Source organism: Coprococcus sp. TF11-13, from assembly GCF_003481085.1.
Classification (GTDB): Bacteria; Bacillota; Clostridia; order Lachnospirales; family Lachnospiraceae; genus Coprococcus; species Coprococcus aceti.
On sequence record NZ_QUKK01000003.1, the window covers coordinates 1 to 230686 of the forward strand.

Here is a 230686-nt window from a genome sequence, read left to right on the forward strand (position 1 = left end):
GCATCCATGTGTTCAGCCTAGTTCATAAATATGTGTCCAGGATTCTGGGTACATATCAGTTTAATATGGAAGTGGGATGACGCTCTGGCTTAGGCTGGGGCGTTTTTTCTATGGAAAAGAAGTGAAAATGACGATATAATATTTGAGATATTGTGATGGAGGCAGATGGATAATGAATATAAAGGATGTTAATGACAAGATTAAAAATATAGAGAATGAAATAGGAGCAATGGTTGAACAAAAGTTAAAGTTTTCAGATGCATCAATGGAACAGGTTGTGATTGTAGCAATTGTAAATGATAGCATAGATTTAATAGAAGATATACAACGAAATATATATGCATTTAATCTTTCGTATGAAAATTATAACAATGCCGTGTCGTTTAATCCTAATTATTATTTTGAAAATATTATTTTACAAGATGACATGATATGGGAACGAATAATCTTTCTTGTTGGTGTGCTTGATCAACTAAATGTGAATATTATTTTTGAACAGAAATCAGTAGAACCGTTGTATGATATGATAAAAAAGAAACATTCAACAGATGATGATATAATTGTGGATTTACGATGCATAAGAGGCGATTATAATAGCAAAAGAATTAAATGGAAACGAAACAACAACGAACATTTTGTTTCTACGCATTTAGATACAAAAGAAACTGAGAATGATATTGGAGAATTAATCTTTATAAATAATGATCAAATAAAAATGAATATGGAAAAATGTTTTCAGTTAACGGATAGAATTAATGAAATTGCTATGAAAGAATTGAAGGAGTGGATTCAACCGATTGAAAAGAAGCAAGGTATATATATAAGATTAATGAAGAAAATTATAAATGAGTTTTCCATTAAAAATAGGAGATGTTCTTTTAACTGCACAGAAAGATTGTCTTGCGAGACAGAGGTGCTTAATAAGAATATTGTTAATGATGTTGCAAAGTTAGAAAAAAGGTATGAAACATTACGAGAAGAATACAGAAACGTAATAAATCAAATAAATGAGTGGTGCATTGATATGGGTGATGAGGCTAGTAATATTCGAAATACTCTTTTAATAGATGCAATTTTTCGTGCAAAAGAAATTGTAAGATCATTAAATTTATATTTTTGTTGTTTAAATTATGATATGGATAAAAAAATACTGTTTGCGTTTTCGGAAGAGGATTTTATTAAGTTTCTTTATAATGAAGTGATAACACCAAATATATATTGTTTTCATGCTATTATGAAAACTTATTCAGTATGTGAAAAAATAGCAAAATTTATATTGTGCAAATATGATTTTGAACATGAATATATTACATCAGAAAAATTTAAAAATATGTACATTGAAGATATAATTGCAAAGATAAATGAAAAACAGATAACTTCAGATATCATAGAGAAATTTATGGAAATAATGGAGGGGAAAGTATATTCACATTATGAAAAAATTCGTAATTTAGAGTATCATTGTCTTAGACAGGAATATTTGAATTGTCAGAGCGCACTAGAGATAAATCTAGGAAAAGTTTATGAAGTGTTTGTGCTATTAAATCAACTATTTGAATTGTTAGAATTATTAGTTGGAGAGGAAAAAGTAATATTATCTAAACGGATTAAAAAGAGGGAGATCGATCTTTAGTAGTAAAGTGATAAAAAACTTAGTAGTAAGCCTACCTCGTTTTACTACCAATTTTACTACTAACAGCCTGCAATAACTTGCTCCATCTTGCCCAATTTTGCCAAGATGTCAGCCAATACACACATTCACAAATCCCAGAAATCCCTCGCAAAACAGGACATTTCCGGGCAAATCAAGGAGAAACAAAACAATGATAAAAATACTTTTCATCTGCCACGGCAACATCTGCCGTTCCCCCATCTCTGAGTTCGTCCTCAAGGACATGGTAGAAAAACTCAGCATAGCAGATAAATTTGATATAGCTTCTGCGGCCACCAGCACTGAGGAGATCTGGGGCGGAAAAGGCAATCCGATATATCCACCGGCGCAGGAAGTGCTGAGGGCGCATGGCATAGGTAAGACGGCTTATACAGACTTTAGTGGCAAGCGGGCAAGACAGGTTACAAGGCGGGATTATGAATATTATGATTACCTGCTCTGCGCAGATACAGCAAATGTGAGGAACACAATGCGCATAACCGGTCCGGACTACCAGGACAAGATACATTTGCTGCTCGATTACGCGGGAAGACATGGACAGTCTATAGCTGATCCATGGTATACGGGACGATTTGATGAGACATACAGGGATGTGTGTCAGGGATGTGAGGGCTTTCTTGATCATCTCAGGCAAGGCAATAGGTTGTAGATATGTGTTTACACTCTCGAAGGCATGGTTTTATATTGGTTTTATATTGCTTGTTTTATATGGCAACACCACAAGAAACGTGATATGATTTACGCGTAAATGCATGAGAGAAAATATATAAACCACCAACGGAGGGCACACAAATGGAATTATATAAAGGCAGACCGGATACAAATGAAGGACGACTTGAGAGGGAGATCAGAGTTTATGATTTCCTTGATGATCACGGCATAGAGTATTGGCGCACAGATCATGCTCCAGCAGACACAATGGAAGTTTGCAGCGAGATAGATGCGGTGCTTGGGGCAACCATTTGTAAGAATCTGTTTTTGTGCAACAGGCAGAAGACGCAGTTCTATCTGCTCATGATGCCGGGCGACAAGCCGTTCAAGACAAAGGAGATCACATCGCAGATAGGCAGCGCGAGACTTTCATTTGCATCGCCTGAGGATATGGAGAAGTATCTGGATATCAGACCGGGGGCGGTCAGCGTCATGGGTCTCATGAATGACCATGAGAATCATGTGCAGCTGCTTGTTGACGAGGATGTTATGAAGGGTGAGTATCTTGGATGCCATCCGTGTGTGAACACATCAAGTATGAAGGTCAGGACGGAGGATATATTTGGAAAGTTTCTTGAGGCGGTTCACCACGATATGATCAAGGTGACGCTCACCGGAGAATAGGAGTGGTAAAAATGATGGCAGAGCGAAGAAACGGGGGCAAGCCTCGCAGAGAAGAAAAAAATAAAACGAGTGGCAGCGTAAACGAAAGAAAAAGACAGACACATAGCAGAAAGTACGATGTAACAGGTGGAGAGAAACAAATAAAAACAGGAAGCAAAGGTAAAGCTGTACAGGGAAAACCGCGACAGGCACACTCATCACAGTATAAGCCCCACCCGAACAGCAAATGCCCTATATCCCACCTGTGCGGTGGCTGTCAGTATGTGGATATGCCATATGAGCAGCAGCTTGCCGAGAAACAGAAGTATATAGATGACCTGCTCAGCGTATTTGGTCCTGTGGACAAGATAATAGGCATGGAGAATCCGTATCACTACAGGAATAAGGTCACTGCGGCATTCAGGAGAATGAAGAGCGGAGAAATAATTTCCGGGGTGTACGAGGAGGGAACACACAATATACTTCCAGTCGAGAACTGTTATGTGGAGGATGAGAAGGCTGCGGCTATCATCAGAACATTTGCCGGACTGATAAAGTCGTTCAAGCTGCAGATATACAACGAGGATACAGGAACCGGACTTATCAGGCATTTGCAGATAAGAGTTGGAAGAAAGACCGGGCAGATCATGGTGATCATAGTCACAGCGTCGCCGGTATTTCCGTCCAAGAAGAATCTCGCAAAGGCACTTGTGACGGCTCATCCGGAGATTACAACGGTTGTTCAGAATATCAACATGAAGGACACCAGCATGGTCATCGGCGACAGGAACCAGGTCATTTACGGCAAGGGGCATATAGAGGATATTATGTGCGGAAAGCGTTTCCGTATATCACCGGGCAGTTTCTATCAGGTGAATCCGGAGCAGACGGAGGTCCTCTATGGCAAAGCCATCAAGTACGCGGATCTCAAGAATAAGGAGACCGTGATCGATGCCTACTGCGGTATAGGAACCATAGGCATAGCTGCAAGCGACCGTGCAAAGAAGGTCATAGGCGTGGAGTTGAATGAAGCCGCTGTGCACGATGCCCGGGTGAATGTGAAGATGAACAAGATACAGAATGTTGATATTTACAGCAACGACGCCGGCAGATTTATGGTCGATGTCGCTGAGGAGGGTGACAGCATAGATGTGGTATTCATGGATCCTCCGAGATCTGGAAGTACAGAGGAGTTCATGTCATCGGTCATCACACTTGGACCCAAAAGGGTTGTGTATATATCCTGCGGACCGGAGAGTCTTGCCCGGGATCTGAAATATATGACAAAGCACGGCTATCAGGTAATCAAGATGACCCCTGTGGACATGTTCCCACTCACCCGCGGGGTAGAGACCGTGGTGCTCCTCACAAGGGCGGGTGCGGTACATCGTGGATAAAATTAACAAAAAGCCGGTTCTCTATGAGTGAGAACCGGCTCCGTTTATAAAAATGGAAGGTTTTATCGTAAATTAAATCACGTTACATATATTTGACAAGCTCATCGATGATAGGAGCGTAGTGTTCGCCTTCAAGACCATAGTCTTTTTCTTTGTAGTTCCATGCGGCGCGGCCTATTCCGTACTTTTCAAATACAGAATGGATATCTTTGTACCAGTTCAGAGTTCCGTCAAGTGGTGCCTGATCTATAACACCATATTCGCCGCAGTACATAAATCCGTCTCTTTCTTCAACAGCCTTGATGCCGTCGAGAAACATTTTTTCGAACAAATCAGGTCCGATGGAATTAAGTCCAAGGCTACTCTCGGTGATGGCCCCATGCATACACCCTTCGATCTGGCGGGATTTCTCCATGTAGTCATTGAAATCCCCCGGATATTCGATATGGAAATCTGAAGGCATACCTGTTACCCAGTAAGCAGACTGGTGGGTAAATACCATTGGCTCGTAACAGTGGAAATTGTAAACTATGTTCTCATCGTTGTGATGAGGGAGAAGTTTTATAGATGTAACAGCATTGTAGCCAACCCCACCGAGCAGGATCTTGGCAGTAGGTGCTTTCGCACGGATGATCTCGATGCATTTGCTTGAGATTTCGTTCCACTCGTTTACAACGGTCGGACTTACGACCTCGTTCAGCGGCTCGAACATCATTATGTCTGCATCCTTTGCATATCTGTCTATGAGCTTTCTCCACATTCCGTAGAATCTCTCCTGAAGAGGCTTCTCATGGAAGAATTCAAGAAGATGAGCCTCATCGTCAAATATATATCCATATGTCTTGTGCAGGTCAAGGACCATGTTGAGTTTGTACTTCCGGCACCACTCAATGCATGAATCGATGTAAGCGTAGCCGTATTCCTTATCACTTCCGTCCTCGTTTTCAAAATTATCGTAATCGATAGGAAGACGAACATGGTCAAGTCCCCATGATGCTATTCTTGCAATATCTTTTTCTGTGATAAATGTGTCAAGATGCTCCTTGTCAAGTGGTCCCTGTGAAAGCCATCCACCTAAATTTACGCCTTTTTTGAATCCGTCTAAAGTTCTCATAATCTTTAACCTCCTGTGAAATAATAAAATATATATTGCACTCATTTGCCGTTCGGGAGTGCTTATCAGTTTCGTTTTCTGTGACTTTATAGTAGCATTTGCAGCTTTATGCAAATACAACAAATGTGTCATTAATATAATAATTATGCTATAGTAATATAATAGAAAGGAGGATGGACCATGAATATATCGAACGAGATCGTAAAACAGCAGTTTGTACAGAGAGAATACGGACTGGCGCACCCGACATACGACAGTGAACTTGACTTCTATCAGCTTGTCAGCAGTGGCAATGTGAAGGCACTGTCGGGTATGCTCCTCGCAGGAGAGGAGGATGCCGAGGTTCTGGCAGCCAGGGGAATATTGTCGGAGGATAAAGTCCGAAACAGAAGATATCACGAGATCGTGCTTGTGGCGATGATATCCAGATTTTGCATAGAAGAGGGCATGGAGGAGATGGAAAGCTACAATCTCAGTGACTTCTATATTAATAAGCTGGACAAAGCACAGACCACGCAGCAGGTCATAGAGATACATAATCAGATAATCATGGATTATGCCAAAAGGATGCGCCGGGTGAAGAAGAAAACAGTCATATCGCCACACTGTGTCAAGGCTATGGATTACGTATATGACCATTTGCATGAGCGGATAGATGTGCGGGAAGTGGCAGAATTTGTGGGAGTGGAACGCTCTTATCTGAGCAAACTATTTCATAAGGAGGTCGGTCAGACAATCTCAGATTACATCATGGAGAAGAAGCTTCAGACTGCCAGAAATATGCTTCTGTATTCAGATTTTTCCTGTACGGAGATATCGCAGTATCTGGCATTTGCCAGCGGAAGCTATTTTGCAAAATGCTTCAAGACAAAATATGGAGCGACTCCGAATTCATATCGCAGGATAAATTACAGGAAACACTGGAAAGAGGCGAAATCATAGTCTTGTTATGTGCTGGTATAATTGACAACATCTGTCAAAGGTTGTAGAATTACATGAGTTTTATTTGTATATATAAGGAGAATGAATAGCTATGTCATCTTTTAGATTTCATGTGGCTCTCGCAGCCGCCAAACTGAGCAAGGGACTCATCCAGCTCCTGGGTAGGAACGGTACGCATACACCTGGAGTTATCGCCCTGAAGATATGTCCGGATTTCCTGGCACAGGCGCCCAAGGCACCGCTTACGATATGTGTCACAGGAACAAATGGTAAGACCACCTGTAGTAACCTGATAACTGATGTTCTGGAGAAGGATGGAAGAAGAGTTGTCAGCAACAGAACAGGTTCCAATATCGTCCCTGGCTGTACGACAAATGTCATCAACAGCCTTACATTTACGGGAAGGGTCAGAGTGGATGCCACTGTATTTGAGGTGGACGAGCGTGCTTCAAGGCTGATACTTCCATATGTGAAGCCGGATTATCTTGTTGTAACAGGACTTTTCAGAGATTCACTCAAGAGAAATGCTCACCCTGACTATATTTTCAGTGTCATAGATACCTACTGCCCTGATTCTGCAAAGGTTATCCTGAATGCGGACGAGCTTTGCTCAAGCATGTTGAAGAAAGACAGCTACAGAGTGTTCTATGGAATCGGCAAGCAGCCTGATGACAAGACCGAGCCATACAACCTTATCGCGGATTACCAGATCTGCCCTAACTGCGGCGAGAAGCTGAAGTACAATTACCTCAGATATCATCACATCGGCGATGTGGTATGCCCGAAGTGTGGACTTCACTCACCAGACAAGAAGTATCTGGCAACCGACATAGACAGAGAGAAGATGACAATTACTATACAGGAGGGAGACAAGAAGACAGTTTATCCGCTGATCCATACAGCTCTCTTCAATATATATAATGAAGTTACAGTTATCTCGGCACTGCGCGAGATCGGTCTCTCGGCTGAGAGAATCAAGGAACTCATGGGTCAGATCCGTATACCGGATTCCCGCCACAACGAGACTACAGTGAATGGTGTTACAGTAATCCAGGCGCTCTCAAAGGGACAGAGTGCGGTTTCCTCATCCAGAACATTTGAGTATGTGGCAAATGAGGAGGGCAAGAAGGCTATCCTCCTTGCGATGGACGATCTTGAGGACAGACAGAAGAGTATAGAGTTCTCAGGCTGGATATACGATCTGGAGTATGAGCAGTTCAACAGGGATGATGTTGTACAGGTCATCTGCACAGGACCTAGATGCTACGACCACAAGGTGAGATGCTTACTGGCTGGTATCCCTGAGGAGAAGATACTCACAAATCTCAGCGAGGTCGCTGCGGCAGATGATGTGACTATAGATGGTGTTGACAGAATATATATCCTGTACGACTGTGAGAATTACGGAATGTCATGTGAGATGAAGAAGAAGATAATCAAGAGACTGGAGGGTGACAAATAATGAAGATTGAGATTTTATATCCGGAAATATGTACACTCTACGGTGACAAAGGAAATACAATGTACCTGCAGAAATGTCTGCCGGATGCGGAATTTGTGACAACAGGACTTAATGAGAAGCCACTCTTCCTCAAAGAGAATATAGACATGGTGTATATGTGTTCCATGAGCGAGAAGAGCCAGGAGCTCGTGCTTGACAGACTGATGCAGTACAAGGACGAGATCGCAGCATGCATGAAGGATGGAAAGGCGCTTTTCCTTCTGGTTGGCAATTCCATGGAACTCCTTGGTGATTATATCAAGAGAGAGGATGGAACCAGAGTTACAGGACTTGGCGTTGTTCCGGGCATGTACTCAGTCCGCCAGACTCCGAATCGTTTCAACACGCTCATCAAGGCGAAGTTCAACGATATGACACTCATCGGATACACAAGCCGATTTGCCCACACTTACGGAATACCTGATGATATGACATTCTGCAAGGTGGAGATCGGACAGGGCAGCAATCCTGATACCATGAATGAGGGAATCTGCAAGAACAGAGTAATTGCGACATACATTCATGGACCACTGCTCATTCAGAATCCTGATTTTGTACATTATCTGTTGGAAAAACTGGATGCTCCTATGAAAGAGATACCATTTGAGGCAGCTATGCGCAAGGCATATGATGTGAAGCTTGCTGAGTATGGCAAGCCTGATCTGGAGCTGTCATAATATAGAGAATTATAGTGATAATTAAGCCCCGGTGGCCTTTGATATGTACCTGAAATCCAGGACACATGTCAGTATGCTGCCGGGGATTTTATATGTAGTAATGTATAAAACTTATACATTTTGTATAGTTATGTAAACATATTGAAAAGAAAAAGATAATATGTCACAATACAGATGTTGCCACCCCTAGACAGGCTAGGAAAGGGGGCGTATGTCTTGTTGAGTTTATTAGTATCTTTTGGAATTTCTGTTGTGGCTAGTATAGTAGCATACTATATCTGCAAGTGGTTGGACAGAGACAGGTAGCTGGCAATCAGCCCAAGGAGTACGTCGCCTTTGAAAGACGGAGAAAACCCCAGTAGTAGGCGCTACTGGGGTTTTTGTTGTACTATGGGTTAGTACATCTTGAAAATATTAGTATCTTTGTCTGCCGACATTATAGCATATGAGTTCTAACTCTGCAATATGCTTTCCCTTACACATCTTAATGTTTTTTCAGATGTATCAACTCAAAAGAAAGTAGTATAATGATATCGCAAGAAGAAAAATGCGCGACGCGAAGCGGCATTTGTATTAGTAAATGCGAAGCGGCATTAGTTTCTGTAAATCGGGGTATATTATTCATAAAAACAAATGAAGAGACAATGTGAAAGGAGCAGTGGGTTACATGTTAAAGGACTGGAACAAGCCGGAGCGTCCATCGGATGAGGAGATAGACACTCGGTTAAAGATTGCCAGAGAGAATCTGACACGCAATCAGATCAAGGTAAAGGAAGGTAAGATACCTGTATTTGTCATATTTGAGGGCTGGGGAGCCGCAGGTAAGGGAAGTCTTGTGGGAAGGATCATAAAGAATATGGATCCGAGATTTTTCAACGTTGAGTCAGTGAAGTATTCCACAGATGAGGAAAAACGCAGACCATTCCTGTACAAGTATTTTACGAGAATACCGGAACAGGGGGAGTTTGTATTTCTGGATGGTGGATGGATGAGGGACATAGTAGGTGGCAAGATGTCTGGAGAATTGTCAGACAAGGAATACCGGAAGAGAGTTGACAGCACCAAGAGATTTGAGAGGACTCTGGCGGACAACGGATATCTGGTCATGAAATTTTTCTTCCAGATAGACAAGCATGAGCAGAAGAAGAGGCTTGAAACACTTCTTGAAGATGATACTACAAGCTGGAGAGTGTCTAAGCATGATCTGAAGCAGAACAAAAAGTATGACGAGTATCTTGAGGCATTTGACAGCTTTATGTATGACACCAATCTGTCAAATGCACCGTGGTACATGATAGATGCAAAGGAGAGAAAATGGGCAGAACTTCAGATACTCGATATCATCAATCAGGGAATAGATACTGCGCTGCTCAATCAGGGGCATGCTGTACCTATACTGCAGAATACATTTGCGCTCAAGAAGATCCCGAAACTTTCCGAGGTGTCTCTCGACAAGAAACTGACGGATGAGGAGTACAAGGAGGAACTTGACAAGCTGCAGAAGAAACTCGGCAGACTGCACAATGAGCTTTACCAGAAGAGGATACCTGTTATCATAGGCTACGAAGGTTGGGATGCGGCAGGCAAAGGTGGAAATATCAAGAGGATAGCGGAGGCACTTGATGCGAGAGGTTATGTGGTAAATCCTATAGCAAGTCCTGAGCCGCATGAGAAAGCAAGGCATTTTCTGTGGCGATTCTGGACAAGACTTCCTAAGTCAGGACATGTGGCGATATTTGACAGAACATGGTATGGCAGAGTCATGGTTGAGAGACTTGAGGGCTTCTGTTCGGAAAATGACTGGCAGAGAGCGTACAACGAGATAAATGAATTCGAGAAGGAACTCCACGACTGGGGTGCGATCGTCATCAAATTCTGGGTTCAGATCGACAAGGATACACAGCTTGAGAGATTCACACTCAGACAGAACACACCTGAGAAACGCTGGAAGATCACAGATGAGGACTGGCGCAACCGTGACAAATGGGATGACTATGAGACTGCGGTGGATGAGATGCTGGAAAAGACCAACACCAGCTTTGCGCCATGGCACATATTGGAGTCAAATGACAAGAAGTATGCCAGAATAAAAGCCCTCAAGATCGTTATCAAGGCGATAGAGGATAAGCTGGAGCATCTCGACAACTAATGATGGGCGCCGGATGCGATCACTCGATACTCAGAATGATATAACGCATTTGTGACAGATATAAGTAAAGGTACAAAAAACACGAGGCGGTGATACACCATACTAAGGTATCACCGCCTTTTAAAAAGGTTTTAAGGTATATGTTCCGCCTGGCGTGTATGACCGCAAAGGATAAATTTCAGATATTATCCAGGAGGGAGGTACGGCTTTAGCAACAGGCAGACTGCAAAATATAAAAACTATATTTTCCTGTAGGGTAAGACAGGAAGATAAGTCATTACCATAATTATATTAATTGTTTTTCTTTGATGATGGCGACTCCGAGCGGGGTTAACTCAAGCTCTCCATCAACTACATTCTGAGTCTGAATATTGGTTCCATGAACATCGGATATGGACTGAGGTTCATCGGTATTATTCAGGTAGAAACCATATGAGGTTTCGTCATCTGCGTATCTGCGGTGATATTGAACTCCGTCAGGCAGACATTTGGTTGCTATTCCGGCATCTGCCAGCATCTGCTCCATGATCTCACCGAGTTTACTGTAATCTATTCTTGCAGCCACGTAGTAGGCCTTGCCCTCGCCGTAGCTGTTCACTGTCACTGCTGCATTTCCGGCGTAGAAATCAGAATCGTAGGTTCCAAGTACATCCGCCGTTCCGACTCTCAGGATCTCAGCATAGTCACGGAGTTCGCATGAACTGCCATCTGTGAAGCTCACGCTGTTTCTGTCAGATGGATACAGGGTGTCTATCTCTTCACTGATGATTCCAAATACATCTGCAAGTCCATTTCCCGGGAATCCACCGAGTATACAGAGCTGCTCCTTGTCTACATAGCCCGTAAAGTAAGTGGATAGAAGCTGTCCGCCCCTCTTTACAAATGCGGCAAGAGACTCGGCTGCGCCATCTCTCAGCATGTAGAGCATAGGTGCAACAACCACATCGTAATCGTCGAGTGGTTCATCGGATGCAATGACGTCCACGTCAACGCCGCGCTTTGTCAGCTCTTTGTATACAGACATACAGGTCTCAGGATATTTTTTTGATTCCTGCCCCAGAGCCTTGACATCATCTATGGCCCACATATTGTCCCAGTCGAACAGCAGTGCAACCTTTGATCTGATGAGTGTGCCGGTTATCTCGGAGAGCCCATCAAGCTCTGCGCCGAGGGCGGCAACCTCCTTGAATATTCTGGTGTCATTTGTTCCGAGATGGTCAACAACGGCACCGTGATACTGTTCAAATGAGCCTCTGCCCTTTCTCCACTGGAAATACTGGACTGTATCAGAACCGCAGGCGATTGCGTTGTATGAGAACAGTCTGTGTATGCCAGGTCTCTTCAGCTTGTTGTATGGATGCCAGTTTACAAGCCCCGGAGCACTCTCCATAAGCATGAAAGGTTTGTCCTTCTTCATGGATCTCATAACCGCGTGGTCAAATGTATTCTGGCCCATGACATCCGCAAGACTCTCGTAGTCATTGTGGAATCTAGGGTATGAATCCCATGAGATCACATCCAGCTCCTTTGCCATCGGTCTGTAGTCGAGACCGTCATAGAGCTGCATAAAGTTGGTAGTTATCGGTATTTCAGGGGTGAGTTCACGGAGGAGCGTTATCTCTGATTTCATGTAATCGTTCATGTTCCATGTGGTAAATCTCTTCCATTCGAGGTTCAGCCCCATGATACTGAAATCACCATTTTTGTATGGCGGCTCAATCTGTGAGAAGCTGTTGTATGAGTGACTCCAGAAGGTGGTCCACCATGCTTTGTTCAGCTTGTTTATGTCGTGGTCGAACTTCTCTGCGAGGTAATTCTGAAATCTTTTCACACAGAGACGGCAGTAGCACTCGCCACCAAGCTCATTTGACACATGCCACATGATGAGTCCCGGATGGTTTCCCACATGGGCGTGGAGCTGACGGATGATATTGTCAACTTTTTCTCTGTATACAGGTGAGCTCATGCAGTGGTTCTCACGTACACCCTGGTGTTCCCGGACATCATAGGAATCCACACGCCTGATCTCAGGATACTTCTGTGCCATCCATGCCGGTTTGCCGCCCGATGGCGTGGCAAGAACGGTGTAAATGCCTGCATTATACAGGTTGTCCATAACATCCTTCAGCCAGTCAAAATGGTATTCGCCCTCAACAGGCTCATATGCTGACCATGAAAATACACCAAGAGTAGCGGAAGTCATTCCTGCCTCCTTCATCAGCTCGATATCCTTAGCCAGGATATCAGGGCGGTCCAGCCATTGTTCAGCATTGTAATCACCGCCGTGTAGTATTCCATTTATCTGTGGGAAAAGCTTGTTTTTGTTCATCTATCTGTCATCCTCCTGTAAATAAAAGGTAATGTACTCTATATTAACTGTTCTAAGTTAAAATATATGCGCAAGCGGTTGCACAACTTACTATTTAAAGGTAGCACAAATAGACAAATAATTCAATTGTAATTTGATAATACATTTTAATTTGTGCAAAACACACAAAATATATACACTGCCATTCATAAGAACAATATTGTATATAATTAAGAAAAACGGCTTGAAATAAGAGATATAATTGCTTGTGATTAAGATATCATGAATTGCTCAAAGTTGCGCAATTTGTCAATTTCTACAAGATGTACAAAAGTGAGGTAAAAAGCTATCGAACAGTGTCAAAAAACTATATAATAAAAGTATTGAGGGATGAACGGAAATATAAGGTTGGAACGTATCGTTTAAGGAGGAGTTTTATGATAAAAAAGAGGGAATCATATAGAGCGGTGGCAGGCAGTATAAGGTCTGAGTGGTTAAGGGGGCTGAGCAGAAAAATCTGTATCGGTGCCCTGGCATTTTCGGCGGCTGTTGTGCTATTGACAGGCGGCAAAGTGGAAGCATATGCATCTGATCAGACTCGGGTAAGTTCAGATGAGAGTCAGGTTACGATAGGATATGATGATCTGGACGACACTTTGCAGAAAGGCGGACTTGGCGTTGTCGTCGAGCAGCAGCATGGTGTGGCTGCACTGGCATCTACGTATGATGTAACAGCACTTGAGAAACTTATTGTTGAAGGAATCAAGGCGTGGCAGACGAATATAGATGTATCGGGACTTGGTCTTACGAGCGATGATATTGATAACGGGGCAGTAAGATCTATTATTAATTCTCATCCTGAGTTTATCAGTCTGTCGGGAGGCTATAGATATTGGACTTCTGGCTCCACGATCACCCAAATAGAATTTGCGTATTTGACAAATGCAAAGGAGGAGCAGCAGGAGCTTGATGCTGCACTTCAGGAAGTCAAGAGCAAGATAGATATCAGTGGAATGACCGATGAAGAGATAGTACTTGCATATCATGAGTACCTTACATCCACAGTTGCATATGCATATGAGGATTATTTCAATGGAACAATCGCTGCAAATCACGGGTATGATATGTATGGAGCTTTGGTTAAACATAGTTGTGTGTGTCAGGGATATGCTGAGACTATGTTTTATCTGCTAAGAGAGGCTGGCCTTTCATGTGCAGTCGCATCAAGTGAAAATATCAATCACGCGTGGAACATAGTTAAGATACATGGAAAATGGTATCACATAGATGCAACCTGGGACGATCCGGTGTGGGATATGCCTGGAAGATCATATCATGATTATTTCCTTGTCAGCTTTGATACAATGAATAAGAATACGCTAACCAACCACACTAAGGACAGAACGGATATGGTTGTCAGCGCACAGTGGGGAGATACATATACGACAGCGGTGGACACTACTTATGAGAGTGGTAAGTTCTGGAATGGTATTGCGAAAGTTATTTTTTATAAAGACGGTTATTGGTACAGCATAAGTGAGGGCAGTTCGAAAACATCATTTAACATAAATAAGTACCAGTATTCGACTAACATAAACAAGGTTTTGTATTCGGGCACTGCAAAATGGACAACTCCGAGTGGTGGGTATTATCCTGGTGTTTATAGTTCAATATATCTCCGAGGTGATAATTTATATTTTACTACTCCGGATAGCTTGAACAAGATAGATGTTACATCGACAAATGTAACTCCTACAGAGCTTATAAATATACGAACACAGTATAATAGTTCAACAGGAAATAATTTATATGCGTTTGGAGAACAGTATGGTAAGCTGGTGTATTTTATTACAGATTCTCCTAATATAAAGAAAACTAAGGATTCAAGCAATTCAAGCAAGTATAACAAGGAGTATGCCGAGTATACATTCGAGATGTGCATAAGCCACAAGTGGGATGCTGGAGTGGTGACAAAGGAGCCGACCTACACAAGTACAGGAACCAAGAAGTATACCTGTACAAACTGCGGTGAGACCAAGATAGAAACGATAGCCAAACTTGTATGTACGAGCCACGTGTGGGATAGCGGCAAGGTTGTGACAGCGCCGACATACAAGACAGAGGGAACCAAGAAGTATACGTGTAAGAATTGCGGAACAACCAAGACCGAAACGATAGCCAAGCTGGTATGTACAAAGCATGCATGGGATGCCGGAGTAGTGACAAAACAGCCAACATACAAGACGGAGGGAACCAAGAAGTACACGTGTAAGAATTGCGGAACAACCAAGACCGAAACGATAGCCAAGCTGGTATGTACAAAGCATGCATGGGATGCCGGAGTAGTGACAAAACAGCCAACATACAAGACAGAGGGAACCAAGAAGTATACCTGTACAAACTGCGGCGAGACAAAGACCGAGACTATAGCCAAGCTTGTATGCACCGAGCATGTATGGGATGCCGGAGTAGTAGTAACAGCACCTACGTATACAAGCACAGGTACAAAGAAATATACATGTGAGAACTGTGGCGAGACAAAGACAGAGCTTGTGGACAAACTGGTGTGCACCGAGCATGCATGGGATGCCGGAGTAGTGACAATACAGCCAACATACAAGACAGAGGGAACCAGGAAGTACACCTGTACAAACTGTGGCGAGACAAAGACCGAGACTATAGCCAAGCTTGTATGTACGACCCATGCATGGGATAATGGAACGGTTACTAAGAAAGCTACATATACAGCTACAGGAGTCAGGAAATATACGTGCAAGACATGTGGCGCAGCAAAGCAGGTCACAATTGCAAGGCTGAAGCTTGCGAAGGTAACCGTAAAGTCTGCACAGCAGGCCGGCGCGATAAAGCTTACCTGGAATAAAGCGTCAGGGGCGTCAGGCTACAAGATATACAGGAGAACCGCCAAGGGAAGATATGTATGTATCAAGACAGTCAAGTCGGGAACGACAAGCTATGTAGACAAGACAGTCAAGTCAGGAAACAGGTATTACTACTGTGTAAAGGCATATAATGGAAATGTACTCAGTGGATATACAGAGGCAAGTATTCTCTACATCAAGGCTCCGGTTGTCACGGTCAGGAAGTCAGCACAGGGAGTGAAACTTTCCTGGAAAAAGTCTGCCGGTGCAAAAAAATACATTGTGTATAGAAAGACACCAACAGGCAAATACAGGGCAGTCAAGACTGTAACAGCGAAAACTCTCAGTTGGACAGACAAAACGGCAAAGAAAGGTCAGACTTATTATTACATTGTGAAGGCAGTGAATAATAAGACATACAGTGCAGCGTCACCGCAGAAGAGAATAAAAAGGTAGATGCTTACTGCGTAATTATAAGGGAGAAAAAGAATGAAATATGAAAATGTAAGACTCACAGAAGCTGTGCGGCGTATCAGGATGATATTTGTGGTGGGCGTCATCGCTGCGTGTGTGCTGTACGGCGGAAAAATACCAGCATTTGCGGAAGATACTCAGGAACAGTATGACTCATCACAGAGCAGCTATGGTCAGTTGCTTGAGCAGGAGGGCGATACTTCAGGTATCCTGCAATTTGGCGGACAGATAATAGAAGATGAAGCATCGGATTCATCGGAAGCGTCACTGGCAGCGGCAAATTCAAAGAAATATGAGAGTGCCATTGTCGGCGCTGTGGAGAAATTTTCACCGAGACTCAATGTAAAGAGCTGGGGATTGACCACACGAAATGTTGCAAATGTAGTCACAACCGCAATGAATGCGCATCCCGAGGTCGTGTATGTGGCAAGATACAGTTATCTGTATGACCAGACCACAGGAAAGGTCGTGTATCTGAAGTTCTCATACAAGCCAAATGCCCGAACCGAAAAGAAGCAGTTGGATGCAGCCATAGCGGAAGTGAACAAGCAGATAAATACAAAGAACATGAAGCCGGCAGAGATCGTGCTTGCATATCATGAGTTCCTGACATCCACAGTTGCATATGACACCAGCGGGGCTAAGGAATTTGATCCAACAACCGGAAGAGACCACATGTATGATATGTATGGTGTATTGGTTAAGAGGAGCAGCGTGTGTCAGGGATATGCGGAGACCATGTGGTATTTTCTCAGGAAAGCCGGGGTTCCGAGTGGAGTTGCCACAAGCCAGTATGTAAACCATGCGTGGAATGTTGTAAATATAGGTGGAAAGTGGTATCACGTTGACGCAACCTGGGATGATCCCGCAAGTGATATACCGGGAAGGTCGATGCATGATTATTTCCTTGTAAGCTTTGACACCTTGAACAGTAAGACTAAGGCCGCTAGCAGCGATTATTATCTTGGCAGATATGACACAAAGGTGGGAAATGTATGGAAGGGAACATACAGCAATGCCACGGATAAGCGATATGAAAAAGGTCAGTTCTGGAATGGCGTTGAGAAGGTCATCTTTTATAGAAAGGGCTACTGGTACAGCATAAAGCAGGGCAGCCAGTCATCATACTATCAGATAAACAAGTACAGCTTCAGCAACGGTGTAAATACAACGATATTTACCGGGCAGGATGAATGGCTGGATACAGATGGTACGACACTTAACAAACAGTATGGAACACTGTTCCTTGCACAGGAAAAGCTCTATTTCTGCACATCGAGATATGTTGCATGGATAGATCTTGAGGTAAATGAGCGCAAGGCGTGGGCTATATATGACATAAGACAGAAGTATGTATCAGGTGTAAACATATATGGAATGGGATATTACGGAAATGATGTTGTGATCTGGGTTTCCGACACTCCATCCTGTACAAGAAAGGACGCTTACTATCTCGGAGCATGTATGAGCCACAAATGGCAGGCGGGAGAGGTTACAAAACAGCCGACATTCACATCCCAGGGATCGCAGAAGTACAAATGCAGCAACTGCGGATATACCAAGAATGTCACACTCGACAAATTGAAGCTTGCGACGGTGACGGTCAAAACGAAGAATACAGGTAAGGGAATAAGCCTCACCTGGAATACCGATTCAAGAGCCACCGGTTATAAGGTATACAGACGCACAGGCAAGGGTGCATACAGACTTATAAAGACAGTGAAGGGAAGCTCTGTGAGATCAATGGTAGACAGATCTGTTGTAGGAGGGAAGACCTACACATACAGAGTATCGGCATACAACAGCTATACAAAGGGCGGCTCCAAGGCAAAGAGCCAGTATTATATAGGCTGCACGACCGCAAGAGCAAAGAATACCTCACAGGGAGTAAGAGTCTCCTGGAAGAAGACAAAGGGAGCCGCCGGCTATAAGATATACAAAAAGACAGGCAGCGGCAGATTCAAATGTGTGAAGGTTGTGAAAGCAAAGACCACAACATATCTTGACCGCCGTGTGAAGTCAGGAACAAAGTACACATACTTTGTAAAACCATACAAAGGAAAGACGGCAGGAACCTACAAGAAGGCTAGTGTCAAGTACAGATAAAAAGTAAATAGAGCACGTAAAAAAATACCATGTACAGCATTTCGCCTGTACATGGTATTTTTGCTTTTGTTATATGCTTAGAATGATATTATTTTTCATTCTTGTGTTCTGTTATGTCCCTGTGGGAATTGTCGAACAGATCTGTGTCGGCCACATCTGATGAATCATTTCGATTCAGGGTCTCGCCTATGCGGGCCTTTGCCTCAGTTCCGGCAGCCTTGATACCCTCGGTGATCACCTCGCTCTTTTCCTTGAGATTTTCACTTATCACAGCGCTTTTTTCCTTTACGTTCTCTGTAAGCTCCTCAGCCTTCAGTTTGATCTTCTTTGTTATGGAGAAGCTTTCAGGGTTATTCTCAAATGCTCGTTTGATCGATGCTGTATCGTGAAGAGAGAGAAGGAAGCTTGGCTTCTCCTTGAACTTCTCACGATCCAGAGCCAGTCGGGACTTGAGTTCCTCAACACGGACAATAAGATCATTCTCTTTCGCAAATTTCTTCACCTTGTTCATCAGGTTGAATGATACAACGCAGTCGATCACGAATACCCCGTAGAAGAAACCGATGAAGAAGGAGAATGTCAGGTGATCCGCCAGCCAGTACACAGCGTTCAGTATGTGTGGATGGAGGAAGAAATAGTACAGTGCCGCGATCACACCCCAGAAGAATGAGAACAGCGGACATATGATGCCCTGTATATTGCCCCACTCATCTGAGTAGTCCCACAGCTTGATGTTCATTCCTATTATAAATATACGTCCGGCAATGTATTCCACAACGGTCATGGCGATGGCCATGATCAGTACCACCAGAACCTTTTGCAAAACAGGATGGGCGTCAACAGCATCTATATGGATCAGGGACAGGAGATACAGCACCACCAGGCCTGAACCGTAGAGAGGCAGGTAAGGTCCGATGAGGAATCCCGGGTTGATCCATTTGTGGCTTGGGTTGCTCTTGGAGAAGAACTTTCTGAATATGACTTCAATGCACCAGCCCATGATGCATCCTATGAAAAATAAAAATAATATTACCAGAATACTTTTGATATTGAAATTATCCATACATGGAATCTCCTTTGTATATATGACTTTGCCAATAGTAATAAGATAGTATATAGAAGGAAAAAAAGCAACCTTACAAAATGTCACAAGTGTAAGATAGCTTGTTGATACTTATTGAGAAAAAAAGTCATTTAAATTGCGAATGTTATATTGGACTAACGCCGGGGACAGTGCTATACTTACAGCAAATAAAAAGCCACGAAACAGATGCAGACTCTTTCTACAGTACGAAGATCGAGAATGCATTTTTTACGTTAAGGAGAGTTTGATTGAACAAACCGTGATTAGAAAAATCGAATCACGGCGAAGCCTGTCATATAATCTATCATGCGTATAAGTGGTCATATCATTAATCAGAATAAATATATAATCAAGGAGGACAAAATCATGATGAAGGCATTAAAGAAGGTAAACTGGAAGAAGCTTGGAATATTTGCAGGTGGAGTATTATTTGGAACAGCTGGTATCAAGGTTCTCTCAAGCAAGGATGCAAAGAACGTATATACACATTGTACAGCTGGTGTTCTTAGAGCAAAGGATTGTGTCATGAAGACAGCAAATACTATCCAGGAGAACTGTGGTGATATCTACGCAGGAGCAAAGGATATCAACGAGGCAAGAGCACAGAAGGCAGCAGAGGCTGACTTTGAGGATACTGAGTGCACAGAGGCTGAGAGCGCTGATGCAGCAGAGACTGTAGAAGAGTAATCAGTATAAGACAAAACATAAGAAAGAGGCGAAGATCTTGAAGTTTTCTATTTTAAATGAAACAAAGAATCGTCTGCGTATACACATGGCACAGAGCCGCATGACCATGGCACAGGCCGACATACTTCAGTATTATCTGGAGAACTGTGAGGCAGTGGAAGAGGTCAAGGTGCACGACAGAACCTGTGACGCGATCATCATATATGATGGTGACCGTGCAGCGGTGATAGATGCGCTGAGACAGTTTGGATATGACAGGGTGGAGGTTCCGGCGGATCTCACAGAGACATCAGGCAGAGTCATGAACAGACAGTATGAGGACAAGCTGTTTTGGAAGACCGCCTGGTACATGACCAAGAAATGGATCATGCCAATGCCGCTTCGGTATTGTCTGACATCCGTCAAAGCGCTCAAGTATATAGGCAAGGGGCTCAAGTGTCTTGCGAACAGGAAGCTTGAGGTGCCGGTTCTCGATGCAACAGCCATAACAGCATCCATTCTGACAAATGATTTCGCGACAGCGGGATCAGTCATGTTCCTTCTGGAGATCGGTGAGATCCTTGAGGAGTGGACACATAAGAAGTCGGTGGATGGACTGGCAAGAAGCATGTCACTCAATATCAATAAGGTATGGGTGCGTGTGGATGATTGTGATGTACTTATGGACAGTGCGAAGATCGCAAAGGATGATCTGGTAGTGGTTCATATGGGCAATGTCATTCCATTTGATGGTGTTGTGGATCAGGGCGAGGGCATGGTCAATCAGGCATCCCTCACCGGAGAGTCAGTACCGGTCCACAAGGGACACGGAGACAGTGTATATGCAGGTACAGTTGTTGAGGAAGGTGAGCTGGTAGTCAGAGTTGTAAAGACTGGTAAGACCAGCAGATATGATAAAGTTGTTGCGATGATAGAGGAGTCTGAGAAGCTTAAGTCAGGACTTGAGAGCAAGGCAGAGCATCTTGCAGATGGTCTTGTGCCATGGACTCTCGGTGGAACTATCCTCACATACCTTTTAACAAGGAATATCACCAAGACACTTGCGGTACTCATGGTCGACTATTCATGTGCATTGAAGATGTCCATGCCTATAGCGGTATTGTCTGCTATACAGGAGGCAAATAAGCATCACCTCACAGTCAAGGGCGGCAAATTCCTGGAGGCTGTAGCTGATGCAGACACGATAGTATTTGACAAGACAGGAACACTTACAAAGGCATCACCTACGCTTGTACGCGTCGTATCATTTGACGGAAGAGATCCTGATGAACTGCTCAGGATAGCTGCGTGTCTGGAGGAGCATTTCCCTCATTCCATGGCAAGAGCGGTTGTGGCAGGAGCTGCAGCCAAGGGGCTGGAGCATGAGGAGATGCACTCCAAGGTTGAGTATGTTGTGGCTCACGGTATCTCATCAAGCATAGACGGCAAGAAGGTTGTCATAGGAAGCTATCATTTCGTATTTGAGGATGAGGGCTGTGTGATACCTGAGGATAAGATAGAGCTGTACGAGTCGTTGTCCAAGACTCATTCACATCTGTTCATGGGAATCGATGGCAGGCTGGCAGCAGTCATATCCATCAAGGATCCGGTGAGACAGGAATCGGCCGAGGTTGTTTCAAGGCTCAAGAAGCTGGGAATCAAGAAGGTTGTCATGATGACAGGAGACAGTGACAGAACGGCCAAGGCTATTGCAGAGCAGGTAGGAGTGGATGAGTATTACTCAGAGGTCCTTCCTGAGGACAAGGCAAAGTTTGTCGAGGCCGAGAAGGCTGCGGGCCGCAAGGTCATCATGGTGGGAGATGGAATCAATGACTCACCTGCACTGTCGGCATCCGATGCTGGAATTGCCGTAAGTGATGGCGCGGAGATTGCCAGAGAGATCGCAGATATAACTGTCAGTGCAGACAATCTGTACGAGCTCGTAACACTTAAGGAGCTCAGCAATAAGCTGATGAGCAGGATCAACAGGAACTATCGCAAGATAGTGACCATCAACACAGGACTTATCATCCTGGGCGTGATGGGAGTTATCCAGCCAACCACATCAGCACTGCTTCACAATTCATCGACGCTTCTCATAAGTCTTGACAGTATGAAGAAGCTGCTGGATTGATGATTGGAGCATAGAATTATATTGATGATCGAAGCGTAGAATCATATAGAATATAAAATAAAGCTGCCCTCTTCACTGGGATGAGTACCCGGGATTCCGGAACATTAGTGAGGAGGGCAGTTTTGTAGTTAAAAAATGATTTTAAATTTAAATAATAAAAATAATCTGTAAGAATTGTTGACCGGGCCGACAGGATATGACAAAATGTACGTATAAAACATGAGTAGATAGCTGAACATAAGGGCAGAATATTAGCAGATATTATCTGGAATGTTTATGAAATGAAAATATACAGATGTGTGTGGAGCACAGCATGATGCGTGTGTTCATCACAATAGAATGGAGGATGATCAGTATGGTAAAAACGGTAAAAGGCGATAATTTTGAAGATATAAAGGCATGCGGTGTGGCGGTTGCGGATTTCTCAGCAACATGGTGCGGACCGTGCAAAATGATGGCACCGGTATTTCACACGGTTGCAGATGAACTGAATGGTGAAGTGGACTTCTTCAGTGTGGACGTGGATGAGAATCCCGGACTTGCGGCTGCCAATAAGGTGTTCAGTGTTCCGACATTGATACTGTACAAGAATGGTGTTGAGGCATCGAGGAGTGTCGGAGCTATATCCAAGTATGATCTTCTCGATTTCATTGAGAAGATCAAATAATTGTCTGTGATATGTATCCCGGATATTTTCATTGGGATCTGAATTGAAGTGGGGATACAAACTAGAAACAGGAAAAACATAAAGCCCTGTCAGACTTAACATTCATATGGGTCTCATATTATGGATACATATGAATGTTAAGTCTGACAGGGCTTTAAGGTTATTGAAAACACATTGACTATCTGGCGTCTCTGTCTACATATTCTCTATACTTAACCAGACTCTTATATGCCGGTCTGATGATCTTGTCTGTAGTGACAAGCTCCTCGATTCTGTGAGCGCTCCATCCAACTATACGTGCCACCGCAAAGAGCGGTGTGTAGAGCTCCCTAGGAATTCCGAGCATCTCATACACGAATCCGCTGTAGAAGTCTACGTTAGGGCTGACACCCTTGTATATCTTGCGTTCCTTGGCGATGAGCTTTGGCGCGATCTTCTCAATGTTGTTGTACAGAGTCATATCCTCGTCCCTGCCCTTGGCAGCGGCAAGCTGTTCGACAAATGACTTGAAGACTTTTTCTCTTGGGTCTGACAGTGAGTAAACGGCATGGCCCATACCATAGATGAGTCCCTTGTGGTCGTAGGCTTGCCTGTTCAGCAGCTTATCCAGATATGCCTCTATGGCCTCTTCGTCATGGTAATCCTTTATGTGCTCCTTTATATCATCCATCATGTTCATAACCTGCAGATTGGCTCCGCCATGCTTCCTTCCCTTGAGGGATGAAAGGGCGGCGGCAATGGCAGAGTATGTGTCAGAGCCGGATGACGTTACAACTCTTGTGGTGAATGTGGAATTGTTACCACCGCCGTGCTCCATGTGAAGCAGAAGTGCTATGTCAAGAACTCTTGCCTCAAGCTCGGTATACTTCATGTCAGGCCTGAGCATCCTGAGGATGTTTTCAGCCACGGAAGCATCCTTGTCAGGTCTGTGAATGTACATACTTCCGTCGTTCTCATAATGGTTGTATGCGTGATAACCATACACAGCCATCATAGGAAATGTTCCGATGAGACCGATACACTGTCTGAGAACATTGTCTATATCCAGGTTGGTAGCCTGATTATCGTATGAAGCCAGAGTCAGCACACTTCTTGTCATGGAGTTCATTATATCCACACTAGGTGCTTTCATGATGACATCACGGGTAAAGTTGGTCGGCAGGTTCATGGACTCGGCGATGACACTGCTGAATTCTGAGAGCTGAGCCTCGGTAGGCAGTTCTCCGAAGAGAAGAAGATAAGCAGCTTCCTCAAATATATGGCGTTTTCCTTTGCCGCCTTTTACGAGATCCTGTACATCATAGCCTCTGTACAATAACTGTCCGTCACACGGAACCTTCTGGCCATCCACATCCTTAAATGCTATGATCTGTGATATATTGGTAAGACCGGTCAGAACTCCCTGTCCATTCTCATCACGCAGTCCTCTTTTTACTCCGTATCTGGCATAGAGCTCTTTGTCTATCACATCATGCTGCTGACAGAGAGAAGCCTGCTTCTCCACGTATTCTGTCAGATTCTCCATATACTCCATATAAGTAACTCCTTTCCGTTTGTATGATAAATCAGATGATCTTTTTGCATATGTCGCTTAGACAACATGCGTCGCAATGTGGCTTCGTTCTGGCTGTGCACACGGATCTGCCGTGATCCACCAGCCTGTGACAGAAGTCATTGCTCTCATCTGGAGGTACAAGCTTCCACAGTTCCATCTCAACCTTCTTCGGATCTTTTATCCCGTCAACCAGTCCCATTCGGTTGACAAGGCGTATACAGTGGGTATCTGTTACAATGGCAGGTTTGCCGTAGATATCACCCATGATGAGGTTTGCGCTCTTGCGGCCTACGCCGGGGAGCTTAAGCAGCTCATCTAGACTGTCAGGAACCTGGCAATCATAGGAATCAACAAGCATATTCATACATGCACTAATATCTCTGGCCTTGCTCTTCCCCAGTCCGCAAGGTCTCACAATGGCCTCGATGTCACTGACATCGGCAGCAGCCAGTTCTTTTACTCCCGGATATTTGGCAAATAAATCCTGGACTACCACATTCACCCTTGCATCAGTGCACTGCGCCGCCAGGCGGACACTGACAAGAAGCTGCCATGCGTGTGAAGTATCGAGGGTGCATACTGTGTCAGGATATTCCTTCTTCAGCCTCTCGATAATGTCCAGTGTTCTCTGTTTTTTCGTATATCTCTTCTGTGATTCCATAAAAAAGACCTCCAGTCTCTATATGATAACATGAAAGGCCTGCAAATGGATATCGAAAAAGAATTCTTAATAAAAATGTTAGAAGTGTGAAAATGTTGGGAAGAGAAGACATGCCGCAGCCCAGTATATGTGCTGGGCTGCGGCATGTCTTTGCTGGTATAAATATCATGTCTGAAAGATCTTACTTTGTTCCGAAAATTCTGTCGCCGGCATCGCCAAGTCCTGGGCAGATGTAAGCATTCTCGTTCAGCTCGCGGTCAACATGTCCAACATAGAGCTGGATGTCAGGATGAGCCTTGAGAAGTCTCTCAATTCCCTGCGGTGCAGCGATGATCGACATGAACTTGATATGCTTACCGCCGTGCTGCTTGATGAAATCAACGGCAGCAACAGCTGATCCTCCGGTTGCAAGCATAGGATCCGTGACAACTATAAGTCTCTCATCGATAGGATCAGGGAGCTTGCAGTAGTACTCGTGAGGTTCATGAGTCTCCTCGTCTCTGTACAGACCGATGTGTCCAATCTTGGCTGTAGGAACCAGAGCCTGAAGTCCACTGACCATTCCAAGTCCTGCACGGAGAATAGGTACGATCGCAAGATTTCTTCCTGCGATGACCGGAGTCATGCATTCCTCGATAGGAGTCTCTATACATACATCCTCGGTAGGAAGATCTTTCAGAGCCTCATATCCCATGAGCATGGCGATCTCTTCAACAAGTGCACGGAATTCGGCAGTTCCGGTGTTCTTATCTCTGAGCTTTGAAATCTTATGCTGAATAAGTGGATGTGTCATAACTGTGTAATCTGTCATATTGTGTAACCTCCTAATAAATAATATACAGATAATTATTATGCCTCAATGTCAGAGTTCTGTGGATTCATTCCAAGTCCGCGGCTTACATCACCCTTGGTGTTCTCACCAAATGTATAGTCGTTACCAGGCAGTATAGCGTTCAGCAGGATGCCGGATATAGCTGCGAGGGCAAGTCCTGTAAGAGTGATAGTTGTGCCTCCGATCGTGAATGTAAGGCCATTTTTGAAACCAAGTCCACATACCATGATAACGGCTGCGATGATCAGGTTTCTTGACTTCGTGAAGTCTACGTGGTTCTCAACCACATTTCTTACACCTATGGCTGAGATCATTCCGTAGAGGATGAAACTTATGCCGCCAATGATGGCGAAAGGCATTGAGCGGATGACTTCTGCAACCTTAGGTATGAAACCGAGAATAACTGCAAAAATGGCAGCCAGTCGTATAACTCTTGGATCGTGAACGCGGCTGAGCTCGAGAACTCCTGTGTTCTCTCCGTAGGTTGTGTTGGCAGGACCGCCAAAGAGTGCGGAGAGAGATGTTGCCAGACCATCACCGATAAGTGTTCTGTGGAGACCTGGATCCTCAAGGAAATTCTGATCTACAGTTGCTGATATGGCACATATATCACCTATATGCTCCATCATGGAAGCGATGGCGATAGGAGCCATGACAAGTATGGCAGTTAAGTTAAATTTACAGATCTGGAAAGGTGGCAGACCGAGAAAATGTGCGTCTGAAACTCCAGAAAAACTGAGTATTGCTGAACCATCAGGGTTGGTCATACCACAGAAGTGAAGTATGAGTGCAACGCCATATGAGATAAGTACACCCATGAGGATAGGTATGATCTTGAACATGCCCTTGCCCCAGATGTTGAACACAATGACAACAGCCAGTGCGATAAATGCAAGCAGCCAGTTAGTGGATGCGTTTGATATAGCTGATGGTGCGAGGCTCAGACCGATACATATGATGATAGGTCCGGTAACCACTGGTGGAAGGAATCTCATGACACGCTTCACGCCGACAAGCTTGACGATCAGTGCAAGTACAAGATACAGAAGTCCTGCAACCACAATACCGCCACATGCATATGGAAGCTTTTCGCCCATTGGCATGTCCTTGAATATGCCTGTTTTAAGGTCTGCAACTGTGGAGAAACCTCCAAGAAATGCAAATGAAGAACCGAGGAAAGCAGGTACCTTAAGCTTTGTGCATAAGTGGAAGAACAGTGTTCCAAGACCGGCACATACAAGAGTTACCTGAATTGAGAGTCCCTGACCCTCGAAGTATCCGTTTACGAGAAGCGGAACAAGAATTGTTGCACCAAACATGGCAAACATATGCTGGAATCCAAGTAAAAGCATCTTTGGAATTCCAAGCTTACGTGCATCACGAATGGCTTCTTTTTGATTATCCATAAGTAATAATCCTCCCATATTTTTTCTTAGTTAAATATTATAAAGTTTATTTACACTAAGGTCAATTTGAATAGTGTAATTTCCGTAAATTTCATGTCACAATTTTGTGAAAACAGCGAAAAAATGGAGACGATGTAATGCCGCGAAAGGTCGAAAAAGAATTAAGAAATGTAATATATGGTAACGCTTGACAAAATGTTACAGAATTGTTACAATTCTGCTTGGATTGAGTAAAGGGGAGAAAAATAAAGATACAGGTCGAAGGAGACTACAGATATTATGATTGAATTAGAGAACGTGAGTATGACATATCCTGGGGGCAATCAGGCACTCAAGAATGTCAATATTAATATAGAGAAAGGCGAGTTCGTATTTATCGTTGGAAGCAGTGGTTCGGGCAAGACCACTCTGTTCAGGCTTCTGCTCAAGGAGCTCGATCCTACGGAGGGCAATATCACTGTTGCCGGATACGACTACGGCAAGATCAAGAGGAAGGATATACCGAAGGTCAGAAGAAGGATTGGAGTCGTATTCCAGAACTTCAGGCTTCTGAAGGACAGAACTATATACGAGAATGTTGCATTTGCACAGAGAGTCATCCAGACCCCGGCGAGATATATAAGAAGACGAGTTCCGGCCATGCTGACGCTGGTTGGACTTGCAGACAAATACAAATCATACCCGAAGGAGCTCTCAGGTGGTGAGCAGCAGAGAGTTGCCATGGCGAGAGCACTGGTCAACAATCCGGACATCATACTGGCGGACGAGCCTACAGGAAACCTTGATCCTAAGAACTCACTGGATATCATGAACCTCCTTGAGGATATTAACAAGAGAGGAACCACAGTTGTTGTGGTAACCCACAACAAGGATATCGTCAATGAGATGAAGAAGAGAGTTATCACCTTGAAGAAGGGCGTTATAATCAGTGATGAGAAGGAAGGAGGCTACATAGATGAAGATTAGTACATTTTTCTATGTCCTCAGACAGGGCTTTGCGAATATAAGAAGAAACATACTGTTCTCACTTGCATCACTGGGAACCATCATATCATGTCTGTTCCTTTTCGGAATCATATATGCGGTGGTTGTAAACTTCCAGTCAGGTATGCAGGAGCTTGAGAAGACAGTCACCATATCTGTATTCTTCGACGAGGATGCGTCCGATGAGACCATACAGCTCATAGGTGAACAGATAAGAACGGTCGATTATGTTGAGACGATGGATTTCATCTCAGCCGATGAGGCATGGGACAAGTTTGCAGATCAGAACTACGATGATCCACAGGTTGCAAAGAATGCATTTGGCGGAGATAACCCGTTAAAGAATGCTGCGTCATATGAGATCACGCTCAAGGATGTATCAAGACAGCCGGAGTTCGTGGCATTTGCCCAGGGCCTTTCAGGAGTCAGAAAGGTAAAGAGTTCTGACGTGACTGCGGACAGCATCACGACACTGTCATCCCTTGTGGGATATGCATCCATAGGAATAGTTGTGATACTGATGCTGGTATCTATATTCCTTATAAGTAACACGATCACCATAGGTATCACAGTGCGAAAGGAAGAGATAGGGATCATGAAGCTGATCGGTGCGACAAATGTATTTGTAAGAGCACCGTTCATCATAGAGGGTGTGATCATAGGCGCGGTCGGTTCGGCTATACCCCTGGTCCTTCTGTACTACATGTACGATAAGATACTGACATACGTTGCCGGAAGGTTCAAGGTTGTCACAACGCTGTTCGCATTTGTGAGCCAGCAGGATCTGTTCAGGACTATGGTACCGGTCGGACTTGTGCTCGGTATCGGTGTTGGTCTGGTAGGAAGTATTCTTACCACAAGAAAGCACTTGAGAGTGTAGTGTTAAATGCGGTCAGAGCAATGCACAAAAAATTCACAAATTGTTATTACTTTTTTAGGGACAATATGTGTTATAATGCTGATAAGTAGGGCAAAAAGATAATAACATTATGAAATGCGTTTAGGAGGCATGAATGATGAGAATAGATTTATACAAGATAAAGAAGAAAGGTATGCAGGTGGCAGTGGTTACTACCGGAGCACTGCTCATGTCGTTTACATCCATATTTGCGGCTCCTGTGTTCAGCGTGCATGCTGAGGAGACCAAGGAGGAGGTTGAGCAGCAGAAGGAAGAGGCTCAGCAGGCTCAGGAAGAGGCGAATGCAAACGCAGAGAAGTATCAGAAGAAGGTAGACAAGCTTACAGCGGCTGTAAATGAGCTCGATAAGCAGGCCACAGATATAAGCACACAGATCGTGGAGAAGAAGCAGGAGGCTGAGGATCTTCAGAATGAGATAGATGAGACTCAGACAAAGCTTGCAGAGGCTCAGGTCAGTGAGGATAATCAGTATGAGGCGATGAAGAAGAGGATACAGTACCTCTACGAGGAGGGCGATGTTGCTTACATAGATGCACTTATGTCATCGGCTTCATTTGAGGATAGTCTTAACAAGTCTGAGTATGTTGATCAGCTCAGCACATATGACCAGAAGCAGCTCAACAAGCTGGTAAAGACTAAGAATGACATAGCAGAGTATCAGCAGACACTCAAGGATGATCTGGCGGATGTAGAGAAGGTAAAGGCAGACCTGGAGACCAAGCAGGCAGACCTCGACGATGTTATAAGCCAGAAGAATGCGGAGATCAACAAGTACAGTGATGATGTTGAGATGCAGAAAGCTCTTGCGGCTGAATACGCAAAGCAGGAGTCAGAGCTGGATGACAAGTTGGCAGAGCTTGCGCGTCAGGAACAGCAGAGACTTGAGGAGGAGCGTAAGCAGAGAGAAGCTGAACAACAGCAGCAGGATAACAACGGTGGAAGCGACAACTCAGGCAGTGACAGCGACAACAGTGGAAGTAACAATGGCGGTTCAACAACCGGTTCAGGTCGGTTCATATGGCCTGTATCAGGACCTATCACAGACTACTTCGGACCTAGAGAGTCACCGACAGCAGGAGCAAGCTCCAATCATATGGGTATAGATATAGGATGTTCATACGGAGTGCCTATCGCAGCGGCTGATTCAGGTGTTGTAACGGTAGCCGAGTGGGGCGAGAGTGGTGGTAACTACGTTATGATAGATCACGGTAATGGATTTGTGACGATGTACCTTCACAACTCATCACTTGCAGTAAGCGTTGGCGATGTGGTTTCACAGGGACAGACCATTGCGTACGCAGGTTCAACAGGATATTCAACAGGAACACATTGCCATTTCTCAGTATTCCTGAATGGCTCATATGTCAACCCACTTGATTATCTGTAAGATGAGGCTGAGACATGCCACAGGGATATGTGTCATATCATAAGATCTTAATATGATCATATATAGAATAGAGAAAAAATGCGTGATTCATGAAATATGGATCACGCATTTTTTATGTTAATAGGGGCGTGGATATGGGCGAAGTACCATATGTTGTGGTGGTGAGAAAATATGTCGAAAACAATAGTTTTTTTAAGAAAAAATAGGATTAGTGTCGGTTGACATAAGTGGTAAAAGTATTTATACTCACACTGGACTGAGTATTTATTTAAGGAGTATATTATGGTTTTTTCGAGCATGGAGTTCTTATTTAGATTCCTGCCTTTATTTTTGCTTATCTATTTTGTGACAAAGCCGAAGTACAGGAATGTTGTACTGCTTTTAGGCAGCCTTGTGTTCTACGCGTATGGCGAACCCATATACGTGTTCTTGATGATGTTTTCTATTATATTTAACTATTCGGTGGCAAGACGAATCAAGCGTTTTTATGATATAGAAGTATATTCGGAGATCGACTGTTCATTTGAGAGAAACTGCTGGCTGGCGGTGGCTATGGTGTTTGATTTTGGAATGTTGTTCATATTCAAATATATCAACTTTTTTATAGAGATAATAAACACTGCAGCGGGAACAAAGATATTTGATAGCGTGGCGATCACACTGCCGCTTGGAATAAGCTTCTATACGTTCCAGATAACATCGTATATATTTGACGTGTACAGGCTCAAGTATCAGGCGGACAAGAGTATAATCAAGTTCGGAACATATGTGAGCATGTTCCCTCAGCTCATAGCCGGCCCTATAGTCAACTACGATGAGGTGAAGCCTGAGCTGGATCACAGAGAGGTCAAGGCGGACGATATAGAGCGCGGTGCGACACTGTTCGTATTGGGACTTGCGTACAAGGTGCTTCTGGCAAATAAGATAGCCAGTCTGTGGAACGATGTGCAGACGGTTGGCCCTTATGGAATAAACACTGTGACCGCATGGCTTGGTTCATGGGGATATTCATTCCAGCTCCTGTTTGATTTCATGGGTTATTCCGTGATGGCAATAGGAATTGGCCTTATACTTGGCTTCAGGATACCGGAGAACTTTGTCGATCCTTATATGGCACATTCCCTCACAGATTTCTGGAGACGCTGGCATGTTACACTCGGACGCTGGTTCAGGGAGTATGTGTACATACCGATGGGCGGCAACCGAAAGGGAAAGCTCAGAATGATACTTGCCATGTTCACTGTGTGGATGTTTACCGGATTGTGGCATGGTGCGGACTGGAATTTCCTGATATGGGGCTTGTTCCTGTTCGTGTTCCTTCTCATGGAGAAGCTGTTCCTTGGCAAGGTATTTGACAAGGTGAAGGTTCTTGGCCATGTGTACATGTTCTTCCTGATACCGATATCATGGACAATATTTAACATATCTGATCTGAAGCTTCTGGGACTGTACCTGAAGAGAATGTTTGGAATGAACATAGAGGGATCAGTCACCACACATGCCATGGACAAGCTGATCATGCTGGGACACACATACTGGTGGCTGCTGCTGATCTGCGTGATCTTCTGTACACCGTGGCCTAGAAAGCTCATAGAGAAATTCTACAAGAACTGGGTATGCAAGCTTATAATGCTCGCACTGTTCTGGTTCTGTGTATATCAGATAGCAAAGGGTGGCTCCAATCCATTCCTTTATTTTAGATTTTAGGAGGTGGGCAGATGAAGAAATTATGGCAAATGATAAAAGGCTGTCCACTGTTCTCGATACTCATAATATCCGGCGTGATAGTTACCGCAGGCGGTTATGTGGGAGCTGCGCTTGGCGTGTACAAATGGGATGTCAGCTTTCATCATCCTATGGCTCAGACTGTGCTGCTTGATGAGAGGGTGGCAACCGGAACTGACGCAACAAGCACGGATGCTCCGGGAAAGAGCGAGCTGACGTCGGAGTCCACGGGCAGTGAGGCTGCAGAGGAGCAGACAACGGAGGTGAAATCCACGGAGAAGCAGACTTCTGAGAATGCATCCACGGAGAAGACAACAGAGAAATCTACAGAGAAAGCGACCACCGAAAAGGCAACTACGGAAAAAGCAACCATAGATACAGGCGGTTCGGCTGCTCCGGTGACAAGACAGACTCAATACAAGAAGGTTAAGAAGAGAAAGGCAAGAAATAGCTGCTACAGAGATCTCACACAGATCGCTCTTGAGACCCAGTACCCATATATAAAGGTTGACAAGTCTTATTTTGACGATGCTCTGTTCATAGGTGATTCCAGAGTGGAAGGACTGGCGTTGTATTCCGGACTGGACAATGCAGAATTTGCATATATGGAGGGCCTTACTTCATTTGGACTGATGGGGGAGAAGATAGCCGCAAATGGAACCAAGACACTCACGGAATTGCTGCAAAGCAAACAATTCAGGAAGATCTACATCATGCTTGGTATAAATGAGGCTGGATATGATACGGAGACATACGCATCCACATATATCGATGCGGTGGCCCAGATACAGGCGCTTCAGCCGGACGCAGTGATCTTTATGATGGGCTGCATGCATGTATCCAGCGACTATTCGGCAAGCCACGATATTGTGAACAATGACAATATCGATGACAAGAATGGTGCCATAGCTGCATATGCTGATGGAATAAAGCTTTTCTATCTGGATATGAATACGGTTGTGGACGATGGCAAGGGTGGTCTTGTAAAGGACTATACCTGGGATGACATACATTTGCAGGCGCAGTATTACAGTCTGTGGGAGCAGTATCTGTATGAGCATGGGCTCAAGGATGATGCTTTCAAATAGATAAAGTGCTGCGGGATCTGGTGGCATTTTATCATTATCGGGAGTTGATCAAATGGCAAAAAGACTGGTAATAAAAGATAAATACAAGGGAATCCTGTTCATAATCATGGCAGGGTTCTTTTTCTCACTGATGACCTTCTTCGTGAGACTGTCTGGAGATCTGCCAACTATGCAGAAGGCATTTTTCAGAAATGCAGTGGCCGCTGTTGTGGCCATTGCCATGCTCATGAGGACTGAGGAGAAGTTCAAGATAAAGAAGAGCAGTTGGCCGGGGCTGGCGGCGAGAAGTATTTGTGGAACGACAGGGCTTATCTGCAATTTTTATGCAATCGACAAGCTCAACATAGCGGATGCAAATATCCTCAACAAGCTGTCTCCGTTTTTTGCGATCATAGCATCGTACTTTGTGCTCAAGGAGAAGGCAAATAAGATAGAGTGGGCATCCGTGGCATTGGCATTTACAGGTGCTTTGTTCGTTGTGAAGCCTTCGTTTCATATGGATTTTCTGTATGCCATGGTTGGTGTGGCAGGCGGCCTTGGGGCAGGGATAGCCTACACCTATGTGAGAAAGCTTGGAAAACAGGGGGAGCGCGGACCGGTCATAGTCATGTGTTTCTCTGTATTCTCATGTCTGGTGACGCTTCCATTTATCATATTGGACCACGCACCTATGACATGGCAGCAGATTGTGTGCCTGCTCTGTGCCGGACTTGCGGCGGCTGGTGGACAGTTCAGTATAACCGCAGCATACCAGAAGGCTCCAGCCAGGGAGATATCGGTATTTGACTACAGTCAGGTCATATTTGCGGCTATACTGGGATTTGTATTCCTGGATCAGATCCCTGACATGCTGAGCATTATAGGATATGTGATCATCATTGGAAGTGCAGTTTTCAAATGGTGGTACACCATGAGACAGGACCGCACTTAGCATGATCGGCAGGGCTGAGAGTGGCAGTGCCTTGTACAAATACTTGTAGAATAATTGATATATACAAAAAGACGGATGTCAGAAATGGAAAATGGGTAAAAGTTTCATTGTCTGATATCCGTCTTTTTTATAAAAGTTATAAAGGAAGGTTTTAGGTGTTGTGACCGGACTTGTGAGGTATCCGGCCTCCCATCTATATAAATTGGATTGTTGATAGTTTGAGTGACGGCAGATACGCTGGTGCTGCCTGGGCATGTCGCACATCTGCTGTCCTCATCAATCTGTATATATAATAAGATGGTACTGTGTACATTCTGTGTATCGGATGTTAAAGAAATATGTTCATAAAAGAAATAATATATAAAGCGTAAATAAATGTTCTATAAATGGTAAAGCTTCTGAATATAGTGAGTATAAGGTTGTGGGTATAGTTGCTGACATGTTAAAATGAAACACACATATGATCATAATTGGTGGATATATCAGATGACAATATTGGATAGAGCAGCTTTATTATGGAATAGTAAGGGGGATTAATATATGGATAAAGAAAAGGTTATACAGGAGCTTCAGGAGAGAACAGAGGAGATAAAGGAAAAGGCCGGGGAGCTTCATAAGGCGATAGAGGAGACTATATCGCAGAAGAAGCAGATACATTACACGGAACTGGGCGGTCAGGACGGGCAGCCGGATGTGCCGGTTAAGGAAGGATACGGTCTGGTGCTCGGTGGCGGTGGTGGCCGTGGCTCCTATGAGATCGGAGTGTGGAAGGCTCTTGAGGAGTACAGAGATGTGATCGATATAAAGGCGGTATCAGGAAGCTCGGTAGGCGCACTGAATGCGGCATTGTACGCTTGCGGCGATCTGGATAAGGCTACACAGATGTGGTACGACATAACTAACGACAGGATACTGTCTAACAAGGATATAGACGAGGACAACAGGAACAAATGGTTTGAGTCCATCAAGGAGAAGCTCACGACCATAGACAATCCAGTCATACAGAGTGCAATAGAGTGCATAGGACTGGATGCTGTGGCAAAAGGCATGAGGATAAAGGATGGCTTCTTCTCCAGAGAAGGACTTATGGACATACTGGAGAATTCACCAGTACTTGATGGTGTGTCGAACAGTGACATGAGCTGTTATGCTACATGTCTCAATGTGGAGGGCAAGCCTACTCCTGAGAGATTCCAGCTGTCAGGCATGGAACCAGAGGAGATAGAACGGATACTTCTTGCTTCTTCAGCCATACCGGTCATATTCCCTATGGAGACGATAGACAAGACAAAGTATTATGATGGAGGCTTCTTCCTTGGGGGAGATAATGTGCCAATACAGCCTCTCTATGATGAGGGCTACAGAAAATTTGTCGTGGTGCATCTCGATGAGAGGAAGACCGACAGATACGATGATGCAGAGATGATACATATATATCCGTCCATTCCTCTTGGTGGTGCCATAGATGGCATGCTTGACTTTTCGCCTGAAGGTGTTGAGAAGAGGATAACACAGGGATATGACGATGCAAAGGCAGTGCTTGTTGAGAAGTTTGGCCCAAGACTGTTCTTCACCCGCCATGGGCAGACCGTGTGGAATGTGGAAAACAAGATATGTGGAGCCACGGATATTGAACTCACAGAGCTTGGACATCAGCAGGCGGAGCAGCTTGGTGAGATGATAAAGAATGGAGATTATCACATAGATGAGATCCTGTATTCGCCTCTGGTCAGGGCTTCGGAGACGGCAAGACATATATCCGAGATAACAGGAATTCCTATGAGAGCCGAGGAGAGACTCCGTGAGCAGTGCTTTGGCAAATACGAGGGAACAGCCAGAAACGGCGCTATATTCGCCAAGGCGAAGACGCATTTTTTGGATCACTATGAGGGCGGAGAGACCATGGTTCATCTGTGTCAGAGGGTGTACAATCTGTTAGATGAGCTTAAGGCTGAGTCGGAAGATTCCGGGAAGACATATCTTCTGGTTGCCCACAATGGAATATCAAGAATAGTACAGTCGTATTTCAATGATATGACAAATGAGGAATTCGCAGCATTTGGCATAAAGAACTGTGAGATAAGAGAATATAGATTCTGATCGCCACATGTGTGGAATCAGATGTAAAAAAGAGAAAACAGCAGGCAGATCAATATGATGTGAATGTGGTTTTCTCTTTTTTTCTGGGATATCCCCAAATGCTCCTGTAAATGTGTATAAAAGAATAATTGATATTATTTATCACTAATATAGTTGACACAGAGCCTACATATGTGCTAATAAATATATGAACATATAATCATGTGTTTAAATATTGGCGTACGGCATGAGAGCTATGCGATGTGTTTATGGAGAATATAAAATGTGGAAAAGGAGAGAATCATGGGAGACAACAGTTTTTTAAAGATCAGTGGGATAAAGAAAAGCTTCGGTTCAGGGGAGAACCGAACTGAGGTACTTAGAGGAATTGATTTTGAGGTCGCAAAGGGCGAGTTCTGTGTGCTGCTTGGCCCATCGGGGTCTGGCAAGTCAACTCTGCTCAATATCATAGGTGGGATCGACAGCCCGGATTCCGGTTATATCTCCATAGATGGAGAGAAGACAGGGGATATGGATGAGAAGACACTGACCAGATACAGAAGAAAGCATCTCGGTTATGTATTCCAGATGTATAATCTCATACCTAATCTCAATGTAAAGGAGAATGTGGAGGTTGGAGCATACCTTAGCGATAACCCTCTTGATGTGGATGATCTGTTAAAGACTCTGGGGCTTTATGAGCACAGACATAAGCTCCCAAATCAGCTGTCGGGTGGACAGCAGCAGAGGACCTCAATTGGAAGGGCAATCGTGAAGAATCCTGATATACTTCTCTGTGATGAGCCGACAGGTGCCCTTGACTACAACACTTCCAAGGAGATACTTAAGCTCATAGAGGATGTGAACCAGAAGTATGGCAACACAATAATCATGGTCACACACAATGATGCCATCAAGAATATGGCGGACCGGACTGTGAAGCTCAGGGACGGCATGATAAGACGCAACATTGTAAATGAGAACAAGATATCCGCTGTAGAGCTTGACTGGTAATTGGGCAGACAGGGTAGACGTTCAATAGGAAAGGGGATCTGTTATGAGAAATCCATTGTGGAGAAGAATTCCAAAGGAACTGAAGGGAGAGCTTGGAAAATATATGGTCATATTCCTGTTCATGGTCATAACGACGGGAATGGTGTCGGGCTTCATGGTTGCAGGTGAGAGCATGAAGAAAACCTACGACAATACATTTGACAAATACAACGTGGAGGATGGACATTTTGATCTGTCGGATGAGGCGTCAGACGATATGAAGAGTAATATAGAGGATGAGGGCGTGAAGCTCTATGACATTTCGTATTATGAACTGCCTATGAGTAAGATCGGATCAGACTCTGATGGCAATAGTGGTAATGTGGAAAGCGATGCAGAGACAACAGATGATATGGTGGACTCTGTAAATGACGCTGCAGATGGTGGGGTAAGAACACTGAGGATATTTGCACCAAGACACGATGTAAATAAAATGTGTCTGATGGATGGTGAATTTCCTGCAGAAACTGATGAGATCGCCATTGACAGAATGTATGCGGTGAACAACGATATAGAGATCGGTGATGATATAAAAGTGGGTGACAAGGTATACAGCGTGTGCGGATTTGTGGCATTCTCCGACTACAGCACCATGTTCCAGAACAACAACGACACCATGTTTGACGCCACGATATTCGGAATTGCCATTGTGACAAATGAGGAATTTGATGATCTTCCGGCACAGAGTAAGACATGGTCATACTCATGGATGTACGATGAAGGAATGCCGGAGGATGATAGTGATGAGAAGAAGCTTGCGGATGATCTCCTTGAGACAGTGTATACACAGGCGGCCATGAATGGTATTACGATGGAGAACTATATTCCACGATATCAGAACCAGGCGATCAACTTTGCAGGGGATGATATTGGCAGTGATACAAATATGATGAAATGGTTTGAATATATTGTCATAGTGATACTTGCATTTATATTTGCGGTGACCATCAGCAACACGCTGACAAAGGAGGCGTCGGTCATCGGAACCCTGAGAGCCTCGGGATACACAAAGGGAGAGCTTCTTATTCATTACATATCACTTCCTGTCATAGTTACTTTTGTGGCATCGGTGGTGGGAAACGTGCTTGGCTATTCGGTGTTCAAGGATATGGGGGCACAGCTTTACTATGCAAGCTATTCCCTCACTAAGTATGTGACGTATTGGAATGCCGATGCATTTGTGCTCACCACAGTCATACCTCTTATAATCATGATCGCTGTGAATCTGTTAGTGGTAAACAGCAAACTGAAGCTCTCACCACTGAGGTTCCTGAGGCATGACCTCAGCAGGTCAAAGAGAAAGAAGGCGGTGAAGCTGCCTCACTGGAAGTTCATGACAAGGTTCAAGACCCGTGTCATACTTCAGAACATTCCAGGATATGTGGTCATGCTTCTTGGAATTTACTTCGCACAGGTTCTTCTGATGTTCGGACTTATGTTGAATCCTATGCTGAAGCACTATCAGAATGACATATTGGATAATATGGTAGCTGACCACCAGTATGTTCTGGATTCACAGGTGGAGACGGCAAATAATAATGCGGAAACCTACTGTATGAAGACGCTAAGGACGACCGGAGATATAGATGATGAGATCATGGTGTATGGAATACACTCGGACAGTAAATATTTCCCGGTTAAGCTGGACGACGGAGATGTGCTGGTATCTGACAGCTACGCAGACAAATATGAGATAGTTGATGGCGACAAACTTGAGCTCAAGGAGAGCTATACTGATGACACATATGATCTCAAGGTGACGGGGTCTGTGGTGTATCCGGCAGCCCTTGCGGTGTTCGTGACAGAGGGTGATTTCAGAGAAATATTTGACAAGGACGAGGATTACTTCACCGGCTATTTCTCGAATGACAAGCTGACCGATATAGAGGATCATGTAGTGTCAGAGATCACAAAGGATGACATGATAAAGGTGTCCAGACAGCTCACCAAGTCCATGGGAGGTATGTTCTACATAGTGGTTGTATTTTCACTTGTTATGTTCATGCTTCTCGTATATCTGCTCACAAAACTAATAGTAGAGAAGAACACGGTGTCCATATCCATGGTTAAAATACTGGGATATGACACTAAGGAGATCAGTAAGCTGTACCTGTCATCCACGACTGTCATGGTTGCAGTGGTGACGCTGCTTGATATACTGCTCAGTTACCTGTCAATCAAGGTTATATACAGGGCAATGCTGATAGATATGCTAAGCGGCTGGATGCCGATATACATGGCACCATGGATATTCCCACTCATGTTCGTGCTCAGCTTTACATGCTATCTGGTGATCTCACTGTTGCAGATGAAGAGGATAAAGAAGATTCCGATGGACGAGGCGCTCAAGAATGTGGAGTGATGCGTCAAGCTGCGTTCAGGTATTATATTGAAAAAAGGGAAAATTTTGTGCTATAAAATCCCCAAATTCCTGAAAAGGATACATAGATTAGAAGTCGTGTATCTTTTCAGGGGAAATCCGGGAGCTTGAGCACAAAATTTTCTCTTTTTTGCTATTTTCTGGGAAATGTTCCCAAGGCTGTCAGGCTGTCGACCCGGATAGGCTCATGCCAGCTATATGGTTCCAGTGACAGTCACGGTTGCCGTTCCCGGTGTTGTGGTGATAACTCCCGTGGCTGCATCCTGTGTGAATGTTGCCGCTGGAACAGTGATCTGTCCGGCAACTGTTGCGAACTCGCCTGTTGCTTCATTGTAGGTGTAGCTGTCCGGCGCTGTCCATGCCTTTCCATTGTAGGTCACAGTGATTCCGGTAAGGATCGGATTGAAGGTATCTGTGATGATGACGTTGTCACTTGCGGATGCCTCGGTGTTGCCGTAATTCTCTATAAGGAAGGTGTAAGTGATCTGACCATTCTCTGCAACTACGCTAGGACTCACAGACTTTGTGATGGCGAGATCGGGAGCCGCAACAGGGGAAACCGACTCAGTTGCAGTGACTGCGTTGGCAAGTCCTGCGCCGGTTACTGTAACAGTGTTGGTCACGGAATCCTCATTGCCTCTAGGTGTAAATTCATTTGTTGCTGTCTCATATATAATAGTAGCATTTCCGCCCGCTGGAACGGAGATTCCAGTGATCGTCAGCGGTGCTGCAGCACCGACAGCCGGGGCAGCTACCAGAGTTCCGTTGGTGTAGTATCTGATGGAATCCGGAATATATGTGAGAGGATATACTGTTGTATTTCCCACTGCATATGCTCCCAGATTATCCGTGAGAGACAGACCTGTGAGTGTGGTAGTTCCGGAGTTGATGAGACTTATCACATAAGTGATCTTATCCGGTGTTCTGTAGGTGTCCACCACAGCCGTCTTGGAGACTGTGAGGACTTCAATGATTTCTCCAGTTATGATATTGGAATTGGTGGATCCTCCGTTGTAGGACAGAGTTGCCTGATTAGTGAATGTTGCCATTACTTTACCTCCGTATTGTGTTGTCAGAGGTTTATATACCTCTGATATAAAATATGTGCTGTGGAGGCTTTGGGTTACAGATATTACTCACCATCTGCGGCACATTTATGTTATACTAAAAGATAACTATGTGGTTTAAAGAGCTGTTTTTATATACAGGAGGAATATAGGTGAGAAGGAAAAGGTGGTCGTACCTGATTGCCTGTGTGGTGCTGGCAGGTGGGCTGGCAGCGCCTGGCACATATACCAAGGTGTACGCGCAGGATTATGAAAATGTAGAATACGTAACCAGTGTGTCAGAGCTTAGAGATTCCATGGACGAAGCTGATGTGGTAAACTCTGCCGATGTGATGGATAGAGGAGCGGATGTCGACGCAGCGGCAATGTACAGCTGTGAGTCAGCCGACATATACAGTCTTCGCAGGATCATATTGTATACAGATGAAGTGCCGGAGACCTATGGCTCGACAACAGTCATCTGTTATGACAAATACGATTACTATGTGCTTGGCTACGATACCGAGGAAGCGACGAAACAGGCATACGAAAAGCTTCAGGAAGAGTACGAGCCTGACAAATGTATGCTTGATCAGGTCATATATTCAGAAGATGTGCTGGCGGATTCAGATTTGGATTCAAATTCGTATGCTGCACAGCGGAACGTTGATGCCATGCTTGCCGCATCGGAGACATATAAGGCTGTAAGCTGGGGCACAAGGTACATGGGAATGGACAGGCTGAAGGCAGAGGTGTCGGAGTACAAGCTGGATGCTAAGGTAAATGTGGCGGTCATAGATACCGGAGTTAATTCCTCGGATACTCTGTTTGAAGGCAGGATAAATGAGGAAGGAAGTATGAACTGCTGTGAGGGCGAAGACCGGAGCGACTACGGAGACAACATGGGACATGGAAGTCATGTGGCGGGTATAATAGCGGATGCGACACCGGACAATGTCCAGCTCACGATCATCAAATGTTTCACAAGCCGGGGAGCAACCACAGTGTCAACGGTACAGCAGGGAATCATGGCTGCGCTTGACAGCGGTGCGGACGTGATCAATATGAGCTTCTGCTTCTATGGTAAAAATGCAAGTGACAACACCAGGTCGATGCTTGACGAATTGTTAAAAAGTGCAAAAGAAGATGGCGTCATCATGTGTGTGGCAGCAGGCAATACGAACAGCACTGTGAACAACTGGGAGATCAGCGACGTGGAAGGTGTGTCATATCCTGCGGACAGCAGTGATGTGATAACAGTGTCGGGGCTTATGCAGAAGGCTGGAACGGAGGAGACAGCAGACAGGATTGCTGCAGATACGGTAGAGTTTGACGATGCATATTCCTACTATGGTGATGCGGTGGATTTTTCTGCTCCGGGAACTTATATAACATCGGCGTGGCAGACCGGAACGGATCACGGACATGTCAGTACAGGAACATCCATGGCGGCACCTCACATATCGGCTGCAGCAGCCTATGTGAAGATTGCAGAGCCGGAGCTTGACAGTGACCAGTTGAAGAATAGACTTATCTCATATTCCGTGGATCTGGGGACAGCGGGAAAGGATAAATACTACGGTTACGGTTGTCCATACATGGCGGATTATTTTGTTAATACATTTGGCGGAAAACATCCGGAGACAAAGGTCGGAACCTGTGCGGTGGAAAGTCTTGGAAATGCGAAGGATGGACTGAGACTGTTGTGGACTTCGGCAGATAATGCAAGTGGGTATAAGATATACAGGAAAACTGCGACAAGCGCATACAAATGTATAGCTGAGATAAAAGGTTCAGGAGTCAGAACATACACTGACAAGACTGCGGCGGCTGGAATCAGATACAGATATGCGGTGAGGGGCGTGAACGGCACGGCCGAGGGACAGCCGGCGGCTACAAAGGCACTGGTCAGACTTATCCAGCCGAAGTACAACGTGAAGAATGCATATTCCGGCGTGAAGGTATCCTGGAACAAAGTAAAGGGCGCGAGTGGATACAAAATATACCGCAAGGCACCGGGGCAGAACGGATGGAAGCAGTACAAGGTGCTGTCAGCGGGAACGCTCACATTTGTCGATAAGAATGTGACTAATTACAGAAACTATACATACACGGTCAAGGCGTTCAAGGGTACTTCTGCAAGCTCGTATGATACTGCGGGGGTCAGGTTGTACAGGATGCCGGGATGCAAGGCGAAAACGGTCAGATCAAATTCCAGAAAGACGATGGATGTAACATGGAACAAGGTCAGGTATGTCAGCGGGTATCAGATCCAGTACAGTACATCGTCGAAATTTGACAGATATAAGGTGGCAACGATAAATAAGTCCACAAAACTCAGACGCAGGATAAGCTCCCTGTTCTCAGGAAAATATTATTATGTGAGGATGAGAACCTACAGAAGAGTTGGCGGCAAGACCATTTATGGCGGCTGGAGCAGTGTACAGCGCGTAAAGGTAAAATAGTGAAAGGCAGATAAGATGGCAGAAAATAAGGATTTGGAAGAATATAAAGTCTCCACGATGGAGGATGAAGAGGATTATTTTGACAATGTGGAGATGGAGCTCGACTACAGCATCAGTATAACTGAGGGCTCCATGGAGCTTGGAAAGGACAATATAAAGGAACAGAAGAAGTACATGCGTGACAGCCATGGAGACATGGACGACGAGGAGTTCCTGCAGAACATGCAGTCGGTGAACAATGATGAGGCGTTCCTCAGAAGAGCTGCGAAGCGCCTGGAGGTGTATGAGCACCAGAAGAAGGTGCCGTACTTTGGCAAATTTGTATTTAAATATAAAGATGACGAAGAGTATCTCCCGGTATATGTGGGTATGAGCGGTTATCAGTCAGATATGAATGGACAGCAGCTTGTGTACGACTGGAGAGCACCTGTATCCTCTATGTATTATGCTTATGAAAAGGGCCCAGCATCCTACAATGTCCATGTGGATGACATGGAAGATGACGAGTTTTCTGGAGACATAGTGGAGAAGAAACAGTTTCTGGTGTCAAATGGCAGACTTAAAGACGCGGTGGATACTGACTCCAACATCAACGACGCCATATTGCTGGAGGCCCTTGGCGGCAACAGTGGTGTGAAGATGAAAAATGTGGTGGCTACCATACAGAAGGAGCAGGATGCGATCATAAGAAACCGCACGGCGTATAACCTTATTGTGGACGGCCGCGCCGGAAGCGGTAAGACGGTCATAGCCATGCACAGACTGGCGTGGCTGTTGTACAACTACAAGACACTTGAGAGTGACAATGTCATGATACTGTCTCCAAACAGTATATTTGGCGATTATATATCAGAGGTTCTCCCGGAGCTCGAGGAGAACAGTGTGCCTGAGAAGGAATTTGACAGTCTGCTTGAGGAGCTTCTTTTCATAGAGGAGGAATATGAGAGCAAGCTGGATCAGTCGGAGTTCATTATAGACAGCGGCGATCAGGACAACCAGAGGATGAGAAATATCAAGGTCAAGTCGTCCATCTCTTTCTACGACAGTTTCAATGAGTATCTGGACAGGTATGTGTCAGGTATAAAGTTCAGAAATTTCCACTATCAGAAGGTGGAGTATACAGGCGAGGATATAGCTGCCATGTTCAATGGAAGATTTGCAAGAAAACCTGTGTATGAGAGATTCGAGAACATAGCATACTTCATAGTGGACAGGGTGGAGGATAATTCACCAAAGGAGTTCCCGGACGAGAAGAAGCGTAATCTGGCAAGGCAGATACAGAAGCAGATGGTAAATTTATTTGCAGAGAGGAATCTGGTTGAGTTGTATGTTGGATTCCTGGCGGAGATGGAGAAGAAATATCCGGGTATATCGGAGTACAGAAATGAATATGGAAAGATATGCTATGAGGATATCCTTCCTATACTTTACTTGCAGGTGTATTTCTACGGATGTCATTCCTACAACAATATCAAGCACCTCGTCATAGATGAGATGCAGGATTACAATATATTCCAGTATGCGGTGATAGACAGGGTGTTTGGCTGCAAGAAGACTATCCTCGGCGACAGGTATCAGGTGCTCTTCTATGATCCTGAGGAGACTGTTGTGGATGTTCTGACGAAGATATTTGCAAAGAGGAACGGACAGGGCGGCTATGAGCTCAAGGAGCTGTTCGCGTCGTACAGATCCACGGCGGAGATCACCGAGTTCTGCAACGGTATACTTGGCGGAGAGGGCGTAGGCGGCAACACTGTGGAGAGACACGGCAGGGTGCCTGAGGAGATACAGTGTGAGTCACTGGATGAAGCTGTGGAGTTCATAAATGACAAGCTGAGCTACGGAGACATGGACGCCTACGACAACATAGCTATCCTGACAAATGACGAGGCAGACGCCTACGAAGTGTACAAACAGCTTTCCGAGTACACCGAGGTGACGCTCATCACCAATCAGTCGGTTGTCTATGCGGGCGGTGTGGTCGTACTTCCAAAGTTCCTTGCAAAGGGAATGGAGTTCGATGCAGTGTACGTCATGACGGACGGAACCTACGACGGAAGCATGGTCACAAGACATGCGCACTATATAGCCTGTACGAGAGCACTCCATGAGCTGTATGTGCTTGATGTGGAGCAGCCATAGGAGTGATACAAAGACAGAAATATTATATCTAGAAATATTTTTGGGAAAATCGCGATTCCAACTGAACATATATGATGTACTATACGGCATTTCCGCTTTGGGAGATGCCGTATTTTTTATTGTTGCTATATGGCAGATGGTACGCCTGAGCAGAAATGTAATTGTGAGTGTCAGAACTCTGTAAATTATTCACCAGCTAATAATTGAGATTTGTGTTGATTGTGCAAAAATTATACATAAATAGAGATAACGCATTTTTATTGTTGCAATATCTACAAAGAAATGTTATTATTAAGGAAACGGGGAAACTAAAAATAGTTTCTGAGTTTCCCAGGCGGGAAGTATGTACAGGAAGCTGACAGACACGGATGGACAGGAGGGAGTTATGGACGGAGAAGCACAGCAGCAGCTTAAATTGAGGATATATGAGGCGACCATAGAGGAGTTCCGGGAGAAAGGGTTCAAATTCACCATGGACGATATGGCAAGACGACTTGGAGTGAGCAAGAAAACCATATATCAGGTCGTCAGGGACAAGGAATCATTGTTCTTTGACACGGCGACATATATATACGAGCAGATCAAGAGAAGTGAACAGGCGGTCATGGATGACGACCGCCTGACCACGGTGGAGAAGATAAAGGCGATTCTCATAGCCATGCCGGACAGCTACAGCGAGCTGGATTGGCGGCAGATATACCAGTTGGAGAATTCATATCCACGGATATTTGCCCGGGTGAGAGTAATGATGGAGCAGCAGTGGGATAATACCATAGAGCTTCTGAAGCGCGGAATTGCCGAGGGTGTTATAAGGAATATTCCGATTCCGGTCATCAAGACGATGTTCGAGGCCACGCTTGAGAAATACATGGAGACTACAGTCCTGATAGACGCGGGACTTACATTTGACGAGGCGGTGCAGTATACACTTGATGTACTTATGGATGGCATATCCTGTAAGGAGTAGGAACCGCTTTGAATGAAGTGATTATATGGAATTGATGCCCGCGGCCGGTTTCATTCACCGGGGCGAGATGGGCGGTATATATAAAAGACAGGAGGTTGTGTTATGGGTAAGAGATCTGAGGTTGTATTTGGCAACAGGATGAGCAGTCAGGTCGTCAAAAAGGCGGAGAACTCCAAAGAGAGATTTGTAAAAAGATTCGGTGATGACAGTGACGTGGATTATCCTCTTGCAGTTGTGAAGAATCCGTATATTGGAGATACTCTCGGTGTCTCCAATATTGTGATCGACGGCGGAGTCAGTGATGATATACCGGATGGCGGCCGGGAGGAATTTGACAGGGACAAAGGAATCATAGTTGGCAATATCAGGATGGGGTTCGGACATTACAGAATATCCATGGCGATAGCATCAGCGGCCAATCATCTGGGATACAAGCCGTACTGGATGGATCTCAATTCCTACAGTGAGACCACGGGAGGAAAGGTTATTGAGGCACAGAATAAGCTCTATTCCATGGGATCCAGGATATCGGGAAAGAGCAAGGTTTTCAACAAAGCGGTGTGGGAGCCGATGAACTATGAGGGTTTCAGGAAGCTGTCATACAATGCCTCGGATCAGATGAATGCGGAGCTTATGACACCGGTGTTTAGGAATGTTCCAAAGGATATCCCACTTGTGGCTACACATGTGTGGCCGGCTCAGGCGGCGGTTCATGCAGGAATGAAACATGTGGTGAATGCAATCCCTGACAACTGGCCTATGGCGCTCCACCTTGCGGAGGGAAGCCTTCACACGGTTCAGACCAGATCGGCATACCTCGGATACAGGACCCTGAACGGCATGCAGGGCGACGAGGTGCTTAAGCCTATGCCCGGTGATTCAATCAGATACGTTGGACACTATATAGACCATGAGCTGGTGGCAGCTATAGAGGAGGACTGCGACAGGAGAATAGAGAGAAGAAAGAAAAAGGCACCGATGCGTTTCCTTCTCACCATAGGAGGTGCCGGAGCACAGAAGGATATATTTGCAGCTATCATCAGGACGGCGCTTGCCAGTGTGAAGAAGGGCAACATGGTCCTGTATGTAAATGTGGGCGACTACATGAACGTGTGGGAAGAGCTGGTGAGAGAGATACCCGCCATGGAGAGCCTTGTCACTACACATTTCGATGACTGGAGCGACACCACAGCATTTGCGGATAAGGCTCTTAAGGAAGAGGTGTACGGAATACACGCATTTTGCCATGAGAATATATATGAGGCTGTGTACTGCACCAACCTTCTCATGAGAAGCTGTGATGTACTCATAACGAAGCCGTCTGAGCTGGCCTTTTATCCAGTTCCAAAGCTGTTCATCAAGAGAGTTGGCGGGCATGAGCAGTGGGGGGCGATACACTCGGCGGAGATCGGAGATGGAACACTGGAGTGCCGTGATATACCGCACACTCTACAGATGATGAAGCTGTTCATGCAGGATGACAGCATACTCACAGATATGTGTGAGAACATAAAGCGGAACAAACTGGATGGAATATACGACGGAGCGTATGAGGTCGTAAAACTGGCGATGGATATGAAGAACTGAGAATGGAGGGTTACATTATGTATAAGGTAAAGAAGAAAGAGACATTTATACCATCATCAAATGGCAAGGACAGGCTGCATGTCATCGTGTGGGAGCCACAGGGCGAGGTGCGGGCGATACTTCAGATATCACATGGAATGATAGAGCTGATAGACAGGTACGACGAATTTGCGAGATATCTTGCTGCGAAAGGCTTCGTAGTTGCAGGAAATGATCATCTGGGACACGGACTCACGGCGGCAAATATGGATGAGCTTGGATATATGAATGCCTATGATGCGAGCAAGGCAATAGTCGCGGATCTTCATAGAGTCACTAGAAGTCTGAAGAAGGCATACAAAGGAGTACCGTTCTTCCTGATGGGACATTCCATGGGTTCGTTCATGGCGAGAAGATACATGAGTGACTACGGCTGGGATCCCAAATATCCATCACCTTACACGGATGGCTCAAGTGTGGACGGCTTTATCTGCATGGGAACAGGAAGCATGCCTGAATATATGCTGCAGATAGGCAGACTTGTCCTGGAGCTTGAGAAGAGTCAGCACGGTGAGAGGTACAGGAGCACCCTCATGGAGCTCCTTGCATTTGGAACTTATAACAGGGGTATTCCGAAGACAACTATAGTGGATGGTGAAGTGAGAAAGAGGACAAATAAGGACTGGGTGAGCCGTGATCCGAAGCGCGTGGACGCATACGTGGATGATCCTCTGTGCCAGTTCTCATTTACACTGAAGGGCTACGAGACGCTCTTCAACACCCTTCACTATATACAGGAAGACAGAAATATCGCCAGGATACCGAAGAATGTGCCGGTTCTGTTCGTGTCCGGTGACAGTGATCCAGTGGGACACTACGGCAGGGATGTACTGAAGCTCTACGAGTTATACCACAGAAGGGTGTCACACAATGTTGCATGCTATCTGTATGAGGACTGCAGGCACGAGATACTGAACGAGCTGTGCAGGGATAAGGTATTTGACGATATTGACAAGTGGCTTGAGACAAGGCTTGCTGATATAAAAGGTTAGGCCTTTAAGGAGGTTATATATGGGAGATAATACACAGCAGGGCGTGCCTGAGGGCGGCCTTCAGAAAAAGACAAAGATAGCCTACGGAGTAGGGGCCGTGGGAAAAGACATGGTGTATATGCTGGTAGCCAGCTATATACTGTACTACTACAATTCTGTGCTTGGCGTCAGCTCAGTGTTCATAGGAACAGTGCTGATGGCGGCGAGAGTGTTTGATGCATTTAACGATCCTATCATGGGTATCGTGGTGGCAAAGACCAGAAGCAGATGGGGAAGGTTCAGACCGTGGATATTTTCGGGAACCGTGCTGAACGCGGTTGTCCTCTATGCGATGTTCGCCGCGCCGGAAAGCATGGGAGCTGGTGGGATGAAGGTGTTTCTGACAGTGACATATTTCCTGTGGGGAATCACATACACGTTGATGGATATTCCATACTGGTCCATGATCCCGGCCATCACTGAGCCGGGCAAGGAGAGGGAGAATCTGTCTGCACTTGCAAGATCCTGCGCGGGCGTGGGTTCTGCCATCCCTACTGTACTTACTATGATAGTAGTTCCAGCCATCAGCGGCGCAGTCCTGGCGGCGGACAAGCTGAAGATCACGGATTACCGCATCGGCTTCAAGTGGTGGGCTCTTCTGGTTGCGGTGGTGTTCGTCATCTCGGAGGCCATTTGCGTGGCAAATGTAAAGGAGAAGGGTGACACAGTAGTGGAGTCCCATGGCATAGGTGAGATGTTCCATTCGCTGGTGACAAATGACCAGGCTCTGGCGGTGGTCATCACCATCGTGCTCGTAAACTCTGCACTCTATATAACAAGCAACCTGCTCATATATTTTTTCACATATGACATAGGAAGTGAGAGCGGATATGCGCTGTTCTCCGCATTTGGCGGCGGTGCGCAGATACTTGCTATGATGCTGTTCCCGCTCTTTAGAAAGAAGATGTCCAAGAGAAAGCTGTTTGTACATTCGGTAGTATATGAGATCGTCGGATATGTGATGCTGCTTGCCTGCAGCCTTGCCGGTGTTACCCGTATGACGGTGGGCGGAGTGCCTTGTTGGTACGTTCTGTTCATCCCGGGACTTCTGGTATTTGCGGGAAGCGGACTTCTAAATGTGCTGATAACTGTGTGTCTTGCCGACAGCATAGACTACGGAGAGTACAAGAATGGGCAGAGAGATGAGAGCGTCATATGCTCCATGCAGACATTTGTAGTAAAGCTTGCATCGGGAGTTGCAGTGTTCTTTGCCGGACTTGCAATCAAATGGGTCGGACTTATCCAGCCGGCAGATGGAACATCGGAAGTCATAGAGCAGAGCACAGGAACTCTCATGGGACTTTCCATGATGATGACAGTCGTTCCGATAGTCCTTCTCATCATAGGACTTGTATTCTTCATCAGGAAATACAAGCTGACCGAGGAGAGGATGCAGGAGATCATGACGAAACTTAGATAGGAGGAACCGCTATGAACGAAGTTCATACTTGGAATCGGTTCCGACGACCTGCCCCGCTCGCTTATGCGAGAGGGGCGATACATATTAGATAGGAGGAACCGCTATGAACGAAGTTCATACTTGGAATCGGTTCCGACGACCTGCCCCGCTCGCATATGCGAGAGGGGCGATACATATTAGATAGGAGGAACCGCTGCCAATTAGGGGCGATACATATTAGATAGGAGGAACCGCTATGATCAGATATATAGAAGAACATCAGGTATTCATACTGGAGACAAAGTCGACGCAGTATGCCATGTGCGTGCGCCCGGATGGACACCTTGAGCACCTGTACTACGGTGGCAGGAGTCTGGACTGCGGAGATCAGAATATTGTGGGACTTTGGGATGTGGCACACGACCGCAGCCTGTTCGAGACCGGCAATGCCATAGCGCTGGATGGTGGACTTACCTTAGAAAGTCTGCTGCAGGAACTGTCGTCAACCGGCAAGGGGGATGTCAGCGAACCATTTGTCTGTATGACCCATGCAAATGGCAGTACGACCTGCGACTTTGTGTACGAATCATACGAGATAAAAAACGGCAGGGATGAGCTTGAAGGACTTCCGTGTGCGGTGGAATATCATAGGGGGACAGATGGCAGATTCAACACAGTAAATGAGCAGCAAGGCACAGAAGTGGGAAGCGGTGTGGCTGGTGGATTGCAGAGCATACAAGCATATGAGCGACAGAATACAGCGGGCGAGGTAACACAGCTCACAATAACCCTCCGGGACAAATTCTACAGACAGAAGCTTGAGCTAATATATGTCACATGGGATGACTGCGACGTGATAACCAGAAGTGCCCGCCTGACAAATGAAAGTGATGACGTGGAGCGGGTGGACAGACTTATGTCCATGCAGTTTGATATGAGAATGTATCAGGAATATGACATGATACATTTCGGAGGAGCCTGGGCGAGGGAAATGCACAGATCGGTGCACCCTGTAAGGCAGGGAAGAGTGTCTGTCTCATCGTCGACCGGAACCTCGGGCAGCAGGGCCAATCCGTTCTTCATGGTGGTTGAGCACGGCAGTTCAGAGGAACACGGTGAGTGTTACGGCTTCAATCTCATATATTCAGGAGACCATATGGAGAGCTGTGAACAGAATTCATATGGACGTATGCGTATACTCAGCGGCATCAATCCGGAAGGATTTTCATTTGCGCTTGAGCCGGGACAGTCATTCCAGTCGCCGGAGGCGGTCATGACATATTCAGATTCAGGATTTGGCGGTGTCAGCAGTCATATGCATGCATTTGTCAGAAGACATATAGTCAGAGGCCACTGGGCGGATCGGGAGAGGCCTGTTCTGCTGAATAGCTGGGAGGCCGCATACTTTGATATAAATGAGAAAAAGCTGCTGAAGCTTGCAAAAGAAGCAAAGAAGTGCGGCATAGAGCTGTTCGTCATGGATGACGGCTGGTTCGGACACAGGGACAATGACACATCCTCACTTGGAGACTGGCAGGAGAACCGGAGCAAGCTTCCGGGTGGAGTAAAGCAGCTTGCTGACAAGATAAATGCACTTGGACTTGACTTTGGTATATGGGTCGAGCCGGAGATGGTGAACGAGGACAGTGATCTCTACAGGACTCATCCGGAGTGGGCAGTCAGAGTGCCGGGACAGAGTCATGCCGAGGGGCGTCATCAGATGCTGCTGGATCTCACCAACAAGGACGTGAGAGATCATATAGTGGAAGCCATGGCAAATGTGTTCTCATCTGCCAATATATCGTATGTTAAGTGGGATATGAACAGGATTATGTCTGACCGCTACAGTCAGACGCTGCCGTCTGACAGGCAGGGCGAATTTGGACACAGGTATGTGCTGGGACTCTACGATATCATGGGAAGGATTACTAAGCGTTTCCCTGAGATTCTGTTTGAGGGATGTGCTGCCGGTGGCAACAGATTTGATCTCGGCATACTGTGCTATATGCCGCAGATATGGGCAAGTGATGACACGGATGCCAGGGAGAGGCTTGAGATACAGACGGGATACAGCTATGGCTACCCTATGTCGGTTGTCAGCAGTCACGTGTCGGGCTGTCCGAATCACCAGACACTCAGAGTTACTCCTCTTGAGACGAGATTCGGAGTGGCGGCATTTGGCGTGCTGGGCTATGAGTGCAATCTGTGCGATATGAAGAAGAAAGATCTGGAGGCAATAGAAGAGCAGGTGGAGTTCTACAAGAGACACAGGCGCACATTTCAGTTCGGCGAATATCACAGGATCGAGAATGGCACAGTGTCAGATCTCCGGAGGAATGTGTACCAGTTCATGACGGTTTCCCAGGATGGCTCCGAGGCGGTGTCCTGCTATTATGAGGGACAGGTGATACCGAATTACACTTACAAGCATATGCGGACTAAGGGACTTGACGAGAATGCAGTTTATGTCATGGAGGGCAGAAGCCTGCAGTACAGCGTAAAGCTCATGGGAGATCTCATCAACGCTGTTACGCCGGTGCATGTGAAACCTGATTCACTGACCCAGAGTGCGATAGACAAGGTGGTAAAGCTTCAGGGCGAGAAGGAATATGTAAAGGCGTCCGGTGCAGTGTTTAACCGCGTTGGAGTGAACCTTGCTCCGAACTTTGCGGGAACTGGCTACAACGACCAGACCGCTCTCTGGACAGAGCATGGACTGAGGTTATACACCTTCACCAGACAGTGATATATATGATCACATGCAAATGCTCATATATGGAATCGAATCACAGGAAAAACTTACATTATAAAAATAGTGGAAATAATATATGGAATGTGTTATCTTACTCTTATAGAGAACTGTTCCTAATAGAAAATTATAAATACCAGAAGGAGGACTATACAATGAGTGAGAAGCGTAACACATGGCAGAAACAGGTCATATACTCTGTTATAAAGGAGCTCAAGACTCATCCTACAGTCCAGAGTCTGATAGATGAACTGGAAAAGAGAGGATATAAGATAGGCAAATCAACTGTGTACAGGGTGCTCTCTGATGCGGTTGATGAGGGAATTGTCATGAATGTGTATTCAGGGGACAAAATGGAGCATTTTGATGGCAATACCGAGAATCACTATCACATACGCTGCAAGGTATGTGACAGGATATTTGACAGTGAGCTTCCATATCAGGATTCCATCACACAGATGGGCGTGGAGGTGGACAGCGATTTCGTCATACTGTCACACAACCTGGAATTCATCGGGATATGTCCATCCTGTAAGGACAGCCTGAAAAGTCTGTGATGGGGAATGCAAAAGACCGGTACACATAAACGCATATTGTATGCGGTGTATGTGTACCGGCCTTTTTGTATGTGCAGGCAATGCCAAGAGCCTGTATCTTATCTGCTCTGTCAGTCTCTCTTTTTCTGTGAAATGATATTTGCAGATTTTATTTCCTTCTTTATAAATTCAGGAATCGCGGAATTGTCTTTCTGGTCAGATTCAGGTGTGTCCGGCTGCGCCTCAACTGTATGTGAGTTTACACTTATAGGATCCACGCGTGGATTGCTGATAAATGTCTTGTTGGCCGAAGGCTTTACAACTGTCATTCCGAGGATGGACTTCTTGTTGCGAAACTCTCTTTCCTCCTCTGGTGTGCGCTCAGGGGCGGCATCCACCAGATTGCCGTCTCCGAAAAGGTCTATCTCAAAGCTGCTGTCATTTTCCTCCTGCTCATCATCCGTATCGTCATCCAGCGCATCTGTAATTATCGGTTCTGCGTGGATGGAAGTATCCGTATCGTCGTCTGCAAATGCACTGTCGAGATCAGGATTGTATTCATCAGCAAATGCGCTGTCAAGATCAGGGTCATATTTTTCATCTGATTCAGTGTCGTCAAATTCAGGATCGGAGTCGACATACTCCTCAGGCTTCTCAAAAAATGTAGGATCTATATCGAGCTTGAAGTCGACCTCTGAGTGACCCACTTCAATGCCGCAGTCGTTGAACAGCTTGGTCGTGTAGCAGTTTTTCAGCTTCTCGATGAGTTCAGTGTTTTCGTACTTGAGCTGTTCGAGTATGTTTGCGATTATCATTCCCTGATATTCATCCGTCCATCCGTCCTCAAGCTTTACTGCGATACCGAGCTTCATGCTCTTTATCGCCATACAGATAACACCCCTGGAGCCGTCCTTCATTATGAGGTCAGGATTCTGGTTGATATAATATGAAGGTGTTCCGTAATCGTTGATCTTCTCAGGATATTTGTGGATGCATGAGAAGTTGTAGTCTATAGTCTCCCGGAGTTCGTTTGACAGGCTGAATGGATCCATGAGCTTTGCGTAGGACATGGCGATGCTTCTAAGTGGCAGTGCAAATACCGGAACTCCACAGCCGTCTATGCCGAGCCCGATCTTGAATGTAGGGGTCTGGCTGAGCATGGATATGAAATTGATTATCTGCTGCTGTACAGGGGAATCCTTGAGCTGATAGCCGTCCGGCTTACCGGTGAGCTCTCTCTGGAGCAACATAAGGCTGAAATGTTTTCCCGAGCAGCAGTGCTGAAGTTTGCTCTGTCCCTGCCTTGGGTGGAGCTTTGACCTGTCGGTGAGTTTTGCCGCCAGCGCTGAAGCTGATGTGGAAGCGCATGGCTTCATGATCATGTCATCGGGATTCAATCCTGTCTTGCGCGAGATCTCCTCCAGCACAAATATATGATGGTTGCTTCCCCAGTGGGAAGAGTTGAACATGGCAACATCCTCGTCGGTGAGGTTGAACCTTCTGTGAAGTCCTGCCAGCAGTGTAGGCAGCACCTGTATAGGCTTGCTTGCGGAACGCATGAAAGTCTGTTTCTCTATGTCGCCAAGGTAGGCGATTGTATCTCCTGTGGATGACACAACTGCGATGGAGCCGCGGTGTGCATTCTCAACAATATTTCCACGGTATTCTTTTACTAATATCTCTGACATATATTCAACACCTCATTTGTATTTTGTATGATTTTCTTCCGATATAGTCATTATATGAAAAAGATATCCGTTTGCAAAATGAAAATTACATAATATATAAGAAAAATATGAGAATGTAATTGAGTGTAAGTAAGTAATAACTAAAAAATACCGCCTGATACTGACAAAATACATCATTTGTCATATATACCCTGAGTAAAAAATGTTTAAAAAAATCGAAAAATGCGCATTTTTTTTGTGAAAATGCATAAAAAACTTTGATTATTATAAAAAGGATGGTATAATGTCTTTATAATTTTGCATGGAGAGGTGACTTACATGATTAAAAAAGAAATGATCGCCATGCTCCTTGCTGGTGGACAGGGCAGCCGTCTTGGGGTTCTTACATCCAAGCTTGCCAAGCCAGCGGTAGCATTTGGCGGCAAATACAAGATAATCGATTTCCCACTGAGCAACTGTATCAACTCGGGGATTGACACAGTAGGTGTACTTACACAGTACAGACCACTCAGACTTAACCAGCATATCGGAATCGGCATTCCTTGGGATCTCGATAGAAACATTGGTGGTGTCACAGTGCTTCCACCATACGAGAAGAGCAACAACAGCGAGTGGTACACAGGTACTGCCAACGCTATCTACCAGAACATAGAGTTCATAGATTATTACAATCCAGACTATGTTCTCATACTTTCCGGTGATCATATCTACAAGATGGATTATGAACACATGCTTGACTATCACAAGTCCATGAATGCGGATGTGACACTTGCCACATACCAGGTTCCATGGGAGGAGGCAAGCAGATTCGGAGTAGTTATAACGAATGATGACGGCATCATCTCAGAGTTTGAGGAGAAGCCGGAGAACCCAAGAAGCAACAAGGCTTCCATGGGTATATACATATTCAACTGGAAGATCCTCCGCGAGGCACTTGTTACCATGAAGGATCAGCCGGGATGCGATTTCGGTAAGCATATTATTCCATACTGCCATGAGAACGGCAACAAGATATGTGCATACGATTTCAAGGGATACTGGAAGGATGTAGGAACTCTCGGTTCATACTGGGAGGCCAACATGGAGCTTGTCGACATAGTTCCTGAGTTCAATCTGTATGAGGAATTCTGGAAGATATATACGAAGACAGACGCCATACCACCTCAGTACATAGATGAAGCGGCAAAGGTATCCAAGTGTATCATCGGAGAGGGGACCGAGATATACGGAACCGTTGAGAATTCAGTTATAGGCTCTTGTGTAACCATAGGAGAGGGTGCGGTCGTTAAGGATTCGATTATAATGAATGGGGTTACGATCGAAGCTGGTGCCTATGTTGAAAAGGGAATCATTGCCGAGAATGTCAAGGTTGGTGCAAATGCCAAGCTTGGAGTTGGTGAGGAAGCTGTCAATGAGATGAAGCCTAATATCTACGCATTTGGCCTTGTTACTATAGGTGAGAACTCAGTTATACCTGAGGGCGTAACAATAGGTAAGAACACTGCAATATTCGGTGACACAGATCCTTCGGATTATCCGGACGGAACACTTCCGAGTGGCGGTAGTATTATAAAGGCAGGTGAGTAGACATGAGAGCATTAGGAATTATTCTGGCAGGTGGTAACAGCAATAAGCTGGGAGATCTTTCAGCAAAGAGAGCCGTTGCAGCCATGCCTATCACAGGAAGCTACAGAGCAATTGATTTCGCACTTTCCAATATGACTAATTCTCATATTCAGAAGGTAGCGGTATTCACACAGTACAACACAAGATCACTGAATGAGCATCTGAACTCAAGCAAGTGGTGGGATTTCGGAAGAAAGCAGGGAGGTCTGTTCATCTTCACACCTACCATCACAGCAGCTAACAGCTACTGGTACAAGGGAACAGCAGATGCACTTTATCAGAATATCAAGTTCCTCAAGGAGAGCCATGAGCCATATGTAGTTATCGCTTCAGGAGACGGTATCTACAAGCTTGACTACAACAAGGTTCTTGAGGAGCATATAAGCAATGGTGCAGATATCACGGTTGTATGCAAGGATATGGCACCGGGCGAGGATGACATCAACAGATTTGGTGTTATCAAGATGAACGAGGATGGCAGGATCATAGACTTCGAGGAGAAGCCTCTTGTGGCAGGAACCAACACGGTTTCCATAGGTGTATATGTCATAAGAAGAAGACAGCTCATCGAACTTCTTGAGACATGTGCCAACGAGGGAAGAAATGATTTCGTAAGAGATATTCTCGTGAGATATAAGGGTGTCAAGAGAATTTACGGATACAAGATGGACAGCTACTGGAGAAACATAGGAACAAAGGAGTCATATTACAGAGCTAATATGGATTTCCTCAAGAAGGACGTAAGAGACTTCTTCTTCAAACAGCATCCGGATATCTACTCAAGAGTGGATGATCTCCCACCAGCAAAGTACAATGCAGATGCGGTGGTAAATAACAGCTTGATAGCAAGCGGTTGTATCATCAACGGAACCGTTGAGAACTCAGTTATATTCAAGAAGGTATACATTGGAAATAACTGTGTGATCAGGAACTCGATCATACTTAACGATGTCAACATCGGTGATAATTCCATCATCGAGAATTGTATCGTGGAGAGCAGGGATACACTCCGCGCGAACACAGTACATCAGGGAACACCTGAGGACATCAAGGTAATAGTGGAGAAGGATTTCAGATATGCGTTGTAGGATGCATACGGTATAAGTAGTACAAATGACAATTGCGTGTGGGATCGCAATGTGTGTCAGGGTTAAGGGGGTAATTCAGATGCAGATAACTGATATCAGGATCAGAAGTGTTGAGAAGGAAGGCAAGATGAAGGCGGTTGTTTCTATTACGATCGATGACGAGTTTGTTGTGCATGACATCAAGATCATCGAGGGTGAGAAGGGCATGTTCATCGCGATGCCGAGTAGAAAGGCAGCGGATGGAGAATATAGAGATATCGCTCATCCGATCAATACAGCTACAAGAGAGCGTCTGCAGAGTATGATTCTTTCAAAGTATCAGGAATCTTTGGAAGAGTAATACCAGTCTCAAATAGACATTCAGAGCCAGTGCTAGAGGCGTAAGTCACCAAGCTGATAGCATTGGCTCTTTTTATATGGTCTTGTAAAAAAATATAGTATAAAGTAGAATGTATCTGTTTAGATCCAGATAGAATATGGAGGATATAATAATGGTAAAATCAGTTATACTTGCGGCAGGCAAGGGAACAAGAATGAAGTCAGATAAGCCAAAGGTAGTTCATCAGGTGATGGGAAAACCGATGGTATATTATTCTATAGAAGCGGCGCGCCAGGCGGGTGCAGACGAGGTGTGTGTGATCGTTGGATACAAGGCAGACGAGGTGAAGTCAGCCATAGCTGCCAGTGTCAACGATGTGAAGGTTGACTATGCGCTTCAGGAGGAGCAGCTCGGAACAGGCCATGCGGTAAAGTGTGCTGCAGATTTTATTGGACGTGATGGGGATGTGATCATACTCTGTGGAGATACACCGCTTGTGACAGGGGATACACTCAGAAAAGCACTTGATTTCCACAAGGATAGCGGGAATGGTGTAACCGTAATATCGGCGATGCTTGATGATCCATTTGGATATGGAAGGATCATAAGGGACGGTGACAGCCTGGCAAAGATCGTGGAGCAGAAGGATGCTGACGAAGCGGAGCAGGCTGTGAAGGAAGTTAACTCGGGCATGTATATATTTGACTGCGCAGCACTTCAGGACGCACTGTCACAGATATCAAATGACAACGCCCAGGGAGAGTATTATCTTCCAGATGCGATAGAGATAATAAAGAAAATGGGGCTTCCGGCTTCCGCTGTTCCGATGGACGATGCTGACCAGATAAGAGGAGTCAACACCCTGGAGCAGCTTGCAGATGCTGAGAAGATCATGGAGAACAGATAACAATAGAACGATCCACCTGGGTGGAGGAAAATGGAGAGACCAAATGAAGATCATAGTTGGACTTGGCAATCCCGGTGCGAAATATGCCGGAACAAGACACAATGTAGGATTTGCGGTTCTGGATGAGCTGGCAGAGAGACATAATATAAGGATAGACACTGCAAAGCATAAGGCACTTATAGGAAAGGGTATAATAGACGGAGAGAAGGTCATACTCGCCATGCCTCAGACATTTATGAATCTCAGCGGAGAGAGCGTAAGGGCGATAATGGACTTCTACAAATGCACGGTTGAAGATCTGATAGTCGTGTACGATGACATAGATCTTGACGTCGGCAAGCTCAGGATTAGACAGAAGGGAAGCGCCGGCGGTCATAACGGTATGAAGAATATCATACAGCACGTTGGCAGCCAGGAATTTGTCAGGATCAGAGTGGGTGTTGGCAAAAAGCCGGATCACATGGATCTGGCTGATTATGTGTTGTCGAGATTTGGAAAGGAAGATCTGGCGAATATAAGAGAGAGCTGCGGTAATGCCTGCGATGCGGTGGAGACCATACTGGCGGATGGCACAGTTGCAGCTATGAATAAGTTTAATTGAGAGTGATGGAGAATGATACGTGTACTTGGTGAGCCATTTGAAAAACTGAATATATATACAGAGTTGAAGGAGTGGCTTGCATCCGGAGATGGATTTGTCAATGTGACAGGTACGACGGGCGAGGGCACGGACAGAGTATTCATGATGCAGGGCTTTGGTGATGACGCATCGGTGCGCCTGATACTGACATATAACGACAGGCGTGCGGAGGAGCTGTACAGCGATATGAAGTTCTACGGAAGGGATGTATATATGTATCCTGCAAAGGATATTCTGTTCTTCAGTGCAGATGTCCACGGCAATGCCATAACCAGACGGCGCATGGAGGTCCTTCGGCGTCTGGCAACGGGAGAACCATGTACGATCATAGCCACGGTAGATGCAATGTATGACAAGATACCTGCACTGTCCTATATGAAAAAATACGTGATAAATATCCATGCGGCACAGTCCCTTGATCTGGATGAGCTCAAGGGCAAGCTGGTGGACCTTGGTTATGAAAAAACTGACAGTGTGGAGGAGCCGGGACAATTTGCCATACGAGGCGGTATCGTGGACATATTTCCGCTGACTGAGGAATGTCCATACAGAATAGACATGTGGGACGATGAAGTCGATACCATCAAGACATTTGATGCGGAGAGCCAGAGATCCATAGAGGATGTGGATGAACTTGTAATTTATCCCGCGGGAGAGATGGTGCTTTCAAAGGAGAGAATCGACAGAGGTATACACAGGCTGGAGGCAGAGCTGAAGCCGTATGCGAAGAAGCTTAAGGATTCATTTCAGACGGAGGCGTATGCCAGGATAAAGGGCGAAATAGCCACGCTGAAGGAACAGCTCACGGAGTTCAGTGCGATATACGGAGTGGACAGCTATGTTGATTATTTCTACAGTGACACGGTGTCTCTGGTGGACTGCCTGCCGGAGGATGCGTACATTTTCATAGATGAGACGAAGAAGGTCACGGAGAAGGCGGATGGCAGTGAGAAGAGTTTTCTTAGCAGCCTGACGCACAGGCTGGAGGGGGGATATATCCTCCCGGGGCAGATGAAGGTTCTGTTCACTTATGATGATGTTCTGGAAAAATGCAGACGCTACAAGGTTGTGGGCTTTGACTCATTTGTGGGTGAGGATGACCGTGTAAAGTATGCTCACCGCGTGGAGATCGAGAGCAGGGAGGTTCACAGCTACAGGAACAATTTTGATGCGCTGGTTACTGATATCAAGAAATGGAAGAAGGACAAATACAGCGTCCTGTTCGTATCGCCATCATCGGTCGGTGCGAAGAGAATGGTCGATAACCTCATGGACAATGACGTCATATGTCATTACCTGAACGACCCGGACAAAGCTCTGGCTGCCAGAGAGATGGCGGTCATGCCGGGAAGGCTCAGAGCCGGTTTTATGATACCGGAGATGAAGCTCATCGTGGTCAGTGAGGGAGATGTGTTCTCCAGCAAGACATCACATTCGCAGGCTTCGAGGAAGAAGCTGCCGCGTGCCGGGGAGATAGTAAAGTCATTCTCGGATGTGAGCGTGGGCGATTATGTGGTCCATGAGAAGTACGGAATAGGTATCTATCGTGGGCTTGAGAAGATAGAGGTCGACGGCGCCTTGAAGGACTATCTGGTCATCGAGTATGCTGAGGGCGGCAAATTATATGTCCTGGCTTCCGAGACGGACAGGATACAGAAGTACAGGAGCAAGGAGAGCCGAGCCCCGAAGATCAACAGACTCGGTGGCAGTGAGTGGCAGAAGGTAAGAAACAAGGTTAAGGGCCATGTCAGCGAGGTGGCTCAGCATCTTGTAAAGCTGTACTCAGAGAGACAGGCGAGGGAAGGCTTTGCCTATTCTCCTGATTCCGAGTGGCAGAAGGAGTTCGAGGAGACATTTCCTTATACTGAGACTGACGATCAGTTAAAGGCCATAGAGGATGTCAAGGCGGACATGGAGAGCCATAAGATCATGGACAGACTGGTGTGCGGAGACGTTGGATTTGGCAAGACTGAGGTGGCGATCCGTGCTGCGTTCAAGGCTGTCGGTGACAGCAAACAGGTTGCGTATCTTGTGCCGACCACGATCCTTGCCGAGCAGCATTATGAGACGTTCACAGAGCGAATGAAGGATTATCCGGTGACGGTGAGACTGTTGTGCAGATTCTGTACCCAGAAGGAGATAAAATCTACACTCAGAGAGCTGAAAGAGGGCAAGGTGGACATAGTCATAGGAACCCACAGGCTGCTCTCAAAGGATGTGGAGTTCAAGAATCTGGGACTTCTCATAATAGATGAGGAACAGAGATTCGGTGTAAATCACAAAGAGAAGATAAAAGAGATGAAGACCAATGTGGATGTTCTGACACTGACGGCGACGCCTATCCCGAGAACACTCCATATGAGTCTTGTCGGAATCAGAGACATGAGCCTGCTTGAGGAGCCTCCGGTGGACAGGAGACCGATACAGACCTATGTCATGGAGTATGACAGGGAGCTTGCCAGGGAGGCGATTGCCAGAGAGCTTGCAAGGCATGGTCAGGTATACTATGTGTACAACAGGGTCGAAGGCATAGAGAGATTTGCGGATGATGTGAGAAGCCTCGTGCCATATGCAAATGTAGAGTTTGCCCATGGACAGATGGATGGCCGCACGCTGGAGGACATCATGTACCGGTTCAACAAAAAGGAGATAGACGTGCTTGTGTGCACGACCATCATAGAGACCGGACTTGATATACCGAATGCAAATACCATAATCATACACGACGCTAACCTGTTTGGTCTGGCACAGCTCTACCAGTTACGCGGAAGAGTTGGTCGCTCGGACAGAAGTGCATTTGCATTTATGTTCTACAGGCGCAACAAGATGATATCCGAGGTCGCTGAGAAGAGACTTAGAGCGATAAAAGAATATACGGATCTCGGCTCGGGAGTCAAGGTGTCCAAGGCGGATCTCAACATCAGAGGTGCGGGAAGCGTCCTGGGCGAGAGTCAGTCGGGCAACTATGAGGTCGTGGGCTATGACCTTTACTGCAAGATGCTTAATGATGCGGTCAGGGAGCTCCGCGGCGAGAAGGTTTTCCATGAATACGAGACGGAGATAGACCTTCCAGTGGATTCGTTCATCCCTGAGACGTACGTCAAAAACGACTTTGTCAAGCTGGAGCTTTGTAAGAGAATATCCCTCATCAAGAATGAGGATGAGTACAATGACATAGTGGATGAGCTCATTGACAGATTTGGCGACATCCCTGACGAGACAATGAATCTTCTTGATGTGGCACTGTTAAGGGCAAATGCAAATATCTGCTTCATAACCCGTATATGGTACAAGGACGGAGACCTGAGATTTGTCATGTACAACAGGGCTGACATAAATGTAGATGGGATAGATGAGCTCGTTAAGAGTTATTCAGGCAGGATGAAATTTGTCATGGGGGCAAAGCCTGAGTTTATATTGAAGCTTGGACGGGAGGAGAAAAATGATCTTCTCAGAAAGGCGGAATTTGTCGTGGCGGATATGTCACAGATGTTGATAATGACCCACAGTGAAGAAGACAGTGTGGATAACAAAGCATAGATAATGAGTTAGAAATATACAGACAGGAGAATACAAAGATAAGGAGGTGCGGTTCAGTTGAAGAGATGGTTGTGTGTGCTGCTGGCGCTCATATGTGCATTTGCCGTGACTGGATGTGGTAGTGATGCCACTGAGGAGACTGGCAAGGAGGTAGTTCTCAGATACAATGGGCAGAACATAGAGATAGACGAGGTGTATATTTATGCCAAGACTGTGAAGGAGGAGTACGAATCAAAGTATGGCAGTGACGTGTGGAAACAGAGCATAGTGACTGATGATGGTCTGGAGATGGATGCCGTGGATGCAGCAAGGCGTCAGGCGATATCAAAGCTCATAAAGACCAAGACTCTTATAACCAAATCCGGGGAGTACGGCATAAGCCTGACTGCAAGCGAGCAGAAGGATCAGGATACGGCGGCGCAAGAGTTCTATGACAAATTGACTGATGCCCAGATCGCAGAGGTTGGACTTGAACTCGATACGGTGAAGAGAGTTTTGCGTGAGAGCGCACTGGCAGACAAGATATATGATTATGTGATGAAGCAGAGCTCCACGGAGATATCCGATGAGCAGGCCAGGATGAGTACATTTTATGACATGTTCTTTGAGTGCTACTCGGAGGATGATTATGGAAATATCACCCTGTACTCACAGGACAAGATAGATGAGCAGAAGAAAAAGGCGGATGAGGCATATGAATCCATAGAGGAAGCCTCGGATGGCACAGATATGGATATATCATTCCTTGGAAGCGCAAAGGAGCTTAAGTATGCGGGAACACATACGATGAGCAGGGATGATATATTGAGCACCTATGGCCAGGATACGCTGGACATACTGTACAGCATGTCGGATGGCGAGATATCCACGGTGGTGGAGACTGAGTATGGTTACCATATATTCCAGATGATAAGCATTACGGATGAGAAGGCCACGGCCGAGAACAAGAAGAAGCTCACGGATGCCGCTGATGCGGAATACTATGACAACCTTATGAAGGACTGGATAGATGAGCTGGACAGCGGATATTCATACAGTAAGAGTGTGGATATGGATGTGTACAACAAGATAAAATTTGACGAATAAGAGGAGAAGAAAGATGGCAACAGTATACGATATCAATATTAAGAAGCTGGATGAAAAGGCAGTCATACCGACATACGGTTCAGAGTACGCAGCGGGGGCGGATTTGTATGCGTGTCTTGATGAGGCGATTACTATAGAGCCGGGACAGACGGTGATGGTTCACACGGGTATAGCCATGGAGATACCTGAGGGATTTGCAGGACTTGTGTATGCGAGAAGCGGTCTGGCATCCAAGAAGGGGCTTGCACCGGCCAATAAGGTTGGAGTTGTGGATGCGGATTACAGAGGGGAAATCATGGTTGCACTCCACAATCACGGAACCCAGGCACAGACGGTTGAGCCTGAGGAGAGAATAGCACAGCTTGTGATCGCTCCTTATATCGTTGGAGCATTCCATCAGGTGGACGAGCTCAGCGATACAGTCAGAGGAGCCGGCGGATTCGGTTCAACAGGAAAGTAACAAAAAAGCGGCCGTGCATCATCATTTTAATGGTGTGCCAGACCGCTTTTCTTTTATTTAAAATACTTTCCGCTTTCATCCCACAGGACTGTGGTGCCTGTCTTCAAGGACTTTGGTACATCTATGATACGCTGGTTCCTTGAGCCCTTGAATCTCAGTGACAGATCCTTCTGTTCGTCTATGAATTCTCCGTCCACAAGGACGTCAATGTAGGAGAGAAGTTCTTTTGTATACTCCCATTCATTACACATGCGGTCTAAGAGATCGGTTTCAAATGTATAACCGGTGTAGCACCAGATGGTCTTGTCAGGGTAGGTCTCCTTGAACTTTCTTGCCAGAGGAAGAAGCCCCTGCTGGTTCACATATTCCATAGGTTCTCCGCCGAGCAGGGAGAGACCTGCTATATAGTCCTCCTTGCAACTATCTATTATGTGGTTGATCTCCACATCCGTGAACGGCTTGCCGTAGCCGAAATCCCATGTGTCAGGGTTGAAACAGTTCTTGCAGTGGTGTGTGCAGCCGGATACAAATACAGACACTCTGACGCCGGTTCCGTTTGCCACATCAAATAGTTTGATATCTGCGTAATTCATAATGTGATCCCTTCTAAATTTATCTTAAAACAAAAGTATGGCCTGCGTTGCCCTCTACGACATGCAGACCATACAATTGAAATTATTAATGCATATTGTTATTTTATATCAGTTGCCTGAATATATCAAGTGTTTTTCTATAAAAGACTATAGATGAAGCACTCTTGCCTTTATCTCTTTGGTCTTGCCCACGTTCCAGAAGTTCTCGCCAAGATAACCGCAGGTTCTTCTGGTAACATTCATCTTGTTGTGATCCTTGTTGCCACACTGCGGACATTCCCATTCGCCGTCATCGTTGATGAGGATCTCACCATCGTATCCACATACATGACAGTAGTCAGACTTGGTGTTGAACTCAGCATATTGTATGTTGTCGTATATATATCTTACGACCTCTGCCAGAGCATCCAGGTTGTTGCGCATGTTTGGTATCTCAACATATGAGATGGCACCACCTGATGATATGGTCTGGAACTGGCTCTCAAATCTGAACTTGCTGAATGCATCGATCTTCTCACGGACATCAACGTGGTAAGAGTTGGTGTAGTAGCCCTTGTCTGTGACATCCTTTATGGTTCCGAAACGCTCTTTGTCGATACGTGCAAATCTGTAGCAAAGGCTCTCGGCCGGAGTTCCGTAGAGTCCGAAGCCAAGTCCCGTATCTGCCTTCCATTTGTCGCAGGCTGCGCGGAGCTTGTGCATAAGCTTCAGTGCAAATTCCTCGCCCACAGGATCTGTGTGGCTCACACCACGCATGAGCTTGGTGGTCTCATATACACCGATGTATCCCAGTGATATGGTTGAGTAACCGTTGTGGAGCAGTGGATCGATGACCTCGCCCTTCTTAAGTCTGGCGATGGCACCGTACTGCCAGTGGACTGGGCTGACGTCAGAGGTTACACCCTCGAGGGCTCTGTGGCGGCACATGAGTGCGTCGTAGCAGAGCTGCAGTCTTTCATCCAGAAGACTCCAGAACTTGTCATCGTCTCCCTTTGCAAGTATAGCTATCTGTGGAAGATTAAGACTGACAACTCCCTGGTTGAAACGGCCTTCCCATTTATATTCTCCGTTCTCATCCTTCCATGGGGAGAGGAATGAACGGCATCCCATGCATGAGAATACATTTCCCTCGTAGTTCTCACGCATCTTCTTGGCTGATATGTAATCAGGGTACATTCTCTTGGCAGAACACTTGATGGCGAGCTCTGTGATATAGTCGTACTCACCGCCCTTGAGGCAGTTGTGCTCGTCAAGGACATATATGAGCTTAGGGAATGCAGGTGTAACATACACGCCTGCCTCGTTCTTGATTCCCTCAAGTCTCTGTCTGAGGATCTCCTCGATGATCATGGCGTTCTCCTTGATGTACTCGTCGTCCTCTCTGAGGTTGAGGAAGAGAGTGACAAATGGAGACTGGCCGTTGGTGGTCATCAGAGTATTTATCTGATACTGGATAGTCTGGACTCCTGACTTCAGCTCGTCCTTGAGTCTCTCTGTGATGAGCTTCTCAAGTGTGTCAGGGTCTATCTTGTCGCCGAACTCTTCGGTGTATCTCTTTTTATATTTGTTGTAGCTCTTTCTGAGGTACTTTCCAAGGTGACGGACATCGACTGACTGACCGCCGTACTGGCTGGATGCGACAGATGCGATGATCTGAGTCACGATGGTACATGCCACCTGGAAGCTCTTCGGGCTCTCTATGAGCTTGCCGTTCATGACTGTGCCGTTGTCAAGCATATCCCCAATGTTGATAAGGCAGCAGTTGAATATAGGCTGGAGGAAATAATCTGCGTCGTGGAAGTGGATAGCGCCCTCCTCATGAGCCTTGGAGATCTTCTCAGGGAGGAGCATTCTCTTGGTAAGATCCTTTGATACCTCTCCTGCGATAAGATCACGCTGTGTGGATGCGACGGTGGCATTCTTGTTGGAATTCTCCTCCATGACATCCTTATTCCTGTTCTGGATAAGACTGAGGATAGAATCATCAGTCGTATTTGCCTTTCTGATGAGCTCACGGCTGTATCTGTATATAATGTAGGTCTTGGCAAGGACAAACTTGCCGTCGGCCATCAGCCCCTGCTCGATGATATCCTGGATATCTTCAACGAGCATTCTCTTTCGGTTCTTGGCTTCGATGCTTCCGACGATCTCCTCGATCTTCTCGTCAGAGATCTTCTCACAAGGCTCCACCTCCGAGTTAGCCTTCTGGATAGCCAATATGATCTTGCTTCGGTCGTAAGTAACAGCACGACCGTCTCTCTTGATAACTTGCATTTCCCATTCTCCCTGTGTGTGATGTGAATGGGCGTTAAAAAAGTACGCCCCCTAAATATTGTATACTACCATACAGGAGACATCAATATATGGTATGCCGGCTGAAAAAGCCGCAAAAAAATTAGCGACAAATAAGGTGCCTCGTCGCAAATCTCACACTGATGTCTCAACATGGTCGATTATATCATTCCCAATTTTGTTTGTCTACAGGTTATTTGCAAAAAGTACAAAATATAGAAAAATAAAAAATATGTAGACACAACATATTGTGGATTTGCCTTTGATTAATGTGGGACAGATAAAATACATCACAAAAACAGATGTAAAACTGCCTGTTATAGGAATGTGAAATCATTTGTGAGAATTCTATGAATTATTTCAAATTGCTTTATTTTTACAGGAAAATATGGTATAAGTTTACTCGTTGAAGTTTATCATGAAGATGGTTACACTTCTAATAAAAAGTAAAAGAGGTATGATTATGCGAAAATTTAATAAGGGATGTGCAGTTGTTCTTGCACTCGCTCTGTCCATGTCATTTATGACAGGCTGTGGCGACAGTAATGGTACGAGTGGAAAGCTGGATAATACAGCGAGTAAGGCAACATCTTCTGATGCTACAGAGAGTGCTGACAATTCATCAGAAGAATTTGCTTCTATAGAGGATATGGTGGATCAGTATGCGGCAGATGTCACACTCGGTGAATACAAGGGCATGGAGTATGAGGAGAAGGGCACTGATGTCACGGATGATGAGGTTCAGGCCAAGGTTGATTCATTTGTGAACGGACTTGCTACATTTGATAAGGACACAACCAGCGAGGCGAAGAACGGAGATACAGTAAATATTGACTTTGTCGGAACTGTAGATGGTGAGGAGTTCGAAGGTGGTAACACCAACGGAAGCGGATATGATCTCGTCCTTGGTTCTGGTTCATTCATAGATAACTTTGAGGATCAGATAGTTGGACATAAGCCGGGAGAGACATTTACCGTGAATGTAACCTTTCCTGAGAATTATGGCAAGGATGAGTTAAATGGCAAGGCGGCCAAGTTCGAGACGACACTTAACTATATAAAGATAGATAAACCGGCTACATACAATGATGAGCTGGTTGCAAACAATACTTCATATAAGACAACTGCTGAGTATGAGGCATCTGTACGTGAGCAGCTTAAGCAGAGCAAGGAGGATTCAGCTCTTGCAAGTGCTCAGAATGAGGTCATGGTTGCCGTTATAAACAACAGTACAATAGAGAACATATCAGCAGATGATGTTCAGGCGAATGCTGACAAGATCATAACATCCATAAAGACTCAGGCAGAGACAAACGGAATAGAGTATGACACATATATCTACTACTACTATGGATATGATGACAGCGCTGCATTTGAACAGTATGTACAGCAGGTTTGTGAGGAATCACAGAAGGAGAGAATGGTAGTATGTGCCATTGCCAAGAAGGAGAATATCAGTGTCACAGATGACGAGGCTGATAAGTATATAGCTGATTATGCAACGAAGAACAGTGTTGATGAGTCTACACTCAGACAGAATCTTACAGACGTTGAGATAAAGTACAACGCTCTGGCAGAGAAGGTCATGAATTTCCTTATGGACAATGCAAAGGCAACAGCGGCTTCGACAACTGAAACGACAGAGACCTCAGAGTCAACAGACAGCACAGAGGCCGCTGACGCAGAGCAGGCTGAAGAGTAAATAAAGGGGTACGGAGAAAAGATATGAGAGCAAGGAAGATAATTGCAGCAGGAATGGTGGCAGTCATGTGCGCAGGTCTGATGACAGGCTGTGGCAGCAATGACACAAAGAGCCAGTTTAAGAAGTTTTCAAAGTGTGCGACCATAGACAAGGCGGCATACACTGATATCGAATATGTTCCAGCATCGAGAGAGGTGACCGAGGACGATGTAAACAGTGCGATAAGCAGTTTTTGCAGTGACAATTCTGAGACTACACAGGACAAGACCAGCACAGTGGCAGATGGCGACAAGATCAATGTGGACTATGTTGAGACTGTCTCAGGAACAGAGAAGGACAGCAAGACAGATTACACACTGACCATGGGAAATAACACTCTTGGTGATGGCAGTGACGATCAGCTCATAGGAAGCAAGCCGGGGGATGTCAAGACGATCACAGTGACATATCCTGATGATTACAGCGACACAACAGTTGCCGGACTTACAGCAGAGTACAAGGTTACGATCAATTATATATCAGTTACCACGGTGCCTGAGTACACAGACGCACTGGTCAAGAAGGCTACTAATGGTGAGTACACAACAACCGATGACTACACAGCACATCTGAAGGAAGATGTTCAGAAGGACAAGGACGATTCCGCGGACGAGACAGACAGAGCTTCTGTTCTCAAGGCTGTTGAGGAGAAGGTTACATTTGACAAGTATCCTGAGGATGAGGTAGCTTCATACGTTCAGTCCATGGTGTCAAATGTGAGAAGTGCCGCAGACAACTACGGAATCGACTTCGAGGCATATATGAAGTATTTCTATGGATATGAGGACGAGGCATCATTCCTTGAGTACCTTCACACCACAGTTGAGAACGTCATGAAGGAGAAGATCGTTGTGTCATGCATAGCAATGGACAATGACCTCATCGCCGATAACGCAGACATAAAGGCGTACAGACAGAAGGTTATGGACAAGAACAATCTGGAGAATGACTCAGACGTGGACAAGTATTACTCAGAGTCAGACCTGATGTTCTATGCCACAGAGGAGAACGTGCTTGACTATCTCATGAACAGATCAGTTCAGGTGGAGGCAACTGCAACAGATGCATCTGAGGCAGCCACAGAGGAGTAAGCTGCACTCGATATATTTGAATATGGATAAGCTGATAGAGACCGAGGTTTTATGCCCGGTCTCTATTGTCGTCTATAGACAAATGAATCTGTGGTTTATCCACATTGACTAAGGGGCTCCGGGAATTTAAAATAAAAGAGAACATGTCTTTATTTTAAAGATAGAAAAGGAAAGGGGATATTATGAGAAAGAACATTGCGAGAAAATGTCTGTGCATTGCTCTGGCTTCAGCCATGATGCTCGGTGAGGCGGGCACGGCTATGGCAGCCAGTGTGGAAAATGCGGCAGACGGAAGAATTGCTGCCACAGTGGCGGCGGAGGAACAGGCTGATGTGGCGGCAGCCAATGTCAGCATATGGTATGCGGGAGCTTATAAGAACTCAAGGACCATAACGATCAATGCAAGCGGCCGGGCTTACAGAGTTGAGGTCTGGGTCAATGGAGTAAAGTGCGGGGAACAGTACAACGGAGAGGACCAGCAGTCCTTTAGTATTAACTGTGAGATCCCGGCGCTGCTTGATTCCACCTACAACGCAGAGGTCAGAGCCTACGATTCAAATGGAGAGGTGACTGTACAGAAGGTTTCACCGGTCAAAACTGACAAGGTGAGCTTTGATGGTGATCCTAGTGTTAGTGCAGGATATACAGTCGGAAGCACTGGCTATGCAAAACCAGGCTATGTGTCTGTCAGCGTATATCTTGATAGCAGGCATTCAGATGAGGTCAAGTATGAGGTTCAGAGAGCGACCAAGTCAGGTGGGCCATTTACCACGATCGCAACGGGAAGTGAATCTTACACGTCAAGACTTGCATATCTTGACAGCACTGCGAAGACCGGAACTACATATTATTACAGATTCAGGATCGTGAGCGGTTCAGATCAGTATGTGAAGACGAGCAAGGTCATAGCTACAAGTAAGACAGCTTCAGTAAAGGTGGGCATTCCAGAGGTGGATCAGCTCTATGCTTCAAGCATGAATGTATCAGAAAAGATAAGTAAGCCGGGAGTATTCCTGTGGATGACCAGCAATTTTGCAAATCAGTACGATGTGTACCGCTCAACAAACAAGAGCAAGGGCTACAGAAAGATAAAGACTATATATTCTGCTGATTTCACGGACACAGCGGTCAAGAGTGGAACGGTATACTACTACAAGGTAGTGCCAAAGTATTACGACTCACAGACACGAAAGATAACAACAGGAAAGACATCTGGTGTTGTCGGCGTAAAGTTTATCATGAATGCAGCAGGTGCACCTAGCCTTATACAGACAGGCAACAGATCACTGAAGTGTACATGGGCTGCGGACAATACCGCAGACGTATCATACGAGGTATGGGCAAAGAGAACCGATATAACCGGTGATGCATACAAGCGTATGGTGGTCACCAAGAAAAACTCATGCACCCTTACAAAGCTTGATCCGAACGGAACATACAAGGTGATGATAAGGACAGTCAAGAAATCAGGAGCTGCCGTGAGATATGAGACGACAGATACATCTGAGAGGACCATGGGTTACACCAAGAGAGTCCAGGATCTGACTGCGGGAGCTGTATCTTCATCACTGAACGGCAAGAAGGATGTCCTGTCTGTAAGATATTCTCTCACATGGTACAGAGACTGGGGCGCATCAGGATATGTTATATCAGGCCTCAACAGCAGTACAGGCAAGATAGAGACCATCAAGAAGATAACATCGGGAAGAAAGACATCATATACATTTACAAACACAAGTGCCAAGGGCAAGGAGCGCAAATACTCCCAGATATATGTGAGACCATATAAGGGAAAGGCAAGCGGCGAGGATAACACTCTGTGGAATTCAGAGATGCCAAGTGCAAAGCGTGTTAAGGCTGTAAAGAAGAGCGCGACATCGACCAAGATAACATGGTCTGCTGTAAGCGGTGCAAGGGAATACTATGTATACAGAACTACAGAGCTCGGTGTACGTCAGTACATAGGAGCCACAAAGGCGACCAACTTCACGGATGTGAACGTGACAGACGGAATGAAGTATACATACTCTGTTGTTGTAGGCACAGACTTTGGATTCAGCAGCGGATATGATATGTATGTCAGTGACTATACACACAAGCTTGCATCACCGGCCATAACAAAGGTTGTAAATGGTTCCAAGGGTACAGCGACTGTAACATGGAAGAAGGTTACAAATGCAACCAGATACTATGTATATCGCTCAACCAGCAAGAATGGAACATACAAGCTGGTCGGCAAGACTGGAGCTACAAAACTTTCATACATGAACAAGAAGCTCAAGAAGAGAACGACCTATTACTACAAGGTTGTGGCTTCAACAGTTAATGATGGAGGAAAGACAGTCAAGTCAGTTGCATCACATGCAAAGGGAATAAAGATCCGCAAATAGATGAAAAGGGGTAAACTATGAAGAATAGATTGATAAAGAAAGCTTTATGCGTGGCGCTTGCTTCAACCATGGTGTTTGGTGATGCATTGCCAGCAATGGCAGCAGACGGCAGTGCAGATGTACAGTCCGCTCAGGCTGAGGTGGCGTTTGCTGAAGAAGCATCCATAACATATTTTAGTGTAGGAGGTCAGGATACCGTAAGCAGCGGTTCTGTACATATAAGCGCTCTGGGATATGGAACAGAGGCTGTTCTCTATGTAAATGGAGCATGGTATGACTCGTGGACAGACAGTGACTATGACGGAAGCTGGCATGTGGATACGGAATTCAGAGGAGTTGCCGGTGCGACATATCAGTTTAAGCTGGTAGTCAGTGATGACAATGGACAGACGGTGTCGCAGGAGTCGGGAAAGATATATTTTGAAGCACCTAAGTTCAGCCGCAGCAGGAAGCCTTCAGAATACGTATCATATTCTACGGGAGATACCGGATATAGAGAATTAGGTGGAGTATCTGTGTCGTTCCCATTTGACAGCTACGTACAGAATGATATCTGGTATGAGGTGTACAGATCCACAAAGCCATCAGGAGGCTTTACGAAGATTTTGTCGGGCGTCGGTTACATGTATGGAGCTTCTGAAGTGAGGTATTATGATAATAATGTAAAAGTAGGAAATACCTATTACTATATGGCGAAGATAGTAACCGGAACTGACTCATACAATAAGACATCCAGGGTTGTAGAGACATCAGCCGTTGCAAAGGTGGACTGCAGGCTTGGAACAGCGGAGCTTTCAGTCGATAGAGGCGCAAAGGGTGCTGATATAACGGTAAGCGATTACGGCGCTGCCAACCAGTTCGATCTGTACCGTTCAACTTCAAAGACAAAGGGCTTTAAGAAGATAAAGACGATATACACACCGGAGTATACAGATACAACAGTTAAGGCTGGAAAGACATACTACTACAAGGTAGTTCCAAAGTATTATGATGCCTCTACCAGAGCGGTTTCAAAGGGAACTGCAAGTGAGGTCCGCGGCGTAAAGATACTCATGGGTACCACAGAGCTCACAGCGGTTCAGAACACAAAGAGCTCAGTAAAGCTCACATGGGATAAGGCAGCCGGAGCAAATATGTATGAAGTCTGGTATATGAGATCCGATATATCGGGAGACAGATATAAGAGAGCTGTTGCGACAAAGGGAACATCATGCACCATCAAGGGACTTGCATCTGGCGCTGAGTATTCATTCAAGCTTAAGAGCCAGAGCGTTTCAGGTGGAAAGGTCATTTGTGAGAACGTGACATACAAATGGCTCCAGACCGGATACACAGAGAGCGTGAGAGAGCTCGAGGCTGTCTCATCCACGGTATCTGCAAGCAAAGACAAGAAAAACCTGACGATATACACCAATCTCAAGTGGAACAGAGTCTGGGGAGCTTCAGGCTACAAGATATTTGCGAGAAATAACTACACAAATAAGCTTGAGCAGGTTGCAGTGATCAAATCTGCAGCCAGAAATACATACAAGTTCAAGAATACAGGAAGCAGCAGTAAGGGTATTAAGTATTACTCTGCATACGTAGTGCCATACAAGGGTAAGAAGCAGGGCGAGATGACATCCGTCAGCGTCAACTATATCCCTCTTGCTAAGAATGTAAAGGCTGTGAGAAAGTCCACATCCGAGGTCAGAGTTACATGGTCAGCGGTGCCTGGTGCAGATTCTTACACAGTATACAGAATGAACCCTGTTCTCGGCACAACCCAGTGGCTGGGACAGACAACGTCAACAAACTTCAGTGACCGCAAGCTCACGACCAAGCTTGAGTATACATATTTTATACAGCCATCGACAATTGTCAGCGGGGTTAACTGCAGCATTGACTATGAAGTTGCAAGGCAGTATAAGGCAGTGTATACACATGCTGTAGGTACACCAAAGATGTCAGGTGCATCTAACACCGGAGCCAAGAAGATCACAGTAAAGTGGAGTAGCGTTACAGGAGCGAAGAACTACGTAGTATATCGCGCAACAAAGAAGAATGGTAAGTACTCTAAGATCGGTACAACATCATCATGCAGCTTTACAGACAAGAAGGCTGCAAAGGGCAAGACATACTATTACAAGGTCGCTGCAGTGGCAGTTAACGACGGTGGATGTGCTGCTCAGTCAGCATACTCCAAGACCGCCAGTGCCAAGAGTAAAAAGTAATGGCATATGTTAGGTAATAACAAGCAGTAGATATATTTGCGGGAAAACATATATACATGCATGGAAATGTGGTAGATATGTTTTCCCTTTTTTATGGGAAAATGCTTGCGGAAATGCAAAAAAAGTGGTTGACATACCAAGGCAAACAGTATATTATATTAACGTTCGTTGTGAACATGCGGAAGTGGCGGAATTGGCAGACGCGCAGGCTTCAGGTGCCTGTGGTAGCAATACCGTGTGGGTTCAAGTCCCATCTTCCGCATTTTTTTATACCATAGTATGCGGAAATGCTGAGCTGTGGAGTCAATAATTTATGATATTTAGGAGGTATGTGCGGCAATGGCAGAGAAGAAGAATGTGGTTACTTATTCAGGTCTCAAGAAGATAGAGGAAGAGCTTCAGGATCTGAAGGTTAATAAACGTAGAGAGATCGCAGCTAAGATCAAAGAGGCCAGAGAACAGGGAGATCTGTCAGAGAATGCAGAGTACGATGCAGCCAAGGACGAGCAGAGAGACATCGAGGCAAGAATCGAGCAGCTTGAGGCAATGCTTAAGAATATAGAAGTAGTTGATGAGGATGAGGTCGATACAGGAGTTGTGGGTATCGGATGCAAGGTAATTGTATATGACTACGAGTTTGCCGAGGAGATCGAGTATGATATCGTGGGATCATCACAGGCTGATATCATGAACAACAAGATCTCTGATGAGTCACCAGTTGGAATGGCACTCAAGGGTGCAAAGGTTGGTGAGGAAGTTCTGGTGGAGGCACCGGACGGAGAATTTAAGTACAGAGTACTTGATATTAAGAGACAGGAGCTGTAAGAGAAGATGGCAGAGCAGAATAACAAGGGAAAAGATCAGGATCTTAATAAGCTGCAGATGGTGCGCCGCGAGAAGCTGGCAGACCTTCAGGCGGCAGGCAAGGATCCATTTGTCATAACAAAGTATGATGTGCAGCAGCACAGCGCAGATGTGAAGGAGATGTACACAGCACATGAGGCAGAGCTTCTGTCTGGTAGACAGACACCTTCAGTTGAGGACCTTGAAGAGGCAGAGAAGAGAGAAGTTTTAAACAACGATTACAATGAGAGAAGAGCCATCATGGATGCTTCACCTATCAATGTGAGCATCGCAGGACGTATGATGTTCAAGCGTGTCATGGGTAAGGCTTCTTTCTGTAACATTCAGGATCTTAAGGGCAACATTCAGGTGTATGTTGCAAGAGATCAGATCGGTGAGGAGTCATACGCTGACTTCAAGAAGTCAGATATCGGTGATATATATGGAGTTAAGGGATATGCATTCAGAACAAAGACTGGTGAGATATCCATACATGCAGAGGAGATCACACTTCTCTCTAAGTCACTCCAGATCCTTCCTGAGAAGTTCCACGGACTGACAGATACAGATATGAGATATCGTCAGAGATATGTGGATCTCATCATGAACCAGGACAGCAAGGAAGTATTTATCAAGAGATCACAGATATTAAAGGAGATCCGTAACTTCCTGGCAGGACGTGACTTCATGGAGGTTGAGACACCTATGCTGGTCAGCAATGCCGGTGGTGCCGCAGCCAGACCATTTGAGACACATTACAATGCACTCAATGAGGATGTAAAGCTCCGTATATCACTTGAGCTCTACCTGAAGAGACTTATCGTCGGCGGTCTTGAGAGAGTATACGAGATCGGACGAGTATTCCGTAACGAGGGTGTTGACACACGTCACAACCCTGAGTTCACTCTGATGGAGCTGTACCAGGCATACACAGATTACTATGGTATGATGGAGCTCACAGAGTCCATGTTCCGTTACCTCGCAGAGAAGGTATGTGGAAGCACCAAGATCTCATACAACGGAATCGAGATCGACTTTGGCAAGCCATTTGAGCGTCTGACTATGGTTGACGCTATCAAGAAATATACAGGTGTTGATTTTGACCAGGTTGCTGATGACGCTGAGGCGAAGAAGATCGCTGACGAGCATCACGTAGAGTACGAAGAGCGCCACAAGAAGGGCGACATCGTGAACCTGTTCTTCGAGGAGTTCTGTGAGGAGAAGCTGATCCAGCCTACATTCATCATGGATCATCCGATCGAGATCTCACCACTTACGAAGAAGAAGCCTTCAGACCCTACAAAGGTTGAGCGTTTCGAGCTCTTCATCAACACATGGGAGATGTGTAACGCATACTCAGAGCTGAACGATCCTATCGATCAGCGTGAGAGATTTGCCGCTCAGGATGCGAATGCCGCAGCCGGAGATGACGAGGCTGAGCACACAGATGAGGATTTCCTCAATGCGCTTGAGATCGGTATGCCTCCAACAGGCGGTATCGGTTATGGTATAGACAGACTGGTTATGCTCCTTACAGATTCACAGGCGATCAGAGATGTTCTTCTGTTCCCGACTATGAAGAGTGAGGGTGGTTCAGATTCTGATTCAGTATCTGAGACAGCCGGTGACAACAACGGATTCTTCACACCAAACGAGAAGATCGATTTCTCCAAGGTAGATATAGAGCCACTTTTTACTGATGAGGTTGATTTCGAGACATTTTCAAGATCAGACTTCAGAGCGGTAAAGGTTAAGGAATGTTCAGCAGTGCCAAAGAGCAAGAAGCTCCTTCAGTTCACACTGGATGACGGCACAGGCACAGACAGAACCATCCTCTCAGGAATCCATGCATTCTATGAGCCAGAGGAGTTAGTCGGCAAGACACTTATTGCAATAACAAACCTTCCACCTAGAAAGATGATGGGAATCGATTCATGCGGTATGCTTCTTTCAGCTATCCATGAGGAAGAGGGCGAGGAGAAGCTTCACCTTCTGATGGTTGATAACCATATTCCTGCAGGTGCGAAGCTGTACTAAAATAGGATATATCTAGTATATATGAAAAGGGACCCCAGATTAGAAGTACACACTTCAGATTTGGGGTTCTCTTTTTGTGTGAGAGACGGATCAAAATCCATGATCGCAGGCATGAACAAGTCCGGTAAGTATGGCGCTGAGCTCAAGTTTTCTGTTAAGTCCATGGACGTAATGAAGGTCATGGTGAAGAGTGATTCCAAGAGCTCCAACGATGCACTCAAGGGCACAATGGCGCAGATAAAAGGTGAGGACTACACCGATCTGCAGGCGGATGCCTCGGATGTCAAAGAGACAAATACGATCATGCTGGACGAGTATATGAAGAGTGAGAACCAGAGCGTGTCCTTCAAGCGATTAGTGGAGGCGAACACTATACCGTTCCTTGTGGCATTGAAAATACTTTTTGCGCTAATAATTGCAGTGATCGTCATATTTGCAAGGCAGCGCGCGAAGATCGCCAAGGTCGATGCACTCACAGGACTTTATAACAGATATGGCATAAGAGACTATATGAAACGGCTGTATGAGAAGAGTAATCAAATATCAAATGTAATTGATATTCTGCGAACTGGAGGGTATAATATGCGGTATCTTTGGGTTAGATGCTTGCGGTATGTTGATGCAAGCATGTGTGTATTAAAAGCAAAATGACAGGGGTGAAGGGTAGATGAGAAGATTAAAGTATGTTTTACAGAGTGCGATCGCCTGCTTTGTCGTGGCCGGGGCCTTGCTGGTGCTGTTCTGGGGAGCAGGAATATACAATATATATCATGAGTCACATGGAAATATATCGGATCTGTCAGAGCTGTGGTCGTATATTTCGGAACAGGGATTGATGTTTCTGATCGGATTGCTGGCTTTTGTGTCGTTCCTGGTATCCGGATTTCAGGCGAAGAAGGCCAGCGAGGCGGATAGAGCAGCTAACGGTGGGAACGAGTATGATGGTGTAGGACATGGTGATGCTGATTATTCTGGCACGATAAATGCTGGTGGCGGATATACATATGATTCAACGGACACATCTATAAAGTTAGATGAAGGTTCAGGTATGGAAAATGATAGGAATGTATATGGAAAAAAAGGTATGCCATATGCGGACATCTATGGGATGACTGGAGATGCACAATTAACCAATACATATTCATTGCAGTCAGGTGCCAGAAAGATAAGCTTTGACCTGCCTCAGAGGTATAGACTGATAGATGGCGATGACAGTGATCCGGCATTTGCGGGGTTTAATGAGGAGCTTAAGCCGGAACTTGTCTATTGTTCACTTCAGGAGGCTATCGATGATGAGACGGCTGAGGATTACGTGCTGGATGAGCTGGTGGAGGATGAAGCCTGCCCGGAGGAACTGCGGACAAGGGCATATCTGAAACATGAAGTGATAGAGGGAAGACTTTATTACTATTATATATTCAAGTATAAGAAGTCCAGAAAGCAGAGACAGAAGTTTGCGGCGGCATGTGACATAGGCGGCGGGCTGTTCTATACGATAGAGACAGAGTGGATATGGCGCAAGGAGGAATTGACGCTGGAAGCACTCATAGACTTTTTGAAGATACGGGTAGAGTGATTTATGACATCTACAGAACATGAGGTGATAATATGTGGACAATAAAGAGAATAGATGAGGCCGACTTCGGCTGTGAGGAGAGGCTTCCGGGGGAGCCGCTTATGGTGCTGGTAAGTCTGGAGTGTGACGATGGAAGGATGCTTCAGCTTGAGGTGGCTGACAACTGGCTGACCATGCAGGAGCTTGACGAGGGCGATGAGTGGCCGGATGATCCGGACGAACCGGATGAAGAAGATGCGAAAAGCGCAAAGCAGGTGCAGTGGATGGAGAGTTATCTGGATGCTCTGGAGGAGCTGGAATAAGAGTGAAAATAATAAGAATATCGACAAAACCGCCATATCATAAGCGATATTGGCGGTTTTTGTGCGTCTGGAATTACTTTTTGCCATATACTTTAGGATAATATGTTGTTATAACGAAAAGAATGGTTGTGTAAATTTTGTCGATGTTTGGTTTGCAGGCAACTGCGTGTGGGAGAGAATTAATGTTTGGATTGTTTGAAATGAAATATATGAATATATGCCTTGTGGCAGGAGTTATACTGGAACTTATAGCTCTTGTCGCAATACTTAATCTTTATATTAATATAAGGAGAAGGGAAAGAAGGTAGAAGAATAGAGAAGATGGAGCAGGACTTTATGATCGTGCGGTATGTGCCGGAACGGATGAGGCGCATATGCTGGTGCGGCGGGAGGACATAAGTGCGGTAAGCCGTGCCGGGAAAACAAATATTTATACATTTGTCAGCGACAGATATGTCCGTGGATGGACATGTCTGCCGCTGTTTTTTGTTTTACTTAAAGATATCTTAAAGATTCGCCTCATTGAAACTTAAAGGGATGGCGGCTATAATCAGCAGGTGTAGTGAGAAGCTGCAGTGCGGATTACGCTGATGGATTGAGGAAGTGTAACCATATTGTAATAACTCTTACATATAATTAAGTCTGTTGAATGTATATTAAGTTGAACTGGCAGAAAGGCTTGGCATATAATCTATTCGATTTTGGAAGAAAGAAAAAGGTGGTTAAACGAGGTGGTAAATATTGAAAAATATATTGGAATTTATAGAGAATTCGGCTTTAAAATATCCAGATAAGCTGGCAGTTGCGGATGAGGAAGGCGGACTCACATATGGTCAGATGGAGAAGCTTTCCAGACAGATCGGCGCATGGATATATGAGAAGACAGACGGCGTGAGAAATAAGCCTGTGGCTGTGCTGCTGGACAAAAAGCCTGGGAGTGTGGCTGCCTATATGGGAGTTGTCTACAGTGGCAATTTCTATGTGGTACTGGATGCGGAGATGCCGGCGTCCAGAGCCGAGTCGATACTCGGAACGCTGAATCCGGTTGCAGTCGTGACTGACATCGGGCATATGGAGAAGGCACTGGAGCTTTCCAGAAATGGCGTGGATGAAGATGGATGCCAGGGACAGGAAGGCGAGAACAAAGAGGTATTCAGGATATTAAATCTTGACGAGCTGGACACAAGTGCAGATCAGTCGGTGTTGGATGCGGTCAGAAGCAGGGCGATAGACACGGATCCCGTGTATGCGCTTTTCACATCGGGCTCGACCGGAGTTCCAAAGGGCGCTGTGGTATCACACAGGAATGTAATATCCTACACCTACTGGTACACGGAGGCATTTGGTATAGACGAGAGTACGATATTCGGAAGCCAGACACCGTTCTACTTCAGCATGTCGGTGTCAGATCTCTACAGCACTCTTAAAAATGGTGCCACGCTGTACATCATACCGAAGGCGTATTTCACCTTCCCTATGAAGCTGATGGAATTCATGAATACATACAGGATCAACACGATATACTGGGTGCCATCGGCACTGCAGATCGTTGCAAATTACAAGCTGTTCCAGTACGCCCAGCTTCCCGAGCTGAAGAAGGTGCTGTTTGCCGGAGAGGTGATGCCGACAAAGCCGCTGAATTACTGGATACAGAATCTTCCGGATGCCATGTATGCAAATCTGTTCGGCCCAACAGAGACGACCGACATATGTACGTATTACGTGGTGGACAGAGTATTTGCCGATGACGAGCCGCTGCCGATGGGACATGCGTGCAACAACTGTGATGTGTTTGTTCTTGATGAGAACGGTAGGGAGGTGTCACCGGAGATCAATCCTGAGACGGGCTTCAGCCATGAGGGTGAGCTCTATGCCAGGGGTTCATTTGTGGCACTGGGCTACTTCGGAAATGCGGAGAAGACGAGAGAGGCATTTGTCCAGAATCCGCTGAATCCGTACTATCCAGAGCTGGTCTACAAGACCGGTGATCTGGTGAAATACAACAGATACGGCGAGCTGGTCTATGTGTGCCGTAAGGACTATCAGATAAAACACATGGGTTACCGCATAGAGCTCGGCGAGATCGAGGCGGCAGCGGGAGCCATAGACGGTATCAGAAGCTATGCATGCATATATGATGATGCGGCTGACAAGATCGTGTTCATCTACGAGGGCAGGAAGAAGGACGAGACGGAGCTGCTTAAGGCGTTCCAGGAGAGGGTCCCACATTACATGGAGCCGAACCGTTTTGTCAGGGTGACAAGCATGCCCCACAATGCAAATGGCAAGATAGACAGGAAGAGGCTGAAGGCGGAATACGCGCAGGGAAAATAGCGAATATCTACATAAGCGTGATATACCACATTCGGAACGCTCTCGCTCATTTCGGTCTGCAGCGGCACTAGCACTTGCAAGCGCGTTGAGTGCCGGCGACCTCAAATGTCCTTCATGTGGTATTATCAAGCTTATATAGATATAATTCACTTTATGTGCTGCGCTGGTATTGCCGTGAAAATTATAATATGTAGAAAATTTTTATTATAAGGAGATATGGGATTATGGAAGAATTATTAAAGATTTTGAATGAGGTAAAACCTGGAGTTGATTATGAGAACGAGACAGATCTTATAGGACATGGCGTGCTGGATTCCATCACGATGGTTACGCTGGTGCTTCAGCTCAGCGATGAGTTTGACGTAGACATTTCTCCTGTTGATATCACACCGGAAAACTTCAAGACAGTCCAGACCATATACGATATGATCCAGAGACTTGAAGACGAGTAAGAGCAGATATAGATATTGGAAGATGGCGGGGACTGATTGCCGTCAAAAAATACTGGAGGAGTGAGAAATATGTCATATACGTCGATATCGTATCTGGTATTTATATTGCTCGGAGCGTTTATAGTGTACAATATAGTGCCGCTGAAGCACAGATGGAAGGTGCTGCTGGCATTCAGCTATCTGTTTTATTTTATCAATTCAGGCAGATATATCATATTTATCCTGTTCGGGTCGCTGACCATATATGTGGGCGGCCTGCTGATAAACAAGATAGATGATGGCTGCAGCATGGCAAGGAAAGCTCTGCCAAAGGAAAACAAAAAAGAGTACAAGGCACTTATCGGATGGCAGAAAAAGTGCGTGTGCGTATGCGTGGTGCTTGTGAATGTAGGAATCCTGGTATTCCTGAAATATTCGGTATTCCTTGGACAGGTATTTACAGATGTGCTTGGACTCATACACATAAATGTAGAGAATCCGATGTATCAGAGGATGATGCCGCTTGGAATCTCGTTCTACACACTGTCTGCGGTGAGTTACATAGTGGACGTGTACAGAGGCAAATACAGGGCATCGGACAAGTTTGGCAAGGTTGCACTTTTCCTTGCATTTTTCCCGCACATTGTTGAGGGACCTATAGCCAGGTTCGATCTTGTTGGAGAGCAGATGTATGAGGGGCATAGGTTCAGTTATGAGAACATGACCATGGGACTCCAGCTTATACTGTGGGGCTTCTTCAAGAAGATAGTTATTGCAGATCGCGCAAATATGTATGTGAACCAGATATTTGACAATTACGCAAGCTACACAGGACTTCCGGTAGTAGTGGGAATGCTGCTCTACACATTACAGCTCTATGCGGAATTCTCAGGCTGTATGGATATAGTAAGGGGAAGTGCCCAGATGTTCGGAATAGGACTCTCAGAGAACTTCAATCAGCCGTTTATGTCAAAGACGGTCAGTGAGTTCTGGAGAAGGTGGCATATGACTCTCGGTGCATGGTTCAAGGACTATGTGTTCTATTCAGTTTCACTGTCCAAGCCATTTGTGAAGCTGAGTAAGAAGACCAGGGAACATATGAATACTTTCTTCGCGACATTTGTTCCTATGTCTATAGCGATGTTCATAGTGTGGTTTGGAACGGGTATTTGGCACGGCGCAAGCTGGAAGTACGTCATGTATGGTCTTTATTACTGGGCGATCATGATAATCGGACTTCTTACGGAGCCTCTTTTCAAGAAGCTGTATGGAAAAATGCATGTTGACCGTCAGGGAAAGGTATACAGACTACTCCAGGTTGTCAGAACCTTCATTTTTGTGAATGTTGGAATGCTCATGTTCAGGGCTGATGATCTGACAGCATTTGGACACATGTTTGTGTCCATGTTCAGGGGATTTACATTTGCGGATCTGACAAATGGAACTTTGCTTGGAATGAAGCTTGACATGGCAGATTTTGCAGTGCTGGCAGTGGGCGCGCTCATTCTGTTCCTAGTTGGACTTTACAAGGAGAAGGGACATCAGATAAGAGCAGAGCTTGCCACGAAGAATATAGTCCTCAGATGGGCAGTTTACTATGTGCTGCTGTTTGGAGTGATCATACTCGGAGCATATGGCAAGGGCTATGAGGTGGCTGGATTTATATATGCACAGTTTTAGAGGTGATTTATCTATGAAGAAAAGTGGACGTAATATAATAAAATCCATAGCATTTGCCCTGGTGGCCGTGATGATCATGGGAGTGCTGGGAGTTGCGTTTACTCCGAAGCGGAGCGATCCGGGAAGCGGAATAACCAACTCGAATGCAAGGGGCTTTTATGGAGAACCGAAGAATTCGATAGACGTACTGGTGCTTGGAGACAGCAATGCCTACAGCGCATGTTCTCCGATGTATATATGGAACAAATATGGAATTCCAACATATGTGGCGGCTGAGGGGTTCCAGAATGTGACCGGGGCATCCAATCTTCTGGATGAAGTGCTCACATGTCAGAAGCCAAAGCTGGTGGTGTTCGATGTGAATATGCTCTGGACAGGCAAGACGACATTGAAAAAGGTGGAGAACAATCTGAAGAATATGGCGTATAAGTATCTGCCTCTTGCACAGTACCACAACAGGTGGAAGAGCATGAGTGTTTCAGACATGTTCGGTGCCAAGGATTATACCTACAGATCATCCTCCAGAGGACAGTATCTCAGCATGGAGGTCAAGCCGTTTTCAGGCCAGAGCAAGATGGTGGAAACCAAGGCTGTTGAGGACATACCGGAGGTATCAAAGATACTGCTCGATAAGCTTATAGACAAGTGTGAGAAGAATGGAATCAAGATCATGTTCATGGAGACTCCGACGGCGAAGTCATGGAATTATGCAAGACACAATGCAATGGTTAAGTATGCTAAGGCCAAGAATATTGATTTTGTCGATATGAATACGCTCAAGGGTGATTATGCAATCGACTGGAGCACCGACACGAGGGATGGTGGAAGACATCTCAACTGCAAGGGTGCAGAGAAGGTAAGCGCCTATCTTGGAAAATATATTTCAGAGAATTATTCTTTTAAGGATAAGAGACATTCAGAAAAGTATGCGGACTGGAATAATGACTATCTGGATTATGTGAAGTATATGTCCGGAGAGACTGTTTCCCTTGAGGCAAAGCAGTCGGAGGGGGCAGAGTCGAACAACTAGCACGATGACGAGCGGACCTGATAGACGGGGGATAACAAGTTGTTTTTATCTTTTATAGTTTGGGCAGGCTGATTGTATACAAAAATATCCTGTGTTTGCTTGAAAAAGGCGAAAAGATACAAAATTTTTAGGCTTTGTATCTTTTCGTTTTTTTTTCTTTAAAGAGGATAAATTTGTCCGGTGGGGACAGGTACCTCCGTCACCGTAGTTGGCAAAAAAATAAAAAAGGATAAAAAAAGGATATAAGTTTGAAGTATACTGTGTTCAGAATCTTAGATATCGACGATTTACATAGAGCGGCACTGTGCTGTGAGGTATACAGAATGCAAAGCTGCCACGGGGAGACCAGCTATGAAAAGTCAAGACTAAACTAGCAAGAAATTTCTTTTTCGTATCGATGGTAAAAAAGGGTAACTTTAATAAAGCTCCCTAAGGGTGCATTTTCAAAATCTATCGATATGGTGTTTGTATACAGACCTCTTAATCGAGGTTAAATTCTACATTGTCGGTCATCATTTTCCAGATGATCCTGACGAGCTTACCGGCACAGTGCCCAAGGGCATTGTAGTGAGACCGGCCTTCAGCCATCTTCTTGTCATAATAAGTTTTAAAGGTGGCATTGTTTTTTACTACATTATGAGCTGCATTTATTAGTGCATAACGAAGGACTCTAGATCCACGCTTAGACATCTTGGTACGTCTGGCTTGAAAGTTTCCAGACTGATATACAGAAGGATCCAAGCCTGCAAATGCAAGCAGCTTATTCGGGTTGGAGAAACGGTGAACATGATCAATCTCACCAAGGATCATTCCTCCGTTGATATAACCGATACCTGGAATGGTCATGATAACAGAATCATTGAATTTCATGATATCTGTCATCTCAGCTTCAACCTGTTCTAACTGGCTATCCAGTAACTCGATTTGTGAAATGGTGTGAGTTATCTGAATAGATAGAGCACTGTCGCTGGCACCGACAGACTTCTGTGCTAGAACTCTTAATTCTTTTGCCTGCTCTTTCGTAAAGTGTCCGTGCGAGTTCGCTTTAAGCAGATTTGCAAGATGAGTCATGTGCATGGAAGCAATAGCTTTCGGTGTTGGAGCCTCTTTTAATAAGGCGTAGACAGATTTCTGGTGCAGACCAGATTTGAAAAAATACTGTAATTCAGGAAACACTTGGTCAATGTAAGAAGTCAGCTGTATTTTTAATCGTGTACGCTGCTTAATGGTTTTCTGGCGAAAACGTCCAAGCTGTTTTAAATCCATCAGATCAAGGTCATAGAATGTGACAAATCTGAGGGATTCCTGAAGCATCAAAGTTTTAGCAATGATGTATGTGTCGACTTTGTCCGTCTTGGTTTTGCGAATGTTATTCTTTCGCATTGTGGACGTCTTAATGGGGTTAAGCACACACACTTTGTAGAAACTGGCAACAAGGTATCGTACTAGGTTGTCGCCATAGTGCGCCGTTGATTCAAGACCGATGATGATGTTGTCCTTGTCATCACAGATGGATGCAAGGTTAGATTCCAACAGACTGAATCCATCACCGTCATTTGTAAATTTGAACGGCTCCATGAGTATTTCGCCATCTGAACTAATAGCAGATGCGAAGTGGTTGAGTTTGGCAATGTCAATGCCTACATAAATCATGAGGTTGTACCTCCCTTTCATAAAGTCTGATACCATGATATCCACCAACGATTATCCATGTAGACTTGATTGAAATAAGTACTTCCGAGCGAGAGCTCTTTGCAACATCCAGCAGATAAACAATTCAGATAAAGGTAGCGGCAATACACTCCTGTCGAGTAGTCAAAGCTACAGGGTAATAATCAAAAGTCCATGATATCTGAATGTATTAGACCACGATACAAAAAATATGAAAAGAAGGGAGAATGTGTGGTAATTCCCTGTTGGAATTATCATACAAGGATATAATATGTTAAAAGAAATGTGGACATTGCTGCTTGAGAAGAAAGGATTTTTCCTGGATCTTCTTGTGGAGCATATAGAGATATCATTGTTGGCAATAGTAATAGCTATAGTAATTGGCGGGGGTGCTGGAATACTGATAAGTGAATATCAGAAGGCGTCAAAACCGACTCTCGGAGTGATAAACTTCCTGTATACGATTCCATCGATCTCCATGCTGGGATTTCTCATACCGTTTTCAGGTGTGGGAAATGCGACGGCGGTCATTGCGCTGACCATATATGCATTGCTGCCGATGGTCAGAAATACCAACACAGGTCTGACAAATGTAGATGAGAACATTCTCGAGGCGGCGAAGGGCATGGGAAGCACAAGAACGCAGATATTATTCAAAGTCAAGCTTCCACTCGCGATGCCGGTCATAATCTCCGGAATCAGAAACATGGTGACAATGATGATAGCGCTTGCCGGTATAGCATCATTCATCGGTGCCGGTGGACTTGGCGTGGCGATATACAGAGGAATCACGACAAATAACACAGCCATGACGATGGTAGAAAGTTTGCTCATCGCGCTGCTTGCTCTGGCATTTGACTTTGTCCTGGGATTTGTGGAGAGGCGTCTTTCAAAGAGGAGTGTTAAGGCAAAGAAGACAAACAGGATAATGGCAGCAGTATGCGTGGCGCTTGCTCTGATATTTGTTCTGATTCAGGTGGTGCCAAAGGATAAAAAGGAAACCATACGTATCGCCACAAAGCCGATGACGGAGCAGTATATACTCGGCGAGATGCTTGATATTCTGATCGAACAGGATACGGATCTTGATGTGGAGATAACCTAGGGCGTGGGTGGCGGAACTTCAAATATCCAGCCCGCCATGGAGAGCGGTGAATTTGACATTTACCCTGAGTACACGGGCACTGCATGGAATATGGTGCTGAAAAAGGATGGACTGTACACTGAGGATATGTTCACGGAGCTTGAGAGTGAGTACGAAGATTCACTTGGAATGAGCTGGGTGGGCATGTACGGATTCAACAACACCTATGGTCCGGTGGTGCGCAAGGAGATTGCTGACAAATATAACATCAAGACGTATTCGGATCTGAGAGCGGTATCGGACAAGCTTATCTTCGGCGCTGAATATGATTTCTTCGAGCGTGAGGATGGATATGATGCACTCTGCGGCGAATATGGATTCAATTTTAAGAAGACGATGGACATGGACATTGGCCTCAAATATCAGGCAATTAATCAGGGCAAGATTGACGTTATGAATATATTTACAACAGATGGACAGCTTGCGGCATCGGATGTGACGGTGCTGGCGGATGATAAGAATTTCTACCCGTCATACATGTGCGGAAATGTTGTCAGAAACGAGGTCGTTGAAAGCCATCCGGAGATAAAGGATGTGCTGGATGAACTGGCAGGAACAATAACCGACAGCGACATGGCACAGATGAATTATGATATTGAGACTGAAGGCAGAGAGCCTAGAGATGTTGCGGAGGAGTTTTTGTCCGGCAAGGGACTTTTAAAATAGGTTGGAGGTACCAATAATGAATACTGCTATTGAATTTAGAAATGTAAAAAAGTCGTATGGAGATAAGACGGTCATAGAAAATCTCAACCTCACAGTTGAGCAGGGAGAATTCGTAACCATAGTGGGTTCGTCAGGCTGTGGCAAGACGACAGCGCTTAAGATGATAAATGGTCTTATCGACGCCACAGACGGAGATATATTGATTGGCGGCGAGAATATCAGGGACAAAGATCTTATTGAGCTCCGCAGAAGTATTGGTTATTCTATACAGGGAAGCGTGCTTTTTCCCCACATGACAGTGGAGGAGAACATATCCTATGTACCGAATCTTCTAAATAAAAAGAACAGGGCAAAGACGAGGGCAGCCGTATCAAAATGGATGAAGATAGTGGGGCTTGATGAGGAGATAAAGAGCAGATATCCGGGCGAACTGTCCGGCGGACAGCAGCAGAGAGTCGGAATCGCCAGAGCACTTGCGGCATCGCCGGAGATATTGCTGATGGATGAGCCATTTGGCGCAGTTGACGAGATAACGAGAGCTCAGCTTCAGCAGGAGATCAAGAGAATACATGAGGAGACGAAGATAACTATCATGTTCGTGACGCATGATATATCGGAGGCGCTCCTGCTTGGAACAAAGGTGCTTGTTATGAATAAAGGCAATGTTGAACAGTATGATACGCCGGAAGAGATACTGAAAAATCCCGCAACAGACTTTGTGGCACAGCTTGTCTACAGGCAGAGACACCAGTGCAATCTGCCGGATGGTCAGATCAGGGATTGTCAGTACAGTTTTGTTGCGGGTCTTGATTAGTGACCCCTTTGGGGGAATTTGTGGAATTATGCGTAAAATTGGCATGAAAAGTACCGGAGCGCTCCGTCCCCATGGTAATTAAGTGATAGTTGATTGGAGGATTCAGATGAACCAGAGTGAGAGAAGAATATATTTGATAAAGAGGTTGCTTAAGGAACGCAGCGATTGCGCAGGCGTGTAGATCCCATTTGGCAGTGAGGATCAGCGGAGACTTCTCCGTTCTCTTATGAATATCAGGATGCCGGGAGCTATTGATGCGGATTTTCTGAAGATACAGGACGAATATCTGACGCAGGTGAATTTCGAGAAAGGCATAGTGAAACTGGAGGATATTCAGGAGATTCAAGATGGCACATATGTGTGGCGAGGAGATATAACAAGGCTTGCAGTCTCAGCCATAGTAAATGCTGCAAACAGCGGCATGACCGGATGCTACATGCCGTGTCACAACTGCATAGACAATGCGATACCATTCTCAATCACACAGAGTTATATGCAGTCAAGAACGGCACATGGCTGATGCACTTACGGTATAGGTGGAGTTTTGTTGAGCGTTCAGCCCCGCCACATGAACAGTTGAGATACTATCGGAATTTCAGAGGACTGTTAGGAAAAGAACTGGCTGTTCTGATAGATGTCAACCACGCAACGATTGTAAACTATGAAAATCTGAAATCCCCATTTGATTATAAAAACGCAATCAAGATAGCCGAGGTGCTTCAGATTGAAAAGGAATTACTTTTCGATGACTTCAACAAATTTATTGATTATCCATATCATCAGAAGCTGAAAGAGGTACGGACAGAGCTGCATATGACACAGGTTGAATTTGCCGCATTTTCTGGCATCAATCGTTCTACCCTCTCGGCTTGGGAACAAGGAACTTGGATACCGACCAGAGAGAATTACATATTATTAGCAGAGGCATTTAGAAAGGCTTCAGAAATAAAGGAGGATTGAGCCTTGACACATAGAGAAAAAAGATTATATCTGATTAAAGAATTATTGTCAGAAATGCCGCAATATAGGGATATGGACATCCCAGACAATGCAGAGGAACAGAAACGGCTTCTTAGAAGTCTTATGAATATCCGCTCCCCTCGTCCGATTGGGACTGAATTTCTCAAGGTGCAGGACGAGTATCTAAACGAGGAAGTCAAGGAAAAAGGCGTTACTGATTGTGATACTTTACCCGTATCCCCCATCAATAACCGCCTTGCCCTTTGGCGTGGTGATATTACCACATTAAAGATAGATGCGATTGTAAACGCCGCTAACAGTGCTTTAAGGGGATGTTTCGTACCTTGCCACTCTTGCGTGGACAACATCATTCACAGCGTCAGCGGTATTCAGTTGCGTTTGGTTTGCGATGAGCTGATGACAGAGCAGGGATATGACGAACCGAAAGGGAAAGCGAAAATTACGCCTGCTTTCAATCTTACATGCAGCTATGTACTTCACACAGTCGGACCGATTGTATCGGGCATTTTAACAAAAAAACATTGTGAACAGCTTGCTGATTGCTATAAATCTTGTTTGGAATTGGCATCTGATAAAGGTTTAAAAAGTATTGCCTTTTGCTGTATCTCCACAGGCGAATTTCATTTTCCGCAGAAAAAGGCTGCGGAAATTGTGGTACAGACAGTTATTGATTTTTTGCAGACAGACAAAAGGCTTGAAAAGGTGGTATTCAATGTTTTCAAACAGGAAGATTACGACATCTACAAAAGACTGCTCGGATAAAGTGAAGCGTTTAAGAGAGCTTTTGCAGAAAGCAGATGCGGTTATCATCGGAGCAGGAGCAGGATTATCCACTTCGGCAGGCTTCACATATACAGGACAAAGATTTGAAGATAACTTCTCGGACTTTATCAGAAAATATGGTTTCAGAGATATGTATTCTGGAGGTTTTTATCCCTTTGAGAGCCTTTAAGAATATTGGGCATATTGGTCAAGATACCATGAGGGCGATGTGGTGTATATTGGTGCGGACAAATATGAGATTTCCGACTTTAACGAGAACGCTGTATCCCTGCGGAATGTAGAATTTCCCCTGTTCGGCAAGGAATACAGCCGTGCCGACTTTGAAGAAAAGCTCCGTGAAAATCCTGCTAACGACCATCTGAAAACGGTCATCACCGAGAAGCAGGAAACAGAAACACTTACCGAGGAAAAGCCAGACAGCATCACTTTTTCCATTGGCTTCTCCGAGCATCCCGCCTTTTATGACAGACAGCTTAATGACCGCTTTACGGATTTGAGCTTTGCCCTTGGGAATGGGCTGCTTGGCGTTCTGGACGAAAAGCAGCACCGTGAAAGACTGGATAAGAGCAAAGGCGTAGGATGGTATAAAAAGACCGATTTTGAAATCTCCGCTGTTATCGGCGGCGAGGACTTCCACTACGAGGGACGGTTTGACATCGGGGACGGCGAGGGCGACTTGATTGCCCATATCAAAAATTTTTACGACTACTTCCTCTCCCCGAACTGCCCGTTTATCCCAGAGTGGAAACGGCAGGGCGAGGATTACTACCGAGAAAAGATAGAAAGCCTGCGTTTCGGGCGTGATGTGTTCCTCCCTTTTCTGGAGCAGCACACCGAGCTGACCCCAGAGGACGAGAAGCTCCTAACCGAGATAATGGCTACCGAAGCCGACTGGAACAGGAAAGCCAAGGACAAAGAGCAGGCTCCCAAGCCAAGTTAAAGAAGCTCAACGACACGAAAAGAAAGGATATGATGATAAATTTTGAGCAGTTAGGCGTTGACAGGCTCTTTATAGATGAGAGCCATTTCTACAAAAATCTGTACCTCTACACCAAGATGCGGAATGTGGGCGGCATCGCCCAGACCGAAGCCCAGAAAAGCTCCGACCTGTTTATGAAGTGTCGCTATCTGGACGAAATTACAGGCAACCGTGGCACGAGGTGGCTCTTTCCTTTGCGGAGGTGAAAATGCTTGCCACGGGCGATGAGTGTTTCAAGGAGAAAATGGACTTGGATATGCAGGTGGCGAAGCTGAAAGTTTTGAAGCAGAGCTATCTTTCCGAGCATTACGACCTTGAGGACAGGATACTGAAATACTTTCCGCAGACCATCAAGGAATATGAGGAACGCATCGTCAGCTATGAAAGTGACGCCGCCCTTGCTGAACAGCACAAGCCGCAGGGCGAGGATAGGTTCTGCCCCATGACCTTAAAGGGCATGACCTATACCGAAAAAGCGGACGCAGGCGAGATGCTCCTTGCCGTCTGCAAGGAAAATCCGCTGTCAAATCCCGTGGAAATCGGCAACTACCGAGGTTTCAAGATGGAGGTTTATTAAGACAGCTTCAACATGCATTACTGCCTTAACCTCTGCGGAAAGACAAAGCACAAGGTTGATTTAGGCTCTGATGCTCTGGGAAATCTGACCCGTATTGAAAACGAGATTGGAAAAATCCCTGCCAGACTGGAAGCCGCCAAGACCCGAAAGGCGGAAACCTTGGAGCAGCTTGCCAACGCAAAGACCGAGGTATTAAAGCCCTTTGCCTTTGAAGATGAGCTGAAAGAAAAAAACGACAGGCTGAACGCCCTCAATATTGAGCTGAATCTGGACGAGAAAGACACCCCTGTTATGGATACCGAGCCAGGGCAGACCGAAGAACAGTCCGAAAGGAAATGTGTTGGTTGGGAGCGTTAAATCCCATTTGCACATTTGTATTGCTGAAATCTGGGCAGTATAATAGGTGTAGATTAGAAAATGTCGGAGGTGATAACGGTGTCTGATGCGTTCAGATTTGAAACTTTTGTAGATGTTCACGGCAATATCTTCAACGAATATCTAAGCTCTGTCGTTGCCAGACTGTCGAAAGAGGACGAGGAATACAAAACCCTGCAAGCCGAGATTGCAGACTTATATGAGAAATATCCGAAGCTCCTTGGCATATTTGACAGCGAAGCGGAAAGCGGGCTGACCGAAAAGGAATGTGCGGCACTCATTAAGGTGTTGGAGCTGAAAAACAAGCTCAAAGATATGGAGATGCAGTCAGTCTACTTCCGTGGCTGCTATGACAGCGTAGGTTATCTCAAAAAAGCAGGGATTTTATGATGGACTGACCGAAAGAAAGGGCGGCGTTAGCGTGAAGCTGATGCCGTCTTTTACATAGGCTAATTGAAAAATACAAAAAAATATGCTATAATTGGTAAAAAACAAAAAACTCCAAAATACGACACACTGAAAAGGTGAATAAGAAAACTATTATAAGTAACAAAGGAGAAGTTAATTATGGAAGTCAAGTATCAAGTGTTTGTAAGTTCAACATATGAGGACCTTAAAGAGGAACGCTCCATTGTTATGGAAACAATATTGAAGCTTGAACAAATACCCATTGGCATGGAGATGTTTAATGCTGGTGATGAAGAACAATGGGAGCTGATAAAAAGAACTATTGATAATTCTGACTATTATCTTGTGATTATTGGTAGTAGATATGGTTCGACTGCAAGTGACGGCTTGAGTTATACTGAAAAAGAGTATAGATATGCCGTTGAAACAGGGAAACCTGTATTAACTTTTATAAAAAAGGATGATGGTATACAAAGTAGTGAGGGATTGGAAAAGCAGTATCATCTTCAACAGTTTAGGGAACATGCTAAAGGGAAAATAGCATCCTTTTGGTCAAACAAAGATGAACTGGGGAGACTTGTTGCTGCTTCTATTCATAGTATTATTTCAAGAAAGCCAGGAACTGGTTGGATTAGAGCGGATGAATATGAAATACAAAAAAGAGAACTTTTTGATTTAATTCATAAATATGATGAATTAAATCGTTTGCGACAGGATGAAGCCGCAATGAATGATGCTGATGAAGCTCGATGGGCTTCAGATGAAGATATTAAAAAAGGACTATCAATAGGTAAAATTTGTTCAGCTGATAAAGAGTATCCTGTTGCGGGTATTCCTCTTATTGTAGACGGTACAAAAGATGAAATTTATGTTGATGATAGCGAATCTCATTCACTGATTATTGGTTCTACTGGTAGCGGAAAAACGCGGAGAATAATTTTGCCGTTGATTAATATATTATCCAAGCGTGGAGAATCAATGGTTATTACTGACCCCAAAGGTGAACTATATACACATACGAAATGTGCATTAGTAGAAGCGGGCTATAAGATTATTACAATTAACCTTAGAGACCCTAAAAGGGGAAATGCATGGAATCCCCTTAAGTTACCATATGATTTTTTCATGGATGGTGACGTTGACAGAGCCTTGGAAATGCTTTATGACCTTGCTCATAATATTTTTCAAGAAAATAAGGGTGGTAATCAAGACCCGTTTTGGACAAACTCTGCGGCAGATTATTTTTGCGGCTTAGCTTTAGCAATGTTTTCTGATGCCAAAAAGGAAGAAATTAATCTCAATACTGTTTTGAGTATGGATGCCAGCGGAGAAGAAAAATTTGGTATCAACAACTATATTAAGGAATATATCAATTTAAGAAAATCAAGCGATTTAAGTTATATAAATGCCTCTGGGACAGTTTTTGCCCCAAATGATACAAAGGGGTCTATTTTGTCTGTATTCAGACAATGTATCAAAGTTTATGCATCTAAAATAGAATTATCCAAAATGCTGGCAACAAGTGATTTTGATATGGCATCTATCGGAGAAGAAAAACATGCTGTATTTATAATCATGCAAGATGAAAAGAGAACTTATCACCCATTGGTTAGTACATTTATTAAGCAGTGTTATGATACTCTTTTAATTGATGCTCATTCCAAAACAGGCAAACTAAATAGTCGAGTTAATTTTGTGCTTGATGAGTTTGCAAACATTACACCAATAAGTGATATGTCAAGCATGATAACGGCTGCCAGAAGCAGAAATATCCGCTTTTATTTAGTGATTCAAGGAATTAACCAACTTACTTCTCAATATGGGGTTGCGGATGCGGATGTTATAAAAGGAAATTGCGGAAATTGGATTTACTTAGTTAGCAAAGAACTACCGATTTTGAGAGAGATTAGTGAACTTTGTGGAACTGAGAAAATTTATAAATCATCTGGACAAATAGGGATTGAGAAACCGTTGATTAGTGTTTCACGTTTATTGAAAATGCCTCTTGGACAGGTTTTGATTTTAAGGGATAGAGAAAGTCCATTCCTATCTCATCTTCCAGATATAAGTTCATACAAGAATTGGCAAAAGCCCATGTCTTATATAAAAGACGAACCCGTTTTAGAACGTGATGACTTACAGATTTTTGATTTGAGAGAATTTGTAAAAAGTGTTAAAAAAGAAGAACTTCTTAAAAAAATGAAGGAGGATTCGTCAACTGATGAAAAAAAGATTCCTCCAATAGATATTGAAGACTTATTTAACTAAATCAATTGGAAGTATCTTTTCAGAAGCTAAAGTCTTATATTAGCTACAAAAAATCAATTTCCATTACATAGCCGAGAGGTTTTCTTAACGGAAAGCCCCTCGGCTAAATTCATTTCTGGAGGTGATTATATTTGAATGGCAAGTAACGGCTATGTGCAGTTTGACCCCGCCGTGATTGAACAGGCACGGCAAATCGACCTGCTCTCCTACCTGCAGCGGTACGAGCCGAGCAACCTAAAGCGTGTGGCAGGCAATGTCTACTGCACAAGGGAACACGACAGCTTGAAGATTTCCAACGGCAAATGGTACTGGTGGTCAAGGGGCATCGGCGGCTATTCCGCCCTTGATTATCTGATGAAAGTGCGGGAGCTTGGCTTTGTGGAAGCCGTGCAGACCCTCACGGGGGACATGGGCGACTGGAAGCCGCCGCCCCCTGCCGTGAAAAAGGACGAGCCGAAAGTGCTGCTCCTGCCAGAGAAAAATGCAGACTGCGATAAGGTGACAGAGTACCTTTTCGGGCGTGGCGTTGATTACCAGCTCATACAGGACTGCATCGCAGAGGGCATTATCTTTGAGAGCAGACCGTACCATAACGCCGTCTTTGTGGGTAAGGACGAAAGCGGAAAGCCAAAGTATGCGGCTCTCAGGAGTACGCTCGGCAGCTCTTTCAGACAGGACGCATCGGGCAGCGACAAGCGGTATTCGTTCCGACTTCTGGCAAGAGAGCCTACGGATAAGGTGCATTTATTTGAAGCCGCCATTGATTTACTGTCCTACGCCACCTACCTCAAATGTGAGGGAAAGGACTATAAGGCGGCAAACCTGCTCTCTTTGTCGGGCGTGTATCAACCCCAAAAGGAACTCTCTGAGAGCAAAATCCCCATTGCCCTGTCCACCTACCTGCAAAAAAATCTGCAAATCATGATTATTCCGGGGCTCTCTGAGCCACCTGTCCGGACTTTGGGAGCCACCATTCCGGAGAATGAGAGCCACATATTCCGGTAATTCAGAGCCACATTTAAACGCTCTATTACATATATTTCCTTTATACTGTAGGTACACACCACCAGTGTGAATACAGGTAAAGGAGGTCACAATTATGACTAAGTATTGTGAAATCCTACGCTTGCAGAGCTTAGGATTCAGCGAACGGAACATCACACAAAGCTGCGGTGTATCCAGGAACACAGTCGCCAAGGTTTTGAAAAAGGCAGCGGAAATAAGTATTTGGCCGCTGGATTTTGACATGACCGACAGCGCGCTTGAGGAGCTTATGTTCCCAAAGGATAAGTCAGCAACAAATAAACGCATGCCTGACTTTGACTACATCCGCAAAGAACTTCTGCGAAATGGAGTCAACAAAAAGCTTCTCTGGGTAGAATACTGTGAGGAGTGCCGCATGAGCAGCGAAGAACCGCTCATGTATTCCCAGTTCTGCTACTACATCCAAAAGGATGAAGAGAAACGCAGGGCTACCATGCATATCCCGAGAAAGCCTGGTGAACAGATTGAAGTGGACTGGGCAGGCGATCCTGCTCACATCATTGATCCGGACACCGGAGAGGTTACGGAGGCATGGATTTTTATAGGGGTACTGACTTACAGCCAGTATGCTTTTGTAAAAGCATACATGAATGAGAAAACAAACAACTGGATTAAAGCTCATGTCCAGATGTTCGATTTCTTTGGCGGTGTAACACCGATGCTCGTCTCAGATAACTGCACAACTGCAGTGAATCATGAAAAGAGCGACTGGTATACCACGTCATTAAACACAACTTACCATGAGATGGCAGAACACTATAATCTTGCCATCATTCCGGCTAGAGTCCAGAAACCCAAGGATAAACCAAATGTAGAAGGATCTGTAGGAAAGATATCTACATGGATAACTGCAGCCCTTCGTAATGAACAGTTTTTCTCGCTTGCAGAATTAAATGATTCTATCCGGGAAAAACTGAATGTCTACAATGCTCGTAAATTCCAGAAAAAGGAATGCAGCAGGCTCAGTTTATTTCTTGGGGAAGAAATGCCGTTACTGGCTCCGTTGCCTGCTACACCCTTTGAACTGGCTGAGTGGAAACAAGCCACTGTCCAGTTAAACTATCACATCGCAGTAGACAAGATGTACTACTCCGTGCCTTATCAGTATATCAAAAATAAGGTCGATGTGCGTATAACAGATACAACGGTTAAAATATTTTATAATCACAATCGGATTGCCTCTCATAGGAGACTTCACGGAAGGAGCGGCCAGTATTCCACTGTTGTTTTTTGCAAGCCTTTTTTGCATAAAATTGCAAAAGGTTTTGTAGGTTGTTGCACCTACATTTTGTAGGTAATTGCAAGACCTCGGCCGGCAGCTATTCTGCCAGCCCCAAGCCATTGCAGATCATATTTAGTTGTTATAACACGAGATACGGAAACGGAAGTTCCGAGTTTTCGTCATCATGTGCATGTTTCCTGAAATATTGGAACTCTTCATCCAGTTTTTTATAATGGATAAAATCATTCAGATATTTCAAATCTTCTTCTGCGCACCGGTAATCTTCTATGAGATCAAGAAGATAATCATTCATCTCTTCATAGCGTTCCTGAAGATTTTGATATTTTTTCTGCTCTTTGATAACTTTTTTTAGCCATTGTTACCTGTCTCCTGACTGCTGATTCTTGAAAGAGTTGCATTGATACTTGATTCGCGTAATCGGTTATTGATTCCTGGAAACAGAATCAGTTCCACATGATGCGTGAGACTGCCAATCAGTGCTGTTGTCATCCGCTGGTCATAAAGGACGTTCACCCACTGTGAGAATTCAAGATTCGTGTTTAGAATTACCGATTTCTGCTCGTGTATCTCCGAAAGATAATCAAACAGAAGCTGTGAACCGGTGCGGTCATACGGAACATATCTGAATTCATCCAGAATCAGTATCCGGGCACTGTTAAGCTTCTTTTTCAGTGCAGTAAGCTTTCCGCTGTTCTGATTCTCGGAAAAGAGATTGATCAGTCCGGCAGTGCGGTAGAATCTTACCGGAATTTCCTGATTACATGCAGACATTCCAATAAGAATAGAGAGCATTGTTTTATCGGTTCCTGTTCCTCCATACATGATGACATTTTTTCCTGCATGATAAAAATCTAGGTCTAACAGGCTTTGGAAGCTGACGTCTTCCGTGAAATTATCTCATCTGTCCTGAATTCCTCCACGCGGTATCTGCGTGGAAAACCGGCGGTATTGAGAAACTTACTTTTCCTTTTTGCTGTCCTGTATTCAATTTCATTTGTCAGAAGATTTAAAAGGCATTCCTGTGGTGTGTCTCCTTTCTGCTCGAAGGCCTGTTCTGCAAAGTTTGTGGACAGCTTGAGCTGTTTGCAGCATGTTGCAATGGATTTTTCTAAATCAGCCATTTGCGGCACCTCCCTTCTTAAGGGCGGCATCCAATATTTTCAGATCATTTCTGAACGGAATGACCTTCTGCTGTGGCAGTTCAGCTTTGTTTTCAAGAGGAGGAAGCAACGGTACATCTGCGTAGGTTCTCCTGTAAAGGCTCTGCAGACTGTCCGGATCTGTCGCATTCAGCCGGACTGCTTGAATCCTTTCTATGCGGAACTCCTGCGAGAGATTACGTATATCAGAGCGTTCCGTATGAAACGCAGATTCAGCAGGCGGCACAGGCTATAGCTGATGCGGACTGTGTGCTCATAGGTGCTGGTGCCGGGATGAGTGCTGCTGCTGGTGCTCAGTATGGCGGTGATTTCTTTGAGAAGAACTTTGGTGAGTTTCAGCGGAAATATGGGAATGGTCCATACATGCAGGATATGTACAGTGCAGGCTTTTATCCCTATCCTAATGAAGAAAGCTATTGGGGATATTGGTCAAAGCAGGCAGTGCTTGGTGGGATAAAGCTGGATGTCACACCACTTCACAGGAAGCTGCTCGATGGACTTTCCGGCAAAGATATATTTGTGTTGAGCACAAATGCGGACGGTCAGTTTGTGAAAGCAGGATTGCCACAGAAAAATATCTTCTGCATTCAGGGAGACTATTTCCATATACAGTGCGCGCATGCCTGCCATGACAGGACATACGATGCCACTGCTATGTTTCTGCAAATGGATCAGGCAAGAAGAGACTGCAAGATCCCAACGTATATGGTTCCGCGCTGTCCTGTCTGCGGAGGCTCGATGGACATGAACCTCCGCAAGGACGGTTATTTTGTTCAGGACAGTGCCTGGTATGAGGCAGAGCGGTGCTTCGGTGATTTTGTTTCCAGATCCCTGGACAGGAAGCTTGTGCTCCTTGAACTGGGGGTAGGTTTTAACACGCCAACCATAATCCGATTTCCTTTTGAGAAGCTGACACGAGAACACGATAACATAACCCTTGTCAGGTTAAATCTCGATCAGGCTGTGATTCCAGAAAGTCTTGGGAACAGAGCTATAGGGATAAATGCGGATATGGCGGAGAGTATAAGTGATATACTCAACGTTTCAGTATCGCATCCATATCCTGCTCAGGAGCGGTGATCGGGTTTAGCTTATAATTTTCCACCAGATATTTCACCACGGTCTCGGACATGAATGCTGGAAGTGTCGGTCCGATATACATGTTGCGCACGCCCAGCGACAGCAGGGTGAGAAGGATACAGACGGCCTTCTGCTCGTACCATGACAGCACAAGGGTGAGTGGGAGGTCGTTTATGCTGCAATGAAATGCATCAGCCAGAGCTAGGGCGACCTTGATGGCACTGTAGGAGTCATTGCACTGCCCCATGTCGAGTATTCTTGGAATCCCGTCAATTTCGCCGAGGTCGAGATCGTTGAAACGGTATTTGCCGCAGGCGAGGGTGAGGACAAGGGTGTCCATCGGAGTCTGCTTTACGAATTCGGTGTAATAGTTGCGTCCCGGATGTGCGCCGTCGCAGCCGCCAACGAGGAAAATGTGTTTGATATGACCAGCCTTGATTGCATCTATGATCTTGCCAGCCTGTGACAGAACAGCGCTGTGTCCAAATCCGGTCGTCAGCATGTGACCGCCGTTTATGCCGCTCATGCTCCTGTCGTGTTCATAGCCGCCAAGCTTCTGTGCGTGCTTAATCAGAGGGGTAAAATCTTTCTTCCCTGCTCTTGTACCTGAGATGTGAACCATGCCGTCATAACCCACGACTGATGTGGTGTAGATCCTGTCCTTGTAGCTCGGTCTTGGCGGCATGAGACAGTTGGTGGTAAAGAGCACCGGCGCGGGTATGTTCTCAAATTCCGTCTGCTGGCTCTGCCATGCGGTTCCGAAATTGCCCGCCAGATTATGGTATTTGTTAAGCTCCGGATAGCCGTGCGCAGGCAGCATCTCGCAGTGGGTATATACATTTACCCCTGTCTTTTCAGTCTGCTCAAGGAGCTGTGACAGGTCGTTCAGGTCGTGACCGGAGACCACGATAAATGGCCCTTTTTTGATGTCAACATTTACTCTCGTAGGCACAGGATTGCCAAATGATTCGGTGTTGGCTTTGTCCAGCAGCTCCATGCATTTGAAATTCACCTGTCCAAATTCCATGATGAGTTCTATCCATTCGGTGACGCTGTGCTCCCTGTTAACCTCGCATAGTCCCTTGTAGAACCACGTCAGAACCTCATTATCTGTGTAGCCGAGATTCATGGCGTGATGGGCGTATGCCGCCATACCCTTGAGTCCAAACAGCAGGGTGGAACGCAAGGACACTATATCCGTGTCACCATCCCATAGGTCGATCACCTGTATCTTTTCAGCCTCAGATCTGCTGATCTTGTTCTGCTCGTTTTTAACCCTTCCCATAAATTCTTTTATTGCATTGTCGTCAAAGTTTACATTTGTCAGGGTTGTGAAAAGACCGTCTATGATAAGTCTGTCGGCGACCGCGCTGTGTTTATTCTCATTTTTTGAGAGTTCTGCAAGTTTTATAAGCTCACACACAAGCTCGTCCTGTAGATTAGATGTGGATGGCTGCTTGCCGCACACTCCAGTATTGATACATGCGGATCCCCCCGCTGTCTGCTGACACTGAAAACAAAACATATTTGACATGTACTGTATACCTCCTGAAATTATGAATCTATCTGAAAAACTGGTGACTGCCTGGCAGTCTGTGGATTTTCTTCTAAATAGAGTATGGACAGTGAACAGGAGTTTTATACTCAAATTTGCTAAAGTTTATCTGTGAAATATAAAAAAGAATACAAAAAAATCGGTGCGACGGGATTCGAACCCACGACCTCTTCGTCCCGAACGAAGCGCTCTACCAAGCTGAGCCACGCACCGATAGTGTTTATCAACACTGCCATAATAGTATAAGAAGATTCTGAAAAAAATGCAAGGAGTTTTCTAAATAATTTGGCATTAAATTCACCAAGAGATTTTCATGGCAATTTATCTTCAGGGTATACGAGGATTACACTCATTACTTCTCGCTAAATGCAGCGTGGGGACGCAAAGTTGTGCAGAAACTTACCAGGATGTTATCATCGATGGTGGAAGCCATGATAGCACCGAGCAGGAAGATAGAGGATGTGCTTGAAAAGTATAATGTGTTATGCCCTGTTGAGGTGATTCCATCTGGGATCGACACGGATAAATTCTCCACAGCGATATTTGCAGACAGAGTTGAGAAGCTTTATATGAATGTGTGCGAGCTGCAAGCACTGGTGCTGAGAGCATGCTAGAAATTTAATTTGTATGAATTCTCTAGTGGCTGTTGGGATAACCAGGTAAAAGATACAAAATTATCTCCAAATAGATGAAAAATCTCTAAAAAAGAAAAAATTTTAAAAAATTATCCGTAGGACACAGAATAATGTGTTTTATGGATAATTTTTTATCTTTTAAGTGAAAACATTGTATATGAGATAAAATGTAGGTAATAAGCAAAGATGGCGAGATGACCGGATGCATGAGTTACTATCTAGATGACAAAAAACTAAAAAAATATGCTTTATTTAAAAATACAGTTGACAACACCATGATACTAGTGTACTATTTAGCTAGTACAGCGATACAGAAGAGCTAGACAACATACAAGGAGGAGGTGTGTGATGGAATTTAAGACGAATATCCCCATATATCTTCAGGTCATAGAGGATATAAAGCAGAAGATCATAGCGGGCACACTGCCTTTGGGATCTAAGCTTCCGTCATCAAGAGAACTTGCCATAGAATACCAGATAAATCCGAATACTGCAGCGAGGATTTACAGCGAGATGGAGTCTATGGGGTTGTCCTATACCAGACGTGGAATAGGAACATTTGTGACGGAGGATGACAGGGTCATAGACGACCTGAAAAAGGAGAGGATAGAAGAAATTATACAGAGCTTTGACGAACAGCTCACTGGTATGGGATTTTCACAGAATGAGATCCTAGAGTTGCTAAAAGAACACTTTGGGAAGTAAATAAAAAGGAAAAAAGGAAAGAAACAAGAAGGAATAAAAAAGAAGGGAAATGATACAATGTTAAAATGCGAACATCTTGTTAAGAAGTATATCACGACCACAGCCATATCTGACCTGTCACTGGAGATTGAGCCGGGACACATATATGCGCTGCTCGGTCCGAATGGAAGTGGAAAGTCAACACTTATGAAGATCATAGCCGGTCTGGTCAAGCCGGATTCAGGAACTATCACAATAGATGGAGTGCCTATGACATACAGATCCAAGAAAGACATAGCTTATATGCCAACGGAGGCATTCTTCTTCGGATATATGAACTGTAAAGACATAGGAAAGTATTACAAAGATTTCTTTGATGACTTTGACTATGACAAATACAAGGGACTGCTTGCTGAGATGGAGCTGAATCCCGATCAGAAGGCGAAGAGCATGTCTTCAGGAATGCTTGCAAAGCTCAAGATAGCGGTTACTCTGTCCAGAGACAGCAGGATCGTTATGCTTGATGAGCCACTGAACGGAATAGACATCATAGCGAGGGAGAAGATCATCAGCACGATTGTACGGAATATATCGGATGACACAGCCGTGCTCATGTCAAGCCACCTTGTGGATGAGCTTGAGAGGATCGTGGATCACGCATTCTTTATCAAGAATGGCACCTGTGTGCTTCAGGGAGATGCAGAGGAACTGCGAGTGAGCAGGGGCAAGTCGATAGTTGATATGTATAAGGAAATATATGCATAGGAGGAACCGCTATGAACGAAGTTCATAATAGGAATCGGTTCCGACGACCTGCCCCGCTCGTGTGAGCGAGAGGGGCGATACATATTGGATAGTTAAATTTGTTGATGAAGGAGAGATAGATATTATGTTAAAGATGATGAAATATGAATACAGACGTGGAATATTTCCACTTCTGGTGGTTATAACGGCTCTTGCGGCAGCAGAATTGCTGTTCGTGATTGGAATATTTGCAGAAAAAGATCTGCTAACTGGACTTGGTATCACCTTCCTTGTGCTGGGAGGCTGGGCTTCGTTTATGTTCGTCTTGATATATGGTGTGATAATATACAGTCAGGATCTGAAGAACAAGACTGGGTATATGGTGTTTATGACGCCAATTTCAAATTACAAGATTATCGGTGCAAAGCTGCTTTCAATCCTGCTCACCGGTGCGACACTTGTGGCCTTTCTTGGACTGCTTATAGTTGTTGATTATAACCTGCTCAAGTCACATAACGGCGGTGTAGCTAGCGTTGAGCTTGTGCTGGATGATATTCTGGGAACAAGAGGATTGTCAATAGGAAGTGTCATTGCAAATGTTGCAGGGTTCATAGTAGTAGCACTTATTCAATTCTATACAATGATCACCATAGCGTACCTCGCAGTGTCACTGTCTTCCACAGTGCTCCAGAATAAGAAGATAAAGGGCGTTGTCAGCTTTATACTTTTTGTGGCTCTTTATGTGCTGGTGAGCTACATAGCATACAAGCTTCCGCACCTTGGGAAGAACGTGCAGGTGGAGACTATGCTTGACGCGATGTATAAGAACATACCGCAGCTTATTCTCTATGTTGTATGCATGATCGGCAGTTATATAGGAAGTGCGACACTGCTGTCTAAGAAGATCAGTTTATAATGTAATGAGAGGAATGCATTAAGATGGCAGTAGATATGAGGAATGGTGATATGATGAAATGGTTTAGATACCTGGTTACAGGAGTCTGCACAGGAGTCATAGTAGTGCTCCTTGTACCTGTGGCTGTGTGTGGGATCTGTGCATATGGTGTGTGGCGGCTGCTCAATATGGTAACAGGCGGAAATAAAGAGCCACGCAGGACGATGATAAAGCAGAATTTATAATTGCATATTTTTAATCAACAAGATAACCCGGAGTGAGAAAATGTCTCACTCCGGGTTATTGACGTTCGGGGAGGAATCATGTAGTATTTTCACTAGAGTTAGACAAGCCTAACCGAACCTATTTGTCACAAGGAGGTTTTGTATGAGTGAAAATACATGGGAGATCATGAAGGGCATGGAGCTCGGTGACGTGGAACTTCAGATGGCACTTCAATGTGCACCGGTGATAACGGGTGTCAAGGTGTCAAATCTGCTGAACATAGAACTCAGCGGATATCGTCAGATGGTGGAGATACTGAAGGACAGTGATATATGTATGTACACACTGGGAGCAACCTGTGGCAGGGTAAATGTATTTATCTACAATGCGGCAAAGCTCAGGGCATTTGTCAAGAGGGATGGTGTGCAAAGACTTATGTCTGAGCTGGGATATGAGGACATGGAGCTTTCTGAGATTCTCGCTGAGTTCCGCGGAAAATATCAGCAGTACTTAAAGAGCAGAGGAAGATTCACCTCGAAGCAACCGGCACAGGAAGATATGGCTTGTGGCGATGGAGCTTCTGGCATGGAGTGGTTCCCACACGAGATGGGCTTGTTGCTGGGATACCCGCCAGAGGATGTGGAGGGTTTTATTCGGCAAAGTGGCAGAAATGCACTTTGTTCCGGCTACTGGAAGGTGTATGAGGATGCTGAATCAAAGCGGAGAACATTTCATATATTTGAATGTGCGGAAGAGAGACTTATTCAATTTCTTTCAAATGGACTGCATATGAGAGATATCATGGGGATGTACACGGCGAGCAGAAACGCGGCGTAGAAGTATATGGAAAGATGTAGATAAACACAGTTTACAAGGATGTATAGGGTAAATCTCTATAACATATAATTTCATAAGGAGGATTATTATGAGCAAAATTAATATCGTATTCTGGACACAGGGCGGAAATACACAGATGATGGCGGAGGCTATCGCAGACGGCGTGAGAGATGCCGGAAAGGAAGCGGAGGTAGTATTTGTAAGCAGCATCACACCGGATGCACTCAAGGATGAACCAGTATTTGCACTTGGATGCCCGGCTATGGGAGCTGAGGTGCTTGAGGAGGCTGAGATGGAGCCATTTGTTGCTGAGGTTGAGGGATTTGCTTCAGGCAAGAAGATCGCACTCTTCGGTTCATACGGCTGGGGAGATGGCGAGTGGATGCGCGACTGGGAGGCGAGAATGCAGTCAGCAGGCGCAGAACTCGTAGGCGGAGCCGGACTTATGTGCCATGAGACACCTGACGCAGAAGGCCTTGAGGAGTGTAAGGAGCTTGGACGCCAGCTGGCAAATGCCTGATTGACGGACGGCACGGACGATAAAAAATAACCATATATATGCAGTCACGTTCGGCTTCCATTGATTCGACCAGTTACATATGCATGCGGCTACGCAAACGATAAGGGCGTTGTTTGCTTCGCCTTAGCAGGTAACTGATCGAACCAATGGAGCCTTCACTACCGACTGGCATATATATGGTTATTTTTTATCTACGTGCCTGGTCGTGGGGATATAAAAAGAGCCGCTTGAGAAAATCTGTAATTTGAATGTGATTCTCTCAGGCGGTTCTTTTTTGTGTTGAAATTGTTCTTAGTGTCCTGCATACTGGGCCTTGTGGCTGCCGTGGCGCTTAATGTGTGCTGTTATGTATGGAGCTATTGTAACATGTTTGTCCATGACATTTCCAACTATGGCGATTCCCTTGCCCATGGTGAATGCAGCAAGAACTGTTCCGATTCCCAGGCCGTAGATATGACCGAGGATAAAACCTGTCATGGCAGCTGTCGTTGCAAGGCAGATTACATCAAACGAAATCTTAACCTTGGAATATTTTGCCGATATAATCTCAGACAGCTCTCTTGGGAAAAGGTCTGTCGGGATGATCGGAAGTCCACATCTGTTGGACAGTGCGATTCCGATACATATCAAAATGTAACTTATCACAAAGTAAAGGATTCTCCATGGGAGGGCAGTTGGCAAAGCCCCGATCCATATCTCATGGATATCCAGCATCTTGCCAAATACGAAACCAACTATAAAACTGCACAGATATTGGGGAACGAATTTCTTTCTCATGATCATGAGGGTGAGAATAAGTACGCCCTGAAATATGTATGTCCAGGTTCCGAGAGTCAGTCTTGGAAGAACCAGCGAGAATGCGTATGGCACGCTGGATATTGCCGATATTCCTGCTGCAGAATAGAGCATGAGAACCACTCCGAAACTGTTGATGGTGACTGCTGTTATCAGGGCGATCTCGCCCCACATGTTATGCAGATGTGCATTTCCTGATTGAGTATTCATTTTCTGCTTTTCCTCATTTCTTTCATATACAATGCGTTTTATAACATATACTTTGATTTCCCCAGTATCAGGGGAGCTTTAATTGTCTAAGACTTCATATATATATCCCTGCGGTTTTTGATTGTAGCACCGACAACACCACATAACAAATAAATAGTTTTTATGGTTTGATAGATTTTGTCTATAAAAAATATTCGGATTGTATTAAAATATGAATAGGATCATGTATAAATAATGAAAAGGGGGAGTTATAAGTGAACCTGTCATATATTAGATATTTTGTTGAACTGGCCCATGTTCAGCATTACACAAATGCAGCCAGAAATCTGAATATAACGCAGCCAAGCCTCAGTCACGCAATATCCCAGCTTGAGGAAGAACTTGGGGTAATGCTTTTTGAAAAGAATGGGCGCAATACGGAGCTCACTGCATTTGGCAGAGAATTCCTTGCATGTGCAGAGCGTTCGCTTGGCACTCTTGATGCGGGGGTAGAGTCCATACAAAAGGAGGCTGCCGGGGATGGCGTGATACGGCTTGGTCTCATAAGACCTCTTGGAATGGAATTTGTACCGCGTCTGGCAGCGGAGTATTTGAAGAAAGCTGAAAACAGAAATGTGTCGTTTACATTTCATACAGGGACCACAGGGCAATTGCTTGATGATCTTGCGGCTAGAAAATATGACATGGTTTTCTGTTCGAGACCGCCTGAGACGATGGGATTTTCCGCCATTCCAGTTGGCAGACAGGATCTTGTTATCATAGCACCGTCGGGACACCCTTTGGCAGATAGGGATTCGGTGACACTCGAGGATACACTGGGGTATAAACATGTATATTTTTCGAAGGAATCTGGAATGAGAAGTCTTGTGGATGAGATGTTTGAAGGGCTTGGCAAAGCTCCTGAGATAGCATGCGAAACGGAGGAGGATGAGGTCATAGCCGGACTTGTGGCAGCAGGGTTTGGAATAGCGGTAGTCCCTTACATGGATATGCTCAAAAGGCTTGATGTGAAGGTTCTTAGTATAAAACATCAGCCGGTTGACAGGCTTTACTATGTTGTTCATGACAGCCGGACATATATGTCTCCTGCGGCGACAAAATTCCATAAATATGTGTTATCTAGTAATTGACAAATTAAGGTATGATATATAGAATGATTCTCATATGAACTTATAAAATTGAGAAAATGTTGCACAAATCAAATTGTACAATTACTACAATAAATCGCCAGGAAGTTTAAGGGGGCGCATAGTTAGTGGATAGGACTGCTGTATTTAATATAGCATTTGAAATGTGGGGAATATTAATCTGTCTGTTTGCATTTGTGGTTATATTCCTTCAGAAGAATAATAATAGAGATAAAAAGAATGTGAGTCTATGTATGGAGGCTGCATGTATCATCCTGCTGGCTGCAGATATGTTGTCATGGTATTATCAGGGAAAAACAGGACAGACAGCCTATTACATGCTGAAGATAAGCAATTTTGCCGTGTTCTTTATCAACTATTTATATATGACTCTGTTTACGTTTTATCTTCTTGTCATTCTCAACAGAGGAGAGACGAAGATGCCAGCGAAAGCAAGGGGCGTGGTAGTTCTGAGTGCTGCTGGGATAGTCCTGCTCATTATATCCCAGTTCAGTGACAAGCTGTTCTATTATATAGATGATAACAACTTCTATAACAGGAGCAGCGGTTATCTGTTGTCGCAGCTTATTGCAGCAGCAGGACTTGTTCTAAGTTTTTCGATACTTTTGCAGTATAAAAAAAGACTGGAAAAAAGAGTTTTCTGGTCAAGTGTTTTGTATTTTATCCTGCCATGTATATCCACGGTTGTTGTCATATTCTATTATGGGATTTCATTCCAGACAATATCTGTGGTTGCTTCTACACAGATCATGTTTGCAGTTGATATGGTCGAGATGGACAGATCACTTGCGAGATCCAGACAGGAGGTTGAGCGTACAAAGTACGAGGCTGAGCATGATCTTCTGACCGGCATGTACAACAAGACAGCCGGAATGCAGAGGATAAGAGAGTATATAGATAACATGACTGACGAAGATAGTGCTTCTCTTGTATTTGTGGATATAGATGATTTCAAGAGTGTAAATGATACATATGGTCACGCAGTTGGTGATTACTGGATTGAGAAGGTGGCAAAGTTTCTCCGGAGTGACTGTTATGAAGAGGACGTTGCCTGCAGGTATGGTGGAGACGAGTATGTTGTGCTTCACAAGGGCTTATCGGATATATCTGTTCTGGAGTCAAAGGTGATAAGGTTTGCCAGAAAACTTCAGCGCAAGACAATGGAGAGAGGGCAGAATGTCCATTGCAGTGCTGGTATATGTCAGATCAATGGTTCAGGATTCAGCACAGAAGAGTGTATGAATGTCGCGGACACTGCGCTGTATGAAGCAAAAAAGAAGGGCAAGAATGTCAGCGTGATCCACAGCATCAACAGGGATGGTACGGACAGAGTGACCGTACTTGACAAGATAGAGTCTGATATAAAAAAGGCTCAATCCAGGGTAGAGGCAAGGATCGCATATATGTATACTGATATTATATATGTTAATTATGAGAACGATAAATACCGTGTTATAAAAGGCGATTCTGAGCTGAACAATGCTGTATCTTGTGCGAATAACTACGATGAAGTAATTGGATTGATAAGTAACCGGTTTGACTCGGATCGGTCAAGAAAAATAGTCAGAGATTTTCTCAGCCGTGAGCGCATGGAGAGTTACACAGGCGGCAATACGGAATATCAGACAGAAAATTTCCTCAGAGGGGTTTTGTCAGTCAGCTGTGCAAACAACCATGGGGGTGCAAGCCTTATACATGCTATCCCAGTGGAAGAGGATGGTGACAGAGGCTACTTTGTGGTCGTACAGGATCTTGACATATATGCTGGTTGAAGTATAAAATCATACATAATAATTTTAACGAAAACAAGTTGGTGGATTTTTCCGGATCAGGTCATCTTTTCGCCCCACAACCGCAAGGTTGTGGGGCTTTATTTATGCCATCCGGGGATGGAGGTTTTATGAACGAGAATTTTATGAAAGAAAAGCCGGTGTTCCCACTTTTGATGTCCATGGCACTGCCTATGGTTATATCGATGATGGTGAATGCTTTGTACAATATAGTTGACAGTTTCTTTGTGGCGAAGATAAGTGAGGATGCGATGACAGCACTTTCGTATGTATTTCCGCTGCAGAATTTTGTAAATGCTGTGGCGATCGGATTTGGTGTTGGGATAAACGCGGTGATAGCCATATATCTTGGAGCCAAGGATAATGAGCGGGCAGATCGGGCAGCTAGTTGGGGGATGTTTCTTGCTGTTATACAGGGAATAGTGATGACAGTCGTGTGTATTGCCATCATTCCATCGTTTCTCAGAGCCTTCAAGGCAAGTGGAGACGTCCTTGACCTTGGCTGTCGTTATGCAGACATAGTATTTGGATTTTCTATAATTATTTCGGTTGATCTTGCATTTGAGAAGGTGTTTCAGTCGGTTGGACGCATGATAGTTACAATGGTTGGACTGATGGGCGGCTGTATTGTGAATATAGTGCTTGATCCGCTGCTGATATTTGGTGTGGGACCATTTCCTGAAATGGGTATAGAAGGCGCTGCACTGGCAACTGGCCTGGGACAGGTGTTTACACTGATCATTTATTTTATTGTGTACTTTGGAAGACCGATAAATGTGAAGTTCGGCATAAAGCATTTGCATGGGGGCGGTCTGATGGTGAAGAAGCTTTATGCTATAGGTATACCTGCCATACTCAATATGGCACTGCCGTCTCTGCTCACAAGCGCACTCAACGCCATACTCAGCATGTATTCGGCAACTTATGTCATGATCCTGGGAGTGTACTACAAACTTCAGACATTCCTGTATATGCCGGCAAATGGAATCATTCAGGGAATGCGTCCTATCATAGGATATAACTATGGTGCCGGAGAGCATGCAAGAGTGAAGAAGATATTCAACATAACGCTTGCATTAAATGTTGGAATCATGCTGGCTGGAACAGTTGTGTGCCTGCTCATCCCGGAAAGGCTTATAGGTATGTTTACAGAGAATGTGTCTACAATAAATGCAGGTGGAACAGCACTGCGCATCATATGCGCCGGATTTGTAGTGTCGGCTGTGTCGGTAACTGCATCGGGGGCACTTGAGGGATTGGGAAAGGGAACTCCGTCCCTGCTCATATCCCTGCTCAGATATGTGGTTGTCATAATCCCCGCTGCATGGACACTTTCAAGGCTTTGTGGTTTCGGACCTGCTGGTGTGTGGAATGCGTTCTGGGTAGCAGAGCTTATAACGGCGGTGTGTGCGGCGTTTATATATAGAGGGGCTGTGAGATGAGAATTTATACCTTTGAATGAGATGGCGGCATTGCCCAATAATATGCAGTATGTTAGAATGATCGTGGTTATCCTATAGAAATAGTAGGATAATTATGGCTGTTTTGTCTGCGTGGCAATAAGCCCCAAGTTTGTGCTGTGCTGATTTAGAGCTATTGTAATAAGTGAATTTGGAGACCGTCGCGCTAGCTTGAGAGAAAGGAAAAATCGTGGGAAATATATTCAGAAAAGCATTCATCAAATCAATCCCGATCATGTGCAGCTATTTGTTCGTCAGCATGGCATACGGAATTATGATGGAGAATGCCGGATTCAAATGGTATTACTCACTGCTGGTCAGTTTGACGGTGTACACAGGAGCGTACCAGTTTGTGCTTGTGACACTGCTTTCAAGCGGAGCATCCATATTCACCATGGCGCTCACTGCATTTCTGATGAACAGCAGGCAGAGCTTCTATGCGCTGACATTTGTGGATGAGTTCAACCGCATGGGAAAGCGGAAATTATATATGATACATACAATGACGGATGAGACTTATGCTGTGAACTGCACTCTGCCGGACACCGGTAAGGAGAAACAGAGCATCATGTTCTGGGTGGCTTTTTTGTCGAGGTGTTACTGGATGGTCGGTGCGGTTGCCGGGGGAATCCTGTGGCAGATCATTCCGTTTGATATGACGGGGATTGATTTCTGTATGACGGCGCTGTTTGTCATCATATTTATCAATCAGTGGGAGAAGGCGGAGAGCCATATCCCGGCGATTGCAGGACTTGTGATAGCGTCGGTGTGTCTGCTGGTTGTTGGACCTCAGTATTTCCTTCTGCCGTCACTCATCATAGCGTCAGCAGTGCTTGTGGTGTGGAATACGAGGAGAAAGTAGGAAAATGCTATGAATACAAGATACATATTAATAGGAATTGCGGTGTCGGCAGTTGTGACATTTGCACTGAGGGCACTTCCATTCGTCATATTTGGTGGAAAAAGGCAGATGCCGGAGATGCTGGTGAAACTCGGTAAGGTGCTTCCGGCGACCATAATGGCGGTACTCATAGTGTACTGTCTGAAGGGGACGGTGGCGGCTCCGGTGGCAACTGGAATACCAAGTCTCGTTGGCGTTCTGGTGACAGGCGGAACATACAAATGGAGGCACAATACGCTTCTGAGTATCCTGCTGGGGACTGTGAGTTATATGGTGATGCTGCGTCTGGTATGAGAAAAAGATGAGTGGAAAAATTCCATTCCTCTGAACCACTGTTTTTAGCAGTAATCTCTGCAATCGGATTGCGGATAATTTGTACGCAGAATCCCACTATTGAATGAACGTGCATAATTTGTTAGAATAGCTGTGTGTTTATCGACTTAAGCACATATTGTAATATGAAGATATCATCGCGGCAGATTTTGTCTGGGCAGGTGATATTGGGAGATATTATTAGAAAGGATCTGAATAAGTAATGGATAGATCAGATAAACAGAGAATTGAGGGGATCGTGCAGAGGATACTGGATGATTTCGGCGATGACAGAGCCATCAACAAGACGGATCTGTGCAACGAGCCGGATAAGACAGCCATTATCGATGTGATCGACAAACTCATGAAGATTCTGTATCCGGGTTATTACAGCGACAAGCTGTATAAGATATACAGCTTGAAGAATAACATGTCTGTTATCATAGAGGATGTAATATTCCATCTGAAGAAACAGATCATGATAGTTCTCAGGTATTGCAAAAAGTTTCCTGAGCTCACAGATGCTGAGCTTGAGGATAAGGCGATGGATATAACATATGAATTCATGGATAAGATACCTCAGATAAGAGACTATCTTGAGACTGATATCCAGGCGGCATTTGACGGAGATCCTGCTGCGGGCAGCAAGGATGAGGTCATACTTTCATACCCTGGACTGTATGCCATATCTGTATACCGTATGGCACATGAGCTTTGTCTGCTGGATGTGCCGATGATACCAAGGATCATGACTGAGCACGCCCACAGCGTGACCGGAATAGATATTCATCCGGGCGCCACCATAGGAAAGTATTTCTTTATTGACCATGGTACGGGAATCGTTATCGGCGAGACGACTATTATCGGCGAGCATGTGAAGATATATCAGGGCGTGACACTTGGAGGACTCTCTACACAGGGTGGCCAGAAGCTCAAGGGGGCCAAGAGGCATCCAACCATCGGTGACAATGTAACCATCTATTCAGGCGCGTCCATCCTTGGAGGCGAGACTATCATCGAGGACAACGTTGTTGTGGGTGGTAATACATTTATCACCAACTCAGTAGAGAAGGATACAAGGGTTACTGCCAAGAAGCAGGAGCTTCAGTATAAAAATAATTAGAGGACATACAAATGAGTGACATACGAAAGATAGCGGTTCTGACCAGCGGAGGAGATGCTCCGGGCATGAATTCAGCTGTTAGGGCTGTGGTTGTATCGGCCATCAACAGTGGAATAGAGATAGTCGGAGTGATGCGTGGTTACGAGGGACTTATCGACTGGGAGACACAGCCGCTCGGCCTGGCGGACGTCAGGAACATAAACAATCAGGGTGGAACGATACTTTTCACCAGCAGAAGCGAGAGATTCCTTCAGAAAGAATACCGCGAGCAGGCGGCAAAGAATCTGAGAGATCACGATATAGATGCGCTTGTTGCCATCGGTGGGGATGGAACACTCCGTGGAGCCATAGCATTTCAGAATGAGGGTATCAATACCATCTGCATCCCTGGAACAATAGACAGAGATGTTGCATGTTCTGAGTATACCCTGGGATTTGACACAGCGGCGAATACAGCCATGGAGGCCATTGACAGGATAAGAGATTCATCGGTTTCCCACGGACGATGCAGCGTCGTGGAGGTCATGGGACGAAAGAGAGGCTATATAGCGCTCTGGGCAGGCATGGCGACATCAGCTGATGCCATCATAATTCCTGAAAAATGGGATGGTGACTATGACAGTATCATAGATACGATAAAGGCAAAGCATGCTGACGGAAGGAACAGCTATCTGGTGGTTGTGGCCGAGGGTGTTACAGATGCTCCAGAGCTTGCACAGATGATTCTTGATAAGACTGGTATAGAGTCGAGGGTATCGGTGCTTGGCTATATACAGAGAGGCGGACAGCCAACGGCAAAGGACAGGATGTATGGCTCACTCATGGGTGCGTATGCCGTTGATGTACTCAAGAAGAACAAGGCAAATCGTATGATAGCTATCAAGAACGATATACTTATAGACTATGATATAAAAGAGGCAATTGATATACAGAACAATCAGATCGATTCCTTCCAGTATGAGCTGAGTAAGCTGCTGGCCGAGTAATCGGTGAGGCTGGCAGTGGGTAAAAAATAAGCTGACTGATTATAAAGAGATATATAAATGACAGGTATAAAAGATACAATATAAAGGAGAAGGTTATGAAACAGGTAATATTAACAGGCGACCGTCCTACGGGCCGTCTTCATGTGGGACATTATGTAGGATCACTTAAGAGAAGAGTCGATCTTCAGAATTCAGGAAAGTATGATGAGATTTACATCATGGTGGCTGATGCGCAGGCGCTTACAGACAACGCAGAGCATCCTGAGAAGGTCAGACAGAATATTATGCAGGTTGCTTTGGATTATCTTGCCTGTGGCATAGATCCAGGGAAGTCTACTATATTCATCCAGTCAATGGTACCAGAGCTCACAGAGCTCACATTCTACTATATGAACCTTGTAACAGTGGCAAGAGTCCAGAGAAATCCTACCGTTAAGGCAGAGATCAAGATGAGAAACTTCGAGGCAAGTATCCCTGTTGGATTCTTCTGTTATCCTATCAGCCAGGCTGCAGATATCACAGCATTCAAGGCCACAGAGGTTCCTGTTGGAGAGGATCAGATGCCTATGATCGAGCAGTGTAAGGAGATCGTTCACAAGTTCAATTCGGTATACGGTGAGACACTTGTTGATCCAAAGATCGTTCTTCCTGACAATGAGGCATGTCTCAGACTTCCAGGTACAGATGGTAAGGCCAAGATGAGTAAGTCACTTGGAAACTGTATCTACCTGTCAGAGGAGCCTGCAGATATCAAGAAGAAGGTTATGTCCATGTACACAGATCCAAATCACATCCGTGTTGAGGATCCGGGACAGGTTGAGGGCAACTCTGTATTTACTTATCTTGACGCATTCAGCAAGCCAGAGTATTTCGAGGAGTTCCTTCCAGACTACAGTGGTATGGATGAACTCAAGGAGCACTACAGCAGAGGTGGTCTCGGCGATGTAAAGGTCAAGAAGTTCCTGAACAATGTTCTTCAGGCTGAGCTTGCACCTATCAGAGAGCGTCGTCAGATGTGGGAGAAGAGACCACAGGATGTATATGACATCTTAAAGAGTGGCAGCGAGGTTGCCAGAGCAAAGGCAGCAGAGACGCTTGCAGATGTGCGCCGTGCGATGAAGATAGATTACTTCGAGAACGACAATCTGTTCAAGTAAGAAATAATATAACTTTTAGCTGAATTATATATGAAAAGAGGATAAAATTCTCGTCAAATGTCCTGAAAAGTGATATTTGGGACAAAGCAAGGGAATTTTATCCTTTTTTTCATGCAAATAATCATTTTAGAGATATTTTTGTGCTACAACCTCACCACAACGGCTTCATACGGATACTACCTGAGGCGTTAATTATATAAACAATCCGGATTTCTCCTTGCTGTGCTCAAGCTTGTCAAGAAGCTTTGCACAAGGCTTGGCGAGCAGCAGTCCGATGACCGCTGAGATCGCAACATATATCAGCAGGGTGGCAAGACATTTGCCGTAGGTGTGCTGATACATTCCGGCGACACATTCCCTGAGGGCGTTCATACAGTATGAGAACGGCATGAATTTGTACAGGTACTGGTACACTGATGGGAGCACTTCCACAGGGAAGGTTCCACCTGCTCCCGCAACCTGAATGACCATGATGATCACGGCGATGGCCTCACCGATATTGCCAAATGCCACGGTGAGAGAGTAGATAAGGAATGTAAATACAAAGCTCGTCATCATGGCGGCCAGAGTAAATGCTATCGGGTGCCTGCACTGTATTCCCACGTAGAACAGATCACCCATCACGGTTATGATGGTCTGAACCTGTCCGATGACGAAGAAGTTCAGATACCTTCCGAAGAACTTCTGGTAAGGCTTCACACCCTCAAGCTCTTCATTGTCCTTGACCTTAACGTGTATGAGTGCCACAAGTATGAGAGCACCGACCCACAGTGCCAGAACCGTGTAGAATGGTGCCATGGCTGATCCGTAGTTGGATATCTCGTATACAGCAACTGTGTTCATCTGTACCGGTGATGAGATGAAATTCACTATCACCTGTGGATTGTCCTTGATGGCATTTATGAAATCCTGGTAGCTGCTGTTAGACGTGATCGTCTGTATGTCGGCCTTGATCTTGTCTATGCTTTCTTTGAGATCCTTCAGACATTTGATCGTTCCCGCGATGTCTGAGGTTCCGTCCTTCAGAATGTCCTGATACTCGGTCAGGGACTTGCTGATATCGTTGAAGTTTCCCGGAACATTTGCCAGCACGGTCTGTGCCTGCGCCAGAGATGACTGTATATTCTCTAACGAAGATTTCAGTTCAGGTGAAAGCTCGTTATTTATGAGATCCTTCACCGAAGCAATGTCATTTGTACACTTCTTTATGTCGGACGATACCGCTTTTTTCAGTGATGCAAATTCTTCGTCCGACAGGCTTGTGTCGGATACAAGCTTTGCTAAGTCTTCGTTCAGATTTTCAAACTGAAGTTTGGCATCTGATACTATAGGTGACTGGGCTTCGATCAATCGGTTTATGGTGTCCAGAACATTAGTGCCTAGAGAACCGTTGAGGTCAGTTTCGATTGACACTGATCCAATATCGTGGGTCCTTGAGAGGCTGTCCACGGTTTTATCAAGCTCTGTGAGCCTGTCAGAGATCATGTCGAGACCTGTGTTCAGCAGTGATATCGAGGTGTCTGCAACGTCGCTGCTTATGCCTGCGCTGTCACTCAGATTTCCAAGACTGCTTGAGCCACTCTGTGCCATGCTGTCTATGCTTGGAAACAGAAGTTGAGTGGTATCGATGGCATCTGATGCAGACTCTGTGAGCAGTGAGAATGTATTCAGCATATAGACGTAATTGTCAAGCGTGGATGAGATCTGTACCAGCTTGCTCTCAAGACCGGCAACGAGGTCTGAACCGTCTATGTTATTTCCAGAAATGAAATCTCCGGCATTTGCAAATACCTCGGTCAGCGTGCTTATGATCTTGGTGTTTATCTCGTTCTGGACGGTCGTCTTGACCTTGCCGGTTATCTTGGTGGCAATGGCGTTCTTCTTGCTGTTCTCGTAGTATTCGATATTTGGATTGACGATGTTGCCATTTAGTATACTGAGCATGTTCGCCGTGAAGTCCTTTGGTATGATTATTCCGGCATAACATTCCCCGCTGGCGATGAGTTCAAGTGCCTCATCTTTATTATCGGCAAATGTCCAGTCGATAGTGTTGTTGTTTTCAAGACTTTCGATCACCATGTCTCCGATGGTCAGATTTATTCCGCTCATCTCGATTCCCTCATCCTCAGAGTAGACGGAGATCTTCATGAGTGAGGTGGCGGACTCTCCATACGGATCCCAGTTTGACAGGATGTTGAACCACGCATACAGAGAAGGGATTATACACAGACCCATGACTATGGACAGTGCGACAACATTTGTGGTGATCCTGCGCAGATCAGATATGTATACACGCCAAATGTTTTTCATGATAATTCCTCCTTGTCAGCTTCTGTGTTTTCTGTGGCTTCATCCTGTTCATCCGTCCGGACCGAGTCGCCATGTTCATCTGTCTGAACTGTCTCGTTTTGCTCATCAGACTGCACAGACACACTCTGATCATTCTGCACAGCCTCAGCCATCTCAGCCACCTTGTCCTGCACGGCGGTGATCTGTGTCTGAATGTCTGTTTTTACATTTGTTATTATGTCGTCCAGCTTCTTCTTCGGTGCAGCGACTTTTGTATATATGCTGTTGATGTCGATGAGACCGTCAATATTATCTTCCGTATCCTGAAGCGAGTTAACCATCTCCTGTACCTTGTAATCCGAGTATTCCACATGTATCAGATACGCCGCGATTATGAACAGGCTGGCGATCCACAGAACAAGAAATATGATCTTGGAGCTGCCGGTCAGAAAGAGCAGGATAAGGAAGCATGCGGGAACAGTGAATATACACTTAATACCCGCCTTCAGCTTTTTTACATTTTCTGCATGGGCATTGTCTCTGAATGCAAGCACCCGGGACTTTATGTCAGATGGCTCGGTGCTGGTTGTATTTGAATTTGTATCTTCGTTCATGGGTGTTCCTCCTTATTTGCATTACATCATATCCGTATCTTCCATACGTTTCTCGATGAAGTGCATGATATGGATAAATGGTTTTCTGATTATAAGTCCTATGACCAGTGCAACCACAATGAAAATTGACAATTCAAGCAGATATTTGAACATGTCTGCGTGATACATTCCGCCAATACATTCACGCATTGCATTTATCGCATATGGGAATGGGAAGAATATGTACACCTGTCTGAAGAAGTTCGGAAGAGCCTCTATAGGGTAGGTTCCACCGCTCCCCGCTATTTGCAGCACCATGATCACAACAGCGAGGGCCTTGCCTATGTCGCCAAATGATATGGTGAGTGAATATATCAATATTGAAAATGTCAGCCCTGTGAGTGCCGCAGTTGCCCAGAATGCAAATGGGTGCAGACACTGTATCTTCAGCAGGAACAGATCTCCAAGCACTATGACCAGAACCTGAAGCTGAGACAACAGGAAGAAAATAAGGTATCTTCCAAAGAACAACTGGTGTGGTCTGGCATCCTTCAGATAGTCCGCATCCTTCACATGCACCTTCATGAGGGAGACGAGAATTGTCATTCCGACCCAGATGGCAAGCACTGAGTAAAATGGTGCCATGGACGAGCCGTAGTTGGCAATGCTGTAGTAGTAATGCTCCTCGACGGCAACAGGCTTTGACAGGAATGACGCCAGCGCCTCTGAGTCTCCATTGAGGAAGGCGATGATCATGTCGGTCACCTCGCTGTCAGCAGCCTTGTTTATCTCGTCTGTGGCGGTCTGGATCTTGTCCCTGATGCCGCTTATGAGATCAGAGAGATCTGAGAGACTGGTGTTCATTGATGCAATGGTAACCTTATAATTGTCAAATACAGAGCTTGCACTGTTTATGGTAGAATTCAGGGTATTTAACAGATCCTGAGCGTTTTTCAGTGCATTTTTGATGTTCAGGATTATGTTGTCCATGTCAGGAATGACCTGACTGGTAAATGTATCGTCGATGTCTGAGACAGAGTCGATGATCTGGTCGAGCTTATCTGATACGGCATTTTCTGCATTTGTGATCGCAGACATATCCAGACTATCGATGGTGTCAGCGGTGAGAGAGGAAATTTTCTTAACCTCTGTTTTCAGCTTGTCAAGCTTGTTGAGTGCATCTGAAACCTCATTCGTGTTGCTTATGTCAAGAGATTTGATATATTCGTCGACTGCATCGATCTTTTGCTGAAGTTTGTCTGCATCTGCCTTGATATTCTCAAGATCGGCAGATATGTTCTCTGCATCATCCTTCATATGGATAAGCTTTGCAGAGCTTTTCAGATTCTGTATGTCCTGCGCGATGCTGTCAATCTGATCCTGAAGAGAATTCCTGACAGTGTAGTAGGTTGAGCCCACTGAGTCTATATCGGACATGCTTGAATCAATGGCGGAACCCGCATCGGACAGAAGCTTGCTGCTCTTGTCAGTTGCGTCCTTGAGCTTTGTGCTGGTCTTGAGTTTGTTATTTGCCTTGATTATGGAATCTATGGTTTTCTGATATCCGGCGAGATTGTCATCGACGGTTTTGAGTGCTGTGATGAAGTCCGTTCCCTTGAGATCCTTCGACAGATCCGTGTCGGAGTCGTCAATGGCAGTGATAAGCTTCTGTGATATCGCCTTGACGTAGGTCTCGTTGATACTTGTCTTGAGAGTAGAGACTGCGGTGTCGGTTATCTTAGGTGCCACGGCATTTTTCTTCTCATTTTCATAGTAGGTGAAGCTTGGATTTACGAAGTTGTCCGTCAGGGCATTGAACATGTTGTAGGAGAAATCCTCATCAATGACGACGGCGGCATAGTATTTGCCTGATTTCACACCGTCGATGGCGGACTTTTCAGAATCTGGGAATACCCATCCGATACTGGTCTGGCTTTTCAGTTTATCAGCCACGGACTGACCCATGTTCATCTCGTTGCCGTCTGCGTCTGTGTAGCCCCTGTCCAGGTTGACGACGGCGATATTGATATTGCCGGTATTGGCATATGGATCCCAGTTTGCAAATATGTTGAACCATGCATACAGCGCAGGCAGTATGCACAGTCCAACGGCGAGAACTATTGTGAGTATACTTTTTTTGATACCGATCAGGTCGTTTTTGAATATTTTCAGTATTGTTTTCATTTTTATGTAATTCCTATTTATATAGTAAATGCATCAGCGAGGACTGATGTACATGAGAAAGTCCCCGCTGATGATCGTTCATTATTCTACAGGTCTTTGAAATGGAACTGCTTCTTTCCGGTTGCGTAGTCATCAACTATCTGTCCATGTCCGTAAAGCTTGTATTTGTAAGTTACAAGTCCCTCAAGTCCTACAGGGCCTCTTGCATGGATCTTGCTTGTGCTGATTCCGACCTCTGCGCCGAAACCGTATCTGAAGCCATCGGCAAATCTTGTGGAGCAGTTCTGGTATACTCCCGCCGAGTCGACAAGCTGCATGAAGATGGCGGCGGTCTCGTTATTCTCAGTCACGATACAGTCAGTGTGATGTGAACCAAAGTGGTTGATGTGTGAGATCGCCTCCTGCACATCGTTCACGATCTTGACTGAGAGCACCAGGTCAAGATACTCTGTATTGAAATCGTCGTCTCCCATGATCTCAAAAACGTTCTGGCTGTCAGTTGCGGCATTCGTATGTGAACCATTGGCCTGACCGTCAGCTGTGTATGCCCGTTTGATGATCTCCGCTGCCTCTGCGGTTCCGCGTAGCTTTACACCATTCTCCCTGAGAGCTTTAGCCATGACTGGAAGCATTTCATTTGCCACATCCCTGTGGATGAGAAGTGTCTCCGTTGCGTTGCAGGCAGCGGTGTACTGTGTTTTTGCATCTATGATGATAGGGATAGCCTTCTCTATATCTGCATCCTTGTCTATGTATGTGTGGCAGATTCCGTCTGCGTGTCCCATGACAGGAATCTTGGTGTTGTTCATTATATACTGCACAAATGCATTTGAGCCTCTAGGTATGAGCAGGTCAACGGACTTGTTGCATGACAGAAGCTCATCGATCTCGTTGTGCTGGCTTGCCTGGAGCATGCAGCCCTCTGGTGCTCCGTTTGCAACGGCTGTGCTGTAGATCACATCGAAGAGAGCCTTGTTGGTGTTGGCAGTTTCCTTGCCACCCTTGAGTACTGCGCAGTTGCCGCTCTTGATGCACAATGATGATATCTGGACCAGCGCATCCGGTCTTGCCTCGAATATGATTCCGATGACACCTATAGGGCAGGAGACTCTCTGAAGGACCAGCCCCTCGTCAAGCTCTCTCTTGAGCTGGATCTGTCCAACCGGGTCAGGGAGCTTTATGAGCTCATCGATTCCATTTGTCACGTCAGCGAGCTTGTGCTCGTCGAACTTCAGTCTCTTCTTGACTGATGCAGCGATCCCGTTCTCCTCGGCAGCAGCCATGTCCTTTGCATTTGCCGCAAATATCTCATCCTTATGTGCGATGAGTGCGTCCTTTACATGTACTAGTATATTGTTTCTTGTATCTTCTGAAAGTGCAGCCATTTTGTAGCTGTCAGCCTTCATGATGCTTGTAGCTTCCTGCATGTTCATAATATTGTTCTCCTTTATAATCCGGTATGTCATGTGCATTTATTCTGTCGTGGCATATGAGCATATAATCCATTAAATATTACCACAAGTTTGGGGAGATGACCACAGGGAAGAAGATAAAAAGAGGCCATCGCATAATATGAGCAACCCACATGGAAAATGAAATCTCCGTTGTGTATGATTGCCATATTATGTGATGACCTTTTTATATGGTTATTGAGTTGTTATATATTGCTCCAAATTAGCAGCTTATCACAACAAAGCTCTGTGCCGGAAGAGTGATAACTCCGTCAGCGATACCTGGCTGTGTGCCGTTTATTGCTATAGAATAGATAACCTTTGCGTCACCAGTCAGCTCAGCAAGCTTCCTTGACTGGGTGTCTGTATTCTTAGGGTTCACTGCAAGGAGTAGATTTCCTCTCTTGTATACCAGTGGCTTTCTGCTGATGATCTCAAGGTTGCTCTTGTCCAGCAGATCGGCCTGTGAATGTCTGAGGGAAGTGAGGGCTTTCACTGTATTGAGCAGTGAGTTCTGGTCTGCCTCGGAAGCCTCGACATTTGCGGCATTTTCTGCAGAATCAACCGGCAGATAGAGCTTGTCGGCAGGCGCTGATGAGAAGCCCATGTTGTCACCGCTTGTCCACTGCATAGGAGTTCTTGAGCCGGTTCTTGTAAATCCGCCCTCCTTGCTTGCCATGCTTCTGAATTTCATAGCAATCTCATCGCCGTAGTAGATGAATGGATTGCCGGGCATGGTCATGAAGAATGCATAGGCAAGCTTTAACTCATCCTCAGAGAGCCCGTAGCTGATACGTGTAGTGTCGTGATTTCCTGTGATGAGGGCTATAGCACCCTTGTACTTTATCTGCTCGTATCTTCCCATGTATTCATCAATGAAGTGGTCGCAGGTTCCCTTGCTGTCAGCCTTGAAGAAGCTGTTGTTCTCCATGCTGTCGTCAAGAGACTCAGGAAGAGATGCAAATGCATTCAGGTGAGCTTCGTAATCTCTTACCAGAGAGTTATATCCGTTGCCCATCCAGTCGAGATAGAAGTCCATGTCGAAGCCGGCCTTGATTGACTGTTCAGCCTTTCCCCACTCAGATACAAATGCTGACTCAGGGTACTCAGCGTGTATATCGCCGAGAATGTCCTGCCATACGGCAACTGTTCCGCTCTTGTTCGCATCATCATGCTTTACAAGTGAATCTGCCATATCTACACGGAAGCCGTCACAGCCCTTGTCGAGCCAGAAGCGGCATACGTCCTTCATAGCCTCTCTTGTTGCGATACATGCAGGATCGTACATGCTCTTGTGCCATCTTTCAGTTGGGTTCAGGACGCCATAGTTGAGAGCCGGCTGGCACTTGAAGAAGTTGACGATGTAGGCACCGTTTCTTGGTGATTCTCCTGCGATGTAGTTGAGACCTGCACCGCCACAGAGCCATCCGTCAGTCCACATATATCTATCTGAGTATTCATTTTGCTCAGCTTTTTTGCTCTCGGTAAACCATGTATGCTCCTCAGATGTGTGGCCTGGAACCAGGTCGAGGAGAATGTGCATGTCCCTCTTGTGAGCCTCAGCGAAGAGGTTCTCTATGTCCTCCATTGTTCCGTATCTCTCGGCAACCTTCTTGTAATCCCTTACATCGTAGCCTGCATCGGAAAATGGTGAATCAAAGCAAGGATTCATCCAGATAGCGTTGCATCCAAGAGACTTGATATAGTCAAGCTTTGCAGTGATTCCGTTGAAATCACCGATACCGTCGCCGTTGGTATCGTAGAAACTCTGTGGGTATATCTCATAAAAAATTGCATCTTTAAGCCATGTAGCCATAATAAATGTCCTCCTTATAAAAATGCAGCATGCGCATATAAATGCACTTCGCGCGGCGCATGCGTTACTATTCGTTCCTCCATAATATGAGCAGCGCACTTGCAGCTATGCGCTGGTGGTTTAAGGTATAAGGTATAAGGTATAAGGTACTGCAAACCCACACAGAAATCTGCCTCAAAATACGGAGAACGATCTTATTAGTATTAAGAACATTCTACTCATTATAATAAAATATAATATGGAAAAATGTAATCCTTTATATGTAAATTAATAGATTTATTTTGCAGGAAAATATACTTGTTGAAAACGCACAGCAAACATAAAAATATCTGTATTTTATCTGGTTCAAATATGTGATAAAATTTGCTTTAAACTGTAAAAGTTTAAACACACAAATGCAATGATATATGTTACAATCACAAGGTATGTGTCAGCATAAATGAAAAAATAATACAGAATGTAACAGCTTGAAGTAAACATCTGACGCAAATAATACTGATATCTGTGAAAGGAAAAGTGTATGAGTAAAGAAAATAACAACGGCGACAGAGAAAAGTTCGCCTCCAGACTTGGGTTCATCCTCGTGTCGGCGGGATGTGCTATTGGCCTTGGAAATGTATGGAAGTTCCCGTATATATGCGGGCAGAATGGCGGAGCGATATTTATCGTGATATATCTGCTGTGTCTGTTGCTTCTGGGATATCCTATCCTTACCTGTGAGTTTGCGATAGGCAGAGGAAGCGGCAAGAGCGTTGGTTCAGCGCTTAAGGAGCTTGCGCCGAAGGGCGGCAACTGGCATAAATTCAGCTGGTATGCCTATGCCGGCAACTATCTGCTGATGATGTTTTATACTATGGTAGCGGGCTGGATGGTATACTATGTGTACGTCATGGGATCAGGACAGCTTCATGGTGGGTCAGTAGAAGCAATAGAAGACAAATTTACAGGGATGCTTGCATCACCGGGACTTATGGTCGCGATCACACTTGCGGTCATCGTGTGTTGTATAGGTATATGTTCACTGGGACTTCAGAACGGAGTGGAGAGGGTGACAAAGATCATGATGTTTGCACTTATAGTTCTGATGATAGTCATGGCAGTGAATTCGCTCATGCTCTCGGGCAACGAAGAAGGACTTAAGTTCTATCTTGTTCCAAGTATCGAGCGTGCAAATGCCAGAGGCTGGGGCAATGTATTATTTGACGCCATGACCCAGGCATTTTTTACACTCAGTGTAGGTATGGGATCCATGGAGATATTTGGAAGTTATATAGGCAAGGAGAGAAAATTGTCTGGCGAGGCGAAGAGTGTTATGTACCTTGATACATTTGTGGCACTCATGGCCGGAGTCATCATATTGCCAGCATGCTTTGCGTACGGGATCAGCCCGGACAAGGGACCATCACTTCTGTTTATGACCCTGCCGAATGTGTTCAACCACATGCCGGGAGGAAGAGTGTGGGGAATTCTGTTCTTCATATTCATGTCATTTGCGGCGCTTTCCACGGTTATCGCGGTGTTTGAGAATATCATATCGATAAGTATAGATATGTTTGGATGGAAGAGAAAGAAGTCACTTATTATAAATCTGATCGGGATATCAGTGCTCTCCCTGCCGGCTGTGCTTGGATTCAATGTGCTTTCAGGAATCACTCCGATGGGAGCGGGTACAAATATCATGGATCTGGAAGATTTTCTCGTATCGGGAAATATCCTCCCACTCGGATCATTACTTTTTGTCCTGTTCTGTACAAGAAAGAATGGATGGGGATTTGAAAACTTTGTCGCTGAGGCAGACACCGGTATCGGTAAGCCGTTTCCGCAGTACCTAAGAAAATACATGTCATACGTGCTGCCGCTTATAATTGTGGTAATCTATTTCAAGGGATACTACGATACATTTGCCCCGAAGGGACCAAAACTGCTGTGTATCTGGATGGGAGTTGCAGCATTGTTTGTTCTTTTCATAGGCTATCTGGCGTTTGGACATGGACGGGAGAGCAGGACAGATAAAAAAGAGTGAAAATTTCAGTGAATTTAACACGGACTTATTGTCTTTTGAAGCAAAACATGATATTATATAAGTACCAACAGTAAGTCCTTCGATAGTGCGTTTATCTATGTAAGTGTTCTGTGTGAGCATCGCTCGGAGGCAATTGGTATTTTAAATATTTCAAAAAAGGGATTGAAACCGCGATATGGGTCGCAAGGTTCAATCCCTTTTTGATTATGTCAGCTCGTAAACACCCTTAAGTATTCCAAGTTCTCTCATAAGCTCAAGTTCCTCAGTGTAATGTCCAGTCTGCAGATGTGAATAGAACAGATTAGAAAATACATCCGCTATCTGAACAAATTTGTTGCAGGCCGAGTCAAAGTAGCTCACTGAGAAATTACCTGCGACCTGACCTGACAGTGAAAGCTCAGTGTTCAGATAATTTTCAAGGAATGATTTGTTCTCCACCCGCTCATTCCTCTCGTCAAGCTGCAGAAAGCAGTCCTCGTCAGGAAGATATCCATTCTGTATGAAGTAGAGCAGGGCAGATTTGATGGAGAAGTTGAATGTCCTGGAGATGTTGTCGAAGAAGCGGTTCGGCAGATTTTCATTCTTCATCATGATATAGTACACGTCAAAGTGATGCTTCCTGGAGAAGTAATCCACAAATATGTGCTTCATGTCTCTGTCAAACTGTGCACCTTTTAGTTCACGGAATTTGCCGTCCCGGAACATTCTCCCGCCGTGCTTGGTGATCTTGCCGGTCATGTCATCGACTTTATCACTGTCCAGATCAAGAAGCATCTCATAGTTGGAAGAAATAAATCTCTTGTAAGCACGCTCAAGGGCGACGGGATCGAGGACATGGATCATAGACACCACGAAATACTGATCGTTTGTGGCATATTTATTGATAGAACCTGATTCGTCTATGTAAATGTTCACGATTCCCGCCTCCTTGTATAATCTGAATCGCCGCTGATGTAAGTAGTCAGGCTGGCGGTTCCTTTTCAAAAAAAACTAGTCCACTGACACAAGCTCGATCTTGAAGTTGAGCTCTTTGCCGGCCATCTCATGGTTTGCATCAAATGTGATGGATTCGTCATCTTTTTCAATGACCTTTACAAGGAACTGCTGTCCCATGGAATTGGCAAGGTATACCTGATTGCCGACCTCAAGATTCTCAGCGCCAGGCATATCTGCAAGAGGAGCCTTGATGATGGCCTCCGGGTCAGGCATTCCGTATGCGTCCTCAGGACGAAGATGTACATCGATGATATCGCCAACGTTCATGCCCTCAACTGCCTGATCAAATCCCGGAATCATCTGTCCTGCACCGCAAACGAACTCGATAGGCTCGCCTCTGTCATATGAAGAATCGAACTTTGTTCCGTCGTTGAATGTTCCTGTGTAGTGAACCTTACAGGTTCTTCCTGTGTTACTCATAAAAATTTGTCCTCCAATTGGGTAATATGTCATTAATTGTAACATGAAATAGAGGGAATGGATATAGGAAAAATTATGGCGTTCCGACCTCGATAAGATTGCCGTCAGGATCATAGAATCTGATGACTTTTTGTCCCCATGAATGAGTCATGAGACGATTGACATATTCAATGTTGTATGGCGACTCATCAAGTTTTTGTGCAAACTCCTCGATATTATTTTCTTCAAAATATAACTCCGAAGCATTGTTATGTGGAATTACAAGATTTTCAATGAATTCAGCCCAAATAGTTGCATCCTGAAGGACCAGCCCTCCCGTCAGGATCACATTTCCCTCGTTGTCCAAGATAACCTCAAGCCCGAAGATATCTTTGTAAAATTTTTTTGATCGTTCAATGTCATTTACGACGATTAGTACATTTTTTAATTGCATAGCGGTTTTCCCCCAAGTGTATAATATAAGTTGGTTTCTAGTGTTTAGTTTACCAAATGATTTGCAAACAGTCTACATAATATATGGTAAAATTAGAAAAAACTATTTATTGATTGCAGCGGCAGCGTATTGTGCAGTCGGCGAGGATAGAGTAAACTGAAAACAGTTTAGAATGAATGGAGATAAATTATGTTGAAATTAGGATGTCATGTAGGAATGTCTGGCAAGGATATGATGCTCGGCTCAGTGAAGGATGCTGTGGCATTTGGCGCAAATACATTTATGCTTTACACAGGCGCACCGCAGAATACGAGACGCAAGGATATATCGGAGCTTAAGATACAGGAGGCACATGAACTCATGGTTCAGAACGGCATAGAGGAGTTCGTGGTCCATGCGCCGTATATAATCAATCTTGCAAATACAGTAAATCCTGCGACTTATGAAATCGCAGTGGAATTCCTCGCAAAGGAGATTGACAGGGCGACAGCGATGGGATCACAGACCATAGTCCTTCATCCGGGCTCACATGTAGGAGAGGGCGTGGACAAGGGAATTGCAAGCATAGTAAAGGGTCTGAATGAAGTCCAGACCGCAGACACCGCATGCCATATAGCGCTTGAGACCATGGCGGGCAAGGGGAGCGAGATCGGAAGAAACTTCGAGGAGCTGGCACGCATATATGATGGCGTTAACTACAATGACAAGCTCAGAGTATGTTTTGACACCTGCCACACCAGCGATGCGGGGTACGACATAATACACGACTTTGACGGTGTCATGGAGAAGTTCGACAGACTCATCGGCAAAGATCAGATAGCCGTGTTCCATATGAACGACAGCAAGAACGAGCCGGGAGCGGCTAAAGACAGACACGAGAACTTTGGGTTTGGCAAGATAGGTTTTGAGCCACTCATGTACATCATGAACCATCCGGACTTCATGGAAGTCCCAAAGATCCTGGAATCCCCATACATCAAAGACCCGGAAAACAGAAAGAAAAGCTACGAGCCGTTCAAACGGGAGATAGCAATGATCCGAAATGGGAAATTCGATCCGAAGATGAGGGAGAAAGTGGTGGAAGATAACAGATAAAAAAGGAGTTCTACTTAGTAGAACTCCCTGAATGTTTTCTTTCGGCATCTCTGCCTATCCGGGTTTTGGTAAACAAACAACCCTTATAAAGCTCAGCCATGCACTGTTTCCCGAAACATCACACGCATCATCACTCTACAGCCTGCTACGACTATTAAGTTTACGTCAGGCTGATAGGCAACTCCTGTCACCTGCATAACAGCGCTTTCGCCCTGTTTCTACTATTCATTATAAGCTGAGCCGCAAGAAAGGCAATAAACCTGTGGTTTACCATTGCATATCTAGTGTTCAGTCAAAACACAGGTAATCAGCCATTCATCTGCTTCAAAAACTATAATAAAAGAGATGTATGTTGTGTATGGGCTATCGGTAGTGAAGACTGCCGAGCTTCAGGATTTTCCTGCCGAGCTGAAGACCGCAGCGCCCTTATCGCGGTCGTAAGCGAGTGCAAATGGAAAATTCTGAAGCGACAGCAGTCGAACGTGATAGCACATACACAACATACATCTCTTTTTTCATGAACTGAATACAGATGAAGGACTGATTACCGTCCGTCCCTTACTTCTCCGGATGCTCTGTCAGCCAGTGCTCGATGACCTGCGCATCAGAGTGACACTGCACAAAAGTTCCATTGATTCTCTGGGTACTCTCAATACCCTTTCCAGTCGTGATGACAAGCTCGCCAGGCTGAGCCTCATCGAGGGCTCTTGTGAGAGCCTGCTCCCTGTCAACGATTATATAGCAAGGCTTTGTGATGTACTGCTTGATCTCCTTACAGATCTCCTCACAGGACTCAAAGCCCGGATCCTCCATGGTGAGAACAACCTTGTCGGCATACTGCTCAGCAAGTCTTCCCATATCCTCACGGCGCTTCTTGTAACGCTCACCGCCACAGCCGAATACAACGGTTATAGACTTTGGCTTCATGGTCTTTTTAACCATCTCATACAGTCTGTACATGCTTATATAGTTGTGTGCGTAGTCGATCATAAATGTGCGATCCTTCCAGTGATATACCTGTAGTCTTCCCGGAACATATACATCTCTGATGCTGCTTCTGATCTGATCATTTGGAATGCCGATGAGAAGAGAGGAGATGATGGCGGCAACAATATTTTCAACATTGTAATCACCGATCAGGTTGGTGTTGTATGCTCTGTTCTCTCCTCCGTATATAAGCTCAAAGTAGCTGTTATGGTCTGTGAGATCTTCATTGTGGATGCTGGCGAATTCAGTATCCTTTTCAAAGAAATCGTCATCCCTTGACATGAGCTTTTCAATTGATTCCTTGCTTCCGTATACAACAACGTGCTTGTCCCTTACTTCATTATATATAGTTTCAAAATATCTTGTGTCACTGTACAGCACAACGTTGTCGCACTGCTTCAGGAAGGATACCTTGCATCCGAGATAGTCCTCCATGGAGGCGTGCTCTGTCGGGCTGATGTGATCGTAGTCGATATTGGTAAATACTCCGACCTTGTAGTGCTCTCCGTAGATGCGGTTCATCTTCATGGCCTGGGAAGAAACTTCCATTATACAGTGTGTACAGCCTTCATCTACAGCCATGTCGAAGTATGTCTGGAGTTCAATAGGCTCAGGTGTGGTGAGAGTGGTCTCAAAAACCTTTGTTCCAACATCAATCTCATGGGTTGAGAATGCTGAGCATCTGTTGTCGGTGTATTTGTCCAGTATATCCTTCATGACAAATGTAACTGTGGTCTTTCCCTTTGTTCCGGTGATCCCGACCTTGACCATGTTATCGCCTGGATTGCCGAAGAACCATCTGGCAGCAAGAGCCATGGCCTTTCTTATATCATTTACAATAATATAAGGAATGTCCACGTCGTCGTACTTTTGCTGTGACAAATATACGATGGCGCCCTGTGCGATGGCTGATTTCAGGTAATCCTCCTTAAATGAGGCACCCTTGCACACGAAGAATGTACCTGGGACCACATCCTTGGAATTGATGGTTATATGGGAAGGAGTGATGTCTTTGCAATCCTCCGAATATTCAGTTATAAGATCCTGCCCGCTTAAAATATCCAATAAAGCTGTAAATTGTAAATTCTCTTTCATACTTTTCCCCTTGGAATGTGTCTTTTATTGTATTTGTACGGACTTATGATCCGTACGACTAAATGTATCACTTATTATGCTTTCTATAAATAATTATGTCAAATAAAAAATACTCAGATCATTAGTTCTGTTCTCTTCATATTTATCTCCATTTGCATACAAATATATCCAAGCTGGTATAACCATGCCTATTATAGCATAACATCAGGTATTATAGCACTTAAATTGTCGAAATGCGAAGCATTTTGACCCGGTATTGATAACTTCTATCATATGCAAAAACTTGTGTTGACAAAGTGCATCTGTTCAATTAAATTGTAGTCGCAATTTAAAAAAGAAAGATGAACTAGTGAAGAGGTTATATGAATATAGTATAGACAGAATACATATTATAAAGAGGTGATGAAATGTCAGAGTTCATAACATTATTTATACCATTTGCCGGAACAACACTGGGATCGGCCATGGTTTTCCTTATGAAAGATAAGATCTCTCCGCTTGTGGAGAAGGCTCTGCTCGGGTTTGCGGCGGGGGTCATGATCGCGGCGTCCATATGGTCACTGCTCATTCCGTCAATAGACATGGCGGAGGCACAGGGCAAGATAGCGTGGCTGCCGGCACTTATCGGATTTGCTCTTGGAATCATATTCCTGCTTGTTCTTGACACGGTGATACCGCACCTTCATCTGGAAAGTGACAAACCGGAGGGCGTCAGGTCAAAGCTTCAGAAGACGACCATGATGATATTTGCAGTCACGCTCCACAATATCCCCGAGGGCATGGCAGTGGGCGTTGTGTACGCCGGCGCAGCCATGGGCAATATGGGCGTGTCCATCACAGGTGCATTTGCACTTTCCATAGGAATCGCTATACAGAACTTCCCGGAAGGTGCAATTGTGTCCATGCCGCTTGTTGGCGAGGGCATGAGCAAGAAGAAGGCATTTCTGTATGGAATGCTGTCCGGAGCTGTGGAGCCGGTCGGAGGTTTCCTCACAGCACTGCTGGCTGTCCAGGTCACACCACTTCTTCCGTATTTCCTTGCATTTGCGGCGGGAGCCATGCTCTATGTGGTCATAGAGGAGCTGATACCTGAGTCTCAGGCGGGCGAGCATACCAATATAGGAACCATCGGTGCGGCGGTGGGCTTCGCTCTTATGATGGTGCTGGATGTGGCACTTGGATAATGACGAAAAATGCTAAATGATAAAATATGAGCAACTACTTATGTTGATTTTAAACATAAGTTAGCTTAAACTAACATCGTAGATCATGTGAGCTCCTGTACCCTCTGTAAACTGCTGAATCGGAGGGACAGCAGGGGTTATACTCGCGCGATACAAGAAAGGAGAAATATAAAAATGATGAATTATCTTGAGATCGAAAAGGTAATAGGAAGAGAGATCCTTGATTCAAGAGGAAATCCAACAGTTGAGGCGGAGGTGTATCTGGCAGATGGAACAGTAGGCCGTGGTGCGGCGCCAAGTGGAGCTTCCACAGGTGAGTTTGAGGCACTTGAGCTTCGTGATGGAGACAAGTCAAGATACCTCGGCAAGGGTGTTCAGAAAGCAGTAGAGAATATAAATACTACTATAAATGACGTACTTACAGGAATGGATGCGTCTGATATATATGCAGTTGATGCAGCAATGATCAAGGCTGATGGAACAAAGGACAAGTCAAACCTTGGAGCAAATGCTGTCCTTGCAGTTTCAATCGCAGCAGCAAGAGCAGCTTCAATATCACTTGACATTCCTCTTTATAGATTCCTCGGTGGAATCTCAGGAAACAAGCTTCCAGTTCCAATGATGAACATCGTAAACGGTGGATGTCATGCTCTGTCATCAGGACTTGACGTTCAGGAGTTCATGATCATGCCAGTTGGCGCTCCATCATTCAAGGAGTGTCTGAGATGGTGTGCAGAGGTATTCCACGCACTTGCAGGAATCCTCAAGGAGAGAGGCCTTGCTACATCAGTAGGTGATGAGGGTGGATTTGCCCCGGCACTTAAGTCTGACGAGGAGGCTATCGAGACAATTCTCGAGGCTGTAAAGAAGGCTGGGTATGAGCCAGGTAAGGACTTCAAGATCGCTATGGATGCTGCTTCATCAGAGTGGAAGAGCGAGAAGGGAAAGGGCTGGTACAAGCTTCCAAAGGCTGGAACAGAGTATACAGCAGAGCAGCTCATCGAGCACTGGGCAAAGCTTGTTGAGAAGTATCCTATCATCTCAATTGAGGATGGTCTCGACGAGGAGGATTGGGAAGGATGGCAGAAGCTCACAACAAGACTTGGCGACAAGGTACAGCTTGTCGGTGATGATCTGTTTGTTACAAATACAGAGAGACTTGCAAAGGGTATCAAGATGGGATGCGCAAACTGTATCCTTATCAAGCTCAACCAGATCGGCTCAGTATCAGAGACACTTGAGGCTATCAAGATGGCTCATAAGGCTGGATACACAGCAATATCATCACACAGATCAGGTGAGACAGCGGATACAACTATCGCAGATCTCGCAGTAGCACTCAACACATGCCAGATCAAGACAGGTGCTCCTTCAAGATCAGAGAGAGTTGCAAAGTACAACCAGCTCCTCAGAATCGAAGAGCAGCTTGGCGACTCAGCTGTATATCCTGGAATCAAAGCTTTCAACGTAAAGCAGTAGGATAATAGCATTAGCCATACGAATGCATCTCCACTGGTGGAATCATCGGTGGAGGTGCTTTTTTTATACTTTAATTAAATAAAAAAATGACTAAAAATTGCCAGATAATATGTGTGTATTTTAACATTAAAAATATGGAATCACTTGACAGATAGTGTTAAACTATACATAGGCTTATCGGGAGGTAGGAATCATGGCTTCAAAAAGAGATTATTATGAAGTTCTCGGCGTATCAAAGACAGCCACAGACGCTGAGATAAAAAGAGCATATAGAACCCTGGCGAAGAAATACCACCCGGACACGAATCCTGGCGATGCGACGGCTGCAGAGAAGTTTAAGGAGGCCTCTGAGGCCTACGCGGTACTGTCTGATGCCGAGAAGAGGAAGATGTATGATCAGTTTGGAATGGCTGCATTCGATGGCTCCGGTGGAGCCGCCGGTGGTGATCCATTCGGAGGCGGAGGCTTCCACTTTGAGGGTGGAGACTTCGGTGATATGTTTGGCGATATATTTGGCTCGTTCTTTGGCGGCGGTGGCCGCTCACAGAGAGGTGGATTTGGCGGATTCGGTCAGGGAAGCTTCAATGCGCGGGGCAGAGATATGGAGGCAAGTGTCACGGTAGATTTTGATGATGCAGTATATGGTTGCGACAAGACTCTGTCGTTCAATGATGGACGGGGAGGAAGTTCCCAGTTCACTGTACACATTCCGGCGGGTATAGACAACGGCGGTGTGATAAGACTGGCTGGCAAGGGATATCCCGGAACCGGCAAGGGTCAGCCTGGAGATATGCTGCTGAAGGTCAATGTAAGAGACAAGGCAGGTTATGAGAGAAAGGGTCTGGATATATACACCACGGCTCTTGTGCCATTTGACACGGCAGTTCTCGGTGGAGAGATATTGGTCCACACCATGTTCGGTGATGTGAAGTGCAAGATAGCACCGGGTACTCAGTCGGGAAGCAAGATAAGGCTTCGTGGCAAGGGTGTCCAGGCGAGGGGCGGCAATACCCATGGAGATCATTATGTTACCGTGAGAATTGCAGTTCCAAGGAACATTTCACCAGAGGCGAAGGATGCGCTTAAGAAGTTCACAGAGCTTGTGAACAAGGGCTGATAATATTATGTTCACATAGAAACCAGGGCGGAAAGCTCACTTTATGAGCGGTCTGCCCTGGTTTTCTCAGCTAAAGCGGGAGATTCTTGACTTTGCAGACAAAAATACATATAAAGATTACTTAAAACAATTGATTTCAGGAGGGAAAATGTTATTAGATAAAGATATACGAGAACCCCTGTTTGATTTCCTTGAGGAGCGATATGGCAAGGTGCGTATCCTTGAGGAGAAGACCGTCGGAAACTCCCGTGCGGATGTGGTAATGGTCATTCCAGACAAGATAGTGGGAATCGAGATAAAAAGTGATGCGGATACATACACGCGGCTGGAGAGTCAGGTAGCAGACTATGATCTATATTTTGACCAGAATATCGTGGTGGTGGGAAGTACACATGCAGGTCATGTGGCAGAGCATGTACCAGACTACTGGGGGATCATATCTGTTGAAGAATATGATACAGGCATCAAGTCAGATACAGATGGCAAGCCAGATGCAGAAGGCCTGGAGGATGGAGTGTCAGACAAGCTGACTCACAAGATCGATTTCTACGTGGTCAGGGAGATGCAGCCTAATCCACGGGCTGATCTGCTTCGTACCATACGTATATTGTGGAGACCGGAGCTTGCACATATCCAGGAGACCTACATTCTTCCGATGTATAAGGGAAAGAGCAAGGATTTCGTCAGGACACTTATAGTGGACAGACTTCCGGCGGAGATCGTGCACCATGAGATAAGTGAGATCCTGTTCGAGAGGGATTATGCCGCCATGATCGAGCAGATACAGGAATTCAGAAAGGCACAGGCGGCAAAGCGCGGCAAGACGGTCAGGAGAAAGAAAAAGAGATACAGAAGAAAAAAGAGAGATGCATAGAGGTGACAGCATGATAAAGAAGTATACATACGGAAAGCCATTTCAGACAGAATCAGTAGTGGTAGATATCGCAGCAGAAAAAGGACAGCCAGATCACGGCAATATAGACTTAACAGCCGGATTTTCGTACACATTTGGTCTTGAGGACAGTGATATAGTGTATGGCCTTGGCGAGGCGAACAGAGGAATCAACAAGAGAGGCTACAAGTACATAAGCAACAATGCAGACAATCCGCATCATCACGAGGATGTATACTCACTGTATGCATCACACAACTTTATTATAGTTTCAGGAGCGCAGACATTTGGCCTGTATTTTGACTATCCATCCACGATCACATTTGACGTGGGATATACGAAGTGCGATGAGCTGCATATTTTCTGTGACAGCGCAGATTTGGATATCTATGTGATAACAGGTGACAGCCCATATGATATCACGAAGCAGTTTAGGAAGATGATCGGAAGGAGTTATATCCCGCCAAAGTTTGCATTTGGATTTGGACAGAGCCGCTGGGGATACAAGACACCGGAGGACTTTGAGACGGTGGCGAGAAAATACAGAGAGAACCACATCCCGATCGATATGGTCTACATGGATATAGATTACATGGACAGCTATAAGGATTTCACCATAAATGACGACTTTGGCGATTTTTCGGAGTATGTGGAGAATCTGAAAAAGGATAATATACGCCTGATCCCGATCATCGATGCCGGAGTAAAGATTGAGGAAGGTTACGATGTGTATGAGGAGGGCGTGGCAAATAACTACTTCTGCAAGAGAGCAGATGGAAGTGATTTCGTTGCGGCGGTATGGCCGGGATATACGCATTTCCCTGATGTGCTGAACCCTGAGGCGAGACGCTGGTTCGGTGCAAAATACAAGATCCTCACGGATGCAGGTATAGAGGGCTTCTGGAATGACATGAATGAGCCGGCGATCTTCTTCACCCCGGAGGGCGTGAGCGAGCTGAAGAAAGCTATGAAGAAGTTCATTGAGAAGGACGAGACTGTGGACGATGTCTGGGGCATCTCGGGTATGGCGGCAGGTGTTGCCAACAATCCGAAGGATTACGCATCTATGTATCACAATGTGGATGGGGAGATGGTGCGTCACGACAAGGTTCACAACCTCTTTGGATATAACATGACAAGGGCGGCAGGCGAGGCGCTTCGCGAGATCTCACCGGATGAGAGACGACTTTTGTTCTCCAGATCGTCTTATATAGGGATGCATCGTTATGGCGGCGTCTGGATGGGCGATAACAAATCGTGGTGGTCACACATCCTGCTCAATATCAAGATGCTTCCGTCCATGAATATGTGCGGTTTCCTGTATACGGGCGCGGATCTCGGCGGATTTGGCTGTGATACTTCAAGGGATCTTCTTCTCAGATGGCTCGCACTCGGTGTGTTCACTCCGCTCATGCGTGACCATTCTTGTGAGGGTACAAGAGATCAGGAGTGCTATCAGTTTGAGCATATAGAGGATTTCAGGAATGTGATCGGTGTCCGTTACCGATTGCTTCCATATATATACAGCGAGTACATGAAGGCTGCCTTGACGGACGACATGATGTTCAAGCCGCTGGCATTTGAATATCCAGATGATAAGATCGCAGCCCATGTGGAGGATCAGCTCATGCTTGGAAATGAGATCATGATCGCACCGGTTTACACGCAGAATGCCATCGGAAGATATGTGTATCTGCCGGAGAATATGATGCTTGTAAGGTTTACGTCAGATGGCAGCGCCACGCAGACGGAGATGCCTGCAGGACATCACTTCGTGGAGGTTCCGGAAAATGAGGTCATCCTGTTTGTAAGAAACGGCAAATGTATACCTGTCGTGGATGTGGCGGAGTGCGTTGCTGATATTGACAAGACTACAATGCAGCTGATCGGCTATAAGAACAGCAGTTATATGCTGTACGATGATGACGGTTATACAAGAGAGTATGATCTGGAGAAGAATTGTGCGCTCTTATTTAAATAAGATGCATGGCAAGGAATAAGCTGGCAGAGGCATGGTTAATATATAATATTACCTAATAGACATCAGAGAATATAACATTAGAGAATATACAAGGAAGAGAAGACATGAAGAACGTAAAATTAATAGCATCCGACATGGATCATACACTGCTTATGGAGAATGGAAAACTCCCGGATGGTTTCTTTGATTACATTGACAGGCTGGATGAGAAGGGGATTCGTTTTGTTGTAGCCAGCGGAAGACCCATGTACACCCTGAGGGACATGTTCGGAGACAAGATGGATAAGATGGTGGTCATCGGTGATAACGGTGCGGCTATTTCCAATTGCGGCAAGATCATATACAAGAGCCTGATGGATGTGGAAGAGTACCAGAGTATGATACGCTTTGTGGAGGACGAGACGGATGGTGTTGCTGTACTGTGTGCCCTATCCGGAGCATATGTCCTGAAAAAATACGAGAAGTATGCGAAGTTTTTCAAAGCATTTCTCAGTAATCTTGTGTTTGTTGATGATATGAGAAGCCTTGACGTCGAGTCCAATAAGTTTACGATATTTGCTCCGGATAAGGATGCCGCTGTGAAGTACAAAGAGATCTATACGCCACGTTTTGGAGATAACTTCTCAGTCACTGTGGGCGGAAGAGAATGGATCGACATCATGAATAAAGGTATCAATAAGGGAATGGCCATGAGAAAGATCGGAGAACTTCTTGGTATCGATACCAGTGAGATGATGGCATTCGGAGACAACTTCAACGATGCGGAGATGCTGAAGACGGTATACTACAGCTATATCGTGGCAAATGCGCAGCCTGGCATGGAGAAGTTTGCAAGATTCCGCGCCCCATCCAATGAGGAGCGTGGAGTGCTCCAGGTTATGGAGCAGGTGCTGGCAGCCAACTTGTAGGCGAAGTATAGAAACAGACATAAATAATGGAAAGAAATCAAAGGCTCAGTCTCTTATTAACAGTGGCTGGGCCTTTTATTGATAATGTAAGCAGTGACCACTAAATCTTAATATTAAACGTAATAAGATTGTAAGATGTGGATGTTAGAATAAAATCATCAGATAGAACAGACAAGAAAATGAAAAGGAAGAGGTATCATGAATATATTATCAACCCACAATCTTACAAAGACATACGGAACAGGAGACAATGTCGTGCATGCGCTTACAGATGTGTCACTTGATATTGAAGAGGGAAAATTTGTATCTATCATAGGCAGTTCGGGAAGTGGAAAGTCAACACTTCTAAATCTCTTAGGGGGTCTCGACAGGCCAACATCAGGAGATGTTATACTGGACGGCAAAGCTATTTTTGAAATGGACGATGAGGCACTTACGATATTCAGAAGACGAAAGATAGGATTTGTTTTCCAGAATTACAATCTGGTGCCAATATTAAATGTGTATGAGAATATAGTGCTTCCGATCGAGCTGGATGGAACGAAGATAGACACTGCGTATGTAGATAAAATTATGGATGTGCTCGGCTTGTCGGAAAAGAAACTTTCCATGCCGAACCAGCTGTCAGGAGGCCAGCAGCAGAGGGTTGCGATAGCCAGAGCGCTGGCAGCAAAACCTTCTATCATATTGGCTGATGAGCCGACAGGCAATCTGGACAGCAAGACCAGTATGGATGTCATTGCATTGTTAAAGCTGACTGGTAAAGAATTTGCACAGACGATAGTGATGATCACTCATAATGAAGAGATAGCAACCATGGCAGACCAGATGATACGGATCGAAGATGGCAGGATCTTCTCAGCAGGAGTACCAGATGGGGGTGAGAAGGATGCTTAGAAACAATAATCAGGCGGCGGTGAGCAGGATATATCACCGCATGTTAAAGCAGAACAAAGTGCGAAATGTAATTGTTATTCTGGCGATCGTTCTCACAACATTTATGTTCACGGCCGTATTTACATTGGGATTTTCAATAGCTAAAAATCTTAACCAGATGCAGCTCAGACTTCAGGGAACAAGATCTTCTATATATATGGAGCGTCCATCTGAAGGTCAGATAAATGATATAAAGGCCTGTCCGTCACTTCTTGCAGCGGGAATACAGATCGATGCACAGACAGTAAGCACGGGATCAGGCAAGTACAGTTATCTGCTTCAGTATGATGATGATACAGAATTTAATGAGAATCTGAAACCTGCCATAACCGATATAAATGGCAGTTATCCGAAGGATGAGAATGAGATAATGCTCACAAAGCAGATACTTGACAATATGGGTATCACGTCGCCAAAGGTAGGCCAGAATGTTACGTTTGTGATGGATGGTGAGAGAAAAAATTTTGTGCTCTCAGGCTGGTACACAGGATTTGCCAAGAGCAGCGTATGCCTGGTGTCAAAGAAATATGTGGATTCCCAGGGGATAGATATGCAGAAGGATGGACGTGTCAGTATCTCCGCAAAGGAGGGCAAGGGTGATAAACTCCAAGATGAACTTGAGAAGAATGTTACTTTGAGGCAGGACCAGAAGTTTGACGTGAAATATGATGTTCAGTCTGAAAATGGTTCAAACCGTGTTTTTATAGCTATAAGTATAGGCATTATAGCTCTTATGATACTCCTTAGTGGATATCTTCTTATATATAATGTAATGTATATATCTGTTACAAAGGATATAAGATTCTATGGAATGCTCAAGACCATCGGGGCTACGATGTCCCAGATACAGAAGATAGTGAAAAAACAGGCCCTATATCTGGCTTGTGTAGGAATTCCGATAGGGGTACTCCTTGGAACTGCGGTGTCGTTTGGCGTTGTTCCTCTTGCTATGAACATGCTGTCGATAGACAGGGAAGCTGCACTTTCATCGGCGGTCAGTTTCAATCCGGGAATATATGTATTCTCCGTGGTATTTGCATTTGCGACTGTATTTATAAGTGCGAGGAAACCGGCAAAATATGCCGGGAAGATATCTGCAATCGATGCAATGAAATATACTGGAAATATATCAGGAACAAGATATAAGTCCACCAGTGGAGGAAGGCCCTGGAAGATGGCATGGAGGAATGTGTTTCGTGAAAAAAAGAGAAGTATACTTGTGTTTGCATCGATATTCATGGGCTCAGTTACATTTCTGTGTGTGAATACATTTATATCATGCATGGATGCGGACAGTTATATAGAGCATTATCTTCACAATGATTATGTGCTATATGGCGGCGGAGAATCAGATAACTATAAGCCTCAGGCGACCATGGCAGACATCGCGGAACAGATGCGAAACATTCCGGGTATGGGTACTGTAGAGGTGAACAGAAGCGCAAAGGTAAAACTGCCATTTGATGCTGAACTTTATGCACCGTTTATTGAGAGCGAGGATGACCCGGAATCTCTTGCGACATTTTATGAGACAACGACCAACAGTGAGGCACAGTATGGGGCACCGCTGATATCGGTCAATTCTGATATGATAAAGCTTTACAACAAAACTGCCAGACAGAAGATAGATATAGAGGCATTTGAAAAAGGAGAGGTATGTCTGATAGGTTATGTAGATTCCATATCAGCGTCGGAGCGGATGGCGGATAAGACTCTGACACTTGTAAATGACCAGACGGGCAGGAAGAGACAGATCTCAGTCGGTGCAGCCATGATGAGAACAGAGCAGTCAGCAATCACCGCCGGATATTACTGGACACTTGGTGGAGCTCCAGAGGCGATATTTGTGAGTGATGCGGTGATGGATGATCTGTTTCCGGATGCGGAGATCTCATGCATCATTGCGGATGCGGAGAAAGGAAAAGAATCAGAAGTGACACCATATGTACAGCGCATCGTAAAGGAAAATCCAGTCATAGCCGGGAGTGATATCAAGTCGGTGGAGGGCTCAGAATTCAAGAAGTCTATGCTGTCGCTTGAGGTGATAGGTGGTGGAATGTCGATCATATTGATACTTATCGGAGTGGTGAATTATATCAATGTCATGATCACCGGTGTATATACGAGAAAACTGGAACTGGCAGTGCTTGAGAGCGTTGGAATGACAAAGAGGCAGATACGTAATATGCTTATGTACGAGGGCATGTTTTATGGTATTATAACAACAGTACTTATTGTGACGCTTGGAAGTCTTATGATGTATGGGGCTGGCCGGCTAAGTGTGAATATAGCCGATTATGCAGTGTTTCATTATCCGTATGCACTTGTTGCCGGAGTAGCTGCTATGCTGTTTGCTATATGCATTGTGGTTCCGGCGATGGTGTTCAGACTTGTGACAAAAGATACGGTGACAAGCCGGCTGAGAGAAGCATCATAGATATTGGGCAGACCGGGAGTTATGAAAATGATATGGAATCAGCATGTAATTGATAGGAGAAAGTATGAAACGTATTTTGGTCGTGGAGGATGATGTGATCATATGTGGAGGTGTGAAGCTATTCCTTGAAAAGAGGGGATACGAAGTTAAAACTGCGTACTCATGCAAGGAGGCGGATGGCTGTCTGGAACATGGCTTTGATCTGATATTGCTTGACAGAAACCTTCCCGATGGAAGGGGCATTGACTACTGCAGAGAACTGAGAAAAAGTACAAAGGTCCCGATCATCTTCCTCACGGCAAGAGATACGGAGGCTGATATGATAGAGGGGTTTTTGGCCGGCTGCGATGACTATATAGCGAAGCCGTTTTCCGTGGAACTTCTGTATCAGCGGATAGAGGCAGTCCTTCGAAGAAGTGAAAATGCACTGGATGGGGTAAAGCATGAACGTTTTCATTATGGGGATATGAGTGTTGACTTTGAACGGATGCAGGTGTACATATCGGATGAACCGATAAAGCTGTCCGTTACGGAATACAGGATACTGGAACTGCTGATAAAAAATAAGGGGCGCGTTCTCACAAGGGATATGATCATACAGAAGATTTGGGATGACAATGAAAATTATGTGGATGAGAACACGCTGAATGTGCATATCAGAAGACTTCGTCAGAAGATAGAAAAGGATGCCGGCAATCCGGAGTACGTGATCACGGTGTTTGGAATCGGATATACATTTGGCGAGACATAGGCAGGGGTAGATAACAGAGATAATATGGATAAATATATTGAAAACTATGGTAAATATACGAAGAGAGTGAGGATGCTGTATGTATGCTCACTTCTTTTGTTTGTGTTTTTAGCAGTATTTGAGTATGTATGTTCAGGAAAAATACTTGCGGCCATAGGTGCACTGGCGTGTGGTGTAGTTATGTTTGTTGTCATAAAGTTGCTGCAGAAGGCGGATGATGACTTTATTTCGGAGGTCGTGGCAGCTATGTCGGATCTTCTGGACAATCTCTCTGAGCTGAAACGGCAGCAGGTATTTCCGGAAAATGATGACTCGCTGGTATCAAGGCTGCAGAGCAAGGTTGACAAGATAATCGATGCGCTGAAGCTTCAGAATTCCAGAGAGAGGCTGGAGCATGAGAAGATTAAGGGGCTGGTATCGGATCTTTCCCATCAACTGAAGACGCCAATATCGAACCTGAGGATGTACACGGATTTTCTGAAAAATCCGGATATAAGTGATGATGAGCGTACTCAGTACTTGCAAGTCCTTGAACTGGCGGTGGAGCGCTTGTCATTTCTCTCGGAGAGTATGATAAAGGTATCCAGACTGGAAAGCGGACTTATCAATCTCGATGTGAAAAGCCAGAGTATAAATGACACTGTGCTGCAGGCAGTGAAAGATGTATATGTGAGTGCGAAAAACGCCGATATAACTATCAGATATGATGAACAGGTGAAATGTGATATACAGCATGACAGAAGATGGACTGCGGAAGCGTGTTTCAATCTTTTGGATAATGCGATAAAATACGGAAAAACTGGAAGTGAGATAGTCCTGTCGGTCAGAAAACTAGGGCTCACGGTTGAAATCAGTGTGACAGATGAGAATGAACCAATAGGAGAGGATGAGCGTACACATATATTTGAGAGGTTTTACCGTGGCAGAAATTCCGGTGACAAGGATGGCGTTGGAATAGGTCTTTATCTGTCAAGGGAGATCATAGAAAAACAGGGCGGAATGTTAAGTGTTATTCCACAAAAGGATGGTAACAAGTTCGTGATCGTGCTGCAGAGCCGATGAATGGAATAATGGCATGATTATATATAAAGGAGTACATATGATTTACACATACCCGGATTATTATAAGAAATTCAGCTGCATAGCGGACAAATGCCCGGACACATGCTGCGGCAAATGGCAGATAGTGATAGATGATGATTCGTTGGAAAAATATGAGGATTATAATGGTGAGTACAGGGATGAGCTGCGCCGCAAGGTAAATTGGAAAGAAGGCGTTTTCAGACACGGCAGAAGTGGAAAGTGTGCATTTCTGCGGGATGACATGCTGTGTGATCTGTATATACACATGGGTAAGGACAGTCTCTGCACCACATGCAGAGAGTACCCGAGACACACAGAGGAATTTGAAAATGTCCGTGAGATCTCGCTGTCTCTGTCGTGCCCGGAGGTGGCACGGATGCTGATGAACATCACGGGCAAGGTGACATTTGTGACCGAGGAGGACGATGAGGACGAAGTGTTCGATGACTTTGATTATTTCCTGTACTCCAATCTGGAGGATATCCGGGAGGCGATACTGAATGTCATTCAGGACAGAAGTGTGGACATCCGGATCAGAATCGAGCGGGTGCTTCAGATTGGCGCGTCGGCACAGAGACACTATGATGAGGGCGACCTTGTCATGTGGGATGAGTGTGAGGAGCAGGATAAGCCGGAGATTTGCAGGAAATTAGAATCTTGCCCAGAGCATTCTAATACGGAGATCAATAATGAAGTCTTTTCAGATGATGAATATGTCTTGTTACAGAGACAGTTTGGCTTTCTTCAGGGCGAGCTGGAGCTTTTGTACGACGACTGGGAGGATGTGCTCATAGAGTCACAGAGTCTTCTGTTCAGCGATGGCGCGGAAACATTTGCGGAGAACAGGAGAAGGTTTGAGGCATGGTGGCGCAGGCATTCTGCGTGTCAGGATATGGCAGATGAGCGGGCTGCGGACAGCAATGCTTCAGAAGAGAATGTAAATGCTGATGATCAAGGCATGCGCGATCTGAACTCTGATTTCTGCGATGCATCTGTCGGTGAAATACTGCCTTCTATGGAGATTGTGCTAGAGCAGATCGTAGTATACTTCATCTCGATATATCTTCTGGGAGCCGTGTACGACGACAACATCATCGGCAAAGTGGAGGCCTGCGTAGGACATGCTGTTGAGCTTTATATGCTGCTCATGGCCAGATGGCTGAAAAATGGAGAGCAGATTTCCATGGATGACCTCATAGAACTGGCATACAGATATTCAAGGGAGATAGAGCATTCTGACGAAAACCTGGAGAAGGTGGAAGTGCTGGATTGGTTTGGAAAGATAGATTAGTCTATTGGTTTGTGAGGAGATGATGAAAATTCTGGACAACATGATAGAAATGTATAAGTCTGAAATGGAAAAAGCTTTGGCGATGACTTCAACGACAGGGAGATGCTTGATACAGTGTATTACAGCTATATAGTTGCAAATACGCAGGCTGGCAGAAAGTAAAAACGATTTGCAAAATTAAGCCTTACACCGCTTGTAGAAATAAGTAACTTACAGCTTAAATGTTATAGTAAATATACTTCCGTGCGGAATATTGTCACTGACTGTTATGTCAGCACCGTGGAGCTCTGCTATGCTCCTGGCGATGCTGAGACCGAGTCCAAAGTGATTTTTATGGTCGTTGCGTCTGGAATAGAAGGTTTCGAAAATGTGCGGCTTATCTTCATCGCTTATTCCAGAACCTGTATCTGATACTGTATAGTATAGATTTGAAACATCCGCGGATACAGATATTGCTATCTGTCCATCGGCGGTGCATGATATGGCATTGTCCACCAGAATAGATAGGCATTGAAGCATTCTATCCCTGTCCATGTAGACAGGTGAAAGGGGATTGTCAGGTATGGATACTGCCAGGTCAAGACTTTTTTGCATGGCAATTGATTCAAAGCGATCGTATAATTCTATTATTATATCTTCCGGGTGAATGTCATCGAAGTTATCCCTGCCTGACTTCTTTATATCAGCAAATGTCAGGAGATTGTTCACCATATCGGTCATTCTGTCACATTCCCTCTGGGCTGTCAAAATATAATCATTGTCAGTCTTGTCAGGATTACTGCCAGACAGTCCGTTGAGACATGATTTTATGACGGTTACAGGAGTCTTCAGTTCATGGGATGCTACAGCTATGAACATATCCTGTTTCTTATAAGCCACATTTACAGGGATAAGTATCCTGCCTGTAAAAATGCATGAGAATATGGACAGAAGTATTATTGCTATGGTAGTAATGATCAGAAATAAAATCATCATTTTTGCTTTGTATGCAGACAGCGTAGCGTTGTTGAATATGGTGTGTATGGTATAGAAATTTCCACCTATATTTATGATGCTGTAGCTGTTCCAGTAGTCGGTATGATCATATCTGACAATATAAAATCTCCTGTTGTTTTCGCCCTGATTTATCGCATTGTAATAATCTTTCCAGTACATCGGCTGATTGTAAGGAGATGCAGCTTCAAAAATTGACGCGCTCTCTGCAAAGCTGTTCGTGGAGACGATTGTGTTGTTGTTTCGCAGCACGTCTATATTAAGATTTTTCTCACTATATTCATTGAGGATAGGCATGTCTATGATGCTCACCTGTTCAAGATATGAGAATAAAAGGTTTACATCCCTTGTGTACGATATGTACGTGCTGTTTGTGTACTCCTTTATCACAGTGTGGAGCAGAAGAATGGACATGGCAGTCAGAATAATTGCTATGACGGAGGAGAGAAATATGGAAAGTTTTCTTTTGAGCTGTTCTATCATATAGATGTGTCCTCCTTTCTGCAGACTAGCATGTAGCCACTGCCGTATACGACCTTTATCACAAGACTGCTATGGATGGTTTTTAATCTGTTTCTCAGAAAATAAATGTAATTCAGTATATTCCCATTTCCCACATTTGAGGTCAGTCCCCATATGGCTTCGATGATCTCGTCTTGACTTACCAGCTTACCAGCAGATCTCAGCAATAATTCAAATAGCTGGGATTCTCTGTTGGTGAGCCGCACCGACTGGGTACCACATTGAAGTGTCCGGCTGTCGAGCATATAAGTGACATCACCATATGAATAGTCAAATGTACCAATCTGTTGGGTTCTTCGGTAAAGTGCGTTTATACGAGCCAACAGCTCATCAAATTCAAAAGGCTTGACAATATAATCGTCGGCACCGTGGGAAAATGCTGCAGTTTTGTTCTCGAGTGTCCCAAGGGCTGTGAGCATAATCACGGGTATCGATATCCTGTCAAAGTATAACTGATTGAGAATGTCCAGACCGGACATGTCAGGGAGCATCCAGTCAAGCACCAGGATGTCGATATCCACCCCGGAATATATGAGCTCTGTGCTCTGCTTTCCAGTTGTACACAGCGTCACAGATATTCCGTGATCTTCCATTTGTCTTTTCAGTATTTTCCCAAGATTGAGGTCGTCCTCCACAAGCAGCAGGTTCATACATATCCCCTTTTCGTTATTGTAATCTGGAATGTAGTTCATTTCATTCTTACTTTATAGTAATTCATTTGGGGAGCGTTTGAAAGCGGTATACGCAATTTAGATGGTTTTTAGATAATCTGAGAGTCTGTAGATGCTACAATTTGTACATGAAAATATGTGAATAGAGGAAGTGCTAACTGGGGAAAAGGAGGTAATCATGGGGCGTATAAATATATTTTTACTGCTTGCCGCTGTCATGATAATATGCTGTGGCTGCGCTGGAACATCAGGAGATGAAGAGGTGGTGAAGGAACTGTCTGAATATCAGATGACACAATTGAATGTGGCGGAGGTGTATGGAATAGGAAAGACACAGGACGGTTATGTGTGTATAGGAGAAAATTCTGACGGCGAGGCTGTAAAGCTGACATTCATGTCACCTAATGGTGAGGTACAGGAGGAAAAGCTTGACTCAGCTTTCGTGATGTCAGTGGACGAGAAGATATCAGCGGCATATGTTGATGGGGATGGAAGTATATATATAGCTTTGAGCAGTGTCTTGGGAGATGGAGACATGGAGAGCAGGATAGCCGTCATAACAGGGAATGGAGAGGTCAGACAGCTATCTGATGAATTTGAGGGAAATGTGACAGCTATCAGAGTGCTTGCTGACGGATCCGGCTATATCTCGGGCTGCCCGGGCGGTGATATAAGGTGTTTTTCAATGGATGGTGAAGAGAGATTTGTCATCAAAAATATGAATTACACAGATATATGTGTGGCGAGCGACAGGATTATGGTTTTGACAGAGAGGAGCCTTCTGTCATATGACATATCCGATGGAAGTGAGACTGAAAACATCACAGCATTTGATAAGAGTATGGCGGACGACCTGGACGAGACCTTCAACGAAAAGGGGATGGATGCGGTGAGCTGCAGAAATATCATGAAATATGACGAAGATTCGGACTCACTGTATCTTATGCTGAGCACAGGTTTATATGAGTATAAGCTGAAGGATAGGCTGGGAATTAGACTTGCTACGTTCAGGGATTCAGATATTGAGTACGACTATGTGGTTGAAGGCGGTGATACATTTGTTGCGATAGCTGGTGGCAAGAGTGGAAGAAAGTATGTGGTGGTGTATTCATATGATTCAGGTTATGCTTCAGCAGAAGACAAAGAAGAGATGGGTGATAATGAAGTTACACTATATTCGTTATATTATGCAGAGAGCTATGAAACTCTCATCTCATGGTACGAGGAATACCATTCTGACATGACGGTGAAGTATACATGGGGAATAGATGATGATAATGGAATATCTGAGAGCGATGCAATAAGAGCGCTCAATACACAGCTTCTCGCTGGTGAGGGACCTGATGTTATCATAATGGACGGATTGAATGTGGGAAGCTATGAGGATACCGGAGTGCTCTTGGAATTGTCACAGGTGTATGACGATATACTGGAGGAAAATTCAGACTGTCTGGAAAATGTTCTCAACACATACAGGAAAGAGGATGGTTCGATATACGCAATTCCATCCATGGAGACGTTTACTGCAATTATCGGGCCGGAAAAAGAGGTAAAGAACATGATGGATGTACAGTCGCTTGCAGCATATATAAGCAGTCAAGACAGACCAAAATATGGAAATGACCTGTCATTCTATAATTGGGAGTGTTATTTTGATATATTGTATTCAGGATACGCATCGGAGATTGTGGATAGCAATGGAAATTATGACGAAGAGATGCTCAGAAAATTTCTAGAGGACTTAAAGCTTTTGTATGACACGGAGATGGAAAGGACGACTCAGGATCAGATTGATGAGTGGAGTGCAACGTGGGGCACCTACAGTGATCAGATAAAAAAAGCTATAAACAGTGAGTATATGAGCCCGCTGTTCAACAGCGCCTGGTCTGGAAGAAAAACAGCATTTGTGAACATGAAGACGATGGGAGAATCCTGGCGTTTTTACAGTATAAAAGAGGACTATGAGGTCGGAACAGGTGAGAGCGGCGAAAATACGGATTACGCATATGAAATATGGGGAAATGGTGGAGGAAAGGTGTTTGTGCCAAACACGGTTGTTGCGATAAATTCCAGATCAAAGAGTTTAGATCAGGCTATAAGTTTTATGAAGGATCTGTTCAGTACGGATGTACAGAAAATATATTACGGCGTTGAATGTGGAAATCCGGTCAATATGGAGGGCGTGCGGGAATGGAACAGAGAGGCACAGTCCATGGGAACTCCGGGAGGAAAGATCACCCTGGGGGGAAATGATTACATGGATTGGTCGTATTGGCGTAAGGATGAGTATCTTGAGGACTATATAGATAAATTGAGAGAGCTTGATACTCCGTCGAATACTGATGCGAGGGTGCGCAGTGTGATAAGGGATAACGTTGGAGACTATCTTGAAAATGGGGATAGTCTGGACAGCACAGTTAATTCCATAGATAAACTTTTAGGGGTGTATTTGAGTGAATAAATTAGTTAGCAGAAGGACAAAAGGAACAGTCGGATTTGTGATTCCGGGTTTTTTTGGGGTTATGATCTTTGTTGTTATTCCGCTGATGGATGTATTTATATCGTCATTTCAGAGTGTGGGGCATGGCGGCTTTTCAGGACTGCAAAATTACAAAGCGGTATGGGAAAATACGGCATTCAGACTAGCAGCAGGCAACTCCCTGCAGTTTGAGCTGGTGAGTGTTCCACTTCTCATGGTAATCTCGTTGATAGCTGCGGTAGAGGTATATGGAATGAAAAGCAGCGCAGTCAGGTTTGCATTTCTCGTGCCGCTTGTTATACCATCAAATTCACTTGCGGTGGTCTGGAGGCTATTGTTTGCTGATCTTCTTTCGGGAAAGGCGGTCTTCTGGCTGTTTGTGGGCACATTTATATTTAAGAACACAGGGTACAATATGCTTATATGGATGTCTGGGTTGTCGGCGATACCGGAGACTGTGTACGATGCTGCCAGAGTTGATGGAGCGGGAAGATATACCCAGCTATTCAGGATCACGCTTCCAAATATGAAAAGGTCATTTTTCATAGTTGCCATGTTGTCTGTGGTGAATTCCCTTAAGATATTTAGGGAGCAATATTTGATGGCAGGCAGCTATCCGGACATGAGCATATATCAGATACAGCATGTGTTTAACAACTGGTTTGAGAAGCTGGAAATCAGCAGGCTTACGGCGGGGGCAGTTATGACAGCCGTGGTATTTTTCGGAATCATACTTATAATTCGTTTAGTATGTCTCACTGATTGGCATGAGATATCAGTTAAATATAAAAGAAAGATTTTACTGAGAGGACGTGGAATCAAATGAGGTATGTAGCAGAGGGGATACATTTGTTATTGAAGATACTGGTCATAATGGGAGCGGCGCTGGCGGTAATCCCTTTATTGATTCTGTTAAGTGGAACATTTATGGGTGAGATGGAGCTGGATCAGTTGTTGTTTCAGGGGGCAGATAGTGGTGCGAGACATGTTGTGTGGCATATGATCCCGCTATATCCGACATTTAAAAATATTGTAGAACTGTTATTTGACACTCCGGAATACTATGTACTTTTCTGGAATTCCGTGAAGATAGTCGGGGTGGTGATAGCCGGACAGCTTGTGTTCGCTGTGCCAGCAGCGTGGGGGTTGTCGCGGAGCGGCAGCAGATGGGCAAATCTGATATTTGGTCTGTATATGTTCTGCATGATACTTCCATTTCAGGTGACAATGCTGTCGCAGTACATTGTGTTAAATAGGCTAAACATGATAAATACGCATTGGGCGATTATTCTGCCGTTGATGTTCTCAACCTTTCCGATATTTATTATGTATAGCGCATTTGAGCAGATCCCGGATTCAGTGGTAGAGGCGGCACGGCTGGATGGTGCGGGCAGTTTCACTATATTTTTACACATGGCCATACCCATAGCAAAGAGAGGAATCATAGCTGCAGTGATATTGGGATTTCTCGAATACTGGAATGTTGTGGAGCAGCCGGTCGTGTTTCTCAAGGACAAGTACCTGTGGCCATTGTCTGTTTATCTGCCAAATGTGACGGAGGGAAGTGCGGGAAGAGCGTTTGCATTTGCACTGTTCAGTTGTATTCCGTCACTGATCGTGTTCTATGTCGGTAGGGGAATTCTGGCTGATGGAATATCAATAGGTTCTGCCGAAGATTGATAAAGGCAGATTGTAGGAGAAAACAGGAGAAGTATTATGAGACGATTTGCAGGAAAGCGATGGACAGACTGCGGTATAAAGGCCGTTATGATCTTTATGGCGGTGGTTATTGTCGGCACATTTGTGTCGAGGTTTGCGAGCAGTGCTCTTACCCCGAGGGTTGAAACGGAGTATGCAGTGTCGGGGACGGTGTCTATGAAGGTTTTACAGGATGTGGTTATAGATGGGGATAAGAAGACGCCGGTGTATATCTATCCCGGACTCCCGACGCAGGAGATATTTGTCAGTGCAGGGGAAAAGATTAACCGGGGAGATCCGCTTATGAGGGTGGATGTGAACATGGCCAGATCTGTGTATCTTGAGAAGAAGCTTGAGCAGAAAAGCCTGAAGGAGCAATACTGGTATACATGGGGAGAAGAGATGGATGTTATGGATGACAAAATTGCAGTGGTAGATGAACAGCTCCAATCTCTGGAAAAACTTATGGATGATGATGGAATTGTTTATTCGGAGCTTGACGGAATCATATCGGAGTCCAGAGTCGATGTAGGAAATAAAACTGAGGAGAGTGCGGCTTTTGTGGTCACGGAGAAAGCAGATAAATACACTATTAAAATATCTGTGACAGAGGAACAGAAAAGGTATATAGAAAAAGGGGACAAGGTTATGGTTCAGCAGGACGGCAGCGGTGTGAATACGGAAATATCTGCGATATACAGTGATGCTGATAGTGGACAGGGATATATAGTGGAGGCAGTTATTCCAGGAGATATATTTGAAGTGGGTGACAGCGTGCTGGCAGAGATTTCACATCAGTCTGAGAGTTACAGCTCTGTGGTTCCTGTGGCCGCAATACGTGCTGATGTGTCTGGGTCATATGTGCTTGTCGAGAGACCGAAGGAAAACCTTCTTGGGACGGAATATGTTGCTGCGAAGGTATATGTGACAGTCGGGTATACAAATAATTATGACGTAGGTTTGAAGAAGAGCCCTTTGACCAGTGATGATAAGATTATTGTAAGCTCAGATAAGAGAGTGGAAGCCGGTGATACTGTACGTGAAAAATAGAAGGTTTTATAAGAGCGCTGTGATCGGCATAGTTTTCGGTATTGTATTGGTGTGGTTGTTTATATGGAATGTCATGAATGTAATAAATATAAGTATTAGGTATGATGGCGACAGAAACTATGCATTTGTCACCACAGGGCAGACTGTGTACACCAGAATGAAGGACGAGGACTATGTAAAGGGAACATATAGAATTTTCCCAGAGGAGACAGTTGCCGGGGACAGTGTATATAAAAAAGTCCAATCTGATATAGTTGTTGTTGATTTTACTGTAGAGGATATTTTAGGGGTAACCGGGGCTCTGCAAAGAGATGATACAGATGGATGCATAATAAGCGGGGAGCTTTCATATACGCTGTTTGGAAGCAGTCGCACCGTTGGCTCTATTATAAAAGTGTTTGAAAAAACTTATGTTGTCCGTTCTATCGTTGACTCTGAGGAAAGTTATATAATCGTTCAGGCAGGGCAGGAACGTGGAGGTGACTGGGAGTTTGTTGACAGTAAAACTATAAATGGCATAGTGCTCGACGTATCGGATGAGAATTATAGGAGTGAATATGCAGATGATGTAGCCTGTCATCATGGTTATGGCAACAGCTTTTACTATGTTATAGATTATCTGGATATTTTACCGGACATAAATCTGCCGTCAAAGTGGTCAGATTTTGATTTCTGGAGGGATACCTGCGATGAGCTTAAGTCCATAAATGAGAGAAAGTTGTATTCTGACAAGGATGTTCTGGAGAAATCCTATTACAGGTGCAGCCAGAAGCTGAAGAGGTATAGATTGCGAAGTGGTATTTTTGTTTTCATATTATTTGTGTGGATGATTATGATATGCAGATTCATTAGGGAAAATATAAAAAAGTAAAACAAAAAAATGGTTTACAATGGCAATTTTGTGCATATAATTAGTGATAAAAGGTGGTGAAAAATATGATTATAAGATATACGTTTGATAATTTCTGCTCCTTTAATGCAGAGAGTGAGTTTTCCATGGAAGCCCCTGGGGGAAAAGTAAAGAAACGTTTTCCTGATAATTATACAACAACTCTGATTGGATATGATCTTTTAAAGACTGCTGTAATTGTCGGTGAAAATGCAGGTGGAAAATCTAATTTTATAAACAGCTTAAAGTATTTGAAATCGTTGTTTGATACTAACTTGAAAGTGCAGTCTGTAAATGCCTATATAAATACTGATACATTGGTAAATGAGAAAATACCAAAACAGAGATTTAATATCGTGTTTGTAGCTAGAAATCATTTTGTTTATGAATATGAAGTAGTAGTGGACAGTTTGGGAATATATAGTGAAAAACTCCTAAGGAGTCAGCTCAGAAAAAGAGCTGCAAGTGAGGTATTTGAAATTAAGCGGGATTCAGACTCGAAATATATACAGAAAAGAGGAAAAGCAAAGGAAATCGCAACTGTACTGGAGAACAGCAACAATAGTTATGGCTTATTTGTAAGCAAGCTTGCGTTGTTGGGGAATGCAGATGCGGCTGAGACTGTTGACTGGATGGCAGATGTATTATATCCGGGAACTTTGCCTTCTGAACAGGTAGAAAACATAATAAGACAGGAGTCGGATATTGAAATTCTCAAAGATCCAAGATATGTGGAAATTTTCAGAATGGTGGATTATAGCATATGTGGGATAGAGGTAGATGAAGAGAAACCGTATTCAAAAACGATGATAATTCGTTCAAATGCAAATGGACAGACATTTAAACGAGAGCTTTCTCAGGATTCTACTGGTGTTCGTGAATTTTTTGCATGGGCAGTGCAGATCTTTCGGGTTGTATATGCAGATAAGGTTGTATTTGCAGATGAGATGGATAGGGTGCTTAATCCAATCTTATCAGAACGTGTAATTGCATATATAAATGGAATGGAGCATAAAGGACAATTTATCTTTTCAACGCATAATGTACTTCATTTGAACTTGAAGACATATATGAAAGAACAGATATATTTTATTACAAAGAACAGGGAGAATCTTGTTTCAGAGCTTTATTCTCTTGCGGATTTTCCTGAAGTTAGATACGAAAACACAAAAATATATGAGTTTTACATGAAGGGGATTTTGGGAGGTACAGCGTTTGAGTAGAAAAAAGCGAATCCTACAGAAAAGATTTGCAATATTTTGTGAAGGAGATACAGAATACAATTATATAGATAAGATGAGAAGAAATCAGGGCGTTGAACTGGTTTTGAAACCAATTAATATGCATGGTGGGGGCTATGCGAATTTCTTGCAGAAAATAAGAACAGAGTCGCAAAGTAACTATCTGGCAAAGTTTATTATTGTGGATGCGGATAGGCTTACTACTATACAGGGCGAGCTGGATGGGTTCAATAAGCTGCTTGAATATTGCATGATTCAAAATAAAAAAGGCAACACTCCACATTTCATTATAATGGACAATCCTAATTTTGAATATGTGGCTTGCCTGCACAGTCCTGCGTATAAAGGACAGGATGTTCATAAGTTTATTCAGTCATCATTTGGTACAAAAAGTATTGCCGCTTTCAAGGGAAATAAAGATATTTACAATTATCTCAATAGTGGGGAGTTATCATATGTAAATATGCTGTCTTCACTTACCGGAAAAGATAAGCTGCTATATAACAGATATGAGATAAAGAAGAAGAACTTTGAAATAGTGGTAAAAGATACTGTGGTGGATATGGATAATATCAATATAAAGAGCAGTAATATAGAAGAGTTTTTTGATGTGATCGACTGGTGATGTGCCATGAGTTGATGATGGAGATGCAGGAATATCAACAATGAAAATTTTGCATGGTTGGTGTTCAATAAGTATTATGAGGAGATTGAAGAAAAATAAAGATATATGGAGAAGACAATAAAAATAGTGGCAATTACACTTGGTGTATTGGCGCTGATTGTGTTTATTCCGTTTGTCTGTTTAAGATACACAACCAGATATAAAGAGAAACTCGTTGATAAAACAAGTTCTCCTGATAAACAATACATATTGTCGATGTATTCGGTTGGAGAGCCGTACTGGCCATTTGGCGGTGCGCCGGGAAGGCTGATACTGGAAATGGCAAATAGCAAGGTGGCAAGAGCAGAATTTGAAATAGCCAATGACGGAGCCAGATTTGATGAGGACAGTTGGGATGTGACATGGTGTTCCGACAGAGTGGAAGTTGTATTATCCGGAAACGAACAATACGATGAACTTGTTACCATGTATTTTGATGGCGGTGTAGAAAGAAAAAGGCTTACAACGATTCGAAAACAGGCAGCTGCCACAACCACTGAAACAGCGAGAACGGATACAGAAACAACAGGTGGCGAAATACCAGGGAATAACTCTGAAGAAATGCCTGATGACGTCAGCATAACAGCTGGATATAAGGCGGTATACGATTTGTATAACGATGACAATCGCACAGAATTCGACGTCACATATGGTGCCTCGGAGCGTTCGTCCAGATGTGTGCTGAATGAAAATACAGGTATGATTGATTACATTGTCTATAATGGAAAATCACCCAATGGCAAATGCTGCATATATGTACGGTATAAGGTGGATGCGTCTGCAGATGAAACTGTTTCATACGATGAAGGGCATATGGTTGACATATATGCATATGTACTTGAAACTAAGAAAGTGGTCAGCAGCGGCAAAAAGCAGTGGGAGGATACAGGCTCTGATGAGTTTATAGATGTTACGGAAAAATAAAAATATTACTAAAGGTGAGTCCTACCTTATAAGTGGAGGTTATAAAAGCGTAAGAGTCGCCTTTGGTGATTCTTCAAGGCGGCTGAAAAATGGAGAGCAGATTTTCGTAGACGATCTTATAGAACTTGCATACAGATATTTAAGAGAGATAGAGCATTCTGACGAAAACCTGGAGAAGGTGGAAGTGCTGGATTGGCTTGATTGTGCTGCTATCAAAATAGAATTACAAACATCTGAATATATGGGTAAAGCAGTCGAAAGGCTGTGACGTAAAGCTACAGGGTTTGTAAAAATAGTAGCCAGTTGCAGATACGAAACAGTTGGATCTATGCGTATGTCGCATAGATCCTTTTTGGTGCATGGTAGGAGTAGTTGTTTTTGCCTTGACGGACAAGCTTCTTATCTGGTTAAAAAGAGTGTTTTTAATTGACAATATATAGAAAAACGAGTATATTGTGGTTGGGGATGAGTAAAATCTCCAATTAAATTGATAGTCTAGAAATAGAGGATAATATAGAATTATCCATTAAATGTACCAGAACGTAGAGAGAAATAGTTGGTAAGATTTTCAGCATTCAAATATTAAAATTATTTCTTGGATGCTTAGTTGCCAAGATACTTCGTTGCTTTGCCAATGTAACGTGAGTGTATATTTCGGTAATATTGATAGAACTGTGTCCAAGCATTTCCTGAATATAGCGGATATCTACATCAGCGTCCAGCAGGCTGGTGGCAAAAGTATGTCTGAACATATGTGGGGTGATGTGTAGATCAATAGCGGCAAGTGAAGTATATTTATTTATCATTCTGCGTACAGCCTGATCGGTCAGAGGTCGACCAGATTGATTTGCAAAAAAGTGATTGCAATTTACTATTTCCGAATGAAAATCAACTTTGTATTTATTCAGTATATTTATAACAGAAGGACTTCCTATCTGAATTCGTCGCTCCTTATCGCCCTTGCCATATATAAGGATACTTCCATCATATAGGTTGATATCATTGATTTTTAGTGCACAAAGCTCAGAAATTCTCATGCCAGTTGCAAATAAAAGCTCGATAACAGCGGCGTCCCTCAGAGAATTTCTTCTTTGGTAGGTGGTTTTGGCACAATTAAGTTGTTCATAAATAGTAGACAAAAATATTTCAATGGTGCGAATTGGAATTGTTTTGGGCAATATTATGGGTTCGCGAAATTTAAGCTGCAATTTATTAAATGGATTGTTATTCAGAATTTCTTTGTATTCAAGATAATGAAAAAAAGCCTTAGTAGATGCGATTTTCCTTTTTACAGTCTTGGGTTTATATGTGTTATTAAGTATTCCGATGTATTCCTCCAATATATTTGTGGAAATGTCAGTGATGTCAGATGAGCAAATATAGCTTACGAATTGATTTAAATCAATCTTATATGCTTTCAAGGTCTTTTCATCTAGGCATTTCTGTTTGTCACAGTATTCCAAGTAGTTTTTTATAGATGTTTTCATGGTGTCCATAGTTAATCTCCTTTGTATGTATTTATCAGAAATATATGGTACAGGAAAAATGAAAGAAAGTAATTAAGACTGTTTAATTTGATGTGAATAACAAAAAAATATAGGGGCAGATGACTGTTTTTATGCCCATTTGCTGAGACATCGGGTGTATAATTATCATACGTTTACCCACAATTTACATCTGCGCGGTATCGACTTTTACATGAAGGTAATACCATAAGTCTGTTGTGAGTAAAGGTTTGTTTGTATAAAAGGAGACTGGAAATGAGTAGTTACGTTATATCGGACATCCACGGATGCTACGATGAGCTGCAGAAGATGCTCGAAAAGATACAATTCGGCGATGGGGATACGTTGATATGTGCGGGAGATTATATAGATAAAGGACCGAAGAATGCTGATATGCTGGAGTGGATTATGCGTGCGCCGGCAAATGTCATTCTGATTCGGGGAAACCATGACGAGGATTTTGTTCAGAACATAGAGGCGATGAGAATTATCAGCTATAAAATGGATCTTGTTGCTGACAGCCGGAAGGATACGAAAATGCTGTATAATGCAATGAGCAGACTTGCATGCCGTGATGACAGTGTGAGATTTGACCGCTGCGGCACGGTATGCGAACTGATAGAATCCGGATATACATTTTCACAGCTTACTTCATGGACGGAGCGGATAAAGCGCATGCCATATTACTATGATATGGAGGTGAATGACAGGAAATGTATAGTTGTCCATGCCGGATATATAAGAAAGCTTGACACACTGGAGCTTAAAGCAAAGTACAGTTCAAGGGAAGAATTCTATATGAATGCTAGGGATGATGGGTATACCATCGGCGGTATATGCCATAGTACGATAATCGCCGGGCATACGCCAACGGTTAAGGAAGGGGAATTCGCCTGGAATGATGGACAGGTGTTTTGCATGTACGATAGGGATCGTGATATATTGTTCTACGATATAGACTGTGGATGCTGGATGAGAAGTACAAGAAAGAATGCCAGACTTGCGTGTATCAGGCTGGAGGATGAAGAAGTGTTCTATGTGTAAGTTCACAAATTCTTCACAAAAATTATTAGCACTCACTATTGCAGAGTGCTAATAAAAGTGGTATAACATAATCAGTCAAAGGAAAGAGCTTCTAAATAGAAATTAACGATAAGCCTTGAAGCGATCCTTTGAAAAGGAAACGAAATTATTAACATGTATATACCTGATGCGATAAAGGCAGAGGGGATAGATATTGGAAGGAGAGATGACTTATGTTAATGCCTAGTATTATTGGAGATAGCTTTTTAGATGATTTCTTTGGATATCCTGAGAGGACTTATGCAGCACCAAAGCAGACGCAGATGAATGGATTTATGCAGGCTGATGTAGCCGAGAGTGAGGATGCATACACAGTTGAGATGAATCTTCCAGGAGTTAAGAAAGAGAATGTGAAGATAGAGCTCAAGGATGGATATCTGATCGTGAACGCTTCTACAAAGAGTGAGACTACAGAGGAGGATAAGAAGACAAAGTATATCCGCAAGGAGCGTTACAGTGGCTCAGGCAGCAGAACTTTCTATGTTGGCAAGGATCTGACTCAGGAAGATATCAAGGCCAAGTTTGAGGACGGAGTGCTTAAGCTCACAGTTCCAAAGATTGAGAAGAAACCGGAAGAGCCAAAGTCAAAGTATATAACAATTGAATAATATTTCACAAAGCATGTAGACGCCGCGCGAAGCGCATATAATGCGTCTGCTGACTAAATACATTTCGTAGTGTTGATGACCGGCGCAGGAACCTCCCTCTTGCGCCGGTTTTTTTGTGGACTTTTACGTGGGGACGGAGGTACCTGTCCCCTCCGTCCCCGCGGGGATTGTTGATTGACAACCTTAACTCACAGATTATAATGGGAATAAGCATAATTACAAATAAGACAAGGAGATGTATGACATGAGATACAAGGCAGCGATATTTGATATGGATGGAACAATACTCAATACTCTGGAGGACCTGACAGACAGTACAAACTATGCACTTGCTCATCATGGATTCCCTGAGAGAAATATAGATGAGGTTAGAAGATTTGTTGGGAATGGCATACGAAAGCTCATTGAGAGAGCTGTGCCGGCGGGAACTGATGTGGCAACTATAGATAAGGTGTTTGATACATTTGCTTCTTATTATAAGGAGCACAGTGCCATCAAGACCAGACCATATGACGGAATACATGATGCCATCGCAAAGCTCAGGGCAGCAGGTGTGAAGACTGCGGTCGTGTCCAACAAGGCAGATTTCGCAGTTCAGGATCTGTGTGTTGACTATTTCCCAGGAATGTTTGATTTCGCACTTGGTGAGAAGTCTGGCATAGCAAAGAAACCGGCACCTGACATGGTGGGGGAGTGCCTCAGAATGCTTGGTCTTGAGAAGAAGGATGTCGTGTATATAGGTGACTCTGACGTGGATCTTGCCACAGCAAGAAATTCTGGAACGGATGTCATCATGGTTGGCTGGGGATTCAGAGACGAGGAGTTCATCATGAGCCTTGGCGCACCGTTTGTCATACATGACACACAGAAGATCGTTGATATAGTATTGGGAGAGTAGTGGATGCTTACATATTCATTTGACGACAGAGGGATGGATTTCCTCTATGAGCATTTGTACAAAGAGATAAAAAATGACATATTGATAGGAAATCTTAAAGCCCATGAGAAGCTGCCGTCAAAGAGGGCGCTTGCAGCTCATCTGAATGTGAGCGTCGTCACAGTGGAAAACGCATACAGTCAGCTCTTGGCTGAGGGATATATTTATTCCAAGCCGAAGAGCGGGTTCTATGTGTGTGACGTGAAGGCTGAGGATGCGGATGTTGTGGGAGTGAGCAATGCCTGCTATACCAGTCGACCGGAAGACCATGTGACAGAGCATACTCATGTGATCAGGGAACACGCAGAAGCCTCTGACCAGAACAGGTTCTTTGCCGACTTTGTGAACAATTCCACCCTCAGTGAGAACTTCCCATTTTCGACATGGACGAAGCTCATGAGGGAGACGATGATGGATGACCGGGAAAAGCTTATGAAGAGATCGCCGTCTGGTGGGATATTTGAACTCAGAAAGGCCATTGCGGATTATCTCTATCAGTTCAGGGGGATGTCTGTAAGCCCAAACCAGATCATAGTCGGCGCGGGAACGGAATATCTGTATGGTCTTATCATACAGCTTCTCGGCAGGGACAGCGTATACGGTGTGGAGAATCCGGGATATCAGAAGATACAGCACATATACGATGCATATCAAGTGAAATGCTGTTATATAGACATGGATGAGAGCGGTGTCAACATAGATTCGCTAGAGCGGTCCGGGGCTGATGTGGTGCATATATCACCGTCACACCATTTCCCTACGGGAACTGTCACTCCGGCGAGCAGGAGATATGAACTGCTGGGCTGGGCGGCAAAGCAGAAGGGCAGATATATCATAGAGGATGAATATGACAGTGAATTCCGTCTGGTGGGCAATCCGATCCCAGCACTTCAGAGTATAGATGCCTCAGATAAGGTCATATACATGAATACATTTTCAAAAAGTTTGTCATCAACCATACGAATAAGCTACATGGTATTGCCAATACCGCTCATGGTAAGGTATAATCATATACTAAGCTTTTATGCGTGTACGGTGTCGAATTTTGATCAGTATACACTCACAAGGTTTATCCAGGAGGGGTATCTGGAAAAGCACATCAACAGGATGAGAAAGTTTTACAGGAACAGCAGGGACAGGATACTTGGTTGTATCAGGAGTCACAGGCTGTATCCACAGGTAACGATAAAGGAAGAGAATGCAGGTCTTCATTTCCTTATGGAGATCGACACGTCATACACGGACAGAGAGATGGTGGACAGGGCTGCCGCGGCAGGAATCAACATATCCAGCCTCAGCCAGTACTGCCACGGAAAAGAGCAGGAGGACAGCCACACGCTGGTTATCAATTATTCGGGTATAGAAGAAGATATAATAGAGGAAGCCTGTGACAGACTTCTTGAGAGTGTGGTGCACTTGACGACATAGCACGCAGACGCCGCGCGGAGCGCATTTCATGCGTTTGCAGGATTTTTTCGTATTTTTCGTAAGGAGGACAACAGATGAAGATATCATTCGATTCCCTTGAGGAGCAGAATATTCAGAACTTTAAGGGTGGCGAAGGCGTATTCAAGCCACGCATGCACGTAGGCAATTACAACAAGATCATGAGGGCAACACTTCCAGCAGGAAGTTCTATAGGACTTCACACACATGACACCAACAGCGAGATCATATTTATCATCTCAGGAGTTGGAACCATGGAGTATGACGATACCATGGAGATACTGAATCCGGGCGACTGCCACTATTGTCCGCCGGGACACAGCCACAGCCTGAAGAACAACGGCGATGAGGATCTTGTGTTCTATGCTGTAGTGCCAGAGCACAACTAGAAGAAATCGATAAAATAATATATAAGAAATATAGCTGAAAAAAAGAGGTTTCCGAATGAAATACATCTGAAATATATCTGGAATTTTGGATGCGTATCAGAGTGTGGCGACCTCTTTTTGTATACTATCAAGCACTTGTATTGATATATGGCGTCAATTTGCGTCGTAAATTCTCCCCACACAAAGAAAATTCATTTGTTAATGAGAAAATAAGCTGATAAAATGTTCTTTAGTGGCATCATTCATACGTTTGCTAAACTGTGATTTAGAGTGCCACCGGGCTGGATCATATACACAAAGACTGAGAAAGACATTGGGCTGAATCATATACACAAGAGCTGCAACAAAACATCGATCATCGCATAGGGCAAAAAGACAGATGTTCGATAAAGAAAGGTGCAGATATGATATCAGAAGAAAAAACAACAAAGACAGCAGATCCAACTATATCCCGTGAGGAGGCTATAGGGATACTCAACACGGCGGATGATCAGCTTGACGAGCTGGTGGCACGTGCCGGGGAGCTCCGAGAGAAGTACAAGGGAAAACATGTGGGAATCCACATCCTGACAAATGCAAGAAGTGGTAACTGCTCCCAGGACTGTGCATACTGCGCACAGTCGTGTCGTTCAAAGGCAGACATCGACAAATACCGCTGGGTTGGCGATGAGAAGCTTTACAGAGACAATGATTTTGTGGACAAATACCATCTGTCCAGACATTGTATAGGACTCAGCGGAATGAAGTTCACGGATAAGGAGATTGAAGAGCTTGCGGTGCGCATCCGCAGGATGAAGGAAAGCGGAACACACCTGTGTTGCTCCATCGGATTTCTGACGGAGAAGCAGGCGCATATACTGCGGGATGCGGGACTTGACAGGATCAATCACAACCTGAACAGCAGCCGTGGCTTTTACAGCAATATATGTTCAACCCACACATTTGACCAGAGAGTTGCAAATATAAAGATGCTGCAGAGCGTGGGATTTGAGATATGCAGCGGAGGCATCATAGGAATGGGTGAGAGCAGGGAGGATGTGGTGGACATGCTCTTGGAACTCAGGGAGATCAATCCCGAGGCGATTCCTATTAACTTTCTTCTTCCGATAGAAGGCACGCCACTGGGGGACATTGATACGTCAGTACTCACAACGGAGTACTGCCTGAAGGTGTTGTGCCTTGCGAGGCTCATGGTGCCACAGGCGGATATAAGATGTGCCGCGGGCAGGGAGAGATATTTCAAGGGTGAGGAGAAGAGACTTCTCACTGTTGTCAATTCTATCTTTGCATCGGGTTATCTCACAGAGAACGGACAGGGCATGGAGGATACGATAAAGGCGATCACGGATGCCGGATTCACATATGAGGTGGAGTCGGCGTAGCGGTTCGTTTACATAAATTTTACGTGCCTGCATATTGAAACAGAATCGTGATGTGGAGGAGATAAACTCACAGGAACAGCAGTATGCAGATGCCTATGAGAGGGCACGTCAGTAGGCGCATTGCATAGTGAGACTGCGCAAAAGTAGCAAAGGCATTTGCTTTCTGCGGTCAGATATGTTAGAATCTGTAAAAATCAAAGATAAAAATAACGTGCAGATTACGGACCGAAAAGGATAACGACTGTGCATGCTTTGGCATGCCGGCTGTTATCCTTTTTGTGTTTTATAGTGATTGCGGATAAGGAGAAGTGCATGTATCTGATGATAGACAATTTTGATTCGTTTGTATATAACCTGAAGGCGTATTTCGAGGAAATGGGAAGATGTGTGACCGTAAAAAGGTGCGATCGGATATCTCTGCATGATGTGGAAGATCTGGAGCCGGAGGGCATAATACTTTCACCGGGACCTGGGCGGCCATGGGAGGCAAAAATGTGTGTGGATGTTGTGAACATGTATAAGGGGAAGATTCCGATACTTGGAGTCTGCCTTGGACATCAGATACTTGGGTATTGTGCGGGCGCCATTGTTGAAAAAGGAAAGATGCCAATGCATGGAAAGGTGACAGAGATACATACCTGTGGAACAGGTCTGTTCGCACGGCTGCCGGAAAGCTTTCATGTCACAAGATACCACTCATTGGTAATAAATGGCAGCAGTCTGCCTGATGATTATCAGGTGGATGCTATATCCGAGGATGGTGCAGTTATGGGAATATCACACAGAAGGCTGCCGTTGTACGGGGTGCAGTTTCACCCGGAAGCGGTACTTACGGAGTATGGTCATGATATATTGTATAATTTTTGTATAGCGGCGGAGAAGTTTAATTGCAGATAAGGAGTCATATATGAGCAGTATGAGGCGAGTGGTAAAAAAACTTGACAGATATGTGTGTGCAGCTGATGTTTTTGAAATATATGAGGATGAGACAGGAATAGCATTTCTTGACTCATCCCTTGTGAATAATCTGGGACACTATTCGATCATTGGGAGATGCCCATATCTCAGGCTTGTTAAGAATGGGGATACATTTGAGGTTAATGGAGATTCTGAAAAGAATATAACATTTGAAGAATATATGAGACAGTATCTTGTACAGCATATGGATACGAGCCCGGAGAATTTGCCGATTGTATCAGGCGCGATAGGGTATGTATCCTACGATTATGGAATGGACAGGATGGGGATTGACTCCCTCAATGAAGAGCTTGTGTCTGTTCCAGATGCAGTCATGACATTCTATGACTGTTTTGTTGTTGAAGATTGCCTAAAAAAAGAGACATATCTTGTGGCAAATGGGATAACAGGTGATGCACAGTCAAATATTGATGTAATGGAGAATGATATAGAGAAGTATTGCAACAGGGATGATCGGGAAAATGGGAATATAATTGGCAGGACGAGTGAAGATGTACAAAAGAGGAAGAAGTATAACTTGAATGTGTACGAAGAGTGCAGCAGGGAAGAATATGAGGACTCTATAAGAAGGCTGAAGGATCATATAACCGAGGGTGATGTATATGTTGCAAATATGACAAGGCATATGGTTATCGACAGTGATAAAAAGCCTCTGGACGTGTTCCATGACCTGAGAGTCAGCAATCCGTCGCCATTTGGTGGATATCTTGATCTGGGAGATTATCAGATAGTGAGCGCATCTCCTGAACGGTTCATGCAGATAAAGGATCGCCATGTGTATACCCGGCCGATAAAGGGGACGAGGAGACGAGGAGAGACTGTCAGGGAGGATGAGGCGCTCAGGAGGGAGCTTGAGAAATCACAGAAGGAAAAGAGCGAACTTCTGATGATTGTAGATCTTGAGAGAAATGACCTGAACCGTGTGTGCAGACCGGGAAGCGTAAAAGTGACTGAACTGTTTTCGATAGAAGAATATGCGACTGTTTTTCATCAGGTGGCAAATGTAGAAGGCGTGCTGCAGGATGGAGAAGATGTGATGTCTCTTCTTACTGCGGCGTTCCCGGGTGGTTCTGTTACAGGGGCGCCGAAACGCAGGGCTATGGAGATCACAGATGAACTTGAATGCGGAAAGAGAAATATTTACACCGGATCTATTGGTTATATTACATTGGATGGAAAATGTGATTTTAATATAGTGATAAGAACTGTATTGTACAGAAATGGCAGGTATTATCTTGGCGTTGGAGGCGGTATTACTGCTGATTCTGATCCTGGTGCAGAGTATGAAGAGACACGGGATAAGGCAAAAGCAATACTCAGTGCATTGCAGTAGCATTTGAAAATGATGAAAATGGGAGAAATGTAAAATGAATGTAAAAATGGATGATTGCTTTCAATTTGGTCTTGGAGCATTTGAAACTATAAGTGTGGTTGACGGCAGGCCGATATTTCTTGACAGGCATCTGAGACGCCTGGAAGATGCTGCAAGATTCCTGGATCTTGGCATGCCAGCAGAACGGGGCATAGACAGGATAACTGTGCTGAAATATCTGAGAAAGTGGATGAGTGAGCATGATTACAGAGATCGATCAGGTCATATGAGGCGATGTGCGTTAAAGATCATGCTGACTCAGGAAAATGTGGTTTTTTCAATGAGAGATAATCCTTACACCCCGGATATATACGAACGGGGGTTTGCAATGGACATAAGTAATGTTAGAAGAAATGAGACATCGCCGTTCGTATATCATAAAACCATGAATTACGGAGACTGCATTCTTGAAAAAAGGCGGTCTAGGAAAGCTGGAATGGATGAACGGATCTTCCTGAATACAAAGGGACAGATATGCGAGGGTACGGTGAGCAATATATTTTTTGTGAGAGATGGCAGGATATACACACCCGCGATAGACTCAGGTCTCCTGCCTGGAACAGTAAGGGGGTATATCTGTGAATCAGAGGTGGTCACGCAGACAGTGATATTCCCTGATGAACTGTCATCATATCAGGAATGCTTTGTGACCAATTCCTTGATGGGGGTCATGCCGGTGAAACTACTGGGAAATATCAGCTTTGAGGAGAGGAGCGTCACTGCCAGGATGATGAGAAAATATCATGATTTTTCAGCTTCATGCCGGTAAAATGCCTTTTTGTATCATTGTGGTCCGGGCTCAGCCACTTCGCATATGGTAAGAGTGTCACCCGATATGGTAAACCTTATATCGTATCCACCGTACAGCATCCCGTACCGTCTATTCGGTTCATCCTGATAGCCAGGCCTTGGATCCTGCGCAAGTATCTCTTTCAGGGCCTCGATCTGTGTACTTGAAAATATTGTTTCAAGTTTGACGGCGATATCGTCAGAGAAACACACAGACAGCTCCGGAATATCAAGGGAGTCTGTCCAGCCCCCGGTCGCATCCGGATGGCTGTCGGTGTATGGTAGATAAGGCTTGATGTCGTACACCGGTGTTCCGTCCAGTATATCGGCACCCGACACCACAAGCCCGTGTACACAGCCAGTTCCTTCATTATATATAATGTCCAGAAGCTTCACCGATGATAGTCCGATGTTGTTCGGTCTGAATGGCGATCTGGTGGCAAAAACCCCCATCCGCTGGTTACCACCCAGCTTTGGGGGTTTTACTGTTGCGGTAAAACCATTCTTGTGAGCCCTGGAGAAGTCCCACAGCAGCCATATGTGGGAGAATCCGTCAAGTCCTCTGAAAGCCTCTGCCTGATTGTACGGTGGAAGCATCTCTATAAAAGCGGCGGCGCAGTCTGTCAGACCGCTCTGCCTTGGAATCCCGAACTTCTCTTTGTGGTCACATCTCACATATCCTATTACTTCTAAACTGGTATTTGTCATGTATATTTATCCCACTTTCTGGTTGTAATTTATAAGTTATGGCAGATTATTTGCTGTACATTCAGCATGCATTGATTAACGCCGACTTTACATTCAATTTACATTGCGCTGGTTATGTATTTTACTTGTGCCATTTATCATAGTGCAAAGAAAAGAACGAAAGGCGCGCGAGTTCTTTTCCGGGAAATAAGCAAAGAATGATATGTCCCAATAATACAATATTTGCAAAGACCGGTTCAAGAGATAACCGGCACATGTAACAATTTTCGTAGAAAACTTGTTATGCAGCATCAGCCATACCATAAAGCGATTTTGCATGGCTGATGTTCCAAGAAAGAATATGGACAAAGTAAGGAGAAGAAGAAAATGGTTAAATTAAAGAAAGTATTGGCAGTAACACTTGGAGCAGCACTTATGGTAGGAAGTCTTGCAGGCTGTGGAAATAATTCATCAAAGAGCGCAGATGGCGGATTCGATGCAGCACAGGATATATCAGTAGTATCAAGAGAGGAAGGCTCAGGAACAAGAGGAGCATTCGTAGAGCTCACAGGAGTTGAGGAGAAGGATGCAGATGGCAATAAGGTCGACAACACAACAACAAATGCCATCACATGCAACAGCACAGAGGTCGTACTCACAACAGTAGCAGGAGATGATTATGCAATCGGTTACATATCTCTCGGAGCACTCAACGATACAGTAAAGGCACTCAAGATCGGTGGAGTTGAGGCAAGTGAGGAGAACATCAACAATGGTTCATACACCCTCTCAAGACCATTCAACATCGTTACAAAGGATGGCATCAGCGATGTTGCACAGGATTTCATCAACTACATCATGAGCGAGGATGGACAGAAGATCATATCAGCAAATAAGTACATCGAGGTTGCAAACAGCGGAGCATTTACCTCAACAAATCCAAAGGGCAAGATCGTTGTTGCAGGTTCATCGTCAGTAACACCTGTTATGGAAAAGCTTATCGAGGCATACAAGGCGATCAATACAAATGCTGACATCGAGCTTCAGGAGAGCGATTCAACAACAGGTATTACATCAACATCAGATGGAACATGCGATATAGGTATGGCATCACGTGAACTCAAGGATACAGAGACATCACTTGGACTTAAGGCAACAGTAATAGCAATGGACGGAATTGCAGTTATAGTAAATAACAACAACCCTGCTGAGGACTACACAGTAGATCAGGTCAAGGACATATTCACAGGTTCAGCAGCAAAGTGGGAGGACGTAAAGTAATCAGCTTATGCATAAACTTAAAGAAATAATTATGCATGTAGTATTCCTGATAGCGGCACTGGTATCCATCGCGGCGGTGGCACTCATATGTGTGTTCCTGTTTGTGAATGGAATACCGGCCATTAAAGAGATAGGCTTCGGGGATTTCGCCCTTGGTGAGGTCTGGAAGCCTACAAATGGATACTACGGCATTCTTCCTTTCATATTAGGAAGTATATATGTAACAGCCGGAGCACTGATAATTGGAGTTCCAATAGGACTTCTGACAGCGATATATCTGGCAAAGTTTTGTCCCGACAGATTATATAAAGTTATAAAGCCATTTATCAATCTGATGGCCGGAATACCTTCGGTAGTATATGGATTCTTTGGAATGTGTGTGCTTGTACCGATGGTGAGAAGCATATTTGGAGTAAATGGAAATACGATGCTCACGGCATCAGTACTTCTTGGAATGATGATACTTCCAACTATCATCAGTGTATCAGAGACCTCAATAAGAGCGGTACCTGACAAATATTATCAGGGAGCTTTGGCACTTGGAGCAACACATGAGCGAAGCGTGTTCAAGACTGTTGTCCCTGCAGCAAAGTCAGGAGTTATGGCAGCGATTATCCTTGGTGTTGGCCGTGCAGTTGGAGAGACTATGGCGGTCATCATGGTCGCTGGAAATCAGGTCCATATGCCTGACGGAATACTGAGAGGTGTCAGAACACTCACCACAAATATAGTAATGGAGATGGGATATGCGACGGACCTGCACAGACAGGCTCTGATAGCGACGGGCGTTGTACTGTTCGTATTCATACTCATTATCAACCTCCTGTTCTCCATCATAAAGAGAAAGACGGTGGCATAGATGACAGAGAGAGTAGAAGGAATAAAGACAGTTGTCGCATGTGGCGATGACAGAACAAAAAATACAATAATCAGCACGAAAAAGACGGCACCTGAGGACGATCCTTCATCCATAGTTGATGTTGACAGCATAGAGGCTATAAACAAGAGCACATGGTCTGAGAAATGGGCTGAGTACAGAAAGAGACCGGGATCATTCATAATGTTTATCCTTGTACATCTGGCGACACTCATAACTGTGCTCTCCATAGGATTTTTGTTGGTGTATGTACTGGTAAAGGGAATTCCAAACCTTAATGCGGACATATTCAGCTGGGAATATACATCGGACAACTGTTCGCTGGTACCGGCACTTATAAATACGGTTTACATGACGTTGCTGTCCCTCCTGATAGCAGGTCCGATAGGAATATTTGCAGCGATATATCTTGTCGAATATGCAAAGACTGGCAATAAGCTGGTGGGGGTAGTGAGGATCACAGCGGAGACACTTACAGGAATACCTTCGATCGTATACGGACTATTTGGAATGCTGTTTTTCACAAATGCGTGTGGACTTAGATTATCACTCATATCAGGTGCGTTAACCCTGGCGATAATGGTTCTTCCGGTCATAATGAGAACCACAGAGGAGGCACTTATGGCAGTGCCTAAGTCTTATAGAGAAGGAAGTTTTGGACTGGGAGCCGGAAAGCTCAGAACAGTATTCAAAGTAGTGCTTCCAAGTGCCGTTCCTGGAATACTGTCAGGAATCATACTTGCGACAGGACGTATCGTGGGCGAGACGGCAGCACTCATATACACAGCAGGATCGGTTGCAAAGATGGCGACAAAGCTTACCGATTCAACAAGAACTCTGGCGGTTCATATGTACCTTCTGTCAAAAGAAGGACTTCACACGGATCAGGGTTATGCAACAGCGGTAGTGCTTCTTGTACTTGTAGTGCTTATCAACTTTGCGTCCGACAAGATTGCAGGCAGGGTTGCAGCAGATAAAGCCAATTAACATGTGTCAGGGCTTTGGAATCAGAGTCTTGGCAGGTGCTTACAATATCCGGCAGAAGCGATTGAGCTTCTGCAATTAAAGAAGAAAATTCTGAGCACGAAAAAGATAGTACAGCATTCTGTTTCGTGCTTGATATTAAGAATGGAGAAAAATAGATGAATAATAACGTTAAGTTCAGCGTTAAAAATCTGAACCTCTATTATGGAAAGTTCCATGCCCTTAAGGGTATTGATATGGATATTCCGGCAAATGAGGTTACAGCATTTATTGGACCATCAGGTTGTGGAAAGTCAACATTTCTCAAGTCACTCAACAGAATGAATGATCTGGTAGAGGGCTGTAAGATAACAGGTGATGTGAGGCTTGATGGAGAGGACATATACAGCGGAATGGATATTAACCTTTTGAGAAAAAGAGTTGGAATGGTGTTCCAGCAGCCAAATCCATTTCCGATGAGCGTGTATGACAATATAGCATATGGCCCAAGAACCCATGGAATAAGAAACCGAGCAAAGCTTGATGAGATAGTTGAGAGATCCCTCAGACAGGCGGCAATATGGGATGAGCTTAAGGACAGACTGAAGAAATCAGCCCTGGGTCTTTCGGGTGGTCAGCAGCAGAGACTCTGTATAGCCAGAGCACTGGCAGTGGAGCCTGAGGTGCTTCTCATGGATGAACCTACATCGGCCCTTGATCCTATATCGACATCCAAGATAGAGGACCTGGTACTTGAACTGAAGGACAATTACACCATTATCATGGTTACGCATAACATGCAGCAGGCAACCAGAGTTGCGGACAACACAGCGTTCTTCCTTCTCGGAGAGGTCGTTGAGTACGCAGAGACAGAAAAGATGTTCAGCAAGCCGGCTGACAAGCGTACAGAGGATTACATCACCGGTAGATTTGGTTAGGAGGGACACGATGAGAGACAAATATGAGATGCAGCTTAGAAAGCTTCACGCAGAGATGATAGAGATGGGAACTATGGTCGAGCAGGCGATCGAGACAGCGATCAAGGCTCTCGTGGCCCAGGACACAGAGCTCGCAAAGAAGGCGATCGAGGCGGATGACGCCATCGACCATCAGGAGAGAGAGATTGAGAATCTGTGTCTCAAGCTGTTCCTTACCCAGCAGCCGGTTGCCGGGGATATGAGAAATATATCCGCAGCACTCAAGATGATAACGGATATGGAGAGGATCGGAGATCACGCCTCAGATATATCAGAACTCACACTGTGCATGGCTGGCACACCATATATAAAGAAGCTTGAGCACATACAGCAGATGGCAAAAGAGACGATCGTCATGCTGGTATCAAGCATAGAGGCATATGTCAACGCAGATGAGAAAAAGGCAAAGAGTGTAATAGAGCATGACGATGTCGTTGATGATCTTTTTGACAAGGTCAAGAATGAACTCATCACAATGATACATGAGAATCCGGATGATGGAGAGCAGGCTTGTGACCTTCTTATGGTTGCCAAGTATCTTGAGAGGATTGGCGATCACGCAACGAATATATCAGAGTGGGTCCACTTCTCAATAACAGGAGAACATGTAGACTGATGATTGAGTAATGGACGAAAAGAGGTGATTTCTATGAAGTGGGTATGTACGAAGATAAATGAACTGTCACACATAACAGGTATAGGCAATATGAAACTTTTCATAACAGTCAGCATGGTAGTGTGCGGACTTGCGGGATGTGCTGCAGCATTGCTGCTCCACATGATCCCTGTGCTGGGAGATGTATCATTAGCAAAGCTGATGTTCATATGTGGCGGCTACGGCATGTTCCTGGTAGGAATGTTTGGAAGTGCGGTGTATCTGCTCATAAATGAGCCTCTGGGAAGCAAATAAACAGATGAAAACAGAAAAAAGGTCTATGTGATACCACAAAACTGTGCCAAATATTTTGCAGGATTTTACATAGATTTTAAATTTACACAGATTTTACATACACATATCTCACATTTTACATATCCCTTTTACAATAGACGCTGATAAAAACAGACGCTGTAAAAGGGATATTGTGTATACAAGTCCTTATACAGAAGTAATTGGAAATGTAATAAGGAGACAAAAGATATGGATATTTTCAATGTGTTATCCCTTCTGGGCGGACTTGCAATGTTCCTGTATGGAATGAGTGTGATGGGAGATGGCCTTGCCAAGACGGCTGGCGGTAAGCTGGAGAAGATACTGGAAAAGCTCACATCAACACCTATAAAGGGTGTTCTGCTGGGCGCCGCGGTGACAGGAGTGATCCAGTCATCATCAGCCACCACAGTTATGGTGGTTGGACTTGTAAACTCAGGCATCATGAAGCTGAGACAGGCAGTGGGTATCATTATGGGTGCAAATATAGGAACAACAGTAACATCATGGATACTCAGCCTTACAGGAATACAGAGTGACAATATATTTATTAATATGTTGAAACCCTCATCCTTTTCACCTATACTCGCAGTAATAGGAATAATATTCCTCATGTTCACCAAGTCTGAGAAGAAGCACGATATAGGTGGAATACTTCTTGGATTTACAGTGCTCATGTTCGGTATGGAGATGATGAGCGGGGCGGTTGAGCCGCTTAAGGATGTACCGGAATTTACGAATATACTCACCATGTTCTCCAATCCATTCCTTGGAATGCTTGTGGGAATGTTGATAACAGCTATCATACAGAGTTCTTCGGCATCTGTAGGTATACTCCAGGCGCTGTGTGCAACCGGGGCTGTATCATTTGGGACGGCGATCCCAATCATCATGGGTCAGAACATAGGAACCTGTGTAACGGCACTGATATCATGTATAGGAACCAAGAAGAATGCCAAGAGAGCTGCGTTTGTGCATCTGTACTTCAACATCATAGGAACAGTCGTGTTCATGGTGGCGTTCTACACGGTCAATTCATTTGTACACTTCCAGTTCCTGAATGATTCAGCGAATGCAGCTGGTATAGCTGTTGTACACAGTGCGTTCAACGTTGCGGCGACACTTCTTCTGCTTCCGTTCTCAGGCGGACTTGAGAAGCTTGCAACGCTCACTGTCAGAGATAAGGATGAGGTGGAGAAAAATACTCCTGCAGAGCTGGAGATGCTCAAGCGTTTGGATGCCAGATTCCTTGAGAAACCAGCATTTGCTGTTGGACACTGTATAGAGGTCGTAAAATACATGGCTCAGCTTTCAAAGAACAGTGTTGATATGGCACTGTCACTGGTTGATAATTATGATGAAGCGGTCAGGGATAAGGTTGAGGATCTTGAGGGCATCATAGATACCTATGAGGATGAGGTCGGTTCTTATATGGTAAAGCTCAGCAGCAAGGAGCTCTCCCATGAGGATAGCCAGAAGGTATCGATCGGACTTCATGTCATAGGTGATCTTGAGAGAATGTCGGATCACGCCATAACCATAGCGGATATATGCAGGAAGATGAATGAGGCGGGCGCGTCCTTCTCAGAAAAGGCAAGGTTAGAGCTTGGTGTATACAAGGATGCAGTTCAGAACATAGTCAGCATGACTGTGGAGGCTTACGACAAAGAAGACCTTCAGGAGGCATCCCATGTGGAGCCGCTTGAGGAAGCCATCAATGAGCTCAACAGCGCGGTTAAGAAGCAGCATATCAAGAGACTTCAGAAGGGGAAATGTACCATTGAGCTCGGAATATCACTGGAGAATCTTATCAACAACTATGAGAGAGTTGCAGATCACTGTTCCAACGTGGCGGTGGCAATGCTTCAGTTAAAATCAGATAACTTTGATACACATGAATATCTGGATAACATGAAGAAGGATTCCAACATAGATTTCCAGAGCATGTACACATATTACAGAGGGATGTACAAGCTGAAGTGATATCTGGCACGTATAAATAAAAAAATAATGATAAAAATAAAATTACAATACGCATGTAAATGAAAGTGGTATTACACAGGGAAAGGAGACAAAATGGCAGTACATATTTATATTGTAGAAGACGATAAGAATATAAGAGAGATAGAGATGTTTGCTCTGAAAAACAGCGGATATGCGGTGGAGGAGTTTGAGAATGCAAAATCCTTCTTCTCAAGGTCTGTGGAGAAGGTCCCTGATCTGGTACTCCTGGATATCATGCTCCCAGACATGGATGGCCTTGAGATTGTGAAGAAGCTCAGGAGCAGACCAGATACTGTCAGAGTTCCGATTATCCTTGTGACAGCCAAGACTACAGAGCTTGACAAGGTCAAGGGCTTGGATATAGGAGCGGATGATTACCTCACCAAGCCATTTGGCGTGATGGAGCTCATATCCAGAGTCAAGGCGCTGCTCAGAAGAAGCAGGGCGCTGCAGGATGACAAGCAGATGGTACTCGGGGATATAACCCTTGATTCAGAGAGACGCGAGGTGCATGTGGGCGGTGAGTTGTGTGAGCTTACCTTCAAGGAGTTTGAACTCTTAAAGCTTCTCATGGTTAATGCAGGAATAGTCCTTCACAGAGACACGATTATGTCGGATGTGTGGGGAACGGATTACGAGGGCGAATCCAGAACCCTTGATATGCATATCAAGACTTTGAGACAGAAGCTTGGCGAAGCAGGTAATATGATAAAGACGGTTAGAAATGTAGGGTATAAGATGGAGTAGCATATGGGTAAGAGAGACGATAAAAGGCTGAAAAAGGTTATCAATCTGGAGTTTATCATCTTTTCACTGGTGGCCATAGCGGTGACCATGGTCCTGTCGACGTTTATATTCTATGAGGTGTACAAGGCGGAGATCATAAGGGATCTGAAGGGGTATGCTGAGGTGCTTAAGAATACCGGAGATTTCGACGCGGATGACACCGGTGTGTATGCAAGCGTGGATACCAATGACCTCAGATTGACGCTTATAGCGCCTGACGGCAGTGTTCTGTATGACAATCAGGCCGATGAGATTTCCATGCAGAACCATCTTGACAGACCAGAGATAGCAGAGGCATTTGAAAATGGTGATGGACATGTTATAAGAAAGTCGGCAACCCTCAATAAGAGCACATATTACTATGCGATACTGCTCAAGTCTGGAAGGGTGCTGAGAATAGCGAGGGAGACTAACAATGTAATCAGTATGTTCCTTGCGGCTGTGCCGGTCATGCTGGTGGTGATGGCGATCCTTGTCTGTGTCACCATCATAGTGACACACTATCTGACCAGAAACATATTGAAACCAATAGAGCAGATGGCGAACAGTCTGGATGACGATACCCACATAGTTGCGTACAAGGAGATGCGCCCATTCATAGATATGATACAGAAGCAGCATGCGGATATAGTGAAGAGCTCACAGATGAGACAGGAGTTCACGGCAAATGTATCACATGAGCTCAAGACGCCACTCACATCTATATCGGGGTATTCGGAGCTCATCGAGACCGGTATGGCTACTGAGGCGGATGTGCATCATTTTGCAACTGAGATCCATAAGAACTCCAACAGACTGTTGACGCTTATCAACGATATAATCAGGCTGTCTGAGCTGGATGTATCTGAGGATGCGCCGGTTATGGAGAAGATAGATCTGGCAGCGATTGCAAGAACAGCTACGGACATGCTGGCGATAAACGCAGATAAGAACAGCGTGAAGCTCAGTTATTATGGAAACCACGGATATATATATGCGAACAGGATGATGATGGAGGAGCTTGTGTACAACCTCACAGACAACGCCATCAGATATAACAATAAGAATGGAAGTGTGGATGTATCTGTAAAGACAGTAGACGGCAAGGTTATACTCAGGGTGAAGGATACGGGAATAGGAATCCCGAAGGAGCATCAGGAGAGAATATTTGAACGATTCTACAGAGTGGATAAGAGCAGATCTAAGTCAACAGGTGGCACAGGACTTGGCCTTGCTATAGTAAAGCATATAGTTGCCCGCAACAATGCACAGCTTGATATGGACAGTGAACCAGGTAAGGGAACTGACATAAAGGTTACATTTGACGCATACAGGGAAGATGAACAATGATGCAGTCGAAATCAATGAATTTTGATGGGGAATGCTGTAAAAGAACAGAATAGATGCTACAATAAAAAGGAGCCTGGTGGAAGTGTTTTAGCCAGACTCCTTAAGTATATTGATATTCACACACACCGACATTAAGTTCGAAAATATGTGAAATCTTCTGAATTTAATAATATAATACAGCATGTTACGGAAAAAATCAAGTGGTAATTATGCATAACATACAATGCGATTTATACATAATTCACAAAACATGCAGTTGAAAGGCAGATAATTTTGGCGGATCGGAAGGAAACAAATTCTTGATTATTGAATTTTATAGTATTACTATATGGTCTTGAATAAGGAGAGTGATAGTATGTCAGCAAACGAATATTTAAGGGCTCAGAAGCTTGGTGAGAAGAGATATCAGGCAGCCGTAGCAAAAAATGAATATCCATATCTTCCGGTTTTGGATGAGATAATATCACCATCTGACACTGTAGGTGAAGTGAATCTTGGTCTCCAGACTATATCGCTTGACCGCGTGGTTGGAACTGCTACCGCTGCAAGGACGACGGCGTTTGCTAGTAATTTTATGCCTATATTGGATTATCATACTGAATTTGGAATGAAATGGGCCGCATTGTGTGAGTCCCACATAGAGGAAGGTATACATGACCCGATAAAGGTATATGAGTATATGAACAAATTCTATGTAGTAGAAGGAAATAAGAGAGTGAGTGTGCTCAAATACTTTGGTGCGGACTCAGTTCCTGCCATGGTTACAAGAAAGATACCTAGAAGGACAGACTCACTTGAGAATAAGATATATTTTGAATTTATAGATTTCCACAAGCAGACGGGGATCAACTATGTATATTTCTCACAGCTCGGTGGATATGATAAGCTCAGGGAGTTCATAGGGATCACTAAGGATGCGGTTTTCACAGAGGATGAGAGACTGGATTTCAACTCGGCACATCTCGCATTTGAGAAGGCTTATCTTGCTAAGAAGGGCAATGAGGAGCTCACTATAACAGTGGACGATGCCATGCTTGTATTCCTCAATGTGTATGGCTATGAAGCTCTTAAGAACATGACTACATCCCAGGTGAAGGACAGTGTTGACAAGGTATGGAATGAGATAGTCCTCACAAATGAGAAGAAGGATAAGACGGTTCTTCCAAAGCTCGATCCTGTGGAGCCTAAGAAGTCTATACTCGACAGGGTTATAAAGCCATCAGGCCCTTCGAACCTGAAGGTGGCATTTGTGTATGATAAGTCGCCAGCCAACTCGGTCTGGACATACAGCCATGAACTGGGTAGAATGGACATGGAGAATAAACTCGGAGATTCTATCGACAGCAGAACCTTCTGTAATGTGGATACACCTGCCAAGCTGACAGAGTGCCTTGGAAGACTTGTGGATGAGAAGTATGATGTGATATTTACGACAGGGCCTGAGATGCTTCCTGAGGCTCTTAAGACTGCAGTGCTCCACCCGGAGATAAAGATACTTAACTGTTCCCTCAGCCTTGCGAACAGCCATGTGCGTACCTATTATGCAAGAATGTACGAGGTGAAGTTCCTCACAGGTATGATAGCGGGAAGCCTGTGTGCTGACGGACAGATAGGATATGTAGCTGATTATCCGATATTCGGAACAACAGCGAACATCAATGCATTTGCCATCGGAGCAAGGATGGTCAACCCTAGGGCAAAGATATATCTGCAGTGGACAAAGGTTAAGAATGCTGATCCACAGAAGTTCTTTGAGAGAAATGGAATAACATATATATCCGATAGAGACATGATCATGCCGGATGATGCGTCACGAAACTTCGGACTTTATCACTATGATCAGAATGGAGAGGTCGTCAACCTTGCCATGCCTTTCTACAACTGGGGTGCATTCTATGAGAGGATCCTTAGATCCATACTGGAGGGCAACTGGAAGCAGGAGGAGAAGAACGAGACCAGCAATGCGATAAGCTACTGGTGGGGTATGTCAGCGGGAATAGTTGACGTCATATGCTCAAAGCACCTTCCGGCCGGAACACAGAAGCTCATATCGGTTATGACAAACCTCATAAGAGAGGGCGCTATCACACCGTTCAGCGGAAAGCTTACATCCCAGAACGGAATAGTGAGAAATGAAGATGACGGAGCGATGCTCCATGAAGATATACTCAAGATGGATTGGCTTGCTGAGAATGTAGTGGGCATGCTCCCTACAGAGGACGATCTTGTCGATGAGGCAAAGACGGTAGTTGCACTTCAGGGTATAGACACACCGGAGAGTCTGGAGCTCAAGTCGGTTCCGGAAGTGAAATAAGATAAATCTCCTACGGAGAAGGTATACTGTAGTACAGGGGAATAGATACGTGAAGATTTTGTTGTTGGCGGATGAAGAATCCAAGTATTTGTGGGATTATTTTGATAAGAGTAAGGTCGAGGGAATAGACCTGATAATATCCTGTGGCGATTTATCGCCACAGTATTTGTCGTTCCTTGCGACATTCAGTCATGCGCCCGTTCTCTATGTCCATGGCAATCACGACGTGTGCTACAAGGATACACCGCCGGGGGGCTGCGAGTGCATAGACGACAAGCTTTATGTGTATAAGGGTGTCAGAATTCTGGGACTTGGCGGTTCGATGGAATACAAGTTTGGTGGTGCGGATCATCAGTATTCCGAGCGTGCGATGGCCAGAAGAGTACGGAAACTCAGGTTTAAGATCATGAGGAACAAGGGCTTTGACATACTTGTTGCCCATTCGCCTGCATACAGGATAAATGATTCCGAGGATCTCCCACATACAGGTTTTAAGTGTTTCAGAACGCTTATGGAGGAGTACAGACCTAAGTATTTTGTCCATGGCCATGTGCATATAAATTATGGAAGAGATTTTGTTCGCGAATCAAAATACGAGGACACGACGATCATAAATGCCTATGAGAGATATATTATTGAAATTTAGGCAGAAATATTTTAAAATTAAATAATTTTGGCGAAAAGACAGGAATAAATCAAATTTATTGCTGTCTTTCTTGCGAAAATGGAGTTTTTTTGATAAACTGTGGTGAGTTGATATAGTTTATTGATAAGATCCGGAGAGGCTCCGGGATGATGAACAGGGATTGGATAAAGGAAGGAGACATGAGGTTTGGAAAGAAACAGCGAGGAATATAACAGAATACTGGATGAGCTTACAGGTTATTGTACAGAATCTGGCAAGATAGACCAGAACCTCTATGTCAATTATGATGTCAAGAGAGGCCTCAGAGATTCCACAGGAAAAGGTGTACTCACGGGACTCACAGAGATATCTGATGTCATAGGATATGATGTAATAGATGGAGAGAGAGTGCCGACTGATGGTCGTCTGTATTATCAGGGGTACAATGTTGAGGATCTCGAGAGAGGTTTTCACGGAAGTAAATTCGGATTTGAGGAGACTATGTATCTTCTGCTGTTTGGAAAGCTTCCAAATGAGCAGCAGTTTAAGAGATTTGTTGAGATGATGGAGTGCTACAGGGAGCTTCCTAGAAAGTTTACAAGAGATGTTATCCTCAAAGCGCCAAGCAAGAATATGATGAACGTTCTGCAGAGATGTGTTCTCACACTCTATTCATATGATGATAATCCGGATGATATAAGCATAGAGAATGTTCTCAGACAGTGTATGGAATTGATAGCACAGTTCCCTGTGATCGCCGCATATGGTTATCAGGGCTACAAGCACTATTTCCACGACATGAGTCTTGTAATACACAATCCGAAGCCGGGGCTTTCCACTGCGGAGAATTTCCTGAGGCTTATCAGATCAGATAAGAAATATACAGAGCTTGAGGCGCAGGTGCTTGACATATGTCTGGTTATACACGCTGAGCATGGTGGTGGTAATAACTCCACATTTACAACTCATGTAGTATCGTCGACAGGAACAGACACATATTCTGCAGTTGCAAGTTCACTTGGATCACTGAAGGGACCTAAGCATGGTGGTGCGAACCTCAAGGTTCAGCAGATGTTTGATGACCTCAAGAGCCATGTCAAGAACTGGGGTGATGAGGCTGCACTGGAGAAATATCTCACAGGACTTCTTGACAAGAAGGGCTTTGACCATTCAGGCCTTATATATGGAATGGGTCATGCGGTATACACCAACTCAGATCCTAGAGCTAGGATACTCAAGGGATATGCAGAGAGACTTGCCCAGGAGAAGGGCAGGACAAAGGAATTTGAGCTGTACAAGAAGGTTGAGGAGATATCAGGAAGACTGCTTGCGGCCAGAAGACGCAGCGGCAAGCCTATATCGGCAAATGTAGATTTCTACAGTGGATTTGTATATACGATGCTCGGTATCCCTATCGAGCTGTTTACTCCTATATTTGCCATCGCACGTATTGCGGGATGGTCAGCGCATAGAATAGAGGAGCTTGTCAATGCCGGCAAGATCATCAGACCTGCATACAAGTATGTGGGAACACACAGAGAGTATCTGCCGATGGAAGACAGATAAAGTTATGTACGGCAGATTAAGATAAAGCCGTAGAATACAATAGACATGCATACAGCGCTTCAATCTTCAATAGACAAGGTTGGGGCGCTTAGTGCATTTGATGACAAGGAGATGACTTGGAACATGAAAGATAAGAATAAGAACGCAAAGACTGAGGAAAAGACAAATGTCATGCGCATACTTGACAGCAAGAAGATAAAGTACAACCATTATTGTTATGTGGAGACAGGCGAGACAAATGGAGATAAGGTTGCTGCTATACTTGGACAGGATCCTGCGTATGTGTATAAGACCCTGGTGACCGTTGCGAAGTCTGGCGCAGATTACGTGTTTGTAATTCCTGTCAAGGAGGAACTTGATCTCAAGAAAGCTGCGAAGGCTGTGGGAGAGAAGTCGATAGATATGCTCAAGGCAAAGGAACTCCTCCCTCTTACCGGATATATACATGGCGGCTGCTCACCTATCGGTATGAAGAAGTTTTTCAGGACCACGATAGATGCAAGTGCTGAAGATCTTGATAAGATGTATGTGAGTGCGGGTAAGGTTGGGTATCAGATAGAGATAGCCCCTGCGGATCTGGAGAAGGTTATCCGTCTGGAGTATGCGGATGTGACGGTATAAAGGACTAAATTACGTGACAAAAAAAGCTGAAATTAAGAAGCTGAAAAATTAAAAAAAGCAGGAATATGAGCCCCTATAACGAAGTTTGCTGGGTTTCATATTCCTGCTTTTAGTTTATCTGCAAAATGTATCTGCCTCGACCGATCCGTTGTTATCTCTGCCATCTTCCGGCGGCACCGCAAGGAAGAACAAGACCTGTCTCTGTGACAGGAAGTCCGATCTCATCTGCCACAACATGTCCGCCAAATCTGCTCTTTACCTCTGTGGATATCATATATGTGAGCACCGCAGGCGCGAGACCTGTTGTATATGAATTTACAAGGAAGAAAAGCGGCTTGTCACAGAGAAGCTGGCTGCAGAGCTTGATGAAAGGATGGATCTTCTCTTCGATCTTCCATATCTCACCCTTTGGTCCTCTGCCGTATGAAGGAGGATCCATGATGATCGCGTCATATTTGTTGCCTCGTCTGATCTCTCTTTCGACAAATTTCACACAGTCGTCAACTATCCATCTGATCGGTGCGTCGGCGAGCCCTGATGATGCTGCGTTTTCCTTTGCCCAGGTAACCATTCCCTTGGATGCATCAACATGGGTGACTGTAGCTCCGGCTTTGGCGGCTGCACATGTTGCGCCCCCTGTGTATGCGAACAGGTTCAACACCTTAATATCCTTTTTAGGTGAGTTCTTTATCAGTTCGCTGAACCAGTCCCAGTTGGCAGCCTGCTCAGGGAACAGACCAGTGTGCTTGAAGCTGAATGGCTTCAGATTGAAAGTCAGATCCCTGTAATTTATCGTCCACTGCTTAGGCAGGCTGAAAAACTCCCATTCTCCGCCGCCTTTGTTGCTTCTATGATAATGTCCGTTCAGTTTATTCCATGCAGGATTTTTCTTTGGAGTGCTCCACAGAACCTGGGGATCTGGTCTGAGCAGAGTGTATTTGTCCCAACGCTCAAGCTTTTCTCCGTCAGAGCAGTCAATAACTTCATAATCCTTCCATCCATCTGCTATCCACATATATGTAATCCTTCCTTATAAAAATAACTTCAAAAAATATATCCTATAGATTATACTTGTATCAAAGCACTGCGTCAAGGCTGCTGTGTGCATAGATTGATGACAGAGATTAATTACGATACAGATTGTTGGTAATGGAGAAGTTGGAATAATGGCAGATATAAGTATAAAAGAATTAATAGAAGAGATGGTACAGAGTGATCCCCACAAGATCATTCTCAGTGGCGGACGCGGTGAATACAGAAAAATGGTATTTGAGAGAAAAATCATAGGCGGTAAAAGGTGCTTTCAGATAGAAAGGTATACGGAGAAGCAGGTGTTCCACCAGAATATAGATGAGGACGAGCTTGAAGAAGCACTGGCCGGAGATCTGCAGGATGGATTCAGACAGATAAACATGTTCTCGGCCCGGGAGGAGTGGGATGTGAAGATCTCAAAGAAGGGCAAAGTAGCTGTGAATAAGAGGCACACGGAGAATAAACTCATAACTGTTCAGGGGAACAACCGAAGAAAGAAATACATACTTGAAGAGGGAATGGATATCCCTGTATTTACCCATCTGGGCATATTTACAAAGGATGGCAAGGTTGTGCACTCCATGTATGACAAGTTTAAGCAGATCAACAGATTTGCGGAGATCGTGGACAATGTCATGAAGAGCTACAACAAACCTTCTATTAATATAGTAGATTTTGGATGCGGCAAATCGTATCTGACATTTATAGTTTATTATTATCTGCATGAGGTTAAGGGGCTTGATGTCCATATAACCGGCCTGGATCTCAAGGAGCAGGTGATAAAAGACTGCAATGCGCTGGCGGAACAGTTTGGATATACCGGACTAAAATTCGAACTTGGGGATATAAATGGGTATAAGACGGATGTGGATGTGGATATGGTCATGACGCTGCATGCGTGTGATGTTGCCACGGACTATGCGCTGTACAATGCCATTTGCTGGAACGCACAGTATATATTGTCCGTGCCTTGCTGCCAGCATGAGCTGAATAAACAGATGCATTCTGATGAACTGGCTGCGCTGACAAGATACGGTATCATCAAGGAGAGGATAGCTGCGCTGGCAACAGATTCCATCCGCGGACATATGCTTGAGGCGTGTGGATATAAGACTGATATAATGGAATTTATAGACATTGCACATTCGCCTAAAAATCTGCTCATAAGAGCTGTGAAGAAAAATGTATCTCCGGACAGGAGAAAGAAGGCTCTTAAGGATGCGGAAGCACTTTGTGAGGAGTTTGGATTCAGACAGACTCTGATGGAGATGATTAAGGCGGATGGCAGGATATAATTGGATTAAACCTGTGGTTTGTTGTGTGTGTGATGGTTGTGGAATATTATTAAGGAGGATATCATGAGGGCTGCGCTGTATATAGATTGTGATAGCATAGAGGCAAAGGCTGTGCCTGTTATATATGAGGATATAATCAGAACGGACAAGCTTGTGATCTGCAAGATGTTTAATTCCGACAAAGACGATGACAGTTTTATGGAGAGTGCAGGGAGGTTCAGAATACAGGACTGCATGCACGGAGAGTATAAGGTGTCATCGGCGATGGTTGCGCTGGCCGTGGAGATTATGGCGGATGCTGCGCTTTCAAAGCCAGAGCGCATATATATAGCAACGGGGGACAGTCTGACAGTACCGCTTCTCGACAAGCTGAGGCTCACGGATATAGAGGTTGTGGTTGCCGGTCCATGTGACGCAGACAAAATCCTTGTGAACAGCGCCCAGAGATATATGTATATAGATGTTCTTGCCGGAGGGAAATGCACTGCTGATATACCGGATATAGGTGATATAGCAAAGGAGATATATTCGGTTTCTTCCTATTATAAAGGACAGGGAAGAGATGCTGTCATGGAACAGGTGTATGAAGGCGTTGTGAGAAGATACCCGGATTTTGATGTCAGAAATTATGGCTATACTCATCTTGATACATTTGTGGAGAATAATGTGAGTGGAGTGAAGGTTTATACCGATGAGAATGGCGTGACAAAGCTGACGTTGGTCGATGACAGGGAGGAGATAGACACATTTGCATATGAGTATATGACGGGCAGGGGATATAAGATAGATGATATGGCAGAGCTGCTCGGTGCGATTCGAAGCAGATTCCCTGGGTTTGCGATGGAGAATTATGGTTACCATACAGATTACGGGTTCATCTTAAGCTTTTCGAAGTTTGAGATATGGGAGAACAAGGGGATCAAAATGAAGAGGACATTCAAGCTGAGTGAATCTGGCGAGTGATAACCTGTAAATACCCGTTAAAAAATAATTCAAAAAAACATAAAAAAATTAAAAAAAACTCTTGATTTAAAGAAATCCCTAGTATATAATCAAACGTGCTGTGGCATGATAGCTGAGAAGCGGAGGTTGCTGCGTACATATATGACGCAGGTTTTTCGTGGAGCGAATGTCAATTTACAAAACTGGCGACAAGTCACTGTACAATATAACCGTCTGTCAAGAGGACAGAAACGACGTGATGGTTCTGGGTTTTAACTTAGGACACACACGGGAGAGTGTACAGTCACCGCTTGTTGTACTAAGATTAAGTGCGAAAAGGAGGCGGCTTTTTTTATGGCAAATCAGATTATGAGAATTACACTTAAGGCTTATGACCACAAACTTATCGACAAGGCAGCAGCACAGATTGTTGATACAGTTAAGAAGACTGGCGCAAAGGTAAGCGGACCAGTTCCAATGCCTACTAAGATTGAGAAGATCACAATCTTAAGAGCAGTTCATAAGTACAAGGACTCAAGAGAGCAGTTTGAGCAGAGAACTCATAAGAGACTTATCGATGTTGTAGCACCAACTCAGAAGACAATTGATGCATTACAGAAGATCGATCTGTCCGCTGGCGTGTTCATCGATGTTAAGATGAAATAATCAAAGTCAGACAGCAATTCAAAAGAAACCCAATTAGATGCGGACTAATTTAAAACAAACCGCAGAAACAATTAAATAACAGTACCTAATGCATTTTCGGATGTAATTTAGTATGATTGCAGATGCAATCCGCTGTGAATTAAATTAGGAGGAAACAGAAATGAAGAAGGCTATATTAGCTACAAAAGTCGGAATGACACAGATTTTCGACGAGAACGGTGTATTAACACCAGTTACAGTATTGCAGGCTGGTCCATGTGTTGTAACCCAGATCAAAACAGTTGAGAATGACGGTTACGATGCAATTCAGGTAGGATTCGGCGAGAAGAAGGAAAGAGTAACAACAAAGGACGTATCAGGAAAGAAAGTTATCAGAAATCCACATGGTGCTGGTAAGGCAGAGGTTGGTCATGCTAAGAAGGCAGGAACAACTCCAAAGGCTTTCTATAGAGAGTTCAGACTTGAGAACACTGCTGAGTACGAGCTTGGCGCAGAGATCAAGGCAGACGTATTTGCTGCTGGCGACAAGATTGATGTTACTGCTAAGTCAAAGGGTAAGGGATACGCAGGCGGTCTTAAGAGACACGGCCTTAAGTCAGGTCCTTCAGGACATGGTTCAAAGTATCACAGACATGCAGGTTCAAACGGTTCTGCAACTACTCCAGGTAGAGTATTCAAGGGCAAGAAGATGCCTGGACATATGGGTAGCGTAAGAGTTACAATCCAGAACCTTGAGGTAGTTAAAATAGATGTTGAGAACAATGTAATCTTGGTTAAGGGCGCTGTTCCAGGACCAAAGAAGTCATTGGTTATGATTAAAGATACAGTAAAGTCTGGTAAGTAGGGCTTTGGAAAGGAGAGACAACAATGGCATCAGTTAAGGTTTATGACATTGAAGGCAAAGAAGTTGAGACATTAGAGCTCAATGATGCAGTTTTCGGTGTAGAAATAAATGAGCATATAATGCATAAGGCTGTAGTTGGTCAGTTAGCCAACAACCGTCAGGGAACACAGAGCGCTAAGACACGTTCAGAAGTTTCTGGTGGTGGAAGAAAGCCTTGGAGACAGAAGGGAACTGGTCATGCTAGACAGGGTTCAACAAGATCTCCACAGTGGACAGGCGGCGGAGTTGTATTCGCACCAAAGCCAAGAGATTATTCAGTTAAGATGAATAAGAAAGAGAAGCAGCTTGCTATGAAGTCAGCACTTTCATCAAAGGTTGCTGAGAACAAGCTGGTAGTAGTTGACAAGCTTGATCTTCAGGAGGCTAAGACAAGCGTATTTGCAAAGATCCTTGCAAAGCTTTCAGCTCCTAAGGCTCTTGTAGTAACAAAGGATAAGAACAATAACGTTGTTCTTTCAGCAAACAACATTCCAACAGTTAAGACAACAGTAGCTAATTCACTTAGCGTATACGATATTCTCAAGTATGAGAAGCTTGTTCTTACTAAGGAAGCAGTTGCAGCAATTGAGGAGGTGTACGCATAATGGCAGATATCAAATATTATGACGTTATACTTAAGCCAGTGATCACAGAGAAGAGCATGAACGCTATGGCTGAGAAGAAATATACATTCCTTGTTCATCCAGAAGCAAACAAGTCACAGGTTAAGGAAGCTGTAGAGAAGATGTTCGAGGGAACAAAGGTTGCAAAGGTCAACACAATGAACAATGACGGTAAGGTCAAGAGACGTGGTATGACACTTGGTAACACAGCAAAGTACAAGAAGGCTATCGTTCAGCTTACAGCTGACAGCAAGGACATCGAGATCTTCGAGGGACTTTAAGATATAGCCGTGGGTGGCTGCACAGTATAGCCGCTCATCACATTAGTTGTATACGCAATCAAAGCGTGAGAATAAATTGAACCGAAAGGAGAACAACAATGGGAATTAAGACATATAACCCATATACACCTTCCAGAAGAAATATGACTGGCCTTGATTTCTCAGAGATCACAAAGACAACTCCAGAGAAGTCACTCGTTGTTTCAACAAGCAAGACAGCTGGTCGTAACAATCAGGGTAAAATAACAGTAAGACATCACGGTGGTGGTGCTAAGAGAAAGTATAGAATAATAGATTTCAAGAGAAATGACAAAGATGGCATTCCAGCAACAGTAGCTGCAATCGAGTATGATCCAAACAGATCAGCAAATATTGCACTTCTGTTCTATGCAGATGGAGAAAAGAGATACATCCTTGCTCCTTTCAAGCTTGCAGTTGGCGATGTGCTGATGAATGGCGCAGAGGCAGAGATCAAGGTTGGTAACTGTCTTCCACTTCAGAATATTCCAGTTGGTACTCAGGTACACAACATCGAGCTTTATCCAGGTAAGGGCGGACAGTTAGTTCGTTCAGCAGGAAACGCTGCACAGCTCATGGCTAAGGAAGGAAAGTATGCAACACTTAGACTTCCATCAGGCGAGATGAGAATGGTTCCGATTATCTGTAGAGCAACAGTTGGACAGGTAGGAAACATCGAGCATGGCCTTGTTAACATTGGTAAAGCCGGTCGTAAGCGTCATATGGGCGTTAGACCAACAGTTCGTGGTTCTGTCATGAACCCTAATGACCATCCACATGGTGGTGGAGAAGGTAGAGCACCTATCGGTCGTCCAGGTCCTTCTACTCCATGGGGCAAGCCAGCAATGGGTCTCAAGACAAGAAAGAAGAACAAGCAGTCTAATAAGTTGATCGTAAGACGTAGAGACGGTAAGAATGTTAAATAGTTAAGGAGGAAGAAATATGGCTCGTTCATTAAAAAAAGGACCATTCGCAGATGCACATCTGCTTAAGAAGGTAGATGCTTTAAACGCTGCTAATAAGACAGAAGTTATAAAGACCTGGTCAAGACGTTCAACAATCTTCCCATCATTCGTTGGCCACACATTTGCCGTTCATGATGGAAGAAAGCACGTACCAGTATATGTAACAGAAGATATGGTAGGACATAAGCTCGGTGAGTTCGTAGTTACCAGAACATACAGAGGTCATGGTAAGGACGAAAAGAAGGGTAGAAGATAATATTAGGAATATTTGAAAGGAGGACTTTTCAAAATGGCTAAAGGACATAGATCCCATGACAAGAGACTCAGAAATGAGAACAAAGATACAAGACCATCAGCTAAGGTTTCATACGCAAGAGTATCAGTAACCAAGGCATGTTTTGTGCTTGATGCTATCAGAGGTAAGGATGTTCAGACAGCACTTGCTATCGTAGAATACAACCCAAGATATGGCTCAAGCGTTATAGAGAAGCTTTTGAAGTCTGCTATTGCTAACGCTGAGAACAACAATGGCATGAAGAAGGAGGACCTTTACGTAGCAGAGTGTTACGCTAACAAGGGACCTACAATGAAGAGAGTTCATCCAAGAGCACAGGGTAGAGCATATAGAATCGAGAAGAGAACAAGCCACATCACAATCGTGCTTGACGAGAAATAGGAGGTAAAATATGGGACAGAAAGTTAATCCTCATGGTTTAAGAGTCGGCATTATCAAAGATTGGGATTCAAACTGGTATGCTGACAAGAGAAATGACGAGTTTGCTAAGAACTTAGCAGAAGATCAGATCCTTAGAAAATACTTAAAGACAACTCTTTACAAGTCAAACATCTCAAAGATCGAGATCGAGAGATCAGCAAAGAATGTAAAGATCGTATTATACACAGCTAAGCCTGGAGTAGTAATCGGAAAGGGTGGAGCCGGAATCGAGAAGATCAAGGCTGACGCTCAGAAGTTAACAGATAAGAAGCTCTTTATCGACGTTAAGGAGATCAAGAAGCCGGATGCTGACGCTCAGCTCGTTGCAGAGAACATCGCAGCACAGCTTGAGAATCGTATCGCATTCAGAAAGGCTATGAAGTCTTGCATGGGTAGAACAATGAAGTCAGGCGCACAGGGTATCAAGTGTGCATGTTCAGGTCGTCTTGGCGGTGCTGATATGGCTAGAACAGAGTTCTACAGCGAGGGAACAATTCCTCTTCAGACACTCCGTGCTGATATCGATTACGGATTTGCTGAAGCAGATACAACATATGGTAAGGTTGGCGTAAAGACATGGATCTACCATGGTGAAGTACTTCCAACAAAGACAGTAAAGGAAGGGGGAAATAAATAATGTTAATGCCAAAGAGAGTAAAGCGTCGTAAGCAGTTCAGAGGAACAATGGCTGGTAAGGCACTTAGAGGCAATAAGATTACAAACGGTGAGTATGGTCTCGTAGCATTAGAGCCAGCTTGGATCAAGTCAAACCAGATCGAGGCAGCCAGAATTGCAATGACAAGATATATGAAGCGTAGTGGTAAGGTATTTATCAAGATTTTCCCTGACAAGCCAGTTACAGCAAAGCCGGCTGAGACTCGAATGGGTTCAGGAAAGGGAGCACTTGAGTACTGGGTAGCAGTAGTTAAGCCAGGCAGAGTTATGTTTGAGGTTCAGGGCGTACCTGAGGAGGTAGCTAAAGAGGCTCTCAGACTCGCTATGCACAAGCTTCCACTTAAGTGTAAGATCGCATCAAAGGAAGAGTTAGAGGAGGTAGCAGGCAGTGAAAACTAAGGATTTTATGAACGAATTAAATAGCAAGTCCGTTGACGATCTCCAGAAGGATTTAGTAGCTGCAAAGAAGGAATTATTCAACCTGAGATTCCAGAATGCTACAAATCAGCTTGACAACACAAGCAGAATCAAGGACGTTAGAAAGAATATAGCAAGAATACAGACAGTTATAGCCCAGAAGGCTAATGCTTAATTATCTTGGAAGGAGGAATTATTGTGGAAAGAAATCTGAGAAAAACACGTGTTGGTATAGTTACAAGTGACAAGATGGATAAGACAATCGTTGTTTCTATCGTAGATAATGTTAAGCATCCTCTTTATGGTAAGATTGTAAAGAGAACAGTAAAGCTGAAGGCTCATGACGAGAATAACGAGTGCAAGATTGGCGATAGAGTAAAGGTTATGGAGACAAGACCATTATCAAAGGATAAGAGATGGAGACTTGTTGAGATCATCGAGAAGGCAAAGTAAGGAGGCAAATTAAATGGTTCAGCAGGAAACAAGACTTAAAGTTGCTGATAACACAGGTGCAAAAGAGTTACTTTGTATCAGAGTGTTAGGCGGATCAGTTAGAAGATATGCGAATATCGGCGATATCATCGTTGCCTCTGTTAAGGATGCAACACCAGGCGGAGTTGTAAAGAAGGGCGATGTAGTTAAGGCCGTTGTAGTTAGAACAAAGCATGGCGCTCGTCGTAAGGATGGTTCATACATCAAGTTTGACGAGAACGCTGCTGTAATTATAAAAGACGATATGAATCCAAGAGGTACACGTATCTTTGGACCAGTTGCAAGAGAGCTCCGTGATAAGAAATTCATGAAGATCGTATCACTTGCACCTGAAGTATTATAAGGAGGTGTGACTATGGCAACAATGAAGATTAAGAAAGATGATATGGTACAGGTTATCGCTGGTAAGGACAAGGGCAAGAGCGGAAAGGTCGTTTCAGTAGATAAGAAGAATGGTACCGTAGTAGTTGAAGGAATCAACAAAGTATTTAAGCATAGCAAGCCAAGCATGGCTAACCAGCAGGGCGGAATCATCGAGATGGAAGCCCCACTTGACATCTCTAATGTAATGTATCTTTACAAGGGCAAGCCAGTTAGAGTTGGTTTTGAAGGAACTGGTAAGGATAAGGTTCGTGTAGCCAAAGTTGATGGCAAGACAGAGAAGATAGATTAATTGGAAGGAGGTCGTCTTAGGTGAGTAGACTTAAAGAAAAGTATGACGCTGAAATTAAGAGCGCCATGGTTGAGAAATTTGGATATAAGAATGTAATGCAGATACCAAAGCTCGATAAGATCGTTATCAATATGGGCGTTGGTGAAGCTAGAGAGAACGCTAAGGTTCTCGACGCTGCTATCAAGGATCTTGAGACAATCACAGGTCAGAAGGCAGTTGTAACAAGAGCAAAGAAGTCAGTAGCTAACTTCAAGCTGAGAGAGGGAATGCCTATCGGATGTAAGGTAACTCTTCGTGGCGAGAAGATGTATGAGTTCCTTGATCGCCTTGTAAATCTTGCACTCCCACGTGTACGTGACTTCAGAGGTATCAATCCAAACGGATTTGATGGAAGAGGTAACTACGCATTCGGTATTAAGGAGCAGCTTATCTTCCCTGAGATCGAGTACGATAAGGTAGATAAGGTTAGAGGTATGGATATAATTTGCGTAACAACAGCACAGACTGACGAGGAAGCTCGTGAGTTACTTACACTGTTCGGCATGCCTTATAGCAAATAATAAAGGAGGAGATTCGAGAAATGGCTAAGACATCAATGAAAGTTAAGCAGCAGCGCAAGCAGAAGTTCTCAACAAGAGAGTACACACGTTGCAGCATTTGTGGACGTCCACACTCAGTTTTAAAGAAGTACGGAATTTGTAGAATCTGCTTCCGTGAGTTAGCATATAAGGGACAGATTCCTGGCGTTAAGAAATCAAGCTGGTAAGAGTAAGAAGGAGGAAATTTATTATGTCAATGAGCGATCCAATTGCAGATATGCTTACAAGAATTCGTAATGCTAATACAGCAAAGCATGATACAGTAGAAATCCCTGCTTCAAAGATGAAGAAAGCTATTGCCGACATACTTTTATCAGAAGGATATGTTAAGGCTGTAGATATCGTTGAGGACGGTAAGTTCGAGACAATCAAGATCACATTGAAGTATGGTGCAGATAAGAACGAGAAGATCATCACAGGTCTTAAGAGAATTTCAAAGCCTGGTCTTCGAGTATATGCAAGCAAGGATGAGCTTCCAAGAGTACTTGGTGGACTTGGAACTGCTATTATCTCCACAAACAAGGGTGTATTAACAGATAAGGAAGCTAGAAAACAGAACGTAGGTGGAGAAGTACTTGCGTTTATTTGGTAAAAGGAGGACGGCAAAATGTCACGTATCGGAAGAATGCCTATCGCTGTACCTGCAGGCGTAACTGTAGATATAGCAGAAAATAATAAAGTGACTGTTAAAGGACCAAAGGGAACTCTTGAGAGAGTTCTCCCTGCGGAAATGGATATAAAGTTAGACGGCGATACAATCACAGTATCAAGACCTAACGACTTAAAGAAGATGAAATCACTTCACGGACTCACAAGAACACTTATCCACAACATGGTAGTAGGTGTTACAGAGGGTTACAAGAAGGAGCTTGAGGTTAACGGTGTAGGTTACAGAGCTCAGAAGCAGGGTAATAAGCTTGTTCTTGCTCTTGGTTATTCACACCCAGTTGAGATGGTTGATCCAGATGGTATCGAAACATCAGTTGATGGAAACAAGATCATAGTAAGCGGAATCAGCAAGGAAAAGGTTGGTCAGTACGCTGCTGAGATCAGAGAGAAGAGAGCACCAGAGCCATACAAGGGCAAGGGTATCAAGTATGTGGATGAGACTATCAGACGTAAAGTTGGTAAGACTGGTAAGAAATAATAAAGGAGTGAGATAAGATGATTAATAAAGAATCAAGAAGCGCAATTCGTGTAAAGAAGCATATGCGTGTTCGTAATCGTTTAGCTGGAACAACAGAGAGACCACGTTTAGCTGTATTCAGAAGTAATAATCATATGTACGCTCAGATTATTGATGATTCAGTTGGTAAGACATTAGTAGCAGCATCTACAACAGAGAAGGCTATTAAGGATGAGCTTGAGAAGACAAATGATGTTGATGCAGCAGCTTACGTTGGTAAGGTTATTGCTGAGAGAGCACTTGAGAAGGGTATCAAGACTGTTATCTATGATAGAGGCGGTTTCGTATACCACGGTAAGGTTCAGGCATTAGCAGATGCAGCGAGAGAAGCTGGTCTGGAATTCTAGTAAGGAGGAAGAACAACGTATGAAGCGTGAAATAATTGATGCAAGTAAGTTAGAGTTAGAAGATAAAGTTGTTGCCATCAAGCGTGTAACAAAGGTTGTTAAGGGTGGACGTAATTCTAGAGTTGCAGCTCTCGTAGTTGTTGGTGATAGAAATGGCCACGTTGGCGTTGGTGTTGGCAAGGCAGTTGAGACTCCAGAAGCTATCCGTAAGGGTAAGGAGGATGCTGCAAAGCATTTAGTTACAGTTCCTGTAAATGAAGTTGGTAGTATCCCTTACGACTGGAATGGACAGTTCGGCAGTGCTTCAGTTCTTCTGAAGACAGCTCCAGAAGGTACTGGTATCATCGCTGGTGGTCCTGCTCGTAGCGTACTTGAGCTTGCAGGATATAAGAACATCCGTACAAAGTCCTTAGGATCAAACAACAAGCAGAACGTAGTTCTTGCAACAATCAAGGGCCTTACAGAGATCAAGAACCCAGAGGATATCGCAAGACTTCGTGGAAAATCTGTTGATGAGATACTTAACTAAGGAGGTATTAGAAGATGGCAGATAAGTTAAAGGTAACTTTGGTAAAGTCCCCTATCGGTGCTGTACCAAAGCATAGAAAGACAGTAGAGGCTCTTGGACTTAAGAAGGTTAATAAGTCAGTAGAGCTCCCAAATAACGCTGCAACACTTGGAATGGTTAAGCAGGTAAGTTATATGGTAAAGGTTGAGGAAGTATAAGAGAAGGAGGATACGCAGATCATGGATTTATCTACATTAAAGCCGGCTGAAGGCTCAAAGCACAGTGCTAATTTCCGTGTAGGCCGTGGACATGGTTCAGGAAATGGCAAGACTGCAGGTAAGGGACATAAGGGTCAGAAGGCACGTTCTGGATCACCTAGACCAGGTTTCGAAGGTGGACAGATGCCATTATATAGACGTCTTCCTAAGAGAGGCTTTAATTGCATCAATCACAAAGAGATCGTTGCAATCAATGTATCAGCTCTTGAGAGATTCGAGGATGGCTCAGACGTAACTGTTGAGACATTAGTAGAGGCAGGTATCATTAAGAATCCTCGTGATGGAGTTAAGATTCTTGGAAATGGAGAGTTAACTAAAAAGCTCAATGTTAAGGCTAATGCTTTTTCAAAGTCAGCAGCTGAGAAAATTGAAGCTCTTGGCGGAAAAGCAGAGGTGATGTAATATGTTCAAAACCTTAATCAATGCATTTAAGGTACAGGATATACGAAGAAGACTTTTATATACGTTCTTCATTCTCGTGGTAGTCAGACTTGGTAGTCTGATTACCGTTCCGGGAATAAGTGCGGATGCAATAAGAGAGTACATGCAGAATGCACTCGGTGATTCACTGAACATCTTCAGTTCATTCACCGGAGGATCGTTCGAGCAGATGTCGATCTTTGCATTGTCGGTAACACCTTACATTACAGCTTCCATCATCATACAGCTTCTCACCATTGCTATACCGGCTTTGGAAGAACTGCAGAAAGACGGAGAAGATGGTAGAAAGAAGATCACCGCTATCACAAGATATATGACAGTAGGTCTTGCTATTCTTGAGAGTGCTGGTCTTGTAGTAGGATTTGGAAACAAGGGAGTCATTGAGAATTATAACTTCTGGACAGTTCTTTGCATCGTAGTCATTCTTACGGCAGGAAGTGCTATAGTAATGTGGCTTGGCGAGAGAGCAACAGAGAAGGGTGTTGGCAATGGTATATCAGTAATCCTTCTGATAAACATCGTTTCAACAATGCCAAATGACTTCAAGAATTTATACACACAGTTCATGAAGGGCAGAGACTTTGTAAGATTTACACTTGTAGGGCTCATTATCCTTGCAGTTGTAGTTATTACAGTAGTATTTGTATGTGCACTTCAGGGCGCAGAGAGAAGAATTCCTGTACAGTATGCCAAGACAGTAAGAGGAAGAAAGACGATGGGAGGACAGTCCTCTCATATTCCACTTAAGGTCAATACTGCAGGTGTTATTCCGGTCATCTTTGCATCATCCATACTGTCTGTTCCACAGATCGTAGTGAATCTGTTCAACATCAAGACATCTGGTGTAGGAGCAAAGATAATCCAGGGTATGAGTCAGGGCTACTGGTTTAACAGATCTTATCCTTGGGCATCGATCGGTTTGATCGTATATATTTTACTTGTGTTCTTCTTCGCATATTTCTACACAGCGATCACATTCAATCCAATGGAGATTGCCAACAATATGAAGAAGAGTGGCGGTTTTGTCCCTGGTATAAGACCTGGACAGTCAACACAGGATTACCTTAATAAGATTTTAAACTACATCATATTTATAGGTGCTGTAGGACTTATCATAGTAGCATGTATACCAATGTTCTTCAGTGGTTTCTTTGGAGCAAATGTTTCATTTGGAGGAACATCACTTATCATCGTTGTAGGTGTTGTTATAGAGACAATTAAGAATATTGAGTCACGTATGCTGGTAAGGAACTATCAGGGATTCCTTTTAGACTAAAATATGACGTGGCAATAAACACGAATGGGAGTGTGCCGTATAGTACACTTCCTATTCGTGTATTATAGAGAGAATAGTATTTGATAAGAATGGGAAACGTTCAAAAAAATGGAGGTTGAATATATGAAGATAATCATGTTAGGCGCACCGGGCGCAGGCAAGGGAACACAGGCAAAGATGATCGCTGCAAAGTACGGCGTACCACATATCTCAACAGGAGATATATTCAGAGCGAACATAAAGAACGGCACAGAGCTTGGTGCAAAGGCAAAGGAGTACATGGATAAGGGACTTCTTGTACCAGATGAGCTCGTTGTCGACTTGGTAATAGATAGATTCAAGGCTGATGACTGTGCAAAGGGATATATCCTTGACGGATTCCCAAGAACTATCCCACAGGCAGAGGCACTTGACAAGGCACTCTCAGCAATCGGCGATTCAGTTGATTACGCTATCAATGTTGAGGTACCTGATGAGAATATCATCGAGAGAATGTCAGGCAGACGTGCATGTGTAGGTTGTGGAGCAACATACCATATCGTATACAACCCAACAAAAGTTGAGGGCAAGTGTGATGCATGTGGAGCTGATCTCATCCTTAGAGACGATGATAAGCCAGAGACAGTAGAGAAGAGACTTAATGTATATCATGAGCAGACACAGCCTCTCATCGATTACTACAAGGCAAAGGGCATCCTGAAAGAGGTTGACGGAACCGTAGATATGAAGGATGTATTCGCTGCTATCACTGATATATTAGGTGAGTAAATATGAAGGGTATTTCCATAAAATCCCAGGAAGAGATTGAGCTTATGAGAGAGGCTGGAAGAATTCTGGCGATAACTCATGAGGAGATGAGAAAAGCATTGAAGCCGGGAATGACCACATATGATATAGATAAGCTCGGTGAAGAGGTTATCAGAAGTTATCACTGTGAACCATCATTTCTGAACTATCAGGGATATCCGGCGTCGGTGTGTGTATCTGTAAATGATGAGGTGGTACATGGAATTCCATCAAAGAACAGAGTGCTTCAGGATGGAGATATAGTAAGTCTTGATGCCGGTGTTATCTATAAGGGTTACCATTCAGACTCAGCCAGAACATATGGAGTTGGCGAGATATCTGATATGGCAAAGTATCTCATAGAGGCAACGAAGCAAAGCTTCTTTGAAGGACTGTCAGCGGCCCGTGCGGGAAATCATGTGCGGGATATAGGAATAGCGGTCGAGTCCTATGCCGATGAGTGTGGACTTGGAGTTGTTGTCGATCTGGTGGGACATGGAGTTGGAAAAAATCTTCATGAAGAGCCGGAGGTCCCAAACTTCGCAACAAGAAGAAGAGGACCGAAGCTGAAAGCAGGAATGACGATAGCGATAGAACCGATGATCACACTTGGCGATTACGAAGTGAAGTGGATGCCGGATGGATGGACGGTCGTCACCGCAGACAAATCACTGGCGGCACATTATGAGAATACAATACTTATAACAGATGGAGAGCCTGAGATACTTTCAAGGGCCGATGGAATTGAGCTGTAGATGTGATATCATATGTCGTCGTTCGTAAGCACGATGACATATTCATTATATCATGGAGAACTCATAAGTTGATTTATATATATAGGAGGATTTTTGAAAATGTCAAAAGCAGATGTAATTGAAGTAGAAGGAACAGTAGTTGAGAAACTTCCAAATGCCATGTTTCAGGTAGAACTTGAGAATGGACACAAGGTTCTTGCTCATATAAGTGGAAAGCTGAGAATGAATTATATAAAGATTCTTCCTGGCGACAAAGTTACAATAGAGTTATCACCATACGATCTTACCAAGGGAAGAATCGTTTGGAGAGATAAATAATAAAAAAATGAATTTCCCTATTGCATTTTATCAATGAAAATGATAGAATGCTAATTCGTAGCGGACTTTTTTTGAAAGGAGAGTTTCTAATGAAGGTTAGAGCATCAGTAAAACCTATCTGCGATAAGTGCAAAGTTATCAAGAGAAAGGGAATCGTTAGAGTTATCTGCGAGAATCCAAAGCACAAGCAGCGTCAGGGTTAATCAAAAAAGGAAAAGAAGTATATGGATGATAGCCCATCCGGAAGTATACTTATTTTCGTGCGTCAGTACATATATCTAATGTACTGTATTATTTAAAAGCGGCTGTGGCATACGTAGATATGCCAATACAATTATAGAAATATACAACTTAGTTGAAGTTTGCGGTGTATGCATTTCACCCCATAGCGTGTGCTATGGGATACATTTGTGGATTCAGCTTAAAAGAAGATTTTACGGAGGTTATTATAATGGCTCGTATTTCAGGTGTTGATTTACCAAGAGAGAAACGTGTTGAAATTGGTCTTACTTATATCTATGGTATCGGACTTCCTTCATCACAGCGTATTCTTAAGGAAGCAAACGTTAATCCTGATACACGTTGCGCAGATCTGACTGACGATGAGGTTAGAAGACTCAGCGAGGTTATCAAGGCAACTCAGGTAGTAGAGGGAGATTTACGTAGAGAGATAGGCTTCAATATTAAGCGTTTACAGGAGATTGCTTGCTATCGTGGTAAGCGTCATAGACAGGGACTTCCTGTTCGTGGACAGAAGACTAAGACTAACGCTAGAACTCGTAAGGGTCCTAAGAAGACTGTTGCTAATAAGAAGAAGTAATATTTATAGAATATATTTGTAAAAAACCATAGGAGGTTTAGGCTAATGGCTAAGCAGGCAACTAAAAAAGTGGCTAAGAAGCGTGTCAGAAAGAGCGTACAGCACGGACAGGCTCATATTCAGTCATCTTTCAATAATACAATTGTTACATTAACAGACGCTGAAGGCAATGCGCTTTCATGGGCAAGCGCTGGTGGATTAGGATTTAAGGGTTCTAAGAAGTCAACTCCATATGCTGCTCAGATGGCTGCAGAGACAGCCGCAAAGGCTGCTGCACCTTACGGACTCAAGACAATCGACGTATTTGTCAAGGGACCAGGTTCAGGAAGAGAGGCTGCAATTCGTGCACTCTCAGCATGTGGTATAGATGTAGTTAGTATCAAGGATGTTACTCCGGTTCCACATAACGGATGTCGTCCACCAAAGAGAAGAAGAGTTTAATTAGAGGAGGTACAAACAAGATGGCAGTAGATAGAACCCCAGTTCTTAAGAGATGCAGATCTTTAGGCATGGAGCCAATGTATCTCGGAATAGACAAGAAGTCAAACAGAAGACCAAACAGATCAAATAGAAAGCAGAGCGAGTATGGACTTCAGCTCCGCGAGAAGCAGAAGGCTAAGTTCATTTATGGTGTACTTGAGAAGCCTTTCCGTAACCTTTATGCAAAGGCTGAGCAGCAGAAGGGATTAACAGGTCCTAACCTCATGACATTACTTGAGCTTAGACTTGACAACATCATCTTCAGATTAGGCTTTGCAAGAACAAGAAGAGAGGCTAGACAGATCGTAGATCACAAGCACGTACTTGTAAATGGCAAGTGTGTAAACATCCCTTCATACTCAGTTAAGCCAGGCGATAAGATCGAGATCAGAGAGAAGAGCAAGTCTCTTCAGAGATACAAGGATATCATGGCTGCAACAGAGGGTGTTCTCGTACCAGGTTGGTTAACAGCAGACAGAGATAACCTCGCAGGTGAAGTTGTAGAGAAGCCAAGCAGAGAGCAGATCGATGTTCCTGTAAATGAGACTCTCATCGTCGAGTTATATTCTAAGTAAGATTTGTTCTTTATTTATACATTTTGTAACTTGGAGTGTAGCATTTTAAAACCCGTAAAGGAGGGGCTTAGATGTTTGAGTTTGAAAAACCAAAAATCGAGATCGTTGAGACTTCAGATGACAACAAATATGGCAAGTTTGTAATCGAGCCTTTAGAGAGAGGTTACGGTATAACACTTGGTAACTCACTTAGAAGAATAATGCTTTCTTCATTACCAGGTACCGCTGTAAGCCACGTTAAGATAAAGGGTGTTTTACACGAGTTCAGCTCAATACCAGGTGTAAAAGAGGATGTTACTGAGATAATAATGAACATCAAGAATGTCGTTATCAAGAATAACTCAGATACATTTGAGCCAAAGCAGGCATACATCGATGTTGTTGGTGAGCGCGTTGTTAAGGCAGGAGATATCAAGGTTGACGGAGATATAGAGATTGTAAATCCTGATCTTGTAATCGCAAACCTTAGTGGTCCGGACGCAAAGCTTGAGATGGAGCTTACAATTGTCAACGGACGTGGATATGTAAGCCTTGACAAGAACAAGGAAGCAGATGCACCAATTGATGTCATCGCTATTGACTCAATCTTCACCCCTGTTGAAAGAGTAAACCTTACAGTTCAGAATACACGTGTTGGTCAGGTTACTGACTATGATAAGTTAACTCTTGATGTATATACAAACGGAGCTCTTGCTCCAGATGAGGCAGTAAGTCTTGCTGCAAATCTTCTGGTAGAGCACTTGAAGCTGTTCGTAGATTTATCAGAGAACGCACGTCTTGTAGATGTTATGGTTGAGAGCACAACAGACGAGAAGGAAAAGGTTCTTGAGATGAATATCGATGAGCTCGAGTTATCAGTTCGTTCATACAACTGTTTGAAGAGAGCTGGCATCAACACAGTTCAGGAACTTATAAACAAGACACCAGAGGATATGATGAAGGTTCGTAACCTTGGTCGTAAGTCACTGGATGAAGTATTAGCTAAGCTTAAGGAGTTAGGCTTATCACTTAATCAGAACGAGGACTAATAGCAGTTCCCGTATACCACTCAAGCTGAATAATAGTAAGCACAGTGAAGACCCGCAAAGGGTATAGGAGGATAATTAAAATGGCAAAGTATAGAAAGCTTGGAAAAGCAAGCGCACAGAGAAACGCATTACTTCGTAACCAGGTAACTCAGTTACTGTATCATGGAAAGATCAAGACAACAGAGGCAAGAGCTAAGGAAGTTGTTAAGATCGCAGAGAAGCTCATCACTTTAGCAGTTGCTGAGAAGGACAACTACGATGAGGTTACAGTTCAGGCTAAGGTTGCTAAGAAGGATAAAGATGGCAAGAGAATCAAGGAAGTTGTAGACGGTAAGAAGGTTACAGTATACGACACAGTTGAGAAGACAGTTAAGAAGGATCAGCCTTCAAGACTTCATGCCAGAAGAGAGATGCTCAAGGTTTTATATCCAGTTGTTGAAGTTCCTACAGATGCTGCTGGTAAGAAGGCCGGTACTAAGAAGATCGACTTAACACAGAAGTTATTCGATGAGTATGGTACAAAGTACGCAGGACGTAAGGGTGGTTACACAAGAATCATCAAGATCGGTCAGCGTAAGGGTGATCAGGCTCTTGAGGTTATTCTCGAGTTAGTATAATCGATTGATAGATTGATATTATACAGATAAATAAACAGGGCTGCAGTACATAGACGTATTAGTTTACGTTCGTGTACGGCGGCCCTGTTTTTTAATAAAATTTAGTGAAATATAGAGAGATTTCATTGATATAGATTGGAAAGATTATGAGCTTCATAAATGTAAAAGGACTATCTCATAAATTTAATATAAAGGACAAAGACGGCAATAAGATAGGGGAGAACTGGGCAATAAAGGATGTAGATTTTCTTGCCGACAAGGGGGAGATAATCGCGATCCTTGGCAGAAACGGTTCAGGGAAGTCTACGTTTGCAAGACATTTGAATGGACTGCTTGCACCGCATGAGGGTTCGATAGTCATAGGTGGAAAAGACATGGCGGAGATGGGAGAGCTTACATCCGTCAGACGACAGGTAGGAATGGTGTTTCAAAATCCCGATAACCAGATAGTCGGCAACACCCTCGCTGAGGATATAGGATTTGGGCTGGAGAATCTTGGCGTCTCCAGCGAAGATATATGGAAGAAGATAGATGAGATGCTGGAGCTCACAGGGCTCACAGCCTATAAGTATGCTAATACGTCAAGAATAAGCGGTGGACAGAAACAGCGGCTTGCAATCGCATCGTCCATGGCGATGACTCCGGATTGTATAGTGCTAGACGAGGCGACATCCATGCTTGACCCGCAGGGAGCAAAGGATATGCTGGAGCTTGTGCAGAGATTGAACAAAGAAAAGAAAATAACCGTAATAATGGTGACTCACAGGATAGCTGAGGCACTTATGGCGGATAAAGTATACATATTGGATAATAGCAGGATCGTGGCAGAGGGTACATCTGGAGATGTATTCACAGATGTTGACTGGCTTAAGAGCTATGGACTGGAGATACCGGTTGATATGAAGCGTAGGGCCGGAATACCGATCGATATCTGCTATAAATATAAGAACAGGCATATGGATATAAGCAGCGATATGAACAATGCGCAGAGTAATCATGCTGAGGATGAGAAGACTGCAGATAATTCAGAAAAATGTATAGTTGAGCTTCAGAATGTATCATATTCGTATGTGAATGGAAATGAGTCATTTCAGGCGCTTTCTGATATAAACATCAAGATATATGAAGGACAGGTTGTCGCTGTAATAGGGCAGACCGGCTCGGGAAAGAGTACACTGCTTCAAATGATAAATAAGCTGATAGTTCCACAGAGTGGCAAGGTATATCTGTATGATACGGATGTGCAGAGTGTAAGAAATATCAAGGATATCCGCAGGAGGATAGGGTATGTATTTCAGTTCCCTGAGTCCCAGTTGTTTGAGAATACGGTGCTCAAGGATGTAATGTATGGCCCGATAAACTTTGGAATGTCAAAGAAAGAGGCTGAGGATGCTGCCAGAAAGGCGCTTGAGTTGGTGGGAGTACCGGAGAAATATGCGGAGTATTCTCCATTCGAATTGTCCGGTGGTTTGAAAAAGAGGGTGGCAATAGCGGGAATACTGGCATATGAGCCAGACGTATTGATCCTTGATGAGCCTGCATGTGGGCTTGACGGAGAGAGCCGGGAGCAGTTATGGAATCTCGTCAGAAAGCTCAACAGAGAGAAAAATGTGACGATCATACTGGTATCCCACGACATGGAGGATGTGTATGAGATGTCAGAGAGGATTCTGCTTATGGATTGCGGAAAGATCATGTATGATGGAGGGACAGGTGAGTTCTTTGAGGACAGGAGCTTACTTGAACAGTATGGTATAGATGTCCCTGATGGAGCTAAAATGTAGAGCGGTATTGGCTATTCAGTTGAGCACTAATGATGCCCGGATAGGAGATTTAAGGATGATACGAGATATTACAATAGGACAATATTACAGTGGCAACTCTGTGATACATAGAATGGATCCGAGAACAAAGCTTGCAATAACATTTCTATATGCCATATCGCTGTTTCTTTGCAAGGACTGGATCATGATACTTGCCGCAACGGCATTCCTCTGTATATATGTGGCGGTGAGCAGGGTGCCGATAACATACATTTGCAGGGGACTGAAGGTCATATGGATGTTTATTCTGTTTACAGCAATATTCAGCGTGTTCAACGGGGACGGACGGGTACTTTGGAGCTGGCACAGACTTCGCATAACAGATAACAGTGTGATGACTACGGTGCTTGTGGTTATACGCCTTGTATACCTCATAATAGGCTCATCTGTCATGACGTACACTACAAGACCGATGAATCTGGCAAATGGACTGGAGAGCAGTCTGGGATTCTTGAAGAAAATAAAGGTTCCGGTGTCTGATATGGCCATGATGCTTATGATCGCATTGCGATTTATCCCGATATTTATGGAGGAGCTGGATAAGATCATGAAGGCACAGCTTTCCAGAGGTGCGGACTTCGAGAGTGGCAATATATTCAAGAGGATAAAGAGTTATGTACCTGTATTTGTACCATTATTTGTATCGGCGATAAGGAGGGCCACAGATCTTGCCCAGGCCATGGATGCCAGATGTTTTGACGGCAGCGAAGGCAGGAGCCGCATGAATCCGTTAAAATACAGTGGAACAGACTATGTAAGTTATGCTATAGTGTTGGTGTATCTGGGATGCATGATAGTATACAGATGTGTGATGTAGGAAATCCTGCAATCTTATTTCGGGATACATGCGCACTTCGGGATCAAAAGTCGTTTGTATATAGATTTGTTTTAAATATTACAGAGTCAATGACGATCGGGCTTGATTAAGAATTGGAGCGTAATTCAGATACATCGATAATATAGAAAAGGATACGGATGTGTCAGATACATCCCTAGTATGAATATGAAGAGAGTAAAATTGATCGTAGCCTACGATGGAACAAATTATTGCGGATGGCAGGTCCAGATAAATGGAATAACTGTGGAGGAGGTCCTGAATAAGACTCTCAGCGAACTCTGCCACGAGAATATAAAGGTGATAGGAGCTAGTAGGACGGATTCCGGAGTGCACGCCCTGGGAAATGTGGCGGTATTTGATACTGAATCAGGGATACCAGGAGAAAAGTTTTCATTTGCGCTTAATCAGCGGCTTCCGGAAGACATAAGGATACAAGAGTCCTGCCAGGTGGCGGACGATTTTCATCCGAGATACTGTGATACGATCAAGACATATGAATACAAGATATTAAACAGAAGATTTGATATGCCGACGGAGCGTCTTTACTCGACATTCGTCTATTATCCGCTTGATATAGATAAGATGAAACGAGCTGCGGCTGTTCTGGTAGGAGAGCACGATTTCAAGAGCTTCTGTTCAACAAGATCACAGGTAGAGAATACAGTCCGTACAATAACAGATATAACCATAGATAAAGTTGGTGATATGATACATATAAGGATAAGCGGAAATGGTTTCCTGTACAATATGGTCCGTATCATAGTGGGAACTTTGATGAAGATAGGCCTTGGAATCTGGCCAGAGGACTGTATGGAGTCAATACTTGCGGCGAAGGATAGGACGAAAGCAGGACCGAAAGCCGAAGCAAAGGGGCTTACTCTTGTGGAGATAAAATATCTGTAAACGTAAACGGCTGTAGACGTATAATATTTGCCGGGATAAGATAAAATTGCTAATAATATATTGGCAGTTCATAAAACAGCGTGGTTATATTTTGTATATAATAATTTGGAAAAGTGGACTTGAAATAATCTAGAAATAAGAATGAAAAGTGGAAAACATCTAGCAAAACAGTGGAAAATAGATGAAAAACATTGTGTGAAATGCACAAAAAATAATGAAAACAAGAGCCAATCATGTTATAATTACATTGAAATGCTGATACATGACGGATATGTCAGGAATTGTTTCGAAGTGTTCGGAATATTTCAAGGTGTTTCAGTGAAGATAACATGATTGGCTTTTTTTATTTTGATTTTAGGAGGGCAAACGATGGCAAGATTTACATTACCAAGAGATTTATATCACGGAAAAGGTGCTTTGGAGGCACTCAAAACATTCAAGGGTAAGAGAGCTATGGTCTGTGTTGGAGGCGGATCCATGAAGAGATTTGGATTCCTTGACAGGGCAGTTCAGTACCTTGAGGAAGCTGGAATGGAAGTTAAGTTATTTGAGGGAATTGAGCCAGATCCTTCAGTAGAGACGGTTATGAAGGGTGCAGCAGCCATGCTTGAATTTGAGCCAGACTGGATAGTGGCCATCGGCGGTGGTTCACCTATAGATGCAGCAAAGGCTATGTGGATAAAGTATGAGTATCCTGATGCGACATTTGAGGATATGTGTAAGGTATTTGGAATACCTGAACTTAGAAAGAAAGCTCATTTCTGCGCTATTTCTTCAACATCAGGAACTGCAACAGAGGTTACCGCGTTCTCGATCATCACAGATTATGAGAAGGGAATCAAGTATCCGATAGCTGATTTTGAGATTACACCTGATGTTGCGATCGTAGATCCTGAGCTGGCAGAGACCATGCCTCAGAAGCTGGTTGCTCACACAGGTATGGATGCCATGACACATGCAATCGAGGCTTATGTATCGACAGCAAACTGCGATTTCACAGATCCACTGGCACTTCATGCCATCAAGATGATCCAGAATGATCTGGTTGGATCATATAACGGAGACATGGAGAAGCGAGACGCAATGCACAATGCACAGTGTCTTGCAGGTATGGCATTCTCCAATGCGCTTCTCGGAATAGTTCATTCGATGGCTCACAAGACCGGAGCAGCATTTGCTGACTATGGCGCACATATCATCCACGGAGCAGCAAATGCAATGTATCTGCCAAAGGTTATAGCTTTCAATGCAAAGGATGAGACCGCAAAGGTTCGTTACGGAGAGATAGCGGACTTCATGGGACTTGGCGGTGAGACACTCGACGAGAAGGTAGACCTTCTTATTGCGTATCTGCGCAAGATGAATGACGAGCTGAACATTCCTCATTGTATCAAGAATTACGGATCTGACAGCTATCCATGTGAGCAGGGCTTTGTTCCGGAGGACGTATTCCTTGAGAGACTTCCTGAGATCGCTGCAAATGCGATACTTGATGCATGTACAGGCTCCAACCCAAGACAGCCAAGCCAGGAGGAGATGGAGAAGCTGCTGAAGTGCTGCTACTATGACACAGAGGTGGATTTCTAAATAAAAGATAGTATTTACAGACAGAAGAATGAATGATAATATGGTATCCGGCGGTGCACATGTATCGCCGGATATTTTTGTTGAAAAAATAGTTGACAACAAAATGTAATTATAATATACTTGCAAAGTATGCGAAGTTTATAAGTGTGTTTCGAACCAATGCCCCGGTAAGGAATGTGCTGAATATACATTAGTAAAGAAGATTATAAAAGAATAATTTAGGAGGTACCACGATGAAGAGCTTTATGGCAAGCCCATCAACAATAGAGAGAAAGTGGTATGTAGTTGACGCTACAGGACATACTTTAGGTCGTCTTGCATCAGAGATCGCAAGCATTTTAAGAGGAAAGAACAAGCCAACATATACACCACACATTGATACAGGTGATTATGTAATAGTAGTAAACGCTGACAAGATCCAGGTAACTGGTAAGAAGTTAGATCAGAAGGTATACTACAACCACTCAGATTATGTAGGTGGTATGAAAGAGACAACTCTTCGTGAGAAGATGGCTAAGAAGCCAGAGGATGTTATCTACCTTGCAGTTAAGGGAATGCTTCCAAAGGGACCACTTGGCAGAGAGATGATCACAAAGCTTCACGTATACGCTGGTGCAGATCACAAGCATCAGGCACAGAAGCCAGAAGTATTAGAGATTAAGTACTAAGAAGGAGGAGATTAACAGATGGCTAAGACAACAAAGTTCTATGGAACAGGAAGAAGAAAAAGCAGTATCGCCAGAGTTTACATCACTCCAGGTACTGGTAAGATCGTTATAAACAAGAAGGATATGGATGAGTACTTTGGCCTTGATACACTCAAGGTTATCGTAAAGCAGCCACTCGTTGCTACAGGCACAGAGGGCAAGTACGATGTACTCGTTAACGTATGTGGTGGTGGTTTCACAGGTCAGGCTGGAGCTATCAGACATGGTATTTCAAGAGCACTCCTTGAGGTTGATGCTGAGTACAGACCAATCCTTAAGAAGGCTGGATACCTTACAAGAGATCCAAGAATGAAGGAGAGAAAGAAGTACGGTCTCAAGGCCGCTCGTCGTGCTCCACAGTTCTCAAAGAGATAATTATATATCATTTCAGATATATCAAGAACCCGCAGAAGTCCAACGCTTTTGTGGGTTCTTTTTTTCAGAACTTTTGAGATTCAGATTAGGAGGAACAAAAGATATGGTGACATTATTGTCGAAGTTGTGGATCAAATCAGATAATTATAAGGATAGCAAGGTGAGGGAGAAATATGGTGTTCTTTGCGGAGCTGTTGGTATATTTTTGAATGTATTATTGTTTCTGGGAAAATTCTTCGCTGGATTACTTTCGGGTGCCATCTCGATCACGGCGGATGCGTTCAACAATTTATCAGATGCAGGAAGCTCGTTTATATCTATGATAGGCTTTAAGTTATCTGGCAGAAAACCGGACCCGGATCATCCGTTTGGACATGGAAGAATAGAGTATATATCGGGCTTATTTGTAGCAGTCATGATCATATTGATGGCCTACGAGCTTATTAAAGATTCAATCGGAAAGATCCTACATCCGGAACTTCCAAAATTCAGCAGTCTAGTTGCCGTTATACTCGTTGTTTCAATTGGAGTAAAGATATATATGTATTTCTACAACAGGAGTATAGGCAGAAAGATAGAGAGTGCGACCATGATAGCGACGGCGAAAGACAGTTTATCTGATACATTTTCCACAATGGTTGTTCTTGCATCTGCACTTGCTGCTCATTTCTGGAAAATACCTATAGATGGATATTGCGGGTTATTGGTGGGCGTAATGATACTCATAGCTGGCATCACTGCAATGAAGGATACGGTCAGCCCATTGCTTGGTCAGGCACCGGAACCAGACCTTGTGGATGAGATCGAGAAGATCGTGAGGTGTGATAAAAGGATCCTTGGTATTCATGATCTTGTGGTCCATGATTATGGACCTGGCAGACTTATGGTCAGCTTGCACGCAGAAGTTCCTTATAAGGAAGATATTCTTGAACTGCATGATCTGATCGATCAGATAGAATTCTCTCTCAGAAAAGAACTAAATTGTGAGCCAGTCATTCACATGGACCCGATAGTAGATGACGATGAGGAGACAAATGCTGCGAAAGCGCGGATCACTGAAATTATAGAATCACTTAATAAGGATAGCAGAAAAAATGAAAATGTTCAGTTTCACGACTTTAGAATGGTAAAGGGTTCAACACATTCCAATTTGATTTTTGATGTGGTTTTGCCACATGGATATCAAATGTCAGAAGAACAGATAATAGCCTATATCAAGGAAAAAGTTAGTGAGTACAATAAAAATTACTATTGTGTGATACATATTGACAGAGCGTATGTAAAATAATTCCAGATGGTGAGCATCCTGACCACAGAAGAGTAAGATCTTCTGTGGTTATTATTATTACATAATATATTTACATGTTTTTTCATAATCTTAGATTTGACTTTACCATGATAAACTGTTACTATGTTACCGTGTTGTGCCCTAATAGGGCTGTATATCATGCAGATGCCCAGTGTAGTGTGTTTCATGCATCTGCCAAGTATATTTAAGTATATTTCAGGAGGAAAAAAGTATGAAAAAGTTATTATCACTGCTCTTAGTGGCAGCAATGGGACTTTCACTGGTTGGATGTGGCGGATCTGATAACGGATCTAAGAGTGAGTCAAAGAGTGATCTGGAGTATGTAAAGGATAAGGGAACTCTCGTTGTCGGCGTTACAGACTTCGCACCGATGGATTACAAGGATGAGTCAGGCAACTGGATCGGATTTGACGCAGATATGGCATCAGCATTTGCAGAGAGCCTTGGCGTAAAGGCAGAGTTCGTAGAGATAGACTGGGACAACAAGATCATGGAGCTTGACGGCAAGACCATCGACTGTGTATGGAATGGTATGACACTTACAGATGAGGTTACAAGCTCAATGGCATGTTCAGATGCATACTGCAACAATGCTCAGGTAGTTATCGTGCCAAAAGATAAGGCAGACAAGTATCAGACAGTAGACAGCATCAAGGAGCTTACATTTGCTGTAGAGGCAGGAAGCGCAGGCGAGGATCAGGCCAAGGCGCTTGGTCTCAACTATACAGCTGTAAAGGCACAGGCAGATGCACTCATGGAAGTTGCAGCTGGAACATCAGATGCAGCGATCATTGATTCGCTTATGGCAGCAGCTATGGTTGGTGAGGGAACAGGTTATGACAAGCTCACATATACCGTAGGTCTCAACAGCGAGGAGTATGGCGTTGGCTTCAGAAAGGACTCAGATCTTGTAGCTGAGCTCAACAAGTTCTTTGCAGACAGTAAGGCTGACGGTTCAATGGAGAAGTGTGCTGAGACATATAAGGTACAGGCTGCACTTGCAAAGTAATAGATAAGATATAATTAGTATTTTTACCATCACTTAGAGAGAAAAATTATTATGGATTTGTTTTTTGAACAGCTCCCGGTCGTACTTGGAGCTCTTAATACAGGATTTATACAGACATTAAAATTGTTCTTCGTGACATTGCTCGGTGCATTTCCACTTGGACTTCTCATAGCACTCGGTTCCATGTCAAAGTTTAAACCGCTCAGCTATCTTATGAAGTTCATTGTATGGATAGTGAGAGGTACACCACTTATGATACAGCTGCTAATCATATATTATTTCCCGGGACTTGTATTCCACAACCCGGTATGGGGCGGCGGCGAAGGCGGAAGATTTGTAGCGGCATCGGTGTCGTTCATAGTGAATTATGCCTGCTATTTCTCAGAGATTTACCGTGGAGGTATCCAGGGTATTCCTGTAGGACAGGAGGAAGCCGGACTTGTGCTTGGCATGACTCCAAAGCAGATATTCTTCAAGGTCAAGCTTTTGCAGATGATAAAGAAGATAGTTCCGGCGATGTCCAACGAGATCATAACTCTGGTCAAGGATACGTCCCTTGCCCGTATCATCGCACTTCAGGAGATAATCTGGGCAGGACAGGCATTCATGAAGGGTTCACAGGGAATCTCTGGTGCGATATGGCCACTCTTCTTCTGCGCATTCTACTATCTGATATGGAATGGCGTACTCACAGTTTTACTTGGCAAATTAGAGAAGAAACTTGATTTTTTTAGATAGGAGGAGCCGCAATGAACGCAGTTCATACTCGGAATCGGCTCCGACGACCTGCCCCGCTGCGGAGCAGAGGGGCGATACATATTAAATAGGAGGAGCCGCAAATGGCTATATTAGAGGTTGAACATATAAAAAAGAAGTTTGGCAAGACAGATGTGCTCAAGGATATAAGCTTTTCTCTGGAGCAGGGCGAGGTCCTTTCTATCATAGGATCATCAGGAAGTGGAAAGACAACACTTCTTCGCTGTCTGAACTTTCTGGAGATGCCGGACAATGGAGTTATCCGTGTAAATGATGAAATCCTGCTTGACACTGACAAGCCGGAGACACTCAAGGAGTCGGAGGTGCGCAAGAAGAGACTGCATTTTGGACTTGTGTTCCAGTCATTTAATCTCTTTCCACAGTACACTGCGCTTCAGAACGTAATGCTTGCAAGAGAGCTTCTTGCAAAGGAGAGACCGGATTTCAAAGTAAATAAGAAGAATATACTCGATGAGATAAGAGTTCAGGCAGAGGAACTTCTACGCCAGATGGGACTTGAGGACAGAATGAACAACTATCCTCACCAGCTTTCAGGCGGACAGTGCCAGCGAGTTGCTATAGCAAGGGCGCTTGCGTTGCAGCCGGACATCCTGTGTTTCGATGAACCTACATCGGCTCTTGATCCGGAGCTCACAGGAGAGGTACTTAAGGTTCTCAGAAACCTTGCAGACAAAAAGACAACCATGATAATTGTTACCCATGAGATGGCATTTGCAAAGGATGTTGCAAGTCAGGTCATATTCATGGATGATGGATATATACTTGAGCAGGGAAGACCTGACCAGGTATTTGACAATCCGAAGATGGAGAGGACAAAACAATTTCTTTCATCATATTCATAAAAGATGTATAAGATCCCGGTGTATCGAAAAAATGATGCACCGGGATTTTCTGTTTATATAAAAAATAATCACTAAAAATCTGAAAAACCGTCTGAAACTATACTATACAAAATTTACAAAACAATAATAAGAAACAAGGCAGCAATTCTCCCCCATATATAAATGAAATAAGAAACATAGGCATGGCAGATAGGGATGCCATCTACCCCATGCACAAAAAAACAAGAAAATGACATATCGGAGGTCTACCCAGAGGGATAAAAAAATCTACCCAGACGTTGAGTAAAAAAAGGTCAGTGTGTACTATTGGATATACCGTACGGAATACAAAGCATGACATTAAAAATTTGTTTTACAGGAGGAGAACATTATGCCATTAACAAGAAAAACAACAGGTGTAGAAAAAACAAAAAGAGAAACAGGAAGTATTGATAAGGTCAGAATAAATGATGGTCGTGTACAGGTACTGACCAGCGAGGGTAAAATATATGTTTTTGATAAACGAGAGGTATGCACTGTTACAAATATATCACTCAGTGTAAATGAAAGACCGGTAAATGCCAGCTTTGAGAATTCAGGGTATGGGACATCGACCAATGCTATCCGTTTTCAGAGATACCCGATAGTGGAATTTGTCAATCTTGCGCCGGAAACGGTGAAGAACTATATGAAGTCAATATTGATGGAGTCCGTCCTGGATCTGTCTGACGTTAAGGTGATACATTCATATAAGTGGGGGGACAATGAGCCGCATCTCTATATGCCAGATGATTGGGACGATGGAAGAATATATGCTAAACTGAGCGATGAAGAAGCAGACAAAGCCGATGAGTATGACATAGACTATGTGGAAGATGGATATGAGGACGATTGGTATGAAGAGGAAGAGGATGAGAATGAGTAGGAGAAATGTGATCTCATGATTGAAATGTGATACAGTTTTTCCAATGCAGTGATGACACAGAGAAAACAATAAAGTATAGTAGTAGCAGCAAAGACACTAAATGTCGCTTGCCCAATGTCAGACGGGCAGGCAGCATTTGGTGTCTTTTTTATTTGATTCTATAGTGGCATCTACTTCATGTCGCAGGAAAAGATACTAGCAATCCATTCCCATAGCCCTGGCTTTGGTGGTCTGTGTCTCTCCCCTGGGATGATGTGGTGGGGCGTATATGGATGAGAGTTTCAGTGGATTATTGCCAATGTTGATGATGTTGTGCCATGTGCCGGCTGGTATACAGACGCATTCTCCTGCACAAAGATTCTGACGGAAGCACAGTTCGTTTGGGCAGCAGCCCATTCTGACTGAACACTGTCCCTGTTCGACCCTGATGATCTGATCGGTATTATCATGGATCTCTAAACCTACATCTGAGCAGGCAGGTATACACATGACGGTCATCTGCATGAAACAGCCGGTCCACACGGTCTCACGGTAATTGTGGTTCTGTAACGCTTTCTCCCGGAGATCTATAGTGCAGATGTTGTCACGGCAGTCAGGTCTGCCCGGAGAACAGTTATTGTAGCATTTCATAGGATAGTCCTTTCAAATTTAATAGTTGTTCTATTTATAGTATTCAGAAAGGATAGAATATGACAAAAATTATACATTTTTATGTAACCTGAATGGCAAGCTATGTAAAAAAACACAAAAAGTGATAAAAAAATTAAAATTAGTATTGACATTTTGCACATAAACAACTAATATAAGATATATCAAATGGAAACGGTTCCAAAAACGTTTCCGAAAAAAATAAAGTAACCATTAAGCAGCTCGTATAAGAGATGACTGAAGGAAAAATTTTTATTATTTTATGGGAGGAACCAATATGAACAAGAAAGGTATTGCGGCACTTGGACTGTCACTTATGATGGCAGGAACCATGTTGACAGGATGTGGCTCAGGAGACTCAGCAGACACAGGAAAGAAGACAGAAGCAAAGGGCTCTGTATATTATTTGAACTTCAAGCCGGAGCAGGATACACAGTGGCAGGAGCTTGCTAAGGTGTACACAGAGAAGACAGGCGTTGATGTTACGGTAGTTACAGCAGCTTCTGGTCAGTACGAGACTACTCTTAAGAGTGAGATGGGCAAGTCAGAAGCACCTACCCTGTTCCAGGTAAATGGACCGGTTGGTCTTGCTTCTTGGAAGGACTATTGTTATGATCTTGGATCATCACAGGTGTATAAAGAACTCACATCTGAGGACTTTGCACTTAAGGATGGCGATAAGGTTGCAGGAATCGGATATGTTATAGAGTCATACGGAATCATTTACAACAAAGAGCTTTTAAGCAAAGCTGGATACACAGAGGATGATATCAATTCATTTGCAGACCTCAAGAAGGTGGCAGAGGATATAACAGCTAACTCAGACAAATTAGGATTCTCAGCATTCACATCAGCTGGAATGGACGGATCATCAGACTGGAGATTCAAGACACATCTTGCAAATCTTCCAATCTACTATGAGTACAAGGCTGATGGAATCGATACTACAGATGCGATCAAGGGTACATATCTTGATAATTACAAAAATGTATGGGATCTGTACATCAACAACTCAACAACCGATCCAAAGCAGCTCAGCACAAAGACTGGTGATGATGCGGTTGCAGAGTTTGTTTCAGGACAGGCAGTATTTTATCAGAATGGTACATGGGCATACTCAGATGTATCATCAATTGGCGATGACAACCTCGGAATGCTCCCTATCTATATCGGAGTAGATGGTGAGGAGAATCAGGGACTCTGTACAGGAAGTGAGAATTACTGGTGTGTAAATGCTAAGGCTTCAGAGGAAGACATCCAGGCAACTCTTGACTTCATGGAGTGGTGTGCTACAGATGACACCGCACTTAAGGCAATCTGTGGTTCAGAGGGTGCTATGCCATCAGGAGCTGATGGAATGGGATTTGTAACACCATTCAAGAAGAACATTGAGTCAACAAACCTTCTTGTAAACATCGCAAATCAGTATGTAGCAGAGGGCAAGACACCTGTAAGCTGGAACTTCACAACAATGCCATCAGAGCAGTGGAAGAACGACCTCGGATCAGCACTTACAACATATGCGGCAGATCAGACAGATGCCAACTGGGATCTTGTAAAGAGCGCATTTGTAGATGGATGGGCTAAAGAGGCAGCTGCAGCAAAGTCAAAATAAAACATATTAACAAATAAACAATAGTACACAACCCTAAAATAAAAAAACATCACAAAATAAAACCAACTTAAAATATGAATAAAGTCCTGTAAGCTGCAGGACACCAGAAAGACTAACAGCTTTGCAAAGGCAGCTCATACCCAGAGGTGCCAGACTAGAGATGGATATGTATTCATATGCAAATATGTCTACATATCCATTTTTAGACTCAGAAGATATTGGAAAGAAAATTGATATGCAACAGAGTGGAGGTTATCAAAAAAATTATGGAGAAAACGATAAAAAGATATTGGCCGGTGTTTCTGATACCGACAATGGCTGCGTTTCTAATAGGATTTATCGTGCCATTTGCCGAGGGAATATATCTGTCCTTCTGTAAGTTCACGACCATAAGGGACGCTGAATTTGTAGGATTTCAGAATTATATAGACGCATTCAAGGACTCAACATTCCCGGATGCATTTAAGTTTACAACATTATTTGCGATTGTCACACTTGTGCTTATAAATGTTCTTGCATTTCTTGTGGCACTGGCACTTACACAGAAGATCAAAGGAACTAATATATTCAGAACGGTATTCTTTATGCCGAATCTTATAGGTGGTATCGTACTTGGATATGTATGGCAGCTTATATTCGATGCCATATTCTCAAAGTTTGATACAGCCCTGAAGCTCAATGAAGTCCTCGGTTTCTGGGGATTGGTTATACTGGTGTGCTGGCAGCAGATAGGATATATGATGATCGTTTATATTGCAGGACTTCAGGCAATTCCTGAAGACATTCAGGAAGCAGCCATGATTGATGGTGCAAATAGAACACAGAGACTTTTCAGGGTTACGATCCCGAACATGATGCCATCCATAACTATATGTACATTCCTCACAATAACCAACTCATTCAAATTGTTTGACCAGAACCTGGCACTCACAGGAGGCGAGCCACTCCATAAGACAGAGATGCTAGCGCTCAATATATATGAGACATTTTATGGAAGAGTAGGATATGAGGGAGTAGGTCAGGCTAAGGCAGTCGTATTCTTCATACTGGTAGTAGCGATAGGACTCATACAGCTTAAGATTACAAGATCAAAGGAGGTGCAGCAGTAATGGCGAAGATACAGAAAACAGCAAATACAGCGGATAAAAAGCCTGTATACAGAGTGAAAGAAAAACCAACGTTGACGGGAATTCTGGCTACCTTATTCTTTACCATTATTTCCATAATATTTGTTTCACCGATAATAATTGTAATTATAAACTCTTTGAAAGCCAAGACGTTTATCAGTCTGGAGACATTTGAACTGCCAAATGAGCACAGCTACATAGGCTTGGACAATTATAAAACGGCTATAACACAGTATGATTTCATTAAGGCAGTGGGCTGGACAGTTGTGATAACGGTTCTCTCAGTAGTGGCAATTTTGCTGTTCTGCTCTATGACAGCCTGGTATATAACCAGAGTCAAGAATATAGCGACAAAGATCATATATCTGCTCTGCGTGTTCTCTATGGTAATACCTTTCCAGATGGTTATGTTTACTTTGGCTGGAACTGCGGATGCACTTCACCTTAATACTCCATGGGGAATCGTGATCGTGTATCTTGGATTTGGAACAGGTCTTGCAGTATTCATGTTCTGCGGATTTATCAAGTCCATTCCTTTGGAGGTCGAGGAGGCTGCGATGATAGATGGATGTACGCCGCTCAAGACATTTTTCAGGGTTGTTATCCCTATCATGAAACCTACTTACATATCAGTAGGAATACTTGAGGCTATGTGGATATGGAATGATTTCCTTCTGCCATATCTGGTACTCGACATCAAGAAATACAAGACGATATCTATAGTTGTCCAGTATATGAAGGGCAGCTACGGAAGAGTAGATATGGGAGCGATCATGGCGTGCCTTGTTATGGCAATCATTCCGGTTGTTGTATTCTACCTCTGTGCACAGAAGTACATCATCAAGGGTGTTGCAGCTGGTGCTGTAAAGGGATAGTAATATAATATTATTAAATGTAAAAAACAGGCGGTTGTGAGATTCGCAGCCGCCTGAAATTGGTTAAAAGGAGAGATTTCAGATGGAAAGATCAGCAGGAATACTGCTTGCTATATCAAGCCTCCCGTCAAAGTATGGAATTGGCAGCTTCTCAAAAGAGGCATATCGTTTCGTTGACTGGCTTAGGTCTGCACACCAGAGTTACTGGCAGATACTTCCCATGGGGCCCACCGGGTATGGGGATTCGCCGTATCAGTCATTTTCGACATTTGCTGGAAATCCATATTTTATAGATCTTGATACACTTGTGGATCAGGGACTGCTCACAGACCGCGAGTGCAGAGAGATAGACTGGGGCGACGATGGCAGATATGTGGATTATAGAACAATATATGAAGGAAGATATCCAATCCTGAGAAAATCATATGAGAGATGGAAAATGACTGACAGCATGGAGTTTTCCATGTTCATGGATGAGAACAAAGAGTGGATATATGATTATTCACTATTTATGGCTGTAAAGGATTCGCTTGGTGGAATTCCGTGGACAGAGTGGCCGCAGGATATAAGAAACAGGCAGCCTGATGCGGTGCAACAGATGCAGATTAAGCTTGCGGATGAGATACATTTTCAGCAGTACATGCAGTATTTGTTTTATACTCAGTGGAATGCGCTAAAGAGCTATGCCAACAAGAACCATATAAGGATCATAGGAGATATCCCAATCTATGTAGCTATGGACAGCGCAGATGTATGGGCACACCCGGAGCTTTTCAGGCTTGATGAGGACAGGCGACCATACGAGGTTGCCGGATGTCCGCCTGATGGGTTTTCGGAGACCGGACAGCTGTGGGGAAACCCAATATATGACTGGGAGCTGAACAGGCAGACCGGTTACAGCTGGTGGATAGCCAGAATGAGACATAGCTATAAGCTTTATGATGTAGTCCGGATTGATCATTTCAGAGGCTTTGATGAATATTATGCCATTCCATATGGTGAGGAAACAGCTGTGAATGGCAAGTGGAAAAAGGGCCCTGGGATGGATCTGTTCAGGAATATAGAAAAAGCTCTGGGTAAGAGAGATGTCATTGCCGAGGATCTTGGTTTTGTGACTGATTCGGTCAGAAAGCTTGTGCATGATTCCGGATTTCCGGGAATGAAGGTTGTGGAGTTTGCCTTTGATGTGAGAGACACCGGGGCGGCATCTGACTATCTTCCACATAATTATATACGAAATTGTGTTGTATATACGGGAACCCATGACAATGAGACCCTTATTGGCTGGTGGAGCAGTATAGATCAGAGATCCAGAGACATGGCAAGGGATTATATGGCAGCTCATTATACACCGGACCGTCTGATCAATGTCCCATTTATCACGCTTGCTATGAGAAGTATTGCAGATCTTTGTATTATACCGATGCAGGATTATTTGGGGCTAGACAATAAATCGAGGATGAATAAGCCATCCACAGTTGGCGATAACTGGAGGTGGCGAACTATATCTGATGATACGGATGATGATCTTGCAGAGGAAATAGGCAGCCTTACACTGATGACCGGGAGAAGCAAGATGTGAAAAAGTACTCTCTAAAAATATTTACCGGGAAATGATAAGTAGAGTATTTTCTTGACCTCCACATATTGGGATAATATAATTATTGGGAATAAAAGAGAAAAGTGGGATACAGCTTATGACAATAAAGGATATTGCGCGTATATCAGGTTATGGTATCGGAACCGTGTCCAGGGTGATCAACAATCAGACCGGAGTCAGTGACGCAGCCAGAGAGAAGATACTTAGAGTTATAGAGGAAAGTGGGTTTGAACCAAATGTCAATGCCAAGCACCTCAAAATGGCAGCGAAATCGGCGGTTGTAGTCATTATAAAAGGAAACCAGAACATGCTGTTTGCAGATATAGTAGAGCGCATACAGAGTCAGCTTGCGGGATATGATGAAGATGTCATAGTGGAATATATAGATGAGGATGGTGATGAGATAGAGTATGCCATCAAACTAATTCGGAGCGTGAATCCAAAGGGGATCATGTTTTTGGGTGCCAATCTTGCACTTTTTGATGAACGTGTGGAGGAGATGAAGATACCTGGAGTCATAATTACAACCAGCGGATATATTCTTGCAAATGACAACATATCCTCCATAACGATAGATGACACGGCAGCGACATACGATATGACAAGGTATCTTCTTGAAAAAGGCCACAGGCGCATCGGAGTCATAGGAGGGCAAGTGTCCGAGAAACAGATAAGTTTCAATAGATATGAAGGCTGCAAGAGGGCTATAGATGAGTGGCAGCATGATGACCGGGCGGAGTTTACATATATTCCGTGCAGGTATTCTATGAAGGCAGGTTATGAGGCCACGAAGCGTCTCTTGGAGGAACAGCCGGAGGTTACAGCAATCATGGCTCTCAGTGATACGATAGCGATCGGCGTCATGAGAGCGGCTGCTGATCTGGGCAAACATATTCCGGAGGAGCTGTCAGTTACTGGATTTGATGGAATAGAGCTGGCAGGATACTGTGTACCAAGACTTACAACAATAAAACAGAATACAGAGATCATGGCATCGAGAAGTGTTGACATCATGCTCAAGCATATAAATTATGCAGCAGATGGTGAACATGAGATAGTGCCATATTCCCTGATAGAGGGAGAAAGCGTTAAGAGCATCGGCTAGGATTCAGGGAAAATCTTTTTAATTAAGTTTGAATTCGTCTTATACTGGTATATTATATATCGGTATAGGGCGATTTTTTTATGAGATAAAAGTTCGGTAAGGCGCTGAGATTCGTATAGAGTATTTATCACAGTTTGGAGATGAGAAGATGGATCAGAATATAGAATCGAAAATATTAGAAAAACGCAAACTATGTAAAGTGCTTAAGGTGTTTAAGATTGTTTCTTTTATAGGAATATTTGCGCCATTTGTTGCGTTTATGGTGGTATCTAGAAATGGCTATGAATTAGACTCTGCTTGGCTGCTGATTCCGGCTTTGTTTGTAGGCGGATTTTTCCTGTTCTCATATATGGAGACAAATAAACTTAAAGACCTCAAGGAACTCATGGGACAGTATGTTGTACGGAGTGTCCTTGGAGAGCGCTTGCATGTGATTGAATACATGCCAAATGGATATACAAATGAGGCATTTTTACATAATTGTCCGATTCTTCCTTCATTTAATAATATGGATGGTTCTGACTTTATACATGGAATATACAGGGGAGTAGAATTTACATTCAGTGATCTCACACTCAGAACGGAAACAAAGGGTTCACCGGACGGTGAGTTTCCTGGCGATAATGTTGTTAATTTTAAAGGCCAGCTCATAATGGCTACTTCCCACAAGAATGTTAATGGTTTTGTACAGATCCAGGAGAGAATTAGTCCAAGAATGAAAAACGAAAAGAAAAGTGGCATATTATCAAGAGTATTGGGTTCTGAGAATTCACGTAACAGTTTTATGACGGGCAACGCGTCATTTGATAACAGGTTCGATATATATGCCTCTGACAGCCAGCTTGCTTTGAGGGTATTGACGCCACAGCTTATGCAGGGACTTATGGGACTTGAAGGATTTATGGAGATACAGATCGCTGGCAATATGGTGGCAGTAGCGATAAAGAATGACAGAGATTTATTTGAACTTAGTAACAATGGCAGGGATAATGGTGACATGGAGGAGTATCGTCAGAAATTTAGGGATGAACTTTCCGATATTTTGAAAGTTATTGATGTCTTTGGTATGAATACAGATCTTTTTCAGTAGTTGGTTAAATGATAGAAGGTTTATATACAGTGAGAATGTGTTAAATGTAGGAAATAACCGGAAAGATCATAGGATACGATACCCTGACCGGCAGGACAAAATTGCCGGGATATGCACAACCCACAGTGGAATATATCGATCCATACAGCGGTGAGCCGGATTCTTATATGGTAAATCAGGAGATAAACAGAAAGAAACATTCTATCGGTAGCGAGTATAAACTTTTATACTCTAGGGAAAAGAGAACGGCCTATGAGAAGAAGTCAAACAAGGTGTACAGAGAGATGGAGGTTTGCTTTTTCGGACTGGCTGTGCTGATCTTCATTGCGGGGATAGTGAAGTTGGCGATGAAGGTATTGTAATCACCGCCGATACTATGCTAATATAGATATGTTTGCGAAAATGACAAATTTTTATCACTTCAGGAGGAAAACAATGGGTGGATTTTTTGGAGTAGCGGCAAAAGATGACTGTGTGTTTGATCTGTTCTTTGGAATAGACTATCATTCACATCTTGGAACAAGACGCGGAGGCATGACAGTGTATGGAGATAAGGGATTTGACAGATCCATACACAATATCGAGAATGCTCCATTTAGAACAAAGTTCGACAAAGATATGCAGAACATGAAGGGCTATTTTGGAATAGGATGTATATCCGATTATGAGCCACAGCCACTCATAGTGCGTTCACATCACGGAACATATGCTCTGACAACTGTCAGCAAGATCAACAATGTTGACGAGATATCCAAGGAGATATTTGATCAGGGACATTCACATTTCCTTGAGATGAGCGGAGGGGATATCAACAGCACAGAGCTTGTGGCAGCCCTCATCAACCAGAAGGATAATCTGATAGATGGAATAAGATATGCGCTGGAGAAGATAGATGGTTCTCTGTCACTCCTGCTCATGAACCAGAATGGAATATATGCAGCCAGGGATATGTATGGAAGAACTCCTGTGGTCATAGGCAAGAAAGATGGTGCATTCTGTGCGTCATTTGAGAACTTTGCCTACAAGAACCTTGGCTATCATGACTATAAAGAACTCGGTCCTGGTGAGGTTGTTGTACTCACACCGTCAAACTGCGTGACGCTTGTGCAGCCGGGCAAGGACATGAAGATCTGTACCTTCCTGTGGGTATACTATGGTTACCCTGCAAGTTCATACGAGGGTATGAGTGTAGAGCAGATGAGATACAACTGCGGAGCCAGCATGGCAAAGAGAGATAACGTTAAGCCTGATATCGTAGCCGGAGTTCCGGATTCAGGAACAGCGCATGCAGTCGGCTATGCCAATGAATCAGGAATACCTTTCTCAAGACCATTCATCAAGTACACACCGACATGGCCACGTTCATTTATGCCGACCATACAGAGCCAGCGTAACCTCATCGCGAAGATGAAGCTTCTGGCAGTTGAGGATCTTATAAAGGATAAGAGCCTTCTGCTCATAGACGATTCCATCGTGCGTGGAACACAGCTCAGAGAGACAACCGAGTATCTGTTTGACAGCGGTGCCAAGGAAGTGCACATCAGACCTGCATGTCCACCACTTGTATACGGATGTAAATACCTTAACTTCTCAAGATCATCATCAGAGATGGATCTTATAACAAGAAGAGTTATCGAGAGACTTGAGAATGGAAATGTGACAGATGAGGTACTTCAGGAGTACACAGATCCTGATTCAGAGAAGTATGAGAAGATGGTTGATGAGATCTGCAAGGAGCTGCATTTCACATCACTCAGATTCAACAGACTTGACGATATGCTTGAGGCGTGCGGAGTTGAGAAGTGCAAGCTTTGTACATACTGCTGGGATGGCAAAGAGTAGAGCAGGAAAACAGCCGCATAACCTGGCATATATGGTTAGGACAGAACATTTTATGACAAATATTAAACGGTGGTAGAGATAAGGCATAGATAATATGGGTAATAGTGCAGAGAATATATCAGAGATCACAATAGAAGAGATGCAGGAACTGGATAAGGACTCGTATCTGATGGTTGATATCAGAGATGAAGTTGAGATATCCCACGGAGCGATACCGGGTGCGATGGCAGTCCAGACGGACAGGCTGATGCCAGGGAATCTGGCGGAGACAGCCAGTGAGATATTCCCGGTTGAGAAATATATGCCCGGGGACAACTCAAAGGGAAAGAAACTCATAATCTGCTGCACCCACGGAACCAACAGCATTCCGCTGGCGGAGAGACTTACAGAGCTGGGATACGATGCGGTGAGCCTTAAAGGCGGATATATATCATGGCTGCTCTACACCATGGGCAAGCAGGAACAGACTGATATATGTGCCGACGTTGAGAAGAGCCTCCGCAAGAAGTTCCACAAGAAGATATGGTGCAACTTCACAAAGGCTATCAACAGATATGAGCTGGTGAAGGAGGGCGACAGGATAGCCGTATGTATATCGGGCGGCAAGGATTCCTTCCTCATGGCAAAGTGTTTTCAGGAGCTGAAAAGGCACAACAAGTTCCCATTTGAGCTCAAGTTCATAGTTATGGATCCGGGTTACAGCCCGGCAAACCGCAAGGTCATAGAGGATAATGCCAGGATGCTGAACATTCCTATTCAGATATTTGAGTCTGATATATTTGACTCGGTGTACAACGTTGAGAAGTCACCATGTTACCTCTGTGCCAGGATGAGACGTGGACATCTGTACAGCTATGCTAAGGAGCTTGGCTGTAACAAGATAGCTCTCGGACACCACTACGATGATGTCATAGAGACCATACTCATGGGTATGCTCTACGGAGCGCAGATGCAGACCATGATGCCGAAGCTCCACAGCACCAACTTTGAGGGCATGGAGCTCATCAGACCTCTTTATATGGTAAGGGAGGACGACATCAAAGCGTGGAGAGATTACAACGAGCTTCATTTCATACAGTGCGCATGTAAGTTCACTGACACATGCACAACATGTAACAATGAGGAGACGAAGTCCAAGCGTCAGGAGATCAAGCAGCTTATAGCGACACTCAAGAAGACAAATCCGTTTGTGGAGGGCAACATATTCAAGAGTGTGGAGAATGTCAATATCGATACCCTTATAGAGTACAAGCAGGGAGGCGTGCGACACAGCTTCCTTGATACCTACGATGAGAAGAGCGGTAAGACAGAATAGATAAAAACAGCATTTGAGAGCCGTTATTTACATTTTGCAGATGTAAGTGACGGCTTTTAATGTTATTTTCATAAAAGCATGGCAATATATATCTGTTCAGCGATCGTGCAGCGATATACTGTAGTGGCCAACAGATGAAAATGACAGGGAGGATGGATGTATGCGTGTACTTGTAGTTGAAGATGAGAAGGATCTGAACAGCATAATATGCAGTAAGCTGGTCAAAGAGGGCTATAATGTGGATGCCTGTTATGACGGACAGGCGGCACTTGATTATATGGAAGCGGAGAATTACGACGGGGCGATCATGGATATAATGATCCCGAACAAGGACGGAATAACAGTCCTGCGTGAGATGAGAAATGCGGGGATACAGGTTCCTGTGCTTTTCCTCACGGCCAAGACGGAGACACAGGATATAGTCAGGGGACTGGATGCCGGAGCCAGCGATTATATGACAAAGCCATTTGAGTTCTCGGAGCTTATGGCAAGACTCAGGGTCATGCTGAGAACCCAGAATCCGGTAAATGAGAATGTGATAACCTGTGGTTCACTGGTGGTCGACATGAACAACAGACAGGCGATCAGGGATGGAAAGGTAATTGATCTCACGGTCAGGGAGTATGCTATCCTTGAGTACCTTGCTAGAAACAGAAATGTGGTAGTAACTAGGGAACAGATACGGGTGAACATCTGGAACATAGATGACGATGTCAATTCAAATGTGATAGATGTGTATATCCGTTATCTGAGAAGGAAGATAGACGATAATTATGAGGAGAAGCTGATCCATACTATAAGAGGTGTCGGCTATAAACTGGAATGTTAAAGAGAAAAATATCATTTGTAACATACACTGTTATAATCACAGCGCTTATTCTGGTGGTGGGTATATCTTGTCTGCTGGTCATCCAGAACAATCTTATGAAGGATGATATGAACCTGATGGCTTATAAGAAGCTGACACAGGAGGTAGCCCAGATCAGACGATACATAGTGTATGATTCACAGAAGAAGCCACATATAGATGATGGATTTTACGACCGTGAGGACGATCCGGACAGTAATGAGCAGATATATGTGTTCCTTCAGGAAAATGACGGCGAGATCCTTGACGGCGAGGTGCCTGAGGGATATGCGGATAATCCGGATATAAGCATAAGAGATCTTATGCATATAGATGCAGGGAAGGTCAAGTATTTTGCGGTCGTCAGGCAGGGAAGAACAGACAAAGAGTCGCTGAAGAAGACTTCTAAATACAAGATCTGTGTCATGGTATCCGTCAGGGATATAGAGAGCAATTACAGTGAACTGTTATATAAATCATACTGTGTTATTGGAATCGTGCTGATAGCATTTGTGATATATGCATTTGCTTTGAGGAAATTGATAGCAGTTCCAATGGGAAGCCTGAACCGTTCGATAGATAAGAGCGTGGACAATCTTGATTTTACAGAGAATCTGGAGTATGACGGTCCGTTCAAAGAGCTTGATATGCTGACCGATGCGAATAACAACCTGTACAGAAAAGTCCATCAGGAGCTTGAGAGACAGGCCGAGTTCAATGCAAATGTATCCCATGAGCTGAGAACACCTGTAGCAGTCATGCATGCCCAGTGTCAGCTTTCCAGGGAGATCGCGGAGAAGAATGGCGATGAGGAGATGCTTGAGAGCATAGAGGTATTCGAGAGACAGACCTCACGTATGAAGGGGCTCATAGAACAGCTTCTTCAGATGTCGGTCATGGACAATGAAAACGCAGTCATAGCGGTTGAGGATGTAGATCTGCTGGATGTGGTGGAGTCTGTGTGCGATGATGTGGAGTACATCTGTAAGAAGAATCTTAAGTTTACCTACGACCTGAAGCCGACGATGGTCAAAGCGAATATGAACCATATAGTTATCGTCGTGAACAATCTGATGTCAAATGCGGTGAAGTACAGCAATGATGGAGGTAGTATCCATGTGTCCTGCGGTGTGAAAAATGACAGCTATTTTATCTCGGTCAGGGATGAGGGCCGGGGAATGGATAAGAGCACAAAGGAAAAGATATTTGAGAGTTTTTACAGAGGTGAGCCAGACAGAAGTGCGGAGGGTTTTGGCCTGGGTCTGTCACAGGTAATGCAGATCGCCAGATATTACGGCGGAATCGTGGATGTTGACAGTGAGCCCGGAAAAGGAAGCCTGTTTACATTTAAAATCCCGGTAAATGCAGAATAATGTCTGTGGATTTTAATATATATTAATTTTTTTAATGAAAGATTAATCTTAAATGTGTATAATTTAAAATCAGTGTTTTATTGAAAATAGGAGCTATATTTATGAAAGAACGAAAGAGAATAGTACATTTACTGATCGGCCCATTGTTATTCGGGCTGTTTACGGCACTTTTGCCACACGGAGTATTCACGACATTTGAGTCAAGAGCAGCGATAGGAACCATCATGTGGATGGCGTACTGGTGGGTAACAGGCCCGGTGGACTATGCGGTAACTGCATTCCTCCCGATAGCCTTAAATGCGATATTTCAGATGACTGACATGTCGGCGGTCATTTCCAACTACGCAGACGAGACGATACTGCTTCTTCTGGGAGCTTCCATCATAAGCGTGATGTGGGAGAATACCGGGCTTGACAAGAGGATAGCCATTACATTCCTGAGACTTATCGGCAGCAGTTTGAGGATACAGCTTGTGTTCTGGTTTGTGTTGTCTGCAGTTCTGTCAGCGGTGCTTCCAAATGCAGTGGTATGTGCGACGATCACACCTATAGCGATCGCCATGCTCAAGTATATAGGAATGGACGACATCAAGACAAACAAGACTGCGTCAAAGATACTTCTCACGATAGCATATGCAACCGGACTCGGTGGTCTGGCATCGCCGCTCGGAGGTGCGATGAATCTTGTGACGGTCGAATATATACAGCAGATAACAGGCGAGGAGTACATGTACTCTTCATGGGTCGTAAGATTCCTGCCTATCATGCTCATACTTGTGCTTGTAAATATCCTGTTCATGATCCGTGATGTGAAGAAGACAGAGATGCTTGGCGGTTCAAGGGAATACTTTGTAGCAAAATACAAGGAGCTTCCTCCTATGAGCTACGAGGAGAAGATAGCACTTGTGTTATTTGTTCTTGCCACGGTGCTTGCATTTACCAGACAGCTCTACCAGAGCATACTTCCGGGACTCAAGCCGGCGTATGTATTTATCATATGCGCCATAGTATCATTCCTTCTCACCAACAAGAACGGAGAGCGTATTATGGTGTGGAAGAATGTTCAGGGTAAGATCATCTGGGGACTTATGTATATATTTGCCGGTGGACTTGCCGCCGGAACACTCATCAACAAATCCGGTGCTGCAGAGGCACTTGGTGAGTGTATATCAAAGCTTGATATGAAGGGCGGATTTATCACAGTGTTCGTGATACTTGCCGTTACACTTCTCATGTCAGATGTGACATCTAACACAGCCACGGCTGCGGTAGCCATGCCGCTGGTAATATCCATCACACAGGGCTGCGGACTCAATCCGATACCGTACATATATGTGGCATCTGTGGGAGTCAACCTGTCATACATGCTTCCGACATCCATCAGGGCGATACCGGTTGGATACGGCCTGTCGCCAAAGTATATGTTCAAAGAGGGCTGGAAGATAACTCTGCTGGTTCTGGCGGTCATGTCAGTAGTATGTGCGCTGCTGTTAAAATACTGGCCGGCGTTTAGCAGTGTATAAATAATTTTTACTTGTAGAAGAGGGAGAGGACATGTCAGTAGTAACTTATACATTTATAGTTTTTTTATTGTGTACAATAGTGCTATACTACATAGTTCCAAAGAAGATACAGTGGGTGATACTGCTCCTTGCGAGTCTTGTGTTCTACGGATATGCCGGGATAGAGTACTTGTTTCTGGTCATTGTCACGGCTGTTGTCGTTTATCTGTTCTCACTGAGGCTGCAGAAGAGTCTGGACGAGCAGGAGGAGCTGGCAAAGGATGCGGACAGAAGAACCGCACGAAAGATCAAGGCTGCTGAGAAGGCGAAGAGAAAGAAGTTCCTTGTGTGGGCACTTGTCATAGTTATCGGTGTTCTGGCGGTGTTCAAGGCATTTGGCTTTGTGCTCGACAATATAAAGAGATTCATACCATACGACGGATTGCAGAGCATTCCTGACTGGAATCTCATAGCACCTTTGGGAATATCATTTTACTCATTCATGATGATCTCATATCTCGTGGATCTGTATAACGGACGAATATCAGCGCAGAAGAATTTCTTCAGATACCTGTCATATGTGCTTTATTTCCCACATGTTACCCAGGGACCTATAGCCAGATATGAGGAAGTAGGATATCAGCTCTGGGAGGAGCACCGCTTCAATATGGACACTATCATGAGAGGTGTCTGGCTCATGCTTTGGGGATTTGTGAAGAAGATCGTTATAGCTGACAGGATAGGAGCTTTTACAACAGAGATATTTGGGCATACATTTGATTATCATGGCGGAATATTCCTGGCAGTGGGAATCGCATATTCCATCCAGATATACTGCGATTTCTCAGGATGTATGGACATAGTAAGGGGCACTTCAGAGTGCTTCGGCATCGTTCTGGGAGAGAACTTCAGAAGACCATACTTTTCACAGACACTTCCTGAGTTCTGGAGAAGATGGCATTTGTCACTGGGTGCATTCTTCAGAGAATATGTATTCTACCCGGTGTCAACATCAAAGCTGTTCCTCAAGCTCAATGTCAAGATAAGAGATCACCTAGGAAATGTGATAGGAAAGGTATTTGCAGCGAGCATACCTATCCTGTGTGTGTGGGTGCTGACCGGTCTCTGGCACGGCGCAAAGTGGAATTATATAGCATGGGGCTTGTATCATGGAGTGCTGATATGCATGTCGACACTTTTTGAGGAACCGCTGGCAAAGCTTACAAAGGCGCTCAGGATAAAGACTGACTGCATAAGCTGGGAGATATTCAGAATGCTCAGGACATTCATCCTCTGTGTCATCGGACGTCTTATATTTATGGGACAGGGAATCCGAAGCTCGATCTGGATGATCCGTTCCATGGTTTTTGATCACTCAAGGGTGTATAATATTGTGGATGAATTTTCACTTTCAGGAAGAGAGTGGAGAGTTTTGATATTTGGATGCCTTCTCCTTCTTGCTGTGTCTATCGCGCAGGAGATCATGGAGAGAAGAGGCAGCACAGGCGATGTCAGAGAATGGCTTGCAAAGCAGAACATAGTATTCAAATGGCTGGTCATGGCAGCAGGTCTGGCATTCATTGCCATTTGCGGAGTATACGGCTCCGGTGCGGGCGCATCATTTATATATGAACAGTTCTGATGAGAAGGGAGAAAGATATGCCAGCGTGGATAAAATATACAATATCAGTATTTTCGATATGTACAGTGCTTTTCCTTGGCTTGAACAAGGCGGGAGAACTGGCAAGACCACAGGATTTTGACTCAGATGTGTGGACAAACTACTATGCGGAGGAGGATAACACCATCAATACGGTGCTCATCGGCTCCAGCTCGATGTA

214 protein-coding genes, 2 tRNA genes, 4 pseudogenes and 1 riboswitch (1 of these 221 cut by a window edge) are annotated in these 230686 nt (G+C 44.3%); of the genes and pseudogenes, 188 read left to right on the forward strand and 32 right to left on the reverse strand.

The window, feature by feature from the left end:
- Positions 1-172 precede the first annotated feature (172 nt).
- The 4 genes from DXD11_RS06535 to rlmD all read left to right on the forward strand — a co-directional run bounded on the left by DXD11_RS06535 (position 173) and on the right by rlmD (position 4383).
- Positions 173-1633 carry a hypothetical protein gene (locus DXD11_RS06535; protein WP_118017145.1) on the forward strand — a complete coding sequence of 487 codons (1461 nt, stop codon included), beginning with the start codon at positions 173-175 and terminating at the stop codon, positions 1631-1633.
- Between the two features lie 190 nt (positions 1634-1823).
- On the forward strand, positions 1824-2321 hold the full coding sequence (locus tag DXD11_RS06540) for a low molecular weight protein-tyrosine-phosphatase (protein ID WP_118017147.1): 498 nt from the start codon (positions 1824-1826) through the stop codon (positions 2319-2321).
- Between the two features lie 143 nt (positions 2322-2464).
- Positions 2465-3007 (forward strand): prolyl-tRNA synthetase associated domain-containing protein, encoded by a 543-nt coding sequence (locus DXD11_RS06545; protein ID WP_055147481.1) that lies wholly within the window; start codon positions 2465-2467, stop codon positions 3005-3007.
- Positions 3008-3018: 11 nt separating this feature from the next.
- Entirely contained in the window at positions 3019-4383 is a 1365-nt protein-coding gene (rlmD, locus tag DXD11_RS06550; protein ID WP_118758025.1) for a 23S rRNA (uracil(1939)-C(5))-methyltransferase RlmD, read from the forward strand.
- Positions 4384-4465: 82 nt separating this feature from the next.
- On the opposite strand, the gene DXD11_RS06555 is transcribed toward rlmD, so the two are convergent.
- The gene (locus DXD11_RS06555; protein WP_118649767.1) at positions 4466-5497 is read right to left on the reverse strand and encodes a glycoside hydrolase family 5 protein; all 1032 of its coding nucleotides are present in this window, start codon (positions 5495-5497) and stop codon (positions 4466-4468) included.
- Between the two features lie 180 nt (positions 5498-5677).
- Between DXD11_RS06555 and DXD11_RS06560 the strand changes: the two genes are divergently transcribed.
- The 4 genes from DXD11_RS06560 to pap all read left to right on the forward strand — a co-directional run bounded on the left by DXD11_RS06560 (position 5678) and on the right by pap (position 10766).
- Positions 5678-6439: a helix-turn-helix transcriptional regulator gene (locus DXD11_RS06560; RefSeq protein ID WP_117550934.1), complete on the forward strand. Its 762-nt coding sequence runs from the start codon at positions 5678-5680 to the stop codon at positions 6437-6439.
- A gap of 91 nt (positions 6440-6530) precedes the next feature.
- Positions 6531-7901: a Mur ligase family protein gene (locus DXD11_RS06565; protein WP_118758026.1), complete on the forward strand. Its 1371-nt coding sequence runs from the start codon at positions 6531-6533 to the stop codon at positions 7899-7901.
- Positions 7901-8617, forward strand: a complete 717-nt coding sequence (locus tag DXD11_RS06570; RefSeq protein WP_022215872.1) for a glutamine amidotransferase — start codon at positions 7901-7903, stop codon at positions 8615-8617. The genes DXD11_RS06565 and DXD11_RS06570 overlap by 1 nt, the downstream gene beginning before the upstream one ends.
- A 667-nt stretch (positions 8618-9284) precedes the next feature.
- A complete protein-coding gene (gene pap / locus DXD11_RS06575) occupies positions 9285-10766 on the forward strand; it encodes a polyphosphate:AMP phosphotransferase (protein WP_118758027.1) in 1482 nt (493 codons plus the stop codon).
- Positions 10767-11052: 286 nt separating this feature from the next.
- Here pap and DXD11_RS06580 read toward each other — a convergent pair whose 3' ends face one another.
- Complete coding sequence (locus DXD11_RS06580; protein WP_118758028.1) at positions 11053-13095, reverse strand: beta-galactosidase; 2043 nt, start codon at positions 13093-13095, stop codon at positions 11053-11055.
- A 416-nt stretch (positions 13096-13511) separates the two neighbouring features.
- Between DXD11_RS06580 and DXD11_RS06585 the strand changes: the two genes are divergently transcribed.
- The gene (locus DXD11_RS06585; protein WP_118758029.1) at positions 13512-16409 is read left to right on the forward strand and encodes a transglutaminase domain-containing protein; all 2898 of its coding nucleotides are present in this window, start codon (positions 13512-13514) and stop codon (positions 16407-16409) included.
- 33 nt (positions 16410-16442) lie between these two features.
- Positions 16443-18533 carry a fibronectin type III domain-containing protein gene (locus tag DXD11_RS06590; protein WP_117550924.1) on the forward strand — a complete coding sequence of 697 codons (2091 nt, stop codon included), beginning with the start codon at positions 16443-16445 and terminating at the stop codon, positions 18531-18533.
- 88 nt (positions 18534-18621) lie between these two features.
- Here the strand turns inward: DXD11_RS06590 and DXD11_RS06595 are convergent, their stop codons facing one another.
- On the reverse strand, positions 18622-19596 hold the full coding sequence (locus tag DXD11_RS06595; protein WP_118758030.1) for a putative ABC transporter permease: 975 nt from the start codon (positions 19594-19596) through the stop codon (positions 18622-18624).
- Positions 19597-19983: 387 nt separating this feature from the next.
- On the opposite strand from DXD11_RS06595, the gene DXD11_RS06600 reads away from it, so the two are divergent.
- The 3 genes from DXD11_RS06600 (at position 19984) to trxA (ending at position 23084) form a co-directional block, all read left to right on the forward strand.
- Positions 19984-20304, forward strand: a complete 321-nt coding sequence (locus DXD11_RS06600; RefSeq protein WP_022217250.1) for a DUF6110 family protein — start codon at positions 19984-19986, stop codon at positions 20302-20304.
- A 37-nt stretch (positions 20305-20341) separates the two neighbouring features.
- Complete coding sequence (locus DXD11_RS06605; RefSeq protein ID WP_117550919.1) at positions 20342-22417, forward strand: heavy metal translocating P-type ATPase; 2076 nt, start codon at positions 20342-20344, stop codon at positions 22415-22417.
- Positions 22418-22772: 355 nt separating this feature from the next.
- Entirely contained in the window at positions 22773-23084 is a 312-nt protein-coding gene (gene trxA / locus DXD11_RS06610) for a thioredoxin (RefSeq protein ID WP_022217252.1), read from the forward strand.
- A 178-nt stretch (positions 23085-23262) separates the two neighbouring features.
- On the opposite strand, the gene DXD11_RS06615 is transcribed toward trxA, so the two are convergent.
- The 4 genes from DXD11_RS06615 to DXD11_RS06630 form a co-directional block, all read right to left on the reverse strand.
- The gene (locus DXD11_RS06615; RefSeq protein WP_118758116.1) at positions 23263-24609 is read right to left on the reverse strand and encodes a citrate/2-methylcitrate synthase; all 1347 of its coding nucleotides are present in this window, start codon (positions 24607-24609) and stop codon (positions 23263-23265) included.
- 40 nt (positions 24610-24649) lie between these two features.
- Complete coding sequence (locus DXD11_RS06620) at positions 24650-25300, reverse strand: endonuclease III domain-containing protein (RefSeq protein WP_015533674.1); 651 nt, start codon at positions 25298-25300, stop codon at positions 24650-24652.
- 181 nt (positions 25301-25481) lie between these two features.
- Positions 25482-26111 carry a uracil phosphoribosyltransferase gene (gene upp, locus DXD11_RS06625; RefSeq protein WP_015533675.1) on the reverse strand — a complete coding sequence of 210 codons (630 nt, stop codon included), beginning with the start codon at positions 26109-26111 and terminating at the stop codon, positions 25482-25484.
- A 38-nt stretch (positions 26112-26149) separates the two neighbouring features.
- Positions 26150-27538: a uracil-xanthine permease family protein gene (locus DXD11_RS06630; RefSeq protein WP_118758031.1), complete on the reverse strand. Its 1389-nt coding sequence runs from the start codon at positions 27536-27538 to the stop codon at positions 26150-26152.
- Between the two features lie 279 nt (positions 27539-27817).
- Between DXD11_RS06630 and ftsE the strand changes: the two genes are divergently transcribed.
- The 10 genes and pseudogenes from ftsE (at position 27818) to DXD11_RS06675 (ending at position 40066) form a co-directional block, all read left to right on the forward strand.
- Positions 27818-28504, forward strand: coding sequence for a cell division ATP-binding protein FtsE (ftsE, locus tag DXD11_RS06635; RefSeq protein ID WP_022216898.1), 687 nt, complete (start codon positions 27818-27820; stop codon positions 28502-28504).
- On the forward strand, positions 28494-29402 hold the full coding sequence (gene ftsX, locus DXD11_RS06640) for a permease-like cell division protein FtsX (RefSeq protein WP_015533677.1): 909 nt from the start codon (positions 28494-28496) through the stop codon (positions 29400-29402). The genes ftsE and ftsX overlap by 11 nt, the downstream gene beginning before the upstream one ends.
- Positions 29403-29535: 133 nt before the next feature.
- Positions 29536-30828, forward strand: coding sequence for a murein hydrolase activator EnvC family protein (locus DXD11_RS06645; protein ID WP_242992703.1), 1293 nt, complete (start codon positions 29536-29538; stop codon positions 30826-30828).
- 282 nt (positions 30829-31110) lie between these two features.
- Positions 31111-32535 carry an MBOAT family O-acyltransferase gene (locus DXD11_RS06650; RefSeq protein ID WP_117550911.1) on the forward strand — a complete coding sequence of 475 codons (1425 nt, stop codon included), beginning with the start codon at positions 31111-31113 and terminating at the stop codon, positions 32533-32535.
- 11 nt (positions 32536-32546) lie between these two features.
- Complete coding sequence (locus DXD11_RS06655) at positions 32547-33641, forward strand: GDSL-type esterase/lipase family protein (protein WP_117550909.1); 1095 nt, start codon at positions 32547-32549, stop codon at positions 33639-33641.
- A gap of 52 nt (positions 33642-33693) precedes the next feature.
- Complete coding sequence (locus DXD11_RS06660; RefSeq protein ID WP_118758032.1) at positions 33694-34572, forward strand: DMT family transporter; 879 nt, start codon at positions 33694-33696, stop codon at positions 34570-34572.
- Positions 34573-35112: 540 nt separating this feature from the next.
- Positions 35113-35907, forward strand: a pseudogene (locus DXD11_RS14850) (patatin-like phospholipase family protein); the annotation flags it as partial.
- Positions 35908-36108: 201 nt separating this feature from the next.
- Positions 36109-36672: a histidine phosphatase family protein gene (locus DXD11_RS14855; RefSeq protein WP_334290611.1), complete on the forward strand. Its 564-nt coding sequence runs from the start codon at positions 36109-36111 to the stop codon at positions 36670-36672.
- Positions 36673-36954: 282 nt separating this feature from the next.
- The gene (locus DXD11_RS06670) at positions 36955-37665 is read left to right on the forward strand and encodes an ABC transporter ATP-binding protein (RefSeq protein WP_117551058.1); all 711 of its coding nucleotides are present in this window, start codon (positions 36955-36957) and stop codon (positions 37663-37665) included.
- A 43-nt stretch (positions 37666-37708) separates the two neighbouring features.
- On the forward strand, positions 37709-40066 hold the full coding sequence (locus DXD11_RS06675; protein WP_118758033.1) for an ABC transporter permease: 2358 nt from the start codon (positions 37709-37711) through the stop codon (positions 40064-40066).
- Positions 40067-40278: 212 nt separating this feature from the next.
- On the opposite strand, the gene DXD11_RS06680 is transcribed toward DXD11_RS06675, so the two are convergent.
- On the reverse strand, positions 40279-41133 hold the full coding sequence (locus DXD11_RS06680) for a DUF11 domain-containing protein (RefSeq protein ID WP_118758034.1): 855 nt from the start codon (positions 41131-41133) through the stop codon (positions 40279-40281).
- 170 nt (positions 41134-41303) lie between these two features.
- Here DXD11_RS06680 and DXD11_RS06685 point away from each other — a divergent pair, with 170 nt between their 5' ends.
- From DXD11_RS06685 to DXD11_RS06720, 8 genes are all read left to right on the forward strand, one after another.
- Positions 41304-43595 (forward strand): S8 family serine peptidase, encoded by a 2292-nt coding sequence (locus DXD11_RS06685; protein WP_118758035.1) that lies wholly within the window; start codon positions 41304-41306, stop codon positions 43593-43595.
- Between the two features lie 15 nt (positions 43596-43610).
- Positions 43611-45737, forward strand: a complete 2127-nt coding sequence (locus DXD11_RS06690; protein ID WP_118758036.1) for a HelD family protein — start codon at positions 43611-43613, stop codon at positions 45735-45737.
- Between the two features lie 343 nt (positions 45738-46080).
- Positions 46081-46704 carry a TetR/AcrR family transcriptional regulator gene (locus tag DXD11_RS06695; RefSeq protein ID WP_022217264.1) on the forward strand — a complete coding sequence of 208 codons (624 nt, stop codon included), beginning with the start codon at positions 46081-46083 and terminating at the stop codon, positions 46702-46704.
- A 102-nt stretch (positions 46705-46806) separates the two neighbouring features.
- The gene (locus DXD11_RS06700) at positions 46807-48291 is read left to right on the forward strand and encodes a DUF6937 domain-containing protein (protein ID WP_118649752.1); all 1485 of its coding nucleotides are present in this window, start codon (positions 46807-46809) and stop codon (positions 48289-48291) included.
- A 17-nt stretch (positions 48292-48308) separates the two neighbouring features.
- The gene (locus tag DXD11_RS06705) at positions 48309-49322 is read left to right on the forward strand and encodes an alpha/beta fold hydrolase (protein ID WP_118758037.1); all 1014 of its coding nucleotides are present in this window, start codon (positions 48309-48311) and stop codon (positions 49320-49322) included.
- A gap of 19 nt (positions 49323-49341) precedes the next feature.
- Positions 49342-50781 (forward strand): glycoside-pentoside-hexuronide (GPH):cation symporter, encoded by a 1440-nt coding sequence (locus DXD11_RS06710; protein ID WP_118758038.1) that lies wholly within the window; start codon positions 49342-49344, stop codon positions 50779-50781.
- Positions 50782-51016: 235 nt separating this feature from the next.
- Positions 51017-53506 carry an alpha-galactosidase gene (locus DXD11_RS06715; protein WP_118758039.1) on the forward strand — a complete coding sequence of 830 codons (2490 nt, stop codon included), beginning with the start codon at positions 51017-51019 and terminating at the stop codon, positions 53504-53506.
- Between the two features lie 158 nt (positions 53507-53664).
- Positions 53665-54066 (forward strand): Fur family transcriptional regulator, encoded by a 402-nt coding sequence (locus tag DXD11_RS06720; protein ID WP_118017181.1) that lies wholly within the window; start codon positions 53665-53667, stop codon positions 54064-54066.
- A 110-nt stretch (positions 54067-54176) separates the two neighbouring features.
- Here DXD11_RS06720 and DXD11_RS06725 read toward each other — a convergent pair whose 3' ends face one another.
- Complete coding sequence (locus DXD11_RS06725; RefSeq protein ID WP_118017183.1) at positions 54177-55733, reverse strand: asparaginase; 1557 nt, start codon at positions 55731-55733, stop codon at positions 54177-54179.
- A 318-nt stretch (positions 55734-56051) separates the two neighbouring features.
- On the opposite strand from DXD11_RS06725, the gene DXD11_RS06730 reads away from it, so the two are divergent.
- From DXD11_RS06730 to dut, 8 genes are all read left to right on the forward strand, one after another.
- Entirely contained in the window at positions 56052-57320 is a 1269-nt protein-coding gene (locus DXD11_RS06730) for a glucose-1-phosphate adenylyltransferase (protein WP_022217270.1), read from the forward strand.
- 2 nt (positions 57321-57322) lie between these two features.
- The gene (glgD, locus tag DXD11_RS06735) at positions 57323-58447 is read left to right on the forward strand and encodes a glucose-1-phosphate adenylyltransferase subunit GlgD (protein ID WP_022217271.1); all 1125 of its coding nucleotides are present in this window, start codon (positions 57323-57325) and stop codon (positions 58445-58447) included.
- A 79-nt stretch (positions 58448-58526) separates the two neighbouring features.
- Positions 58527-58787, forward strand: coding sequence for a septation regulator SpoVG (gene spoVG / locus DXD11_RS06740; RefSeq protein ID WP_015533695.1), 261 nt, complete (start codon positions 58527-58529; stop codon positions 58785-58787).
- 151 nt (positions 58788-58938) lie between these two features.
- Positions 58939-59673 carry a sugar phosphate nucleotidyltransferase gene (locus DXD11_RS06745; RefSeq protein WP_015533696.1) on the forward strand — a complete coding sequence of 245 codons (735 nt, stop codon included), beginning with the start codon at positions 58939-58941 and terminating at the stop codon, positions 59671-59673.
- Between the two features lie 43 nt (positions 59674-59716).
- A complete protein-coding gene (gene pth, locus DXD11_RS06750; RefSeq protein WP_015533697.1) occupies positions 59717-60274 on the forward strand; it encodes an aminoacyl-tRNA hydrolase in 558 nt (185 codons plus the stop codon).
- 12 nt (positions 60275-60286) lie between these two features.
- The gene (mfd, locus tag DXD11_RS06755) at positions 60287-63853 is read left to right on the forward strand and encodes a transcription-repair coupling factor (RefSeq protein ID WP_117550884.1); all 3567 of its coding nucleotides are present in this window, start codon (positions 60287-60289) and stop codon (positions 63851-63853) included.
- 57 nt (positions 63854-63910) lie between these two features.
- On the forward strand, positions 63911-64939 hold the full coding sequence (locus tag DXD11_RS06760; RefSeq protein ID WP_243104852.1) for a peptidyl-prolyl cis-trans isomerase: 1029 nt from the start codon (positions 63911-63913) through the stop codon (positions 64937-64939).
- Positions 64940-64952: 13 nt separating this feature from the next.
- Positions 64953-65399, forward strand: coding sequence for a dUTP diphosphatase (gene dut / locus DXD11_RS06765; protein WP_055146693.1), 447 nt, complete (start codon positions 64953-64955; stop codon positions 65397-65399).
- Between the two features lie 53 nt (positions 65400-65452).
- Here dut and nrdG read toward each other — a convergent pair whose 3' ends face one another.
- Together nrdG and nrdD are read right to left on the reverse strand one after the other, a co-directional pair.
- Positions 65453-65992 (reverse strand): anaerobic ribonucleoside-triphosphate reductase activating protein, encoded by a 540-nt coding sequence (gene nrdG / locus DXD11_RS06770; RefSeq protein WP_055146690.1) that lies wholly within the window; start codon positions 65990-65992, stop codon positions 65453-65455.
- 147 nt (positions 65993-66139) lie between these two features.
- Positions 66140-68266 carry an anaerobic ribonucleoside-triphosphate reductase gene (gene nrdD, locus DXD11_RS06775; protein WP_015533701.1) on the reverse strand — a complete coding sequence of 709 codons (2127 nt, stop codon included), beginning with the start codon at positions 68264-68266 and terminating at the stop codon, positions 66140-66142.
- Positions 68267-68747: 481 nt separating this feature from the next.
- Here nrdD and tig point away from each other — a divergent pair, with 481 nt between their 5' ends.
- The 15 genes from tig to DXD11_RS06845 all read left to right on the forward strand — a co-directional run bounded on the left by tig (position 68748) and on the right by DXD11_RS06845 (position 85952).
- Positions 68748-69986 (forward strand): trigger factor, encoded by a 1239-nt coding sequence (gene tig, locus DXD11_RS06780; protein WP_118017187.1) that lies wholly within the window; start codon positions 68748-68750, stop codon positions 69984-69986.
- A 23-nt stretch (positions 69987-70009) separates the two neighbouring features.
- Positions 70010-71116 (forward strand): FKBP-type peptidyl-prolyl cis-trans isomerase, encoded by a 1107-nt coding sequence (locus tag DXD11_RS06785; RefSeq protein ID WP_118017189.1) that lies wholly within the window; start codon positions 70010-70012, stop codon positions 71114-71116.
- 182 nt (positions 71117-71298) lie between these two features.
- On the forward strand, positions 71299-73506 hold the full coding sequence (locus DXD11_RS06790) for a fibronectin type III domain-containing protein (protein ID WP_118017191.1): 2208 nt from the start codon (positions 71299-71301) through the stop codon (positions 73504-73506).
- Between the two features lie 17 nt (positions 73507-73523).
- Positions 73524-75719 (forward strand): hypothetical protein, encoded by a 2196-nt coding sequence (locus tag DXD11_RS06795; protein ID WP_118017193.1) that lies wholly within the window; start codon positions 73524-73526, stop codon positions 75717-75719.
- 178 nt (positions 75720-75897) lie between these two features.
- A tRNA-Leu gene (locus DXD11_RS06800) sits at positions 75898-75981 on the forward strand.
- A gap of 77 nt (positions 75982-76058) precedes the next feature.
- A complete protein-coding gene (gene greA, locus DXD11_RS06805) occupies positions 76059-76544 on the forward strand; it encodes a transcription elongation factor GreA (RefSeq protein WP_117550872.1) in 486 nt (161 codons plus the stop codon).
- Between the two features lie 6 nt (positions 76545-76550).
- The gene (lysS, locus tag DXD11_RS06810) at positions 76551-78599 is read left to right on the forward strand and encodes a lysine--tRNA ligase (protein WP_118017195.1); all 2049 of its coding nucleotides are present in this window, start codon (positions 76551-76553) and stop codon (positions 78597-78599) included.
- 78 nt (positions 78600-78677) lie between these two features.
- Positions 78678-79250, forward strand: coding sequence for a hypothetical protein (locus DXD11_RS06815; protein WP_133302865.1), 573 nt, complete (start codon positions 78678-78680; stop codon positions 79248-79250).
- Positions 79251-79266: 16 nt separating this feature from the next.
- Positions 79267-80175, forward strand: coding sequence for a hypothetical protein (locus tag DXD11_RS06820; protein WP_118758041.1), 909 nt, complete (start codon positions 79267-79269; stop codon positions 80173-80175).
- Positions 80176-80207: 32 nt separating this feature from the next.
- Positions 80208-80477, forward strand: coding sequence for a hypothetical protein (locus tag DXD11_RS06825; RefSeq protein WP_015533718.1), 270 nt, complete (start codon positions 80208-80210; stop codon positions 80475-80477).
- A 182-nt stretch (positions 80478-80659) separates the two neighbouring features.
- Positions 80660-80785: a hypothetical protein gene (locus DXD11_RS14690; protein ID WP_255415656.1), complete on the forward strand. Its 126-nt coding sequence runs from the start codon at positions 80660-80662 to the stop codon at positions 80783-80785.
- Between the two features lie 433 nt (positions 80786-81218).
- Positions 81219-82811, forward strand: a complete 1593-nt coding sequence (locus DXD11_RS06830; RefSeq protein ID WP_118758042.1) for an AMP-binding protein — start codon at positions 81219-81221, stop codon at positions 82809-82811.
- 224 nt (positions 82812-83035) lie between these two features.
- Entirely contained in the window at positions 83036-83263 is a 228-nt protein-coding gene (locus DXD11_RS06835) for an acyl carrier protein (RefSeq protein WP_015533721.1), read from the forward strand.
- 69 nt (positions 83264-83332) lie between these two features.
- Positions 83333-84922, forward strand: a complete 1590-nt coding sequence (locus tag DXD11_RS06840; protein WP_118758043.1) for an MBOAT family O-acyltransferase — start codon at positions 83333-83335, stop codon at positions 84920-84922.
- Between the two features lie 13 nt (positions 84923-84935).
- Entirely contained in the window at positions 84936-85952 is a 1017-nt protein-coding gene (locus DXD11_RS06845; protein WP_118758044.1) for an SGNH/GDSL hydrolase family protein, read from the forward strand.
- Between the two features lie 480 nt (positions 85953-86432).
- Here the strand turns inward: DXD11_RS06845 and DXD11_RS06850 are convergent, their stop codons facing one another.
- On the reverse strand, positions 86433-87605 hold the full coding sequence (locus tag DXD11_RS06850; RefSeq protein ID WP_118758045.1) for an IS110 family transposase: 1173 nt from the start codon (positions 87603-87605) through the stop codon (positions 86433-86435).
- Positions 87606-87894: 289 nt separating this feature from the next.
- Between DXD11_RS06850 and DXD11_RS14780 the strand changes: the two genes are divergently transcribed.
- The 15 genes and pseudogenes from DXD11_RS14780 to istA all read left to right on the forward strand — a co-directional run.
- The gene (locus DXD11_RS14780) at positions 87895-88728 is read left to right on the forward strand and encodes an ABC transporter permease (protein WP_330426616.1); all 834 of its coding nucleotides are present in this window, start codon (positions 87895-87897) and stop codon (positions 88726-88728) included.
- A gap of 3 nt (positions 88729-88731) precedes the next feature.
- Positions 88732-89433 (forward strand): glycine betaine ABC transporter substrate-binding protein, encoded by a 702-nt coding sequence (locus tag DXD11_RS14785; protein WP_330426617.1) that lies wholly within the window; start codon positions 88732-88734, stop codon positions 89431-89433.
- A 16-nt stretch (positions 89434-89449) separates the two neighbouring features.
- A complete protein-coding gene (locus DXD11_RS06860; RefSeq protein WP_118758046.1) occupies positions 89450-90247 on the forward strand; it encodes an ABC transporter ATP-binding protein in 798 nt (265 codons plus the stop codon).
- A 226-nt stretch (positions 90248-90473) separates the two neighbouring features.
- Complete coding sequence (locus DXD11_RS06865; RefSeq protein WP_243105823.1) at positions 90474-90767, forward strand: hypothetical protein; 294 nt, start codon at positions 90474-90476, stop codon at positions 90765-90767.
- A complete protein-coding gene (locus DXD11_RS06870; RefSeq protein ID WP_158579426.1) occupies positions 90767-91207 on the forward strand; it encodes a helix-turn-helix transcriptional regulator in 441 nt (146 codons plus the stop codon). Before DXD11_RS06865 ends, DXD11_RS06870 begins: the two co-directional genes overlap by 1 nt.
- Positions 91208-91210: 3 nt before the next feature.
- The gene (locus tag DXD11_RS06875) at positions 91211-91990 is read left to right on the forward strand and encodes a protein-ADP-ribose hydrolase (protein ID WP_118758048.1); all 780 of its coding nucleotides are present in this window, start codon (positions 91211-91213) and stop codon (positions 91988-91990) included.
- Positions 91991-92012: 22 nt separating this feature from the next.
- Positions 92013-92180 carry a hypothetical protein gene (locus DXD11_RS06880; RefSeq protein WP_330426618.1) on the forward strand — a complete coding sequence of 56 codons (168 nt, stop codon included), beginning with the start codon at positions 92013-92015 and terminating at the stop codon, positions 92178-92180.
- Between the two features lie 42 nt (positions 92181-92222).
- The gene (locus DXD11_RS06885) at positions 92223-92951 is read left to right on the forward strand and encodes an LPD25 domain-containing protein (RefSeq protein WP_243105824.1); all 729 of its coding nucleotides are present in this window, start codon (positions 92223-92225) and stop codon (positions 92949-92951) included.
- Positions 92945-93169, forward strand: a pseudogene (locus DXD11_RS14495) (hypothetical protein); the annotation flags it as partial. The gene DXD11_RS06885 and the pseudogene DXD11_RS14495, both read left to right, overlap by 7 nt.
- A gap of 29 nt (positions 93170-93198) precedes the next feature.
- Positions 93199-93567 carry a hypothetical protein gene (locus DXD11_RS14500; RefSeq protein ID WP_243105826.1) on the forward strand — a complete coding sequence of 123 codons (369 nt, stop codon included), beginning with the start codon at positions 93199-93201 and terminating at the stop codon, positions 93565-93567.
- Positions 93568-93579: 12 nt separating this feature from the next.
- A complete protein-coding gene (locus tag DXD11_RS14505; RefSeq protein ID WP_243105827.1) occupies positions 93580-93924 on the forward strand; it encodes a hypothetical protein in 345 nt (114 codons plus the stop codon).
- Positions 93925-93984: 60 nt separating this feature from the next.
- Entirely contained in the window at positions 93985-94332 is a 348-nt protein-coding gene (locus tag DXD11_RS06895; protein WP_199688731.1) for a DUF6664 family protein, read from the forward strand.
- Positions 94333-94509: 177 nt separating this feature from the next.
- Positions 94510-96618: a VirD4-like conjugal transfer protein, CD1115 family gene (locus DXD11_RS06900; RefSeq protein ID WP_118758049.1), complete on the forward strand. Its 2109-nt coding sequence runs from the start codon at positions 94510-94512 to the stop codon at positions 96616-96618.
- Positions 96619-96753: 135 nt separating this feature from the next.
- A complete protein-coding gene (locus DXD11_RS06905) occupies positions 96754-97623 on the forward strand; it encodes a DUF3991 domain-containing protein (RefSeq protein WP_118758050.1) in 870 nt (289 codons plus the stop codon).
- A 94-nt stretch (positions 97624-97717) separates the two neighbouring features.
- Positions 97718-98914 (forward strand): annotated as a pseudogene (istA, locus tag DXD11_RS06910) (IS21 family transposase); the annotation flags it as partial.
- A 339-nt stretch (positions 98915-99253) separates the two neighbouring features.
- On the opposite strand, the gene DXD11_RS14510 reads toward istA, so the two are convergent.
- Together DXD11_RS14510 and DXD11_RS14515 are read right to left on the reverse strand one after the other, a co-directional pair.
- Positions 99254-99727 (reverse strand): ATP-binding protein, encoded by a 474-nt coding sequence (locus DXD11_RS14510; protein WP_243105828.1) that lies wholly within the window; start codon positions 99725-99727, stop codon positions 99254-99256.
- A gap of 35 nt (positions 99728-99762) precedes the next feature.
- Entirely contained in the window at positions 99763-100026 is a 264-nt protein-coding gene (locus DXD11_RS14515; protein ID WP_243105829.1) for a hypothetical protein, read from the reverse strand.
- Between the two features lie 72 nt (positions 100027-100098).
- Between DXD11_RS14515 and DXD11_RS06930 the strand changes: the two genes are divergently transcribed.
- Positions 100099-101145, forward strand: coding sequence for a Sir2 silent information regulator family NAD-dependent deacetylase (locus tag DXD11_RS06930; RefSeq protein ID WP_243105830.1), 1047 nt, complete (start codon positions 100099-100101; stop codon positions 101143-101145).
- Here DXD11_RS06930 and hcp read toward each other — a convergent pair.
- Both hcp and DXD11_RS06940 read right to left on the reverse strand, forming a co-directional pair.
- Positions 101102-102670 carry a hydroxylamine reductase gene (gene hcp / locus DXD11_RS06935; RefSeq protein WP_334294905.1) on the reverse strand — a complete coding sequence of 523 codons (1569 nt, stop codon included), beginning with the start codon at positions 102668-102670 and terminating at the stop codon, positions 101102-101104. The genes DXD11_RS06930 and hcp overlap by 44 nt on opposite strands.
- 169 nt (positions 102671-102839) lie before the next feature.
- Positions 102840-102913, reverse strand: a tRNA-Pro gene (locus DXD11_RS06940).
- Positions 102914-103023: 110 nt separating this feature from the next.
- Between DXD11_RS06940 and DXD11_RS14520 the strand changes: the two genes are divergently transcribed.
- From DXD11_RS14520 to DXD11_RS06975, 7 genes are all read left to right on the forward strand, one after another.
- Positions 103024-103314: a glycosyltransferase gene (locus DXD11_RS14520; protein WP_279220448.1), complete on the forward strand. Its 291-nt coding sequence runs from the start codon at positions 103024-103026 to the stop codon at positions 103312-103314.
- Between the two features lie 369 nt (positions 103315-103683).
- Complete coding sequence (locus DXD11_RS06950) at positions 103684-104040, forward strand: GntR family transcriptional regulator (protein WP_022217295.1); 357 nt, start codon at positions 103684-103686, stop codon at positions 104038-104040.
- Between the two features lie 57 nt (positions 104041-104097).
- Positions 104098-104784: an ABC transporter ATP-binding protein gene (locus tag DXD11_RS06955; protein ID WP_118017217.1), complete on the forward strand. Its 687-nt coding sequence runs from the start codon at positions 104098-104100 to the stop codon at positions 104782-104784.
- Between the two features lie 124 nt (positions 104785-104908).
- Entirely contained in the window at positions 104909-105679 is a 771-nt protein-coding gene (locus DXD11_RS06960; RefSeq protein ID WP_118758053.1) for an ABC transporter permease, read from the forward strand.
- A 23-nt stretch (positions 105680-105702) separates the two neighbouring features.
- The gene (locus DXD11_RS06965) at positions 105703-105903 is read left to right on the forward strand and encodes a hypothetical protein (RefSeq protein ID WP_118758054.1); all 201 of its coding nucleotides are present in this window, start codon (positions 105703-105705) and stop codon (positions 105901-105903) included.
- Between the two features lie 142 nt (positions 105904-106045).
- Entirely contained in the window at positions 106046-106720 is a 675-nt protein-coding gene (locus tag DXD11_RS06970) for a DUF3793 family protein (RefSeq protein WP_118758055.1), read from the forward strand.
- 88 nt (positions 106721-106808) lie between these two features.
- Complete coding sequence (locus DXD11_RS06975; protein WP_055146627.1) at positions 106809-107240, forward strand: flavodoxin; 432 nt, start codon at positions 106809-106811, stop codon at positions 107238-107240.
- A gap of 291 nt (positions 107241-107531) precedes the next feature.
- On the opposite strand, the gene DXD11_RS06980 is transcribed toward DXD11_RS06975, so the two are convergent.
- The gene (locus DXD11_RS06980; protein WP_118758056.1) at positions 107532-108245 is read right to left on the reverse strand and encodes a DUF6198 family protein; all 714 of its coding nucleotides are present in this window, start codon (positions 108243-108245) and stop codon (positions 107532-107534) included.
- A 254-nt stretch (positions 108246-108499) separates the two neighbouring features.
- Here DXD11_RS06980 and DXD11_RS06985 point away from each other — a divergent pair, with 254 nt between their 5' ends.
- The 8 genes from DXD11_RS06985 to trpS all read left to right on the forward strand — a co-directional run bounded on the left by DXD11_RS06985 (position 108500) and on the right by trpS (position 117122).
- The gene (locus DXD11_RS06985; RefSeq protein WP_118758057.1) at positions 108500-109375 is read left to right on the forward strand and encodes a LysR family transcriptional regulator; all 876 of its coding nucleotides are present in this window, start codon (positions 108500-108502) and stop codon (positions 109373-109375) included.
- A 125-nt stretch (positions 109376-109500) separates the two neighbouring features.
- The gene (locus tag DXD11_RS06990; protein WP_055146619.1) at positions 109501-111165 is read left to right on the forward strand and encodes a GGDEF domain-containing protein; all 1665 of its coding nucleotides are present in this window, start codon (positions 109501-109503) and stop codon (positions 111163-111165) included.
- Positions 111166-111293: 128 nt separating this feature from the next.
- Entirely contained in the window at positions 111294-112625 is a 1332-nt protein-coding gene (locus DXD11_RS06995) for an MATE family efflux transporter (RefSeq protein ID WP_118758058.1), read from the forward strand.
- 208 nt (positions 112626-112833) lie between these two features.
- Complete coding sequence (locus tag DXD11_RS07000; protein WP_243104861.1) at positions 112834-113505, forward strand: AzlC family ABC transporter permease; 672 nt, start codon at positions 112834-112836, stop codon at positions 113503-113505.
- Positions 113506-113514: 9 nt separating this feature from the next.
- Positions 113515-113838, forward strand: a complete 324-nt coding sequence (locus DXD11_RS07005; protein ID WP_118758059.1) for a branched-chain amino acid transporter permease — start codon at positions 113515-113517, stop codon at positions 113836-113838.
- Positions 113839-114079: 241 nt separating this feature from the next.
- Positions 114080-114979 (forward strand): serine O-acetyltransferase, encoded by a 900-nt coding sequence (locus DXD11_RS07010; protein WP_004849988.1) that lies wholly within the window; start codon positions 114080-114082, stop codon positions 114977-114979.
- 11 nt (positions 114980-114990) lie between these two features.
- Positions 114991-115965 carry an ATP-dependent 6-phosphofructokinase gene (locus tag DXD11_RS07015; protein ID WP_015533735.1) on the forward strand — a complete coding sequence of 325 codons (975 nt, stop codon included), beginning with the start codon at positions 114991-114993 and terminating at the stop codon, positions 115963-115965.
- A gap of 95 nt (positions 115966-116060) precedes the next feature.
- Positions 116061-117122 carry a tryptophan--tRNA ligase gene (gene trpS, locus DXD11_RS07020; protein ID WP_118758060.1) on the forward strand — a complete coding sequence of 354 codons (1062 nt, stop codon included), beginning with the start codon at positions 116061-116063 and terminating at the stop codon, positions 117120-117122.
- A 192-nt stretch (positions 117123-117314) separates the two neighbouring features.
- Here the strand turns inward: trpS and DXD11_RS07025 are convergent, their stop codons facing one another.
- From DXD11_RS07025 to DXD11_RS07045, 5 genes are all read right to left on the reverse strand, one after another.
- On the reverse strand, positions 117315-119432 hold the full coding sequence (locus DXD11_RS07025) for a YhgE/Pip domain-containing protein (RefSeq protein ID WP_118758061.1): 2118 nt from the start codon (positions 119430-119432) through the stop codon (positions 117315-117317).
- Complete coding sequence (locus DXD11_RS07030; protein WP_118758062.1) at positions 119429-120025, reverse strand: hypothetical protein; 597 nt, start codon at positions 120023-120025, stop codon at positions 119429-119431. Before DXD11_RS07030 ends, DXD11_RS07025 begins: the two co-directional genes overlap by 4 nt.
- Positions 120026-120046: 21 nt before the next feature.
- The gene (locus DXD11_RS07035; protein ID WP_118649729.1) at positions 120047-122188 is read right to left on the reverse strand and encodes a YhgE/Pip domain-containing protein; all 2142 of its coding nucleotides are present in this window, start codon (positions 122186-122188) and stop codon (positions 120047-120049) included.
- An 86-nt stretch (positions 122189-122274) separates the two neighbouring features.
- The gene (locus DXD11_RS07040; protein WP_118758063.1) at positions 122275-123621 is read right to left on the reverse strand and encodes a glutamate-5-semialdehyde dehydrogenase; all 1347 of its coding nucleotides are present in this window, start codon (positions 123619-123621) and stop codon (positions 122275-122277) included.
- Between the two features lie 241 nt (positions 123622-123862).
- Positions 123863-125455, reverse strand: coding sequence for an alpha-amylase family glycosyl hydrolase (locus DXD11_RS07045; RefSeq protein WP_118758064.1), 1593 nt, complete (start codon positions 125453-125455; stop codon positions 123863-123865).
- 520 nt (positions 125456-125975) lie between these two features.
- Here DXD11_RS07045 and DXD11_RS07050 point away from each other — a divergent pair.
- Positions 125976-127478, forward strand: a complete 1503-nt coding sequence (locus tag DXD11_RS07050; RefSeq protein ID WP_118017247.1) for a sodium-dependent transporter — start codon at positions 125976-125978, stop codon at positions 127476-127478.
- 204 nt (positions 127479-127682) lie between these two features.
- Here the strand turns inward: DXD11_RS07050 and DXD11_RS07055 are convergent, their stop codons facing one another.
- From DXD11_RS07055 to DXD11_RS07065, 3 genes are all read right to left on the reverse strand, one after another.
- The gene (locus DXD11_RS07055; RefSeq protein WP_118649726.1) at positions 127683-128393 is read right to left on the reverse strand and encodes a DUF3800 domain-containing protein; all 711 of its coding nucleotides are present in this window, start codon (positions 128391-128393) and stop codon (positions 127683-127685) included.
- 75 nt (positions 128394-128468) lie between these two features.
- The gene (locus tag DXD11_RS07060; RefSeq protein WP_004850005.1) at positions 128469-128894 is read right to left on the reverse strand and encodes an FKBP-type peptidyl-prolyl cis-trans isomerase; all 426 of its coding nucleotides are present in this window, start codon (positions 128892-128894) and stop codon (positions 128469-128471) included.
- Between the two features lie 73 nt (positions 128895-128967).
- On the reverse strand, positions 128968-129327 hold the full coding sequence (locus DXD11_RS07065) for a VOC family protein (protein WP_117550788.1): 360 nt from the start codon (positions 129325-129327) through the stop codon (positions 128968-128970).
- Between the two features lie 192 nt (positions 129328-129519).
- Here DXD11_RS07065 and DXD11_RS07070 point away from each other — a divergent pair, with 192 nt between their 5' ends.
- A complete protein-coding gene (locus tag DXD11_RS07070) occupies positions 129520-130422 on the forward strand; it encodes a deoxyribonuclease IV (RefSeq protein ID WP_118758122.1) in 903 nt (300 codons plus the stop codon).
- 558 nt (positions 130423-130980) lie between these two features.
- Here the strand turns inward: DXD11_RS07070 and DXD11_RS07075 are convergent.
- Positions 130981-132504 (reverse strand): Mur ligase family protein, encoded by a 1524-nt coding sequence (locus tag DXD11_RS07075; protein WP_118649724.1) that lies wholly within the window; start codon positions 132502-132504, stop codon positions 130981-130983.
- A gap of 407 nt (positions 132505-132911) precedes the next feature.
- On the opposite strand from DXD11_RS07075, the gene DXD11_RS07080 reads away from it, so the two are divergent.
- The 12 genes and pseudogenes from DXD11_RS07080 to DXD11_RS14860 form a co-directional block, all read left to right on the forward strand.
- On the forward strand, positions 132912-133688 hold the full coding sequence (locus DXD11_RS07080) for a ZIP family metal transporter (protein ID WP_118758065.1): 777 nt from the start codon (positions 132912-132914) through the stop codon (positions 133686-133688).
- 177 nt (positions 133689-133865) lie between these two features.
- The gene (eno, locus tag DXD11_RS07085) at positions 133866-135167 is read left to right on the forward strand and encodes a phosphopyruvate hydratase (protein ID WP_118649827.1); all 1302 of its coding nucleotides are present in this window, start codon (positions 133866-133868) and stop codon (positions 135165-135167) included.
- Between the two features lie 193 nt (positions 135168-135360).
- Positions 135361-136284 (forward strand): DnaJ C-terminal domain-containing protein, encoded by a 924-nt coding sequence (locus DXD11_RS07090; protein WP_015533746.1) that lies wholly within the window; start codon positions 135361-135363, stop codon positions 136282-136284.
- Between the two features lie 148 nt (positions 136285-136432).
- Positions 136433-137158, forward strand: a complete 726-nt coding sequence (locus DXD11_RS07095) for a sce7726 family protein (protein WP_117550781.1) — start codon at positions 136433-136435, stop codon at positions 137156-137158.
- A 10-nt stretch (positions 137159-137168) separates the two neighbouring features.
- Positions 137169-139157: a glycoside hydrolase family 31 protein gene (locus tag DXD11_RS07100; RefSeq protein ID WP_118758123.1), complete on the forward strand. Its 1989-nt coding sequence runs from the start codon at positions 137169-137171 to the stop codon at positions 139155-139157.
- A gap of 104 nt (positions 139158-139261) precedes the next feature.
- The gene (locus tag DXD11_RS07105) at positions 139262-140065 is read left to right on the forward strand and encodes an HAD family hydrolase (protein WP_004850024.1); all 804 of its coding nucleotides are present in this window, start codon (positions 139262-139264) and stop codon (positions 140063-140065) included.
- Positions 140066-140263: 198 nt separating this feature from the next.
- Positions 140264-140962: an ABC transporter ATP-binding protein gene (locus DXD11_RS07110; RefSeq protein ID WP_118758066.1), complete on the forward strand. Its 699-nt coding sequence runs from the start codon at positions 140264-140266 to the stop codon at positions 140960-140962.
- On the forward strand, positions 140955-143438 hold the full coding sequence (locus tag DXD11_RS07115) for an ABC transporter permease (RefSeq protein WP_243105831.1): 2484 nt from the start codon (positions 140955-140957) through the stop codon (positions 143436-143438). Before DXD11_RS07110 ends, DXD11_RS07115 begins: the two co-directional genes overlap by 8 nt.
- Positions 143439-143502: 64 nt before the next feature.
- Positions 143503-144189, forward strand: a complete 687-nt coding sequence (locus DXD11_RS07120) for a response regulator transcription factor (RefSeq protein ID WP_118758067.1) — start codon at positions 143503-143505, stop codon at positions 144187-144189.
- Positions 144190-144213: 24 nt separating this feature from the next.
- Complete coding sequence (locus DXD11_RS07125; RefSeq protein ID WP_118758068.1) at positions 144214-145251, forward strand: sensor histidine kinase; 1038 nt, start codon at positions 144214-144216, stop codon at positions 145249-145251.
- 37 nt (positions 145252-145288) lie between these two features.
- The gene (gene fliB / locus DXD11_RS07130) at positions 145289-146563 is read left to right on the forward strand and encodes a flagellin lysine-N-methylase (protein ID WP_118758069.1); all 1275 of its coding nucleotides are present in this window, start codon (positions 145289-145291) and stop codon (positions 146561-146563) included.
- A gap of 84 nt (positions 146564-146647) precedes the next feature.
- Positions 146648-146725, forward strand: a pseudogene (locus DXD11_RS14860) (hypothetical protein); the annotation flags it as partial.
- 48 nt (positions 146726-146773) lie between these two features.
- Here the strand turns inward: DXD11_RS14860 and DXD11_RS07140 are convergent.
- Positions 146774-148039 (reverse strand): sensor histidine kinase, encoded by a 1266-nt coding sequence (locus DXD11_RS07140; protein WP_118017259.1) that lies wholly within the window; start codon positions 148037-148039, stop codon positions 146774-146776.
- Positions 148036-148728 carry a response regulator transcription factor gene (locus DXD11_RS07145; RefSeq protein ID WP_158547604.1) on the reverse strand — a complete coding sequence of 231 codons (693 nt, stop codon included), beginning with the start codon at positions 148726-148728 and terminating at the stop codon, positions 148036-148038. Before DXD11_RS07145 ends, DXD11_RS07140 begins: the two co-directional genes overlap by 4 nt.
- A gap of 199 nt (positions 148729-148927) precedes the next feature.
- On the opposite strand from DXD11_RS07145, the gene DXD11_RS07150 reads away from it, so the two are divergent.
- The 9 genes from DXD11_RS07150 to DXD11_RS14205 all read left to right on the forward strand — a co-directional run bounded on the left by DXD11_RS07150 (position 148928) and on the right by DXD11_RS14205 (position 157962).
- Positions 148928-151210 carry an ABC transporter substrate-binding protein gene (locus DXD11_RS07150; RefSeq protein ID WP_118017261.1) on the forward strand — a complete coding sequence of 761 codons (2283 nt, stop codon included), beginning with the start codon at positions 148928-148930 and terminating at the stop codon, positions 151208-151210.
- Positions 151203-152054 (forward strand): carbohydrate ABC transporter permease, encoded by an 852-nt coding sequence (locus DXD11_RS07155; protein WP_118758070.1) that lies wholly within the window; start codon positions 151203-151205, stop codon positions 152052-152054. The genes DXD11_RS07150 and DXD11_RS07155 overlap by 8 nt, the downstream gene beginning before the upstream one ends.
- A complete protein-coding gene (locus DXD11_RS07160; protein WP_118017265.1) occupies positions 152051-152908 on the forward strand; it encodes a carbohydrate ABC transporter permease in 858 nt (285 codons plus the stop codon). The genes DXD11_RS07155 and DXD11_RS07160 overlap by 4 nt, the downstream gene beginning before the upstream one ends.
- Before the next feature lie 36 nt (positions 152909-152944).
- The gene (locus tag DXD11_RS07165) at positions 152945-153976 is read left to right on the forward strand and encodes an efflux RND transporter periplasmic adaptor subunit (protein WP_117550757.1); all 1032 of its coding nucleotides are present in this window, start codon (positions 152945-152947) and stop codon (positions 153974-153976) included.
- Positions 153966-154847: an ABC transporter permease gene (locus DXD11_RS07170; RefSeq protein WP_147323114.1), complete on the forward strand. Its 882-nt coding sequence runs from the start codon at positions 153966-153968 to the stop codon at positions 154845-154847. The genes DXD11_RS07165 and DXD11_RS07170 overlap by 11 nt, the downstream gene beginning before the upstream one ends.
- A gap of 65 nt (positions 154848-154912) precedes the next feature.
- Positions 154913-156088 carry an AAA family ATPase gene (locus tag DXD11_RS07175; protein WP_117550753.1) on the forward strand — a complete coding sequence of 392 codons (1176 nt, stop codon included), beginning with the start codon at positions 154913-154915 and terminating at the stop codon, positions 156086-156088.
- Entirely contained in the window at positions 156081-156731 is a 651-nt protein-coding gene (locus tag DXD11_RS07180; protein WP_117550751.1) for an RloB domain-containing protein, read from the forward strand. Before DXD11_RS07175 ends, DXD11_RS07180 begins: the two co-directional genes overlap by 8 nt.
- Before the next feature lie 105 nt (positions 156732-156836).
- Positions 156837-157694, forward strand: coding sequence for a hypothetical protein (locus tag DXD11_RS07185; RefSeq protein ID WP_118758071.1), 858 nt, complete (start codon positions 156837-156839; stop codon positions 157692-157694).
- The gene (locus DXD11_RS14205; protein ID WP_147567732.1) at positions 157678-157962 is read left to right on the forward strand and encodes a hypothetical protein; all 285 of its coding nucleotides are present in this window, start codon (positions 157678-157680) and stop codon (positions 157960-157962) included. The genes DXD11_RS07185 and DXD11_RS14205 overlap by 17 nt, the downstream gene beginning before the upstream one ends.
- A riboswitch (cyclic di-GMP riboswitch) is annotated at positions 157929-158005 on the forward strand. It overlaps the preceding gene by 34 nt.
- Before the next feature lie 264 nt (positions 158006-158269).
- Here DXD11_RS14205 and DXD11_RS07190 read toward each other — a convergent pair.
- Positions 158270-159190, reverse strand: a complete 921-nt coding sequence (locus DXD11_RS07190) for a tyrosine-type recombinase/integrase (RefSeq protein ID WP_118758072.1) — start codon at positions 159188-159190, stop codon at positions 158270-158272.
- Between the two features lie 264 nt (positions 159191-159454).
- Here DXD11_RS07190 and DXD11_RS07195 point away from each other — a divergent pair, with 264 nt between their 5' ends.
- The 9 genes from DXD11_RS07195 to DXD11_RS07235 all read left to right on the forward strand — a co-directional run bounded on the left by DXD11_RS07195 (position 159455) and on the right by DXD11_RS07235 (position 168163).
- Entirely contained in the window at positions 159455-160243 is a 789-nt protein-coding gene (locus DXD11_RS07195; protein WP_118758073.1) for a metallophosphoesterase, read from the forward strand.
- Between the two features lie 212 nt (positions 160244-160455).
- On the forward strand, positions 160456-160890 hold the full coding sequence (locus tag DXD11_RS07200) for an Hsp20/alpha crystallin family protein (protein ID WP_118017275.1): 435 nt from the start codon (positions 160456-160458) through the stop codon (positions 160888-160890).
- A 244-nt stretch (positions 160891-161134) separates the two neighbouring features.
- Positions 161135-161788: an HAD family hydrolase gene (locus DXD11_RS07205; protein ID WP_330416345.1), complete on the forward strand. Its 654-nt coding sequence runs from the start codon at positions 161135-161137 to the stop codon at positions 161786-161788.
- Positions 161789-161791: 3 nt separating this feature from the next.
- The gene (gene pdxR, locus DXD11_RS07210; protein ID WP_118758074.1) at positions 161792-163255 is read left to right on the forward strand and encodes a MocR-like pyridoxine biosynthesis transcription factor PdxR; all 1464 of its coding nucleotides are present in this window, start codon (positions 161792-161794) and stop codon (positions 163253-163255) included.
- A gap of 74 nt (positions 163256-163329) precedes the next feature.
- On the forward strand, positions 163330-163662 hold the full coding sequence (locus DXD11_RS07215) for a cupin domain-containing protein (protein WP_004850052.1): 333 nt from the start codon (positions 163330-163332) through the stop codon (positions 163660-163662).
- A 404-nt stretch (positions 163663-164066) separates the two neighbouring features.
- Positions 164067-165044 carry a biotin synthase BioB gene (gene bioB / locus DXD11_RS07220; protein WP_118758075.1) on the forward strand — a complete coding sequence of 326 codons (978 nt, stop codon included), beginning with the start codon at positions 164067-164069 and terminating at the stop codon, positions 165042-165044.
- 312 nt (positions 165045-165356) lie between these two features.
- Entirely contained in the window at positions 165357-165941 is a 585-nt protein-coding gene (locus DXD11_RS07225) for an anthranilate synthase component II (protein ID WP_015533771.1), read from the forward strand.
- A 10-nt stretch (positions 165942-165951) separates the two neighbouring features.
- Positions 165952-167355, forward strand: coding sequence for an aminodeoxychorismate synthase component I (pabB, locus tag DXD11_RS07230; protein ID WP_118758076.1), 1404 nt, complete (start codon positions 165952-165954; stop codon positions 167353-167355).
- Positions 167356-167389: 34 nt separating this feature from the next.
- On the forward strand, positions 167390-168163 hold the full coding sequence (locus DXD11_RS07235) for an aminotransferase class IV (RefSeq protein ID WP_118758077.1): 774 nt from the start codon (positions 167390-167392) through the stop codon (positions 168161-168163).
- A gap of 14 nt (positions 168164-168177) precedes the next feature.
- Here DXD11_RS07235 and tsaA read toward each other — a convergent pair whose 3' ends face one another.
- Positions 168178-168891: a tRNA (N6-threonylcarbamoyladenosine(37)-N6)-methyltransferase TrmO gene (gene tsaA, locus DXD11_RS07240; RefSeq protein ID WP_118758078.1), complete on the reverse strand. Its 714-nt coding sequence runs from the start codon at positions 168889-168891 to the stop codon at positions 168178-168180.
- A gap of 366 nt (positions 168892-169257) precedes the next feature.
- On the opposite strand from tsaA, the gene DXD11_RS07245 reads away from it, so the two are divergent.
- The 13 genes from DXD11_RS07245 to ybaK all read left to right on the forward strand — a co-directional run bounded on the left by DXD11_RS07245 (position 169258) and on the right by ybaK (position 183141).
- The gene (locus DXD11_RS07245; protein ID WP_118758079.1) at positions 169258-170151 is read left to right on the forward strand and encodes a substrate-binding domain-containing protein; all 894 of its coding nucleotides are present in this window, start codon (positions 169258-169260) and stop codon (positions 170149-170151) included.
- A 7-nt stretch (positions 170152-170158) separates the two neighbouring features.
- Positions 170159-171010 carry a phosphate ABC transporter permease subunit PstC gene (pstC, locus tag DXD11_RS07250; protein ID WP_118758080.1) on the forward strand — a complete coding sequence of 284 codons (852 nt, stop codon included), beginning with the start codon at positions 170159-170161 and terminating at the stop codon, positions 171008-171010.
- The gene (gene pstA, locus DXD11_RS07255) at positions 171011-172015 is read left to right on the forward strand and encodes a phosphate ABC transporter permease PstA (protein WP_243105832.1); all 1005 of its coding nucleotides are present in this window, start codon (positions 171011-171013) and stop codon (positions 172013-172015) included.
- A 155-nt stretch (positions 172016-172170) separates the two neighbouring features.
- Positions 172171-172929 carry a phosphate ABC transporter ATP-binding protein PstB gene (gene pstB / locus DXD11_RS07260; RefSeq protein ID WP_118649708.1) on the forward strand — a complete coding sequence of 253 codons (759 nt, stop codon included), beginning with the start codon at positions 172171-172173 and terminating at the stop codon, positions 172927-172929.
- Positions 172930-172939: 10 nt separating this feature from the next.
- Positions 172940-173584, forward strand: a complete 645-nt coding sequence (phoU, locus tag DXD11_RS07265) for a phosphate signaling complex protein PhoU (protein WP_118758081.1) — start codon at positions 172940-172942, stop codon at positions 173582-173584.
- A 33-nt stretch (positions 173585-173617) separates the two neighbouring features.
- Entirely contained in the window at positions 173618-173878 is a 261-nt protein-coding gene (locus tag DXD11_RS07270) for a hypothetical protein (protein WP_118649706.1), read from the forward strand.
- 228 nt (positions 173879-174106) lie between these two features.
- Complete coding sequence (locus DXD11_RS07275; protein ID WP_118758082.1) at positions 174107-175879, forward strand: Na/Pi cotransporter family protein; 1773 nt, start codon at positions 174107-174109, stop codon at positions 175877-175879.
- Positions 175880-175972: 93 nt separating this feature from the next.
- Entirely contained in the window at positions 175973-176647 is a 675-nt protein-coding gene (locus DXD11_RS07280) for a response regulator transcription factor (protein WP_055146522.1), read from the forward strand.
- 3 nt (positions 176648-176650) lie between these two features.
- A complete protein-coding gene (locus tag DXD11_RS07285) occupies positions 176651-178015 on the forward strand; it encodes a sensor histidine kinase (protein ID WP_118758083.1) in 1365 nt (454 codons plus the stop codon).
- A 355-nt stretch (positions 178016-178370) separates the two neighbouring features.
- Positions 178371-180329, forward strand: a complete 1959-nt coding sequence (locus DXD11_RS07290) for a BMP family ABC transporter substrate-binding protein (RefSeq protein WP_117550713.1) — start codon at positions 178371-178373, stop codon at positions 180327-180329.
- A 49-nt stretch (positions 180330-180378) separates the two neighbouring features.
- Positions 180379-180975: a metallophosphoesterase family protein gene (locus tag DXD11_RS07295; protein WP_055223143.1), complete on the forward strand. Its 597-nt coding sequence runs from the start codon at positions 180379-180381 to the stop codon at positions 180973-180975.
- Between the two features lie 186 nt (positions 180976-181161).
- Positions 181162-182520, forward strand: coding sequence for a citrate/2-methylcitrate synthase (locus DXD11_RS07300; RefSeq protein ID WP_117550712.1), 1359 nt, complete (start codon positions 181162-181164; stop codon positions 182518-182520).
- Between the two features lie 123 nt (positions 182521-182643).
- A complete protein-coding gene (gene ybaK / locus DXD11_RS07305; RefSeq protein WP_118758084.1) occupies positions 182644-183141 on the forward strand; it encodes a Cys-tRNA(Pro) deacylase in 498 nt (165 codons plus the stop codon).
- 151 nt (positions 183142-183292) lie between these two features.
- Here ybaK and DXD11_RS07310 read toward each other — a convergent pair whose 3' ends face one another.
- Positions 183293-184156, reverse strand: coding sequence for a class I SAM-dependent methyltransferase (locus tag DXD11_RS07310; RefSeq protein WP_118758085.1), 864 nt, complete (start codon positions 184154-184156; stop codon positions 183293-183295).
- A 151-nt stretch (positions 184157-184307) separates the two neighbouring features.
- On the opposite strand from DXD11_RS07310, the gene DXD11_RS07315 reads away from it, so the two are divergent.
- From DXD11_RS07315 to DXD11_RS07530, 44 genes are all read left to right on the forward strand, one after another.
- Positions 184308-185468, forward strand: a complete 1161-nt coding sequence (locus DXD11_RS07315; RefSeq protein ID WP_118758086.1) for a class I SAM-dependent methyltransferase — start codon at positions 184308-184310, stop codon at positions 185466-185468.
- Between the two features lie 63 nt (positions 185469-185531).
- Complete coding sequence (locus DXD11_RS07320) at positions 185532-186431, forward strand: OST-HTH/LOTUS domain-containing protein (protein ID WP_118758087.1); 900 nt, start codon at positions 185532-185534, stop codon at positions 186429-186431.
- A 333-nt stretch (positions 186432-186764) separates the two neighbouring features.
- Complete coding sequence (gene rpsJ / locus DXD11_RS07325; RefSeq protein WP_004850108.1) at positions 186765-187076, forward strand: 30S ribosomal protein S10; 312 nt, start codon at positions 186765-186767, stop codon at positions 187074-187076.
- Between the two features lie 160 nt (positions 187077-187236).
- Positions 187237-187920 (forward strand): 50S ribosomal protein L3, encoded by a 684-nt coding sequence (rplC, locus tag DXD11_RS07330; protein ID WP_015533789.1) that lies wholly within the window; start codon positions 187237-187239, stop codon positions 187918-187920.
- A gap of 23 nt (positions 187921-187943) precedes the next feature.
- Entirely contained in the window at positions 187944-188564 is a 621-nt protein-coding gene (gene rplD, locus DXD11_RS07335) for a 50S ribosomal protein L4 (RefSeq protein WP_015533790.1), read from the forward strand.
- A complete protein-coding gene (gene rplW / locus DXD11_RS07340; protein ID WP_004850114.1) occupies positions 188564-188863 on the forward strand; it encodes a 50S ribosomal protein L23 in 300 nt (99 codons plus the stop codon). The genes rplD and rplW overlap by 1 nt, the downstream gene beginning before the upstream one ends.
- Before the next feature lie 98 nt (positions 188864-188961).
- Entirely contained in the window at positions 188962-189807 is an 846-nt protein-coding gene (gene rplB, locus DXD11_RS07345) for a 50S ribosomal protein L2 (RefSeq protein WP_022216644.1), read from the forward strand.
- Positions 189808-189823: 16 nt separating this feature from the next.
- Positions 189824-190102, forward strand: a complete 279-nt coding sequence (gene rpsS / locus DXD11_RS07350) for a 30S ribosomal protein S19 (RefSeq protein ID WP_022216645.1) — start codon at positions 189824-189826, stop codon at positions 190100-190102.
- 33 nt (positions 190103-190135) lie between these two features.
- Positions 190136-190522 (forward strand): 50S ribosomal protein L22, encoded by a 387-nt coding sequence (gene rplV, locus DXD11_RS07355; RefSeq protein WP_004850120.1) that lies wholly within the window; start codon positions 190136-190138, stop codon positions 190520-190522.
- A gap of 10 nt (positions 190523-190532) precedes the next feature.
- Entirely contained in the window at positions 190533-191198 is a 666-nt protein-coding gene (gene rpsC / locus DXD11_RS07360; protein ID WP_022216646.1) for a 30S ribosomal protein S3, read from the forward strand.
- On the forward strand, positions 191198-191635 hold the full coding sequence (rplP, locus tag DXD11_RS07365) for a 50S ribosomal protein L16 (protein ID WP_022216647.1): 438 nt from the start codon (positions 191198-191200) through the stop codon (positions 191633-191635). The genes rpsC and rplP overlap by 1 nt, the downstream gene beginning before the upstream one ends.
- On the forward strand, positions 191625-191828 hold the full coding sequence (gene rpmC, locus DXD11_RS07370; RefSeq protein ID WP_004850126.1) for a 50S ribosomal protein L29: 204 nt from the start codon (positions 191625-191627) through the stop codon (positions 191826-191828). Before rplP ends, rpmC begins: the two co-directional genes overlap by 11 nt.
- A 23-nt stretch (positions 191829-191851) precedes the next feature.
- On the forward strand, positions 191852-192106 hold the full coding sequence (gene rpsQ, locus DXD11_RS07375) for a 30S ribosomal protein S17 (RefSeq protein ID WP_022058713.1): 255 nt from the start codon (positions 191852-191854) through the stop codon (positions 192104-192106).
- A 13-nt stretch (positions 192107-192119) separates the two neighbouring features.
- Positions 192120-192488 carry a 50S ribosomal protein L14 gene (gene rplN / locus DXD11_RS07380; RefSeq protein ID WP_022216648.1) on the forward strand — a complete coding sequence of 123 codons (369 nt, stop codon included), beginning with the start codon at positions 192120-192122 and terminating at the stop codon, positions 192486-192488.
- A gap of 12 nt (positions 192489-192500) precedes the next feature.
- A complete protein-coding gene (rplX, locus tag DXD11_RS07385) occupies positions 192501-192818 on the forward strand; it encodes a 50S ribosomal protein L24 (protein ID WP_004850132.1) in 318 nt (105 codons plus the stop codon).
- 20 nt (positions 192819-192838) lie between these two features.
- Entirely contained in the window at positions 192839-193378 is a 540-nt protein-coding gene (gene rplE, locus DXD11_RS07390) for a 50S ribosomal protein L5 (RefSeq protein WP_004850134.1), read from the forward strand.
- 20 nt (positions 193379-193398) lie between these two features.
- A complete protein-coding gene (locus DXD11_RS07395) occupies positions 193399-193584 on the forward strand; it encodes a type Z 30S ribosomal protein S14 (RefSeq protein ID WP_004850137.1) in 186 nt (61 codons plus the stop codon).
- Positions 193585-193607: 23 nt separating this feature from the next.
- Positions 193608-194009 carry a 30S ribosomal protein S8 gene (gene rpsH / locus DXD11_RS07400; RefSeq protein WP_022216649.1) on the forward strand — a complete coding sequence of 134 codons (402 nt, stop codon included), beginning with the start codon at positions 193608-193610 and terminating at the stop codon, positions 194007-194009.
- A gap of 15 nt (positions 194010-194024) precedes the next feature.
- Positions 194025-194564, forward strand: coding sequence for a 50S ribosomal protein L6 (gene rplF / locus DXD11_RS07405; protein WP_022216650.1), 540 nt, complete (start codon positions 194025-194027; stop codon positions 194562-194564).
- A gap of 17 nt (positions 194565-194581) precedes the next feature.
- Positions 194582-194950 carry a 50S ribosomal protein L18 gene (gene rplR / locus DXD11_RS07410; RefSeq protein WP_022216651.1) on the forward strand — a complete coding sequence of 123 codons (369 nt, stop codon included), beginning with the start codon at positions 194582-194584 and terminating at the stop codon, positions 194948-194950.
- A gap of 19 nt (positions 194951-194969) precedes the next feature.
- Entirely contained in the window at positions 194970-195479 is a 510-nt protein-coding gene (rpsE, locus tag DXD11_RS07415; protein WP_015533792.1) for a 30S ribosomal protein S5, read from the forward strand.
- 14 nt (positions 195480-195493) lie between these two features.
- A complete protein-coding gene (gene rpmD / locus DXD11_RS07420; RefSeq protein ID WP_004850147.1) occupies positions 195494-195676 on the forward strand; it encodes a 50S ribosomal protein L30 in 183 nt (60 codons plus the stop codon).
- Between the two features lie 21 nt (positions 195677-195697).
- Positions 195698-196138 (forward strand): 50S ribosomal protein L15, encoded by a 441-nt coding sequence (gene rplO / locus DXD11_RS07425; protein WP_004850150.1) that lies wholly within the window; start codon positions 195698-195700, stop codon positions 196136-196138.
- 1 nt (position 196139) lies between these two features.
- Entirely contained in the window at positions 196140-197453 is a 1314-nt protein-coding gene (secY, locus tag DXD11_RS07430; RefSeq protein WP_022216652.1) for a preprotein translocase subunit SecY, read from the forward strand.
- 123 nt (positions 197454-197576) lie between these two features.
- Complete coding sequence (locus tag DXD11_RS07435) at positions 197577-198221, forward strand: adenylate kinase (protein ID WP_022216653.1); 645 nt, start codon at positions 197577-197579, stop codon at positions 198219-198221.
- Positions 198222-198223: 2 nt separating this feature from the next.
- A complete protein-coding gene (gene map / locus DXD11_RS07440) occupies positions 198224-198994 on the forward strand; it encodes a type I methionyl aminopeptidase (protein ID WP_015533796.1) in 771 nt (256 codons plus the stop codon).
- A gap of 99 nt (positions 198995-199093) precedes the next feature.
- Positions 199094-199312, forward strand: coding sequence for a translation initiation factor IF-1 (gene infA, locus DXD11_RS07445; protein WP_004850160.1), 219 nt, complete (start codon positions 199094-199096; stop codon positions 199310-199312).
- An 89-nt stretch (positions 199313-199401) separates the two neighbouring features.
- Entirely contained in the window at positions 199402-199515 is a 114-nt protein-coding gene (gene rpmJ / locus DXD11_RS07450) for a 50S ribosomal protein L36 (protein ID WP_015533797.1), read from the forward strand.
- 248 nt (positions 199516-199763) lie between these two features.
- Positions 199764-200132: a 30S ribosomal protein S13 gene (rpsM, locus tag DXD11_RS07455; protein ID WP_015533798.1), complete on the forward strand. Its 369-nt coding sequence runs from the start codon at positions 199764-199766 to the stop codon at positions 200130-200132.
- Positions 200133-200177: 45 nt separating this feature from the next.
- Positions 200178-200573, forward strand: coding sequence for a 30S ribosomal protein S11 (gene rpsK / locus DXD11_RS07460; protein WP_004850165.1), 396 nt, complete (start codon positions 200178-200180; stop codon positions 200571-200573).
- 20 nt (positions 200574-200593) lie between these two features.
- A complete protein-coding gene (rpsD, locus tag DXD11_RS07465; protein ID WP_015533799.1) occupies positions 200594-201187 on the forward strand; it encodes a 30S ribosomal protein S4 in 594 nt (197 codons plus the stop codon).
- A 71-nt stretch (positions 201188-201258) separates the two neighbouring features.
- A complete protein-coding gene (locus DXD11_RS07470) occupies positions 201259-202215 on the forward strand; it encodes a DNA-directed RNA polymerase subunit alpha (protein ID WP_015533800.1) in 957 nt (318 codons plus the stop codon).
- 80 nt (positions 202216-202295) lie between these two features.
- Positions 202296-202832 carry a bL17 family ribosomal protein gene (locus tag DXD11_RS07475; RefSeq protein ID WP_015533801.1) on the forward strand — a complete coding sequence of 179 codons (537 nt, stop codon included), beginning with the start codon at positions 202296-202298 and terminating at the stop codon, positions 202830-202832.
- 146 nt (positions 202833-202978) lie between these two features.
- Positions 202979-204616: an ABC transporter ATP-binding protein gene (locus DXD11_RS07480; protein WP_118758088.1), complete on the forward strand. Its 1638-nt coding sequence runs from the start codon at positions 202979-202981 to the stop codon at positions 204614-204616.
- A gap of 55 nt (positions 204617-204671) precedes the next feature.
- On the forward strand, positions 204672-205472 hold the full coding sequence (locus DXD11_RS07485; protein WP_015533803.1) for an energy-coupling factor transporter transmembrane component T family protein: 801 nt from the start codon (positions 204672-204674) through the stop codon (positions 205470-205472).
- Between the two features lie 186 nt (positions 205473-205658).
- On the forward strand, positions 205659-206396 hold the full coding sequence (truA, locus tag DXD11_RS07490; RefSeq protein WP_117874640.1) for a tRNA pseudouridine(38-40) synthase TruA: 738 nt from the start codon (positions 205659-205661) through the stop codon (positions 206394-206396).
- A gap of 369 nt (positions 206397-206765) precedes the next feature.
- Entirely contained in the window at positions 206766-207983 is a 1218-nt protein-coding gene (locus DXD11_RS07495) for an iron-containing alcohol dehydrogenase (RefSeq protein ID WP_015533805.1), read from the forward strand.
- A 233-nt stretch (positions 207984-208216) separates the two neighbouring features.
- Positions 208217-208651 (forward strand): 50S ribosomal protein L13, encoded by a 435-nt coding sequence (gene rplM, locus DXD11_RS07500; protein ID WP_004850178.1) that lies wholly within the window; start codon positions 208217-208219, stop codon positions 208649-208651.
- Between the two features lie 18 nt (positions 208652-208669).
- Positions 208670-209065, forward strand: coding sequence for a 30S ribosomal protein S9 (gene rpsI, locus DXD11_RS07505; RefSeq protein ID WP_004850181.1), 396 nt, complete (start codon positions 208670-208672; stop codon positions 209063-209065).
- A gap of 103 nt (positions 209066-209168) precedes the next feature.
- Positions 209169-210353, forward strand: a complete 1185-nt coding sequence (locus DXD11_RS07510) for a cation diffusion facilitator family transporter (RefSeq protein ID WP_118758089.1) — start codon at positions 209169-209171, stop codon at positions 210351-210353.
- Positions 210354-210585: 232 nt separating this feature from the next.
- Complete coding sequence (locus tag DXD11_RS07515; protein WP_022058703.1) at positions 210586-211383, forward strand: transporter substrate-binding domain-containing protein; 798 nt, start codon at positions 210586-210588, stop codon at positions 211381-211383.
- Between the two features lie 51 nt (positions 211384-211434).
- Positions 211435-212121 (forward strand): amino acid ABC transporter permease, encoded by a 687-nt coding sequence (locus DXD11_RS07520; RefSeq protein ID WP_004850185.1) that lies wholly within the window; start codon positions 211435-211437, stop codon positions 212119-212121.
- A 101-nt stretch (positions 212122-212222) separates the two neighbouring features.
- Positions 212223-213002: an amino acid ABC transporter ATP-binding protein gene (locus DXD11_RS07525; protein ID WP_004850188.1), complete on the forward strand. Its 780-nt coding sequence runs from the start codon at positions 212223-212225 to the stop codon at positions 213000-213002.
- A 370-nt stretch (positions 213003-213372) separates the two neighbouring features.
- The gene (locus DXD11_RS07530; RefSeq protein WP_015533808.1) at positions 213373-213906 is read left to right on the forward strand and encodes a hypothetical protein; all 534 of its coding nucleotides are present in this window, start codon (positions 213373-213375) and stop codon (positions 213904-213906) included.
- Between the two features lie 195 nt (positions 213907-214101).
- Here the strand turns inward: DXD11_RS07530 and DXD11_RS07535 are convergent, their stop codons facing one another.
- Positions 214102-214536: a cupin domain-containing protein gene (locus tag DXD11_RS07535; protein WP_243105833.1), complete on the reverse strand. Its 435-nt coding sequence runs from the start codon at positions 214534-214536 to the stop codon at positions 214102-214104.
- Between the two features lie 295 nt (positions 214537-214831).
- Between DXD11_RS07535 and DXD11_RS07540 the strand changes: the two genes are divergently transcribed.
- The 14 genes from DXD11_RS07540 to DXD11_RS07605 all read left to right on the forward strand — a co-directional run.
- Positions 214832-216169: an ABC transporter substrate-binding protein gene (locus tag DXD11_RS07540; RefSeq protein WP_117550682.1), complete on the forward strand. Its 1338-nt coding sequence runs from the start codon at positions 214832-214834 to the stop codon at positions 216167-216169.
- Positions 216170-216435: 266 nt separating this feature from the next.
- Positions 216436-217278: a carbohydrate ABC transporter permease gene (locus DXD11_RS07545; RefSeq protein ID WP_117874577.1), complete on the forward strand. Its 843-nt coding sequence runs from the start codon at positions 216436-216438 to the stop codon at positions 217276-217278.
- Positions 217278-218171 carry a carbohydrate ABC transporter permease gene (locus tag DXD11_RS07550; RefSeq protein WP_117550678.1) on the forward strand — a complete coding sequence of 298 codons (894 nt, stop codon included), beginning with the start codon at positions 217278-217280 and terminating at the stop codon, positions 218169-218171. Before DXD11_RS07545 ends, DXD11_RS07550 begins: the two co-directional genes overlap by 1 nt.
- An 82-nt stretch (positions 218172-218253) precedes the next feature.
- The gene (gene malQ / locus DXD11_RS07555; protein WP_055146495.1) at positions 218254-219753 is read left to right on the forward strand and encodes a 4-alpha-glucanotransferase; all 1500 of its coding nucleotides are present in this window, start codon (positions 218254-218256) and stop codon (positions 219751-219753) included.
- Positions 219754-219868: 115 nt separating this feature from the next.
- A complete protein-coding gene (locus DXD11_RS07560; RefSeq protein WP_243105834.1) occupies positions 219869-220876 on the forward strand; it encodes a LacI family DNA-binding transcriptional regulator in 1008 nt (335 codons plus the stop codon).
- Positions 220877-221024: 148 nt separating this feature from the next.
- A complete protein-coding gene (locus DXD11_RS07565; protein ID WP_117874580.1) occupies positions 221025-221966 on the forward strand; it encodes a DUF3137 domain-containing protein in 942 nt (313 codons plus the stop codon).
- Positions 221967-222067: 101 nt separating this feature from the next.
- A complete protein-coding gene (locus tag DXD11_RS07570) occupies positions 222068-222328 on the forward strand; it encodes a hypothetical protein (protein ID WP_118649699.1) in 261 nt (86 codons plus the stop codon).
- Between the two features lie 73 nt (positions 222329-222401).
- Positions 222402-223808, forward strand: coding sequence for an amidophosphoribosyltransferase (locus DXD11_RS07575; RefSeq protein WP_117874582.1), 1407 nt, complete (start codon positions 222402-222404; stop codon positions 223806-223808).
- Between the two features lie 94 nt (positions 223809-223902).
- On the forward strand, positions 223903-225123 hold the full coding sequence (locus tag DXD11_RS07580; protein WP_118017332.1) for an ATP-binding protein: 1221 nt from the start codon (positions 223903-223905) through the stop codon (positions 225121-225123).
- Between the two features lie 160 nt (positions 225124-225283).
- Positions 225284-225952 carry a response regulator transcription factor gene (locus DXD11_RS07585; RefSeq protein WP_015533818.1) on the forward strand — a complete coding sequence of 223 codons (669 nt, stop codon included), beginning with the start codon at positions 225284-225286 and terminating at the stop codon, positions 225950-225952.
- On the forward strand, positions 225946-227343 hold the full coding sequence (locus tag DXD11_RS07590; RefSeq protein WP_118017334.1) for a sensor histidine kinase: 1398 nt from the start codon (positions 225946-225948) through the stop codon (positions 227341-227343). The genes DXD11_RS07585 and DXD11_RS07590 overlap by 7 nt, the downstream gene beginning before the upstream one ends.
- 101 nt (positions 227344-227444) lie before the next feature.
- A complete protein-coding gene (locus DXD11_RS07595; protein ID WP_055273732.1) occupies positions 227445-228866 on the forward strand; it encodes an SLC13 family permease in 1422 nt (473 codons plus the stop codon).
- 31 nt (positions 228867-228897) lie between these two features.
- Positions 228898-230487, forward strand: a complete 1590-nt coding sequence (locus DXD11_RS07600) for an MBOAT family O-acyltransferase (protein WP_118758091.1) — start codon at positions 228898-228900, stop codon at positions 230485-230487.
- A gap of 17 nt (positions 230488-230504) precedes the next feature.
- Positions 230505-230686, forward strand: partial view of a hypothetical protein gene (locus DXD11_RS07605; RefSeq protein WP_118758092.1) — the start only. 883 nt of this gene lie beyond the right edge of the window; the window shows 182 of its 1065 coding nt (coding positions 1-182); it begins with the start codon at positions 230505-230507; its stop codon lies beyond the right edge, outside the window.

Excerpts from the sequence above, each read along its gene's own strand:
- DXD11_RS06700 (WP_118649752.1), top strand. The coding sequence starts at position 46,807 with ATGGGTAAGAGATCTGAGGTTGTATTTGGCAACAGGATGAGCAGTCAG.
- DXD11_RS07035 (WP_118649729.1), bottom strand. The coding sequence starts at position 122,188 with ATGAAAACAATACTGAAAATATTCAAAAACGACCTGATCGGTATCAAA.
- DXD11_RS07520 (WP_004850185.1), top strand. The coding sequence starts at position 211,435 with ATGGATTTGTTTTTTGAACAGCTCCCGGTCGTACTTGGAGCTCTTAAT.
- DXD11_RS07125 (WP_118758068.1), top strand. The coding sequence starts at position 144,214 with ATGGATAAATATATTGAAAACTATGGTAAATATACGAAGAGAGTGAGG.
- rplP (WP_022216647.1), top strand. The coding sequence starts at position 191,198 with ATGTTAATGCCAAAGAGAGTAAAGCGTCGTAAGCAGTTCAGAGGAACA.
- DXD11_RS06825 (WP_015533718.1), top strand. The coding sequence starts at position 80,208 with ATGTGGACAATAAAGAGAATAGATGAGGCCGACTTCGGCTGTGAGGAG.
- pabB (WP_118758076.1), top strand. The coding sequence starts at position 165,952 with ATGAGCAGTATGAGGCGAGTGGTAAAAAAACTTGACAGATATGTGTGT.
- DXD11_RS07485 (WP_015533803.1), top strand. The coding sequence starts at position 204,672 with ATGATACGAGATATTACAATAGGACAATATTACAGTGGCAACTCTGTG.
- DXD11_RS06785 (WP_118017189.1), top strand. The coding sequence starts at position 70,010 with ATGAGAGCAAGGAAGATAATTGCAGCAGGAATGGTGGCAGTCATGTGC.
- DXD11_RS07270 (WP_118649706.1), top strand. The coding sequence starts at position 173,618 with ATGAAGTGGGTATGTACGAAGATAAATGAACTGTCACACATAACAGGT.
- DXD11_RS06860 (WP_118758046.1), top strand. The coding sequence starts at position 89,450 with ATGAATACTGCTATTGAATTTAGAAATGTAAAAAAGTCGTATGGAGAT.
- greA (WP_117550872.1), top strand. The coding sequence starts at position 76,059 with ATGGCAGAGAAGAAGAATGTGGTTACTTATTCAGGTCTCAAGAAGATA.
- DXD11_RS06695 (WP_022217264.1), top strand. The coding sequence starts at position 46,081 with ATGTACAGGAAGCTGACAGACACGGATGGACAGGAGGGAGTTATGGAC.
- DXD11_RS07515 (WP_022058703.1), top strand. The coding sequence starts at position 210,586 with ATGAAAAAGTTATTATCACTGCTCTTAGTGGCAGCAATGGGACTTTCA.
- nrdD (WP_015533701.1), bottom strand. The coding sequence starts at position 68,266 with ATGCAAGTTATCAAGAGAGACGGTCGTGCTGTTACTTACGACCGAAGC.
- DXD11_RS14205 (WP_147567732.1), top strand. The coding sequence starts at position 157,678 with ATGTTACGGAAAAATAAAAATATTACTAAAGGTGAGTCCTACCTTATA.
- DXD11_RS07495 (WP_015533805.1), top strand. The coding sequence starts at position 206,766 with ATGGCAAGATTTACATTACCAAGAGATTTATATCACGGAAAAGGTGCT.
- DXD11_RS06565 (WP_118758026.1), top strand. The coding sequence starts at position 6,531 with ATGTCATCTTTTAGATTTCATGTGGCTCTCGCAGCCGCCAAACTGAGC.
- DXD11_RS07290 (WP_117550713.1), top strand. The coding sequence starts at position 178,371 with ATGTCAGCAAACGAATATTTAAGGGCTCAGAAGCTTGGTGAGAAGAGA.
- DXD11_RS07315 (WP_118758086.1), top strand. The coding sequence starts at position 184,308 with ATGGCAGATATAAGTATAAAAGAATTAATAGAAGAGATGGTACAGAGT.
- DXD11_RS14500 (WP_243105826.1), top strand. The coding sequence starts at position 93,199 with ATGCTTGCCACGGGCGATGAGTGTTTCAAGGAGAAAATGGACTTGGAT.
- DXD11_RS06545 (WP_055147481.1), top strand. The coding sequence starts at position 2,465 with ATGGAATTATATAAAGGCAGACCGGATACAAATGAAGGACGACTTGAG.
- DXD11_RS06620 (WP_015533674.1), bottom strand. The coding sequence starts at position 25,300 with ATGGAATCACAGAAGAGATATACGAAAAAACAGAGAACACTGGACATT.
- DXD11_RS07215 (WP_004850052.1), top strand. The coding sequence starts at position 163,330 with ATGAAGATATCATTCGATTCCCTTGAGGAGCAGAATATTCAGAACTTT.
- rpsJ (WP_004850108.1), top strand. The coding sequence starts at position 186,765 with ATGGCAAATCAGATTATGAGAATTACACTTAAGGCTTATGACCACAAA.
- trpS (WP_118758060.1), top strand. The coding sequence starts at position 116,061 with ATGAAACAGGTAATATTAACAGGCGACCGTCCTACGGGCCGTCTTCAT.
- hcp (WP_334294905.1), bottom strand. The coding sequence starts at position 102,670 with ATGTTTTGTTTTCAGTGTCAGCAGACAGCGGGGGGATCCGCATGTATC.
- phoU (WP_118758081.1), top strand. The coding sequence starts at position 172,940 with ATGAGAGACAAATATGAGATGCAGCTTAGAAAGCTTCACGCAGAGATG.
- rplM (WP_004850178.1), top strand. The coding sequence starts at position 208,217 with ATGAAGAGCTTTATGGCAAGCCCATCAACAATAGAGAGAAAGTGGTAT.
- DXD11_RS07175 (WP_117550753.1), top strand. The coding sequence starts at position 154,913 with ATGATTATAAGATATACGTTTGATAATTTCTGCTCCTTTAATGCAGAG.
- DXD11_RS14780 (WP_330426616.1), top strand. The coding sequence starts at position 87,895 with ATGTTAAAAGAAATGTGGACATTGCTGCTTGAGAAGAAAGGATTTTTC.
- DXD11_RS07060 (WP_004850005.1), bottom strand. The coding sequence starts at position 128,894 with ATGAGTAACACAGGAAGAACCTGTAAGGTTCACTACACAGGAACATTC.
- DXD11_RS06645 (WP_242992703.1), top strand. The coding sequence starts at position 29,536 with ATGATGAGAATAGATTTATACAAGATAAAGAAGAAAGGTATGCAGGTG.
- DXD11_RS06670 (WP_117551058.1), top strand. The coding sequence starts at position 36,955 with ATGGGAGACAACAGTTTTTTAAAGATCAGTGGGATAAAGAAAAGCTTC.
- DXD11_RS07560 (WP_243105834.1), top strand. The coding sequence starts at position 219,869 with ATGACAATAAAGGATATTGCGCGTATATCAGGTTATGGTATCGGAACC.
- DXD11_RS07075 (WP_118649724.1), bottom strand. The coding sequence starts at position 132,504 with ATGAAAGAGAATTTACAATTTACAGCTTTATTGGATATTTTAAGCGGG.
- DXD11_RS07120 (WP_118758067.1), top strand. The coding sequence starts at position 143,503 with ATGAAACGTATTTTGGTCGTGGAGGATGATGTGATCATATGTGGAGGT.
- DXD11_RS06650 (WP_117550911.1), top strand. The coding sequence starts at position 31,111 with ATGGTTTTTTCGAGCATGGAGTTCTTATTTAGATTCCTGCCTTTATTT.
- secY (WP_022216652.1), top strand. The coding sequence starts at position 196,140 with ATGTTCAAAACCTTAATCAATGCATTTAAGGTACAGGATATACGAAGA.
- DXD11_RS07065 (WP_117550788.1), bottom strand. The coding sequence starts at position 129,327 with ATGCAATTAAAAAATGTACTAATCGTCGTAAATGACATTGAACGATCA.
- DXD11_RS07580 (WP_118017332.1), top strand. The coding sequence starts at position 223,903 with ATGGGTAATAGTGCAGAGAATATATCAGAGATCACAATAGAAGAGATG.
- rplX (WP_004850132.1), top strand. The coding sequence starts at position 192,501 with ATGGCAACAATGAAGATTAAGAAAGATGATATGGTACAGGTTATCGCT.
- rplV (WP_004850120.1), top strand. The coding sequence starts at position 190,136 with ATGGCTAAAGGACATAGATCCCATGACAAGAGACTCAGAAATGAGAAC.
- DXD11_RS07540 (WP_117550682.1), top strand. The coding sequence starts at position 214,832 with ATGAACAAGAAAGGTATTGCGGCACTTGGACTGTCACTTATGATGGCA.
- mfd (WP_117550884.1), top strand. The coding sequence starts at position 60,287 with ATGATACGTGTACTTGGTGAGCCATTTGAAAAACTGAATATATATACA.
- DXD11_RS06595 (WP_118758030.1), bottom strand. The coding sequence starts at position 19,596 with ATGGATAATTTCAATATCAAAAGTATTCTGGTAATATTATTTTTATTT.
- DXD11_RS06965 (WP_118758054.1), top strand. The coding sequence starts at position 105,703 with ATGGCAGTAGATATGAGGAATGGTGATATGATGAAATGGTTTAGATAC.
- DXD11_RS06960 (WP_118758053.1), top strand. The coding sequence starts at position 104,909 with ATGTTAAAGATGATGAAATATGAATACAGACGTGGAATATTTCCACTT.
- DXD11_RS06730 (WP_022217270.1), top strand. The coding sequence starts at position 56,052 with ATGATTAAAAAAGAAATGATCGCCATGCTCCTTGCTGGTGGACAGGGC.
- DXD11_RS06870 (WP_158579426.1), top strand. The coding sequence starts at position 90,767 with ATGCACTTACGGTATAGGTGGAGTTTTGTTGAGCGTTCAGCCCCGCCA.
- rplC (WP_015533789.1), top strand. The coding sequence starts at position 187,237 with ATGAAGAAGGCTATATTAGCTACAAAAGTCGGAATGACACAGATTTTC.
- DXD11_RS07245 (WP_118758079.1), top strand. The coding sequence starts at position 169,258 with ATGGTTAAATTAAAGAAAGTATTGGCAGTAACACTTGGAGCAGCACTT.
- DXD11_RS07105 (WP_004850024.1), top strand. The coding sequence starts at position 139,262 with ATGAAGAACGTAAAATTAATAGCATCCGACATGGATCATACACTGCTT.
- DXD11_RS07145 (WP_158547604.1), bottom strand. The coding sequence starts at position 148,728 with ATGAACCTGCTGCTTGTGGAGGACGACCTCAATCTTGGGAAAATACTG.
- eno (WP_118649827.1), top strand. The coding sequence starts at position 133,866 with ATGAATTATCTTGAGATCGAAAAGGTAATAGGAAGAGAGATCCTTGAT.
- spoVG (WP_015533695.1), top strand. The coding sequence starts at position 58,527 with ATGCAGATAACTGATATCAGGATCAGAAGTGTTGAGAAGGAAGGCAAG.
- DXD11_RS06585 (WP_118758029.1), top strand. The coding sequence starts at position 13,512 with ATGATAAAAAAGAGGGAATCATATAGAGCGGTGGCAGGCAGTATAAGG.
- rpsC (WP_022216646.1), top strand. The coding sequence starts at position 190,533 with ATGGGACAGAAAGTTAATCCTCATGGTTTAAGAGTCGGCATTATCAAA.
- DXD11_RS07200 (WP_118017275.1), top strand. The coding sequence starts at position 160,456 with ATGTTAATGCCTAGTATTATTGGAGATAGCTTTTTAGATGATTTCTTT.
- DXD11_RS06975 (WP_055146627.1), top strand. The coding sequence starts at position 106,809 with ATGAGCAAAATTAATATCGTATTCTGGACACAGGGCGGAAATACACAG.
- DXD11_RS06630 (WP_118758031.1), bottom strand. The coding sequence starts at position 27,538 with ATGGATAATCAAAAAGAAGCCATTCGTGATGCACGTAAGCTTGGAATT.
- DXD11_RS07115 (WP_243105831.1), top strand. The coding sequence starts at position 140,955 with ATGCTTAGAAACAATAATCAGGCGGCGGTGAGCAGGATATATCACCGC.
- DXD11_RS07150 (WP_118017261.1), top strand. The coding sequence starts at position 148,928 with ATGGGGCGTATAAATATATTTTTACTGCTTGCCGCTGTCATGATAATA.
- DXD11_RS07285 (WP_118758083.1), top strand. The coding sequence starts at position 176,651 with ATGGGTAAGAGAGACGATAAAAGGCTGAAAAAGGTTATCAATCTGGAG.
- DXD11_RS07225 (WP_015533771.1), top strand. The coding sequence starts at position 165,357 with ATGTATCTGATGATAGACAATTTTGATTCGTTTGTATATAACCTGAAG.
- DXD11_RS07525 (WP_004850188.1), top strand. The coding sequence starts at position 212,223 with ATGGCTATATTAGAGGTTGAACATATAAAAAAGAAGTTTGGCAAGACA.
- DXD11_RS06555 (WP_118649767.1), bottom strand. The coding sequence starts at position 5,497 with ATGAGAACTTTAGACGGATTCAAAAAAGGCGTAAATTTAGGTGGATGG.
- DXD11_RS07575 (WP_117874582.1), top strand. The coding sequence starts at position 222,402 with ATGGGTGGATTTTTTGGAGTAGCGGCAAAAGATGACTGTGTGTTTGAT.
- DXD11_RS07015 (WP_015533735.1), top strand. The coding sequence starts at position 114,991 with ATGAGTGACATACGAAAGATAGCGGTTCTGACCAGCGGAGGAGATGCT.
- DXD11_RS06570 (WP_022215872.1), top strand. The coding sequence starts at position 7,901 with ATGAAGATTGAGATTTTATATCCGGAAATATGTACACTCTACGGTGAC.
- DXD11_RS14505 (WP_243105827.1), top strand. The coding sequence starts at position 93,580 with ATGCATTACTGCCTTAACCTCTGCGGAAAGACAAAGCACAAGGTTGAT.
- DXD11_RS06535 (WP_118017145.1), top strand. The coding sequence starts at position 173 with ATGAATATAAAGGATGTTAATGACAAGATTAAAAATATAGAGAATGAA.
- DXD11_RS06655 (WP_117550909.1), top strand. The coding sequence starts at position 32,547 with ATGAAGAAATTATGGCAAATGATAAAAGGCTGTCCACTGTTCTCGATA.
- ftsX (WP_015533677.1), top strand. The coding sequence starts at position 28,494 with ATGAAGATTAGTACATTTTTCTATGTCCTCAGACAGGGCTTTGCGAAT.
- bioB (WP_118758075.1), top strand. The coding sequence starts at position 164,067 with ATGATATCAGAAGAAAAAACAACAAAGACAGCAGATCCAACTATATCC.
- DXD11_RS06745 (WP_015533696.1), top strand. The coding sequence starts at position 58,939 with ATGGTAAAATCAGTTATACTTGCGGCAGGCAAGGGAACAAGAATGAAG.
- rpmD (WP_004850147.1), top strand. The coding sequence starts at position 195,494 with ATGGCAGATAAGTTAAAGGTAACTTTGGTAAAGTCCCCTATCGGTGCT.
- DXD11_RS07195 (WP_118758073.1), top strand. The coding sequence starts at position 159,455 with ATGAGTAGTTACGTTATATCGGACATCCACGGATGCTACGATGAGCTG.
- lysS (WP_118017195.1), top strand. The coding sequence starts at position 76,551 with ATGGCAGAGCAGAATAACAAGGGAAAAGATCAGGATCTTAATAAGCTG.
- DXD11_RS06600 (WP_022217250.1), top strand. The coding sequence starts at position 19,984 with ATGATGAAGGCATTAAAGAAGGTAAACTGGAAGAAGCTTGGAATATTT.
- DXD11_RS07535 (WP_243105833.1), bottom strand. The coding sequence starts at position 214,536 with ATGAAATGCTACAATAACTGTTCTCCGGGCAGACCTGACTGCCGTGAC.
- tig (WP_118017187.1), top strand. The coding sequence starts at position 68,748 with ATGCGAAAATTTAATAAGGGATGTGCAGTTGTTCTTGCACTCGCTCTG.
- rpsM (WP_015533798.1), top strand. The coding sequence starts at position 199,764 with ATGGCTCGTATTTCAGGTGTTGATTTACCAAGAGAGAAACGTGTTGAA.
- infA (WP_004850160.1), top strand. The coding sequence starts at position 199,094 with ATGTCAAAAGCAGATGTAATTGAAGTAGAAGGAACAGTAGTTGAGAAA.
- DXD11_RS07395 (WP_004850137.1), top strand. The coding sequence starts at position 193,399 with ATGGCTAAGACATCAATGAAAGTTAAGCAGCAGCGCAAGCAGAAGTTC.
- DXD11_RS07010 (WP_004849988.1), top strand. The coding sequence starts at position 114,080 with ATGGATAGATCAGATAAACAGAGAATTGAGGGGATCGTGCAGAGGATA.
- DXD11_RS06720 (WP_118017181.1), top strand. The coding sequence starts at position 53,665 with ATGAGTGAGAAGCGTAACACATGGCAGAAACAGGTCATATACTCTGTT.
- rpsD (WP_015533799.1), top strand. The coding sequence starts at position 200,594 with ATGGCAGTAGATAGAACCCCAGTTCTTAAGAGATGCAGATCTTTAGGC.
- DXD11_RS07565 (WP_117874580.1), top strand. The coding sequence starts at position 221,025 with ATGGATCAGAATATAGAATCGAAAATATTAGAAAAACGCAAACTATGT.
- DXD11_RS06715 (WP_118758039.1), top strand. The coding sequence starts at position 51,017 with ATGATCAGATATATAGAAGAACATCAGGTATTCATACTGGAGACAAAG.
- rplW (WP_004850114.1), top strand. The coding sequence starts at position 188,564 with ATGGCAGATATCAAATATTATGACGTTATACTTAAGCCAGTGATCACA.
- DXD11_RS06900 (WP_118758049.1), top strand. The coding sequence starts at position 94,510 with ATGGAAGTCAAGTATCAAGTGTTTGTAAGTTCAACATATGAGGACCTT.
- DXD11_RS06710 (WP_118758038.1), top strand. The coding sequence starts at position 49,342 with ATGGGAGATAATACACAGCAGGGCGTGCCTGAGGGCGGCCTTCAGAAA.
- DXD11_RS07470 (WP_015533800.1), top strand. The coding sequence starts at position 201,259 with ATGTTTGAGTTTGAAAAACCAAAAATCGAGATCGTTGAGACTTCAGAT.
- DXD11_RS06795 (WP_118017193.1), top strand. The coding sequence starts at position 73,524 with ATGAAGAATAGATTGATAAAGAAAGCTTTATGCGTGGCGCTTGCTTCA.
- DXD11_RS07045 (WP_118758064.1), bottom strand. The coding sequence starts at position 125,455 with ATGGCTACATGGCTTAAAGATGCAATTTTTTATGAGATATACCCACAG.
- DXD11_RS07275 (WP_118758082.1), top strand. The coding sequence starts at position 174,107 with ATGGATATTTTCAATGTGTTATCCCTTCTGGGCGGACTTGCAATGTTC.
- DXD11_RS07190 (WP_118758072.1), bottom strand. The coding sequence starts at position 159,190 with ATGGACACCATGAAAACATCTATAAAAAACTACTTGGAATACTGTGAC.
- DXD11_RS06850 (WP_118758045.1), bottom strand. The coding sequence starts at position 87,605 with ATGATTTATGTAGGCATTGACATTGCCAAACTCAACCACTTCGCATCT.
- DXD11_RS07480 (WP_118758088.1), top strand. The coding sequence starts at position 202,979 with ATGAGCTTCATAAATGTAAAAGGACTATCTCATAAATTTAATATAAAG.
- DXD11_RS06660 (WP_118758032.1), top strand. The coding sequence starts at position 33,694 with ATGGCAAAAAGACTGGTAATAAAAGATAAATACAAGGGAATCCTGTTC.
- DXD11_RS06835 (WP_015533721.1), top strand. The coding sequence starts at position 83,036 with ATGGAAGAATTATTAAAGATTTTGAATGAGGTAAAACCTGGAGTTGAT.
- rpsK (WP_004850165.1), top strand. The coding sequence starts at position 200,178 with ATGGCTAAGCAGGCAACTAAAAAAGTGGCTAAGAAGCGTGTCAGAAAG.
- DXD11_RS07595 (WP_055273732.1), top strand. The coding sequence starts at position 227,445 with ATGAAAGAACGAAAGAGAATAGTACATTTACTGATCGGCCCATTGTTA.
- tsaA (WP_118758078.1), bottom strand. The coding sequence starts at position 168,891 with ATGACAAATACCAGTTTAGAAGTAATAGGATATGTGAGATGTGACCAC.
- DXD11_RS07080 (WP_118758065.1), top strand. The coding sequence starts at position 132,912 with ATGTCAGAGTTCATAACATTATTTATACCATTTGCCGGAACAACACTG.
- DXD11_RS07090 (WP_015533746.1), top strand. The coding sequence starts at position 135,361 with ATGGCTTCAAAAAGAGATTATTATGAAGTTCTCGGCGTATCAAAGACA.
- DXD11_RS06675 (WP_118758033.1), top strand. The coding sequence starts at position 37,709 with ATGAGAAATCCATTGTGGAGAAGAATTCCAAAGGAACTGAAGGGAGAG.
- DXD11_RS14515 (WP_243105829.1), bottom strand. The coding sequence starts at position 100,026 with ATGGCTGATTTAGAAAAATCCATTGCAACATGCTGCAAACAGCTCAAG.
- ybaK (WP_118758084.1), top strand. The coding sequence starts at position 182,644 with ATGAAAGATAAGAATAAGAACGCAAAGACTGAGGAAAAGACAAATGTC.
- DXD11_RS07235 (WP_118758077.1), top strand. The coding sequence starts at position 167,390 with ATGAATGTAAAAATGGATGATTGCTTTCAATTTGGTCTTGGAGCATTT.
- glgD (WP_022217271.1), top strand. The coding sequence starts at position 57,323 with ATGAGAGCATTAGGAATTATTCTGGCAGGTGGTAACAGCAATAAGCTG.
- DXD11_RS07005 (WP_118758059.1), top strand. The coding sequence starts at position 113,515 with ATGAATACAAGATACATATTAATAGGAATTGCGGTGTCGGCAGTTGTG.
- DXD11_RS07205 (WP_330416345.1), top strand. The coding sequence starts at position 161,135 with ATGAGATACAAGGCAGCGATATTTGATATGGATGGAACAATACTCAAT.
- trxA (WP_022217252.1), top strand. The coding sequence starts at position 22,773 with ATGGTAAAAACGGTAAAAGGCGATAATTTTGAAGATATAAAGGCATGC.
- pstB (WP_118649708.1), top strand. The coding sequence starts at position 172,171 with ATGAATAATAACGTTAAGTTCAGCGTTAAAAATCTGAACCTCTATTAT.
- DXD11_RS07025 (WP_118758061.1), bottom strand. The coding sequence starts at position 119,432 with ATGAAAAACATTTGGCGTGTATACATATCTGATCTGCGCAGGATCACC.
- rpsE (WP_015533792.1), top strand. The coding sequence starts at position 194,970 with ATGAAGCGTGAAATAATTGATGCAAGTAAGTTAGAGTTAGAAGATAAA.
- upp (WP_015533675.1), bottom strand. The coding sequence starts at position 26,111 with ATGACAGATTACACAGTTATGACACATCCACTTATTCAGCATAAGATT.
- DXD11_RS07545 (WP_117874577.1), top strand. The coding sequence starts at position 216,436 with ATGGAGAAAACGATAAAAAGATATTGGCCGGTGTTTCTGATACCGACA.
- pstA (WP_243105832.1), top strand. The coding sequence starts at position 171,011 with ATGACAGAGAGAGTAGAAGGAATAAAGACAGTTGTCGCATGTGGCGAT.
- DXD11_RS07510 (WP_118758089.1), top strand. The coding sequence starts at position 209,169 with ATGGTGACATTATTGTCGAAGTTGTGGATCAAATCAGATAATTATAAG.
- rplN (WP_022216648.1), top strand. The coding sequence starts at position 192,120 with ATGGTTCAGCAGGAAACAAGACTTAAAGTTGCTGATAACACAGGTGCA.
- DXD11_RS06980 (WP_118758056.1), bottom strand. The coding sequence starts at position 108,245 with ATGAATACTCAATCAGGAAATGCACATCTGCATAACATGTGGGGCGAG.
- DXD11_RS07040 (WP_118758063.1), bottom strand. The coding sequence starts at position 123,621 with ATGAACATGCAGGAAGCTACAAGCATCATGAAGGCTGACAGCTACAAA.
- rplB (WP_022216644.1), top strand. The coding sequence starts at position 188,962 with ATGGGAATTAAGACATATAACCCATATACACCTTCCAGAAGAAATATG.
- DXD11_RS06955 (WP_118017217.1), top strand. The coding sequence starts at position 104,098 with ATGTTAAAATGCGAACATCTTGTTAAGAAGTATATCACGACCACAGCC.
- DXD11_RS07310 (WP_118758085.1), bottom strand. The coding sequence starts at position 184,156 with ATGTGGATAGCAGATGGATGGAAGGATTATGAAGTTATTGACTGCTCT.
- rpsH (WP_022216649.1), top strand. The coding sequence starts at position 193,608 with ATGTCAATGAGCGATCCAATTGCAGATATGCTTACAAGAATTCGTAAT.
- DXD11_RS07095 (WP_117550781.1), top strand. The coding sequence starts at position 136,433 with ATGTTATTAGATAAAGATATACGAGAACCCCTGTTTGATTTCCTTGAG.
- DXD11_RS07475 (WP_015533801.1), top strand. The coding sequence starts at position 202,296 with ATGGCAAAGTATAGAAAGCTTGGAAAAGCAAGCGCACAGAGAAACGCA.
- DXD11_RS07110 (WP_118758066.1), top strand. The coding sequence starts at position 140,264 with ATGAATATATTATCAACCCACAATCTTACAAAGACATACGGAACAGGA.
- DXD11_RS06615 (WP_118758116.1), bottom strand. The coding sequence starts at position 24,609 with ATGGAGAATCTGACAGAATACGTGGAGAAGCAGGCTTCTCTCTGTCAG.
- DXD11_RS14690 (WP_255415656.1), top strand. The coding sequence starts at position 80,660 with ATGTTTGGATTGTTTGAAATGAAATATATGAATATATGCCTTGTGGCA.
- DXD11_RS06540 (WP_118017147.1), top strand. The coding sequence starts at position 1,824 with ATGATAAAAATACTTTTCATCTGCCACGGCAACATCTGCCGTTCCCCC.
- DXD11_RS06950 (WP_022217295.1), top strand. The coding sequence starts at position 103,684 with ATGGAATTTAAGACGAATATCCCCATATATCTTCAGGTCATAGAGGAT.
- DXD11_RS06840 (WP_118758043.1), top strand. The coding sequence starts at position 83,333 with ATGTCATATACGTCGATATCGTATCTGGTATTTATATTGCTCGGAGCG.
- malQ (WP_055146495.1), top strand. The coding sequence starts at position 218,254 with ATGGAAAGATCAGCAGGAATACTGCTTGCTATATCAAGCCTCCCGTCA.
- map (WP_015533796.1), top strand. The coding sequence starts at position 198,224 with ATGAAGGGTATTTCCATAAAATCCCAGGAAGAGATTGAGCTTATGAGA.
- truA (WP_117874640.1), top strand. The coding sequence starts at position 205,659 with ATGAAGAGAGTAAAATTGATCGTAGCCTACGATGGAACAAATTATTGC.
- DXD11_RS07585 (WP_015533818.1), top strand. The coding sequence starts at position 225,284 with ATGCGTGTACTTGTAGTTGAAGATGAGAAGGATCTGAACAGCATAATA.
- DXD11_RS06895 (WP_199688731.1), top strand. The coding sequence starts at position 93,985 with ATGTCGGAGGTGATAACGGTGTCTGATGCGTTCAGATTTGAAACTTTT.
- DXD11_RS14510 (WP_243105828.1), bottom strand. The coding sequence starts at position 99,727 with ATGTATGGAGGAACAGGAACCGATAAAACAATGCTCTCTATTCTTATT.
- DXD11_RS06865 (WP_243105823.1), top strand. The coding sequence starts at position 90,474 with ATGAATATCAGGATGCCGGGAGCTATTGATGCGGATTTTCTGAAGATA.
- DXD11_RS07320 (WP_118758087.1), top strand. The coding sequence starts at position 185,532 with ATGAGGGCTGCGCTGTATATAGATTGTGATAGCATAGAGGCAAAGGCT.
- DXD11_RS07030 (WP_118758062.1), bottom strand. The coding sequence starts at position 120,025 with ATGAACGAAGATACAAATTCAAATACAACCAGCACCGAGCCATCTGAC.
- fliB (WP_118758069.1), top strand. The coding sequence starts at position 145,289 with ATGATTTACACATACCCGGATTATTATAAGAAATTCAGCTGCATAGCG.
- rpmJ (WP_015533797.1), top strand. The coding sequence starts at position 199,402 with ATGAAGGTTAGAGCATCAGTAAAACCTATCTGCGATAAGTGCAAAGTT.
- DXD11_RS07550 (WP_117550678.1), top strand. The coding sequence starts at position 217,278 with ATGGCGAAGATACAGAAAACAGCAAATACAGCGGATAAAAAGCCTGTA.
- DXD11_RS07165 (WP_117550757.1), top strand. The coding sequence starts at position 152,945 with ATGAGACGATTTGCAGGAAAGCGATGGACAGACTGCGGTATAAAGGCC.
- DXD11_RS07050 (WP_118017247.1), top strand. The coding sequence starts at position 125,976 with ATGAGTAAAGAAAATAACAACGGCGACAGAGAAAAGTTCGCCTCCAGA.
- DXD11_RS07100 (WP_118758123.1), top strand. The coding sequence starts at position 137,169 with ATGATAAAGAAGTATACATACGGAAAGCCATTTCAGACAGAATCAGTA.
- DXD11_RS07600 (WP_118758091.1), top strand. The coding sequence starts at position 228,898 with ATGTCAGTAGTAACTTATACATTTATAGTTTTTTTATTGTGTACAATA.
- DXD11_RS07280 (WP_055146522.1), top strand. The coding sequence starts at position 175,973 with ATGGCAGTACATATTTATATTGTAGAAGACGATAAGAATATAAGAGAG.
- DXD11_RS06590 (WP_117550924.1), top strand. The coding sequence starts at position 16,443 with ATGAAATATGAAAATGTAAGACTCACAGAAGCTGTGCGGCGTATCAGG.
- DXD11_RS07530 (WP_015533808.1), top strand. The coding sequence starts at position 213,373 with ATGCCATTAACAAGAAAAACAACAGGTGTAGAAAAAACAAAAAGAGAA.
- rpsI (WP_004850181.1), top strand. The coding sequence starts at position 208,670 with ATGGCTAAGACAACAAAGTTCTATGGAACAGGAAGAAGAAAAAGCAGT.
- rpsS (WP_022216645.1), top strand. The coding sequence starts at position 189,824 with ATGGCTCGTTCATTAAAAAAAGGACCATTCGCAGATGCACATCTGCTT.
- ftsE (WP_022216898.1), top strand. The coding sequence starts at position 27,818 with ATGATTGAATTAGAGAACGTGAGTATGACATATCCTGGGGGCAATCAG.
- DXD11_RS06725 (WP_118017183.1), bottom strand. The coding sequence starts at position 55,733 with ATGTCAGAGATATTAGTAAAAGAATACCGTGGAAATATTGTTGAGAAT.
- rplF (WP_022216650.1), top strand. The coding sequence starts at position 194,025 with ATGTCACGTATCGGAAGAATGCCTATCGCTGTACCTGCAGGCGTAACT.
- rplO (WP_004850150.1), top strand. The coding sequence starts at position 195,698 with ATGGATTTATCTACATTAAAGCCGGCTGAAGGCTCAAAGCACAGTGCT.
- DXD11_RS07140 (WP_118017259.1), bottom strand. The coding sequence starts at position 148,039 with ATGATAGAACAGCTCAAAAGAAAACTTTCCATATTTCTCTCCTCCGTC.
- pstC (WP_118758080.1), top strand. The coding sequence starts at position 170,159 with ATGCATAAACTTAAAGAAATAATTATGCATGTAGTATTCCTGATAGCG.
- nrdG (WP_055146690.1), bottom strand. The coding sequence starts at position 65,992 with ATGAATTACGCAGATATCAAACTATTTGATGTGGCAAACGGAACCGGC.
- pdxR (WP_118758074.1), top strand. The coding sequence starts at position 161,792 with ATGCTTACATATTCATTTGACGACAGAGGGATGGATTTCCTCTATGAG.
- DXD11_RS06580 (WP_118758028.1), bottom strand. The coding sequence starts at position 13,095 with ATGAACAAAAACAAGCTTTTCCCACAGATAAATGGAATACTACACGGC.
- DXD11_RS06690 (WP_118758036.1), top strand. The coding sequence starts at position 43,611 with ATGGCAGAAAATAAGGATTTGGAAGAATATAAAGTCTCCACGATGGAG.
- DXD11_RS07435 (WP_022216653.1), top strand. The coding sequence starts at position 197,577 with ATGAAGATAATCATGTTAGGCGCACCGGGCGCAGGCAAGGGAACACAG.
- rplD (WP_015533790.1), top strand. The coding sequence starts at position 187,944 with ATGGCATCAGTTAAGGTTTATGACATTGAAGGCAAAGAAGTTGAGACA.
- DXD11_RS07185 (WP_118758071.1), top strand. The coding sequence starts at position 156,837 with ATGGAGAAGACAATAAAAATAGTGGCAATTACACTTGGTGTATTGGCG.
- pap (WP_118758027.1), top strand. The coding sequence starts at position 9,285 with ATGTTAAAGGACTGGAACAAGCCGGAGCGTCCATCGGATGAGGAGATA.
- pth (WP_015533697.1), top strand. The coding sequence starts at position 59,717 with ATGAAGATCATAGTTGGACTTGGCAATCCCGGTGCGAAATATGCCGGA.
- DXD11_RS06845 (WP_118758044.1), top strand. The coding sequence starts at position 84,936 with ATGAAGAAAAGTGGACGTAATATAATAAAATCCATAGCATTTGCCCTG.
- rplR (WP_022216651.1), top strand. The coding sequence starts at position 194,582 with ATGATTAATAAAGAATCAAGAAGCGCAATTCGTGTAAAGAAGCATATG.
- rlmD (WP_118758025.1), top strand. The coding sequence starts at position 3,019 with ATGATGGCAGAGCGAAGAAACGGGGGCAAGCCTCGCAGAGAAGAAAAA.
- DXD11_RS06560 (WP_117550934.1), top strand. The coding sequence starts at position 5,678 with ATGAATATATCGAACGAGATCGTAAAACAGCAGTTTGTACAGAGAGAA.
- DXD11_RS06970 (WP_118758055.1), top strand. The coding sequence starts at position 106,046 with ATGAGTGAAAATACATGGGAGATCATGAAGGGCATGGAGCTCGGTGAC.
- DXD11_RS06905 (WP_118758050.1), top strand. The coding sequence starts at position 96,754 with ATGGCAAGTAACGGCTATGTGCAGTTTGACCCCGCCGTGATTGAACAG.
- DXD11_RS06820 (WP_118758041.1), top strand. The coding sequence starts at position 79,267 with ATGAGAAGATTAAAGTATGTTTTACAGAGTGCGATCGCCTGCTTTGTC.
- DXD11_RS07160 (WP_118017265.1), top strand. The coding sequence starts at position 152,051 with ATGAGGTATGTAGCAGAGGGGATACATTTGTTATTGAAGATACTGGTC.
- DXD11_RS06790 (WP_118017191.1), top strand. The coding sequence starts at position 71,299 with ATGAGAAAGAACATTGCGAGAAAATGTCTGTGCATTGCTCTGGCTTCA.
- dut (WP_055146693.1), top strand. The coding sequence starts at position 64,953 with ATGGCAACAGTATACGATATCAATATTAAGAAGCTGGATGAAAAGGCA.
- DXD11_RS06705 (WP_118758037.1), top strand. The coding sequence starts at position 48,309 with ATGTATAAGGTAAAGAAGAAAGAGACATTTATACCATCATCAAATGGC.
- DXD11_RS07590 (WP_118017334.1), top strand. The coding sequence starts at position 225,946 with ATGTTAAAGAGAAAAATATCATTTGTAACATACACTGTTATAATCACA.
- DXD11_RS06680 (WP_118758034.1), bottom strand. The coding sequence starts at position 41,133 with ATGGCAACATTCACTAATCAGGCAACTCTGTCCTACAACGGAGGATCC.
- DXD11_RS06995 (WP_118758058.1), top strand. The coding sequence starts at position 111,294 with ATGAACGAGAATTTTATGAAAGAAAAGCCGGTGTTCCCACTTTTGATG.